The organism is Nonomuraea sp. NPDC050328 (assembly GCF_044459405.1).
Lineage (GTDB): Bacteria > Actinomycetota > Actinomycetes > Streptosporangiales > Streptosporangiaceae > Nonomuraea.
Genome location: NZ_JBITIW010000002.1, coordinates 722,187 through 948,686, shown reverse-complemented (window position 1 = coordinate 948,686; position 226,500 = coordinate 722,187). Strand labels below are relative to the sequence as shown.

The 226,500-nt window shown below is 72.7% G+C and carries 212 protein-coding genes and 2 riboswitches (2 of these 214 running past the window's edge); of the genes, 73 read left to right on the top strand and 139 right to left on the bottom strand.

Going from position 1 to position 226,500, the window contains the following annotated elements:
- From trpA to hisI, 7 genes are all read right to left on the bottom strand, one after another.
- On the bottom strand, positions 1-182 hold the beginning of the coding sequence (gene trpA, locus ACIBG7_RS10560; RefSeq protein ID WP_397335863.1) for a tryptophan synthase subunit alpha. 616 nt of this gene lie to the left of the window's left edge; 182 of the gene's 798 nt are visible here — the first part of the coding sequence; the start codon lies at positions 180-182; the stop codon falls past the left edge of the window.
- A gap of 2 nt (positions 183-184) precedes the next feature.
- Positions 185-1,408, bottom strand: coding sequence for a tryptophan synthase subunit beta (gene trpB, locus ACIBG7_RS10555; protein ID WP_357924872.1), 1,224 nt, complete (start codon positions 1,406-1,408; stop codon positions 185-187).
- A gap of 12 nt (positions 1,409-1,420) precedes the next feature.
- Complete coding sequence (trpC, locus tag ACIBG7_RS10550; RefSeq protein WP_357924869.1) at positions 1,421-2,239, bottom strand: indole-3-glycerol phosphate synthase TrpC; 819 nt, start codon at positions 2,237-2,239, stop codon at positions 1,421-1,423.
- Between the two features lie 152 nt (positions 2,240-2,391).
- Positions 2,392-2,802, bottom strand: a complete 411-nt coding sequence (locus ACIBG7_RS10545; protein ID WP_357924527.1) for a DUF2752 domain-containing protein — start codon at positions 2,800-2,802, stop codon at positions 2,392-2,394.
- 36 nt (positions 2,803-2,838) lie between these two features.
- Positions 2,839-3,462: a DUF4190 domain-containing protein gene (locus ACIBG7_RS10540; protein WP_357924525.1), complete on the bottom strand. Its 624-nt coding sequence runs from the start codon at positions 3,460-3,462 to the stop codon at positions 2,839-2,841.
- A gap of 114 nt (positions 3,463-3,576) precedes the next feature.
- The gene (locus ACIBG7_RS10535) at positions 3,577-4,122 is read right to left on the bottom strand and encodes a Trp biosynthesis-associated membrane protein (protein ID WP_397335861.1); all 546 of its coding nucleotides are present in this window, start codon (positions 4,120-4,122) and stop codon (positions 3,577-3,579) included.
- Positions 4,119-4,460: a phosphoribosyl-AMP cyclohydrolase gene (gene hisI, locus ACIBG7_RS10530; protein WP_357924519.1), complete on the bottom strand. Its 342-nt coding sequence runs from the start codon at positions 4,458-4,460 to the stop codon at positions 4,119-4,121. The genes ACIBG7_RS10535 and hisI overlap by 4 nt, the downstream gene beginning before the upstream one ends.
- A 164-nt stretch (positions 4,461-4,624) precedes the next feature.
- Here hisI and ACIBG7_RS10525 point away from each other — a divergent pair, with 164 nt between their 5' ends.
- Entirely contained in the window at positions 4,625-6,082 is a 1,458-nt protein-coding gene (locus ACIBG7_RS10525; protein WP_397335859.1) for a hypothetical protein, read from the top strand.
- Between the two features lie 33 nt (positions 6,083-6,115).
- Here the strand turns inward: ACIBG7_RS10525 and ACIBG7_RS10520 are convergent, their stop codons facing one another.
- The 5 genes from ACIBG7_RS10520 to ACIBG7_RS10500 form a co-directional block, all read right to left on the bottom strand.
- On the bottom strand, positions 6,116-6,556 hold the full coding sequence (locus tag ACIBG7_RS10520) for a VOC family protein (RefSeq protein WP_357924514.1): 441 nt from the start codon (positions 6,554-6,556) through the stop codon (positions 6,116-6,118).
- On the bottom strand, positions 6,553-7,059 hold the full coding sequence (locus ACIBG7_RS10515) for an SRPBCC family protein (RefSeq protein ID WP_357924513.1): 507 nt from the start codon (positions 7,057-7,059) through the stop codon (positions 6,553-6,555). Before ACIBG7_RS10515 ends, ACIBG7_RS10520 begins: the two co-directional genes overlap by 4 nt.
- Positions 7,056-7,391: a metalloregulator ArsR/SmtB family transcription factor gene (locus ACIBG7_RS10510; RefSeq protein ID WP_357924511.1), complete on the bottom strand. Its 336-nt coding sequence runs from the start codon at positions 7,389-7,391 to the stop codon at positions 7,056-7,058. Before ACIBG7_RS10510 ends, ACIBG7_RS10515 begins: the two co-directional genes overlap by 4 nt.
- A gap of 268 nt (positions 7,392-7,659) precedes the next feature.
- Positions 7,660-9,480, bottom strand: a complete 1,821-nt coding sequence (locus tag ACIBG7_RS10505) for an ABC transporter ATP-binding protein (RefSeq protein WP_397335858.1) — start codon at positions 9,478-9,480, stop codon at positions 7,660-7,662.
- Positions 9,477-11,252 (bottom strand): ABC transporter ATP-binding protein, encoded by a 1,776-nt coding sequence (locus ACIBG7_RS10500; protein ID WP_357924865.1) that lies wholly within the window; start codon positions 11,250-11,252, stop codon positions 9,477-9,479. The genes ACIBG7_RS10505 and ACIBG7_RS10500 overlap by 4 nt, the downstream gene beginning before the upstream one ends.
- 121 nt (positions 11,253-11,373) lie before the next feature.
- Here ACIBG7_RS10500 and ACIBG7_RS10495 point away from each other — a divergent pair, with 121 nt between their 5' ends.
- Positions 11,374-12,006: a TIGR03085 family metal-binding protein gene (locus ACIBG7_RS10495; RefSeq protein WP_397335857.1), complete on the top strand. Its 633-nt coding sequence runs from the start codon at positions 11,374-11,376 to the stop codon at positions 12,004-12,006.
- 8 nt (positions 12,007-12,014) lie between these two features.
- On the opposite strand, the gene ACIBG7_RS10490 is transcribed toward ACIBG7_RS10495, so the two are convergent.
- Positions 12,015-12,656, bottom strand: a complete 642-nt coding sequence (locus ACIBG7_RS10490) for a MerR family transcriptional regulator (RefSeq protein WP_357924506.1) — start codon at positions 12,654-12,656, stop codon at positions 12,015-12,017.
- Positions 12,657-12,737: 81 nt separating this feature from the next.
- On the opposite strand from ACIBG7_RS10490, the gene ACIBG7_RS10485 reads away from it, so the two are divergent.
- The 3 genes from ACIBG7_RS10485 to ACIBG7_RS10475 all read left to right on the top strand — a co-directional run bounded on the left by ACIBG7_RS10485 (position 12,738) and on the right by ACIBG7_RS10475 (position 15,336).
- Positions 12,738-13,646, top strand: coding sequence for a hypothetical protein (locus tag ACIBG7_RS10485; protein ID WP_357924504.1), 909 nt, complete (start codon positions 12,738-12,740; stop codon positions 13,644-13,646).
- 130 nt (positions 13,647-13,776) lie between these two features.
- Entirely contained in the window at positions 13,777-13,938 is a 162-nt protein-coding gene (locus ACIBG7_RS10480; RefSeq protein ID WP_357924502.1) for a hypothetical protein, read from the top strand.
- A gap of 36 nt (positions 13,939-13,974) precedes the next feature.
- Entirely contained in the window at positions 13,975-15,336 is a 1,362-nt protein-coding gene (locus ACIBG7_RS10475) for a glutamine synthetase family protein (RefSeq protein ID WP_397335856.1), read from the top strand.
- Between the two features lie 101 nt (positions 15,337-15,437).
- On the opposite strand, the gene hisF is transcribed toward ACIBG7_RS10475, so the two are convergent.
- Genes hisF through hisD form a run of 9 tightly spaced genes read right to left on the bottom strand, consistent with a single transcriptional unit; the run spans position 15,438 to position 21,468 of the window.
- Positions 15,438-16,199 carry an imidazole glycerol phosphate synthase subunit HisF gene (gene hisF / locus ACIBG7_RS10470; RefSeq protein WP_357924496.1) on the bottom strand — a complete coding sequence of 254 codons (762 nt, stop codon included), beginning with the start codon at positions 16,197-16,199 and terminating at the stop codon, positions 15,438-15,440.
- On the bottom strand, positions 16,196-16,585 hold the full coding sequence (locus ACIBG7_RS10465) for a Rid family hydrolase (protein WP_357924494.1): 390 nt from the start codon (positions 16,583-16,585) through the stop codon (positions 16,196-16,198). Before ACIBG7_RS10465 ends, hisF begins: the two co-directional genes overlap by 4 nt.
- A complete protein-coding gene (priA, locus tag ACIBG7_RS10460) occupies positions 16,582-17,298 on the bottom strand; it encodes a bifunctional 1-(5-phosphoribosyl)-5-((5-phosphoribosylamino)methylideneamino)imidazole-4-carboxamide isomerase/phosphoribosylanthranilate isomerase PriA (RefSeq protein ID WP_357924492.1) in 717 nt (238 codons plus the stop codon). The genes ACIBG7_RS10465 and priA overlap by 4 nt, the downstream gene beginning before the upstream one ends.
- Positions 17,299-17,628, bottom strand: coding sequence for a hypothetical protein (locus ACIBG7_RS10455; RefSeq protein ID WP_357924489.1), 330 nt, complete (start codon positions 17,626-17,628; stop codon positions 17,299-17,301).
- Positions 17,621-18,262 carry an imidazole glycerol phosphate synthase subunit HisH gene (gene hisH, locus ACIBG7_RS10450; protein ID WP_357924487.1) on the bottom strand — a complete coding sequence of 214 codons (642 nt, stop codon included), beginning with the start codon at positions 18,260-18,262 and terminating at the stop codon, positions 17,621-17,623. Before hisH ends, ACIBG7_RS10455 begins: the two co-directional genes overlap by 8 nt.
- Positions 18,256-18,417: a hypothetical protein gene (locus tag ACIBG7_RS10445; protein ID WP_357924485.1), complete on the bottom strand. Its 162-nt coding sequence runs from the start codon at positions 18,415-18,417 to the stop codon at positions 18,256-18,258. Before ACIBG7_RS10445 ends, hisH begins: the two co-directional genes overlap by 7 nt.
- A complete protein-coding gene (hisB, locus tag ACIBG7_RS10440) occupies positions 18,414-19,007 on the bottom strand; it encodes an imidazoleglycerol-phosphate dehydratase HisB (protein WP_357924483.1) in 594 nt (197 codons plus the stop codon). The genes ACIBG7_RS10445 and hisB overlap by 4 nt, the downstream gene beginning before the upstream one ends.
- Positions 19,004-20,074 carry a histidinol-phosphate transaminase gene (locus ACIBG7_RS10435; protein WP_397335855.1) on the bottom strand — a complete coding sequence of 357 codons (1,071 nt, stop codon included), beginning with the start codon at positions 20,072-20,074 and terminating at the stop codon, positions 19,004-19,006. The genes hisB and ACIBG7_RS10435 overlap by 4 nt, the downstream gene beginning before the upstream one ends.
- A gap of 11 nt (positions 20,075-20,085) precedes the next feature.
- Positions 20,086-21,468: a histidinol dehydrogenase gene (gene hisD, locus ACIBG7_RS10430; RefSeq protein ID WP_357924477.1), complete on the bottom strand. Its 1,383-nt coding sequence runs from the start codon at positions 21,466-21,468 to the stop codon at positions 20,086-20,088.
- A 100-nt stretch (positions 21,469-21,568) separates the two neighbouring features.
- Here hisD and ybaK point away from each other — a divergent pair, with 100 nt between their 5' ends.
- Positions 21,569-22,066 carry a Cys-tRNA(Pro) deacylase gene (gene ybaK / locus ACIBG7_RS10425; protein WP_357924474.1) on the top strand — a complete coding sequence of 166 codons (498 nt, stop codon included), beginning with the start codon at positions 21,569-21,571 and terminating at the stop codon, positions 22,064-22,066.
- A gap of 17 nt (positions 22,067-22,083) precedes the next feature.
- Here the strand turns inward: ybaK and ACIBG7_RS10420 are convergent, their stop codons facing one another.
- Positions 22,084-23,196 (bottom strand): MFS transporter, encoded by a 1,113-nt coding sequence (locus tag ACIBG7_RS10420; RefSeq protein ID WP_357924471.1) that lies wholly within the window; start codon positions 23,194-23,196, stop codon positions 22,084-22,086.
- A gap of 54 nt (positions 23,197-23,250) precedes the next feature.
- Here ACIBG7_RS10420 and ACIBG7_RS10415 point away from each other — a divergent pair, with 54 nt between their 5' ends.
- Positions 23,251-24,012, top strand: coding sequence for an AraC family transcriptional regulator (locus tag ACIBG7_RS10415; RefSeq protein WP_397335854.1), 762 nt, complete (start codon positions 23,251-23,253; stop codon positions 24,010-24,012).
- Positions 24,013-24,059: 47 nt separating this feature from the next.
- On the opposite strand, the gene ACIBG7_RS10410 is transcribed toward ACIBG7_RS10415, so the two are convergent.
- The 5 genes from ACIBG7_RS10410 to ACIBG7_RS10390 form a co-directional block, all read right to left on the bottom strand.
- Positions 24,060-24,668, bottom strand: a complete 609-nt coding sequence (locus ACIBG7_RS10410) for a class F sortase (protein WP_397335853.1) — start codon at positions 24,666-24,668, stop codon at positions 24,060-24,062.
- A 3-nt stretch (positions 24,669-24,671) separates the two neighbouring features.
- Positions 24,672-25,349 carry a hypothetical protein gene (locus tag ACIBG7_RS10405; RefSeq protein ID WP_397335852.1) on the bottom strand — a complete coding sequence of 226 codons (678 nt, stop codon included), beginning with the start codon at positions 25,347-25,349 and terminating at the stop codon, positions 24,672-24,674.
- 95 nt (positions 25,350-25,444) lie between these two features.
- The gene (locus ACIBG7_RS10400) at positions 25,445-26,107 is read right to left on the bottom strand and encodes a response regulator transcription factor (RefSeq protein WP_397335851.1); all 663 of its coding nucleotides are present in this window, start codon (positions 26,105-26,107) and stop codon (positions 25,445-25,447) included.
- The gene (locus tag ACIBG7_RS10395) at positions 26,104-27,441 is read right to left on the bottom strand and encodes a sensor histidine kinase (RefSeq protein ID WP_397335850.1); all 1,338 of its coding nucleotides are present in this window, start codon (positions 27,439-27,441) and stop codon (positions 26,104-26,106) included. The genes ACIBG7_RS10400 and ACIBG7_RS10395 overlap by 4 nt, the downstream gene beginning before the upstream one ends.
- An 18-nt stretch (positions 27,442-27,459) precedes the next feature.
- Complete coding sequence (locus ACIBG7_RS10390; protein WP_357924454.1) at positions 27,460-27,705, bottom strand: hypothetical protein; 246 nt, start codon at positions 27,703-27,705, stop codon at positions 27,460-27,462.
- 151 nt (positions 27,706-27,856) lie between these two features.
- Between ACIBG7_RS10390 and ACIBG7_RS10385 the strand changes: the two genes are divergently transcribed.
- Entirely contained in the window at positions 27,857-29,227 is a 1,371-nt protein-coding gene (locus ACIBG7_RS10385) for an amidase family protein (RefSeq protein WP_357924451.1), read from the top strand.
- On the opposite strand, the gene ACIBG7_RS10380 is transcribed toward ACIBG7_RS10385, so the two are convergent.
- Positions 29,193-29,735, bottom strand: a complete 543-nt coding sequence (locus ACIBG7_RS10380) for a hypothetical protein (RefSeq protein WP_397335848.1) — start codon at positions 29,733-29,735, stop codon at positions 29,193-29,195. The two genes, ACIBG7_RS10385 and ACIBG7_RS10380, sit on opposite strands and share 35 nt — an antisense overlap.
- Before the next feature lie 10 nt (positions 29,736-29,745).
- Positions 29,746-30,675: a TetR/AcrR family transcriptional regulator C-terminal domain-containing protein gene (locus ACIBG7_RS10375; RefSeq protein WP_397335847.1), complete on the bottom strand. Its 930-nt coding sequence runs from the start codon at positions 30,673-30,675 to the stop codon at positions 29,746-29,748.
- Positions 30,676-30,776: 101 nt separating this feature from the next.
- Here ACIBG7_RS10375 and ACIBG7_RS10370 point away from each other — a divergent pair, with 101 nt between their 5' ends.
- The 4 genes from ACIBG7_RS10370 (at position 30,777) to ACIBG7_RS10355 (ending at position 38,330) form a co-directional block, all read left to right on the top strand.
- Entirely contained in the window at positions 30,777-31,901 is a 1,125-nt protein-coding gene (locus tag ACIBG7_RS10370; RefSeq protein ID WP_397335846.1) for an FAD-dependent monooxygenase, read from the top strand.
- The gene (murA, locus tag ACIBG7_RS10365; RefSeq protein ID WP_357924441.1) at positions 31,894-33,228 is read left to right on the top strand and encodes a UDP-N-acetylglucosamine 1-carboxyvinyltransferase; all 1,335 of its coding nucleotides are present in this window, start codon (positions 31,894-31,896) and stop codon (positions 33,226-33,228) included. Before ACIBG7_RS10370 ends, murA begins: the two co-directional genes overlap by 8 nt.
- 30 nt (positions 33,229-33,258) lie before the next feature.
- Positions 33,259-35,469 carry a transglycosylase domain-containing protein gene (locus ACIBG7_RS10360; RefSeq protein WP_397335845.1) on the top strand — a complete coding sequence of 737 codons (2,211 nt, stop codon included), beginning with the start codon at positions 33,259-33,261 and terminating at the stop codon, positions 35,467-35,469.
- 104 nt (positions 35,470-35,573) lie between these two features.
- A complete protein-coding gene (locus ACIBG7_RS10355; RefSeq protein WP_397335844.1) occupies positions 35,574-38,330 on the top strand; it encodes an AAA family ATPase in 2,757 nt (918 codons plus the stop codon).
- A 5-nt stretch (positions 38,331-38,335) separates the two neighbouring features.
- Here the strand turns inward: ACIBG7_RS10355 and ACIBG7_RS10350 are convergent, their stop codons facing one another.
- Both ACIBG7_RS10350 and ACIBG7_RS10345 read right to left on the bottom strand, forming a co-directional pair.
- Positions 38,336-41,731, bottom strand: coding sequence for a M28 family peptidase (locus ACIBG7_RS10350; RefSeq protein ID WP_357924431.1), 3,396 nt, complete (start codon positions 41,729-41,731; stop codon positions 38,336-38,338).
- A 247-nt stretch (positions 41,732-41,978) separates the two neighbouring features.
- Positions 41,979-42,848, bottom strand: coding sequence for an alpha/beta fold hydrolase (locus ACIBG7_RS10345; RefSeq protein WP_397335843.1), 870 nt, complete (start codon positions 42,846-42,848; stop codon positions 41,979-41,981).
- Positions 42,849-42,966: 118 nt separating this feature from the next.
- Here ACIBG7_RS10345 and ACIBG7_RS10340 point away from each other — a divergent pair, with 118 nt between their 5' ends.
- On the top strand, positions 42,967-43,551 hold the full coding sequence (locus ACIBG7_RS10340) for a TetR/AcrR family transcriptional regulator (protein ID WP_397335842.1): 585 nt from the start codon (positions 42,967-42,969) through the stop codon (positions 43,549-43,551).
- A 22-nt stretch (positions 43,552-43,573) separates the two neighbouring features.
- Here ACIBG7_RS10340 and ACIBG7_RS10335 read toward each other — a convergent pair whose 3' ends face one another.
- Positions 43,574-44,239 (bottom strand): DNA polymerase beta superfamily protein, encoded by a 666-nt coding sequence (locus ACIBG7_RS10335; protein WP_397335841.1) that lies wholly within the window; start codon positions 44,237-44,239, stop codon positions 43,574-43,576.
- 117 nt (positions 44,240-44,356) lie between these two features.
- Between ACIBG7_RS10335 and ACIBG7_RS10330 the strand changes: the two genes are divergently transcribed.
- Positions 44,357-45,085, top strand: coding sequence for a DUF4097 family beta strand repeat-containing protein (locus tag ACIBG7_RS10330; RefSeq protein WP_397335840.1), 729 nt, complete (start codon positions 44,357-44,359; stop codon positions 45,083-45,085).
- A gap of 42 nt (positions 45,086-45,127) precedes the next feature.
- Here the strand turns inward: ACIBG7_RS10330 and dnaE are convergent, their stop codons facing one another.
- On the bottom strand, positions 45,128-48,655 hold the full coding sequence (dnaE, locus tag ACIBG7_RS10325; protein ID WP_397335839.1) for a DNA polymerase III subunit alpha: 3,528 nt from the start codon (positions 48,653-48,655) through the stop codon (positions 45,128-45,130).
- Between the two features lie 230 nt (positions 48,656-48,885).
- On the opposite strand from dnaE, the gene ACIBG7_RS10320 reads away from it, so the two are divergent.
- The 5 genes from ACIBG7_RS10320 to ACIBG7_RS10300 all read left to right on the top strand — a co-directional run bounded on the left by ACIBG7_RS10320 (position 48,886) and on the right by ACIBG7_RS10300 (position 55,963).
- Positions 48,886-50,235, top strand: coding sequence for an amino acid permease (locus ACIBG7_RS10320; protein WP_357924416.1), 1,350 nt, complete (start codon positions 48,886-48,888; stop codon positions 50,233-50,235).
- A 53-nt stretch (positions 50,236-50,288) separates the two neighbouring features.
- Positions 50,289-51,317, top strand: a complete 1,029-nt coding sequence (locus tag ACIBG7_RS10315) for an SGNH/GDSL hydrolase family protein (protein WP_397335838.1) — start codon at positions 50,289-50,291, stop codon at positions 51,315-51,317.
- Positions 51,318-51,379: 62 nt separating this feature from the next.
- Entirely contained in the window at positions 51,380-53,128 is a 1,749-nt protein-coding gene (locus ACIBG7_RS10310; protein ID WP_397335837.1) for a serine/threonine-protein kinase, read from the top strand.
- A 14-nt stretch (positions 53,129-53,142) separates the two neighbouring features.
- Positions 53,143-54,636 (top strand): protein kinase, encoded by a 1,494-nt coding sequence (locus tag ACIBG7_RS10305; RefSeq protein ID WP_397335836.1) that lies wholly within the window; start codon positions 53,143-53,145, stop codon positions 54,634-54,636.
- Between the two features lie 43 nt (positions 54,637-54,679).
- Positions 54,680-55,963: a protein kinase gene (locus ACIBG7_RS10300; RefSeq protein WP_357924407.1), complete on the top strand. Its 1,284-nt coding sequence runs from the start codon at positions 54,680-54,682 to the stop codon at positions 55,961-55,963.
- A gap of 1 nt (position 55,964) precedes the next feature.
- Here ACIBG7_RS10300 and ACIBG7_RS10295 read toward each other — a convergent pair whose 3' ends face one another.
- Genes ACIBG7_RS10295 through ACIBG7_RS10285 form a run of 3 tightly spaced genes read right to left on the bottom strand, consistent with a single transcriptional unit; the run spans position 55,965 to position 57,927 of the window.
- Positions 55,965-56,894, bottom strand: a complete 930-nt coding sequence (locus ACIBG7_RS10295) for an RluA family pseudouridine synthase (protein ID WP_397335835.1) — start codon at positions 56,892-56,894, stop codon at positions 55,965-55,967.
- On the bottom strand, positions 56,891-57,559 hold the full coding sequence (gene lspA, locus ACIBG7_RS10290; protein WP_397335834.1) for a signal peptidase II: 669 nt from the start codon (positions 57,557-57,559) through the stop codon (positions 56,891-56,893). Before lspA ends, ACIBG7_RS10295 begins: the two co-directional genes overlap by 4 nt.
- On the bottom strand, positions 57,523-57,927 hold the full coding sequence (locus ACIBG7_RS10285) for a TraR/DksA C4-type zinc finger protein (protein ID WP_357924862.1): 405 nt from the start codon (positions 57,925-57,927) through the stop codon (positions 57,523-57,525). The genes lspA and ACIBG7_RS10285 overlap by 37 nt, the downstream gene beginning before the upstream one ends.
- 432 nt (positions 57,928-58,359) lie before the next feature.
- On the opposite strand from ACIBG7_RS10285, the gene ileS reads away from it, so the two are divergent.
- Positions 58,360-61,506 carry an isoleucine--tRNA ligase gene (ileS, locus tag ACIBG7_RS10280; RefSeq protein ID WP_397335833.1) on the top strand — a complete coding sequence of 1,049 codons (3,147 nt, stop codon included), beginning with the start codon at positions 58,360-58,362 and terminating at the stop codon, positions 61,504-61,506.
- Between the two features lie 187 nt (positions 61,507-61,693).
- Here ileS and ACIBG7_RS10275 read toward each other — a convergent pair whose 3' ends face one another.
- The 18 genes from ACIBG7_RS10275 to mraZ form a co-directional block, all read right to left on the bottom strand.
- Positions 61,694-63,421, bottom strand: a complete 1,728-nt coding sequence (locus ACIBG7_RS10275) for a hypothetical protein (protein ID WP_397335832.1) — start codon at positions 63,419-63,421, stop codon at positions 61,694-61,696.
- 21 nt (positions 63,422-63,442) lie between these two features.
- Positions 63,443-64,348 carry a DivIVA domain-containing protein gene (locus ACIBG7_RS10270; RefSeq protein ID WP_357924397.1) on the bottom strand — a complete coding sequence of 302 codons (906 nt, stop codon included), beginning with the start codon at positions 64,346-64,348 and terminating at the stop codon, positions 63,443-63,445.
- A gap of 97 nt (positions 64,349-64,445) precedes the next feature.
- Positions 64,446-64,706 (bottom strand): YggT family protein, encoded by a 261-nt coding sequence (locus ACIBG7_RS10265; protein WP_397335953.1) that lies wholly within the window; start codon positions 64,704-64,706, stop codon positions 64,446-64,448.
- 86 nt (positions 64,707-64,792) lie between these two features.
- A complete protein-coding gene (locus tag ACIBG7_RS10260; protein WP_357924393.1) occupies positions 64,793-65,287 on the bottom strand; it encodes a cell division protein SepF in 495 nt (164 codons plus the stop codon).
- Positions 65,288-65,401: 114 nt separating this feature from the next.
- Positions 65,402-66,163 carry a YggS family pyridoxal phosphate-dependent enzyme gene (locus ACIBG7_RS10255; protein ID WP_357924391.1) on the bottom strand — a complete coding sequence of 254 codons (762 nt, stop codon included), beginning with the start codon at positions 66,161-66,163 and terminating at the stop codon, positions 65,402-65,404.
- Positions 66,138-67,643: a cell division protein FtsZ gene (gene ftsZ / locus ACIBG7_RS10250; RefSeq protein WP_357924389.1), complete on the bottom strand. Its 1,506-nt coding sequence runs from the start codon at positions 67,641-67,643 to the stop codon at positions 66,138-66,140. The genes ACIBG7_RS10255 and ftsZ overlap by 26 nt, the downstream gene beginning before the upstream one ends.
- 184 nt (positions 67,644-67,827) lie before the next feature.
- The gene (locus ACIBG7_RS10245; RefSeq protein ID WP_397335952.1) at positions 67,828-68,448 is read right to left on the bottom strand and encodes a cell division protein FtsQ/DivIB; all 621 of its coding nucleotides are present in this window, start codon (positions 68,446-68,448) and stop codon (positions 67,828-67,830) included.
- Positions 68,449-68,554: 106 nt separating this feature from the next.
- The gene (gene murC, locus ACIBG7_RS10240) at positions 68,555-69,967 is read right to left on the bottom strand and encodes a UDP-N-acetylmuramate--L-alanine ligase (RefSeq protein ID WP_397335831.1); all 1,413 of its coding nucleotides are present in this window, start codon (positions 69,965-69,967) and stop codon (positions 68,555-68,557) included.
- Complete coding sequence (gene murG, locus ACIBG7_RS10235) at positions 69,964-71,034, bottom strand: undecaprenyldiphospho-muramoylpentapeptide beta-N-acetylglucosaminyltransferase (protein ID WP_357924383.1); 1,071 nt, start codon at positions 71,032-71,034, stop codon at positions 69,964-69,966. The genes murC and murG overlap by 4 nt, the downstream gene beginning before the upstream one ends.
- Before the next feature lie 2 nt (positions 71,035-71,036).
- Positions 71,037-72,341, bottom strand: coding sequence for a putative lipid II flippase FtsW (ftsW, locus tag ACIBG7_RS10230; protein WP_397335830.1), 1,305 nt, complete (start codon positions 72,339-72,341; stop codon positions 71,037-71,039).
- On the bottom strand, positions 72,338-73,819 hold the full coding sequence (gene murD / locus ACIBG7_RS10225; protein ID WP_397335829.1) for a UDP-N-acetylmuramoyl-L-alanine--D-glutamate ligase: 1,482 nt from the start codon (positions 73,817-73,819) through the stop codon (positions 72,338-72,340). The genes ftsW and murD overlap by 4 nt, the downstream gene beginning before the upstream one ends.
- Positions 73,816-74,871: a phospho-N-acetylmuramoyl-pentapeptide-transferase gene (gene mraY, locus ACIBG7_RS10220; protein WP_357924379.1), complete on the bottom strand. Its 1,056-nt coding sequence runs from the start codon at positions 74,869-74,871 to the stop codon at positions 73,816-73,818. Before mraY ends, murD begins: the two co-directional genes overlap by 4 nt.
- Entirely contained in the window at positions 74,868-76,412 is a 1,545-nt protein-coding gene (gene murF, locus ACIBG7_RS10215) for a UDP-N-acetylmuramoyl-tripeptide--D-alanyl-D-alanine ligase (RefSeq protein WP_397335828.1), read from the bottom strand. The genes mraY and murF overlap by 4 nt, the downstream gene beginning before the upstream one ends.
- Complete coding sequence (locus ACIBG7_RS10210) at positions 76,409-77,920, bottom strand: UDP-N-acetylmuramoyl-L-alanyl-D-glutamate--2,6-diaminopimelate ligase (RefSeq protein ID WP_397335951.1); 1,512 nt, start codon at positions 77,918-77,920, stop codon at positions 76,409-76,411. Before ACIBG7_RS10210 ends, murF begins: the two co-directional genes overlap by 4 nt.
- Before the next feature lie 103 nt (positions 77,921-78,023).
- On the bottom strand, positions 78,024-79,739 hold the full coding sequence (locus ACIBG7_RS10205) for a peptidoglycan D,D-transpeptidase FtsI family protein (RefSeq protein ID WP_397335827.1): 1,716 nt from the start codon (positions 79,737-79,739) through the stop codon (positions 78,024-78,026).
- Between the two features lie 545 nt (positions 79,740-80,284).
- Positions 80,285-80,716, bottom strand: coding sequence for a hypothetical protein (locus ACIBG7_RS10200; RefSeq protein WP_357924373.1), 432 nt, complete (start codon positions 80,714-80,716; stop codon positions 80,285-80,287).
- Positions 80,703-81,659, bottom strand: coding sequence for a 16S rRNA (cytosine(1402)-N(4))-methyltransferase RsmH (gene rsmH, locus ACIBG7_RS10195; protein ID WP_397335826.1), 957 nt, complete (start codon positions 81,657-81,659; stop codon positions 80,703-80,705). Before rsmH ends, ACIBG7_RS10200 begins: the two co-directional genes overlap by 14 nt.
- 396 nt (positions 81,660-82,055) lie before the next feature.
- Entirely contained in the window at positions 82,056-82,487 is a 432-nt protein-coding gene (gene mraZ / locus ACIBG7_RS10190; protein ID WP_357924369.1) for a division/cell wall cluster transcriptional repressor MraZ, read from the bottom strand.
- A gap of 446 nt (positions 82,488-82,933) precedes the next feature.
- Here mraZ and ACIBG7_RS10185 point away from each other — a divergent pair, with 446 nt between their 5' ends.
- From ACIBG7_RS10185 to ACIBG7_RS10175, 3 genes are all read left to right on the top strand, one after another.
- Entirely contained in the window at positions 82,934-83,971 is a 1,038-nt protein-coding gene (locus ACIBG7_RS10185) for an AAA family ATPase (RefSeq protein ID WP_397335825.1), read from the top strand.
- A gap of 61 nt (positions 83,972-84,032) precedes the next feature.
- Positions 84,033-85,289: a DUF58 domain-containing protein gene (locus ACIBG7_RS10180; protein WP_357924365.1), complete on the top strand. Its 1,257-nt coding sequence runs from the start codon at positions 84,033-84,035 to the stop codon at positions 85,287-85,289.
- A complete protein-coding gene (locus tag ACIBG7_RS10175) occupies positions 85,286-87,727 on the top strand; it encodes a DUF3488 and transglutaminase-like domain-containing protein (RefSeq protein WP_357924364.1) in 2,442 nt (813 codons plus the stop codon). The genes ACIBG7_RS10180 and ACIBG7_RS10175 overlap by 4 nt, the downstream gene beginning before the upstream one ends.
- A 101-nt stretch (positions 87,728-87,828) precedes the next feature.
- Here the strand turns inward: ACIBG7_RS10175 and ACIBG7_RS10170 are convergent, their stop codons facing one another.
- From ACIBG7_RS10170 to ACIBG7_RS10140, 7 genes are all read right to left on the bottom strand, one after another.
- The gene (locus ACIBG7_RS10170) at positions 87,829-88,221 is read right to left on the bottom strand and encodes a DUF3040 domain-containing protein (protein ID WP_357924362.1); all 393 of its coding nucleotides are present in this window, start codon (positions 88,219-88,221) and stop codon (positions 87,829-87,831) included.
- Between the two features lie 203 nt (positions 88,222-88,424).
- Complete coding sequence (gene dinB / locus ACIBG7_RS10165; protein WP_357924360.1) at positions 88,425-89,675, bottom strand: DNA polymerase IV; 1,251 nt, start codon at positions 89,673-89,675, stop codon at positions 88,425-88,427.
- Positions 89,676-89,684: 9 nt separating this feature from the next.
- The gene (locus ACIBG7_RS10160; protein WP_397335824.1) at positions 89,685-90,386 is read right to left on the bottom strand and encodes a methyltransferase domain-containing protein; all 702 of its coding nucleotides are present in this window, start codon (positions 90,384-90,386) and stop codon (positions 89,685-89,687) included.
- A 259-nt stretch (positions 90,387-90,645) separates the two neighbouring features.
- Entirely contained in the window at positions 90,646-90,978 is a 333-nt protein-coding gene (locus ACIBG7_RS10155; RefSeq protein ID WP_397335823.1) for an MmcQ/YjbR family DNA-binding protein, read from the bottom strand.
- Between the two features lie 94 nt (positions 90,979-91,072).
- Positions 91,073-91,483, bottom strand: a complete 411-nt coding sequence (gene nusB, locus ACIBG7_RS10150; RefSeq protein ID WP_357924354.1) for a transcription antitermination factor NusB — start codon at positions 91,481-91,483, stop codon at positions 91,073-91,075.
- Positions 91,483-92,043 carry an elongation factor P gene (gene efp / locus ACIBG7_RS10145; protein ID WP_357924352.1) on the bottom strand — a complete coding sequence of 187 codons (561 nt, stop codon included), beginning with the start codon at positions 92,041-92,043 and terminating at the stop codon, positions 91,483-91,485. The genes nusB and efp overlap by 1 nt, the downstream gene beginning before the upstream one ends.
- Positions 92,044-92,072: 29 nt before the next feature.
- A complete protein-coding gene (locus ACIBG7_RS10140; RefSeq protein ID WP_357924350.1) occupies positions 92,073-93,107 on the bottom strand; it encodes a Xaa-Pro peptidase family protein in 1,035 nt (344 codons plus the stop codon).
- 119 nt (positions 93,108-93,226) lie between these two features.
- Here ACIBG7_RS10140 and ACIBG7_RS10135 point away from each other — a divergent pair, with 119 nt between their 5' ends.
- Entirely contained in the window at positions 93,227-95,053 is a 1,827-nt protein-coding gene (locus ACIBG7_RS10135; RefSeq protein WP_397335822.1) for a glycoside hydrolase family 9 protein, read from the top strand.
- A gap of 129 nt (positions 95,054-95,182) precedes the next feature.
- On the opposite strand, the gene ACIBG7_RS10130 is transcribed toward ACIBG7_RS10135, so the two are convergent.
- Complete coding sequence (locus ACIBG7_RS10130; protein WP_397335821.1) at positions 95,183-96,604, bottom strand: protein kinase; 1,422 nt, start codon at positions 96,602-96,604, stop codon at positions 95,183-95,185.
- 281 nt (positions 96,605-96,885) lie between these two features.
- Here ACIBG7_RS10130 and ACIBG7_RS10125 point away from each other — a divergent pair, with 281 nt between their 5' ends.
- Positions 96,886-97,419 carry a PASTA domain-containing protein gene (locus tag ACIBG7_RS10125; protein WP_397335819.1) on the top strand — a complete coding sequence of 178 codons (534 nt, stop codon included), beginning with the start codon at positions 96,886-96,888 and terminating at the stop codon, positions 97,417-97,419.
- A 120-nt stretch (positions 97,420-97,539) separates the two neighbouring features.
- Here ACIBG7_RS10125 and ACIBG7_RS10120 read toward each other — a convergent pair whose 3' ends face one another.
- Both ACIBG7_RS10120 and ACIBG7_RS10115 read right to left on the bottom strand, forming a co-directional pair.
- Positions 97,540-98,841: a dicarboxylate/amino acid:cation symporter gene (locus ACIBG7_RS10120; RefSeq protein ID WP_357924342.1), complete on the bottom strand. Its 1,302-nt coding sequence runs from the start codon at positions 98,839-98,841 to the stop codon at positions 97,540-97,542.
- 245 nt (positions 98,842-99,086) lie between these two features.
- A complete protein-coding gene (locus ACIBG7_RS10115; RefSeq protein WP_357924340.1) occupies positions 99,087-100,133 on the bottom strand; it encodes an LLM class F420-dependent oxidoreductase in 1,047 nt (348 codons plus the stop codon).
- Positions 100,134-100,189: 56 nt separating this feature from the next.
- Between ACIBG7_RS10115 and ACIBG7_RS10110 the strand changes: the two genes are divergently transcribed.
- Positions 100,190-101,080 (top strand): endonuclease/exonuclease/phosphatase family protein, encoded by an 891-nt coding sequence (locus tag ACIBG7_RS10110; protein WP_397335818.1) that lies wholly within the window; start codon positions 100,190-100,192, stop codon positions 101,078-101,080.
- A gap of 18 nt (positions 101,081-101,098) precedes the next feature.
- Here ACIBG7_RS10110 and ACIBG7_RS10105 read toward each other — a convergent pair whose 3' ends face one another.
- From ACIBG7_RS10105 to ACIBG7_RS10050, 12 genes are all read right to left on the bottom strand, one after another.
- The gene (locus ACIBG7_RS10105) at positions 101,099-101,659 is read right to left on the bottom strand and encodes an NTP transferase domain-containing protein (RefSeq protein WP_397335817.1); all 561 of its coding nucleotides are present in this window, start codon (positions 101,657-101,659) and stop codon (positions 101,099-101,101) included.
- 66 nt (positions 101,660-101,725) lie between these two features.
- Positions 101,726-102,814, bottom strand: coding sequence for an XdhC/CoxI family protein (locus ACIBG7_RS10100; protein ID WP_357924335.1), 1,089 nt, complete (start codon positions 102,812-102,814; stop codon positions 101,726-101,728).
- Positions 102,807-103,868, bottom strand: coding sequence for a VWA domain-containing protein (locus ACIBG7_RS10095; protein WP_357924333.1), 1,062 nt, complete (start codon positions 103,866-103,868; stop codon positions 102,807-102,809). Before ACIBG7_RS10095 ends, ACIBG7_RS10100 begins: the two co-directional genes overlap by 8 nt.
- Positions 103,865-104,728 (bottom strand): MoxR family ATPase, encoded by an 864-nt coding sequence (locus ACIBG7_RS10090; RefSeq protein WP_357924331.1) that lies wholly within the window; start codon positions 104,726-104,728, stop codon positions 103,865-103,867. Before ACIBG7_RS10090 ends, ACIBG7_RS10095 begins: the two co-directional genes overlap by 4 nt.
- Positions 104,729-104,797: 69 nt before the next feature.
- Complete coding sequence (locus ACIBG7_RS10085) at positions 104,798-105,181, bottom strand: hypothetical protein (protein ID WP_357924329.1); 384 nt, start codon at positions 105,179-105,181, stop codon at positions 104,798-104,800.
- Positions 105,178-105,675, bottom strand: coding sequence for a PH domain-containing protein (locus ACIBG7_RS10080; RefSeq protein ID WP_397335816.1), 498 nt, complete (start codon positions 105,673-105,675; stop codon positions 105,178-105,180). The genes ACIBG7_RS10085 and ACIBG7_RS10080 overlap by 4 nt, the downstream gene beginning before the upstream one ends.
- 10 nt (positions 105,676-105,685) lie before the next feature.
- A complete protein-coding gene (gene ribH / locus ACIBG7_RS10075) occupies positions 105,686-106,189 on the bottom strand; it encodes a 6,7-dimethyl-8-ribityllumazine synthase (RefSeq protein ID WP_357924325.1) in 504 nt (167 codons plus the stop codon).
- Positions 106,186-107,397 carry a bifunctional 3,4-dihydroxy-2-butanone-4-phosphate synthase/GTP cyclohydrolase II gene (locus tag ACIBG7_RS10070; protein WP_397335815.1) on the bottom strand — a complete coding sequence of 404 codons (1,212 nt, stop codon included), beginning with the start codon at positions 107,395-107,397 and terminating at the stop codon, positions 106,186-106,188. The genes ribH and ACIBG7_RS10070 overlap by 4 nt, the downstream gene beginning before the upstream one ends.
- Positions 107,394-108,047: a nicotinamide riboside transporter PnuC gene (pnuC, locus tag ACIBG7_RS10065; protein ID WP_357924322.1), complete on the bottom strand. Its 654-nt coding sequence runs from the start codon at positions 108,045-108,047 to the stop codon at positions 107,394-107,396. The genes ACIBG7_RS10070 and pnuC overlap by 4 nt, the downstream gene beginning before the upstream one ends.
- Positions 108,044-108,631, bottom strand: a complete 588-nt coding sequence (locus ACIBG7_RS10060) for a riboflavin synthase (protein ID WP_397335814.1) — start codon at positions 108,629-108,631, stop codon at positions 108,044-108,046. Before ACIBG7_RS10060 ends, pnuC begins: the two co-directional genes overlap by 4 nt.
- Positions 108,631-109,749, bottom strand: a complete 1,119-nt coding sequence (gene ribD / locus ACIBG7_RS10055; protein ID WP_397335813.1) for a bifunctional diaminohydroxyphosphoribosylaminopyrimidine deaminase/5-amino-6-(5-phosphoribosylamino)uracil reductase RibD — start codon at positions 109,747-109,749, stop codon at positions 108,631-108,633. Before ribD ends, ACIBG7_RS10060 begins: the two co-directional genes overlap by 1 nt.
- 96 nt (positions 109,750-109,845) lie before the next feature.
- Positions 109,846-109,976, bottom strand: a riboswitch (FMN riboswitch).
- A gap of 84 nt (positions 109,977-110,060) precedes the next feature.
- Positions 110,061-110,867 (bottom strand): oxygenase MpaB family protein, encoded by an 807-nt coding sequence (locus ACIBG7_RS10050; protein ID WP_357924317.1) that lies wholly within the window; start codon positions 110,865-110,867, stop codon positions 110,061-110,063.
- A gap of 273 nt (positions 110,868-111,140) precedes the next feature.
- Between ACIBG7_RS10050 and ACIBG7_RS10045 the strand changes: the two genes are divergently transcribed.
- The 5 genes from ACIBG7_RS10045 to ACIBG7_RS10025 are packed head-to-tail and all read left to right on the top strand — an operon-like array spanning position 111,141 to position 116,915.
- Positions 111,141-112,091 (top strand): ABC transporter permease, encoded by a 951-nt coding sequence (locus tag ACIBG7_RS10045; RefSeq protein WP_357924315.1) that lies wholly within the window; start codon positions 111,141-111,143, stop codon positions 112,089-112,091.
- Positions 112,088-113,884 (top strand): ABC transporter substrate-binding protein, encoded by a 1,797-nt coding sequence (locus ACIBG7_RS10040; protein WP_397335812.1) that lies wholly within the window; start codon positions 112,088-112,090, stop codon positions 113,882-113,884. The genes ACIBG7_RS10045 and ACIBG7_RS10040 overlap by 4 nt, the downstream gene beginning before the upstream one ends.
- Before the next feature lie 58 nt (positions 113,885-113,942).
- Complete coding sequence (locus ACIBG7_RS10035; protein ID WP_397335811.1) at positions 113,943-114,923, top strand: ABC transporter permease; 981 nt, start codon at positions 113,943-113,945, stop codon at positions 114,921-114,923.
- Positions 114,924-114,933: 10 nt separating this feature from the next.
- Complete coding sequence (locus tag ACIBG7_RS10030) at positions 114,934-115,926, top strand: ABC transporter ATP-binding protein (RefSeq protein WP_357924309.1); 993 nt, start codon at positions 114,934-114,936, stop codon at positions 115,924-115,926.
- A complete protein-coding gene (locus ACIBG7_RS10025; RefSeq protein WP_357924307.1) occupies positions 115,923-116,915 on the top strand; it encodes an ABC transporter ATP-binding protein in 993 nt (330 codons plus the stop codon). Before ACIBG7_RS10030 ends, ACIBG7_RS10025 begins: the two co-directional genes overlap by 4 nt.
- On the opposite strand, the gene ACIBG7_RS10020 is transcribed toward ACIBG7_RS10025, so the two are convergent.
- The 15 genes from ACIBG7_RS10020 to mihF all read right to left on the bottom strand — a co-directional run bounded on the left by ACIBG7_RS10020 (position 116,912) and on the right by mihF (position 133,500).
- The gene (locus tag ACIBG7_RS10020; protein WP_397335810.1) at positions 116,912-118,219 is read right to left on the bottom strand and encodes a GH1 family beta-glucosidase; all 1,308 of its coding nucleotides are present in this window, start codon (positions 118,217-118,219) and stop codon (positions 116,912-116,914) included. The two genes, ACIBG7_RS10025 and ACIBG7_RS10020, sit on opposite strands and share 4 nt — an antisense overlap.
- 391 nt (positions 118,220-118,610) lie before the next feature.
- Positions 118,611-119,273 (bottom strand): ribulose-phosphate 3-epimerase, encoded by a 663-nt coding sequence (gene rpe, locus ACIBG7_RS10015; RefSeq protein WP_397335809.1) that lies wholly within the window; start codon positions 119,271-119,273, stop codon positions 118,611-118,613.
- 13 nt (positions 119,274-119,286) lie between these two features.
- Positions 119,287-120,663: a pyridoxal phosphate-dependent decarboxylase family protein gene (locus ACIBG7_RS10010; protein WP_397335808.1), complete on the bottom strand. Its 1,377-nt coding sequence runs from the start codon at positions 120,661-120,663 to the stop codon at positions 119,287-119,289.
- A 272-nt stretch (positions 120,664-120,935) separates the two neighbouring features.
- On the bottom strand, positions 120,936-122,543 hold the full coding sequence (locus tag ACIBG7_RS10005) for an RsmB/NOP family class I SAM-dependent RNA methyltransferase (RefSeq protein WP_397335807.1): 1,608 nt from the start codon (positions 122,541-122,543) through the stop codon (positions 120,936-120,938).
- Complete coding sequence (fmt, locus tag ACIBG7_RS10000) at positions 122,543-123,472, bottom strand: methionyl-tRNA formyltransferase (RefSeq protein WP_397335806.1); 930 nt, start codon at positions 123,470-123,472, stop codon at positions 122,543-122,545. Before fmt ends, ACIBG7_RS10005 begins: the two co-directional genes overlap by 1 nt.
- Positions 123,469-124,017: a peptide deformylase gene (gene def, locus ACIBG7_RS09995; RefSeq protein ID WP_357924293.1), complete on the bottom strand. Its 549-nt coding sequence runs from the start codon at positions 124,015-124,017 to the stop codon at positions 123,469-123,471. The genes fmt and def overlap by 4 nt, the downstream gene beginning before the upstream one ends.
- 33 nt (positions 124,018-124,050) lie before the next feature.
- Positions 124,051-125,319, bottom strand: a complete 1,269-nt coding sequence (locus tag ACIBG7_RS09990) for a hypothetical protein (protein ID WP_357924291.1) — start codon at positions 125,317-125,319, stop codon at positions 124,051-124,053.
- 31 nt (positions 125,320-125,350) lie between these two features.
- On the bottom strand, positions 125,351-126,853 hold the full coding sequence (locus ACIBG7_RS09985; RefSeq protein WP_397335805.1) for a hypothetical protein: 1,503 nt from the start codon (positions 126,851-126,853) through the stop codon (positions 125,351-125,353).
- Between the two features lie 49 nt (positions 126,854-126,902).
- Complete coding sequence (locus ACIBG7_RS09980; protein WP_397335804.1) at positions 126,903-129,107, bottom strand: primosomal protein N'; 2,205 nt, start codon at positions 129,105-129,107, stop codon at positions 126,903-126,905.
- Positions 129,108-129,242: 135 nt separating this feature from the next.
- On the bottom strand, positions 129,243-130,430 hold the full coding sequence (gene metK / locus ACIBG7_RS09975; protein WP_357924285.1) for a methionine adenosyltransferase: 1,188 nt from the start codon (positions 130,428-130,430) through the stop codon (positions 129,243-129,245).
- Positions 130,431-130,560: 130 nt separating this feature from the next.
- Positions 130,561-130,929 (bottom strand): hypothetical protein, encoded by a 369-nt coding sequence (locus ACIBG7_RS09970; protein ID WP_357924283.1) that lies wholly within the window; start codon positions 130,927-130,929, stop codon positions 130,561-130,563.
- Between the two features lie 105 nt (positions 130,930-131,034).
- A complete protein-coding gene (gene coaBC, locus ACIBG7_RS09965; RefSeq protein WP_397335803.1) occupies positions 131,035-132,228 on the bottom strand; it encodes a bifunctional phosphopantothenoylcysteine decarboxylase/phosphopantothenate--cysteine ligase CoaBC in 1,194 nt (397 codons plus the stop codon).
- 7 nt (positions 132,229-132,235) lie between these two features.
- Complete coding sequence (gene rpoZ / locus ACIBG7_RS09960) at positions 132,236-132,505, bottom strand: DNA-directed RNA polymerase subunit omega (RefSeq protein WP_357924279.1); 270 nt, start codon at positions 132,503-132,505, stop codon at positions 132,236-132,238.
- Between the two features lie 5 nt (positions 132,506-132,510).
- On the bottom strand, positions 132,511-133,113 hold the full coding sequence (gene gmk, locus ACIBG7_RS09955) for a guanylate kinase (RefSeq protein WP_397335950.1): 603 nt from the start codon (positions 133,111-133,113) through the stop codon (positions 132,511-132,513).
- 63 nt (positions 133,114-133,176) lie between these two features.
- Positions 133,177-133,500, bottom strand: a complete 324-nt coding sequence (gene mihF / locus ACIBG7_RS09950; protein ID WP_357924277.1) for an integration host factor, actinobacterial type — start codon at positions 133,498-133,500, stop codon at positions 133,177-133,179.
- 252 nt (positions 133,501-133,752) lie between these two features.
- Between mihF and ACIBG7_RS09945 the strand changes: the two genes are divergently transcribed.
- From ACIBG7_RS09945 to ACIBG7_RS09930, 4 genes are all read left to right on the top strand, one after another.
- Positions 133,753-134,757: a polyprenyl synthetase family protein gene (locus ACIBG7_RS09945; protein WP_397335802.1), complete on the top strand. Its 1,005-nt coding sequence runs from the start codon at positions 133,753-133,755 to the stop codon at positions 134,755-134,757.
- Between the two features lie 3 nt (positions 134,758-134,760).
- Positions 134,761-135,981, top strand: a complete 1,221-nt coding sequence (locus ACIBG7_RS09940) for a sensor histidine kinase (RefSeq protein WP_397335801.1) — start codon at positions 134,761-134,763, stop codon at positions 135,979-135,981.
- Positions 135,982-136,096: 115 nt separating this feature from the next.
- On the top strand, positions 136,097-136,804 hold the full coding sequence (locus tag ACIBG7_RS09935; RefSeq protein ID WP_397335800.1) for a response regulator: 708 nt from the start codon (positions 136,097-136,099) through the stop codon (positions 136,802-136,804).
- Positions 136,805-136,838: 34 nt separating this feature from the next.
- Entirely contained in the window at positions 136,839-137,381 is a 543-nt protein-coding gene (locus ACIBG7_RS09930; RefSeq protein ID WP_357924270.1) for a hypothetical protein, read from the top strand.
- Positions 137,382-137,472: 91 nt separating this feature from the next.
- Here ACIBG7_RS09930 and pyrF read toward each other — a convergent pair whose 3' ends face one another.
- From pyrF to pyrR, 8 genes are read right to left on the bottom strand one after another with little or no spacing between them, the layout of a single operon-like run.
- Entirely contained in the window at positions 137,473-138,171 is a 699-nt protein-coding gene (pyrF, locus tag ACIBG7_RS09925) for an orotidine-5'-phosphate decarboxylase (RefSeq protein ID WP_397335949.1), read from the bottom strand.
- Positions 138,172-138,179: 8 nt separating this feature from the next.
- Positions 138,180-139,148, bottom strand: coding sequence for a dihydroorotate dehydrogenase (locus ACIBG7_RS09920; protein ID WP_357924269.1), 969 nt, complete (start codon positions 139,146-139,148; stop codon positions 138,180-138,182).
- Positions 139,138-139,989 (bottom strand): dihydroorotate dehydrogenase electron transfer subunit, encoded by an 852-nt coding sequence (locus tag ACIBG7_RS09915; RefSeq protein ID WP_357924267.1) that lies wholly within the window; start codon positions 139,987-139,989, stop codon positions 139,138-139,140. Before ACIBG7_RS09915 ends, ACIBG7_RS09920 begins: the two co-directional genes overlap by 11 nt.
- Positions 139,990-140,019: 30 nt before the next feature.
- A complete protein-coding gene (carB, locus tag ACIBG7_RS09910) occupies positions 140,020-143,304 on the bottom strand; it encodes a carbamoyl-phosphate synthase large subunit (RefSeq protein WP_397335799.1) in 3,285 nt (1,094 codons plus the stop codon).
- Entirely contained in the window at positions 143,291-144,397 is a 1,107-nt protein-coding gene (gene carA / locus ACIBG7_RS09905; protein ID WP_357924264.1) for a glutamine-hydrolyzing carbamoyl-phosphate synthase small subunit, read from the bottom strand. Before carA ends, carB begins: the two co-directional genes overlap by 14 nt.
- Positions 144,394-145,683: a dihydroorotase gene (locus ACIBG7_RS09900; RefSeq protein ID WP_357924262.1), complete on the bottom strand. Its 1,290-nt coding sequence runs from the start codon at positions 145,681-145,683 to the stop codon at positions 144,394-144,396. Before ACIBG7_RS09900 ends, carA begins: the two co-directional genes overlap by 4 nt.
- Positions 145,683-146,597: an aspartate carbamoyltransferase catalytic subunit gene (locus ACIBG7_RS09895; RefSeq protein ID WP_357924260.1), complete on the bottom strand. Its 915-nt coding sequence runs from the start codon at positions 146,595-146,597 to the stop codon at positions 145,683-145,685. The genes ACIBG7_RS09900 and ACIBG7_RS09895 overlap by 1 nt, the downstream gene beginning before the upstream one ends.
- Positions 146,594-147,139, bottom strand: a complete 546-nt coding sequence (pyrR, locus tag ACIBG7_RS09890; RefSeq protein WP_397335798.1) for a bifunctional pyr operon transcriptional regulator/uracil phosphoribosyltransferase PyrR — start codon at positions 147,137-147,139, stop codon at positions 146,594-146,596. Before pyrR ends, ACIBG7_RS09895 begins: the two co-directional genes overlap by 4 nt.
- A 140-nt stretch (positions 147,140-147,279) precedes the next feature.
- On the opposite strand from pyrR, the gene ACIBG7_RS09885 reads away from it, so the two are divergent.
- From ACIBG7_RS09885 to ACIBG7_RS09840, 10 genes are all read left to right on the top strand, one after another.
- Positions 147,280-148,188 (top strand): F0F1 ATP synthase subunit gamma, encoded by a 909-nt coding sequence (locus ACIBG7_RS09885; RefSeq protein WP_357924257.1) that lies wholly within the window; start codon positions 147,280-147,282, stop codon positions 148,186-148,188.
- A 61-nt stretch (positions 148,189-148,249) separates the two neighbouring features.
- Positions 148,250-148,492: a DUF3040 domain-containing protein gene (locus ACIBG7_RS09880; protein WP_357924256.1), complete on the top strand. Its 243-nt coding sequence runs from the start codon at positions 148,250-148,252 to the stop codon at positions 148,490-148,492.
- 168 nt (positions 148,493-148,660) lie between these two features.
- Entirely contained in the window at positions 148,661-150,079 is a 1,419-nt protein-coding gene (locus ACIBG7_RS09875) for an amino acid permease (RefSeq protein ID WP_357924255.1), read from the top strand.
- Between the two features lie 3 nt (positions 150,080-150,082).
- A complete protein-coding gene (locus ACIBG7_RS09870) occupies positions 150,083-151,327 on the top strand; it encodes an arginine deiminase (RefSeq protein ID WP_357924253.1) in 1,245 nt (414 codons plus the stop codon).
- Between the two features lie 26 nt (positions 151,328-151,353).
- On the top strand, positions 151,354-152,358 hold the full coding sequence (argF, locus tag ACIBG7_RS09865) for an ornithine carbamoyltransferase (RefSeq protein WP_357924251.1): 1,005 nt from the start codon (positions 151,354-151,356) through the stop codon (positions 152,356-152,358).
- Positions 152,358-153,293, top strand: coding sequence for a carbamate kinase (gene arcC, locus ACIBG7_RS09860; RefSeq protein ID WP_397335796.1), 936 nt, complete (start codon positions 152,358-152,360; stop codon positions 153,291-153,293). The genes argF and arcC overlap by 1 nt, the downstream gene beginning before the upstream one ends.
- Before the next feature lie 15 nt (positions 153,294-153,308).
- Positions 153,309-154,721 carry an amino acid permease gene (locus ACIBG7_RS09855; protein ID WP_357924248.1) on the top strand — a complete coding sequence of 471 codons (1,413 nt, stop codon included), beginning with the start codon at positions 153,309-153,311 and terminating at the stop codon, positions 154,719-154,721.
- Positions 154,718-155,605, top strand: coding sequence for a universal stress protein (locus tag ACIBG7_RS09850; protein ID WP_397335795.1), 888 nt, complete (start codon positions 154,718-154,720; stop codon positions 155,603-155,605). Before ACIBG7_RS09855 ends, ACIBG7_RS09850 begins: the two co-directional genes overlap by 4 nt.
- Positions 155,606-155,876: 271 nt before the next feature.
- Entirely contained in the window at positions 155,877-156,371 is a 495-nt protein-coding gene (locus ACIBG7_RS09845) for a transcriptional regulator (RefSeq protein WP_357924244.1), read from the top strand.
- Positions 156,372-156,669: 298 nt separating this feature from the next.
- Complete coding sequence (locus ACIBG7_RS09840; RefSeq protein WP_357924242.1) at positions 156,670-156,819, top strand: hypothetical protein; 150 nt, start codon at positions 156,670-156,672, stop codon at positions 156,817-156,819.
- Between the two features lie 427 nt (positions 156,820-157,246).
- On the opposite strand, the gene ACIBG7_RS09835 is transcribed toward ACIBG7_RS09840, so the two are convergent.
- Together ACIBG7_RS09835 and ACIBG7_RS09830 are read right to left on the bottom strand one after the other, a co-directional pair.
- Positions 157,247-157,693: an SAV_6107 family HEPN domain-containing protein gene (locus tag ACIBG7_RS09835; RefSeq protein ID WP_357924240.1), complete on the bottom strand. Its 447-nt coding sequence runs from the start codon at positions 157,691-157,693 to the stop codon at positions 157,247-157,249.
- Positions 157,694-158,117: 424 nt separating this feature from the next.
- Entirely contained in the window at positions 158,118-158,909 is a 792-nt protein-coding gene (locus ACIBG7_RS09830) for a peptidoglycan-binding protein (RefSeq protein WP_397335794.1), read from the bottom strand.
- A 119-nt stretch (positions 158,910-159,028) separates the two neighbouring features.
- Here ACIBG7_RS09830 and ACIBG7_RS09825 point away from each other — a divergent pair, with 119 nt between their 5' ends.
- Together ACIBG7_RS09825 and ACIBG7_RS09820 are read left to right on the top strand one after the other, a co-directional pair.
- Positions 159,029-159,505: a YbaK/EbsC family protein gene (locus ACIBG7_RS09825; protein WP_397335793.1), complete on the top strand. Its 477-nt coding sequence runs from the start codon at positions 159,029-159,031 to the stop codon at positions 159,503-159,505.
- The gene (locus tag ACIBG7_RS09820; protein ID WP_397335792.1) at positions 159,502-160,062 is read left to right on the top strand and encodes a GNAT family N-acetyltransferase; all 561 of its coding nucleotides are present in this window, start codon (positions 159,502-159,504) and stop codon (positions 160,060-160,062) included. Before ACIBG7_RS09825 ends, ACIBG7_RS09820 begins: the two co-directional genes overlap by 4 nt.
- Positions 160,063-160,082: 20 nt before the next feature.
- On the opposite strand, the gene metF is transcribed toward ACIBG7_RS09820, so the two are convergent.
- On the bottom strand, positions 160,083-161,009 hold the full coding sequence (gene metF / locus ACIBG7_RS09815; protein WP_357924232.1) for a methylenetetrahydrofolate reductase [NAD(P)H]: 927 nt from the start codon (positions 161,007-161,009) through the stop codon (positions 160,083-160,085).
- Positions 161,010-161,075: 66 nt separating this feature from the next.
- On the opposite strand from metF, the gene ACIBG7_RS09810 reads away from it, so the two are divergent.
- Complete coding sequence (locus ACIBG7_RS09810) at positions 161,076-162,128, top strand: polyprenyl synthetase family protein (RefSeq protein WP_357924230.1); 1,053 nt, start codon at positions 161,076-161,078, stop codon at positions 162,126-162,128.
- A 116-nt stretch (positions 162,129-162,244) separates the two neighbouring features.
- Here ACIBG7_RS09810 and thiE read toward each other — a convergent pair whose 3' ends face one another.
- The 3 genes from thiE to ACIBG7_RS09795 are packed head-to-tail and all read right to left on the bottom strand — an operon-like array spanning position 162,245 to position 164,429.
- Positions 162,245-162,886, bottom strand: a complete 642-nt coding sequence (gene thiE / locus ACIBG7_RS09805; protein WP_357924228.1) for a thiamine phosphate synthase — start codon at positions 162,884-162,886, stop codon at positions 162,245-162,247.
- Complete coding sequence (locus ACIBG7_RS09800) at positions 162,864-163,238, bottom strand: Rv2175c family DNA-binding protein (RefSeq protein ID WP_357924226.1); 375 nt, start codon at positions 163,236-163,238, stop codon at positions 162,864-162,866. The genes thiE and ACIBG7_RS09800 overlap by 23 nt, the downstream gene beginning before the upstream one ends.
- A 30-nt stretch (positions 163,239-163,268) precedes the next feature.
- Positions 163,269-164,429, bottom strand: a complete 1,161-nt coding sequence (locus ACIBG7_RS09795; RefSeq protein WP_397335791.1) for an NAD(P)/FAD-dependent oxidoreductase — start codon at positions 164,427-164,429, stop codon at positions 163,269-163,271.
- A 25-nt stretch (positions 164,430-164,454) separates the two neighbouring features.
- A riboswitch (TPP riboswitch) is annotated at positions 164,455-164,566 on the top strand.
- On the opposite strand from ACIBG7_RS09795, the gene ACIBG7_RS09790 reads away from it, so the two are divergent.
- The 4 genes from ACIBG7_RS09790 (at position 164,556) to pknB (ending at position 168,706) form a co-directional block, all read left to right on the top strand.
- Positions 164,556-165,716: an FAD-dependent oxidoreductase gene (locus ACIBG7_RS09790; RefSeq protein WP_397335790.1), complete on the top strand. Its 1,161-nt coding sequence runs from the start codon at positions 164,556-164,558 to the stop codon at positions 165,714-165,716. Its footprint overlaps the riboswitch before it by 11 nt.
- Positions 165,716-165,916: a sulfur carrier protein ThiS gene (gene thiS / locus ACIBG7_RS09785; protein ID WP_397335788.1), complete on the top strand. Its 201-nt coding sequence runs from the start codon at positions 165,716-165,718 to the stop codon at positions 165,914-165,916. Before ACIBG7_RS09790 ends, thiS begins: the two co-directional genes overlap by 1 nt.
- On the top strand, positions 165,909-166,691 hold the full coding sequence (locus tag ACIBG7_RS09780) for a thiazole synthase (RefSeq protein WP_397335787.1): 783 nt from the start codon (positions 165,909-165,911) through the stop codon (positions 166,689-166,691). The genes thiS and ACIBG7_RS09780 overlap by 8 nt, the downstream gene beginning before the upstream one ends.
- Before the next feature lie 68 nt (positions 166,692-166,759).
- On the top strand, positions 166,760-168,706 hold the full coding sequence (gene pknB, locus ACIBG7_RS09775) for a Stk1 family PASTA domain-containing Ser/Thr kinase (RefSeq protein ID WP_397335786.1): 1,947 nt from the start codon (positions 166,760-166,762) through the stop codon (positions 168,704-168,706).
- A 113-nt stretch (positions 168,707-168,819) separates the two neighbouring features.
- Here pknB and alc read toward each other — a convergent pair whose 3' ends face one another.
- From alc to ACIBG7_RS09760, 3 genes are read right to left on the bottom strand one after another with little or no spacing between them, the layout of a single operon-like run.
- Positions 168,820-169,740, bottom strand: coding sequence for an allantoicase (alc, locus tag ACIBG7_RS09770; protein ID WP_397335785.1), 921 nt, complete (start codon positions 169,738-169,740; stop codon positions 168,820-168,822).
- 1 nt (position 169,741) lies between these two features.
- A complete protein-coding gene (allB, locus tag ACIBG7_RS09765) occupies positions 169,742-171,055 on the bottom strand; it encodes an allantoinase AllB (protein ID WP_357924214.1) in 1,314 nt (437 codons plus the stop codon).
- Positions 171,052-172,194 (bottom strand): glycerate kinase, encoded by a 1,143-nt coding sequence (locus ACIBG7_RS09760; RefSeq protein ID WP_397335784.1) that lies wholly within the window; start codon positions 172,192-172,194, stop codon positions 171,052-171,054. The genes allB and ACIBG7_RS09760 overlap by 4 nt, the downstream gene beginning before the upstream one ends.
- Positions 172,195-172,402: 208 nt before the next feature.
- Here ACIBG7_RS09760 and ACIBG7_RS09755 point away from each other — a divergent pair, with 208 nt between their 5' ends.
- The 4 genes from ACIBG7_RS09755 to ACIBG7_RS09740 all read left to right on the top strand — a co-directional run bounded on the left by ACIBG7_RS09755 (position 172,403) and on the right by ACIBG7_RS09740 (position 176,001).
- A complete protein-coding gene (locus ACIBG7_RS09755; RefSeq protein WP_397335783.1) occupies positions 172,403-173,566 on the top strand; it encodes a winged helix DNA-binding domain-containing protein in 1,164 nt (387 codons plus the stop codon).
- Positions 173,567-174,259, top strand: coding sequence for a TetR/AcrR family transcriptional regulator C-terminal domain-containing protein (locus tag ACIBG7_RS09750; protein WP_357924208.1), 693 nt, complete (start codon positions 173,567-173,569; stop codon positions 174,257-174,259). It abuts the gene before it with no gap.
- Between the two features lie 84 nt (positions 174,260-174,343).
- Positions 174,344-175,318, top strand: coding sequence for an NAD(P)-dependent alcohol dehydrogenase (locus ACIBG7_RS09745; RefSeq protein WP_397335782.1), 975 nt, complete (start codon positions 174,344-174,346; stop codon positions 175,316-175,318).
- Positions 175,315-176,001 carry an NAD(P)H-binding protein gene (locus tag ACIBG7_RS09740; protein ID WP_357924205.1) on the top strand — a complete coding sequence of 229 codons (687 nt, stop codon included), beginning with the start codon at positions 175,315-175,317 and terminating at the stop codon, positions 175,999-176,001. The genes ACIBG7_RS09745 and ACIBG7_RS09740 overlap by 4 nt, the downstream gene beginning before the upstream one ends.
- Before the next feature lie 12 nt (positions 176,002-176,013).
- Here the strand turns inward: ACIBG7_RS09740 and ACIBG7_RS09735 are convergent, their stop codons facing one another.
- From ACIBG7_RS09735 to uraD, 6 genes are read right to left on the bottom strand one after another with little or no spacing between them, the layout of a single operon-like run.
- Entirely contained in the window at positions 176,014-177,417 is a 1,404-nt protein-coding gene (locus ACIBG7_RS09735) for an 8-oxoguanine deaminase (RefSeq protein WP_357924203.1), read from the bottom strand.
- Positions 177,414-177,884: a (2Fe-2S)-binding protein gene (locus ACIBG7_RS09730; protein ID WP_357924201.1), complete on the bottom strand. Its 471-nt coding sequence runs from the start codon at positions 177,882-177,884 to the stop codon at positions 177,414-177,416. Before ACIBG7_RS09730 ends, ACIBG7_RS09735 begins: the two co-directional genes overlap by 4 nt.
- A complete protein-coding gene (locus ACIBG7_RS09725) occupies positions 177,881-178,738 on the bottom strand; it encodes an FAD binding domain-containing protein (protein WP_397335781.1) in 858 nt (285 codons plus the stop codon). Before ACIBG7_RS09725 ends, ACIBG7_RS09730 begins: the two co-directional genes overlap by 4 nt.
- A gap of 5 nt (positions 178,739-178,743) precedes the next feature.
- The gene (pucL, locus tag ACIBG7_RS09720; RefSeq protein WP_357924197.1) at positions 178,744-179,607 is read right to left on the bottom strand and encodes a factor-independent urate hydroxylase; all 864 of its coding nucleotides are present in this window, start codon (positions 179,605-179,607) and stop codon (positions 178,744-178,746) included.
- Position 179,608: 1 nt separating this feature from the next.
- Positions 179,609-179,899, bottom strand: a complete 291-nt coding sequence (locus tag ACIBG7_RS09715; RefSeq protein WP_357924195.1) for a hydroxyisourate hydrolase — start codon at positions 179,897-179,899, stop codon at positions 179,609-179,611.
- Positions 179,896-180,357, bottom strand: coding sequence for a 2-oxo-4-hydroxy-4-carboxy-5-ureidoimidazoline decarboxylase (uraD, locus tag ACIBG7_RS09710; protein WP_397335780.1), 462 nt, complete (start codon positions 180,355-180,357; stop codon positions 179,896-179,898). Before uraD ends, ACIBG7_RS09715 begins: the two co-directional genes overlap by 4 nt.
- Before the next feature lie 143 nt (positions 180,358-180,500).
- On the opposite strand from uraD, the gene ACIBG7_RS09705 reads away from it, so the two are divergent.
- A complete protein-coding gene (locus tag ACIBG7_RS09705) occupies positions 180,501-181,070 on the top strand; it encodes a DUF6624 domain-containing protein (RefSeq protein ID WP_397335779.1) in 570 nt (189 codons plus the stop codon).
- A gap of 32 nt (positions 181,071-181,102) precedes the next feature.
- Complete coding sequence (locus ACIBG7_RS09700) at positions 181,103-181,954, top strand: deoxyribonuclease IV (RefSeq protein WP_357924189.1); 852 nt, start codon at positions 181,103-181,105, stop codon at positions 181,952-181,954.
- A gap of 267 nt (positions 181,955-182,221) precedes the next feature.
- On the opposite strand, the gene ACIBG7_RS09695 is transcribed toward ACIBG7_RS09700, so the two are convergent.
- The 5 genes from ACIBG7_RS09695 to ACIBG7_RS09675 all read right to left on the bottom strand — a co-directional run bounded on the left by ACIBG7_RS09695 (position 182,222) and on the right by ACIBG7_RS09675 (position 186,747).
- Positions 182,222-183,766, bottom strand: a complete 1,545-nt coding sequence (locus ACIBG7_RS09695; protein ID WP_397335778.1) for a cation acetate symporter — start codon at positions 183,764-183,766, stop codon at positions 182,222-182,224.
- Positions 183,763-184,056, bottom strand: coding sequence for a hypothetical protein (locus tag ACIBG7_RS09690; RefSeq protein WP_357924186.1), 294 nt, complete (start codon positions 184,054-184,056; stop codon positions 183,763-183,765). The genes ACIBG7_RS09695 and ACIBG7_RS09690 overlap by 4 nt, the downstream gene beginning before the upstream one ends.
- Entirely contained in the window at positions 184,053-184,796 is a 744-nt protein-coding gene (locus ACIBG7_RS09685) for a LytTR family DNA-binding domain-containing protein (RefSeq protein WP_357924184.1), read from the bottom strand. Before ACIBG7_RS09685 ends, ACIBG7_RS09690 begins: the two co-directional genes overlap by 4 nt.
- A gap of 66 nt (positions 184,797-184,862) precedes the next feature.
- Positions 184,863-186,011 carry a sensor histidine kinase gene (locus tag ACIBG7_RS09680; RefSeq protein WP_397335777.1) on the bottom strand — a complete coding sequence of 383 codons (1,149 nt, stop codon included), beginning with the start codon at positions 186,009-186,011 and terminating at the stop codon, positions 184,863-184,865.
- Positions 186,012-186,138: 127 nt separating this feature from the next.
- Entirely contained in the window at positions 186,139-186,747 is a 609-nt protein-coding gene (locus tag ACIBG7_RS09675) for a sulfite oxidase-like oxidoreductase (RefSeq protein ID WP_357924181.1), read from the bottom strand.
- A gap of 199 nt (positions 186,748-186,946) precedes the next feature.
- Between ACIBG7_RS09675 and aroF the strand changes: the two genes are divergently transcribed.
- Both aroF and ACIBG7_RS09665 read left to right on the top strand, forming a co-directional pair.
- Positions 186,947-187,981 carry a 3-deoxy-7-phosphoheptulonate synthase gene (gene aroF / locus ACIBG7_RS09670; RefSeq protein WP_397335776.1) on the top strand — a complete coding sequence of 345 codons (1,035 nt, stop codon included), beginning with the start codon at positions 186,947-186,949 and terminating at the stop codon, positions 187,979-187,981.
- Between the two features lie 85 nt (positions 187,982-188,066).
- Positions 188,067-188,357: a YiaA/YiaB family inner membrane protein gene (locus ACIBG7_RS09665; RefSeq protein ID WP_397335775.1), complete on the top strand. Its 291-nt coding sequence runs from the start codon at positions 188,067-188,069 to the stop codon at positions 188,355-188,357.
- A 16-nt stretch (positions 188,358-188,373) separates the two neighbouring features.
- On the opposite strand, the gene ACIBG7_RS09660 is transcribed toward ACIBG7_RS09665, so the two are convergent.
- The 4 genes from ACIBG7_RS09660 to macS all read right to left on the bottom strand — a co-directional run bounded on the left by ACIBG7_RS09660 (position 188,374) and on the right by macS (position 192,546).
- Positions 188,374-189,453, bottom strand: coding sequence for a glycoside hydrolase family 19 protein (locus tag ACIBG7_RS09660; protein ID WP_357924175.1), 1,080 nt, complete (start codon positions 189,451-189,453; stop codon positions 188,374-188,376).
- Positions 189,454-189,520: 67 nt separating this feature from the next.
- Positions 189,521-190,717: a tRNA uracil 4-sulfurtransferase ThiI gene (gene thiI, locus ACIBG7_RS09655; protein ID WP_357924173.1), complete on the bottom strand. Its 1,197-nt coding sequence runs from the start codon at positions 190,715-190,717 to the stop codon at positions 189,521-189,523.
- Positions 190,718-190,751: 34 nt separating this feature from the next.
- The gene (locus tag ACIBG7_RS09650) at positions 190,752-191,393 is read right to left on the bottom strand and encodes a response regulator (protein ID WP_397335774.1); all 642 of its coding nucleotides are present in this window, start codon (positions 191,391-191,393) and stop codon (positions 190,752-190,754) included.
- Between the two features lie 55 nt (positions 191,394-191,448).
- Positions 191,449-192,546, bottom strand: coding sequence for a MacS family sensor histidine kinase (macS, locus tag ACIBG7_RS09645; RefSeq protein ID WP_357924169.1), 1,098 nt, complete (start codon positions 192,544-192,546; stop codon positions 191,449-191,451).
- A gap of 122 nt (positions 192,547-192,668) precedes the next feature.
- Here macS and ACIBG7_RS09640 point away from each other — a divergent pair, with 122 nt between their 5' ends.
- Both ACIBG7_RS09640 and ACIBG7_RS09635 read left to right on the top strand, forming a co-directional pair.
- Positions 192,669-193,457 carry an MHYT domain-containing protein gene (locus ACIBG7_RS09640; protein ID WP_357924167.1) on the top strand — a complete coding sequence of 263 codons (789 nt, stop codon included), beginning with the start codon at positions 192,669-192,671 and terminating at the stop codon, positions 193,455-193,457.
- A gap of 63 nt (positions 193,458-193,520) precedes the next feature.
- Positions 193,521-194,327: an MHYT domain-containing protein gene (locus ACIBG7_RS09635; protein ID WP_357924166.1), complete on the top strand. Its 807-nt coding sequence runs from the start codon at positions 193,521-193,523 to the stop codon at positions 194,325-194,327.
- 148 nt (positions 194,328-194,475) lie between these two features.
- Here ACIBG7_RS09635 and ACIBG7_RS09630 read toward each other — a convergent pair whose 3' ends face one another.
- Entirely contained in the window at positions 194,476-195,501 is a 1,026-nt protein-coding gene (locus ACIBG7_RS09630; RefSeq protein WP_397335773.1) for a 6-phosphofructokinase, read from the bottom strand.
- Between the two features lie 100 nt (positions 195,502-195,601).
- Between ACIBG7_RS09630 and ACIBG7_RS09625 the strand changes: the two genes are divergently transcribed.
- Positions 195,602-197,050: a glycerol kinase gene (locus tag ACIBG7_RS09625; RefSeq protein WP_357924162.1), complete on the top strand. Its 1,449-nt coding sequence runs from the start codon at positions 195,602-195,604 to the stop codon at positions 197,048-197,050.
- A 588-nt stretch (positions 197,051-197,638) separates the two neighbouring features.
- Here the strand turns inward: ACIBG7_RS09625 and ACIBG7_RS09620 are convergent.
- Together ACIBG7_RS09620 and ACIBG7_RS09615 are read right to left on the bottom strand one after the other, a co-directional pair.
- Positions 197,639-203,686, bottom strand: coding sequence for a hypothetical protein (locus ACIBG7_RS09620; protein ID WP_397335772.1), 6,048 nt, complete (start codon positions 203,684-203,686; stop codon positions 197,639-197,641).
- A gap of 28 nt (positions 203,687-203,714) precedes the next feature.
- A complete protein-coding gene (locus ACIBG7_RS09615) occupies positions 203,715-204,083 on the bottom strand; it encodes a hypothetical protein (RefSeq protein WP_357924158.1) in 369 nt (122 codons plus the stop codon).
- 85 nt (positions 204,084-204,168) lie between these two features.
- Here ACIBG7_RS09615 and ACIBG7_RS09610 point away from each other — a divergent pair, with 85 nt between their 5' ends.
- Entirely contained in the window at positions 204,169-204,900 is a 732-nt protein-coding gene (locus tag ACIBG7_RS09610) for a Clp protease N-terminal domain-containing protein (protein ID WP_397335771.1), read from the top strand.
- Between the two features lie 15 nt (positions 204,901-204,915).
- On the opposite strand, the gene ACIBG7_RS09605 is transcribed toward ACIBG7_RS09610, so the two are convergent.
- On the bottom strand, positions 204,916-206,250 hold the full coding sequence (locus tag ACIBG7_RS09605; RefSeq protein WP_397335770.1) for a N,N-dimethylformamidase beta subunit family domain-containing protein: 1,335 nt from the start codon (positions 206,248-206,250) through the stop codon (positions 204,916-204,918).
- A 131-nt stretch (positions 206,251-206,381) separates the two neighbouring features.
- Positions 206,382-207,317: a lactonase family protein gene (locus ACIBG7_RS09600; protein WP_397335769.1), complete on the bottom strand. Its 936-nt coding sequence runs from the start codon at positions 207,315-207,317 to the stop codon at positions 206,382-206,384.
- A 22-nt stretch (positions 207,318-207,339) separates the two neighbouring features.
- On the opposite strand from ACIBG7_RS09600, the gene ACIBG7_RS09595 reads away from it, so the two are divergent.
- On the top strand, positions 207,340-208,257 hold the full coding sequence (locus ACIBG7_RS09595) for a helix-turn-helix domain-containing GNAT family N-acetyltransferase (RefSeq protein ID WP_357924151.1): 918 nt from the start codon (positions 207,340-207,342) through the stop codon (positions 208,255-208,257).
- Here the strand turns inward: ACIBG7_RS09595 and ACIBG7_RS09590 are convergent.
- Positions 208,254-209,405, bottom strand: coding sequence for an alkaline phosphatase PhoX (locus tag ACIBG7_RS09590; RefSeq protein WP_397335768.1), 1,152 nt, complete (start codon positions 209,403-209,405; stop codon positions 208,254-208,256). The two genes, ACIBG7_RS09595 and ACIBG7_RS09590, sit on opposite strands and share 4 nt — an antisense overlap.
- A gap of 104 nt (positions 209,406-209,509) precedes the next feature.
- Between ACIBG7_RS09590 and ACIBG7_RS09585 the strand changes: the two genes are divergently transcribed.
- On the top strand, positions 209,510-212,287 hold the full coding sequence (locus ACIBG7_RS09585) for a P-loop NTPase fold protein (RefSeq protein ID WP_397335767.1): 2,778 nt from the start codon (positions 209,510-209,512) through the stop codon (positions 212,285-212,287).
- A 47-nt stretch (positions 212,288-212,334) separates the two neighbouring features.
- Here ACIBG7_RS09585 and ACIBG7_RS09580 read toward each other — a convergent pair whose 3' ends face one another.
- The gene (locus ACIBG7_RS09580) at positions 212,335-212,802 is read right to left on the bottom strand and encodes a DNA starvation/stationary phase protection protein (protein ID WP_357924146.1); all 468 of its coding nucleotides are present in this window, start codon (positions 212,800-212,802) and stop codon (positions 212,335-212,337) included.
- A gap of 111 nt (positions 212,803-212,913) precedes the next feature.
- On the opposite strand from ACIBG7_RS09580, the gene ACIBG7_RS09575 reads away from it, so the two are divergent.
- The 4 genes from ACIBG7_RS09575 (at position 212,914) to mmuM (ending at position 218,971) form a co-directional block, all read left to right on the top strand.
- Entirely contained in the window at positions 212,914-213,516 is a 603-nt protein-coding gene (locus tag ACIBG7_RS09575; RefSeq protein WP_397335766.1) for a MerR family transcriptional regulator, read from the top strand.
- A complete protein-coding gene (locus tag ACIBG7_RS09570) occupies positions 213,513-215,777 on the top strand; it encodes a VIT domain-containing protein (RefSeq protein WP_397335765.1) in 2,265 nt (754 codons plus the stop codon). Before ACIBG7_RS09575 ends, ACIBG7_RS09570 begins: the two co-directional genes overlap by 4 nt.
- A gap of 70 nt (positions 215,778-215,847) precedes the next feature.
- Positions 215,848-218,088, top strand: a complete 2,241-nt coding sequence (locus ACIBG7_RS09565; protein ID WP_397335764.1) for a sulfatase-like hydrolase/transferase — start codon at positions 215,848-215,850, stop codon at positions 218,086-218,088.
- Positions 218,089-218,110: 22 nt separating this feature from the next.
- Positions 218,111-218,971, top strand: a complete 861-nt coding sequence (gene mmuM, locus ACIBG7_RS09560) for a homocysteine S-methyltransferase (protein WP_397335763.1) — start codon at positions 218,111-218,113, stop codon at positions 218,969-218,971.
- Between the two features lies 1 nt (position 218,972).
- Here the strand turns inward: mmuM and ACIBG7_RS09555 are convergent, their stop codons facing one another.
- On the bottom strand, positions 218,973-219,686 hold the full coding sequence (locus ACIBG7_RS09555; protein ID WP_357924136.1) for a lysophospholipid acyltransferase family protein: 714 nt from the start codon (positions 219,684-219,686) through the stop codon (positions 218,973-218,975).
- Between the two features lie 154 nt (positions 219,687-219,840).
- Between ACIBG7_RS09555 and ACIBG7_RS09550 the strand changes: the two genes are divergently transcribed.
- Entirely contained in the window at positions 219,841-220,599 is a 759-nt protein-coding gene (locus ACIBG7_RS09550) for an alpha/beta fold hydrolase (protein ID WP_357924134.1), read from the top strand.
- Positions 220,600-220,632: 33 nt separating this feature from the next.
- On the top strand, positions 220,633-221,094 hold the full coding sequence (locus ACIBG7_RS09545; RefSeq protein ID WP_357924131.1) for a hypothetical protein: 462 nt from the start codon (positions 220,633-220,635) through the stop codon (positions 221,092-221,094).
- Positions 221,095-221,135: 41 nt separating this feature from the next.
- On the opposite strand, the gene ACIBG7_RS09540 is transcribed toward ACIBG7_RS09545, so the two are convergent.
- Positions 221,136-222,242, bottom strand: coding sequence for a hypothetical protein (locus ACIBG7_RS09540; RefSeq protein ID WP_357924129.1), 1,107 nt, complete (start codon positions 222,240-222,242; stop codon positions 221,136-221,138).
- Positions 222,243-222,362: 120 nt separating this feature from the next.
- Between ACIBG7_RS09540 and ACIBG7_RS09535 the strand changes: the two genes are divergently transcribed.
- Positions 222,363-222,785 carry a hypothetical protein gene (locus ACIBG7_RS09535; RefSeq protein ID WP_397335762.1) on the top strand — a complete coding sequence of 141 codons (423 nt, stop codon included), beginning with the start codon at positions 222,363-222,365 and terminating at the stop codon, positions 222,783-222,785.
- On the opposite strand, the gene ACIBG7_RS09530 is transcribed toward ACIBG7_RS09535, so the two are convergent.
- The 6 genes in view from ACIBG7_RS09530 to ACIBG7_RS09505 are tightly spaced (at most 34 nt apart) and all read right to left on the bottom strand, a layout consistent with a single transcriptional unit that may run on beyond the window.
- Positions 222,763-223,458, bottom strand: coding sequence for an endonuclease/exonuclease/phosphatase family protein (locus tag ACIBG7_RS09530; RefSeq protein ID WP_397335761.1), 696 nt, complete (start codon positions 223,456-223,458; stop codon positions 222,763-222,765). The two genes, ACIBG7_RS09535 and ACIBG7_RS09530, sit on opposite strands and share 23 nt — an antisense overlap.
- 34 nt (positions 223,459-223,492) lie before the next feature.
- Positions 223,493-224,425: an ROK family glucokinase gene (locus ACIBG7_RS09525; protein ID WP_357924123.1), complete on the bottom strand. Its 933-nt coding sequence runs from the start codon at positions 224,423-224,425 to the stop codon at positions 223,493-223,495.
- Between the two features lie 13 nt (positions 224,426-224,438).
- On the bottom strand, positions 224,439-224,837 hold the full coding sequence (locus ACIBG7_RS09520; protein WP_357924121.1) for a DUF5304 family protein: 399 nt from the start codon (positions 224,835-224,837) through the stop codon (positions 224,439-224,441).
- Positions 224,830-225,984, bottom strand: coding sequence for an ArsA family ATPase (locus ACIBG7_RS09515; protein ID WP_397335760.1), 1,155 nt, complete (start codon positions 225,982-225,984; stop codon positions 224,830-224,832). The genes ACIBG7_RS09520 and ACIBG7_RS09515 overlap by 8 nt, the downstream gene beginning before the upstream one ends.
- A complete protein-coding gene (locus ACIBG7_RS09510) occupies positions 225,981-226,415 on the bottom strand; it encodes an SRPBCC family protein (RefSeq protein ID WP_357924117.1) in 435 nt (144 codons plus the stop codon). Before ACIBG7_RS09510 ends, ACIBG7_RS09515 begins: the two co-directional genes overlap by 4 nt.
- A gap of 21 nt (positions 226,416-226,436) precedes the next feature.
- Positions 226,437-226,500: the final stretch of a metallophosphoesterase gene (locus tag ACIBG7_RS09505; RefSeq protein WP_357924115.1), read on the bottom strand. Its footprint extends 704 nt past the window's final position; only the last 64 of its 768 coding nucleotides appear in the window; its start codon lies off the right edge, out of view — the gene reads right to left on this strand; the stop codon is at positions 226,437-226,439.

Below are 226,500 nucleotides of genomic sequence, written 5' to 3'. Positions count from 1 at the left end.
CCGTCCATGAGCGGGTCGGAGTAGGGCAGCCCGATCTCGATGACGTCACAGCCGGCCTCGACCATGGCGGCGGCGGCCTGGACGGCCCCCTCCTTGGTCGGGAAACCCGCGGGCAGGTAGCCGATCAGCGCGGCGCGGTTGTCGGCCTTCGCCTTGGCGAAGACCTCCTGGAGAGTGGTCATGATCACAGTCCAAAGTACTTCATGGCGGTGCCCATGTCCTTGTCACCGCGACCGGAGAGGTTGACCAGGATCGTGGCCTCGGGGCCGAGTTCCCGGCCGAGCTTGAGCGCGCCGGCCAGCGCGTGGGAGGACTCGATGGCCGGGATGATGCCCTCGGTGCGGGCCAGCAGCGAGAAGGCGGCCATCGCCTCGTCGTCGGTGATGCCGTGGTAGGTGGCGCGGCCGCTGTCCTGGAGCCAGGCGTGCTCCGGGCCGACGCCCGGGTAGTCGAGGCCGGCCGAGATCGAGTGCGACTCGATGGTCTGGCCCTCCTCGTCCTGCAGGACGTAGGTGCGCGAGCCGTGCAGCACGCCGATGGAGCCGGCGGTGAGGGTGAGCGCGTGCTCGCCGCTCTCCAGGCCGCGCCCGGCCGCCTCGTAGCCGTGGATCTGCACGTCCTTGTCGCCGATGAAGGCGTGGAACAGGCCGATGGCGTTGCTGCCGCCGCCGACCGCGGCGACGACCGCCGTGGGCAACTGACCGGTCAGCTCCAGCATCTGGCGGCGCGCCTCGACGCCGATGATCCGCGCGAAGTCGCGCACGATCTCGGGGAAGGGGTGCGGGCCGGCGACGGTGCCGAACAGGTAGTGCGTGGTGTCGACGTTGGTCACCCAGTCGCGGAAGGCCTCGTTGATCGCGTCCTTCAGGGTCTGGCTGCCGTTGGTCACCGGCACGACCGTGGCGCCGAGCAGCTTCATCCGCGCGACGTTGAGCGCCTGGCGCTCGCAGTCGACGGCGCCCATGTAGATGACGCACTCCAGGCCCATCAGGGCGGCGGCGGTGGCGGTGGCCACGCCGTGCTGACCGGCGCCGGTCTCGGCGATGACCCGCTTCTTGCCCAGCCGCTTGGTGAGCAGCGCCTGGCCCAGCACGTTGTTGATCTTGTGCGCGCCGGTGTGGGTGAGGTCCTCGCGCTTGAGGATGACGCGGGCGCCGCCCGCCTCCTCGCTGAAGCGCGGCACGTCGGTCAGCGTGGTGGGCCGGCCGGCATAGGTGCGCAGCAGGTGGTCGAACTCGCGGATGAAGCCGGCGTCCTTCCTGGCCTCCTCGTAGACCGCGGCGACCTCGTCGAGGGCCGGGATGAGGGCCTCGGGCACGTAACGGCCGCCGAAGACGCCGAACTTGCCCTTCAGGTCGGGGTCGTTGCCGTAGGCCCCGTTGCCCGCCAGGTCAGCGGGGGTGAGGATGTTGGACACGTGCTATCCCTCAGATCCGTGGTCTGGGCGCGTCGCGGGATGGGCGCCGGCGGTGACCAGCGCCTCCACGGCCTTGCGCGGGTCTTTCCCGGTCACCAGGCTCTCGCCCACCAGCACCGCGTCGGCGCCGGAACGGGCGTAGGCGAGCAGGTCGTGCGGCCCGCGCACGCCGGACTCGGCGATCCTGATGACACCCTCGGGAATCTTCGGCGCGATCTTGCTGAAGACGTCGCGGTCGACCTCGAGCGTCTTGAGATTGCGCGCGTTGACGCCGATGACCTTGGCCCCGGCGGCGAGCGCCCGCTCGAGCTCCTCCTCGGTGTGCACCTCCACCAGCGGCACCAGCCCGATGGACTCGGCGCGCTCGATCAGCGAGACCAGCGCCTCCTGCTCCAGCAGGACCACCATGAGCAGCGCCAGGTCCGCGCCGTGCGCGCGGGCCTCCCAGAGCTGGTAGGAGGTGACGATGAAGTCCTTGCGCAGCACCGGGATGTCCACCCGGGCGCGGACGGCGGCCAGGTCGTCGAGGCTGCCGCCGAAGCGGCGCTGCTCGGTCAGCACGCTGATGACGTGCGCCCCGCCCGCCTCGTAGTCGGCGGCCAGCGCCGCCGGGTCGGCGATCGCGGCGAGCGCGCCCTTCGACGGGCTGGAGCGCTTCACCTCGGCGATGACCGAGACCTTGGAGCCGCCGAGCGCGGCGTTGACGTCCCTCGGCGCCGGGGCCCGCCCGGCGCGCTCCTTGAGCTCGTCGAGCGAGATCGCCTGCTGGCGCTGGGCGAGGTCCTCGCGCACCCCGGCCATGATGCCGTCGAGCACGCCCAGTCCGGACTCGGCGTGTTCGGAATCGGTCGGCTCACTCACGCGCTTGGGATCCCTCCGGTCGACTGTGTGGGGGTAGACGGGACATGTGCGCTCCCGCCCTCGTGTGCGATGGTATCGGCCCGGGCGGACCCGGCTCGCCACCGGGCCCGCGGCTACGGCGCGAGGAACGCCGCGAAAGGGAGATTGCGGACGACCCAGTAAACGATGATCACGCCGATGAAGCCCCAGATCACCGCGGGCCGTGGCAGCGGGCGGGACGGCCGGCCCCGCCAGGAGTCGGCCAGCCAGCGCGCCCACCAGAAGACCAGCACCGGGATCACCGCCACGAGCAGCGGGTTCATCGCCAGCGCCGCGCCCAGGTCGAAGGTGGCCAGGCCGTGCAGGGCGCGCAGCGTGCCGCACCCGGGGCAGTAGAGGCCGGTCAGCCACAGGAACGGGCAGGTCGGGTAGTGCCCGGGCTCGTTGGGGTCGACGACGCCGACGAAGACCATGCCGGCGGCCACCGCGACACCGAGCCCCAGGGGCGGCAGGACCGCCTTGGGCACCCGCTCGAGAACTGCCATGAGGCCAGGTTAGTGGGAACCGGCCCTCCCCGCCCGCTAGTAGTAGCCCGCGCCCGCCGCGGCCAGGCCGAACAGACCGAGCCAGATCACCCAGAAGATCAGCCAGCCGACGACGCTGATGTAGGAGGTGATCAGACCGGCCAGCGCCATGCCCCGGCCCTCGTCGCCGCTCTGCTTGATCTGGCTGAGCGAGATGTGGCCGAGGATCACGCCGATGATCGAGGTCGCGCCGCAGGAGAGCAGGCCGACGATGCCCAGGACCAGCGAGGCGATGGCCATGCCGTTGGTCTTGGTCTGGGCGGGGGCGCCGTAGCCGCCGGGCTGGCCGTAGCCGCCCGCGGGCGGGCCGTAGCCGCCGTAGCCCTGCACGCCGCTGGGCTGCTGGCCGTAGGCGTAGCCGCCGCTGGACTGGGGCTGCTGCCCATAGCCGCCGCCCTGCTGCTGGCCGTAGCCGTAGCCCCCGCCGCTCTGCGGCTGCTGGCCGTAGCCGCCGTCACCCTGCTGCTGGCCGTAGCCGCCGCTCTGCTGCTGGCCGTAGCCGTAGCCGCTCTGGGGCTGCTGGCCGTACCCGCCGTTGCCAGGCGGCTGAGCACCGTAGCCGCCGCCGCTCTGCGGCTGCTGCCCGTACCCCCCGCTGCCGTCCTGGGGACCGTAGGTCATGGTCTGATCTCCTCTGATGTGCCGGTTCTGCGCGCGTGCAGCCTACCGACAAAGCACCCATTCCATGGGGCAACGTATACCTGACCGGGCATTCGTGACAGGAATGCAAATGTTTTACGAGGAAAGGGTCGGGTCCTCGCCGCGGTCGAGCGCATCCCACAATGATTTCTCGTCCTTTTGCGGAGCATTCTTCTGCCGGGCGTATTTATCCGACATGCCGCTCCAGCGGCCGCCGCGGACCGCCGCGAACACGCCTGCGGCGAGCAGCACCACCCCGCCCGCCATCGCCAGGTACGGCCAGGCGGTCCCTTGGGTGAGCACGTCGGCGCGCAGCGCCTCCCGTGCCGCGCCCGAGCCCGTCGCGCGCCAGGACAGCACGGCCACCCCGGCCCCGCACACCGCGATCAGCGCGCCGACCAGCCGGCGGCCGATCCCCTTGGTCGCCAGGACCGCCACCACGCCGGCCAGCGCGGCCCACGCCAGCGGCGCCAGCGCCGGGACCAGCAACGAACCGGTGGCCTCGGCGAGCCCGGGCGTGTCGCCACCGGTCACCTCGGCCCATTCCCGGCCAGAGGCCACCAGCGCCAGGACGCCGCCCAGCGCGGTGACGGCCAGCCACGCTCCCCGCTCCCGCGGCCCCCGGGTCTTCTCCCCCCTCACGGCGCCTCGATCAGGCCCGCGTCGAAGCAGGTGCGGTCGCCGGTGTGGCAGGCCGCGCCGGTCTGGTCCACCTTGAGCAGGATGGTGTCGCCGTCGCAGTCGAGCGCCACCGACTTCACGTGCTGGACGTGTCCTGACGTGTCGCCCTTGACCCAGTAGGACGAGCGGCTGCGCGACCAGTAGGTGCCGCGGCCGGTGGTCAGCGTGCGGTGCAGGGCCTCGTCGTCCATCCAGGCGAGCATCAGCACCTCGCCGGTGTCGTACTGCTGGACCACGGCGGGGACCAGGCCGTCGGGCGTGCGCTTCAGCCGCGAGGCGATCGCGGGGTCGAGGGACATACCGTCATTCAACCAGGGCCGGCCGGTGGCCCGGCCACCGCGCCGCCCCTCCCCCGGCGGTTCCGTGGTGGCCGGCCGGCGGGAGAGTCCGCGGATTCCGGGACAACCGGCGATCGTCCGGTCACAATCGGCTCGTCGATGATCGGCGAGCGGAGAGCGTGGCCATGGACACCACGAGCGACCAGGCGGTCCCACCCGCCCCCATCCCCCCGGTCACCCGGCCCGGCGAACCGGAGGACGTCGCGGGCGGGGAGCGGGTGGGCGCCGGGGACTCCTCGGACGATCGGCTGGCGGCCTATCGGGCGGCGCGGGAGCGGCCGGAGCCGGCCCTGCTGCTGGGGCCGCCGTGGCGGTGGCGGGCGAACGTGCGAGCCTGGCGGGAGGCCCGGCTGGCGCACGACCTGGGGGTCACCCAGGCCGCGCTCGACCTCCGCCTCGGCGGCCTGCCCGAGGCCGAGCAGGCCCGGCTGCGGGCCACCACGCAGGAGTGCACGCGCGTCGCCGCCGCCTACGAGAGCCGGCACGTGGTCTTCGGCGAGGTGTACTACCGCCTGCTGATGACCGACGCGCGGCTCATCACCTGGCTGGCGGCCGGCGCCCTGATCCCGGCGCTGTGGCCGCCCTGGCCCGGGTGGGCGGCGTTCGCCGGCGGGATCGCGCTGTTCCTGGTCGCGCTGTTCCTGACCGCGCTCGCAGTCGTGTGGATCGAGGACCGCCGGCGGCAGTGGAGCGCCCGGACGGCCGAGGCGGTGCTGTTCGCCGTGCTGGCGGTCGGCGTGTACTGGATCTACGACCCCGCCGCCGCCCCGGCCTGGCCCGGCCACCGCATCCTGCTCACCGTGGTCGTCCCCCTGGGCACCCTGCTCGTGCTGGCGTACCTGCAGTTCGCCGCGGAACGGGCGCTGCGCAGCGTGTCGTGGCGGCTGAAGGAGCGGCGGCACCCGGAGGAGGCCCTGGTCGACGACCTGGTGTGGCTCCAGGAGCGCTGCGCGCTCATCGAGGCCGGACCCGAGGAGCACCAGGGCACCCCGGTCCTCGGGCCGCCGGGCATCAAGCTGTCCAGCCGGATCTGGCTGGCCAACTACGTGGAGCACACCGCACGCGCCTTCCGGCGCTGCGGCGAGCGGGCCCGGGCCACCGACTCGGGCGTGCTCGCCGAATCCGACCGGCGGCGGGTGGCCCGGATCAGCGCCGCCGTACGCTCCCGGCAGCGGGCCCTGTTACGCGGCGAGATCACCGCCGACGAACTCGGGACGCACTTCTTCACCGTGCTGCGGCGGCTGGTGCTGCACGACGACCCGTTCCACGACCAGGAGCCGGACGAGGCGCCCGGCCGGCCCACCCTGCGCGAGCAGGCCCGGCGGCTGCGACGGGCTCCCCTGGTGGTGCTGGGGTTGATGCTGATCGGGTGGGGGGTGTGGGGAGCGCTGGTCAAGGTGCTGGACACCGAGATCGTCGCCATCGCCATCACCGGCGGGGCGGGGTTGCTGGCGCTGCCGCTCCAGACGGGCCCGGACGGCGGCCACGCACCGGACGGCGGGCGGGCCACGGGGTCGCGTGGCCTGCGCGACCGGCTGGGCTCCCACACCGAGGGCGCCTCCGGCCGGAGCCGCCCCTCCTGACCGTCACCCGCTCGGCCCCCTGCCCGGAGCGGGTCAACGCCAGGGCATGTGCTGCAGGCACCAGGTGTTGCCGTCGGGGTCGGCGAAGTACGCGTAGAGCACTCCGCCGAGGTCCTCGACCTCGCTGATCTCGACGCCGCGGCCGACGAGCTCGGCGCGGGAGGCCTCGATGTCGGCGACCACCAGGTGCAGGCCGCGCAGCGTTCCCGGCGGCATGTCGAGGGTGGGGAGACCTTCGGCGAGGGTGATCGAGCACGCCGAACCGGGCGGGGTGAGCTGGACGATGCGGACACCGGGGTTCGGGTTGACGTCGACGTCGAGGCGGAACCCGAGCTGGTCCTGGTAGAAGGCCTTGGCCCGCTCGATGTCGGTGACCGGCACCGGCACCAGTTCGAGCAACAGCGTGCCGGGCGGCACGGGCGGGTTGCCGGAGTCCTTCGGGGTCTCGTCGGCAGGGGTGGTCGTGCCGGTCATGGGTGGCGCCTTTCGTGGGTGAGGGTGGCGAGCAGGGCGGCGAGGCGGTCGAATCCTTCGCCGGCGCCGCGTTCCATCGGGCTGCGCACGACCGCGTCGCGGATCTCGGCCGAGGAGTAGCGAGCGGTGACGGTCATGGCGGTGTGTCCGTCCGTCTCGGCCAGGACGGTGGTGACCAGTGCCTCGCCTTCGGCCCAGTCGCGGTGGATCTCGGTCTGGACGAGGCGCACCGGCGGCACGACCTCGTGGTACAGGCCATGCAGTTCCATCTCGGCGCCGGCCGGGCCGGTGGAGACGAACCGCCAGGCGCCGCCGGGGCGCAGGTCGACCTCGCAGACGGTGAGCCGCCAGCCGCGGGCGCCGTGCCAGCGGCGGAGCAGGTCCGGCTGGGTGAGCGCGGCGAAGACCAGCGGCGCGGGAGCGGCGAAGGCGCGGGTGAGGACGAGGTCGGTGGTCCCGGACGCGACCACCCGCAGCCCGAGGCCGGGGTGGGGAGAGGTCACGTCCCGCCGTCCTGCAGGTCTTCCAGCAGAGCGTCCAGTCGCTGGTAGCTCGTCTCCCAGTAGTCGCGGTAGCCGGCCAGCCAGTCCGTGGCCGTCTTGAGCGGTTCGGCCACCAGCCGGCACGGCCGGCGTTGCGCGTCGCGGCCGCGGCTGACCAGGCCGGCCCGTTCGAGCACCCGCAGGTGCTTGGAGACGGCCGGCTGGCTCATCGCGAAGGGGGCGGCCAGCTCGGTGACCGTGGCCTCACCGGCCGCGAGCCTGGCCAGGATGGCCCGGCGGGTGGGGTCTGCCAGGGCGGCGAACGTCGCGTCCAGCGTGTCGGTTGCAACCATGTCGATAACCTTCCGGTTCAATAACCAGTTGGTTTTATACGTGCCCATGGTTGGGCCTGTCAAGATCTCGAGCGCTCTGGGGCACGACGGGCCGGGTCTGCACACAGGCGCCGGCCTCGTTGGGCGGGTACGTCTCGGGGCCTGCGCGTCGTCGGCCGCCACTTGTCGACCGCAGGTCGCACACCGCGGCGGTCGCGGGCGGCATCGTCCGGAAGTGGAACGGGCCGCCCTCCGAGGAAGGGCGGCCCGTGGTTCGAGGCGGGGTCTCCTAGGAGCGGGCGGCCGACACCCAGGAGGCGTGCAGGTCGGCGTAGACGCCGGGCTGGTTGACCAGGGTGGCGTGGGGGCCGCGCTGGACCAGGCGGCCGGCGTTGAAGACGAGCACCTCGTCGGCGTTCTCGGCGGTGGACAGCCGGTGGGCGATGGAGATGGCGGTCCGGCCCCGGGTGACGCCCTCCAGGGCCCGCGCCAGCCGTACCTCGGTGGCCGGGTCGACCGCTGAGGTGGCCTCGTCGAGCAGGAGCAGGTCGGGGTCGGCGAGGTAGGCCCGGGCCAGGGCGACGAGCTGGCGCTCGCCGGCCGACAGGGACTCGCCGCGCTGCCCGACGGCGGTCTGGAGCCCGGCGGGCAGGCCGTCGAGCCAGTCGGCGAGGCCGAGTTCGGTGAGGGCGAGGGTGATCTCCTCGTCGGTGGCCTGCGGCCTGCCGTACCGGATGTTCTCGGCGAGGGTGCCGTCGAACAGGAAGCCGTCCTGCGGCACCATGACGATGCGCTCGCGCAGCGAGGAGAAGCGCACCTCGCGCAGGTCGGCGCCGTCCACGGTGACCCGGCCGCCGACCGGGTCCATGAGACGGGTCAGGAGCTTGGCGAAGGTGGTCTTGCCGGACCCGGTCTCGCCGACGACCGCGACCCGGGCGCGCGGCGGGATCTGGACGGACACCTCACGCAGGACCGGCGCGCCGCCGGGGTAGGCGAAGTGCACGTCCTCGAAGGCGACGGAGATGGGCCCGCGCGGCAGCTCGACGCCTTCGGCGCCGGGGTCGGCGACGTCGGGCGGGGTGTCGAGCACGCCGAGGATGCGCCGCCAGCCGGCCACGGCGTTCTGGGCCTCGTTGAGCACCTCGGTGGCGATCTGCAGCGGCGAGACGAACAGCGTGATCACGAAGAGGAAGGCGACCAGCTCGCCCTTGGTGAGCGTGCCGGACAGGCCGAGCCGTACGCCGAGCAGGACGATCCCGGCCAGGGCCAGGGCGGCGACGATCTCGGTGAGCGGGAAGACGAAGCCGACGATGGTCTGCGCCCGGATCTGCGCCTTGCGGTTGCCGTCGATGGCGGTGTCGACGCGCTCGGCGGTGCGGTGCTCGGAGCTGTAGGAGCGGATGACCGCCGCGCCCACGACCGACTCGCTGACCGCGGACAGCATGTCGCCGGTGCGCTCGCGGACGGTGGTGTAGGCGCGCGACAGCCAGCGCTGGAAGCGCGGCAGGGCGATCATGAGCGGGATGAAGCAGGCCCAGACCAGCAGGGTGAGCTGCCAGGAGTAGAAGAACATCAGCGCCGTGGCGACCAGGAGCTGGCCGAAGGCGACGATGATCATCAGGCCGCCCCACTGCATGAAGGTGCTGATCTGGTCGACGTCGTTGGTGACGCGGGAGACCAGGGCGCCGCGGCGTTCGGTGTTCTGGGTGAGCACCGACAGGTCGTGCACGTGGCGGAAGCCGCGCACCCGCAGCGAGGCCAGGGAGGACTCGGTGGCGCGGTAGAGGCGGACGTTCATCAGGTAGCCGGCCAGCGCGGTGAGCACGACGGCCGCCGCGCACACGGCGATGACGCGGGCGATGTGCGCCATGTCGGGCCGGCCCGCGCCCATGCCGTCCACGGTCTGCTGCACCGCGATGGGCACGATGATCTTGCCGACGGTGGCGACCACGGCCAGGGCCAGCGTCGCGGCCAGGCCGGTGCGGAACTCGGGCGTCAGCGACAGACCGCGCCGCACGGTGGACAGGGCCGTGCCCTCGGCGTTCTTGGCGATCCGGGTGCCGGGCCGGGTCCCGTTGACCCGCTCGGCGGTCTTGGTGCCCTCGCTCACAGGCTGACCTCTTCCTCTTCGGCCTCGATCGCGGCCCGCTCGGCCTCTTCGCGGGCGTAGGCGGTGACCAGGTTGCGGTATCCGGGGCAGCGCGCGATCAGCCGCTCGTGCGGCCCCCGGTCGACGACGCGGCCCTGCTCCAGGTAGACCACCTCGTCGGCCAGCGCGATGGTGGCCATCCGGTAGGCGACCACGACGACGCTGGCGGCGTGCTCGCGCAGGCCGTACAGGATGCGCGCCTCGACCTGCGGGTCGACGCTGGAGGTGGCGTCGTCCAGGATCAGCAGCCGCGGCCGGCGCACCACCGCGCGGGCCAGGGCCAGGCGCTGGCGCTGGCCGCCGGACAGCGTGGTGCCGCGCTCGCCGACGCGGGTGTCGAGCGCGTCGGGCAGCTTGCTGACGAAGCCGTCGGCCTGGGCCAGCCGCAGCGCGGCCCACACCTCCTGGTCGTCGAGGTCGAGGCCCAGGGTGACGTTGCCGCGCACGGTGTCGTCGAACAGGAAGGTCTGCTGCGGGACCAGCGCGACGGCGTCGGCGATGCCGCCGTAGGCCAGCTCGCGGGCGTCGACGCCGTCCAGGCGCACCTGGCCGCGCAGCGGGTCGACCAGCCGCACGAGCGTCTGGACGAGGGTGGACTTGCCGGACCCGGTGGGGCCGACCAGCGCGACGGTACGGCCGGCGGGCACCTCGAAGGTGACGTCGTGCAGCACCTCGCGGCCGGGCTCGTAGGCGTAGGCCAGGCCCTCGACGGCCAGGCTCACCGGCTCGGCGCCCTTCAGGGCGGCCTCGCCGTACTCCATGGAGCCGGTGGCCTCCAGCACGTCCTGCACGCGGCGCCAGCCGACGACGCTGCGCGGCAGCTCGGCCAGGACCCAGCCGAGCGCGCGGATGGGGAAGGCCAGCAGGGTGAACAGGTAGGCGACCTGGACGAGCTCGCCCGGCGTCACCGCCCCGGACGACAGCCGCAGCGCGCCGACCGCCAGCACGGCCAGCACGCCCAGCGTGGGCAGGGCCTCCAGCATGGGGTCGAACAGCCCGCGCACCCGGCCGACCGCGATGTTGGCGTCGCGCAGCTCGTGGGCGCGGCGCTGGAACCGCTCGGTCTCCAGGTCCTCACGGCCCAGGGTCTTGACGACCAGGGCGCCGTCGAAGCTCTCGTGCGCGATCTCGCTGACCTCCGCGCGCAGTTGCTGCGCGCGGGTGGCCAGCGGGCTGAGCTTGCGCTGGTAGACCAGGTTGAGTACGGCGATCGCCGGGAAGATCAGGAACCCGACGAGGGCGAGCACCGGGTCGGTGACCAGCATGGCGATCGCCGCGGTGAACAGCATGACGACCACGCCCACGGCCATCGGCAGCGGCGCGAGCGGCGCCCAGGCCGCCTCGGCGTCGGAGCTGGCGTTGGACAGGAGCTGGCCGGTGGGGTGGCGGTGGTGCCAGGCCAGCGGCAGCCGCAGGTACTGCTTGGTCACGTCACGGCGCGAGCGGGCCTGCATGTTGTACTGCATCATTCCGGCCCAGATGCGCCGCCCGGCGATGCCGATCGCCTTGGCCAGCGCGGTGCCCATGATGAGCAGCACGCCGGTCCACAGGGCGCCGGAGGTGACCTCGCCGCGGTCGAAGGCGGGCAGGACGGCGTGCTCGGTGGCCCAGCCCAGCGCCCAGGCCGAGGCGACGGTCATGCCGCCGTACAGGGCGCTGGCCAGGACGGCCGCGGAGAAGACCAGCTTCTCGGCACGGATCGCCACTCCGAGGACGCGCAGGCCGTCGCGCATGACGGCTGAAGTGACCTTGGTCGCCACTCGGGGGGATCCTTCCGGCAGGGGGACTTTTCTCCTTAAGTGACTATCACGGCTGATCACCTGGTTATTCCCCCGGGGGACTAATGTGGACGGCGTGACTCACGCCCGCGCCGAACGCTCCGCCCTGTGTGATCTGCTCGACCGGCTCGGCCCGGACGCGCCGACGCTGTGCACCGGGTGGACCACCCGCGACCTGGCCGCCCACCTCGTATTGCGCGAGCGGCGGCCGGACGCCATGGGCGGCATCGCGCTGCGTCCGCTGGCGGGTTACACCGAGTCGGTGCAGCGCGGGCTGGCCGCCAAGCACGACTTCCCCGAGCTGGTGGGCCTGGTGCGCAGGCCCGGCGGGATCTACGGCCTGCTGCCCTTCCTCGACGCCCAGGTCAACACGCTGGAGTTCTTCGTGCACCACGAGGACGTACGGCGGGCGCAGGAGGGCTGGGAGCCGCGCGAGCTGCCGGCCGACTTCGAGCGCCTGCTGTGGCAGCGGCTCAGCCTCGCCGCCCGGCTCATGCTGCGCAAGGCGCCGGTCGGGGTGGTGCTGCGCGAGACCCGCACCGGCGCGGCGGCGCTGGGCGGGCCCTCCGGCGGCGAGCGGGTCGAGGTGGCCGGGCCGGCCGGCGAGCTGCTGCTGTTCTGCTTCGGGCGGCAGAAGCACGCGCGGGTGGAGCTGAAGGGCGACCCGGACGCGATCGCCCGCCTGGAGAACGCCTCGATCGGCCTGTGAGGGCCGGGTCAGGGCTGGTCCTCGAAGCTCTTGCGGGCGACGGTGGCCTGGGCGAGGCGGCGTAGCGCGGCCACGAGCGGGTCGCCGAGCGCGGTCCCGATGACCACCACCTCCACCGTGCGCTCGCGGTCGTCCACGTCGCCCAGCACCCGGATGTCGGCCTCGGCGATGCGCTCGGCCGCCGCGGCGTAGTCGTCGAGCACGTCGATCATGTCCTGCCGGCCGACCTCCCCCAGCGCGGTCAGCACGCCGACGGCGGTGCGGGTGGCCGGGTTGTCCGGTTCCCAGCGCCAGCCGCGCCGGGCGACCAGGTCGGCGACGAGTTGCTCTGCCTTCTCCTTGTGCGGGCTCGGCGTGGCCTCGCGGCGCTCGGTGATGGTCCGCTGCGCGGCGCCGAGCAGGCTGTACAGCGGCACGTCCGGGTTGTCGAGCCGCTCGGCGAGGTCCTTGATGACGGAGATGGACAGGCCGCCGTACTCCACCAGGATGCGGACCAGGCGCAGCCGGCGCACGTGCCCGTCGTCGTATTCGGCCTGGTTGCGGCCAGTGGGCCGGCCCGGGGCCAGCAGCCCCTCGCGCATGTAGTACTTGATCGTCGGCACGGGCACCCCCGTGGTCGCGCTGAGTTCGGCCATCCGCACTGTTTCCACGTCCCCTCTTGCGTGCTCTGGATAGCCTAGCTATAGATAGTGGTAAGTAGCACTATCCACTATCCAGCGAAAGGCTCCCCCATGCATCGACCTCTGCTGGCCGGCACCTACCTGACCTCGGCCGCCGCCGTGCTCTTCCTGGCGCTGGTCTTCCTCGACGACCGCGAGCTCGACGGCTATCCGCTGTGGGTCAAGCCGCTGAAGTTCGCCGTCTCCTTCGCGATCTTCTTCTACACCTGGGCCTGGATGCTCTCCTTACGCCACCGGGCCGGGCGCACGAGCTGGTGGATGGGGACCGCGCTGGCCGTCTCCGGAGTCGCCGAGATCGGCCTGATCGCCTTCCAGGCCGCGCGCGCCCACCGCAGCCACTTCAACGAGTCCACCCCGCAGGACGCGGCGATCTGGCGGCTCATGGGCCTCACCATCGCGGTGCTGCTGGTCGCCCAGATCGTCGCCGCCGCGGCCCTCCTGCTCGAACGGCAGGCCGACCGCCCGGCCACCTGGGCGGTACGGCTCGGCCTGATCGTCTCCACGCTCGGCATCGCCTCCGGCGCCCTGATGGCCTTCCCCCGCCCCGGCCAGAACCTGCCCGACAACGTCGCCGGCGCGCACGCGGTCGGCGTCCCGGACGGCGGAGCCGGCCTGCCCTTCGTCGGCTGGAGCACCACCGGCGGCGACCTGCGGGTGCCGCACTTCATCGGCATGCACGGCCTGCAGCTCTTGCCCCTGCTGGCCATCGCCCTGGCCGCGCTCGCCGCCCGCGTCGCGATCCTCCGGCACGAGCAGGTGCGGGCCCGGCTCGTGCTGGTCGCCGGTCTGGCCTACCTCGGGCTGTTCGCCCTGGTCACCTGGCAGGCGTTGCGCGCCCAGCCGCTGCTGTCTCCGGACGGGCTCACCCTGGGCGTGGCGGGCGTCCTGCTCATGCTCACGCTGGGCGGCGTCGTCTCCAGCCTGGCCCGTCCAGGCGCGCCGATTCCGCAAAACAAGTAACCGGCGCTCCCGCCAGACCCGTTCGACGTAGCATGGCCAAGGAATCCGCCCGCCCAGTTAAGATCAAAGACATCATCAAAGAGATGGCTGGGTATACAGACGGCTGGGAACGGACTGCAGGAGGCCCCCCATGCAGGTCAAGAAGATCGTCACATACGTTGCTGTGGCGTTCGTGGTCTTCTACCTGTTCACCCGGCCGGCCGAAGCTGCCGCCGCGGTGAACGGCGTGTTTGAAGGAATCCTTGACGGAGCCAACCAGCTAGCCACATTCTTTACCGGCGTTCTGCGGTGACGGGTTCCCCATGCCTGCACTCCGTGTTACGCAGGCATGATGACAGTTCGCCAGCGCGTCACCAAGATCCAGCAGCCCGGCCCGGCCGTCCAGCGCCTGCTCGAACGCGCTGAGATCGAGGGCGTCGAACTGGTCCGCTTTCTCTACGCCGACCACGGCGGGGTGATCCGCGGCAAGGCGACCTCACGGGCCAGGCTGGCCGAGCGGCTCGGCAGCGGGATCGGCCACACCGTGGCGATGCTGGCGATGAACATGCTCGACCAGCTCCAGCAGGTCGAGCACCTCGGGCCCGTCGGCGAGGTACGGCTCGTCCCCGACCCGGAGACCTTCGTCCCCCTTCCCTACTCCCCCGGCGCCGCCGCCATGGTGGCCGATCTCCGGCTGCCCGACGGCTCGCCGTGGGCGGCCTGCCCGCGGACCTTCCTCAAGGAGGCCGTGGCGGAGCTGGAGCAGGCGGGGTACACGCTGGTCGCCGCGTTCGAGCCGGAGTTCACGCTCGGCCGCCGCCTGCCCTCCCCGGAGGGCGGGCCGGACCGGCTGGTGCCGCTGGACGACAGCCTCTGTTACGCGGGGACCGGTTTCGACACCGCGCACGACTACACGGTCCGGCTGGTGCACGCGCTGGAGGCCCAGGGCCTGCGGGTGGAGCACTGCCACCCCGAGCTCGGCCCGGGGCAGCAGGAGGTGTCGATCCGGCACGCCCCGGCCCTGCGCGCCGCCGACAACCACGTCCTCTACCGCGAGACGGTCAGAGGCGTGGCCCTGCGCATGGCGATGTGGGCCTCGCTGGCCCCCAAACCGATCCCCGACCAGGCGGGCAACGGCGCGCACCTGCACCTGTCGCTGTGGCAGGGCTCGGTCAACGTCTTCGCCGACGAGCAGGTGCGCGGCTGGTTCATCGGCGGCCTGCTCGCCCACCTGCCCGCGCTGACCGCCCTGACCTGCGGGAGCGTCAACAGCTTCCGGCGGCTGGCGCCGCGCATGTGGTCGAGCGCCTACATCTGCCACGGGCCCGACAACCGGGAGGCCGCGGTCCGGGTGTGCTCGCCGCTGGGCGAGAGCGGCGAGATCAACCTGGAGCTGAAGCCGTCGGACTCCTCGGCCAACCCCTACCTGTCGCTCGGCGCGGTGATCCACGCCGGGCTCGATGGCATCCGCCGCCGGCTCGACCCGGGCGAGGCCGCCACCGTCGACCCCGACACCGTGCCCGGCCGCTACCCGCGGCTGCCCGCCTCGCTGCCGGAGGCGCTGGACGCGCTGGAGGCCGACGAGGTGCTCATGGCCGCGCTCGGGCCACTGCGGGCGCAGGCCTACCTCGCGGTCAAGCGCTCGGAGGCGGTGGCCTTCGCGGGCCAGAACGCCGCCTACGAGTGCGGCCAGCACCTGCGCGCCTTCTAGGCCGGCGCCCGCGCGTCTTCTAGGCCGGCGACCGCGCGTCTTCCCGGCCGGCACTCGCGTGTCTTTCAGGCCGGTGCCCGCACGTGTTCCAGCCGGCCGCGCTAGCGGACCGGGTAGCCGGCGCCGGCCAGGCTCTCCTTGACCTCGGCGATCTTCAGCGTGCCGAAGTGGAAGACGCTGGCCGCCAGCACCGCGTCGGCGCCCGCCTCGACCGCCGGCGGGAAGTCCGCCAGCCGCCCGGCGCCGCCGCTGGCGATGACCGGCACCCGCACCGCCGCCCGCACGGCCCGGATCATCTCCAGGTCGTAGCCGTCGAGGGTGCCGTCGCCGTCCATGGAGTTGAGCAGGATCTCGCCCACCCCGAGCTCCTCGCCGCGCGCCGCCCACTCCACCGCGTCGAGGCCCGTGCCGCGCCGGCCGCCGTGCGTGGTGACCTCGAACCCGGAGGCGGTGCCCGGCGCGCGCCGGGCGTCCACCGAGAGCACCACGCACTGCGCGCCGAACCGCTTGGAGGCCTCGGTCAGCAACTCCGGCCGCGCGATGGCGGCGGTGTTGAAGGAGACCTTGTCCGCCCCGGCGCGCAGCAGCCGGTTGACGTCCTCCACCGACCGCACCCCGCCGCCGACGGTGAGCGGGATGAAGACCTGCTCGGCGGTGCGGCGCACCACCTCGACCATGGTCTCCCGCTCCCCCGAGGAGGCGGTGATGTCGAGGAAGGTCAGCTCGTCGGCACCCTCCTCGTCGTAGCGCCGCGCCAGCTCGACGGGGTCACCCGCGTCGCGCAGGTTCTCGAAGTTGACGCCCTTGACCACCCGGCCCGCGTCCACGTCCAGACACGGGATGACCCGAACCGCGACCGTCATGCCCTGTACGCCTCGATCTCTACCTCGACCAGCATCCGCGGGTCCACCAGACCGGCCACCCGCACCCCGGTGCAGGCCGGCCGTACCTTGCCGAACGTCTCGAAGAAGGCCTTGCCGAACTCGTCGTAGGCCCGGTCGTCGACCACGTAGTAGCGGACCATGACCACGTCCTCCTTGGCCAGCCCGCCGGCCGTGATCGCGGCCAGCGCGATCTCCATGGCGGTCAGGCTCTGCCGGTAGGCGTCGCCGACGTGCACGACCTCGCCCTCGACGGTGGAGGTACAGCCCGACACCACCACTCTCGGGCCGGCGATCACCGCCCTGGCGTAACCGTAACGCTCTTCCCAGATGCCACCCGAGAAGACCCGGTTCCCCGAACGCCTCATACCGCCCCCAACGCCTGCTGAAGCGTGAAAGCACGAGCGTAGAGCGCCTTGCCCACGATGGCACCCTCGAGACCGTCACTGCTCAGTGACGCCAGGGCCACCAGATCCTCCAGGGAGGAAACACCGCCGCTGGCGACCACGGGCTTGGCGGTACGGGAGCAAAGCTCGCGATACAGGTCGAGGTTGGGGCCGCCGAGCATGCCGTCCCTGGTCACGTCGGTGACCACGTAGCGCGGGCAGCCCTCCTCCTCCAGGCGGGCGACCAGGTCCCACAGGTCGCCGCGCTCCTCGGTCCAGCCGCGCGTGGCCACGCGGGTGCCGCGCACGTCGATGCTGATCGCGATCCGCTCGCCGTGCTCGGCCAGGACCTTGCGGCACCACTCGGGGTTCTCCAGCGCGGCGGTGCCGATGTTGACCCGGGCGCAGCCGGTGGCCAGCGCGGCGGCGAGGCTCTCGTCGTCGCGGATGCCGCCGGTCAGCTCGACCTTGACGTCCACCTCGGCCACGATCCGGCGGGTGATCTCGTGGTTGGACCCGCGCCGGAAGGCGGCGTCGAGATCGACCAGGTGGATCCACTCCGCGCCGGCCTCCTGCCAGGCGAGCGCGGCGGCCAGCGGATCGCCGTAGCCGGTCTCGGTGCCCGCCTCCCCTTGGACGAGGCGCACGGCCTGGCCGCCCGCCACGTCGACGGCGGGCAGCAGTACGAACGTCATCTAGTTCCTCCGGTCGAATGCGAGAGTCACGATCACGGGCACGAGCAGCACCGACAGCACGAGCGCGGCCAGGCTCGCGGCCCAGGAGCCCCAGACGATCCAGACCAGCGCCTGGACCAGCAGGAAGGCCAGGGCGACCACGGCGTTCTGGACGCGCCGCCGCCGGGCGAGCACCCCGCCCTGCCGCGCGATGCGGACCGGGCGGGGCCTCAGGCGGGCGGCCAGCGCCTGGCGGCGCGACCTGCGGGCCATGCGGCGCTCGTTGCGCCGGGCGGCCTCGGCGCGCTGGGCCTCACGTTCGGCCCGGCGCCTGGCGCGCTCCTTACTCAAGGCTGCTGACCCAGTTCCGCAGGAGAGCGGCGCCGGCGTCGCCGGACTTCTCCGGGTGGAACTGGGTGCCGACCAGCGGGCCGTTCTCGGCCGCGGCGACGAACGGCTCGCCGTGCTCGGCCCAGGTCACCAGCGGCGCGGCGAACCCGTCGCCGGGCGTCAGCTCCCAGGTGCGGGCGGCGTAGGAGTGCACGAAGTAGAAGCGCGTGCCGGCGTCCAGCCCGGCGAACAGCAGGCTGCCCTCGGGCGCCTTGACGGTGTTCCAGCCCATGTGCGGCAGGACCGGGGCGTCGAGGCGGTCGACCGTGCCCGGCCACTCGCCGCAGCCCGGCGTCTCGGCGCCGTGCTCGACGCCGCGCTCGAACAGGATCTGCATGCCCACGCAGACGCCCATCACGGGCCGGCCGCCGGCCAGGCGGCGGCCGATGATGGTGTCGCCGCGCACCGACTTCAGGCCGCGCATGCACGCCTCGAAGGCGCCCACGCCGGGCACGAACAGGCCGTCGCAGGCCAGGGCCGCGTCGAAGTCGGCGCTCACCGTGACGTTCGCGCCGGCTCGCACCAGTGCGCGTTCGGCCGAGCGGAGGTTGCCCGAGCCGTAGTCGAGGACCACCACGTCCGGCTTGCTCACCACCACAACACCCCCGCCGTGATCGCCAGGACGGCCAGCACGCCGCAGACCGCCGCGCCCGCCTTCATGCCCTGCTTGAACAGAGAGACCACGCCGCCGACCAGGAACAGGCCGACGAAGATCATCGCTACCGCGGTCCAGTTGCCCGGCATGCTCATAGGACGCCCTTGGTGCTCGGGATGCCGGTGGCACGCGGGTCGGGCTCCGAGGCCGCACGCAGCGCGCGGGCCAGTGCCTTGAACTGGGCCTCGACGATGTGATGGGCGTTCCTGCCGTACGGCACGCGCACGTGCAGGCAGATGGCCGCCTGCGCGACGAACGACTCGAGAATGTGCCGCGTCATCGTCGTGTCGTAGGTCGGGCCGATCATCGGAGCCATGCCGTCGGGCTCGTGGTGCACCAGGTACGGCCGGCCGGACAGGTCGACGGTGACCTCGGCGAGCGCCTCGTCGAGCGGGCAGGACGCGTGGCCGTACCGCCGGATGCCGGACTTGTCGCCCAGGGCCTCGCGGAAGGCGGCGCCCAGCGCGAGCGCGGTGTCCTCGATCGTGTGGTGCGAGTCGATGTGCAGGTCGCCCTCGGTCTTCACGGTCAGGTCGAACAGGCCGTGCTTGCCGAGCTGGGCGAGCATGTGGTCGTAGAAGCCGACCCCGGTGGTGACGTCGACCAGGCCCGTGCCGTCGAGGTTGACCTCGACCAGGACCGAGGTCTCCTTCGTGACGCGCTCGATGCGGCCGGTTCTGTTCACAGCACGTTCTCCAAAGCCTCGCGGAATGCCGACATCTCCTGCTCGGTGCCGATCGACACCCGCAGCCACTCCGGCGGCCCCACCTCGCGGATCAGCACGCCCTGCTCCAGCAGCCCTTCCCACACCTTGCGCCGGTCGGCGAAGCGGCCGAAGAGCACGAAGTTGGCGTCGGAGTCGGCCACCTCCAGCCCGCGCCCGCGCAGCCAGCTCACCGTCGCGTCACGCTCCTCGCGCAACCGCTGCACCGAACCCAGCAGTTCCTCGCGGAAGTCCAGGGCGGTCAGCGCCGCCGCCTGCGTCAGCGCCGACAGGTGGTACGGCAGGCGCACCAGCAGCAGCGCCTCGACCACCGCCGGGTGCGCGGCCAGGTAGCCCAGCCGGGTGCCGGCCATGGCGAAGGCCTTCGACATCGTGCGGGTGACGATCAGCCGCGGATGCTCCGGCAGCAGGGTGAGCGCGCTGGGCGTGCCGGTGCGGGCGAACTCGAAGTAGGCCTCGTCCACCACGACCATGCCGCGCGCGGCGCGGGCGACCGCGGCGATGGCCTCCAGCGGCATCGCGGTGCCGGTCGGGTTGTTCGGCGAGGTCAGGAAGACGATGTCCGGGTCGTGCTCGGCGATCGCGGCGACCGCCTTGACCGGGTCGAGCGAGAAGTCGGCCTCACGGGCGCCGCCCACCCACGCGGTGTTGGTGCCGGTGGTGATCAGCGGGTGCATGGCGTACGACGGCTCGAAGCCCATCGCCCGGCGGCCGGGGCCGCCGAAGGCCTGCAGGATCTGCTGGAGCACCTCGTTGGAGCCGTTGGCCGCCCACAGCCGGCTCGCGTCCAGGCCGTGGCCCAGGTAGGCGGCCAGGCCCGCGCGCAGCTCCAGCGCGTCGCGGTCGGGGTAGCGGTTGAGCTCGGCGGCGCTCACCCGCACCCGGTCGGCCAGCGCGCCGGCCAGCTCGGGGCTCGGCGGGTAGGGGTTCTCGTTGGTGTTGAGCCGCACGGCGACGTCGAGCTGCGGCGCGCCGTAGGCCTTCAGCCCTCTCAGGTCGTCGCGGATCGGCAGGTCGTCGAGGTTCACGGGGTTCTCTTTCAGGCGGTGGTCGGGTCGGTCGCGGGGCCCTCGCCGGTATGCTCCGCCTGCCGTACCCCGCCCTGCTCCCCGGCGGCCCGCGGGATCTGCCAGCCGAAGCGGGCGCGCACGGCGGCGCCGTGGGCGGGCAGGTCCTCGGCGTCGGCGAGCACGCTGACGTGCTCGGCCGCCTCGGCCAGCGCCTCGCGGGTGTAGTCGACCACGTGGATGCCGCGCAGGAAGGTCTGCACCGACAGGCCGCTGGAGTGGCACGCGCAGCCGCCGGTGGGCAGCACGTGGTTGGACCCGGCCAGGTAGTCGCCCAGGCTGACCGGGGCGTAACCGCCCACGAAGATCGCGCCCGCGTTCCTGATGCGGGCGGCCACCGCCGCGGCGTCGGCCGTGTGGATCTCCAGGTGCTCGGCCGCGTAGGCGTCGGCCACCCGGATGCCGTCCTCCAGGTCCTTGACCAGCACGATGCCGGACTGGCGGCCGGTCAGCGCCTCGGTGATGCGCTCGCTGTGCTTGGTCGCGGCCACCTGGCCCGGCAGCTCCGCGGCCACCGCCTCGGCCAGCTCCTCGCTGTCGGTGATCAGCACCGCGGCGGCGATCACGTCGTGCTCGGCCTGGCTGATCAGGTCGGCGGCCACGTACACCGGGTCGGCGGTGCGGTCGGCCAGGACCGCGACCTCGGTCGGCCCGGCCTCGGAGTCGATGCCGATGCGGCCCTTGAGCAGCCGCTTGGCCGCGGCCACCCAGATGTTGCCGGGACCGGTGACCATCGTCGCCGGCGGGCACTCCTCGGTGCCGTAGGCGAACATCGCCACCGCCTGCGCGCCGCCGACGGAGTAGACCTCGTCCACGCCCAGCAGCGCGCACGCGGCCAGGATGGTCGGGTGCGGCAGCCCGCCGAATTCCTTCTGCGCCGGGCTGGTCACCGCCAGCGAGGCCACCCCGGCCTCCTGCGCCGGGACCACGTTCATCACCACGGACGACGGGTACACCGCCCGGCCGCCCGGCACGTACAGCCCCACGCGGTCGACCGGCACCCAGCGCTCGGTCACCGTGCCACCGGGCACGACCTGGGTGGTGGTGTCGGTGCGCCGCTGGTCGCGGTGGACCAGGCGGGCCCGCCTGATCGACTCCTCCAGCGCCGCGCGCACCCGCGGGTCGAGCTCGGCCAGGGCGCGCTCAAGCGCCTCGGCCGGGACCCGGGCGGTCTCGATCTCGACCCCGTCGAACCTGGCGGTCAGCTCCCGTACGGCTGCCGCCCCACGATGATGCACGTCCTCGCAGATGGGCCGCACCTTCTCCAGGGCGGCTTCCACGTCGAGTTCGGCGCGGGGCAGCACGTCGCGCAGGTCCTCGGGGAGGCCGTCGCGCAGGTCGATACGGGAAATCACCTGCACAGTCTACGGAGTCCGCTTGCTGACTCCCGAATTGTCCACCATGCGGACGATCGGGCGGGCGTGTCGTGGACGGCCGGACGCTACGATCGCCTTCGTGAGCAAGGCTAAGAAGGGCGGGCAGGGCACCCCTGCCACGGTGGCACTCACCGGGGCCGGCGTCGACTTCACCCTGCATCCCTACGAGCACGACGCCTCGGCCCAGGCCTACGGCGAGGAGGCGGCCGACGCGCTCGGCGTGCCGTACGAGCGGATCTTCAAGACGCTGGTCGCCGAGGTGGAGAGCGGCCTGGCGGTCGCGGTCGTGCCGGTGGCGGGCAGGCTCGACCTCAAGGCGTTCGCCGCGGCGCTGAAGAGCAAGCGGGCGGCGATGGCCGAGGCGGCCAAGGTCGAGCGGGTGACCGGCTACGTGGTCGGCGGGATCAGCCCGCTCGGCCAGCGCAAGCGGCTGCCCACCGTGCTCGACGCCTCGGCGCTGGAGTTCGACACGATCTACTTCTCGGCGGGGCGGCGCGGGCTGCAGATCGAGACGGCGCCGAAGAACCTGCTCGACCTGACCCAGGGGGTCACCGCCCCGATCGCCAAGCTGGGCTGAGCCTCGGTCGCGGCGGCTCAGGCCGGGACGCGGAGGGCGGGCTCGGCCAGGGGGCGGGCGAGGAGCCAGGCCAGGGCGGCGAAGACGGGCAGCACCGCCAGCGCCGTGCCGAGCGTGCTCGCCTCGGCGACGGCGCCGATGAGCGGGCTGGCCAGGCCGCCGACGCTGACCGCGAGACCCAGGGTGACGCCGCTGGCCGTACCGACCCGGGTGGGCAGGTAGTCCTGCCCGAGCGTCACGTGCAGCGAGAACGGCACGTAGAGCGCGACCCCGGCCAGGAAGACCGCGACATGCGGGGCGACGACCACCCCGGCCACCGCGGGCACGGCCAGCGCGTACGCCCAGCGGAGCACCCGTACCCGGCCCCAGCGCGTGGCCAGCTTCCCGCCGAGCACGGTTCCGGCCGAGCCGCCCGCGAACAGCAGGAACAGCGCCACCGCCCCGGCCGTCCCGCCGCCGGCGTACAGCGCCACGAAGGCGCTCAGCCCGACGTAGGCGATCGAGCGGCAGACCATCACCAGCCCCAGCCGCACGAAGCTTGGCCAGTCGTCGGCGGCGTCCGCCGCCGGGCGGCTCGCCGCCGCCGGGCCGCCGCCGCGCCGCATCGCCGCCACCGTCAGCACCGCGCCGAGCAACCCCGGCACCACCAGGTACGGCGAAGCCGCCAGCCCCCCGGCGGCCAGCAACGGCGTCACCAGCACCGGCGCGAGCGCGAAGCCCAGCGTGCCGCCGAGGGAGAACCAGCTCATCGCCACATGGCTGCCGCCGCTGGCCGCCCGGGCCAGCCGGGCCGACTCCGGGTGGTAGGCGGCCACGCCGAGACCGGTCAGCGCGACCGCGAGCCAGGTCAGCGCGTAGGAGTCGCTCAGCCCGCCCGCCGCCAGGCCCAGCCCGGCGGTGGTCATGCTCACCGGAACCAGCCACGGCATCCGCAGCCGGTCCGCGGCGGCGCCGAACAACGGCTGGACCACCGACGACAGCAGCGTCAGCGCCAGCACGACGCCCGAGGCGGCGACGTAGCCGTAGCCGCGCTCGGCGACCAGGAACGGGACCATCGCGGGAACCGCGCCCTGGTAGAAGTCCACGCAGGCGTGACCGGTGGCGAGGAGGGTGACCTTGTGATTCGCCATGGGAGCATCCTCCGGCTCCGGCCGGGTGGCGCGCTTTCGTTAGAGTGCCAGGTGATGTCGAAAACCCGCCATACTCCCCACCCGCCCACCGGACGGCGGCTCCTGGACGCCGGGGCGTCGATCGATGCGCACCGGCACGACGGGCACCAGCTCGTGTACGCGGGCCGCGGCGTGGTCGAGGTGATCACCGAGGCCGGGGCGTGGGTGGCGCCCGCGAGCCGGGCCCTGTGGATCCCGGCCGGGACCGTGCACGCCCACCGGGCGCACGGGCCGACGGAGCTGCGGCTGGTGGGGCTGGCCCCGACGGAGCGGACCGCGCTCGACGAGCCGGGGGCCGGCTGGGAACGGCCGGCGGTGGTGGCGGTCACCGGGCTGTTGCGGGAGCTGATCCTCGCCTACAGCGGGGAGGCGGACCTGCCCGGCGGCGAGCGGGAACGGCTGCGCGGGGTGCTGGTCGACCGGCTGCGCCGGGCGCCGGGGCAGCCGGTGCACGTGCCCGCCGCGCGCGATCCCCGGCTGGCGGCGGTGTGCCGGCTGGTCCGTGACGACCCGGCCGATCCGCGCGGGCTGCGCGAGCTGGGCCGGGCCGTCGGGGCCGGGGAGCGGACGCTGGCCCGGCTGTTCAGGAGCGAGTTCGGGATGGGGTTCCGGCAGTGGCGAACGCAGGTGCGGCTGCATCGGGCGGTGGTGCTGCTGGCGGAGGGGGTGCCGGTGACCTCGGTGGCGGTGCGGTGCGGGTGGTCTTCGCCGAGCGCGTTCATCGAGGTGTTCCGGAAGGCGTTCGGGCACACTCCGGGGCGGGCCTTTACGGTGTAGATCACCAGAAGTCCGGCCCCGGAGGCGCCGGGTTTGGTTCGCCGGGGTCAGCGGGCGAAGACGACGATGTTGTCGCGGTAGCTGCCCCTGGTCCGGTCGAAGGCGCCGCCGCAGGTGATCAGGCGGAGCTCGGGGGTGCGGGCTCCGCCGTACACCTTCTTGCTCGGCAGGCGGTTCTTCGGGTAGCGGGCGGTCTTGGTGACCTTGAACGTCACCGTGGTGCCGTCGGCCCGAGTCACGTGGATCTTCGCGCCCTTGGTGAGCTTGCGGAGGCGGTGGAAGACGGCCGGGCCGGTCTTCGAGTCGACGTGGCCGGCTATCACGGCCGCGCCCGGCTCGCCCGGCTCCGGGCCCGCGACGTTCCAGCCTGTCACGTGGTAGCCCTTCGGGGCGACCAGGCGGCCGTGGCGGTCCAGGGGGAGGGGGATGATCCGGGAGTCCACGGCTATGGACGGGATGCGCAACCGGACGGGGCGGGCGACGTCCTGATGGGCGGTCGTGCCCCGGCCTTCGGCGGTGACGGTGGTGGGCAGGGTCGCGGCGGCCGGGTGGCCCGTGGTGAGGGACGCCGAGGTGAGGGACGCCGAGGTGAGGGACGCCGAGGTGAGGGTCAGGGCCAGGGCGGGCGTGAGGAGCAGGGCTGGGGTGATCGGCATCGGTCAGCCCGCCTGGGTGGTGCGGCGCCGCAGCCACCACGCGCCGCCGCCCAGCGCCATCAGCCCGGCGGCACCGGTCAGGGCCAGCGGCACCCCGACGCCCGTGCCGGGGTCCGGCACGGGCGTGGAGGCGGTGGCGACCTTGGCGGTGTCACCGAGCGGGCCACCGACCGCAGCGTCACCCGAGCTGGCGGAGGCGGCCGACCCGGCGGAGGTAGCCGAGGTGGCGGCGGTTTCTGCGGCGGTGGTGGTGGCGGTGCCCCCGTGGCCCGTGTCGACCCCGCCCTGCGGCTGGTCGTCGTCGTCATCGTCGGCATCGCGGGAGACGCCGCCCTTACCGGTGTCCACGCCACCCCGCGGCTGGTCGTCATCCCGGTCGTCGCGGTCATCGCCGCCCCGGTCGTCGTCCCGATCGTCGCGGTCGTCGTCGCCGGGCTCGTCGTCCTGGTCATCCCGGTCGTCCTGGTCATCCCGGTCGTCCTGGTCATCCCGGTCGTCCTGGTCATCCCGGTCGTCCTGGTCATCCCGGTCGTCCCGGTCGTCGTCGCGGTCGTCGCGGTCGTCGGTGGCGGTGGTCTGGACGAGCGGGGTGGCGTGGGACGGGGTGGCGGTCAGGGTGGTCAGGGTGGTGCCGGTGCCGGCGACGAGGGCCAGGGCGAGCAGGGCGGGCTTGAGTTCCATCGGTTCCTCCGGAGGATGAAGGGAGCGGTTCTGTGTGCTGCTCCCAGCCTCGAAGCCGGCGATGGAACCAAGGTGAGCCCCGGGTGAGACCCCTCTCATCCGCCCCGCAGCCGGTACCCCGCCCCCCGGACGGTCTCGATGAGGTCGGCGCCGAGCTTGCGCCGCAGGTAACGCACGTACACGTCCACCACGTTGGAGCCGGGGTCGAAGTCGAACCCCCACACCTGGCTGAGCAGTTGCTCCCGGGTGAGGACCTGGTCGGGGTGGCGGCAGAAGACCTCGGCGAGGGTGAACTCCCGGGTGGACAGCTCGACCACCCGCCCGGCGACGTGCGCCCGGCGGCTGCGCAGGTCGAGGGCCAGCTCCCCCACCCGGAGCACGGTGGCCTCGGGCGCGGGGGCGCCGCGCAGGCGGAGCCGTACCCGGGCGAGGAGTTCCTCGAAGGCGAAGGGCTTGGGCACGTAGTCGTCGGCCCCGCCCTCCAGCCCGGCGACCTTGTCGGCGACGCTGTCCCGCGCGGTGAGGATGATCACCGGCAGGGAGACGCGGTCCTCGCGCAGGCGGCGCAGCACGGTGAAGCCGTCGGCGAGCGGCAGCCCGATGTCGAGGACCATGAGGTCGAAGCGGCCGCTGCGGGCGTACTCGTAGGCCGCCTCGCCGTCCTCGACGACGGTGGTGACGAAGCCGTGGCCGCGCAGGCCTTTCTCCACGAAGCTGGCGATCCGCCGCTCGTCCTCGGCGATCAGAATCCGGTTCATGCCACTGACTCCTCTTCCGCCGGGATGGTGATCACGAAGCGGGCGCCGTCCTCCACCCGCACCCGTCCGCCGTGCGCCTCGGCGATGGAGCGGACGATGGCCAGGCCGAGCCCGGCGCCACCGGAGCCCTGCCCGCGCACGAAACGCTGGAAGACGCGCTCGCGGTCCTCGGGCGGCACGCCGGGCCCGTCGTCGCGCACCCAGAGCTCGGCCACCCCGTCCCGCAGCGCGGAGCCGACCGCGATCTCCCCGCCGGGCGCGGTGTGCCGGACGGCGTTGGCGGCGAGCTGCATGAGCGCCTGGGTGAGCCGTTGCCGGTCGGCCGGCACGACCGCCTCGGCCAGCGAGTCGATCCGCCAAGTCCGCTCCCCCAGCGCCCGGGCCTTGGCGACCACGCTCACCGTGAGGTCGGCCAGTTCGACCGCGTCGGGTTCGACGAAGCCGGGCTGCTCGGCCTTGGCGAGGGTGAGCAGGTCCTCGACGATCCGGCTCATCCGGTCGAGCTCGTCGGTGACCAGGGCGAGGGTCTCGGCGCGTTCGGCGGGGTCGTCGCCCATGAGCTCCAGGTGGCCGCGGACGACGGTGATGGGGGTGCGCAGCTCGTGCCCGGCGTCGTCGAGGAACTCCCGCTGGGTGGCGAAGGCCCGCTCCAGGCGGTGGAGCATGTGGTTGAAGGTCCGGGCGAGCGCGGCGACGTCGTCGTTGCCGACGACGGTCAGGCGGCGGGTGAGGTCGGCGGAGTCGCCGATGCGTTCGGCCGCCTGCCGTACCAGCCGGACCGGGGAGAGCACGCGGCCGGCGACGAACCAGCCGGCCGCGCCGGCCATGGCCAGCCCGCCGAGGGCGGACAGGGCCAGCACGCGCAGGGCGTCGACGACCTCGGCGCGGTGGCGGTCGTAGTCGACGACGATGACGAAGTGCCCGCGCCGCGCGTCGCCGACGGCGCTGACCGGCAGGGCGCCGTAGCGCAGCAGCCCGCCGGGGGTGTCGTACCAGCCGGTCTCGTCGGTGCCGAGCGTGGCGACGCGGGCGGCCAGGCCGGGCGGCGGCGCGGCTCCGGAGCGGGCGGTGAGACGGCCGTCGACCAGGGTGAAGAAGGACTCCCAGCGGTCGGCGACGTTGACCCGCAGGTAGTCGGCGAACAGCGCCTCGACATCGGGAGCCGGGCGCTGGGCGACGTAGCCGCGCAGCTTGCCGGCCTCGTTGCGCAGCTCGTCGTTGATCACCTGGTCCTCGCGGGCGAGCAGCACGGTGGCGGCGGCGGTGATGGCGACGGCCAGGGCGAGGCCGACGACGGCGAGCATCCAGGCCACGATGCGGAAGCGGGCGCTCACCGGCCCGGTCCGCGGGGTTCAGTCGTCGTCATCGTCGTCCTGCGGGGCGCGGGGCACCCGCTCCGTCCTCTGCTCCTTCGTCACGTCCGGCCGGGGCGCCGGGGCGGTGCTGGGGGTGACCCGCGGCGTGCTGACCACCGGCGTGATGACCACGGGGCCGCCCAGGTCGGGTTCGCCCGCGCTCGCCACCCGCACCAGGGCGAAGACCACGAGGGCGAGCATCGCTCCGGCCACTGCCCAGGCCAGCGGGGTCCTGCGGCTCATGACCCGACGCTAAGCCACGAGCCCTCTCCCACCGATGAGAGGCCGATGAGAGAACTCTCATCAGGGTATGTGGAGGTTTGCCAGCTTCGCCGGGCAGGCCGCGCAAGGGGTGCCATCGCCCGGCGCGGCCCGGTGCGGCAGGATCGGTGAGGTGAGCGAACTGCACTACCTGAGCGCGAGCGAGATGCTCACGCTGCTGCGCACCCGGCAGATCAGCGCCGTGGAGCTGACCCGCGCGCACCTCGACCGGATCGCCAAGGTCAATCCCGAGCTCAACGCCATCGTCACGCTGAGCGCCGAGAGCGCGTTGCGCCAGGCCGCCGAGGCCGACCGGCGGGCTCCCGAGGGCCTGCTGCACGGCCTGCCGATCGCGCACAAGGACCTGGTCGACACCGCCGGGGTCCGCACCACGTACGGCTCGCCGCTGTTCGCCGGGCACGTGCCCGCCGAGGACGACCTGATCGTGCGGCGGCTGCGGGCGGCGGGCGCGATCTCGCTCGGCAAGACCAACACGCCGGAGTTCGGGACCGGCTCGCACACGGTGAACGAGGTGTTCGGGGCCACCCGCAACCCCTACGACCGCTCCCGCAGCGCGGGCGGGTCGAGCGGCGGCGCGGCGGCGGCGCTGGCGGCGGGGCTGGTGCCGCTGGCCGACGGCTCGGACATGGGCGGCTCGCTGCGCAACCCGGCCTCCTTCTGCAACGTGGTGGGGCTGCGCCCGACGCCGGGCCGGGTGCCGGACCCGGGCGGGAGCGCGGCGTGGTTCACCCTCGCCACGCCCGGGCCGATGGCGCGGACCGTGGAGGACCTGACGTTGTTCCTGCGGGCGATGGCCGGGTTCGACCCGCGCTCGCCGTACGCGATCAAGGAGGAGTTCGTCCCCGACCCCGAGCTGTCGGTGCGAGGACTGCGCGTGGCCTACTCCCCCGACCTGGGCGGGCTGCCGGTGGACGCCGGGACCGCGGCGGTGACCGCCACCGCGCCGGGCGTGTTCGAGGCGCTGGGCGCGCACGTGGAGCAGGTCGATCTCGATCTGTCGGAGGCCGAGGAGGCCTTCCGCGTCTACCGGGCCTGGTACTACGCGCTGGCCTTCGGCGACCTGGAGGGCGTCGGGCCGAACGTGGCCTGGAACGTCGAGCAGGGGCGGCGGGTGAGCGGCGACGACCTGGCCCGGGCCGAGCGGGCGCGCACCTCGCTGTACGCGCGGATGGCCGGCTTCTTCGACGACTACGACCTGCTGCTGGCGCCGGTCAGCCAGGTGCCGCCGTTCCCGGTGGAGCAGCCGTACGTGAGCGAGATCAACGGCGAGCCGCTGCCCGACTACCTGGCCTGGATGCGCTCGGCGTACTGGATCTCGGTGCTGCACGCGCCGGCCGCCAGCGTGCCGGCCGGCTTCACGCCCGGGGGGCTGCCGGTCGGGGTGCAGCTGATCGGGCGGCCCTTCGACGACGCCCGGGTGCTGCGCTTCGCCCGCGCGTTCGAGCTGGTCACAGGGTACGGCTCCCGCCGTCCAGACCTGTGATCCCCGGCTCGCCGTACGGCTTGCGCATGGGCGAGCGCCGGTAGGCGAGCACGCCCTCGATGGCGGCGTAGACGCCGAGGGCGAGGAAGGGCCAGGTGACCAGCACCCCGCGGGCGGTGAGGTCGAGCGGCCCGGCGACGATGTCGAGCCCGGGCGCGGCGGCGGCGATGGTCGCCGCGCCGAGGGTGAAGCGGGTGCCGACCCAGTAGGTGACCAGCGAGGCGGCGCTGCCGCCGAGGAAGAGGCCGAGGACGGCGCCCAGGCCGTCGCGGCGGGTGAAACGCCAGGCGATGAGCCCGCTGGCCAGGGCGAGCACGCCGGTGATCACCGCGAACCAGCCGTCGGCGGCGATGAGCGCCTGGGTGGTGGGGTCGGCCAGCAGCGGCCCGCGTTGCGTCTCGATGTACGGCGGCCGGGGCGAGACCCACGACCAGGCCAGCCCGGCGAGCACCCCGAGGGCCAGGAGAGCGGCAACGGTCACCGCGAACACCCGCAACTGCCGCCCCACGTCACACTCCTCAGAAAAGCTCCGGATCCGCTCGATCGTAACCCGCCTCGCGGATTATCCCGGCAAATCCCTCTAGCAGCGCGTTGAGCCCGAACTCGAACAGCGTGTCCAGGTTGAAGTCATACCCGGCCGCGAGCCCGCCCAGCACCCGCGCGAAGGCCGGATAGCTCCCCGTGGCGGCCAGCGCCTCGAACTCCCGGCCCTGCCGGTCCATCCAGTCGTCCTCGTCGACGCCGCTCTCGGCCTGGGCGCGGGCCTCGGCCTCCAGGTTGGCGGCGATGCCGCGCACGTAGCTGAACAGGGTGATGTGCAGGGTCATCTGCGTGTCGGCGCTGAGTCCGAGTCCTTCGAGCGAGGCCATCATGAAGTCGGCGTGCCGTGCCAGGTTGGGCGAGGGGATGGGCCGGCCGAGCGGGTTGAGCTGGGCCAGCCAGGGCCGGCGCCGGTAGAGCGCCCACTGCGCGCGGGCGGAGGCCGCCAGCCGGTCCCGCCAGCCGGTGACCTGCTCGGGCTCGGCGAAGTCGGCGAATCCGGCGTCGCCCAGGAGCACGATCAGCGCGTCCTTGTCCGGCACGTGCCGGTAGAGCGACATCGCGGGCACGCCCAGCCGCCCGGCCAGGCCGCGCATGGAGACCGCATCGAGGCCCTCCTCGTCGGCCAGGTCGAGCGCGGCGGCGACGATCCGCCCGACGTCGAGCGCGTCGGCGGCGGGCCGGCGGCGGGGCCGCGGCCGGGCGGGTGCCGCGACGACGTAGCCGACCCTGGGCACCGCCTCGATCAGCCCCTCCTGCCGCAGCACGTCGAGCGCCTTGGCGGCGGTGGCCAGGGCGACGCCCTGGTCGCGGACGAGCTGGCGGGTGGAGGGCACCCGGTCGCCGGGGCGCAGCCGCGCCAGGCGGCGGCGCAGGTCGTCGGCGATCCTGAGGTAGGGGGCGGTCACGCGAACTCCTCTGTCCTAGTACACGGCAGCCTGTCTATCCTAGTACAGAAAGTGACAAACCGGCTTGTGGGACGGGTTGCGTACGCCGTACATTCAACGACATGAAGATTCTGATCTCCGGCGCGAGCATCGCCGGTCCCGCCCTGGCTTTCTGGCTCTCCCGCGGCGGTCACGACGTCACGGTGGTCGAGCGGGCGCCCTCGATCCGCCCCGGCGGCCAGGCGATCGACGTGCGCGGCGCTGCGCTGACGGTGGCCGAGCGGATGGGCCTGCTGGAGGCGATCCGCGAGCACGCGACCGGCATGCGCGGCATGTCCTTCGTCGACGGCGACGGCACGGTGCTGCACTCCACCACCGAGGAGACGCTGACCGGCGGCAAGGTCGGCAGCCCCGACGTCGAACTGCTCCGCGACGACCTGGCCCGCGTCCTGTACGATGCCACCCGCGAGCGGGCCGCCTACCGCTTCGACGACAGCCTGACCGCCCTCGACCCCGAGAGCGGCGAGGTCGGCTTCGAGCGCGCCCCCGGCGAGCGGTTCGACCTGATCGTCGGCGCGGACGGGCTGCACTCCACCACCCGCCGCCTGGCCTTCGGCCCGGAGCGGGAGCACATCCGGCACCTGGGCACGATGCTGGCCGTCTTCACCACCGCGAACTTCACCGGCCTGGACCGCTGGCAGACCTTCTACCGCGAGGCCGACCGCATGGCGGGCCTGTACAGCGCGCGTGACAACGCCGAGGCCCGGGCGCTGCTCGGCTTCTACGCCGACGGCTCCGATTTCGACCACCGCGACCGCGAGGGCCACTACCGCGCCTTGGAGGAGCGCTTCGGCGCCGACGGCTGGGAGGTGCCGAGGATGTTGAAGGAGATGCGCCTGGCGCCCGACTTCCACTTCGACTCCATGGCGCAGATCCACCTGCCGTCCTGGAGCCGGGGCCGCGTCACCCTGGTCGGCGACGCCGGCTACTGCGCCTCGCCGCTGTCCGGGCAGGGCACCACGCTGGCCATGGTCGGCGCGTACGTGCTGGCCGGTGAGCTGGGCCGGGCCCCGCTGCCGCAGGCGCTGGCCGCCTACGAGGCGGTGATGCGCCCCTTCGCCGAGGCCAACCAGGAGTACGCGTTGCGGGTGGACGCCTGGCAGCGCGACCCCCAGGGCGAGCCCCCGTCGATCGAGGAGGTGTCGGCCGCCGTGGACCTCAAGGACTACGGTTGGGCCCGTGAATGAACCCGTGAACGACGAAGAGGTCTGGCTGATCGAGCCCTCCGGCCCGCTGCGCGGGGACGTGGTGGTCCGGGGGTCGAAGAACGGCGTCTCCAAGCACATGGTCGCCGCCATGCTGGGCGGCGGGCAGAGCACCATCCACAACGCGCCCGAGGTGGGCGAGGTCGGCATCACCGCGGCCATGCTCCGGGCCCTCGGCATCAACGTCGAGCTCGACGGCTCCGAGATCCGCATCGAGCGCGGCGCGCAGATCAACCCGAAGGTGCCCGAGGAGTACACCGGGCTCAACCGCATCCCCATCCTGATGCTCGGCCCCCTGCTGCACCTGGCCGGTGAGGCGTTCGTCCCGCTGGTCGGCGGCGACCCCATCGGCCGGCGGCCGATCGACTTCCACGTCGACGCGCTGCGGCAGATGGGCGCCGAGGTCGAGGTCAACGAGGCGGGCGTCTACGCCAAGGCCAAGCGCCTGCAGGGCACCCGGATCGAGCTGCCCTACCCGAGCGTCGGGGCGACCGAGACGATCCTGATGTCGGCGGTGCTGGCCGAGGGCAAGACGGTGCTGAAGAACGCGGCCACCGAGCCCGAGGTGGTCGAGCTCGCGCTGTTCCTGCAGCGCATGGGCGCGCTGATCGAGCTGTCGCCCGACCGGCGCATCGTGATCGAGGGCGTCGAGCGGCTGCACGGCGCCTCCACGTGGCTGGCCGGCGACCGCATCGAGGCCTTCTCCTACCTGGCCGCCGGCCTGGTCACCGGGGGCGAGGTGCGGGTGCACGGCTGCCATCAGGACCGGCTGGTCACCGCGATCACCACGCTGGCCCGGATGGGCGCCCAATTCGAGATCAACGACGAGTACCTCTGCGCCACCAAGCCGCCGGAGGGCCTGCGCTCGGCGGCCGTGCAGACCGACACCCACCCCGGCTTCATGACCGACTGGCAGACGCCGCTGATGGTCCTGTTCACCCAGAGCAAGGGCATGTCGGTGCTGCACGAGACGGTCTTCGAGAACCGCCTGGTCTACGTGCCCGCGCTGAAGAAGATGGGCTGCGAGATCGAGGTCTTCGACCAGTGCCTGGGCGGTCCGGCCTGCCGCTACCACGACACCAACGCCAAGCACTCGGCGGTCGTGCGCGGCGTCTCGCAGTTGCACGGCGCGGACGTCACGCTGCCCGACATCCGGGCGGGCTTCTCCGCGGTGCTGGCCGCCGCGGTGGCCGACGGGACCTCCACGCTGCGCGGCGTGCACCACATCGAACGCGGCTATCACCACCCCTTCGAGCAGTTCGTCTCCCTTGGGCTGAACATCAGTAAAGGATCCGCAGCGGGGGTTTGATCACGACGCGACCGTCGTAGATCACCTTGCGTGACTGTGCTCAAACTCGGGGTGGCCGGAGCCGTCGGCGGGGTCCTGGCCGCGGCGCTGGCCCTGCCCGCCGTGGGCGGGGCCGGGCTGGCGGCCAGGAACGTGGCCGACACCTTCGTCGACCTCCCGCCCGCCCCGCGCGAGGAACCGCTGCCGCAGGTGACCAGGCTCCTGGACAAGAACGGCCGGCAGTTCGCGCAGTTCTACACCGCCAACCGCACCACCGTGCCGCTGGCCGAGGTCGCCCCGCTGATGCGCCGGGCGATCGTGGCGGTCGAGGACTCGCGCTTCTACGAGCACGGCGGCCTGGACGTCCGCGGCACGCTGCGCGCCGCTCTGACCAACACCCAGGCGGGCGGCGTACGGCAGGGCGGCTCCTCGCTGACCCAGCAGCTCGTGAAGAACATCCTGCTGGAGTCGGCCGAGACCGACGCCGAGCGCGCGCAGGCCACCGCCCCGAGCCTGGGCCGGAAGGTCAGCGAGCTGCGCTACGCCCTCGCCCTGGAGGAGAAGTACACCAAGGACGAGATCCTGGAGCGCTATCTCAACATCGCCTACTTCGGCGCCGGCGCGCACGGCGTCGAGGCGGCGGCCCAGCGCTTCTTCTCCACCACCGCGGCCCGGCTCACCCTGAACCAGGCGGCCACCCTCGCCGGGACGGTCCGCTCGCCGTACGCCACCGATCCCTCGCTGGGCGCCCAGGCGCGCGAGCGGCTGCGGCAGCGGCGCGACACGGTGCTGGACCGGATGGCCGAGTCCGGGACGATCACCGCCGCGGCGGCGGCGCGGGCGAAGAAGGCGCCGCTGGGGCTGCGGATGAGCGCCGCGCCGGGCGGTTGCGGAGAGAGCGAGTACCCGTTCTTCTGCCTGTACGTCCAGCGGGAGCTGCTGACCAGCCCGGTGTTCGGCAACACCGCGGCCGAGCGGCAGCGGCGGCTGGCGCGCGGCGGGCTGGTGTTGCGCACCACGCTCGACCCGCGGGCGCAGCGGGCCGCCGACCGGGCGATCTCGGCGCGGGTGCACGCCGCCGACACCGAGGTCGCGGCCGAGGCGATGGTGGAGCCGGGCACCGGGCGGATCCGGGCGATGGCGGTCAGCAAGAAGTACGGCCGCAATCCCGGCAACAAGAACAACGGCCCGCGCACCACCTACAACCTGGCCGCCGACGTCGCCCACGGCGGCGGGCTCGGCTTCCAGGCCGGCTCGACGTTCAAGGTGTACACGCTGGCCACCGCGCTGGCCCAGGGCTGGCGCTTCAACCAGGGCTTCGGCACCCCCGGCCACTTCGTGCCCGCCCAGGGCTACCGCGACTGCGCCGGCCGGCCGGTCAACGCGCCCGGGGCGCGCGTCTACAACGCCAGCGGCGAGGGCAAGGGCGGCCCGCACAGCATCTCCACCGGCACCTGGAAGTCGGTGAACATCTTCTACATGATGCTGGAGCGCAAGGTCGGCCTGTGCAACGTGGTCAAGACCGCCCGCGCGCTGGGGATCGCCCGGGCCGACGGCGGCCCGCTGCGCGAGGTGCCGACCTTCACGCTGGGCGTCAACGAGATGGACCCGGTGACGGTCGCCGCCTCCTTCGCCGCCTTCGGCGCCCGGGGCCGCTACTGCCGCCCGCAGGCGATCGTGGAGATCGTCGACCGGGAGGGCAAGCGCACGGTCGTGGCGCCCGCCTGTGAGCAGGCCATCGACCGCCAGGTGGCCGACGCCGTCAACCACGTGCTGCAGGGCGTGTTCACCCAGGGCACGATGAAGGGCAAGAGCATCGGCCGGCACGCGGCCGGCAAGACCGGCACCAACAACGGCTACACCTCGGCCTGGTTCGCCGGCTACACCCCCGACCTGGCGGCGGCGGTGAGCGTCGGCGACATCCGCGGCTCCTACCGCCACCCGCTGCGCGGGGTGGTCATCGGCGGCCAGGGGTACGGCTCGGTGCAGGGCGCCTCGCTGCCCGGCCCGATCTGGGTCTCCTCGATGCTGGGGGCGCTGCGCGATACTCCGGGGACCCGTTTCGTCGCGCCGGACCACTCCCGCTTCGGCGGCGGCTTCACGCCGGGCCTGAAGGAGGCCCTGGAGGCGGAGAAGCGCGCCACCGACGCCCGGCGGGCCGTCCGCGGCGAGCGGGTGCGCTGGGAGCGCCGAACCAAGGACCGGGCCCGCCGGTGGTGGCGGGCACACCGCACCCACCACCACCGTGACCGCCGGCGGTAACGACCGACACCAAGTCGCAATAACTCGGTGATGTGACGGGATTGACCGGATGTGTCAAGAAGTGCATAACTTCGGCAAGGCATGCCACACAGACGGAGTCGTTCATGAGCGAGCTTGTGGGCCGTGAGGGCGAATTACGGGTCCTCAGGGAGGCGATGACGCATCCCCCCTCGGTGGCGCTGGTCGAGGGGGAACCGGGCATCGGCAAGACGCGGCTGGTCAGAGCGGCGGCGGAAGGCGGCGTGAGCGGCCGCACCCTGCTGCTGGGCCACTGCCACCAGTTGCGCGAGCCGTTTCCCTACGGACCGGTCTTCGAGGCCCTGCGCGAGGTACCCGGCCGCCTGGCCGGGAACAACCCGGTCACCGGCCCCCTGGCCGGGCTCAACCCGGTCACCGGCGCACTGCGCGGCCATCTCCCCGAGCTGGGCGAGCTGCTGCCGCCCGCGCCGCCGCCGCTGGCCGATCCCGCGGCCGAGCGGCACCGGCTCTTTCGCGCGGTGCGCGAGCTGCTGGCCGCCGCCGGGCCCGCGGTGCTGGTCATCGAGGACCTGCACTGGGCCGACGACGGCACCCGCGAACTGCTGCGCTTCCTCACCAGCCGGCCGCCGGAAGGCCTGGCGCTGGTGCTCACCTACCGCCGCCCGGTCACCGGCCTGCCGCTCGGCTCCGCCAGCGCCGTCATCTCCCTGACCCCGCTCGACGCCGCCCAGGTCGGACGGCTGGCCTCCGGGCTGCTCCAGCGCCGGGAGCTGCCGCCCGGCTTCGCCGACCGGCTGCACCGCCGTACCTCCGGGATCCCCTTCCTGGTGGAGGAGCTGCTGCGCTCGGTCGGCGCCGACCTTGAGCTGGGCCGGGTGCCGCTGCTGCTGCGCGAGGCGATGACCGAGCAGCTCGACCGGCTGCCGCCCGAGGTGCTGGCGACCGTGCGGGCCGCCGCGGTGTTACGGGTGCCGGTGCGCGAGGACGAGCTGGCCGCCGTCGCCGGCGGCGCCGCGGGCCTGCTGGAGGCGCTGCGTCTGGGCGTCCTGCACGAGCATCCCGGCGGCCGGTACGGCTTCCGCCACCCGCTGGCGCAGGAGGCCGCCTACGACACCATCCCCGGCCCCGGCCGCCGCCTCATCCACGCCCGCGCCGTCGCCGCCCTGGCCGAGGCCGACCCGCCGCCGCTGGTCCAGCTCACCTTCCACGCCCGCCGCGCCGGCGACCTGGCGGCCTGGCTGGAGTACGGCAAGGCCGCCGCGGCCCGCGCGGCGGCGGTGGGCGACCTGCCGGTGGCCGTCGAGGTGCTGGAGGAGCTGCTGGCCGACCCCGAACTGCCCGAGGCCGAGCGCCCGCCCCTGGTGCTGACGCTGGGCCGGCTGGCCATGGCAGGACCGGCCAACCCGCGGGCGATCCTGCTGCTGCGGCCCTTGCTGGCCGACGAGCGGCTCTCCCGCGAGCTGCGCGGCGAGGCCCGGCTCTCCCTCGGCCTCATGCTGCACGGCCAGCTCGGCGACGTGCTCGCCGCCCGGCCGGCGATCATGGCGGCGGTCGCCGACCTGGAGGCCGAGCGCCCGGCCCTGGCCGCGCGCGGGCTGGCCTGCCTGGCGATGCCCGGCTGGGGCCCGGAACCGCTGGAGGTGCAGGAGCAGTGGATGCGCCGGGCCGAGCACCTGGCCGCGGCCGGCGACGACCCCGAACTGCAGGCCGCCGTGGCGGGCAACCGCGCCGCGCTGGCCATGTCGGTGGGCCGGCCCGAGGCCGGCGCGCTGGCCGCCCGGCTGCCGGCCGGCGACCCCTCGGCCGCGGTGCGCCGCCAGGTCGCCCGCACCCTCTGCAACCTCTACGACCTGGCCGTGACGCTCGGCCGGCTGTCGGAGGCCGAGGAGTACGGCAGGCGCGGCACCGCCCTCGCCGAGGAGACCGGCGCGCTGTTCCCCATCTACCTGGTCCAGGGCGTCTCGCTCCGGATCGACTGGATGATCGGCCGCTGGGAGGGCCTGGCCGCGCGGGCGGAGGCGATGGTCGAGACGACCCGCGACTCGCCCTTCGCCGGCGTCGAGGCCCGCCTGGTGCTGGGCCAGCTCGCCCTGGCCGCCGGGGAGTGGACCGAGGCCGAGTCGCACCTGCACGCCGCCGGGCGCGACTCGCCCGACTCGCTCTACCTGCCCTTCGTGCTGGCCTCCTGGGCCGGGCTGGTCGAGCTGCACCTGGCCCGCGAGCAGGTGGCCAGGGCGGTGGAGGAGGCCAGGCGGGCGGCGGCCAGGCTGCGCCGCAAGGGCGTGTGGGCCTGGGGCGACCAGGTCGTGCCCGCCGCCGTCACCGCGCTGGTGACGGCCGGGCTGCGGGCGGAGGCCGCCACGCTGATGGGTGACTTCGAGGCCGGACTGGCGGGCCTCGACGCGCCCTCGGCGCGGGCCGGCCTGCACGTGACCCGGGGGCTGCTGACCGTGCCGGAGGAGGCCTACGAGCACTTCGCCCGGGCTCGGGAGACCTACGACGCCATCCCGCAGCCGTACGCGGCGGCTCGGGCCGGGGAGTCGGAGGCCGGGGCGCTGCTGGCGCTGGGCAAGAGCACCGCGGCGGCCACGGTCCTGGCCGAGGTGGCCGAGCGCTTCGCCGCGCTGGGGGCCACCCGCGACGCGGCCCGGTGCCGGCGGCTGCTGCGCGAGCACGGAGTGAGCGCGCCCGCGCTGCGACGGGGTGGAGTCCTGTCGCAACGCGAGCGCGAGGTGGCCCGGCTGGTCGCGCTGGGCCGTACCAACAAGGAGATAGCCGAGGTGCTCTTCCTGTCCCGCCGGACCGTCGAGACCCATGTGGCCACCCTCCTCAGGAAGCTGGGGGTGCGCTCCAGGACGGAGATCACACCCCCAGCCGACTAGCGGGATCAGACGGTGACGCTCCACCAGTCCAGGACACCCTGGTCACCGGCGTAGACGTCCTCGATGTACAGCACCCAGGTGCCGCCGGCCTGCTGGCTGACCGGCACCTGCCAGGTGCGGCTGCCGAAGGCCGTGCAGGAGGTGCCGCCCGCGGTCCTGATCTGGTACCACGTGCCGTTCGGGCCGCGCAGCCAGATGTCCAGGTCCTCGATGCAGGTGTGGTTGCTGGTCGCCGCGACCTTGACCGGCGAGGTCGCGGTGCCGGTCGCGGTGGAGGTGACCGACGACTGGATGTAGCTGTAGTCGTAGATCGTGTAGTTGGTGTCGTTGCGGAAGGTGCGGCCGGGGGTGGTCGACTGCACGGTCAGCGTGTAGACGGTCGTCTTGCTGCCGGTCGTGCCGGCTCCGGTGACCGTCACCTGGTAGGTGCCCGCGGGGGTCGCGGCCGTGGTGGTGATCGTCAGCGTGCTGGAGTTGCCGCTGGTGACGCTGGCCGGGTTGAAGGCGGCCGTGGCGCCGGAGGGCAGCCCGGAGGCGCTCAGGTTCACCGTCTGGGGGTTGCCCGCGGTGGTCTGGGTGGCGATCGTCGTGGTGATGGGCGAACCGGCCTGGACCGTCCCGGAGGCCGGGGCGGCCGAGATGGAGAAGTCCTGGGTCGGGTTGGAGGTGCCGACCGCGAGCTTCCAGATGGCGTAGGCCGCGGCGTCCGCCGCCCGGTTCAGGACGGTGTCGTTGATGTTGGTCGAGGTGTCGCACGCGGCGTGGTAGCAGGCGTCGTAGGCCGCTCCGGCCGTGCCGCCCCACTTGGCGGCCTGGGCGCTGGTCTTGGTGGCGCTGGCGCCCGCGGCCACGCCGGAGGTGGCGATGCCGGCGTTGCGGAAGGAGGCGTCGTCGGAGCGGTTGGCGCCCTCGACGTTCTCCTCCGGCTGCAGGCCCAGGCTGTCGTAGTAGGCCTTCAGGTGCTGCGCGGCGGTGGTGGTGATGTTGTTGATGAAGTAGCCGCCGTTGCGCGAGCCCACCATGTCGTAGTTGTGGTAGACCTGGATCTTCGCCCGGTCGGCGGAGCTGAGCGAGGCGATGTAGCCCTCGGAGCCGTTGAGCCCCTGCTCCTCGTCACTCCACCAGCCGAACCGCACGTGCTTGGTGAGGGTCGGGTTCTGGGAGGCCAGGGTCAGCGCGACCTCCAGCAGGGCCGAGGAGCCGGAGGCGTTGTCGTTGATGCCGGGGCCGGCCGAGACGCCGTCGAGGTGCGCGCCCGCCATGATCACCTGGTTGGTGTCACCGCCGGGCCAGTCCGCGATCAGGTTCGCGCCCGAGCCGGGGGTGCAGGTCGCGCCACAGGCCACCCGGGTGGTGGTGTAGCCGGCCGCCTGGAGCTTCTGCTCGACGTAGCTGAGCGAGGCGGTGTAGCCGGGGCCGGTCGAGCGGCGGTTGCCGCCGTTGTTGGTGGCGATGGTCTGGAACTGCGCCAGGTGCGCCTTGACGTTGGCCAGGCTGATGTCCGGCGGGTCGGAGGGGTTGCCCCCGCCGCTGACGGTCAGGCTGAAGGTCGCCGTGTGGGTCACCGTGCCGGTGCCGGTGACGGTCACCTGGTAGGTGCCGCCCGGGGTGCTGGCGCTGGTGGCCAGGGTCAGCGTGCTGGAGTTGCCGCTGGTGACGCTGGCCGGGTTGAAGCTGGCGGTGACGCCCGCGGGCAGGCCGGAGGCGGTCAGGTTCACCGTCTGCGGGTTGCCCACGGTGGTCTGGGTGGCGACGGTGGTCGTCGCCGACTGGCCGGGCTGGACCGTCGCCGAGGTGGGGTTGGTGCTGATGGAGAAGTCCTGCGTCACGGTGGAGCACTGCGCCTCACCGCTCTGCGCCGGCACCGACACCGCGTTCCAGGCCGCCTTGACGGTGTTGCACTCGACGCTGCTGGCGCCGTAGAGCTCGACCACGGAGGCGAGGGAGGCGGTCCGGACGTTCACGTAGCGCCAGCTCGAGGTCTTCCGGTTGAGCGCACCCATGAAGATCTTGCCGGCCTTCTCGATGCCGATGCCGGTCACCGAGCTGGGGCCGCCGGAGCAGATCGGGCTGGTCGGCTTGCCGCCGCCGGGCGCGCTGCCCTCGGCCAGCAGGTAGAACCAGTGGTTCAGCGGGCCGGCCGCGGCGTGCACCTCGGTGCTGGGGATGCTGCTGGAGTAGCAGTTCGGGTCGCCCACCCGGCTCGGGTTGTACATGTACCGGATCGGGCCGTCGCCGACCAGGTTGACCTCCTCGCCGACCTCGTAGTCCGGCGGGTCGTTGGGGTTGTTGGCGTAGTGCTCGGTCAGGGCGCCGAAGATGTCGCCGGTGGCCTCGTTGAGCCCGCCGTTCTCGTTGCCGCTGCCCGCGCCGCCCGGCGTGGTCTGGAAGATGGCGTGGCCGTACTCGTGGGCGACCACGTCGATCGGGGTGACCTGACGCTGGTTGTCCTGCGAGTGGCCGTAGTTGGTGTAGCTGCCGTTCCAGAAGGCGTTGACGTCGTTGAGGCCGACGCGCGCCGGGAAGCCGCCGCCGTTGCCGTTGATGCCGTTGCGCCCGAGCCAGGCGCTGAGCATCTTCCACTCCTGCTGCACCGCGTACATCGCGTCGACGCAGGCGGTCTCCAGGTTGGTGCCCTGGCCGTTGCCCCAGGAGTCGTCCGGGCCGGTGTAGGCCGAGCCGTTCTGGCCGCCGCACTGGATGCCGGGGCGGCTGGTGTCGACCATCCGGTAGGTGCCGCTGGACTGGCTGGTGTCGATGGTGACGTTGCCGTTGTAGTAGCCCTGGCCGGTGCCGTAGCGCACCTCGTCGTAGGAGTCGGCCACCGCGCCGGTGGCGGCGTCCACGAAGACGTGCAGCTTGCTGGGCTTGCCGGACTTGGTGCCGGTCAGCACGCTCTCCCAGGCCAGCTTGGGAGAGTCGCCCCAGGCCAGCACGACCAGCCGGGGGGCCTCGGCGCTGTCCACCTTGTCGAGCTGGCGGTGCGCGGTGCGCTCGGCGCGGCGGGCGTTCACCTTCGGGGTGATCGACAGCGTGTCGGGGACCGGCGCGGCCGCGGCCTGCGTGTCGCGCACGTCGCCCTGCTCGTCGGTGACGACGACCGCGTCGCCGCCGACCACGGGCAGGCCCTTGAAGGTCTTCTCGTAGGACACGAAGTGCATGCCGCCGACGCCGGGCGTCACCGACTTGCGCCAGAAGGTCTCGTCGCCGCTCTTGCGTAACCGGTCGAAGCCGCCGGCGACGGCCCGGTCGGCCGCCGCGGCCGCCCTGGCCTCGGGATCGGCCGAGGTCAGGCTGGGGGGCGGGTCTTTCGGTGGGGTGGCGTACGCGGCCGGGGCAGCGACCAGGGCGGCCGTGGTGGCCAATCCGGCGACAGCCGCGAGGAGTGATCTGCTTCTCACTCGCCAGCTCCTTTCAGGGGATGCGCCCGCGCCCGCCCCGGTGGGGGCAGGCGCGGATGCGGTGGGGGTGAGGTGAGCTGTGCTCACCAGGCGGCTTGACGCTAAATCCGGACCGACCGGCCGACCATCCGTAGGGGGATCGGTATGTCGTACGGAATTGCCGTGCCTGGTGGTGTGTACGTACACCTCACCCCCGCCTGACCAGCGACTGGAGTCGGAGGTGGGAAGCCGGGCCGCGAGGGGGCGGTCAGCGGGCCAGGAAGGCGAGGATGCGCCGGTTGGCCTCCTCCGGGTTCTCGGAGAGCAGGAAGTGCCCGGCGCCCGGGATCATCGCGCCGTCCGACCCCGGCGGCAGCGCGGCGACGATGTCGGCGAGCGTCGCCTCGTCGACCACGGGGTCCTCGGTCCCGTGGAGGTAGAGGGTGGGCTGGGTGGGCAGCTTGCCCAGCACCTGGGCCATCTCCCAGCCGGGGGTGCCGAACGTGGCGGCGGGGAAGTTCTGCCGGTAGAGCTCCAGGCCGAGGTGCAGCCTTTCCGGCGTGTCGAGTCCCTCCTTCATCGCCTTGCGGTCCTCCGTGGAGTCGTAGCCGGGGACGTTGCCCGTCCAGTGGTCCCAGAGCCAGTCGAGGTAGGCGAGGTCGTTGGCCGCCACGAGGTGGTCGGCGACGGCCATCTGGAAGAAGTAGAAGTGGACGTACTTCTCGATCCGGTCGGGGTCGGCGGCGTTGCGGTCGTAGAACTCCAGCGGCGGGACGTCGTTGACGACGACCTTGGACCAGCGCTCGGGTGCGGCCGCGGCGGCGCCCCAGGTGGTGAAGCCGCCCCAGTCATGGCCGATCAGCACCGCGTCGGAACCGCCGCCGAGGGCCTCGTGCAGTCCGTTGACGTCGGCGATCAGGTCGGGAAGGCGCATGCTCCCGTCCGGCGGCACCTGGGAGGGGGCGAACCCGCGCATGGTGGGGACCACGGCGTGGTAGCCCGCCTCGGCCAGCGCGGGCATGAGGTACCGGTACAGCCTGGGCGTGTCGAACCCGTGCAGCATCAGGGCGAGCGGCCCCTCTCCCGCTTCGACGTAGGCGAGGTCCAGGCCGTTGACGGTGATCCGCTTGTGTTCCATCTCAAGACTCCTTGTTGTGCACATCTCTAAAACGAACGTTCTAACTAGTCGGAAGCTAGCACGCTCACGACGCGGTCCGCAAACCAGAACGAACGCTCTATCCAGTAAGCTCTGCCGTATGGCGAACACACCACAGCCCGGCACCCGGGAGCGCATCGTCAGCGCGGCCTCCCTGCTGATGCAGCGGCAGGGCTATGAGGGCACCGGCATCAAGCAGGTCGCCCAGGAGGCCAAGGCGACGCTCGGCTCGGTCTACCACTTCTTCCCCGGCGGCAAGCAGGCGCTGGGCGTGGCCGCGGTCAAGCACGCCGACCAGGAGTTCGCCGCCATGCTGTCGGCGTCGCTGTCCGGCGAGGCCGACCCGGCGAAGGCCGTCGCCGGCTGCGCCCGCGCGCTCGCCGACCACCTGCGCGACTCCGGATGGATGGACGGGTGCCCGATCAGCGCGACCGCCCTGGAGACCACCGGACGGGCCCCCGAGATCGAACAGGCCGTCGCTGCGGCCTTTCAGCACTGGCGTGACCTGGTGGCCGGCACGCTTCGCGAGGCCGGAGTCGCGGAGGGCGTCGCGCACGACCTGGCCATCACCGTCATCAACACCCTTGAGGGCGCCGAGCTGACCGCGCAGGTGTTCAGGAGCGAGACGCCGCTCCTGGTCGCGGGCGAGCACCTGGCCCGGCTCATCGACTCCTACCGGAGCTGAAAGCCCCAGGGCCGCCCCAGATTCACAGGGCGGCCCTGCGGACCTCGATCAGGAACTCCTCCACCGCCGCGCGGTCCGGCTCGGCGGGCAGGTGGCCGGCGGCCCGGCTCAGGCCGGTGGTCAGCTCGGCCCGCCAGGCGTCCACCTCGGCCCAGGTCAGCTCCCCGCGCCGGATCGCCAGCAGCCGCTCCCGGTCTTCACCCACCCGCACCAGCGGCTCGCCGAACTCCACCAGGTGCCGCCCGGACAGCAGCAGCCGGATCATGTGCATGGCCTGCTTCCACTTCGGCGCGGCCGGGTCGAGCCGCCGGAACTGGTCCTGGGCGTACCCCAGGAAGGACTGCCGCGCCCGCCCCGACAGGAACGCCGTCCGCAACCCCAGCAACCGCTCCCCCACCGGCGTGACGTGCTCCACGATCGGCGACCACAGGCACTCCAGCAGGGTCGGGTTGGCCTGCAGCGCCAGCACGCAGAACCGCTCGACCTCCCACGAGAACTGCTCCTCCAGCGGCCCGTCGAGGTGCGTGGGCGGTTTGTCCAGCCGCCAGAACGCGGCCGTGGGCGCCACGAACACCCCGCGCCGGTCGATGTCGGACCCTTCGGTCTGCAGGCCGTACGCCCGCGAACCGGTCACCACCGACAGCACCAGATCCGTCCCTGGATGCCGCTCCCGCCACTCACACTCCACCGGAACGACCCTAACCCCCTGGGGCGGTCAGGGCTCCCTCAGGGCACATAGGGGGGTATACCTGACTGCCGCACCTGCCGGCATACGGCAGGATCGGGTGCCATGAAGGTTACGGGGATGGCGGGCAGCCTGGCACTCGCCGCGCTGCTACTGACCGGTTGCGGACTGCAGAGCATCGCGCAGCCGGCCCACCAGGCGACGAACAAGTACGAGGTCACCGAGAAGGTGGCGAGGCTCGCCCTGGTCAGCGACTCGGGCGAGGTCGTGATCAGCGAGACGAGCGGCTCGTCGGTGAAGGTCGTCGAGACCCTCCGCTGGTCGTCCGAGCGCCCGACCACCGACCACAAGGTGGACGGCGATGCGCTGAGCATGAGCTACAACTGCCCGGCGGTGATGGACAACTGCTCGGTCGACTACAAGGTCGAGATCCCCAAGGGCCTCAAGGTGGAAGTGCAGGCCGACTCCGGCGACGTCAAGCTGCTCGACCTCAGCGGCCCGGTCGACGCCAAGCTCGACTCCGGCGATCTCACCGCCACCGGGCTCAGCGGCCCGTTCCAGGCCAGGGTGGACTCCGGTGACCTCACCGCCACCGGCCTCACCGGCAAGGAGCTCAACGGCGAGGTCGACTCGGGGGACATCTCCCTGGAGTACGCCGGCGCCCCGGACAAGGTCACCCTCGTGGCCGGCTCGGGCAACGCCAAGCTCACCCTCCCCGCCGGGCCGTACTCGGTGGAGGCGGCCGCCGACTCGGGGGACGTCAACGTGTCCGTGGTGGACGACCCCAAGGCCCCGCGCAAGATCATCGCCCGCGCCGACTCCGGCGACGTCACCGTCGCTTCCCGCTAGCCGGCGCGGTCACGAACCCCTGCCCGGGCAGGGGCCGAGGCGTCAGCCGCCGAGGCAGTTGGCCCCGAGCAACTGCTTGAGGTCTCCCATGAGCGCCGGTGAAGGCGTGACCCGGTAGCGGTCCTCGACCCGCAGGACCGTGGTCCGGGGCCCGTTGTGCACCTGGAGGTGCACCTCGGAGGTGCCCGGGTGGGTGGTGAGGATCTCCTTGAGCCGCCCCACCACCGGCGGGATGCACTTCTGCAGCGTCATGCTCACCAGCAGCGGCCCGCCCGACTCGACGGTGAGGTCCGGCGCGGTCACCTCCATGGCGATGATCTTCGCCACGTCCTCCCGCTTGTCGATCCGCCCCTTGACGAAGACGATCGCGTCCTCGGCCAGGATGGTCGAGCAGAGCTGGTAGGCCGACGGGAAGATCATCACCTCGATGGCGCCTTCGAGGTCCTCCAACTGGGTGAGCACCCAGGTGTCGCCCTTCTTGGTGACCTTGCGCTGCACGCCCGACAGGATGCCGCCGACGGTGACGACCTGCCCGTCGGCGCGCGACTCGTCCTGGAGGGCGGCGATGGAGCAGTCGGCCCCGGCGCTGAGGATGTGCTCCACGCCGAGCAGCGGGTGGTCGGAGACGTAGAGCCCGAGCATCTCCCGCTCGAACTGCAGCAGCGTGGACTTCTCCCACTCCCCCAGCGGGATCTGCACGTCGAAGGTCTGGTCCTCGCCGCCCTCGACGGCGCCGAAGAGGGAGTCCTGGCCGATGGCCTCGTTCTTCTTGATGTCGATGATCGCGTCGACGGCCTGCTCGTGCACCATGACCAGGCCCTTGCGGACGTGCCCGAGGGAGTCGAAGGCGCCCGCCTTGATCAGCGACTCGATGACCCGCTTGTTGCAGACGATCGCCGGGACCTTGCGCAGGAAGTCCTTGAAGTCGGCGAAGCGGCCCTTCTCCTTGCGCGCGCCGATGATGCCGTCGACGACGTTGCCGCCGACGTTGCGGATGGCCGACAGGCCGAAGCGGATGTCGGTGCCGCGCGGGGTGAAGTCGAAGTCGGAGTCGTTGACGTCCGGCGGGAGCACCTTGATGCCCATGCGGCGGCACTCGTTGAGGTAGAGGGCCGACTTGTCCTTGTCGTCCTTGACCGAGGTGAGCAGGGCCGCCATGTACTCGGCCGGGTAGTTGGCCTTGAGGTAGGCGGTCCAGTAGGAGACCAGGCCGTACCCGGCGGTGTGCGCCTTGTTGAAGGCGTAGTCGGAGAAGGGCAGCAGGATGTCCCACAGGGCCTTGATGGCCGCGGCCGAGAAGCCGTTGTCCTGCATGCCCTTCTCGAAGAACTCGAACTGCTTGTCCAGCTCGGACTTCTTCTTCTTGCCCATCGCGCGGCGCAGCAGGTCGGCGCCGCCGAGCGAGTACCCGGCCACCTTCTGCGCGATGGCCATGACCTGCTCCTGGTAGACGATCAGGCCGTGCGTCGTGCTGAGGATCTCGCTGAGCGGCTCCTCCAGCTCGGGGTGGATCGGGGTGATCTCCTGCTGGCCGTTCTTGCGCAGCGCGTAGTTGGTGTGCGAGTTGGCGCCCATCGGGCCCGGCCGGTAGAGCGCGAGCGCCGCGGAGATGTCCTCGAAGTTGTCCGGCTTCATCAGCCGCAGCAGCGTGCGCATGCCACCGCCGTCAAGCTGGAAGATGCCCAGGGTGTCGCCGCGGGCCAGCAGCTCGTAGGCCTTGAGGTTGTCCAGCGGCAGCGCCAGCAGGTCGATCGTCTCGCCCCGGCCGGACTCGATCATCTTGATGCAGTCGTCGATGATCGTCAGGTTGCGCAGGCCCAGGAAGTCCATCTTCAGCAGGCCGAGCGACTCACAGGTCGGGTAGTCGAACTGCGTGATGATCGCGCCGTCGGCGTCGCGGCGCATGATCGGGATGTAGTCGGTCAGCGGCTCCGACGACATGATGACGCCGGCGGCGTGCACGCCGGTCTGCCGGATCAGGCCCTCCAGGCCGCGCCCGAGGTCGATCGTCGCCTTGACGTCGACGTCCTCCTCGTACAGCTTGCGCAGCTCGCCGGCCTCGTTGAAGCGCGGGTGGTCCTTGTCGAAGATGCCCGCGAGCGGGATGTCCTTGCCCATCACCGCGGGCGGGAAGGCCTTGGAGATGCGGTCGCCCAGGGCGTAGGGGTAGCCGAGGACGCGGCCGGCGTCCTTGACGGCGGCCTTGGCCTTGATGGTGCCGAAGGTGGCGATCATGGCGACCTTGTCGGCGCCCCACTTCTCCGTCACGTACCTGATCACGTCGGCGCGCCGGCGCTCGTCGAAGTCGATGTCGACGTCGGGCATGGAGACACGTTCGGGGTTGAGGAAGCGCTCGAAGATCAGGCCGTGCGGGATCGGGTCGAGGTCGGTGATGCCCAGCGCGTAGGCGACCAGCGAGCCGGCCGCGGAGCCTCGGCCCGGGCCCACCCGGATGCCGTTGTTCTTGGCCCACATGATGAAGTCGGCGACCACGAGGAAGTAGCTCGGGAAGCCCATCTGGATGATGACACCGAGCTCGTTCTCCGCCCAGGCGCGGTGCTCCTCGTCGATGCCCTCGGGGAAGCGCCGCTTCAGACCCTCCCAGGTCTGCTGGCGGAAGTACTCCTCCTCGGTCATGCCCTCGGGCACCGGGTAGGTCGGCATCAGGTTCTTGAACTCGAAGAACCCGGTCGGGTCGACCTTCTCGGCCACCAGCAGGGTGTTGCGGCAGCCCTCGGCCCAGATGTCGGAGCTGTCCACCGCGCGCATCTCGTCGGCGGTCTTGATGTAGTAGCCGGAGCCGTCGAAGCGGAAGCGGTCGGGGTCGGAGAGCTGCTTGCCGGTCTGGATGCACAGGAGCGCGTCGTGGGAGGCGGAGTCGGACTCGTAGGTGTAGTGCGAGTCGTTGGTGACCACCGGCGGGATGCCCAGCTCGCGGGAGATGCGGACCAGGCCGTCGCGGACGCGGCGCTCGATCTCGAGCCCGTGGTCCATGATCTCCAGGAAGTAGTTGTCCTTGCCGAAGATCTCCTGGTACTTCGCCGCCGCCTTGACGGCCTCGTCGTACTGCCCGAGCCGCAGCCGGGTCTGCACCTCGCCGGAGGGGCAGCCGGTGGTCGCCATCAGGCCGTCGGCGTGCTCGGCGAGGATCTCGGCGTCCATCCGCGCCCACTTGCGCACGAAGCCCTCGGTGTAGGCGCGCGAGGAGAGCTTCATCAGGTTGTGCAGGCCCGCCTTGTTGCGCGCCCAGATCGTCATGTGGGTGTAGTAGCCGCCCGCGGAGACGTCGTCGCTCTTCTGGTGCGGCTCGCCCCACAGCACCGGCTTCTTGTTCTGCCGCAGCTCGGGCGCGACGTAGGCCTCGATGCCGATGATCGGCTTGATGCCCGCCGCGGTCGCCTGCCTGTAGAAGTCGTTGGCGCCGTGCATGTTGCCGTGGTCGGTGATCGCGATGGCGGGCATGTTCAGGTCGCCAACCTGTTTGAACATCTGCTTGAGGCGCGCCGCCCCGTCCAGCATCGAATACTCGGTGTGCACGTGCAGGTGGACAAACGAGTCGCCGGACGACATGGAGCGGAGACCTCCTCGGATCGAGCTGGGATGCGCAGGCTCGACTCTAGCCGTCCCGGCCGACAGTCCGGAGCAGCCGCGCGTTTCCCTGACGACCTGTACGGCGGGCCCGCGCTCCCCCGGCTGATGTGTCAGCCTCGAGCCCCTCGCCGGGCGGCTCCGCCGTACCGGAGAACGACGCTCGGCGCGCCGTCCGACCCGTCACCACCTGCGCGGATATCGTCTGCGTGATGAGCCAGTCACGCACCGACGAGGGCTACACGCACGCCCTGGGCAACCGTCAGGTCCAGATGATCGCCATCGGCGGCGCGATCGGCGTCGGCCTGTTCCTCGGCTCCGGCGGCCGCATGGCCGCGGCCGGGCCGGCCCTGGTGCTGTCCTACTTCGCGGCCGGCGTGGCCGCCTTCTTCGTCATGCGGGCCCTGGGCGAGCTGGTCCTCTACCGGCCGACCAGCGGCTCGTTCGTGGAGTACGCCGGGGAGTTCATCGGCCCGTGGGCGGCCTTCGCCAGCGGCTGGATGTACTGGCTCAACTGGGCATTCACCGGCATCGCCGAGTTGACCGCGATCGCCACCTACGTCAAGTACTGGGCGCCGGGCTTCCCCGAGTACGTCACCGCCGGGCTCGCGCTGGCCGTGGTGCTGGTGGTCAACCTGCTGTCGGTCAAGCTCTTCGGCGAGCTGGAGTTCTGGTTCGCGCTGCTGAAGGTGCTGGCGATCTGCGCCTTCCTCATCGTCGGCCTGTTCCTGGTGATCTTCGCGGTGGACGGGGCGAGCCCGGCCAACCTCACCGCGCACGGCGGCTTCTTCCCCAACGGCTTCCCGGTCGTGCTGCTCAGCCTGCAGGCGGTCGTCTTCGCCTACGCCTCGATCGAGCTGGTCGGCATCACCGCCGGGGAGACCGCCGAGCCGCGCAAGGTGATGCCGCGGGCGATCAACGGCGTCGTGTGGCGGATCGCGGTCTTCTACGTCGGCTCGGTCCTGCTGCTCGGCATGGTGCTGCCCTGGACCTCCTACGAGGCGGGCACCTCGCCGTTCGTCACCGTCTTCGGCAGCATCGGGCTGCCGTGGGCGGCCGACGCCATGAACCTCATCGTGATCACCGCCGCGCTGTCCTCGTGCAACTCCGGCCTGTACTCCACCGGCCGCATCCTGCGCTCGATGGGCTTCAAGGGCGAGGCGCCGTCCTTCACCCGGCGGCTCAGCTCGCGGCACGTGCCGTTCGGCGGCATCCTGCTCACCGCCTCGGTCTTCCTGCTCGGCGTGGCCCTCTACTACTACGTCCCGGAACGCGCCTTCAACATCGCGACCGCGATCGCCTCCCTCGGCGTGATCACGACCTGGGCGACGCTGCTCTACTGCCAGGTACGGCTGCGCCGCTCCGGGCACCGCTCGGAGTTCGCCATGCCCGGCTCGCCGTACACCAACTGGGCGACGATGGCCTTCCTGCTGCTGGTCGTCCTGCTGATGGCGGTCGCCGACGAGGACCAGCGCATCGCGTTCTTCGCCATCCCGCTGGTGGCCGCGGCGATCTGGATCGGCTGGCGGGTCGTCAAGGCCCGGCGCGACGCCGCTGGGTGAGCGCGGCGAGCCGGGTTATCCTCCCTAGGACGCCTATCGGGGAGGGGGCGCGGGTGGCGCGCAGGCGGACCGCCGAGATGGTGGCGGCGGGGGCGCTGGGGGTGGCCCTGGCCTTGACCGTTCTGGCGACGGGGACGCTCGACCGGGTCTCGTGCGCGACGCTGGCGGTGGCCTGCGCCGAGGAGGGCCCGGCGGCGCGGCGGTTACCGCAGCCGCGCCGGCTGAGCCCGCAGGAGGCGGCGCTGAGCGGCGCCTACATCGCGCTGGGCGACTCGTTCTCCTCCGGCGAGGGCGTCTACGACGAGACCGAGCGGCCGATCGACGCGGGCGCGGGGCTGTGCCACCGCTCGCGGGGGTCGTACGTGCCGCAGATCGCCGGCTCCCTGCGGTTCGCCGGCGGCGCCTCGTTCTGGGCGTGCGCCGGGGCGACGACGGTGCACCTGCTGAAGGGCCAGCACGGGCACAAGCCGCAGATCTCCCGGGTGGGCCCGGCGGCCAGCCTGGTCACGGTGAGCATCGGCGGCAACGACGCGGGCTTCACCGACGTGCTCAAGGAGTGCATCCTGCGGCTGCCGTGGTCGGACGGCTGCACCGAGCAGGAGGCGGTGGTCCGCCGCCGGGTGGCCGGGATGACGCCCAACCTGCGCCAGGTGCTGCTGGAGATCCGCCGGCGGGCGCCGGAGGCCCGGATCATCGTGCTGGGCTACCCCCGGCCCTTCCCGGCCGCGCCGGCCGACCGGGTGGACAACCTGACGCCGGACGACCAGCGCTGGGTCAACCGGATGGCCCGCTTTCTCAACGACGCCTCGCGCGAGGTGGTGGCCGAGGTGGATCGGGCCATCGCCACCTTCGGCGGGCCGGGCAGCGCCGAGTTCGTGGACGCCTACGACGCCTTCGACGGCCACGAGATCGGGCGCGGCTCGCCGTACATGAACGCGCTCGACGTCGATGTCGAGCAGCTCAAGGTGTACAGCCGCAGCTACCATCCCACCGCCGGGGGGTATCGCAGGCTGGGAGAGCTCGTCGCGGCGCAGATCTCCGCCGGACCCGGACGGCCACTGAACAATCTCCTGCTCCCCTAGCGAGTCGCCGATCTCCCTTCCCTATGGGAGTATTTCGGGGTTTAGAAGGGGGTTTGTGGCCGTTGAGACAGAACCCTGGCCGCCGGATCGCCGGCCGGTACCACCTGCAGGAGCCCATCGGACGTGGCGGCATGGGCATCGTCTGGCGTGCCCATGACGAGCTCCTGGACCGCACGGTCGCGGTGAAGGAGGTCAGGTACTCGACCGACCTGGGCGAGGAGGTCCAGCTCCTCAACCGGCGCACCATGCGCGAGGCCAGGGCGGCGGCGCGGTTCGAGCACCCCAACGTGATCGTCGTCTACGACGTGATCGAGGAGGACGACCAGCCCTGGATCGTCATGCAGCTCGTGCCCTCCCGCTCGCTGGGCACGGTGATCAAGCAGGACGGCCCGCTGCCGTGGAAGAAGGTCGCCGAGATCGGCCTGGCGGTGCTGGAGGCCCTGCACAGCGCGCACGAGGCCGGCGTCCTGCACCGCGACGTCAAGCCGGAGAACGTGCTGCTGGCCGACGACGGCCGGGTGGTGCTGACCGACTTCGGCATCGCCACCCTGGAGACCGAGACCCAGCTCACCATGACCGGACTGGCCGGGACCCCCGCCTTCATCGCGCCGGAACGCCTCAAGGGGCTGCCCGCGCGGCGCGAGTCCGACCTGTGGTCGCTCGGCGCCACGCTGTACGCCGCCGTCGAGGGCCGCGCCCCGCACGAGCGCGGCATGGTGATGGCGACCATGCACGCGGTGCTCAACGACGAGGCCGACCCCGCCTCCAAGGGCGGCCCGCTGGCGCCGGTGATCACCGGCCTGCTGGTCAAGGAGCCCGACGAGCGGCTCACCTACGGCGACGCCGCGCGGATGCTGCGCGACATCGTCCGCCGTTCCCAGCCTCCGGCGGCGCCCCCGCCGGAGGAGGACGACATGCCCACCGACCCGACGCTGCGGGCCGTACCGGCGCTTCCGCCCAAGCAGACGGCGCGCCGGACGCCCACGCCGGCGTCCTCCGCGCCGGAGACCGGATCGCACCTGGAGCAGGTGGAGCCCCGTCCGGCGGTCACCCGCAAGGAGAGCACGCCGCCGCGGGAGCTGGAGGATCCGACCGTCACCTCCCGGTCCGGCTCGCGCCGCGTCACGCCGGTGGTCGCCGTCGGCGCGGCCGTGGCGCTGGTGGCCGGCGTCGGCGTCTGGCTCGGGCTGCGCTCGGCCGACGACCCGCAGGCCTCCCCCAAGCCGTCGGCGGCCGCCGCCACCTCCACGGCGACCACGCCCCCCTCGGCCGCGCCCTCCACCGCGGGGCCCTCCTCCGCCGAGCCCTCGGCGACGCCCGAGAGCACCCCGGAGGCCACGCCGTCGGCGGAGAAGCCGAAGGACGCGCTGCCCGAGGGCTGGAAGATGTACAAGGACAAGACCGGCTTCCAAGTCGGCCTGCCCAAGGGCTGGGAGGAGTACAAGCGGGAGGGCTCGCAGGTCTTCTTCCGCGGCCCGGGCGCGGCCTCCAACGCCTTCCTCGCCATCGACCAGATCGACAAGGCCGGCGACGACCCCAAGCGCGACTGGGAGGTCCAGGAGCGCGGCGCCTCCAGCCGGTTCGGCGGCTACAAGCTGGTCCACATCAAGAAGGTGGACTACATGGTCGCCGCCGCCGACTGGGAGTTCACCTGGATCACCAACTCCGGCAAGACCCGGGTGCGCAACCGCGGCTTCGTCACCGAAGGCGGCATGGGCTACTCCATCTACTGGCACAACCTAGACAGCCGCTGGAAGAAGGACCTGCACTTCTTCGACACCTTCGCCGCGACGTTCAAACCACGCAAGTAGGTAGGCTGTCGCGGATGGACAGGCAGGTCGGCAGGCGCTATCGACTGATCGAGCCCCTCGGCGAAGGCGGGATGGGCATCGTCTGGCGCGCCCACGACGAGTTCCTCGACCGCCCGGTGGCGGTCAAGGAGGTGCGCTACACCGGCGTCGGCGAGGCCAAGCGGGCCGAGCTGAACGCGCGCACCATCCGCGAGGCGCGCGCCGCGGGGCGGCTCGACCATCCCGGCGTCGTGGTCGTCCACGACGTCGTGGAGGAGGACGGCCGGCCCTGGATCGTCATGCAGCTCGTGCCCTCCCGCTCGCTGGCCGAGGTGGTCAGGAGCGGCGGCCCGCTGCCGGTCGGGCACGTGGCCCACATCGGGCTGCAGGTGCTCGGCGCGCTGCGCGCCGCCCACGCCACCGGCGTCCTGCACCGCGACGTCAAGCCGGAGAACGTGCTGCTGGCCGACGACGGCCGGGTCGTGCTGACCGACTTCGGCATCGCCACCCTGGAGGCCGACGCCGGGCTCACCGCCACCGGCAACCTCGTCGGCACCCCCGCCTACATGCCGCCCGAGCGGCTGAACGGCCTGCCCGCCACCCCCGCCTCCGACCTGTGGTCGCTCGGCGCGACGCTGTACGCCGCCGCCGAGGGCGTGCCGCCCTTCCGCCGCGACTCCTGGGCCGCCACCGTCGCCGCCGTGCTGCGCGACGCCCCCGAGCCGCCGCGCCTGGCCGGGCCGCTGGCGCCGGTCATCATGGGCCTGCTCAAGGGCGACCCGGCCACCCGGATGGGCGCCGACGAGGTGCAGGCCCGGCTCACCGCCCTGCGCTCCGGCACCGCGCCGCAGCGCCTCGGCGAGGCCACCGTCGACCTGCCCGCCCCGCGCCGCCGCCCGGCCGCGCTGTGGGCCGTGCCGCTCGTCCTGCTGCTGGCCGCCGGCGCGGGCGGCGGCTACTGGTGGGTCTCCTCCCAGTCCGCCGCCGGCGCGCCGGTGACGGCCTCGCCCACGCCCGCGCCGCCGACCTCCGCCCCGGCCACCCCCACCCGTACGGCGAAGCCCACCCCGTCGCTGCCGGCCGGCTGGCGCACCGTCAAGAACGCCGCGGGCGGCTTCTCCATCGCCCTGCCCGCCGGCTGGACGATCAAGCCGCACGCCACCCGCGCCAGCGTCACCCTCAGCGGCCCCGGCGCCCAGGGCGTGCTGATCGTCGAGTGGACCGAGCCGGAGGCCGACTACGCCGACGAGGTCGAGCACTGGACCGACGTCGAACGGCAGATCCTGGCCAAGAACCAGTTCACCGGCTACCGCCGGATCGGGATCCGCCCGCTCACCTACCTCGGCCGCCCGGCCGCCGACTGGGAGTTCATCCGCTCGGTCCAGGGCCGCCAGCTCCACGTCGTCAACCGCGGCTTCCGCACCCGCGACGGCCGGCCCTTCGCCCTGTACTGGGAGGCGCCGCAGAGCACCTGGAACGCCGAGCTGCGTTACCTGCGCACCTTCCGGCAGTCCTTCCGCCCGTCTTGATCCGGGACCAATAGATCACCCGATCCTGGGTAGCTCGCGGCTCATGTCCGATTCTGCGGGGATCATCGGTGGGCGTTACCGGCTGTTGCACCCGATCGGGCGCGGCGGCATGGGCAAGGTCTGGCAGGCTCACGACGAGGTGCTCGACCGCGACGTGGCGATCAAGGAGGTCATCCCGCCGCCCGATCTGGAGGAGGCCGACCGCGCCCTGTTCCTCGCCCGGACCTTCCGCGAGGCCAGGGCGGCCGGCCGGGTCGCGCATCCGGGCGTGGCGATGGTCTACGACGTGCTGGAGGAAGCCGGCCACCCCTGGATCGTGATGCAGCTCATCCCGTCCGACACCCTCGGCTCGCAGACGCCGCTGCCGCCCAGGCGGGTGGCGGAGATCGGCGTGCAACTGCTGGAGGCGCTGCGCGCGGCGCACGCGGCGGGCGTGCTGCACCGGGACGTCAAACCGGACAACGTGCTGCTGAGCGAGGACGGCCGGGCCGTGCTCACCGACTTCGGCATCGCCACCACCGACGACGACGTGACCGTCACCAGGACCGGCGTGCTGGTCGGGACGCCGGCCTTCATCGCGCCGGAGCGGGCGCTCGGCGCCGACGCCACACCCGCCTCCGACCTGTGGTCGCTGGGCGTCACACTCTACGTCGCGGCGGAGGGCCGCTCGCCCTTCCAGCGCGACAATCCGCTGTCCACGCTGGCCGCGGTGATCCACGCCGAGGCGGCGCCGATGAGCCGCGCCGGACCCCTCGCGCCGATCATCACCGGCCTGCTGCGCAAGCACCCCGAGGACCGGATGCCGCTGGAGGAGGCCGACGCCCGGCTGCGGGCCGTCGCCGCGGGGCTGCCCGCCGAGCCGACCAGCCCGGCGGCGGCGGCCCTGGCCGGGGCGCCGAGGTCCGGGCGGCTGACGCGCCGCCAGACGCGGGCGGCCGTGCTGGTGTCGGCCGCGACCGTCGCCGTGGCGCTGGTGGCCGGGGCGACCGCGTGGCTGACCGGTCGCGAGACCACGGGCGGGCCGCCTGCCGTACCTTCGGTGAAGAGCACGGTCTCGGCCGCGTCGGAGCCGCGGCGCAGCGAGCCCGAGAAGAGCCCGGTACGGCAGGCCCCGCCGGTCGCCCCGTCGGTCACGCCGTCCGAAGCCCTTCCGTCGGCCGAGCGCAGCCCGGAGCCCGAGCCCCGCCCCTCCGCCACCCCCACCAAGCCCAAGCCGAAGCCAAAGAAGACGCCGCAGGAGGAGGCCGAGGAGAGCGCCTCGGGCGAGCCCGGCGAGATCGAGCCCACCGACGCCGAGGGCGGCCCCGCCGAGGAGGGCGAGGGCTAGATCAGGACTCCGCCCCGACGACGTCGAGCGCGTGCCGCAGGTCGTCGGGGTACTCGGTGGTGAAGGTCATCCACTCGCCCGTGGACGGGTGCTCGAAACCGAGGCTGACCGCGTGCAGCCACTGCCGCTTCAGCCCCAGCCGCGCGGCGAGCGTCGGGTCGGCGCCGTAGAGCAGATCGCCCGCGCACGGGTGCCGCAGCGCCGACATGTGCACCCGGATCTGGTGGGTGCGGCCGGTCTCCAGCTTGATGTCCAGCAGGGAGGCGGCCCGGAAGGCCTCGACGGTGTCGTAGTGCGTGACGCTGGGCTTGCCGCCGGCGACCACGGCGAAGCGGCCGTCGCCGCTGGGGTGCCGGTCGATGGGCGCGTCCACGGTGCCGCGGAAGGGGTCGGGGTGGCCCTGGACCAGCGCGTGGTAGCGCTTGTCCACGGTGCGTTCCTTGAAGGCGCGCTTGAGCATCGAGTAGGCGTACTCGCTCTTGGCGACCACCATCGCGCCGGTGGTGTTGGCGTCGAGGCGGTGCACGATGCCCTGGCGCTCGGCCGCGCCGCTGGTGGCGATGGTGTGCCCGGCGCCGAGCAGGCCGCCGATCACGGTGGGGCCGGTCCAGCCCACGGTGGGGTGGGCGGCGACGCCGATCGGCTTGTTGACCACGATCAGGTCGTCGTCCTCGTAGACGATGGCCATGCCGGGGATCGGCTCGGCCACCGGCATCGGCGTGGCGACCGGCGGCGGGATGACCACTTCCAGCCAGGCGCCGGCGTGGACCCGGTCGGACTTGGCCGCCGGGGAGCCGTCGACCAGGACGTCGCCCTCGGCGATCAGCTCGGCGGCGCGGGTGCGGGAGAAGCCGAACAGGCGCGACAGGGCGGCGTCGAGACGCTCGCCCTCCAGGCCGTCGGGCACGGGCAGCGTGCGGACCTCGCTCACTTGGCCTCCCTGCCACCGTCGATCTGGTAGCCGCGCCAGGCCAGGACGACGGCGAGGATGCCGCCGCAGACGATGGAGGCGTCGGCGATGTTCCAGATCGGGAAGTTGCCGATGATCGGGAAGTTGTCCGGCAGGACCTCGATGAAGTCGACCACGTGTCCCTGCAGGCCGCCGGGGGCGCGGAAGAGGCGGTCGGTGAGGTTGCCCAGCGCCCCGCCGAGCAGCATGCCCAGGCAGATCGCCCACGGCAGGCTGCGCAGCTTGCGCGCGGTGCGGATGATGGCGAAGACCACGCAGGCGGCGATGATGGTGAAGACGAAGGTCATCCCGGTGCCGATGCTGAACGCGGCGCCCGAGTTGAAGATCACCCGGAACTGCAGCACGCCGGGGATGACCACGTACGGCGGCTCGCCCTCCAGGGTCCGCAGCACGATCGTCTTGGTGATCAGATCGGCGGCGTAGAGGACGAAGGCGAGGGAGCTCAGCAGGATGAGGAGCTTGCGACGGTCACGCGCCGGGGCTTGCGGCGCCGACGCGTCCGGCTTGACGGGCGTGACGGGCGTCCCGGCGGACTCCGGAGCGGAGCCGGCGGCCTCCCCCTGGGTCGCCGGCTCCTGCGCGCCGCCTTCTAGCGGCGTTCCTCCCGCTGCTTGCAGGTCACGCACAGCGTCGCCCGCGGGAACGCCTGAAGGCGTTCCTTGCCGATCGGCTTGTGGCACGATTCGCACACTCCATAGGTCCCTGCGTCGATCCTGGCGATCGCACGTTCGTTCTGCGCGACCAGGTCGCGTGCATTCAGGGTAAGGGCGATCTCGCGTTCGCGCTCATAGGTCTTGGCCCCGGCGTCGGCCTGGTCGTCGCCGGCGCCCTTGGTGACGTCGCCCGAGGCGATCTCCGATTCGTGCCGCGCGATGTCGGCGTTGAGCTCGGCGACCTCCAGGGCCAGAGCGGCCCGGACCTCGGCCAGTTCGTCCTCTGACCACGTCGAGGGGGTGGTGGCGGTCTGCGTGACTGCCGTCATTGCGTCCTCCATGCTGATCAAGGTCCTCAATGGTGCGGGAAGCTTAGGCCGCCGATAACAGCTCGGCAAACGACCCGCCGGTCGGATTACCTCACCCGTACTATCCCGCCCGGCCGCTTCAACTCCCCTCCCGGCCCATCCATTCCCAGCTTTTTGTCGTGACTTGTGACTCGGCTCCCCCAGGCGTCCCACAATCGGGAAGCCTCCCGCGCCGCTCTGCGTTATGGTGGAGACCCGCAAGGCTGTGATGGGGCCCTGTGAGCAAGCTCACAGGGGTATCACCCCGGAGCCGCCGGAAGAACGGCACTCGCCCAGTAGAACCGGCAGCGGTCAAATGAAGAGGGTTTCCCTCCGGGGAGATCAAGAAGGGTGGTACCGCGGAGCCGTCCATCCGGCTTCGTCCCTTCAACGTGTTCATTTCCGTTGAAGGAGGACCCGCCAGAGATGTCCCACTATTTCCGCTCCCTTCCTGCGCAGGTCGACCTGCCCGCGCTCGAGCGTGAGGTCCTGGACCGCTGGCGGGACGGCAAGATCTTCGAGCGCTCGGTCGAGCAGAACGACGGCAACCCGAGCTGGGTGTTCTACGAAGGTCCGCCCACCGCCAACGGCATGCCCGGCGTGCACCACACCGAGGCCCGCACCTTCAAGGACCTGTTCCCGCGCTACAAGACCATGCGCGGCTACAGCGTCCCGCGCCGGGCCGGCTGGGACTGCCACGGCCTGCCGGTCGAGGTCAGCGTCGAGAAGGAACTCGGCCTGTCCGGCAAGAAGGACATCGAGACGTACGGCATCGCCGCCTTCAACGACAAGTGCCGCGAGTCGGTCATGCGGCACGTCGACGCCTGGGAGGCCCTGTCGGGCCGGATGGGCTACTGGGCCGACCTCGAGAACGCCTACCGCACCATGGACCCGGCCTACGTCGAGTCGGTCTGGTGGTCGCTGAAGACGATCTGGGACAAGGGCCTGCTCTTCCGCGACTTCCGCATCACGCCCTACTGCCCGCGCTGCGGCACCGGCCTGTCCGACCACGAGCTCGGCCAGCCCGGCGGCTACGAGGACGTCACCAGCCCCTCGGTCTTCGTCCGCATGCCGGTGACCTCCGGGCCGCTGGAGGGCGCCTCCCTGCTCATCTGGACGACCACGCCCTGGACGCTGGTGTCCAACACCGCCGTCGCCGTCCACCCGGACGTCACCTACGTGGCCGTCCGCACCGGCGACGAGACCCTCGTCATCGCCGAGCCGCTGCTGGCCAAGGTGCTCGGCGAGGCCGAGTACACCGAGGTCGGCCGCTACACCGGCCGCGAGCTGGAGCGCACCCCCTACTCGCGCCCCTTCGACCTGGTCGACATCCCCGGCGCGCACTACGTCGTGCTCGGCGACTACGTCACCGTCGAGGACGGCACCGGCCTGGTCCACCAGGCGCCCGCCTTCGGCGCCGACGACCTCACCGTCTGCAAGTCGTACGGCATGCCGATCGTCAACCCGATCGGCCCCGACGGCCGCTTCCTGGCCGACGTGCCCATGGTCGGCGGCCAGTTCTTCAAGGACGCCGACGAGGGCCTGACCGAGGACCTGCGCGCCCGCGGCCTGCTGTTCCGCGGCGGCCACTTCGAGCACGCCTACCCGCACTGCTGGCGCTGCCACACCGCGCTGCTGTACTACGCGCTGCCCGCCTGGTACATCCGCACCACCGCGGTCAAGGACGCCCTGCTGCGCGAGAACGAGCAGACCAACTGGCACCCCGACACCATCAAGTGGGGCCGCTACGGCGAGTGGCTGCGCAACAACGTCGACTGGTCGCTGTCGCGCTCGCGCTACTGGGGCACCCCACTGCCGCTGTGGGTCTGCACCGCCGACGAGTCGCACGTCACCTGCGTCGGCTCGCTCGCCGAACTGGGCGCCCTGGCCGGCCAGGACCTCTCCGCGCTCGACCCGCACCGCCCCTACGTCGACGACGTCACCTTCGCCTGCCCGCACTGCGGCGAGGAGGCCCGGCGGGTCAGCGACGTCATCGACGCCTGGTACGACTCCGGCTCCATGCCCTTCGCCCAGTGGGGCGCGCGCGGCAAGCCCGAAGGCGTCTACCCCGCGCAGTTCATCTGCGAGGGCATCGACCAGACCCGCGGCTGGTTCTACTCGCTCATGGCCGTCGGCACCCTCGTCTTCGACCAGAGCTCCTACGAGAACGTGCTCTGCATGGGCCTGCTCGTCGGCGAGGACGGCCGCAAGATGAGCAAGCACATCGGCAACGTGCTCGACCCCATGGCGATCATGGACCGGCACGGCGCCGACGCGCTGCGCTGGTTCATGGCCTGCTCCGGCTCGCCGTGGGCGCAGCGCCGCATCGGCCACTCGGTGCTGGAGGAGATCGTCCGCAAGGTCCTGCTGACCTACTGGAACACCACCTCCTTCTTCACCCTGTACGCCAACGCCGAGTCCTGGTCGCCGTCCATGCTGGCCGACGCCGCGCCCGCCGCCGAGCGGCCGCTGCTCGACCGCTGGGCCCTGGCCGAGCTGCACCGGACCGTCGCCGAGGTCACCGCCGCCTTCGACGGCTACGACACCGTGCGCGCCGGGCGGCGGCTGGCGGAGTTCCTGGACGACCTGTCCAACTGGTACGTCCGGCGCTCGCGCCGCCGCTTCTGGTCCGGCTCCGCCGACGCCTTCGCCACGCTCTACGAGTGCCTGGAGACCGTCACCCGGCTGCTGGCGCCGATCACGCCGTTCCTCACCGACTACCTGTGGGACGTGCTGCGCGGCGTCGACCAGGCCCCCTCCGTGCACCTGGCCACCTGGCCGGCGGTGAACGAGGCCCTGCTCGACCCGGCCCTGTCGGAGCAGATGGCGCTGGTCCGCCGCCTGGTCGAGCTGGGCCGCTCGGCCCGGGCCTCCTCCGGCGTCAAGACCCGCCAGCCGCTCGGCCGTGCCCTGGTCAGCGCGCCCGGCTGGGCCGCCCTCTCGCCCGAACTGCGCTCGCTCATCGCCGACGAGCTCAACGTGGCCGAGCTGGACGACCTGTCCGGGTTCAGCGCCGACCTGGTCAACTTCTCGGTGAAGCCCAACTTCCGTGCGCTCGGCAAGCGCTTCGGCTCCGAGACCAAGCTCGTCGCCGCCGCGATCACCGCCGCCGACCCGGCCGCCCTGGCCGCCGGGCTCCGCTCGGGCGCGCCGGTCACGGTGACCGCCGCCTCGCTGGGCGAGGTCACCCTGGGGGCCGAGGACGTCATCGTCACCGAGCAGCCCAAGTCCGGCTGGTCGGTCGAGACCGGCGCCGTCGGCACGGGCACCGGCGAGACCGTCGCGCTCGACCTCACCCTCACCGACGAGCTGCGCCGGGCGGGGCTCCTGCGCGAGGTCGTGCGCCTGGTCCAGGACGCTCGCAAGTCCACCGGGCTGTCGATCACCGACCGCATCGACCTCTTCTGGACCGCTGCCGACACCGCTCCCGACCTGGCCGCCGCCCTGCGCTCCGGTGGCTCCTTCGTGGGCGAGGAGGTGCTGGCCGCCTCCGTCACCGAGGGCACCAGCCCCGGCCTGCCCGCCCACACCGACGCCGACCTCGGCCTCACCTTCCAGCTCCGCCGCGCCTGACCCGAACACGCCACCGGCCCCCGTGCTCTCTCGCACGGGGGCCGGTGTCATGTCGGGCTTCAGGTCGTACGGCAGGCCGCACCGGGCTCGCCTCCAGGCAGGCCGGGGGCCCAGCTGGGCTCGTCCCGGGCCAGGGGTGCGACCCGGCAGGTGCGCCGGACCGTTTTGGTCGTCGCGGATGTACGGGTCAGGCGCCGCTCTGGCACACCGAGCAGGCCGTCAGGCCCGCCGCGTCGGCCGCCTCACGTCGCATGGTCTCCACACCCGCGTCCCCCGCACCCTTCACCAGGGGGCAGGAGCCGGTGTGGTACCGCCGCGTCCCCACGATGACCTTGACCACACCCTCGGGGAGAGCGGCCTCCTCCCCGCGCACGGCGGCGAGGTCCTCGCTCGGGATGGCCCTCAGGGTGAGCCCGGGGTCGGTGTCGTCAGGCTCCCTCGCCGGCTCCCCAGGCTGGGGCGCGCTCGGCGCAGCGGAGTCGCCGAGACCCTCACCGGCGCGGTCAGCCCGAGCCTCAGCCGCACCCTCGGCCCGCCCCGGGGCCGCCTCGGGAGCGTCCTGCGGGCGCTTGGGAGCCGCAGCAGAGGTGTCGTCGGGCCGTGCCGGAGTCGGCTCGGCGGCCTGAGCAGCGTCCTCGGCCACCTTCTCCCGCTCGTCGCCGACCTTGGCGGCACCGCCCGTCCCGGCGACCCGGAACACGGACGTGGCCCCCGCCCCAGGCTCCTCCTCCTCGGCCCGAGACTCGGGCGCAGAGGTGGCAGGGCCGGAACCTGCAGGCGGGCTCGAAGCGGCTACGCGGTCCGACTTGGCAGGCGGGTCAGCGGGCTCGTCGGCCCGGTCCCGGCTCTCCTCGCCGGCCACAGGCTCGTCGGTGGAGCGCTCGGCGGCATACGGGTCCTTGCGCGGCCGGCTGCCCGGCTTGGCGGACTGCTCGGGCTCGGCAGGCTGCTCCGCCGTACCGGACGGACCGTCCTGGCGGGCGAACCACCCCCCACCCGAACCGGACGGCTGCGGGGCGCGAAGCTCACGAGTGGGCCCGGAGGCATACCCGGGCGCAAGACCCTCAGCGGCAGAAGCCGCCGTGGTGGACGGCGAAGCAGCGGACGACCCCGCGGCGGAGGCCGGGGAAGCCGGGGAAGTGGAAGGCGCCGAGTCGGGCTCGGCGACAGGGGGAAGTTGACGGCCGCCGAGGGCGGCGTCGGGCAGGCAGGTGGTGCAGGGCGAGAAGCCCTCCTCCCGCGCCTCCTCGTAGGTGAGCTCCTCGGTGTCCCGCCCCACGAGCAGCCGGCAACCGGCGACGTGGTAGCGCTTGCGTCCGGGGATCACGATGACGAGGGCGTCAGGGGAGACGCCACCGGCCTGGGGGCGGCCCGGCGTACGGCCGGGTGGCTGGGCGGCGGTGACGGCTGCGGCGGCGGCCGGACGGGCGTACGGCGGGCCGACCGGTGCGGCGCTGGGCATGGACGCCGGCGACGGGAAAGCACCCGGCGGGACCGGCACTCCCATGGGGGAGGCCTGGACCGGGGTGCCGTGCTGTCCCGGGTGGGCGGGCCGGCCCTGAGGGACGGGCTGGCCGTGGGTGCTGGGCAGCGTCTGGGTGACGGGCGACCCCTGCGGGACGGGCCGTCCCGGGGTGACGGGGTGCCCGGCGACGCCGGGGGTGACGGGGTGACCCGTGGTGACGGTCTGGCTCTCGCCGGTGAGGGCGTCCTTGACCGGCGGCGCTGTGGCCCCGGCACGCCCATTGCCGGGGAACAGCTCGTGTCGCCGAAGGAAGGCCCCGATCACGAGGAAGAGCGCGGAGAGCACGCAGACCACGATCGACCACATGATCAGGAACGGTTTGGTCAGGACGAAGCCCGCGATCAGGAGAACGATCGCCGTGAGCACCAGTCCAGCACTGATGAGGATCACTAGGGGGGCTCTCTGGAGCTGTTACCTGCGGTCGTTGTGCGGGCCGTCGCCACCGGGGAAGGCACCCTGGTGCTGCGGGGCCTGCTCGCCGAAGGGAGTGGGCGCGCCGCCGGGCAGGGCCTGGGCTCCGCTCTGCGGGAGCGAGTGCGACATGGCCGGCGAGCCGCCGGGCATGACCGAGAACCCGCCGGTGCCGGCCTCGTGGCCTGCGGCGTTGAGCTCGGAGAGCTGGTTCTCCAGGTAGAGCTTGAGGCGGGAGCGGTACTCGCGCTCGAAGCTGCGCAGCTCTTCGACCTTGCGCTCAAGCTCGTCACGGGTGGTGACGAGGGAGCCCATGGCCTGGCGGTGGCGCTCCTGGGCGTCGCGCTCGAGCGTCTCGGCGCGGGCACGGGCATCGCCGATGACCTGCTCGGCCTGGCGGCGGGCCTTGGTGAGGATGTCGTCGGCCTCGCGGCGGGCGCGGGTGACGGTCTCGTCGGCCTCCCGGCGGGCGTCGGCGATCGCCTGGTCGGCGGTCTGCTGCGCCAGCGCGAGCACGCGGGCCGCGGTGTCCATGTTGTCCTCGGCGGGCGGCATGCCCATGCCGACCGGCTGCTGCTGCTGCGGCTGGATCGGCTGCTGCTGCTGCACCGGCTCCGGCTGCTGCATCGGCGGGGCCATCATGGGCTGCTGCTCCGGCATCTGCTGCTGGCCGGGCATCTGCTGGATGGGCGCCGAGGCCATGGGCATCTGCTGCATGCCCCCTGGCACCTTGCCACGCAGGCACTCGGCCAGCTTGGCGCGCAACTCCTCGTTCTCCTGGATGAGGCGGTCAAGCTCAGCCTCGACCTCGTCGAGGAAGGCGTCCACCTCTTCCTCGTCGTAGCCCGGCCGCAGCCGGGTGGTACTGAACTGCTTGTTCCGCACATCAGCGGGCGTCAGCGGCATCTTTTGGTCTCCTTGGCGCGCTTGAGGGTCTGTCCGTCCAGGAGGCAGGCCCCCGAATCACTTCAGCGCGGACACGAGTCGGATCTTGACCGTGACCTCACAGGGTGTTGCTCAGGCCGTTCGTCAGTTGGATCAGGATCAGGACGACGATGAACAGCACTGTGAAGCTTAGGTCAAAGGCCACCGTACCCAACCTCAGGGGAGGAATGAAACGGCGAAGGAACTTGAGAGGTGGGTCTGTTGCGGTGTATGTGGCTTCAGCGAGGACCAGGACGACCCCCGAAGGCCGCCACGAACGGGCGAAGGCCTGCACCGTCTCGAAGATCATTCTGCCGATCAGCAGGACCAGGTAGAGCATCAGGACGAGCGCCACGATCTCAAGGAAGATCTTCACGGCTTACCCGCTCCCCCGCTCCTGGTGTGGGTCGATGACATACAGAGACTCTAACTCTGGTTGAAGAATCCGCGTTCCGCGATTCGGGCCTTGTCCTCGGCGGTCACCTCGACATTGGCAGGGGACAACAGGAACACCTTGTTGGTAACACGTTCAATCGTGCCATGTAGGCCAAAGACCAGACCTGCCGCGAAATCCACCAGACGTTTGGCGTCAGAGTCCACCATTTCGGTCAGGTTCATGATCACCGGGGTACCCTCGCGGAAGTGCTCGCCGATGGTGCGGGCCTCGTTGTAGGTCCGGGGGTGCAGGGTGGTGATGCGCGCCAGATCGGTCGTGCGGCGCTCCAGGACGGTCGTGGCGGGCCGCGGGGCGGGGACTCCAGGCCCGGTGTCCTCCTCGGGCTCCTGGACGGCTACCGCCCGATCCTCGCCGGTTCGAGGCGTCTCGTCCTCGTAGCCGTACTCGTAGGTCTCATACCTCTCGTAGCGGTCGTCCTCCACGAGACCGAGGTAGATTGCCATCTTGCGCATCGCGCCGGCCATCGCTCCGTCGTCCTCCTGCTCCTGGTTCCGAGGCGGTGTTCGCGGCCGGAGCCGCTGCCGTACCCCCCTTGGAGCCCACCGCTGCGCAGGTGTGAACACCCGCGTGAAGGGACATTACCTGACGAAGGGCTTGCGGCGGCCGAGCAACGCCGTACCGACTCGCACGTGTGTCGCCCCATGTGCTACGGCTTCGGACAAATCCCCGCTCATCCCGGCGGAGACCATGGTCGCCCCCGGATGTTCGGCCCGTACGGCCCGCGCCACCTCGGCCAGCCGGGCGAACGCCTTGCCCGGTTCGGCCCCCAGTGGCGCCACGGCCATCACGCCCGCCAGGCGCAGACCCTCGGCCCCGGCCACGAGCGCGGCCAGATCCAGCGCATCGGCCGGCCGTACCCCGCCCCGGGCCTGCTCGTCCCGGGCGGCGCCCGGCCGCGGCGCGGAGCCGGGGTTCTCGTCGAGGTCGATCTGCAGGAGGCAGCCGATCACGCGCTGGGCCCGCTCAGCCTCGCGGCTGAGCGCGGTGACCAGGCGGGAGCGGTCCACGGAGTGCACGTAGTCGGCGTAGGACGCCACCGAGCGCACCTTGTTGGTCTGCAACTGCCCGACGAAGTGCCAGGTCAGCGGCAGCCCGGCGCATTCGCGCGCCTTGCCGGCCGCCTCCTGGTCGCGGTTCTCCCCCACGTCGCGGACCCCGAGCGAGGCCAGGATCCGCACGTCGGAGGCCGGGTAGGTCTTGGTCACCGCGATGAGCGCGACCTCGGACCGGTCCCGCCCCGCGGCCCGGCAGGCGTCGGCGATCTGCGCCTCCACCTCGGCCAGGCCGTGGGCGATCTGCTCCCGGCGGCTCAGATCACTTGAGGAAGTCGGGGACGTCAAGCTCTTCTTCCTGCTCCTCGAAGACCACCGGCCGCCGCTTGCCCGGCTCACCCATCCGCGAGGTGATGGGGGTGGGCGGGTTGGCGGGCTCGGGGGCCGGCTTGGGGATCGACACCGGCGCGGGCGGCTCGGCCTCGGCCTGGACCGGCTCGGGCGCGGCGACGGGCGCCGGGGCGCTCTCCACCGGGCGGACCGGCTCGGGACGGACGGGCTCCGGGCGGACCGGCTCGGGGCGCGCGGGCGCCTCGGACCGCATCGGCTCGGAACGGTACTCCGGCCGCGGCGGCTCGGAGCGGACCGGCTCGGGCCGGCTGGGCTCGGCGCGGTAGTCGCCGCGCGGAGGCTCGGACCGGTAGTCGCCGCGCGGCGGCTCCGACCGGTAGTCGCCGCGGGCCGGCTCGGCCCGCCAGTCGCCGCGCACCGGCTCGGGACGGCCCGGCTCCGGACGCGGGGTCTCGGCCTTCACGGTCGGCCGGTGCGTGGGCGCCGCCGCGGGACGGGCCTGCGGCTTGGGCACCTCCTTGGCCGGCGGCTTGACGTCGTCGAAGCCGGCGGCGATGACGGTGACGCGCACCTCGTCGCCGAGGGCGTCGTCGATGACCGTGCCGAAGATGATGTTCGCGTCCGGCGCGGCGGCGTTGGAGACGAGCTGGGCCGCCTCGTTGATCTCGAAGAGCCCGAGGTCGGAGCCGCCCGCGATGGACAGCAGCACGCCGTGCGCACCGTCGATCGAGGCCTCCAGCAGGGGGCTGGAGACGGCCATCTCGGCGGCGGCGACCGACCGGTCGTCACCACGCGCATGCCCTATGCCCATGAGGGCCGAGCCCGCGCCGGACATGACGGACTTGACGTCCGCGAAGTCCAGGTTGATCAGGCCGGGCGTGGTGATCAGGTCGGTGATGCCCTGGACACCGGACAGCAGCACCTGGTCGGCCGCCTTGAAGGCGTCCAGCACGCTGACCTGCCGGTCGGAGATCGACAGCAGCCGGTCGTTCGGGATCACGATCAGCGTGTCGACCTCGTCGCGCAGGGTCTCGATGCCGGCCTCGGCCTGCATCGCCCGGCGCCGGCCCTCGAAGCTGAAGGGCCGGGTGACCACACCGATGGTGAGGGCGCCCAGCGAGCGCGCGATGTTGGCGACCACGGGCGCGCCGCCCGTGCCGGTGCCGCCGCCCTCGCCCGCTGTGACGAAGACCATGTCGGCCCCCTTGAGGACCTCCTCGATCTCCTCACGATGATCTTCGGCCGCCTTGCGGCCCACTTCCGGGTTGGCCCCGGCGCCCAGGCCACGCGTCAGTTCGCGGCCAACGTCCAACTTGACATCGGCGTCACTCATCAGCAGCGCCTGGGCGTCGGTATTGATGGCGATGAACTCGACGCCCTTGAGTCCCTCCTCGATCATCCGGTTAACGGCGTTCACTCCGCCGCCGCCAATGCCGACGACCTTGATGACCGCGAGGTAGTTCTGCGGTGCTGCCACGACGAGGGGCCTTTCCGCTCGTTGACTTGCCATTTCGGTGCGGACTGATTCCGCGTTTCAAACCCTCAACCTCAAGTTGAGATTCAGATTTATGTCAACCTGAGGGTCGATACGGACAGTAGAAGCCCCACTCCGGGCGGGTCAACTAACCCCGCCGCAACCCGTCCGGCGTGTCGCGGCTGTCCTATTTCAGCGTTACCACTTCCGGCGAGCTCACGTCGTAGACGCGCGCCTTGCGGCTCAGCAGCTCGGCCAGCACTCGGGCCTTGTCGACGGCCCGGTCGGGACCGCCCCAGATCACCTCGCGCCCGTCGGACAGGAGCAAGGAGATCCCGTCCGCCGAAGTCGCCCGGATCTCGTCGACGCGTTGCGCCAGCGCGGGCGGCAGCGCGTTGACGACCTCGAGGGCCGCCTTGGTGGCCGGATCGCCGGGACCCGGCCGGTCGAGCTTCAGGACCGGCAGCCGCGGCGGCCCGACGTCCTTGATCTCGGTCACCACGCCCTCCCGGTCGATCAGCGCCGCCTTGCCGTTGACCGGCACCACCGCCACCGGCTCGCGCTCGACGACCTCGATGGTCAGCGTGCCCGGCCAGGAGCGGGCGGCCCGGGCGGTGGCGATCTTGCGGATCCCCAGCACCCGGCCCTCGACGGTGGCCAGATCGACCGTCGCCAGAGGCTGGAGCTCGGGCACGGCCGCCTGTTTTTTGATCTCTTCGGTAGGAACTGTGAGATTTCCCACGATTTGTACGGTTCGTACCCCAAGGACCGGTGAGACGAAGACGAGCCACGCCGCGGTGCCGACCACTCCGGCGGTCAGCAGGACGATGAAGGCCCGGCGCGCGCCCCCGCCGCGCAGGCCCCTCACCGCGTGGCCCCGGCCCCGTCGCCCGGCCGCGCGCCCGTCGCGCCCCTCACGGGGCGGCCCCGGCCGCGTCGCCGTCGCCCAGGCGCCGCACGATCAGCGGGCCCAGCTCGGTCACGTCGCCCGCGCCCATGGTCAGCACGATGTCGCCGGGCCGCGCCCGGCCGGCCACCGCGTCGGGCACCTCGGCCTTGTCCGGCACGTACACCACCCGCTCGTGCGGCACCCGCGAGGCCACCAGCGCCCCGGAGACGCCCGGCTCGGGATCCTCCCGCGCGCCGTACACGTCGAGCACGATCGCCTCGTCGGCCAGCCCCAGCGCCGCGCCGAACTCCTCGGCGAAGAAGCGGGTGCGGGAGTAGAGGTGCGGCTGGAAGACCGCGATCACCCGGCCCTCGCCGGAGTAGGAGGCCACCACGTCCCGCGCGGCGCGCAGGTCGGCGGCGAGCTCGGTCGGGTGGTGGGCGTAGCTGTCGAAGACGGCCACGCCGCCCGCCTCGCCCTTGGCCTCGAAGCGCCGCTTGGCGCCGCCGAAGGCCGCCAGGCCGGCCCTGGCGTCGTCGAAGGAGCGGCCCAGCGCCTCCACCACCGCCACCACCGCGGTGGCGTTGAGCGCGTTGTGGGCTCCAGGTACGGCCAGCCGTACCTGACCACGGCCCTCGATCTCGAAGACCGTGCCGAACCCGTCGGGACGCACGTCCAGCACCCGGTAGTCGGCGCCCTCGGCCGTGCCGTAGGTCAGCACGCGGCAGCGGGCCCGCTCGGCCAGCGCCATGGCGCCCGGGTCGTCGGCGCACAGGATCAGCAGCGAGCCCACCCGCTCGGCGAAACGCGCGAAGCTGGCGTGGACGGCATGCGGGTCGCCGTAGTTGTCGAGGTGGTCGGCCTCCACGTTGGTGACCACCGCGATGTCGGGGGCCAGCATCAGGAAGGAGCCGTCGCTCTCGTCGGCCTCGGCCACGAAGGCGCCGCCGGCGCCCTCGTCGGCGCCCAGGCCGGTGGTGACGAGCTGCCCGCCGACGCAGTAGGACGGGTCGGCCCCGCACTTCTGCAGCGCCACGGTGAGCATCGAGGTCGTGGTGGTCTTGCCGTGGGTGCCCGCGATGGCCACGCCGGTGCGCCCGGCCATGACCGAGGCGAGCGCGGCGGCGCGCGGGATGACCCGCAGCCCCTTCTTCAGCGCCTCGCCCAGCTCGGGGTTGGAGTCGCGGATGGCGGTGGAGACCACGACGGTGTCGGCGTCCTTGACGTGCGAGGCGGCGTGGCCGATGAAGACCGTCGCGCCCAGCTCGCGCAGCTCGTTGACCATGTCGGAGCTGCGCGCGTCACTGCCGGTGACGCGCACGCCGCGCTTGAGCAGGATGCGCGCGATGCCCGACATGCCCGATCCGCCGATGCCGATGAAGTGCACCCGCCCGAGGTCCTCGGCGGCCACGGGGTCGACCAGTTTCACCAGGCTCATAGCGACAGCACCTGCTTGGCGAGCACGACGTCGGCGTCCTTGCGCCCCAGGGCCGCGGCGGCCTCCGACATGGCGGCGACCCGGTTCGGGTCGCGGAGGATGGGCAGCACGTTCTGGATGATCCAATCGGGTGACAGTTCGGAATCGTCGATCATGAGGCCGCCGCCGCCCGCCGCGATGGTCGCGGCGTTGATCCGCTGTTCGCCGTTGCCGATGGGCAGCGGGACGTAGGCGGCGGGCAGGCCGACCGCGGTCAGCTCGGCGCAGGTCAGCGCCCCGGCCCGGCAGAGCGCCAGGTCGGCGGCGGCGTAGGCCAGCTCCATGCGGTCGACGTAGGGCAGCACCACGTACTGCGGGTCGCCGGGCGGCGGCTCGCGGTCGAGGGTGTTCTTGGGGCCGAGCATGTGCAGCACCTGCACCCCGGCCGCACGCAGCGCGGGCGCGGCGGCCAGCGCGGCGTGGTTGAGCGAGCGGGCCCCCTGGGAGCCGCCGAAGACCAGCAGCGTGGGCCGGTCGGTCTGCAGCCCGAACCACGAGCGGGCCTTGTCGCCCAGCGAGAAGCGGTCGAGGGTGGCGATCTGCCGGCGCAGCGGCGTGCCGATGTAGACCGACTTGGCCAGCGTGCACTCGGGGTGCCCGGTGAAGACGTGGGTGGCGTAGCGCGCGCCGAGCCGGTTGGCCAGCCCCGGCTTGGGGTTGGCCTCGTGCACGACGATCGGGATGCCGCGGCGCTTGGCCGCCAGGTAGGCCGGGGCGGCGACGTAGCCGCCGAAGCCGACCAGCGCCTCCGCGCCCACCTTCTCCATGATCGTCGAGGCTTCGCCGACCGCGCCGGACAGCCGGCCCGGCATGGTCAGCAGCGCCGGGGAGAGCGTGCGCGGCAGCGGCACCGCGGGAATGAGCTGCAGGTCGTAACCCCTGGCCGGCACCAGCCTGGTCTCCAGGCCGCGCTCGGTGCCCAGGCAGGTGACCGAGCTCGAGCGATCGAGCCGGCGCAGGGCCTCGGCAAGGGCGAGCGCGGGCTCGATGTGGCCGGCCGTACCGCCCCCGGCGAGCACCACCCTCATGATCACGACCCTCCTCGTCTGCCTCCCAGGCCAAGCCAGCTTAGAGCCCGTGCGGCCGGTCCGGGGCCACGTGCGGCGAGAGCTTCACGCGCACCCGGTTCCTGTTTGGCGAACGACAGCAGCATGCCGAGCGCGGCCAGGGTGGGCAGCAGGGCCGAGCCGCCGTAGGAGACCAGCGGCAACGGGATTCCGGTGATCGGCAGGACGCCGATCACGGCCCCGATGTTGACGATGGCCTGCCCGGCTATCCAGGCGACGACGGCCGCCGAGGCCAGCCGGATGAAGGGGTCGGTGGCCCGCCAGGCCACCCGCAGCCCGGCGTAGCCCAGCAGCCCGACGATGGTGACCACCGACAGGGTGCCGACCAGGCCGAGCTCCTCGCCGACGATGGAGAAGATGAAGTCGCTCTCGCCGTGCGGCAGCCAGTTCCACTTCTGCCGGCTGGCGCCCAGGCCCAGGCCGAACCAGCCGCCCGAGCCCATCGCGATCTGGCCCTGCACCGCCTGGTAGCCGCCGTCCTGCGGGTCGGCCCACGGATCGAGGAAGGAGGCGATGCGGGCCATGCGGTAGGGCTCGACCCAGATCATCACCAGCGCGGCGAAGACCGCCAGCGCCAGGATGCCGCCGAAGAGCTTGATCGGCGCGCCGACCACCCACAGCAGCGCCAGGAAGATCATGAACAGCACCAGCGTGGTGCCCAGGTCGCGGCCGAGCATGACCAGCACGGCCAGGATGGCCACGCCGGGCATCAGCGGCAGCAGCATCTGCCGCCACTCGATGCGGCCCATCCGCGCCCGCCGCGACAGCAGGTCGGCGCCCCACAGCGCCAGCGCCAGCTTGGCCGGCTCCGACGGCTGGATGGTGAGGCCACCGATGTAGATCCACCGCTGCGCGCCCAGCTCGGCCGAGCCGATGAACAGCACCAGCACCAGCGACAGGATGGCGATCGCCATCAGCGGGTAGCCGGCCCACTTGAAGAAGCGGTGCGGCAGCCGCGAGCACAGCCACATCAGCATCAGGCCCAGCGCCGCGGAGAAGGACTGCTTGCCGAACCAGGAGAACGGGCTGCCGGTCTTCTGCAGCGCCTCGATGCTGGAGGCGCTGAGCACCATCATCAGCCCGAGCGACAGCAGCAGCACGCTGCAGCCGATGATCAGGTAGTAGCTGGCCAGCGGCCGGGCCAGCAGCTCGCGCAGCGCGCCGAACTGCTCGCGGAACCAGGCGGTCGGCCCTTCCTCGGACCGGCGGGCCCGGGCGGCCGGGTCGGCCGCCTTCGCCGGCCGCCCGCCCGCGGCGCCGGCCGTCACCGGGCGCCCGCCGTGCCATCCGCCGAGTCGCCTGCCGGGTCGCCTGCCGAGTCGCTTGCCGGGTCGCCCGTCGGGTCGCCCGTCGGGTCGTGGCCTGCCGGGCTTTCGGTGGCCGGTACGGCCAGCGCGTGGACGGCGCGGGCGAAGGCCTGCCCGCGGGCCGGGTAGTTGGCGAACATGTCCAGGGAGGCGGCCGCGGGGGCCAGCAGCACGGTGTCCCCCGGGGAGGCGAGCCTGGCGGCTTCGACGACGACACGGTCCATCACGCCAGTGTCGCGCCCGTCGATGTCCACGACCGGGACATCCGGCGCGTGTCGCGCCAGCGCCTCGGCGATCACCGCGCGGTCGGTGCCGAGCAGCACGGCCCCGCGCAGCCGCGGCGCCGCCCGCCGGACCAGGTCCTCCACGTCGGCGCCCTTGAGCAGGCCGCCGGCCACCCACACGATCGACTCGTAGGCGGCCAGCGCCGCCGCGGCCGCGTGCGGGTTGGTGGCCTTGGAGTCGTCGACGTAGTCCACCTCGGCGACCCGCTCCACGAAGGCCATCCGGTGCGGGTCGGGCTTGAAGTCGAGCAGGCCCTGCCGTACGGCTGCCGCCGGCACGCCCAGGGTGCGGGCCAGCGCCGCAGCGGCCAGCGCGTTGGCCACGTTGTGCGGCGCGAACGGCTTGACGTCGGCCAGCGTCGCCAGCTCCTCGGCCTGGCCGACCGGGTCGTCGACGAACGCCCGGTCCACCAGCAGGTCCTCGACCAGGCCCAGCTCGCCGGGCCGGGGCACGCCCAGGGTGAAGCCCACCGCCCGCTCGCCGTACGGCTCGGCCAGCCGGGCGACCTCGGGGTCGTCGGCGTTGAAGACCACGTGCCGCGCGCCCTCGAAGATGCGGGCCTTGGCCGCGGCGTACTCCGCCATCGAGCCGTGCCAGTCGAGGTGGTCGGGCGCCAGGTTGAGTATCGCCCCGGCGTGCGGGGCCACGCTCGGCGACCAGTGCAGCTGGAAGCTGGACAGCTCCACCGCCAGCACGTCGTACGGCCCGCCGACCGCCTCCACGACCGGCACGCCGACGTTGCCCACCGCCACCGCCTTGTGCCCGGCGGCCAGCAGCATGGCGGTGAGCATCCGCACCACCGTGGTCTTGCCGTTGGTGCCGGTCAGCGCCAGCCAGGGCGCCGCGCCCTGCTCCTCGCGCAGCCGCCAGGCCACCTCGACCTCGCCGATCACCTCGACGCCCGCCTCGGCGGCGGCCACCATCAGCGGGTGGTGCGGCGCCCAGCCGGTGGTGACCAGCCGCTGCACGCCCTCGGGCAGCTCGACCGGGCCGAAGCGCACCTCGACCCCGAGGCGGCGCAGCGAGTCGGCGGCCACGCGCTGGGCCTCCCCCTCGACCGCCTCGACCACCACGACGCGCTCGCCGCGCTCGGCCAGCACCCGGGCGGCGGCGGCGCCGGAGACGCCCAGCCCGGCGACGCAGACATAACTCACTTGGGCATCCACTCCACGTAGAACAGTCCGAGGCCCAGCGCCGCGCAGAGCATGGCGATCAGCCAGAACCGCACCACGATGGTGGTCTCCGCCCAGCCCTTGAGCTCGAAGTGGTGCTGCAGCGGCGCCATACGGAAGATCCGTTTCCCGGTCAGCTTGAACGAGCCGACCTGGAGGATCACCGACATCGTGATGACCACGCACAGCCCGGCCAGGATGATCAGCAGGAGCTGGGTGCGGGTGCAGATGGCCAGGCCGGCCAGCACGCCGCCCAGGGCCAGCGAGCCGGTGTCGCCCATGAAGATCCGGGCCGGCGGGGCGTTCCACCACAGGAAGCCGATGAGCGAGCCGAGCACGGCGGCGGCGACCACCGCCAGGTCGAGTGGATCTCGCACCAGGTAGCAGTTGGGGCCGAGCTGGTCGATGCAGTTGTTGCGGAGCTGCCAGTTGCCGATCAGCACGTAGGCGGCCAGCACCACGCCGGTGGCGCCGGAGGCCAGGCCGTCGAGGCCGTCGGTCAGGTTCACCGCGTTGGAGAAGCCGACGATCATCACCAGCACCCAGATGGTGAAGCCGATGATGCCGATGGAGGGCCCGAAGTCGCGCAGGAACGACAGCCGCGGCTCGGCCGGGGTGATGTCGTAGGCGTTGGGGAAGTTGGTGACCATGACCGCGAAGACCGCGCCCACGACGAGCTGGCCCAGCGCCTTCGCGCCGCTGCGCAGGCCGAGGCTGCGCTGCTTGTAGATCTTGATGAAGTCGTCGAGGAAGCCGACCGCGCCCAGGCCGGTCATCAGGAAGAGCACCTGCATGCCCGAGGCGGTGGGCTCCTCCAGCATGGCCAGGTGGGAGGCGCAGTAGGCGAGCAGCGAGGCCAGGACGAAGACGATGCCGCCCATGGTGGGCGTGCCCTTCTTGCCCAGGTGCGCCTGCACGCCATCCTCGCGGACCTCCTGGCCGATACCGCGCCGGCTGAACAGCCGGATGGCCAGCGGGGTGCCCAGCATGGACAGGATCAGCCCCACCGCGCCCGCGATGATGATGTTGGTCACTGGACGGCACCCCCGGCGAGCACCAGCTCCGCCGTGCGCTCCAGGCTCATCGCCCGCGGACCCTTGACCAGCACGGCGTCGCCCGGCCGCAGCCAGGCGTGGAGCTGCGCCGCGGCGGCCGCGGCGTCGGGCACGTGCACGATCTGGGTGAGCGGCGCCGCGCCGGCGTGACCGCCCGCGATCGGCCCGCCGCCGGGGTACTCCGGCCCGGCCGGGTGGCCCGGGGCAGGTCGGGTGTAGTCGGGCAGCGCGCTCGGCTGCCGGCCCGCGCCGGCGTAGTCGGGCAGCGCGCTGGGCGCCGCCGCCTGCTGGGCGGCCTCCATCGCGCCGCGCAGCACCGGCTCGGCGTCGGGACCGGCCACGACCAGCCCGGCCAGCCCGGCGCCGCCGGCCAGCCGGCCCAGCTCCTCGTTGAGCTCAGGGCCGTCCTCGCCCAGCTCGCGCAGGGCGGCGATGACCGCGAAACGCCGCCGGCCACGGCCCAGCGCGGCGAAGGCCTCGAAGGCCGCGCGCATCGAGTCGGGGTTGGCGTTGTAGGCGTCGTTGATCACGGTGACGCCGTCGGGGCGCTCGGAGACCTCCATGCGCCAGCGGCTGCGCGGCTCGGCGGCCGACAGCTCCCGGGCGATCGTGGAGACCGGCAGGCCCAGCTCCCAGGCGACCGCGGCGGCGGCCAGCACGTTGGACACGGCGTGCTCGCCGTACAGGCTGAGGGAGACCGGCGCCGAGCCGGAAGGCGTCTCCAGCGTGAAGGAGGCGCGGCCCCGCGCGTCGAGCACCACGTCGGCGGCGCGCACGACGGCGTCCTCCGACCGGCCGAAGAAGGTGACCCGGGCGGCGGTCCGCTCGGCCATCTCGCGCACCAGCGGGTCGTCGGCGTTGAGCACCGCGACGCCGGAGCCGGGCAGCGCCTCGACCAGCTCGCCCTTGGCCTTGGCGATGGCCTCCTTGCCGCCGAAGACGCCCAGGTGGGCGGTGCCGACGTTGAGCACGACGCCGATCGAGGGCGGCGCGATGCGGGCCAGGTAGGCGATGTGGCCGGTGTTGCGGGCGCTCAGTTCCAGCACCAGGTAGCGGGTGTCGGCGTCGGCGCGCAGCACGGTCAGCGGGTGGCCGATCTCGTTGTTGTAGCTGCCGACGGGCGCGACGGTCGGCCCGATCAGCTCGGTGAGCCGCGCGATCAGGTCCTTGGTGGTGGTCTTGCCGGCCGAGCCGGTCACGCCGACGATCGTCGCGGCGGGCAGCGAGCCGGCCAGCACGGTCGCGAGCTCGGCCAGGGCGGCCACCGGGTCGGTGACGATCACGGCGGGCGCGTCGACCGGCCGCGAGGCCAGCACCGCCACGGCCCCGGCGCGTACGGCTTCCGCCGCGAAGTCGTGCCCGTCGACCCGCTCACCCCGGATCGCCACGAACAGGGATCCCGGCTCCACGGCCCGCGAGTCGGTCACGACGGGCCCGCGGACGACGGCGCGCGGGTCGGCCGAGCCGGACAGCGCGCCGGAGGCGATCTCGGCGATCCTCGCCAGCGGCATCGGGATCATGGTTTGACCTTCCTGAGTTCTTCGGCGACGACCACGCGGTCGTCGAACGGGATCACCTCGCCGGCGACGTACTGGCCCTGCTCGTGACCCTTGCCCGCCACGACGACCACGTCGCCCGGCCCGGCCCCGGCCAGCGCCAGCCCGATGGCGGCCCTGCGGTCGGGTTCGACGATCACGTGGGCCCGCTCGGCGAGCGGGACCCGCAGCGCCCCGTCCATCATCGCAACGAGGATGGCCAGCGGATCCTCCGACCGGGGGTTGTCGCTGGTGAAAATGGCCACATCGGCCAGGCGGGCGGCCAGTTCCCCCATGATGGGGCGCTTGCCGCTGTCGCGGTCGCCGCCGCAGCCGAGCACGACCGTCAGCCGGCCCTCGGTGACCTGGCGGGTGGCGGTCAGGACCGACTCCACCGCGCCGGGCTTGTGGGAGTAGTCCACGATCGCCTGGAAGGGGTCACCGGCGGCGGTGACGCGCTCCATGCGGCCTGGCACGCCCTTGAGCCCGCCCACGCCGCGCACCGCGGCCTGGAGCGGCACGCCCGCCTCGACCAGCGCCACGATGGCGCCCAGCGCGTTGGCGACGTTGAACGGGCCCGGCAGCGCGAGCTCGACCTCGGCCTCGACGCCGCCGGGGCCGAGCACGCGGAAGCTGCTGCCCTCGGAGTCCAGGCGCACGTCGGCGGCCCGCCAGTCGGCCTCGGGCGAGCCGAGCGCGGAGAAGGTGGTCATCGGGATCTTCGCCACCCCGAGCAGCTCGCGCCCGTGCTCGTCGTCGAGGTTGGTCACCCCGGTCCTGCTGAACTCGGGCTGGAAGAGCTTGGCCTTGGTGGCGAAGTAGTCGGCCAGGTCGCGGTGGAAGTCGAGGTGGTCCTGCGACAGGTTGGTGAACAGCGCCACGTCGTAGAACAGGCCGTCGACCCGGCCCAGGGCCAGGGCGTGGCTGGAGACCTCCATGGTCGCCGCGGTCACGCCGCGCTCGCGCATGAGCGCGAACAGGCCGTGCAGCTCGGAGGCCTCGGGCGTGGTCAGCCGCGGCACGAACACCAGGTCGCCGGCGTGGATCTCCACCCCGCCGACCAGGCCGGTGCTGTGCCCGGCGGCGCGCAGGCCCGCCTCCAGCATGAAGGTGGTGGTGCTCTTGCCGCTGGTGCCGGTCACGCCGATCACCGCGATGTCGTGGGCGGGCTGGCCGTACACCCAGGAGGCGATCTGGCCGAGCAGGCCGCGCGGGTCGTCGACCACGAGCACGGGCAGGCCGGTCGCGGCGGCGGCCTCGCGTCCCGCGGGGTCGGTGAGGATGGCGGCCGCGCCGGCGGCCAGCGCCTGGGCGGAGAAGTCGGCGCCGTGGGCGGTGCTGCCGGGCAGGGCGACGTACAGGTCGCCGCGGCGCACCGTGCGGGAGTCGATGGTGACTCCGGTGAGCGCCGCGTGCGGGGTACGCGTGACGGCGGCGTCGAGCATGGTGGCCAGGCCGCTCAGCGGGCGCGCGGCGGCCGCGGCCGGTCGCATGACGACCTGGCCGGCGGCATGGGCCGCGGTCCCGGCGGCTTCGGCGGGACCGGCGACAGTGGGATCGGACGGGGAGAGCACGGCGAGAGCGTACCTAACCCGCTCACCCTCCGGCGCGTGTCGCGCCGGACGGTGGAATCTTCTTGCTCTTGATCGCGAAGGTCATCACTTCCTTGAACACCGGCGCGGCGATCTGCCCGCCGAAATGACCTTCCTTGGGGTTCTGCAGCACGGCGAGCACCACGACCTGGGGCGCGTCGGCCGGGCTGAACCCCGCGAAGGAGGCGGTGTAGCCGTCGTAGCCGCCCAGCTTGGAGTCGTAGCGGTTGGCGGTGCCGGTCTTGCCGGCCACCCGGTAGCCGTCGATCGCGGCGGCCTGCCCGGTGCCCTCGGCGCTCACCGCGGTCTCCAGGATGGCGGTCAGCTCCTTGGCGGTGCGTTCGCTGATCACCCTGGTCTGCTTTCCCGGTGCGGCGGTGACGAGCCTGCCGTTGACGTCGGTCGTCCCCGCGATGATCTGCGGTTCGATCCGGACGCCGCCGTTGGCGATGGTCTGGTAGACGCTGGCCATCTGCAGCGCGGTCACCGACACGCCCTGGCCGTAGGCGATGGTGCAGTGCTGGCTGCCCTGCCACTTGGTGTGCACCGGCAGCAGCCCGGCCTCCTCGCCCGGCACCCCGCCGCCCGGCCGGGCGCCGAAGCCGAAGGCCCGCAGCATCTCGTACAGCTTCTGGCTGCCGATCTTGCGCGCGGCCTGGACGGTGGCGGTGTTGCTGGACTGCCCCATCGCCTCCTGGAAGGTCATCTTCTCCGTCTTGTGCGGGTGGGAGTCGCGCAGCACCCGGTCGTAGCACTTGATGCTGTCGGCCACGGTCAGCTCGGTCTCGGGCCGCAGCACCCCGCTCTCCAGCGCGGCGGCGGCGGTGATGACCTTGTTGGTGCTGCCGGGCTCGAAGACCTCGGCGGCGGCGCGGTTGACGTACAGCTCCGGCTTGAACTCGCGCCACTTGCTCAGGTCCACCTCAGGCGCGTTGGCCATGGCCATGATCTGGCCGGTCTTGACGTCCATCACGATCACCGTGCCGCTGTCGGCGCGGCTGGCCTCGACCTGGCGGGCGATCGCCTGCTGGGCGGCCCACTGCAGGTCGCGTTCGATGGTCAGCCGCACGTCGCGGCCCTCCACGGGCGCGGTGCTCTGGCTGCGCGTCATCGGGATGCGCTGGCCGTCGCGGCCGATCTCGACCTTCAGCTCGCCGTTGCGGCCGGCCAGCAGCGAGTCGTGCGCGGCCTCCATGCCGGCCAGGCCGCCGCCGTCGTTGCCGACGAAGCCCACCACGCCGCCGGCCAGGTCGCGGGCCGGGTAGTCGCGGCGGTAGTGCTTCTTGACGCTGACCGTCGGCAGCTTGAGCTTGAGCAGCGCCTCGGCGGTCGAGGGCGTGACGTCCTTGGCGATGAGCTGGTAGCGCAGGTTGGTGCGGGAGAGCTTGGCCATGACCTCGGGCTGCGGCACGCCGAGGTGCTGGGCGAGGATGCCGGCCAGCTTCTCGCGCTGCTGGGGCGCGATCTTGCTGGGGTCGACGGAGATCTCCCGCGCCTCGATCGTCTGGGCCAGCGGGTGGCCGTTGACGTCGGTGATCTGGCCGCGCTTGGCCTGGATCTTCTCGGTGCGGACGCGCTGCTCGGCGGCGGCCGCCTCGTAGACCTTGGAGTCGAGGCCCTGCATCTGGATCAGCCGGCCGGCGAAGATGGACAGCACGAAGGCCATGCCGATCGCGCCGATCTTGAGGCGGCGGCGCGGGTTGCCCAGGCGCAGCACCATCGGCGGGCGCGGCGGCTGGGGCGGTGGCGGAGGCTTGCGTCCCGGGCCCGGCCTCGGTCCTCTCGGCCGCGGTACGGCAGGCCTGCCGTAGTCGCCACGCGGCCGCGACGGCCTGTCCTGGCCCAGGCGCTCACGACGGCGCTCGTCGCCCCGACCGTCCGCCCGTCGCTCGTCGGCACGCCCTTCTGCACGTCGTTCGTCGGCCCGTCGTTCGTCGGCCCGCCGGTCGTCCGCACGCCGGTCGTCCGCACGCCGGTCCTCGCCGCGCCGGTCGTCGGCGGGGCGCTGGTCGCGGCGGCGGTCGTCGACCGGGTTGCGGCGGTCACGGCTGCGCGGGGCGTCGAAGTCGAAGGAGGGCAGCTCGAACGGCCCGAGCGGCCGCCTCGGCTCGTCACCGGGCGGGCCGGAACGGGCGGGCCCCCCGCTCCCCGGGCGACCTGCCCGCCCCGGACCGCCGGGCCCGCGACGAGCGGCGCCTGACCCTCCGGGAGAGCCGGCGCCGCCTGTGCCACGGCCGGGGCCCTGGCCCCGGCCGCCGGAGTCTCTCACTGGCCGGAGCCTCCGCCGGGAAGCCACAGCGGAGGCTGGTTCTCCGTCATGCCCTGGCCCTTGCCCCGCTTGTAGAGCTCCTCCGGCTGCTTGGCGAGTTCGACCTCGCGCTGCAGCTCGGCGGTCCGCTCCTGGTTCTCGGCGATCTGCGCCTTGAGCCGGTCGCGCGTGATCGTGTCACGCGCCAGGACGGTGTTGAGCAGCAACAACGAGACGAGGCCGCCGAGCATGAGCCCGACGACGAGCAACACGAAGGGCCCCCGCTGCTTGCGGCCGGCCACCGGCCGGCGCGCCGGCGCCGGCGCACGCCGGACCTCGCCGGCGGGACGCGGCCGCGGCACGCCGGTGGGGCGGGCCACGCGCGGCCGGGGAGCTCCCGGGGCACGCGTGCTCTTCCGGGGGCTGATCTCCTGCTCAGTCCTCGTCAAGTCGGATCCTCTCTGCCGCCCTTAGCCGGGCTGAGGCCGCCCGCGGGTTGCGGGCCACCTCCTCCTCGGTGGGGAGCTCGGCTCCCCTCGTCAGGAGGCGGAACCTCGGCTGGTGCGCCGCGAGGGGCACCGGCAGCCCTGGCGGGCTGTTGTCCTTGGTTCGCGCCGCGAGGGCCTGCTTGGTCAGCCGGTCCTCGAGGGAGTGGTAGGAGAGCACGACGACTCTCCCGCCCAGCGCCAGCGCGTCGAGGGAGGCGGGCAGTGCGGCCTCAAGGGCGCTCAGCTCCGCGTTCACCTCGATGCGCAGCGCTTGGAAAGTCCTCTTCGCGGGGTTGCCCCCGGTGCGCCGCGTCGCCGCGGGGATCGCCTCGCGAACGATCTCCGCGAGCCGCAAGGTCGACGTTATGGCCTCGCGGGCCCGTTCCTGCACTATTCGCCCCGCGACACGCTGTGCGAACCGTTCCTCACCGTATTCACGAAGGATGCGCGTTAGCTCCGCAGCCGAGTAGGTATTGACCACCACGCCGGCGGTCAGCTCCTGCGTGGAGTCCATGCGCATGTCGAGCGGCGCGTCGTAGGAGTAGGCGAAGCCGCGCTCGCGCTCGTCGAGCTGCGGCGAGGAGACGCCCAGATCGAACAGCACGCCCTGGATCTGCGGGTGCCCGGTGCTCTTGAGCACCGCGGGCAGCTCGTCGGAGGTGGCGTGGACCAGGTCGATCCGGTCGGCGTAGGGCGCCAGGCGGCGGGTCGAGTGCTCGATCGCGAACGGGTCGCGGTCGAGGCCGATGAGGTGCAGCCCGGGGTGCGCGGCGAGCAGCGCCTCGGAGTGGCCGCCGAGGCCGAGGTTGGCGTCGACCACGACGGCGCCGGGCGCGTCGAGGGCCGGTGCCAGCAACTCCAGCACCCGCTCCAGCAGCACGGGAACATGCGTGCTCTCAGTCATCTGCCACCCCCCTTCCGCTCCGCGCGGGCCGCGCCTGCCGTACGAGCTGTCACGGACGGGTCGCTCACGGAGAGCGCCCGCGTCGATGATCGCTCACTGTCTGACGCGCCGAATGCTTGTCGCGTTCGAATTCTCACGCGTTGATTTTTCCGCCTCCGCGCCCCGGCTCAGGCCGGTGGGCACGGGAAGGCCGCTGAAGTCGATGAAGCCGTCGATGTCACCGGCCCCTGCCGGTGATCCCCCGCCCGGTGCCGTCCGGCCAGGTCCCCATCCGCATCCGCTGCTCACATCTCTCCACCTGACACCGGGGAAGGTGCATCAGCTGAAAGAACGCGTGGTTGCGGCTGGAGACCTCGCCGAACGACATCACCGACGGCCGGCCCGCTGGGCCCGGACTCACAAGATCCCTGGCAGCACCTCCTCCGACAGATCGGCGAATGCCTGCTCCTGATCGTTGAGGTAGGTCTCCCAGGCCTCGGCGTCCCAGATCTCCAGCCGGGTGTTGGCCCCGATGACCACGCAGTCGCGTTCGAGGCCGGCGTAGCGGCGGAGGCTCTGGGGAATCGTGATGCGGCCCTGCTTGTCCGGCGACTCGTCGGAAGCGCTGGCGAACAGGACGCGGCTGTAGTCGCGGACCGCCTTGGCGGTCACCGGAGCGGTCCGGAGCGCCTCGGTAATGCGCTGGAACTCCTCTACAGGAAAGACGTAGAGGCAACGCTCCTGGCCCTTGGTGATCACAAGACCCTCCGCCAGCTCCTCGCGGTACTTAGCCGGCAGGAACAGCCGTCCCTTGTCGTCGAGACGCGGTTGATGGGTGCCGAGAAACATCGGTCCCACCTCCCGTGCCTTGTGAAGGGTCGGCGCTGGCGCACCGGCTCTCCACTGCGCACCACCATACTCCACTTCTCCCCACCGTCAACTGATTCCAACCGCGAAAGACGTCTGATCGTTTCGCGTTTGTGCAGGTCAACGGGGTGGAGCAAAGGGGAGCCCGGGCGGGCCCCATGGCCGGGCGCGGGCGTGTCGGTATGCCGGTTCGGTAGGGCGTATGGAGCCCGCCGGACCGGTGGCGGGGCGCGAGTGGGAGGAGGATGGGGGATTTCTGTCACGGGATTCGCACGGTGGCGGGACCGGAACGCGACAGGTCGCCCCAACACTGTCCTTATCTCAGGGTCACCGTCCAACCTGTGAGTGTTCTGGCGGAATGTCCCTCAAAAGTCGCTTGCGAACCCTCGGAGTCGTAGGGTCGGTACACACAATGGAAAAGGAATGGTATGGCGCCCGCTAATAACGTCCCGTCGCGGGAGAGCCTGCACATCTCTCATGGAGGCCTGGTGGCAGTAACCCATGACGTCCCTCACCGGCTGGAGGATCTGGTCTCCACCGCCCACCGGATCCGGCAGGCGATCGAGTCGGTCATCGAGGGCAAGAGCGATGCCGTCCGCCTCACCTTGACGGTGCTGCTGGCCGAGGGGCACCTGCTGATCGAGGACGTGCCGGGGGTCGGCAAGACCATGCTGGCCAAGGCTTTGGCGCGCTCCATCGACTGCCCGGTCCGGCGCGTGCAGTTCACCCCCGACCTGTTGCCCAGCGACATCACCGGGGTCAGCGCCTACAACCAGCAGACCCGCGAGTTCGAGTTCAAGCCCGGGCCGATCTTCGCCAACATCGTGGTCGGCGACGAGATCAACCGCGCCTCGCCGAAGACCCAGTCGGCGCTGCTGGAGTGCATGGAGGAGCACACCGTCACGGTCGACGGCGTCACCTACGAGCTCGAGACGCCGTTCATGGTGATCGCCACCCAGAACCCGATCGAGATGGAGGGCACCTACCCGCTGCCCGAGGCCCAGCGCGACCGCTTCACCGCGCGGGTGGCGATGGGCTATCCCGAGCCCGCCGCCGAGCTGGAGATGCTCGACGTGCACGGCGGCACCTCGCCGCTGGACAAGCTGGAGCCGGTCGCCACCACGCACGAGGTGCGGGCGCTGATCGAGGCGGTGCGGGGCGTCTACGTCTCCCAGGCCGTCCGCAAGTACGCCATCGACCTGGTGGTCGCCACCCGGCACTCCCCCGACCTGCGGCTCGGCGCCTCCCCGCGCTCCACGCTGCAGCTCGTGCGGGCCGCCCGGGCGCACGCCGCGCTGTCGGGCCGCGACTACGTCATCCCGGACGACCTGCAGGAGCTGGCCATCCCGGTGCTGGCGCACCGGCTGCTGCCCAGCGTCGAGGCGCACGGCCAGCGCCGGCTGCCCGAGCAGGTGGTGGGCGAACTGGTCCGCCGGGTGCCCGTCCCGGAGACCCGCGAGCGATGACCCCCACGCGTACGGCGAAGCCGGCCCGCCCGCCGGCCGGCGCCAGGCCGGGGGGCACGCGGTGAGGGCGGGCCTGCGGGCGCTGACCTCGCGCGGCCGCTCGTTCCTGGCCGCCGGGCTGGCGGCCCTGTTCATGGCGATCGTGCTGGGCGAGCACGACCTGGTCCGGGTGGGCGTGCTGATCGTCACGCTGCCGCTGCTGGCGGCCATGGTCGTGGCGCGCACCCGCTACCGGCTGGCCTGCGCCCGCCGGTTGTCGCCGGCGCGGGTGGAGGCCGGCGGCGAGACCACCGTGACCCTGCGGCTGGAGAACGTGACCCGGCTGCCCACCGGCCTGCTGCTCATCGAGGACACCGTGCCCTACGCCCTGGGCGTGCGGCCGCGGTTCGTGCTCGACCGGGTGGAGGCGCGCGGCGTGCGGGAGATCGACTACCGCGTCCGCTCCGACCTGCGCGGGCGCTTCACGATCGGGCCGCTGTCGGTGCGCATCACCGACCCGTTCGGGCTGGTCGAGCTGACCCGCGCGTTCACCATCAGCGACACGCTCGTGGTCACCCCGCAGGTCGTCCCGCTCCCGCACGTCCGGCTGTCGGGCGAGTGGACCGGCGGCGGCGACAGCCGTACCCGCTCGGTGGCGGCGGCGGGGGACGACGACGTCGCGCCCCGCGAGTACCGCCAGGGCGACGACCTGCGGCGGGTGCACTGGCGCTCGACGGCCCGCCACGGCGAGCTGATGGTGCGGCGCGAGGAGCAGCAGTGGCAGAGCCGCGGCGCGCTCCTGCTCGACACCCGGCGCTACGCCCACCGCGGTGAGGGCCCGCGCTCGTCCTTCGAGACGGCGGTCTCGGCGGCGGCCTCGATCGGCGTGCACCTCGCGCACGAGGGACTGGGCCTGCGCCTGGTCACCGACATGGGGGCCGAGCACGTCACCGACTCCGGCGTGTCCTACTCCCTGCTCGACACGCTCGCGGTGGTCAAGAACAGCCCGCAGCGCTCGCTCACCCTGGGCGTGAACGCCCTGCGGCAGGGCGGCGGCGACGGGCTGATCGTGGCCGTGCTGGGCGCGCTGGAGGTGGAGGAGGCCAGGGAGCTGGCCAAGCTCAGGCACGGCGGCGTCACCGGCGTCGCGGTGCTGCTCGACGTGGACTCCTGGGACGTGCGCGAGTACGGCTCGGCCGACCAGTACCAGACGGCGCAGGGCATCCTGGCCGGCTTCGGCTGGCGGATCGTGCGCCTGCCGGCCGGCGCGTCCATCGCGACGGTCTGGCCCGACGCGGCCAACAAGGGCCGGTTCACCCTCACGGGAGGTGCGGCATGAGGTTGTCGGCGGCCTCGGCGGTGGCCACCTTCGCCGCCGCCATCGTGCTCTACCCGCTGCTCGACGGCGGCGCCTGGTTCTGGGCGTCGCTGGGCGCGGTGGCGGTCGTCTTCGGCGCGAGCGCGCTGGCGGGCAAGCTGGCCCTGCCCGCGTGGGCGGCGCCCATCCTCAGCGTCATGGCGTCGGCGTTCTACTTCACCGCGGCCTTCAGCGGGAGCAAGGCCTGGGGTCTGCTGGTGCCGACCAAGGAGTCGCTGCTCCACCTCGGCAAGCTCTACGCCACCGGGTGGGCCGACATCCAGCGCTTCGCCGCGCCGGTCCCGGCCGACGCGCCGGTCGCGCTGCTGGTGGCGACGGGCGTGGCGGTGATCGCGATCGTGGTGGACCACCTGGCCGCCCGGCTGCGGCACGCGGCCCTGGCCGGGCTGCCGCTGCTGGCGCTGGTCTGCGTGCCGATGACGATCCTGCCGGATCCGATCAACTGGCCCACCTTCATCCTGGCGGCGCTCGGCTTCACCAGCCTGCTGATCGCCGACGGCCGCGAGCGCATCGGCCACTGGGGCCGCGCCGTGCTCGTGCGCCGCACCCGGCACGCCACCACCGGCCCCCGCGACGCGGTCGACACCGGCGGGCTGCGGCTGTCGGGCAAGCGCATCGGGTTCGCCGCGATCGGCCTGGCCGTCCTGGCCCCGGCGCTGCTGCCGGTGATGGAGCCGGTCTCCTGGTTCACCTTCGGCGTGGGCGGCTCCGGCAAGGGCGGCACAGGCAGTTCGATCAGCATCCCCGACCCGGTCGCCGGCCTGAAGGGCCAGCTCCAGCTCCCGGACAAGCGGACCGTCCTGACCTACCGCAACAGCGACAACCAGGCCCGCTACCTGCGGATCTACTCGCTCAACCTGTTCAACGGCGAGCAGTTCACGCTGGAGCAGCCCAACGGGCGGCCGGAGAACCGGGTCGACAACGGGCCGCTGCCCCCGCCGCCCGGCCTGAGCGGCTCCACCCCGGTCAAGAAGGTGTCCACCACGATCACCATCAGCGAGGAGGTCAAGCGGCTCAACTTCCTGCCGTTGCCCTACCCCGCCACCGAGGTGCGCGCCGACGGCGACTGGCGGGCCGACACCGACTCGCTCATGGTCTTCTCCACCGAGGAGGAGGCCTCGGGGATGGAGTACGAGGTCGCCAGCGTCGACCCGCAGCTCGACCCGGCCATCCTCAACGCCTCGCGGCCGGTGGAGGCCAGCGACCAGAACCGGCGCTTCCTGGAGCTGCCGGAGGGCTTCCCCGACTCGATCACCACGCTGGCGACCGGCCTGGTGAGCGAGAACGACACGCCGTACCAGGCGGCGGTGAAGATCCAGGACTACTTCAAGGGCAACGACTTCACCTACAGCCTGCAGACCCAGGGGCAGAGCAACGAGGCCCTGGTCGACTTCCTGATCCACAGCAAGACCGGGTACTGCGAGCAGTACGCGGCGGCGATGGCGGTGCTGGCCCGCGTGGTGGGCATCCCGGCGCGGGTGGCGATCGGCTACACCGGCGGGACCAAGACCGACAACGGCTTCGCGGTCAGCACGGCCGACATGCACGCCTGGCCCGAGCTGTACTTCGAGGGCGTCGGCTGGCTGGCCTTCGAGCCCACGCCCACCTCGGCCTCGCCGTACGGGCAGGGGACGGCCCGGGTGCCGACCTACTCGCTGCCCCAGCCGGAGCGCAGCGACACCCCGGCCTCGCCCAGCGCGAGCGGTGAGTCGGCCTCCGACCTGCCGCCCGGCATCGGGCCGCGGCGCGGGCTGCGCGAGCTGGAGGCGCTGGAGGAGCTCAACGCGCTCAACCGGCTCCCGGCCGACGACTCCATGCCGCTGGCGGCCAAGATCGGCCTCGGCGCGCTGGGGCTGGTGCTGCTCCTGCTGATCCCGGCGGCGATCCGCCTGGTGACCAGGAGCCGGCGGGCCCGCACGCTGAGCTGGAAGGTCACCGGGCCGCTCGACGACGTGACCGCCAGGGCGGCGCGAGTCAGCGTGCCGGTGGCGGCGGCCTGGGCGGAGCTGGACGACGTCCTGTGCGACTACGGCCTGTCCAGGGAGCTCAGCGAGACGCCACGGGCGCTGGCCCGGCGGCTGATCGAGCGCTACGAGTTCGACGCCGAGTCCGCGGCGGCGGTCACCACGATCGCCACGGCGGTGGAGCGGGTGCTGTTCGCCCGCGACCCGGGCACGGCCGAGCCGCTCGGCAAGCAGCTCAAGATCGTACGGCGGGCGCTGGCGCAGACGGTTTCGCGGGGCCGGCGCCTGCGGGCGGTGCTGCTGCCTCCCTCGACCATGCGGCGGATCCGCGGCATGGGCGAGCGCGTGCTGGACGGCTTCGACCGGCTGGAGAACATCCGGTTCCGCCGGCCCGGCGACCGGACGGCACGCGAGAAGGAACTCGTGAGCAAGTAAGCGGATGAGGTGGCCGCTCCCCCTTCAGGGAGCGGCCACAGTCATGTACAGGGGCGCTTCCGCACGCCCGCGCTCGTCACCTCGACGGAACGCGGGGCCTGCTAACGCTCGTCGTGTCGACGGCGCCAGCGCTCCTCCATGCGCTCCATGAAGGAGCCACGGTTTCCGCGACGCGGACCTTTGCCCTGCACCGGAGTGCCGGGCGCGGGTGCGTCACCTATTCCACTCATACGCTTCCAGCTCGACAGGCCCCACAGACACGCGGCGAGCATGACCACGAAACCGCCGACGCCGAGCGGGATCTGGTTGATGACCACGCCGACCATCAGCAGAACGATGCCGAGCGCAAAGCCGACGGAGGCCTTGATCAGACGTCGCTTGTAATGGTTGCGTGGGTCACTGATCCTTACGGTGTTGGCCCACTTCGGGTCCTCGGCGTAGAGGGCCTGCTCGATCTGGTCGAGCAAGCGCTGCTCGTGCTCAGAGAGCGGCACGGCGCCTCCCAAGGACGGCCCCATAACGGGGAAGACGGCAACGGACGACACGGGGTGTCCGAACCTCGCGGTCGGTTATCCCCAGAATACGAGGCTGTAGACGTAGGCGAAAGAAAACGGCCAACGCCGACCAAACCGGAGGTGACACGTCGATCATTCCCCCACCCCCCGGAAGAGTCCCGACATCGGCTGACTAGCCCCCATCATGCATCCATTTCATCAAGTCGTCCTCGTACCAGTGAAGCCGGGACCACCGCATCGGGCCCGAAACGCCGTACCGCCTTGTCCATCGCCTGTTCGGCCTCGCGCCATCCGCTCTCGCGCTCACCCAGGCTGAGCTGGTGCGCGGCCTCCTCGGCCGGGGCGAGCTGCTCCATGCGGACCCCGATCAGGCGCAGGCGGACCCGCTCGAGACCGGAGGCGGCGAAGAGGGCGCAGGCCGTGGCGTAGATCTCCTGGGCGACATCGGTCGGTTCCCGGAGGGTCTTGGACCGGCTGATCGTCGAGAAGTCGGCCCGGCGCAGCTTCACACTCACTGTCCTGCCCACGTAGCCGCTCTTACGCATCCTGGCGGCCACCTTTTCCGCCAGGCGGAGCAACTCCCGGCGGATCACCGCGGGATCGTCCACGTCCGTGGCGAAAGTCTCCTCGTTGCCGATGCTCTTGTCCGGCACGTGCGGGCTCACCGCGCGCTCGTCGCGGCCCCAGGCCAGGGCGGCCAGGTGGGCGCCCGCCGCGCCGCCCAGCTCGCGCTGGAGGGTCGCCACGGGCACCTGGGCCAGGTCGCCCACGGTGCGGATGCCCAGGCGGGTCAGGGCCAGCTCGGTGCGCTCGCCGACGCCCCACAGCGCCGAGACGGGCAGCGGGTGCAGGAAGGCGACGATGTCCGCCTCGGGCACCACGAGCATCCCGTCCGGTTTGCACTGCTTTGAGGCGAGTTTGGCGATGAATTTACTGCTCGCCACCCCGACCGAGCAGGTGATCCCGTACCGCTCCAGCACCTGCCCCCGGATCAGCGCGGCGATCTCCGCAGGCGAGCCCAGCCGCCGGCGCGCGCCGCCCACGTCGAGGAAGGCCTCGTCGGAGGCGATCGGCTCCACCAGCGGGGTGACGGAGTGGAAGATCTCCATCACGCCCTTGGAGACCTGGCCGTACTTGCCGTGACTCGGCGGGATGATCGTGGCCTGCGGGCAGATCCGCCGGGCCCGGCTCATCGGCATGGCCGAGTGCACGCCGAACGCGCGGGCCTCGTAGGTGGCGCTCAGCACCACCCCCCGGCCCGCGGGCGAGCCGACGATCACCGGGCGGCCCCGGAGCTCGGGGCGCTCCAGCAACTCGACGCTGGCGAAGAAGGCGTCCATGTCCACGTGCAGGATCGGGCAGCCGGCGTCGTCGGCCCGGCCGCCCGTTCGGGCCGTGACCGGCCCGATCCCGGAGATCTGCTTGCGCGACACGCTTCGATTCTATGTTCGATTCGCGACCACGTGGAGCTGGGCGGCGATGTCGCGCAGCACCGGATGGGTGGCCGCGGCCTGCTCCAGCGCGATCAGCGCCTCGGCCGCGCCCGGCTCGCCGTCGACCAGGCGGCTGGGCACCAGGTCGGCGAAGACCCGCACCCCGTGCACCTGCGTCGCGCCGAACCCGGCCTCGGCCAGGAGCGCGGTGAGGGCGGCGGCGTCGAAGCGGCGCGGCGTCGGGTCCTTCGCGCCCCACCGGCCGGTGGCCAGCGCCTCGCGGGCCTCGTCGAAGTGGCCGGCGACCGCCCGGTGGATCGCCGCGGCGACCGGGTTGGCGGCCAGCACGCTGACCGTGCCGCCCGGGCGCAGCAGGCCGTGGACGGCCACCAGCGCGCTGCGCGGGTCCTCCACGTACTCCAGCACGCTGTGGCACAGCACCAGGTCGGCACTGTCGCGCGACAGGATGTCGGCCAGGTCGGCCGCGTCGCCCTGCAGGCCGCGCACGGCGACCCCGGCCTCGGCCGCCCGGCGCTCCAGCGCGAACAGCGAGTCGGGGCTGGGGTCGACCACGGTGACCGCGTGGCCCAGTTCGGCCAGCGGCACCGCGAACCCGCCCGTGCCGCCGCCGGCGTCGACGATGTCGAGCCGCTCTCGGCCCGCGGCGCTCAGCACCGCACGCAGCGCGTCCCAGACCACTGCCGTGCGCACCGCCGGAGCTCTCGTGACGCCTTGCAAGCCCGCCTCCTCGTGTGTTTCCAGGTTCGGAGTCAGCCTATGCCAGCGGCAGGGCGCCCGGTGGGGCCACCGCCGAGCCCGGGCCCGGCCTTGCGCGAGGCCTGAAGGGGTCATACAGGTACGGCGGGGCGTACGGCGGCACATCGTTCCGCCGAGGGGACGAAGAGGGCCGTAAGGGGCCATCCAGGGCCGCGGAGCAGGCTGTGGCGGGGAACGGAGGGTGGGGTGTGGCTCAGGAGCCGGCGGCCAGGCGTTTGGGCGCGCGCAGCCGCCACGCGTCGGCGAGCAGTTCCCCCAGCTCGGCGGCCCCCACCTCGGGCAGCCGCACCAGCACGACCGCGTGCCCGTCGTAGTGCGGGGTGGTGAAGAACTTGGCCGGCTCCGCGGCGACCAGCTCGGCCTTGTCCTCCTCGGCCGCCACCGGCACGGCCAGGACGTCGCCCTCCTCGCGGATCCGGGTGAACCACTTGCCGCGCACGTAGAAGGCGGGCATGCCGTACATCGGCTTCTCGGCCGTCTCGGGCAGGGCGAGGGCCAGGCGGCGGACGTCGTCCTCGGTCGTCACGCCCCGATCGTCGCACAGCCGGCGCGGGCCATGCCGGATCTGGCGCCGGAGGGGAACCAGATCCGGAGGCGACGACGACCGGCCGAGCCCGGCGCTAGAGCGCCAGGGTCGGCTTGAGCGACTTGAACCGGGCCAGCAGCCCGTTGATGAACTGCGGCGAGTCGTCGGTGGACAGTTCGCTGGCCAGGTGCACCCACTCGCTGATGACCACGCCCTCGGGCACGTCGGGCATCCAGAGCAGCTCGTAGGTGCCGCCGCGCAGGAGGTTGCGGTCGACGGCGGGCATGCGCTCCAGCGTCCACCCCTCGGCGTAGGTGGTGATCAGCTCGTCGATGCGCCCCCGGTGCCGGACGACGCCCTCGACGATGGCGGAGGTGTACTCGTTGACCGGGGGCTCCGCGCGCTCGACCCGCTCGGCGAGGATCGCCAGCGGGTCGCTGTCGCGGAGCTCGGCCTCGAACAGGATGTCGAGCGCACGCCGGCGCGCTTTACCGCGTGCGGACATCAGGCGCGGCCGAGGTACTCGCCGCTGCGGGTGTCGACCTTGACCTTCTCGCCGGTGGTGATGAACAGCGGCACCTTGATCTCGGCGCCGGTCTCCAGGGTGGCCGGCTTGGTGCCGCCGGTGGAGCGGTCGCCCTGCAGGCCGGGCTCGGTGTTGGCGATGATGAGCTCGACCGCGGCGGGCAGGTCGACGTAGAGCGCGGCGCCCTCGTTGAAGGCGACGGTCGCGTTGGTGTTCTCCAGCATGTAGTTGGCGGCGTCGCCGACCGTCTTGGCGGAGACGTTGACCATGTCGTAGGTCTCGGTGTCCATGAAGACGAAGTCGTCGCCGTCCTTGTAGGAGAACTGCATCTCGCGCTTGTCGACGTTGGCCACGTCGACCTTCACGCCGGCGTTGAAGGTCTTGTCGACCACCTTGCCGGACAGCACGTTCTTCAGCTTGGTGCGCACGAAGGCGCCGCCCTTGCCCGGCTTGACGTGCTGGAATTCGACAACGGCCCAGAGCTCACCGCCGTCGAGCTTCAGCACCATGCCGTTCTTCAGGTCGTTGGTCGTCGCCACTCGTACATCTCCCGGGTGCGGCCGCTCCCCTAGAGGACGAGCAGCTCCTTGGTCGTCTTGGTGAAGAGCTCCGGGCCCGCGTCCCGAGTGACGAGCGTGTCCTCGATGCGGATGCCGCCGCGGCCGGGGAGGTAGACCCCGGGTTCGACGGTGACCGGAACTCGATCCTCTAGTTTACCGGTCCGGGAGGGGCCCAGGAACGGGTCCTCGTGGATCTCCAGGCCGACGCCGTGTCCGAGGCCGTGCCGGAAGTGCTCGCCGAAGCCGGCCGCCTCGATCAGGGAGCGGGCGGCTGCGTCGAGATCGCCGGCGACCGCGCCGGGCGCGACGGCGGCCAGACCGGCGCTCTGCGCGGCGTGCACCAGCGCGTACAGGTCGTCCTGCCAGGCGGCGGTGTGCCCGAGGGCGAAGGTGCGGGTCATGTCGGCGTGGTAGCCGCGGTAGCGGGCGCCGAAGTCGACGGTGACCAGGTCGCCCGCGCGGATCGGCCGGTCGGTCGGCGAGTGGTGGGGGACCGCGCCGTTCTCGCCGGACGCGACGATGGTGTCGAAGGCGGGCTTGTCCGCGCCGAGCTCGGCCATCCTGGTCTCCAGCAGCCGGGCCAGCTCGCGCTCGGTCAGGCCGGGCCGTACGGCGGGCAGCACGTCGGCGAAGGCCTGGTCGGTGATCTCGCAGGCGGTGCGCAGCAGCGCGAGCTCGTGCTCGTCCTTGACCTGGCGCAGCTTCTCCACCAGCGGGTCGGTCGGGACGACGCCGTTCAGCCGGCTGAAGGTGGCCACCGTCATGTGGGCGGCCTCGATGCCGACGCCCTGCGCGGCCAGGCGGCCGACCACGTCGCGGTCCTCGACGACCTCGAGGTCCAGGCCGCGGGTCAGCTCGATGTAGCGTGAGTCGGTGGCCAGCGTGGCCGCGCCGTCCGCCCAGACCAGGACCGCGGCGTTGGAGCTGTCCAGGCCGGTGAGGTAGCGCACGTTCACCGGGCTGGTGACGAGCAGGGCGGGCACGCCGGGCAGGATGCGGGCGAGCTCGGCGCGCCGTCGCGCGTAATCCGCAATCTCGGTCATTTGGCCAATCTACGCGTATTGACCTGCCCCCGGTGCCACGGCTAGCGTCCGAGCAACGTTAGGAAACTTTCCTAACTTGACGACACACCCCTTGTCCCCGCCGACCGCTTGGAGCCAGCATGAGGGTCGCCGCTGCCGCCGTCGCGCTAGCCGTACTGACCATGGGAGCACCCGCCATGGCCCAGCCCAGCACCACCGGATTCATCCGCGTCGACCAGGTGGGCTTCGCGCCCGCCGAGGCCAAGCACGCCTACCTGATGTCCGCCTCGGGCGCGCCGGGCGCGCGCTTCTCCGTCGTCGACCACCGCGGCCGCGAGGTCCTCGGCGGTACTGCCGGCCGCGACCTGGGCGAATGGAACGCCAAGTACCCGCACGTCTACGACCTCGACCTGTCCAAGCTCAGCCGGCCGGGCAGCTACCGGATCAAGGTGGGCACGCTCACCTCGGCCGAGTTCAAGGTGGCGCCCGCCGCCCTGCTGGCCCTGCCCGCGGCCAAGGTGGTGACCTTCTTCGGCGGCCAGCGCGACGGCTCCGAGGCGCTGCGCCGGGCCAGCCACCTCAACGACCGGGCCGCCTCCGTCTACGACTGGCCCACCTTCACCGGCCCGGACACCGACCAGATCAAGGGCGACCTGACCAAGGTCGGCGGCCCGGTGGACGTGGAGGGCGGCTGGTTCGACGCCGGCGACTACCTCAAGTTCACCCACATCCTGGCCTACGTGGACACCCTGCTCTGGGCGGCCAAGCGCGACGGCTCCCCCGACCCCCGCCTGCGCCGCGAGGCCGCCCACGGGCTGAAGTACCTCGACAAGATGTGGGACGAGAAGACCAAGACGCTCTACATCCAGGTCGGCATCGGCGCGGGCAACGCCGAGGGCACCTTCGTCGGCGACCACGACATCTGGCGCCTGCCCGAGGCCGACGACGGCGACCAGGCCGAAGGCCACCAGTACATCCGCAACCGGCCGGTCTTCCGCGCCGCCGCCCCCGGCGAGCCGATCAGCCCCAACCTGGCCGGCCGCACCGCCGCCGCCTTCGCGCTGGCCGCCCAGGTGGAGCCCTCGCGCTGGCGCGCCCAGCAGTACCTCGACCAGGCCGCCTCGATCTACGCCATGGCCAAGACCGAGAACGTCGGCCAGCTCGTGACCTCCCTGCCGCACGCCTTCTACCCCGAGAGCGTCTGGCGCGACGACATGGAGCTGGGCGGCGCCGAACTGGCGCTGGCCGCGCTGCGCCTGGGCGACTCGCGCGCCTCCGGCTGGATCGCGCAGGCGGCTCGCTGGGCGGGCGAGTACATGGCCCAGGACTCCGGTGACACGCTCAACCTGTACGACGTCAGCGCGCTGGCGCACGCGGACCTGGTCAAGGCGCTGCGCAAGTCCGGGGCCACCGGGCTGGCGGTGGACGAGAAGGCCCTGCTGGCCGGGCTCAAGGCCCAGCTCGACATCGGCGCCGCCCGCGCCGCCGCCGACCCCTTCCGCGCCGGGGCGCGCTACGACGAGTTCGACTCCGTGCCGCGCACCTTCGGCCTGGCCGCCACCTCGCGCCTCTACCGCCAGGTGACCGGCGACCGCAGCTACGACGCCTTCGGTACGGCACAGCGCAACTGGGCGCTGGGCGGCAACCCGTGGGGCGTGTCGTTCGTGGCCGAGGTGGGCGAGAACTCGATCAAGTGCCCGCACTACCAGATGTCCAACATCACCGGCCGGCCCGCGGTCGGCGCGGTCGTGAACGGGCCCAACAGCGCCTCGCTCTTCGAGGGCGGGCTCGGCGGGCACTTCGAGGAGATGCCCAAGTGCCCGGCCGACGACGTGGACCGGTACGCGGAGTTCACCGGGCACGGGAGCCGGTTCGTGGACGACGTGCGGTCCTGGCAGGCCTCCGAGCCTGCCGACGACTTCGCGGCGATCGCCTTCTACGCGCTCACCCTGATGTCCAAGGACTGACCCCGGGGTTCCCCGGTGTACGGCACGGCCCCCTCGGATCCACCGAGGGGGCCTTCCCCTTTGAGGGGCCTTCGCCGTTGAGGGGCCCTCGCCTTCCGCCGCTTGGGGCAGGCCCGTCCGAGGAGCCGGTTACCAAAGGCCGAAGCGGTCCAGGAGGTCGGCCAGCGGACCGGTCGGCGGCACCTCACCGCGGTCACGAGCCTTGGCCAGCTCGGCAGCGGTCTTCTGCAACTCCGCCACTCCCTTGTCCGTCCGCCCCTCACGCAGCCGTTCAATGGCCTTGTCGAACCCCCGGTGCGCCTTGTCGGCCACCCGCGGATCGATCTCGCCCCGGCCCTCGTGAATGCCGACCGCCTCGTGCAACCGCCCCACGAACTCGCCCCAGCCACCGGGCGGACCGTCCTGCAACTGCGCGGGAATCTGCTGCACCGGACTGTCCGGCGTGGTGGCCGGCGTGGACGAAGGCGTCGGCGTGGGAGTCGGGGTCGGCGTCGGCTCGGCCGTCTCGGTCGGGGTCACCTCGGCCGTGGGCGTCGGCTCGGGCAGAGCCTCCTGACCATCCCCACCGCGCGGCCACAGCGCGAAGACCGCGGTGGCCACGACGATCAGCGCCAGAGCGATGCCGAGCTGGACCAGCATCCGCCGATCCGGCCGATCCACCGGGTCAGCGGGCTCGGAGTCGAAGATCGCCGTCTGCGAAAGCGGCGTAGTACCCCCCGCCCCGCTGTGCACGCCGGTGCCGAGCTGAGGCAGCACAGCCGTGTCCTGATGAGGCGCCAGCGCCTGCCGCACCGCCGCGAGACTGGGCCGAGCCGTGGGATCGGCAGCCAGCAGTGCCAGCACCAGCCTCCGCAACTCCACCGGCACTCCGGCCAGATCCCCGGAATCCGCCGGAACCGCCCGATCCCCGGTGGAAGGAACCCCGGCGGAGGAACCGGCGCTTCGCCCGGCCGGAGGCTGACCGGTGAGAAGCTCGAACGCGATGGCGCCCAGGGCATACAGGTCCGCAGCCCGCCCGGTGTCCCCGCCCCGCTGCTCCGGAGCCTGGTAGGGGCTCTCAGGCGCGGCAAGCTCGTCCGGCAGCGGCAGTCCATCCCCCGCCAGCCCGAACCCGGTGATCTTGAAAACCCCGCTCCCCGCCTTGCGCACGTCGGCAGGCTTGAGGTCCCCGTGCACGACCCCGCCCCGGTGCGCCGCGTCGAGCCCCGCGACGAGCTGCAGCAGGATCGCCCTGGCCTGCTCGGCCGGCAACGGCGCCCCCACCTCGGCCAGGCTCTCGCCGGACAGGTGCTCCATCACCACGTACCGCTCGCCCACGTCCAGGACGGTCACCACGTTCGGGTGCAGCACCGCGGCCAGCGTGCGGGCCCGCCGGGTGACGCGCCCCCGGGTGACGGCGTCCACGCCCGGCTCGACGGTCCGGACCGCGACCGGCCAGTCGGCCTGCTGGTCGTAGGCCCGCCACACCTCGCCCAGCGGTCCGTGGGCGATCCGCTCGTCGAGCCGGTAACGCCCGCCGAGGAGCTGGTCCGGCATTTCACCATCAGTCACACCAGAAACCATAAAGGCTCCGCCGTACTCGCCTGCTTCTTCACAAGCATCGGCGCCGGGGGAAGCGCCGGGGTTACAGGCCGAGACAACGGCCTGACCTCGGAGTGACCATGCCCGCAGGCCCCCGCGGCGGCATCGGCGACGCATCGCCTGCCGGCGGAGCCGGTCGGTCAACCTGTGCGGTGCCGTCTGCGGGTGTCCGGATGCGGACACGGCTGGTTGGTAAACCGTCACAAGATCGCACACGTCTCACGAGTCCCACCGGTGACGAGGAGACGACCATGGGGTACCCGCAGCAGCCGTACGGGCAGCACCCTCACCCCGGGTACGGGCCGCCGCGGCGGCGCAGCAACCTGCCGCTCATCCTCGGGCTGGCGATCGGGCTGCCCCTTCTGCTGCTGGGCGGGTGCGTGGCGATCGTGGTGGCCGCCGGCGGCGACAGCCGGGACCGCACCAGTGTGGCTGGGCAGTCGTCCGCACCGCCCCCCTCCGCCCCCGCTACGGAGGAGCCCGAGGTGGTGGTCACGGTCACGAAGACCGCGCGGCCGAGAAAGACCCCCACGCCGAAGCCGAGCGCGGCCGCGGAGGCCCCGCAGGTGGTGATGCCGAACGTGGTGGGGATGAACTTGCAGGAGGCGCAGGACTTCCTTCAGGAGAAGGGGTTCTTCCTGATCCGGGATCGGGACGCGACGGGGAAGAGCCGGTTCCAGATGTGGGACCGGAACTGGGTGGTGACCCGGCAGGCACCGGCTGCCGGCCGGCGCTCGTCCACGGCGGAGTGGGTGACGTTGTGGGCCAAGAAGATCAGCGACTAGGCCGCTCGTAGCCTTCGAGGGAGAAGGCGCCTGGGCACTCGGCAGAGGACCGAAGTGGTCCTGCCCGAAACGACGAAAGGGTGGGAAGCCGGCCGGCTTCCCACCCTTTCAGGGCGCGCGTCAGACGGTGGCCGGTTCCAGCGGGCGCTGGTCGGCCGGGCGCTCGGCCGGGGCCGAGTCGAGGGGCTGGGGCGGGGCGTTGAAGACGGCCTCGTCCAGCTTGTTCTCCGAGCGGCCCACCAGCACCGGCACGACGAGCTGCCCCGTGACGTTGGTCGCGGTGCGGATCATGTCCAGGATGGGGTCGATCGCGAGGAGCAGGCCGACGCCCTCCAGGGGCAGGCCCAGGGTGGTCAGAGTGAGGCTGAGCATCACGATCGCGCCGGTCAGTCCGGCGGTGGCCGCCGAGCCGATGACGGAGACGAGCGCGATGAGCAGGTAGTCGCCCACGCCGAGCGGCACGTTGTAGATCTGCGCGATGAAGATCGCGGCGAGCGCGGGGTAGATCGAGGCGCAGCCGTCCATCTTGGTGGTGGCGCCGAAGGGCACCGAGAAGGAGGCGTAGTCACGGTCGACGCCGAGGCGCTCGACGGCCACCCGCTGGGTCAGCGGCAGGGTGCCGACCGACGAGCGGGAGACGAAGGCCAGCTCGAAGGCGGGCCAGGCGTTGCGGTAGAAGGTGAGCGGGTTGACCTTGCCGACCAGCGCGAGCAGCGCCGGGTAGATCACGACCAGCACGATGGCGCAGCCGATGTAGACGCCGGCGGTCAGCTTGGCGAAGGGGGCGAGCAGGTCCCAGCCGTAGTTGGCGATGGACTTGCCGATCAGCGCGGCGGTGCCGATGGGCGCCAGCCGGATGACCCACCACAGGGCCTTCTGCACCAGTTCGAGGACGGAGCGGGTGAGGTTGAGGAAGGGCTCGGCCTTCTCGCCGACCGCGATCGCCGCCGCTCCGAAGACGACTCCCAGGAAGACGATCTGGAGGACGTTGGGCTCGGAGAAGGCGGTGAAGATGTTGGTCGGGATGATGCCGACGAGGAAGTCGAACCAGGTGCCGCGGCCTTCGAGGTCGACCGCCTCGGCCTTGGTCAGGTCGAGGGTGACGCCCTGGCCCGGGTTGAGGATCAGGCCGAGCGCGATGCCGACGACCACGGCGGCCAGCGCGGTGATCAGGAACCAGAAGAGGGTCTTGCCGGCCAGCCGGGCGGCGCCGCCGACGTTGCGCAGGTTGGCGATGCTCACCACGATCGCGGTGAAGACCAGGGGCGGCACGGCGAGCTTGAGGAACTGGACGAAGATCTTGCCGACCTCGGTCAGCGTGGTCGCCAGCCAGGTCAGGTCCCAGGTGCGGGCGACGAGGCCGAGGACGACGCCGGCGGCCAGGCCGAGCAGAAGTTGCAGAGAGAAGCTGAATCTCTTCACGGGAGGTGTGCTCCGGAAGTACGGCATGCCGAAACCGTCGGCCATGCGTGAGGTGAAAGGGGGTCCGCGAGAAGGGGGTTCAGCGACAGAGAGTGGCGCCGGTGGCGCGGCACAGGTCGATGTGCAGCCGCTCCACGAGCCACACGACCTTCACGAAATACCTCACGAGCGTTGCCAACATCCGGGCACTGCGCGCATATTCCGACATCCCGGTGTGATTCACACCACACCGGGATAAACGATCATTAGGACGACAGTTCGCGCACCTGCTCGATCAGGCGGAGCCGCTCCTCGTGCGTCCGGCCCAGCGGCGTGACGTTGAGGGTGGTGATCCCGGACTCGCGCATGGCCTGGATGCGGTCGCGCACGAAGGCCTCGTCGCCGATCAGCGACATGCCCTCGATCAGCTCCTGCGGCACCAGCGCGGCGGCCTCCTGCTTCTTGCCCGCCAGGTAGAGCTCCTGGATCTGCTCGGCCTCCTTCTCGAAGCCGTAGCGGCGGGCCAGGTCGTTGTAGAAGTTCTTGCCCTTCGCGCCCATGCCGCCGATGTAGAGCGCGGCCGTCGGACGGCCGAGCTCGACGTAGGGGCGCACCTCGTCGGGGCTGCCGATGGCCAGGAACGCCTGGCCGACGGTGTCGAGCTCACCCAGGGCCGGATCGCGCTTGGCCTTGCCGGCGGCCAGGGAGCCGCCCCAGACGTCGGCGGCCTTCTCCGGCAGGTAGAAGATCGGCTGCCAGGAGTTCGCGATCTCGGCGGCCAGCTCGACGTTCTTCGGGCCGATCGCGGCGATCAGGACCGGGATGTTCTCGCGGACGGGGTGGTTGATCAGCTTGAGCGGCTTGCCCAGCCCGGTCCCGCGCTCCACCGGCAGCGGCAGCGTGTAGTGGCGGCCCTCGTAGGTGACCTTCTCCCGGGCCCAGACCTTGCGGCAGATCTCGATGACCTCGCGGGTACGGCCCAGCGGAGCGGTGTACGGCACGCCGTGGAAGCCTTCGATCACCTGCGGCCCCGAGGCCCCCAGGCCGAGCGTGAAGCGCCCGTCGGAGACGTAGTCGAGCCCGGCCGCGGTCATCGCCAGCAGCGTGGGCGTGCGGGAGTAGATCGGCAGGATGCCGGAGGCGATCTGGAGCCGCTCGGTGCGCGCGGCGATGTACCCGAGCTGGCTGACCGCGTCGAAGCTGTAGGCCTCGGCCACGAAGACGATCTCCAGCCCGGCCTTCTCGTAGTCGGCCAGTTCCGCGACGGTCTCCTTGAAACCGCCCGAATAGTTCAGTGCCATCCCGATTCGCATGCGCCGCCCCTTGAAACCGAACCTTGTTCTGCCGCTTCGCATAATAGCCTGGCAGGATGCTGAGCCGGGCTGTGGTCATCGTCTCCGTCCTGCTGGCCGCGGTCCTGGCAGGACACGGCCTGCTGCCCCCGCTGGGCGGGGCCACCACCATCCTGGAGAGCGTGCTGCCCTGGCTCGGCTGGCTGGTGCCGATCCTGCTGGTGGTGGCGCTGATCTCCCGGTCGGTCCCGGCGATCGTCGCCGCGCTGGTGCCGGGTGTGGTGTGGGCGGCGATGTTCGGCCCGACCGCGCTGGCCTCCTCCCCCGGCGGGCAGGCCGACCTGCGCGTCGGCACGGTCAACGTGGGCGTGGTCAACAACTCCTCCGGCCTGGCGGTCAAGACCGTCGCCGCGAACCTCGACGTGCTGGCCGCCCAGGAGCTCACCCCGGGCGGGCCGGCGGCCAAGCAGCTCAACGCGATGTTCGACCGCGAACCCGCGACCAGCTCCACCGTCGGGCTGTGGAGCCGCTTCCCGATCGTGAGCTGGAAGGGCATCGACCCCGGCCTCGGCTGGAAGCGCGGCCTGCGGGCGGTGCTGCGCACGCCCAAGGGCGAGGTGACCGTCTACGTGGTGCACCTGGGCTCGGCCCGCCCCGGGCACACCGAGCAGCGCGACCGTTCCCTCGCGACCCTGCGCAAGCTGATCGACGCCGACACCAGCAAGCGCATCCTGGTCCTTGGCGACCTCAACACCGCCACCACCGACCGCGGGCTGTCGGGGCTGACGCCGCCGCTGCTCAACGCGCAGACCGAGGCCGGCGACGGGTTCGGTTTCACCTGGCCGTCGAGCTTCCCGGTGACCCGGCCCGACCACATCCTCTACCGCGGCATGACCGCGGTCAGCGCCGGCGTGGCCCCGGCGATGGGCAGCGACCACCGCGCCGCGATCGCCGGGCTGCGCATCTGACCGTCACCGGCACGGCGACTAGTGAGGCTGCAGGCGGCGCAGGTCGTCGGGCGTGTCGATGTCGGCGGGATCGCCCGGCACCGGCACCTCGGTGACCAGCTCGGGGTAGGCGCGCAGGAACGGCCGCGCTCCGACGTCGCCCACGGCCTGCTCGGCGACCGCCTCGAAGTGCTCGCGGGCGATCAGCACGGGGTTGCGGGGCTGCCCGCCGTACGAGGCGACGGCCACGGACGCGCCGCTGGCGATCAGCAGCCGGACCGCCTCGGCCTCGACGAACGGCTGGTCCACCAGGGCGATGACCACCGCTTGGGCCTGCGGCGGAAGGGCCGCCAGGCCGACCCGCAGGGAGGAGCCCATCCCGCTGCGCCAGTCGGGGTTGCGCACGGTGATCGCGCCACGCACCTGGAGGGTCGCCGCGCCCAGCACGACCACCACCGGGTGGCAGCCGCCCTCCTCCAGCATCCGCACCCCGCGGTCCACCAGGCGCTCGCCGTCGAGCTCCAGGGTCGCCTTGGGGGTGCCCAGGCGGGTCCCCGCCCCCGCGGCCAGCAGCAGGCCGGCCACGCCGTCGTTTCTCATGCCCTTCGTGTTCTCCTCCCCTCTCCGGCGGGAAACCTGCCGGCCCCTCTCCCTCCGGATCCGCGGTCACGTCTCGCCGTGGATGCGGCCCTCGGTCTGGGCCAAGGGCCGCCCGCTGCCGCCCCACCGGAGCTGGATCAGCTCGGCCGCGATCGACACCGCGGTCTCCTCCGGCGTACGCGCCCCCAGGTCGAGGCCGATCGGGGAGCGCAGCCTGGCCAGTTCCGCCTCCGGCATCCCCGCCTCGCGCAGCCGGGCCAGCCGGTCCTCGTGCGTGCGCCGGGAGCCCATCGCGCCGACGTAGGCGGCCGGGGTCTTCAGCGCGACCTGGAGCAGCGGCACGTCGAACTTGGGGTCGTGGGTGAGCACGCAGATCACCGTGCGCTCGTCCACGGGCGTGGCGGCCAGGTAGTCGTGCGGCCACTTCACCACGACCTGGTCGGCGTCGGGGAAGCGTTTGGCGGTGGCGAAGACCGGCCGGGCGTCGCAGACGGTGACGTGGTAGCCGAGGAACTTGCCGATCCGCGCCACCGCGGCGGCGAAGTCGATGGCCCCGAAGACCAGCATGCGCGGCGGCGGCGCGAAGGACTGCACGAAGACCGAGAGCTCGTCCAGGCGGCGCTCGCCGTGCCCGCCGTAGTGCCGCACGCCGGTCGCGCCCTGGGCGAGCATGCCGCGCGCGTCGTCGTCCACCGCGGCGTCCAGGCGGTCCACGCCGAGCGAGCCGGAGACGCGGTCGGGCCAGATCACCCGGCGGGCGCCGCGCCGGCCGGGGCCGTCGAGGATCGTCGCCACGGCGACCGGTTCGTGGCGCTGCACCGAGGCGTAGATCTCCCCCATTTCCGGATAAGTCTCGATCGAGATGGGTTCGATGAGGATGTCGATGATCCCGCCGCAGGTCAGCCCCACCGCGAAGGCGTCGTCGTCGCTCACCCCGAAGCGTTGCAGCAGCGGCGTGTCCACCTCCGTGGCCAGCTCGAACACCGCCCCCTCGACGCAGCCGCCCGAGACGCTGCCCACCACCTCGTCCCCGCGCACCGCCATGGCCGCGCCCGGCGGCCTGGGGGCGCTGCTGAAGGTGCTCACGACCGTGGCCAGGCCGAACCTGAGCCCCGAGCGCCACCACCGCATGATCTCGGGCAGCACGTCACGCATGCGCCAACCTCCCGGCGAGCTCCTCGTAGGCCGCCAGGCTGTGCCCGGCGACCAGATCGTCCACGTACGGCAGAGCCGCGCGCATCCCCCCGGTGAGCGGCTGGAACCCCTCGTGCCCCTTGTGCGGGTTGACCCAGATCACCCGGTGCGCCTGCCGGGCCAGCCGGGCCGCCTGCTCGCCCAGCAGGGCCGGGTCGCCGCGCTCCCAGCCGTCCGAGGCGATCACCACGATCGCGCCACGGGCGCTGTGCCGGCGCAGGAAGTGGCGCAGTTCCTCGCCCAGCCGGGTGCCGCCGCTCCAGTCGGGGATGGTCCTGGAGACCTCGGCCAGCGCGGTGCCGGGATCGCGGTGCCGCAGCCCGGCGGTGAGCTCGGTCAGCCGCGTGCCGACCGAGAACACCCGCGTCGCCCTGGGTTCGCGGCGCACCATCGCGTGGGCGAAGCGCAGCAGCGTCTCGGCGTAGCCGCTCATCGAGCCGCTCACGTCCACCAGGAGCACGGCCGGCCGGGGGCGGGTGGCGTGCCGGCGGTGCAGCAGCCTGGCCACCTCGCCGCGCTTGAGCGCCGCCCGGATGGTGCGCTGCCGGTCCAGGGCGCCTCTGCGAGCCGTACGGAATCTCCTGGAGCGGCGCTGGGCGCGTCCGGCGGCCAGCAGCGAGAGCATCCGGTGCACCTCGGCGCGCTCCCGCGCGCTGAGCCGGGTCACGTCGCGCTGCCGCAGCACCTCCAGGCGGCTGGCGCTGACCTGCAGCGCCCGCCCCTCCCCCTCGCCGTCGCCGGTCTCGGCCGCGGTCACGCTCGCGCGGGTGACCTTGGCCGCGGTACGGCTCGCCCGCCGCCCGGCGAAGTAGGCGGCGAAGCAGCGGTCGTAGCGCGGCAGGTCGTCGCGGGTGGCGCACAGGGTGAGGCGGCCGGCCCAGTAGACCTGCTCGGGGTCGGTCGCGTCCAGGCAGGCCATGGCCCGCAGCAGGTTCTGGGTGCGTTCGTGGTCGGCCGCGACCCCCGCCGCCCGCAGCGTGCGGGCGAAGCCGACGAGCGTCGCGGCGAGGCTCATCCGGCCAGCAGCCCCGAGTCGAGCACCGCGCGCACGTCCTCGCGATACTTCAGCGCCGCGCCCAGCGTCGCCGCGGCCAGATCCGGGTCGAGGTCGCGCGCCCCGAGGGTGAGCAGCGCCTCGGCCCAGTCGATCGTCTCGGCGATCCCCGGCGGTTTCACCAGGTCGGCCGCGCGCATCCGTCCCGCCGCCCGCGCCACCTGCTCGGCCAGCCGCTCGGCGCAGCCGGGCACCCGGCGCAGCAGGATCGCCACCTCCCGGTCGAAGCCGGGATGCTCCAGCCAGTGGTAGAGGCAGCGGCGCTTGAGCGCGTCGTGCACCTCGCGGGTGCGGTTGGAGGTCACCACCACCACCGGCGGCGCCGCGGCGCGGATCGTGCCGAGCTCGGGGATGGAGATGGTGAAGTCGGACAGCACCTCCAGCAGGAACGCCTCGAACTCGTCGTCGGCGCGGTCCACCTCGTCGACCAGCAGCACACTCGGCTGGGTCTCGATCGCCTTCAGCAGCGGCCGGGCGATCAGGAAGCGCCGGTCGTACACCTCCGCCTCCAGCGCCCCCACGTCGTGCCGGCCCGCCGCTTCGGCGGCCTTGAGGTGGAGGAGCTGGCGGGCGAAGTCCCAGTCGTAGAGGGCCTGGGCGGCGTCGATGCCCTCGTAGCACTGCAGCCTGATCAGGGGGGCTTCCAGCAGGGCGGCCATCGCCTTGGCCAGCTCGGTCTTGCCGACCCCGGCCTCGCCCTCCAGGAAGAGCGGGCGGCCCATGCGCAGGGCGAGGAAGGCCGCGGTGGCCAGTCCCGCGTCGGCCAAGTAGGCGTGCCGGTCGAGGTGTTCGGCGAGCTGCTTCGGCGACTCGATGTCCATCGCCCTGATTGTCCGCTGTGCGAGCCCGGAGCGCCAGGTTCCACGCCCGGCGGGCTCGCAGGGGCGGGGTCAGGCGGCCAGGCGCTCCTTGGCCCAGGAGACGGCTTCCTCGTGGTCGGTGGTGCCGAAGACCACCAGGCCGCCGGGGCCCGGGTTGACGACGAGGGCGGCCAGGTCGGGGGTGGCCACGACGCTGGCGTAGGCCAGGCACCAGGTGGCGATCTCCTCGGCGTGCGCGTCCCAGAAGGCGTGCACGCCCTCCAGGGCGCCCTTCTCCGGGGCGCGGCGCTCGCGCTGGTCGACGACGAGGGCGAAGCGGCGGTTCTCGGCCTGGGCGCGGGCGAGCAGGGCGCGCATGCCCGTCTCCAGCTCGGCCGCGTCGTCCAGTGTCATGCGCCCGGCCTGGGCGGCCTGGACCAGGGGCCAGGCGGACAGGTCGAGGGAGTTGCTCATGCGGGGTCTTCCTTGGTGTCGTGCGAAGGGGTGTCGTGCGGAGGGATGTCGTCCGGGCCGCCGGGGGCCTCGGCGTGCTGGTGGATGAGCGCTTCCAGCTCGGCCAGCGCGCGGTGGGCCGCGGCCTTCTCCGAGCCCTGGATGCCCATCGCGCCGACGGTCGTGCCGTCGGAGAAGTCGATCTTGGGCCAGGGGTCGCCCTCGGCCATGCCGACGTCGACCACCTCGGCCCAGGAGCGGCGGTGGGTGCGGACCGCGTTGACCAGGGTGAGGCCCTGCCGGTCGGCGACGATCCGGACCCGGGCGAGCAGGTGCAGCAGACCGCAGACCAGGGCGGCGAAGAGGATCAGCGCGATCCGGTCGCCCCAGGTCCAGGGTTCGCCCATCAGCAGGGCCAGCACCACCGCGCCCGCCATGATCACGACGGCGAAGCCGTACGCGACCAGCCGGGTGCGGCGCGGGCGCCAGGTGACCGGCAGCTCGGGAGCTCTCACGCAGGCAAACCTACAGGGTGCGCGGGCCGGGGCCGGTGGCGGCCACCGCCCCCAGACCCCGCAGGACCAGGGCGGTCTCCAGCGCGGCGACGGCCGACTCGTACCCCTTGTCCTCGCTGCTGCCCGGCACGCCGGAACGGGCCACCGCCTGCTCCATGCTCTCGCAGGTGAGCACGCCGTTGCCGACCGGCTTGCGCTCGTCGAGCGAGACGCGGGTCAGCCCCGAGGTGACCGAGTCGCAGACGTAGTCGAAGTGGGCCGTCTCCCCCCGGATCACCGCGCCCAGCGCGACCACGGCGTCGTGCGTGCGGGCCAGCGCCTGCGCGACCACCGGGATCTCCAGCGACCCCGGCACCCGCACCACCGTGGCGGTGGCGCCGCTGTCGGCACACGCCTGTACGGCACGCGCGACGAGCTGGTCGGTGATCTCGGCGTGCCAGGAGGCGGCCACGATGCCGACGCTCAGCCCCTCGGCCTCGACCGCCGCGGCGGCCGGCCGTCCTGCTCCGCTCATGTGTGGTGCCCCAATCGTTCGCGCTTGGCGGCCAGGTACTTCTCGTTGTACGGGTTGACGGCCACCGGCATCGGCTCGCGGCCCAGCACCTTGATGCCGTAGCCGTCCATGCCGCGCAGCTTGGCCGGGTTGTTGGTGAGCAGCCGGATCGACTTGACGCCCAGGTCGGCCAGGATCTGGGCGGCGTTGGAGAACTCGCGGGCGTCGACCGGCAGGCCGAGCTCCAGGTTGGCGTCGACGGTGTCGCTGCCGGTGTCCTGGAGGCTGTAGGCCCGGAGCTTGGCCAGCAGGCCGATGCCCCGGCCCTCGTGCCCGCGCAGGTAGACGACCACGCCCTGGCCCTCGGCGGCGATGGCCGCCATGGCGTGTTCCAGTTGCACGCCGCAGTCGCAGCGCAGCGAGCCGAAGACGTCGCCGGTCAGGCATTCGGAGTGCGCGCGGACCAGGATGTTCTCGCCGCCCTCCAGGTCGCCGAGCACCAGGGCGACGTGCTCGCCGCCGTCGAGGGCGCTGGCGTAGCCGTAGGCCTGCCAGGTGCCGTGCCGGTTCGGCAGCCGCGTCTGAGCGACGCGGGTGACCATCTGCTCGGTGCGGCGGCGGTGGTCGACGAGTTGCTCGATGGAGACCAGCGCCAGGCCGTGCTCGTCGGCGAAGACGCGCAGCTCCGGCAGCCGGGCCATGGTGCCGTCGTCGTTGACGATCTCGGCGATCGCGCCGGCCGGGCTCAGCCCGGCGAGCCTGGCCAGGTCCACCGCGGCCTCGGTGTGGCCGCGCCGGACCAGCACCCCGCCCGGCTGGTAGCGCAGCGGGAAGATGTGGCCGGGGCGGATCAGCTCCTGCGGCTCGGTGGCCGAGTCGGCCAGGGCGCGGATGGTCCGGGCGCGGTCGCCGGCCGAGATGCCGGTGGTGACGCCGTCGCGGGCGTCCACGCTGATCGTGTAGGCCGTGCGCAGCCGCTCGCGGTTCTGGTGGACCATGAGCGGCAGGCCGAGGCGGTCGAGCTCGCGGCCCTCCATCGGCACGCAGATCACCCCGCTGGTGTGCCGGATGGTGAAGGCCAGCAGCTCCGGGGTGGCCTTGGCGGCGGCGAAGACGATGTCGCCCTCGTTCTCGCGGTTCTCGTCGTCGACCACGATGACCGGGCGGCCGTCGCGGATGTCGGCGATGGCGCGCTCGATGGAGTCGAGCCGGATGGGGTCGGCGCTCACTTGGCCACCGCCTCCTGGGTCAGGCGCGACTGCTTGCGCCAGTTGGCGAAGCCGTACAGGACCATCACGAAGAAGATCGCGTACACCGAGCCGTTGAAGTACAGGCCGGACTTGAAGGCCAGCGGCACGCCGACCAGGTCGACGAGCAGCCAGATGATCCAGAAGTCGACCAGGGCCTTGCTCATCGCGTAGGTCGCCACCGCGCCGCCGACGAAGATGTAGGCGTCCGCGGCGACCAGGAAGTAGCTCTCCGGCGCCGGGGCGTGCGCGCCCCACGACAGGCCGGTCAGGTAGAGGAAGACGCCGAAGACCGCCGTCCCGCCGACCACCGCGGCGATCAGCCCGGTCCGCTCGCGCGGCGTGGCCTGGCGGATCACCAGCTCCTGGTCGCCCTGGGTGCCCTGGTGCCACTTCCACCAGCCGTAGATCGCCAGGATGGCCATCATCGCGTTCTTCAGCGCGCTGCCGGTCAGGTGGGCGTTGGCGTAGGCGATGAGCAGCAGGATCGCGCCCACGAACTGGATGGGCCAGTTCCAGATGGACTTGCGCATGGCCAGGAACACCGGCACCAGCGCCGCCAGGCTGCCGACGAGGTCGGTCCAGAGGACCTTCACGCCGAACAGGTGGAAGCCCGCCTCCGCCCAGTTCATCGGGTCACCAGCTTCTCGACATACTTCGCGATCACGTCGACCTCCAGGTTGACCGGGTCGCCGGGCTGCCGGGCGCCCAGCGTGGTCAGGGCGAGCGTCGTGGGGATGAGGCTGACGCCGAAGCCGTCCTCGTCGACCGTGGTGACGGTCAGGCTGACCCCGTCGACCGCGATCGACCCCTTCTCCACGACATAGCGGTTCAACTGCGGCGGCAGGGAGATGCGCACGTCCTCCCACCGCTCGCCGGGGACGCGGTGCACGATCGTGCCCACCCCGTCCACGTGGCCCTGCATGATGTGGCCGCCCAGGCGCTGGTCGGCCCGTACGGCACGCTCCAGGTTGACCTTGGAGCCGGTCTCGAGCGAGCCCAGGGAACTGCGCTCCAGGGTCTCCCTCATCACGTCGACCGTGAACTCCTCGCCCTCGACGGCGACCACGGTCAGGCAGACGCCGTTGACCGCGATCGAGTCGCCGTGCCCGGCGTCCTCGGTGACGAGTTTGCCGCGGACGGTCAGGCGGGCGGAGTCGCCCAGGGGTTCGAGGGCGACCAGTTCGCCCTGCTCCTCGACTATGCCGGTGAACATCAGCGCTCCTTGGGGTGGTGCGGGGTTGCGGGTCGGTGGGCCGCCGGCTCCGCGGTGATCCGCAGGTCGGGGCCGAGGGGGGTGCAGTCGGTGAAGCTCCAGCGGTGCGCCTCGGCGATCGTCGCCACGCCCGCCTCCCCCAGTGCCGCCGCTCCCGCTCCCAGGAACGCCGGCGCCAGGTAGGCGACGACCCGGTCGATCAGCCCTTGCCTCAGGAAGGAACCGGCGAGGGTCGCTCCGCCTTCCAGGAAGACGGTGACGATCTCGCGGCGGGCCAGTTCGTGCAGGAGCGCGGGCAGGTCGAGGCCGCCTTCGGCGCGCGGGAGGCGGACGAGGTCGGTGCCGCCGGGCAGGGCGGCGGTGTCGGCGTCGCGGGCGACCGCGAGCAGGGTCGGGGCCTCGCCGTCCAGCACGCGGGCGGCCGGCGGGGTCTTGGCGCTGGAGTCGACGACCACCCGAAGCGGAGGCGTCCCATCCAGGGGGGTGGCGGGGCGGGCGGTGAGGCGGGGGTCGTCGGCGAGGACGGTGCCGATGCCGGCGACGACGGCGTCGGAGGCGGCGCGCAGCCGGTGGACGTCGGCCCGGGCCTCGGGCGAGGTGATCCACTGGCTGGTGCCGTCGGCGGCGGCGGAGCGGCCGTCGAGGGTGGCGGCGTACTTCCAGGTGACGTGCGGGCGGCCGAGCCGGGCGAAGGTGAGCCACTCCCGGTTCACCGCCTCGGCGGCCTCGGCGAGCAGGCCGGACTCGACGGCGAGGCCGTGCGAGCGGAGCCGTGCCGCGCCGCCGGCCGCCCGGGGGTTGGGGTCGGGCACGGCGTAGACGACCCGGGCCAGCCCCGCCTCGATCAGGGCGCCGGCGCAGGGCCCGGTGCGCCCGGTGTGCGCGCAGGGTTCGAGGGTGACGTAGGCGGTGCCGCCCCGGGCGCGGGGTCCGGCGGCGGCGAGGGCGGCGATCTCGGCGTGCGGGCCGCCGGCCTTGGCGTGGAATCCCTCGCCGGCGACCTGGCCGGAGGCGTCGAGGACGACGCAGCCGACGACCGGGTTGGGGCTGGTGCGGCCGCGGCCGAGCGCGGCGAGTTCGACGGCCCGGGCCATGTGGGCGGCGTCCGGCGGGTGCACCCCGTGGACCTCCTCGTTCGCAAGGAGCAGCCCCGGGGGTTTTACGGCAGGCGCGTACGCACCACAGAGGCGCCCGGCCTAGGACAGCCCGGACACCCGCGCGCTTCCTCCCATCCGGACTTTAACCGTCGGTCCCGGAATTCCACCGGGTCAACCGGCCGATGGCATCGGCCGGGTCGCGGACTGTCACCGCCGGTTCGGACTTTCACCGACCCCGGAGCACGCTAGCTCTGTTCTTCCTACCAGTGTGCCACGCCGCGAAAGCCGGTCGTGACCACCCTGCCCATTGTTGCTACCAAGCGGTAACTTGGTCAAGCGGCGGTGAGCCGGCGGGCCCGGCGGGCGTCGGGGCTGTAGCGCATCTGGGCGGGCACGAGATGCAGCCCCGCGTGCAGCGTGCGCAGGGTGGCGCTCGCCCACAGGTCGCCGACCGGGGTGGCGGGCAGGCCGTACCGGCGGCGGGCCCAGCGCGGCAGGGTGGCGAAGGCGAGCACGGTCACCGCGGGCAGCAGGGGGCGCAGCGGCGTCAACCGGAGCGGGAGCGGCGCGCTGAGCGCCAGGCGCAGCGGATGCTCGGCCTCGGGGACCAGGCGCAGGCCGGGCCGGTAGGCGTCGATGCAGGCCCGGAGCTCGGCCACGCTGGCCGGCACCGAGCCGGGATCGAGGCCGACGACCTCGGCGGCGGCCTGCCACTCCAGCACGAAGCGGTCGGCCTCGGCGTCGGTGAGCCGGACGCCGGCCCGGCGGGCGACCGACAGGTAGGAGTCGACCTCGCCGACGTGCACCCAGCGCAGCGCCTCGGGCTCGTCCAGGCGGTGGGTGCGGCCGGTGTCGGGGTCAGTGAAGGTGAGCGTCGCGTGGATCCGGCGCACCCGGCGGCCGGCCTCCTCGACCTCGGCCCGCGTGCCGTACGTGCGGACGCGGACGAACTCGGTGGTGCGCACGAAGCGCGACCAGGCCTCCCGCGGGTCCATGAAGGAGGAGTTCTGCAGGACGCCGCGCATGGCCAGGGGGTGCAGGCCCTGCATGAGCAGGGCGCGGAAGCCGCCGACGACCAGGATCGGCTCCCCCATCACCCGCCAGGTGATCGATCCCGGGCCGAACAGACCGTGGTCCACGAGGAGGGTCTACCCCGTCCCGCGCCAGATCACACTACGATCCGCGTAGCGTCACAGAACGCGGACGTTGCCTTGGGCAGGTAATGGGCGTGTCACGAATCCGTGAAACACAAAACCCGACTCCCGCACATCCTGATTCATCGGCATTCCCGGGTCAACGCCGCGCGCAGAACATTTCGATCCACCTTTTACAACGAAAATTCGGCGCTATTGTCAGCGGTCGGCGCCGAATGCCATCGTGCGATGCATTCCCCTTTTCCCGCAGGGAGCTCGATGGCTACCGTTCCCCTGGCCGGACGCTCACCCGGCCAGATCGCCTGGCGCCGCTTCAAACGCAACAAGGTCGGCGTCGCCTGCTCATTAGTGGTCGCGTGCTATTTCCTGATCGCCGCCGGAGCGCCGCTGATTTCGTGGCTCTACGGCAAGAACGCCGAGGAACGCTACGGCTACAAACTGCTCGACGCGAGCGGATATCCGCCGCCGCCGACCGGCGGAATGAGCGCGGAATTCTGGCTCGGGATCGAACCGGGGCTCGGCCGTGACGTGTTCATGCAACTCGTGTTCGGCATCCGGACCTCGCTGACGATCGCGCTGATCGCGACGCTGGGCGTGATGCTCATGGGCATCACCCTGGGCATCACGGCCGGCTACGTCGGCGGCAGGACCGACTACTGGATCAGCCGGGTGATCGACGTGCTGCTCGCCTTCCCGGGGCAGCTCTTCCTCATCGCGCTGGTGCCGGTGGTGGACGCGATGCTGGTGGATCCGGAGGAGGCCACGCCCAACTCGCTCCGCTTCACCACCCTGTGCATCGTGCTGATCGCGCTGGGCTGGATGGGATCGGCCCGCATCCTGCGCTCGCAGGTGCTCTCGATGCGCGAGCGGGAGTTCGTGGAGGCCGCGAAGGTGAGCGGGGCCTCACCGAGGCGGATCATCTTCCGCGAGATCATGCCCAACCTGTGGTCGCCGATCATCGTGCTGGCCACGGGCATCCTGCCGGCGCTGGTCGGGGTGGAGGCCGGGCTCGGCTTCCTCGGCGTCGGCCTGGGCCCGGACGTGCCCGACTGGGGGCGCATGTTCCAGGAGGGCGTGCAGTACTACCACCTGGACTTCCCGTACCTGCTGTGGCCGGGACTCGCCATGGTGATCTTCATCATCTCCTTCAACCTCATGGGCGACGCCGTCCGCGACGCTCTCGACCCGAAATCCGGAAGGACATCATGACGGTGAATCGACGAGCCCTGGCGGTGCTCGCCGCCGGCGCGTTAGTGCTGACGGGCTGTGCCAAGGGAGGTGCGGGCGGGTCCGCACCGGGGCAGGCCTCGCAGTCCCCCTCCGTGGCGATGCCGACGCAGGCCGGCGAGTCCAAGCAGGCGAAGGTCAAGGCCGGCACCCCCCAGGACTCGCAGGGACCGGCCATCGAGGTGCCGGGGAGCAAGAAGGGCGGCACGGTGCGGGTGATCGCCTCCAGCGACTTCTCCCACCTCGACCCGGGCCAGATCTACGTCTCCAACAACGCCCAGGCCAGCGAGCTGATCAACCGCGGCCTGATGGGCTACAAGCAGCTCCGCAACGGCGACGTGCTGGTCGTCGGCGACCTGTCGGCCGACACCGGCACGACCACCGACGGCGGCAAGACCTGGACCTTCAAGCTGAAGGACGGCGTCAAGTGGGAGGACGGCGAGCCCGTCACCTCCGAGGACGTCAAGTGGAGCTTCGAGCGCCTCTACGACCCGATCATCAACCAGGGCCCGACCTACGTGCAGCAGTGGCTGGTCGACGGCGACTACCGCAAGGCCTATCCGGGCGCCTACAGCGGCAAGCGGCTGGACACCATCGAGACGCCCGACGCCAAGACCGTCGTCTTCAACCTGAAGAGCGCCCACCCCGACTTCAACATGGCGCTGGCCATGTCGGGCTACGGCATCGTGCCCAAGAAGCACACCATGGACAAGTCCAAGCAGAAGGACTACGACAAGAAGCCGGTCGCCTCCGGCCCCTACCGGGTCGTCTCGCACATCGGTGACAAGTCGATGGACCTGGAGCGCAACCCGCACTGGGACCCGGCCACCGACCCGATCCGCAACGCCTACCCCGACAAGTGGCGCTTCGAGTTCGGGGTGACCGCCCAGCAGTCCACCGACCGGCTCATCGCCGACAGCGGCGACGACCAGACCACGATCAGCATCAACGGCCTGGGCTCGGAGCGCATCCCCGAGGTGGTCGCCGACGGCGAGCTGATGAAGCGCTCGATCTCCGGCTACACCCCGTTCACCGACTACTGGGTGATCAACACCTCCCGGGTGAAGAACCCGAAGGTCCGCGAGGCGCTGATCAAGGCCTGGCCGATCGAGGCCATCCACAAGCTCAGCGGCGGCGACGCCGGCTGGGGCCACCGCGCCTCCACCATGATGAGCCCGACGGTGCCCGGCTTCCGCAAGTTCGACGTCTGGGGCCAGCTCGACAACCCCGAGGGCGACATCGAGGCGGCCAAGAAGCTGCTGGCGGAGTCCGGCGAGCCCAACCCGACCATCGTCTACGCCTACGGCTCCACGCCGCTGCCCGGCAAGGTCGCGCTGCTGGTGCAGGAGGCGCTGACCAAGGCGGGCTTCAAGTACGTCGGCAAGAAGATCGACAGCGGCACCTGGTACGACTCCGTCGGCCAGCTCGACAACGGCTTCGACGTCTTCCGCTCCGGCTGGGCGGCCGACTGGGCCGACGGCTCCACGGTGATGGCGCCGCTGTTCGACGGCCGGCTCATCGCCGAGGGCTCGACGAACTACTCGCAGTTCAACGACCCGGCGGTCAACGCCGCGATCGACGAGGCCAACAAGCTCACCGACCCGGAGGCCCGCGGCGAGGCCTGGTCCAAGATCGACGAGCAGGTGATCAAGCAGGCCGCGGTCATCCCCGGCTTCTACCTGACCTACCTCGACCTGCGCGGCTCCAAGGTCTGGGCGGAGATGGACAACTGGTGGGGCTCCACCAACCTGAAGACCGCCTTCGTCGCCGAGTGACCTGACAGGCCGGTCCCGGGGCCGCGTGCCCCGGGACCTCCCTTACCGGAGCGCCTTCGTGATCCGTTTCCTCATCCGCCGGCTGATCAGCGCGGCCGTGATCGTCACGGTCGTCACCGCCGTGGTCTTCCAGCTCTTCTACGCCCTGCCCCGCGACCCGGCCCGCGCCTTCTGCGGCCGGCTCTGCCTGCCGGAGAACCTGGCCATCCTGCGCCACCAGATGGGCATGGACCTGCCGGTCTGGCAGCAGTTCCTGGTCTGGATCCAGGGCATCTTCGCCGGGCGCGACATCCCGGACATCGGGCGCTGCGAGGCGCCGTGCTTCGGCTACTCCTTCGCCAAGGGGGAGTTCATCCGGGAGACCATCGTCGACCGGCTGCCGGTGACCATCTCGCTGACCGCCGGCGCGATCATCATCATCCTGACCGTCGGCGTGGGCGCGGGCATGCTGGCCGCCGCGCGCCGGGGCACCTGGCTCGACTCGGTGGCCACCTCCACCTCCAACGTCGGCGGCGCGATGCAGATCTTCTTCGTCGGCCCGCTGCTGGTCTACGTGCTCTCCGACACCCTGGGCATCCTGCCCCGGCCCACCTACACCGACATCACCGCCAGTCCCGGCAAGTGGTTCGTCGGGCTGCTCATCCCCTGGCTCGCGCTGTCCATCATCTTCTACGCCAACTACACCCGGCTGACCCGGTCCATGCTGCTGGAGCAGCTCGGCGAGGACTACGTCCGTACGGCACGCGCCAAGGGCCTGTCCAGGCGCGCGAGCTTCTTCCGCTTCGCCTGGCGCGGGGCGATGATCCCGATCGTCACGCAGGTCGGCATCGACCTCGGCGTCCTGCTCACCGGCGCGGTCATCACCGAGTCCACCTTCGGCTTCCACGGCCTCGGCGAGCTGACCGTCCAGGCCTTCGTCAACACCGACCTGCCGATGCTGCTCGGCGTCACCGTCATCGGCGCCGGCGCGATCGTGCTGGCCAACCTGGTGGTCGACGCCCTCTACGCCGTGATCGACCCCCGCGTACGGCTGGCGTGAAAGGACCTTCATGAGCTTCCTGTCGGTCTGCGACCTGCACGTGCGCTTCGCCACCGAGGACGGTGTGGTGCACGCGGTCAACGGCCTGTCCTTCGACCTGGAGCGAGGCCGCACCCTCGGCATCGTCGGCGAGTCCGGGTCGGGCAAGTCCGTCACCAGCCTGGCCGTCCTCGGCCTGCACGACCCCCGCTACACCACCCTGTCCGGCCAGATCTGGCTGGAGGACGAGGACCTGCTGACCCTGCCCGAACCGCGGATGGAACGCATCCGCGGCCGGCGCGTGGCCATGGTCTTCCAGGACTCGCTCAGCTCGCTGTCGCCCTTCCACACCATCGGGCGGCAGATCGGCGAGTCGTTCGTCAAGCACACCGGCGCCTCCAAGCGCGAGGCGCGCGAACGGGCGATCGACCTGCTGCAGCGGGTCGGCATCCCGCGGCCCGAGCTGCGGGTGAACGCCTACCCGCACGAGTTCTCCGGCGGCATGCGCCAGCGCGCGATGATCGCGATGGCGCTGGTCTGCGACCCGGCCCTGCTCATCGCCGACGAGCCCACCACCGCGCTCGACGTGACCGTCCAGGCCCAGATCCTCGACCTGCTCAAGGACATCCAGCAGCAGTACGGCACGGCCATCATCCTCATCACGCACGACCTGGGCGTGGTCGCCTCCACCGCCGACGACGTGCTGGTCATGTACGCCGGCCGGGCGGTCGAGCGCGGCACCACCCGGGAGGTGCTCGGCTCGCCGCGCCACCCCTACACCTGGGGGCTGCTCAACTCGCTGCCCCGGCTGCACTCGCCGCTGGAGGAGCCGCTGCAGCCGGTGCGCGGGACGCCGCCGAGCCTGGCCGACGTGCCGGAGGGATGCGCCTTCCACCCGCGGTGCGACTTCGTGTCGCTGGCCGTACCGGGGATGTGTGCCGGGGAGCGGCCGGAGCTGTCGCCGCACCGGGGGCACGCCGACGCCTGTTACCTGACCCTGACCCAGAAGGCGGCACTGCGATGATCACCCTGCAGGGCGTGACCAAACACTTCCCGCTGCGCCGGGGGCTGGCCGTACGGGCCGTGGACGGGGTGGACCTGAGCGTGGGCGCGGGCGAGACGCTGGGGCTGGTCGGCGAGTCGGGCTGCGGCAAGTCGACCACCGGGCGGCTGGCGGCGCGGCTGCTGGAGCCGACCGCGGGCCGCATCCTGTACGAGGGCCAGGACATCACGCACGCCTCCCGGCGGGCGCTGAAGCCGGTCCGCGCGCAGATCCAGATGATCTTCCAGGACCCGTACTCGTCGCTGAACCCCCGGCACACCGTCGGCGCGATCATCCGCGGGCCGATGGAGGTCAACGGGCTCAAGCCGACCGACGACCGGATCCGCGAGCTCCTGGACATCGTGGGGCTCAACCCGGAGCACATCAACCGCTTCCCGCACGAGTTCTCCGGCGGCCAGCGCCAGCGCATCGGCGTGGCGCGGGCGCTGGCACTCGAACCGCGGCTGATCATCGCCGACGAGCCGGTCTCGGCGCTGGACGTCTCCATCCAGGCTCAGGTCCTGAACCTGCTCCAGCGGCTCCAGCGCGACCTGGGCATCGCCTTCCTGTTCATCGCGCACGACCTGGCGGTGGTGCGGCACTTCTCCCAGCGGGTGGCGGTCATGTACCTCGGCAAGATCGTCGAGATCGGCGACCGCGTGTCGCTGTACGAACGGCCACGCCACCCCTACACGCACGCGCTGCTGTCGGCCGTGCCGGACGCCGACGTGGACGCGCCGCCGCGCGAGCGCATCCGGCTGGCCGGCGACGTGCCCTCCCCGGTGGACCCGCCCTCCGGCTGCCGCTTCCGCACCCGGTGCTGGAAGGCGAAGGAGCGGTGCGCCACCGAGGAGCCGCCGCTGGTGCGCACGCCCGGCAACGACGACGGCCACCTGACCGCCTGCCACTTCCCCGAGGCGCCGACCGTGCACGGGCGGGACGTGGTGCTCGACCCCGCCCTGCGGCACTAGCCGCGCCGGGCGGCGATGTAGTCGCGGTACCAGGCGAAGGAGGCGCGCGGCGTGCGGACCTGCGTCTCGTGGTCGACGTGGACCAGGCCGAAGCGCTGGTGGTAGCCCTGGGCCCACTCGAAGTTGTCCATGAGCGTCCAGGTGTAGTACCCGCGCACGTCCACGCCCTCCTCGACGGCCCTCGCCACGGCGGCGAGATGGCCGTCGAGGAAGGTGATGCGCTCCTGGTCGTCCAGGCCCTCGGCCGTGGAGCAGCCGTTCTCGGTGATGTAGACCGGCGGCAGGTTCGGATAGCGGGCCTTCAGGCCGGTCAGCAGCTCGCGCAGACCGTCCGGGACGACCGGCCAGCCGAAGGCGGTGCGCGGCACGCCCTCGATCGGCCGCTCCTCGAAGGGCAGGAAACCGGGCTCGGCGGGGGCGGCGATCAGGGTGGGGTTGTAGTAGTTGATCCCGATCGCGTCGAGCGGGGAGGCGATGATCTCCATGTCGCCGTCGCGCACCACCCCCTCCGTCGAGCCGTAGGCGCTCAGGTCGGGGTAGGCGCCCAGCAGGATCGGGTCGGTGAACAGCCGGTTGTGCAGGATGTCGTACTGCCGCGCGGCCTCCTGGTCGGCGGCCTCGCTGGAGAAGGCCCGCACCGGGGTGCAGTTGTTGGAGATCATCACCTCGGCCGCGCCGTGCTCCCGCAGCGCCCGTACGGCGAGGCCGTGCCCGAGGAGCTGGTGGTGGGCGACCGGGAGGCAGTCGAACAGCAGCGTCCGGCCCGGAGCGTGCTCGCCGGTGCCGTAACCCCAGGCCATGTGGATGAACGGCTCGTTCAGCGTGATCCACCGCCGGACCCGGTCGCCCAAGGCCTCGCCGACGATCGCCGCGTACTCCGCGAAGCGCAGCGCGGTGTCGCGGGCCATCCAGCCGCCCTCGTCCTCCAGCGCCTGTGGCAGGTCCCAGTGGAACAACGTCGGGGTGGGGGCGATCCCGTGCTCCAGCAGCTCGTCCACCAGCCGGTCGTAGAACGCCAGCCCTTTTTGGTTGGGCGTCCCCTTGCCCGTGGGCTGCACCCGCGGCCACGCGATCGAGAACCGGTACCCGGTCAGCCCCAGCTCCGCCATCAGCGCCACGTCTTCGCGGTGCCGGTGGTAGTGGTCGCACGCCCGCTCCGCGGTGTGCCCGTCACGGACGGTCCCCTCGCGGGCGGTGAACGTGTCCCAGACCGATTGACCGCGGCCGTCTTCCTTGGTGGCGCCCTCGATCTGGAAGGCAGCGGTGGACACGCCCCACACGAACGACGGGGGGAACTGCGACATCGACGCCTCCTTTGGGGGCAACGTGAGCGCTTCTCATGTTAAGCCTTCAAGTTGTTCCCCGGATAGGCCCCACCCGCCACACAGGATCACGCCCGCCTTCACAACTTCCCACCGCATAGAAGACCGGGGCCAAGCGGGCGCGAGTCGGCAGCACAGGCACGAGCACGGACGGACCCGAGGGCGAGCGGACGGGCGGAGTCCGGCGAGCGCGGGCGAACCGCGGCCGGGCGGCCGAGCTCCGGCGGGCGGACGAACTGGAGCGGGCGGACTCGAGCGGGCCGGAGGAAGGGGAGCCGGGACGGCCCCCACGAAACCCCAGCCCGCCCCACCCACCTATGCGGCGAGCACCCCCGCAGAGGCACATGCCCCTGCACACCCGCCAACCCACCGACTACCTGGAAACCCCCCCAGCAAGCCCCCGAAGATGGTCAATGGCCGCCGCCGGATCCTCAGCCCCATAAACCGCATTCCCCGCCACGAACACATCCGCCCCCGCAGCAGCACAACGCTCGATGGTCTCCCCAGAAACCCCACCATCCACCTGAAGCCAAACCTCCCCCCCATGCCGAGAGATCAGCTCCCGAGCCGCCCGAACCTTCGGCAACACCAGGTCCAAAAACCGCTGCCCCCCGAACCCAGGCTCCACGGTCATGATCAACAACATGTCGATCTCCCCCAGCAACCCCGCATACGGCTCCACAGCCGTCCCGGGATTGAGCGCGAACCCAGCCCGAGCCCCCAGCGACCGGATCTGCCGCAGGGTCCGGACCGGCGCCTTGGCGGCCTCGGCGTGGATGGTGACGCTCCCGGCCCCCGCCTCGGCGTAGGCCGGGGCCCACCGGTCGGGGTCCTCGATCATGAGGTGGCAGTCGAGCGGCGTGCTGGTCGCCTTGCGCAGGGCTTCGACGACCGGCAGGCCGAGGGTGAGGTTGGGGACGAAGTGGTTGTCCATGACATCCACGTGCAGCCAGTCGGCATTGGGCACGCGGGCGGCCTCGTCGGCGAGCCGGGCGAAGTCGGCGGACAGGATGCTGGGCGAGATCTGAACGGCCATGATGCCCCAGAGTCTAGATCCCGGCCGCCAGCTCCTCGACGCGGGCATGCAGGGGTTCCACGGCGTGTTCGGACTCGGGCTTCATCAGCACGCTCCGCAGCACCCGCCCGCCGGGCGCATCGGCATGCACACCGGGATGGCGGGCGACCAAGGCCGGGGCGGCGACCTGGAAGGTGCTGAGATAGACGGCCCGGGCCGGGTCGTCCGTCATGCCGCGTTCCATCATCTCCGCCGACTTCCGGTCGATCTCCGAAAGCGACGGCAGGTTCGGGAAGTAGGCCACGATGTCGAGTTCAGGCCGCTGGTACAGCTCCACCACCGGCGACTTCTCCAGCAGCCCCGCCCATGCCAGCGCCGCCCGCCGTCCCGCCGCGAGCACCTCTCCCAGCCCCTGCCGGGTCGGCGGCAGCAGCTCGAAGGTGAACCACAGCGCCGCCGCCGCGGCCCCGGCCCGGGAGCACTCCAGGCTGATCTCCCCCAGGTGCAGCTCGTCGCTGGTGAAATAGGTGTACGGCGAGTCGTGCACGTAGAAGCGGCCCACCGCCGGGTCGCGGAAGAGCACCGCCCCGCACCCGTACGGCTGGAGCCCGTGCTTGTGCGGATCGACCACCACGGAGTCGCACTCGGCGATCGCCCGCCACGGCGCCGGGTCGAGCTCCTGCCCGGCCAGCAGCGTGAAGAAGCCGCCGTAGGCGGCGTCCACGTGGATGCGCGTGCCGTACCGGCGGCAGATCCCCAGCGCCTCGTGGATCGGGTCGACGGCGCCGAGCCCGGTGGTTCCGGCGGTGAGCACGACCGTGCCGATCCGGCCGGTGCGCAGCAGGTCCTCCAGCGCGTCCAGGTCGATGCGCCCGCGCTGGTCAGCCGGTACGGCGTGGCCCTCGACGCCGAGGACGCGGCACATCCGGGCGTGGGTGTAGTGCGCCTCGGCGCTGTAGGCGATGCCCTGGCCGGGGTGCAGCTCGCGGGCGACGAACAGCGCCTCCAGGTTGGCGATCGTGCCGCTGCTGGTCAGGTGGCCCAGGTGCGTGCCGTACCCGAACATGTCCGCCAGCCGGGCGACCGCCTCCCGCTCCATGTGCGCCGTAGGCGGCCCGCCGTCGAGGGCGTGGTTGTTGGGCTTGATCAGCATCGCCGTGACGTAGCCCAGGACGGCGGCCGGGTGTGGGGGCTTCAGCATCTGCCCGGCGTAGCGGGGGTGGAAGAAGGGATAGTTCCCGCTCAGCCGCTCCACCAGCCGCTCGAACGCCGACTCGAGTTCCCCGCCGCCGACCGCCAGCGCCGGATGCCGGACATAGCCGCCGAACCGCTCCTCCCACGCCCCGACCGCCCTTACCGCCCGCCCGAGCCACTCCCCCAGCCACTCACCAGCTCCACCCACCCCCGTCATCCGGGCACCACCTCCAGGACACGCGGCACCCGAACCTGCCGCCCGCGCACCACCGGCGGCCGACTGCAGGCGGCCGAGACGGGGGTGGCCGGCCGGGTGGGCGGGGCGGTGGAGCCGAGCTAGCGGGTGTGGGGTGGGCCGAGGTCAGGCCCGGGGTCCTCGACGGTGATGTCCACGAGCACCTCGTCTTCGCTGTCGTGGTTGATCACCCACAGCTTGACCGCTCGCCCGTGGCCCGTCCAGCACCAGGCCGGACGGGCCGCTCACCCGCCTCAGCCGCGCTTGCGCAGCAGAGCCAGGAACATCGCGTCCGTCCCGTGCCGGTGCGGCCAGAACTGCGCGTGCGGACCCTCCCCGAGACCGGACATCTCAGGCAGATACTCTCGTGCGTCGAGCTGCTCCAGCTCGGGGTGGTTCTTCAGCGCGTCGGCCACGATCACCTGGGTCTCGGCCAGGTGGGGCGAGCACGTCACGTACGCCAGCACACCACCGGGGCGCAGGGCCTCGACCGCGGTGTCCACCAGGCTGCGCTGCAACTTGGTGAGGTCCGGCACGCTGCGGGCATCCCGCCGCCACCGCGCCTCCGGCCTCCGCCGCAACGCGCCCAGGCCGGTGCAGGGGGCGTCCAGCATGATCCGGTCGAACGCCTCAGCCCGCCACGCGGGCCGCGTCCCGTCCGCCGTGATCACCGCGGCCTCGCGGGTGGTCTCCCACACCAGACGGGCCCGGTGCACCTGCACGTCCGCCGCCAGCAGATGCGCCCCACCAGGGAAGGCGAACGTACGGCCAGCAACCCCCGGCCCTGCCTCAGCCCTGGCCCCACCATCCCGGCCAACCACGTCAGCCGACTCCCCCGCGCCGACCGAGCCCTCAGAGGAGCCCGAGGCGGTCTGGGCGGCCAAGCCGGCTTCGTCGCCATAGGCGGCGATGCCGTCGAGGAGGCCGGCCTTGCCGCCTGGGCCGGCGCACATGTCCAGCCAGAACTCGTCCCGGCCCTCGATCGGCACGCGGGTGAGGGCGAGGGCGACGAGCTGGCTGGCCTCGTCCTGGACGGCGGCGCGGTAGTCGGCCACCGGCCGGATCTTGCCTGGGTCGCCCTCGGGCAGGTACGCGCCGTAGGGCGAGAAGCGGGCCGGCTCGGCCCCCCACTCCTGCAGCTCGGCCACGTCGCTGCGGCCCGGGCGGGCGACCAGGGTCACCACGGGGCGGGCGTTGTCGGCCGCCAGGAGGTCGGGCAGCTCGGCCCGGCCGAGGGCGTCGGCGAAGGCGCCGACGATCCAGCGGGGGTGGCTGTGCGCGACCGCCAGGTGGCCGAGGGGGTCCTGGTCGGCGGGCGGGGCGGCGATGGCGATCCACTCCTCGGCGGTCCGCCCGGAGATCTTGCGGAGCACCGCGTTGGCGAACTTCGCCGGGCCGGGGCCGATGCGGAGCCGTACGAGGTCGACGGTGGTGCCGACGGCCGCGTGCGGCGGGACGCGCATGCGCAGGAGCTGGTGCGCGCCCAGCCGGAGCGCGTCGAGCACCTCCGGGTCGGGGCGGCGGTCGACGCACAGGTCGATGATCGCGTCGTAGGTGCCGAGGCCGCGCAGGGTGCCGTAGGCCAGCTCGGTGGCGAGGGCGGCGTCCCGGCCGCCCAGCCCGCGCTCGCGCAGCAACCGTGGCATCAGCAGGTTCGCGTAGGCGTCGCGCTCGTCGACGGCCCGGAGCAGGTCGTAGGCCGCCTGCCGCGCCTCGTCCTTGACCGGCCGCCCCGGCCCCCGCCCCGAGCCACGCCCAGCACCGCTAGACGCCCGCCCGGACCCACCCGAACCGCCCGTACTACGACCCGTGCCGCCCGAGCGGCGGTCGCCGGAACCCCCCTGGTGTCCCCCCTCGCGCATCAGACGAGCCGATCCTCAGCCGTGAGGCGCACGCCGCGCGCCCAGTCCACCGCGCTCATCAGCCGCTTGCCCTGCGGCTGCACCTCACCCAGCTCGACCGGGTGGGTGGCGGTGCCGACGAGGACGGCGGTCTTGGACGCCGACACCTCACCAGGCGCCAGCGGACCACCCTCCGGCGCAAGCCGTACCGGACCCAGCTTGACCCGCTGACCACGGAACTCGGTCCAGGGCCCGGGCGCCGGGGTGCAGGCGCGCACGAGGCGGTCGACCCGCATGGCGGGCGCGCTCCAGTCGACCCGCGCGTCGTCCACGGTGAGCTTGGCCGCGTAGGAGACGCCGTCGAGCGGCTGCGGGCGGGCCTCCAGCGCGCCGTCCTCGACCCCGTCGAGGGTGGCGGCGAGCAGCCCGGCCCCCGACTGCGCCAGCCGCTCCAGCAGCGCGCCACTGGTGTCGTCGGGCCGGACGGCCTCGGTGAGCACGCCGTAGACCGGCCCGGCGTCGAGCTCCTTGACGATCTGGAAGGTGCACGCCCCGGTGATCTCGTCCCCGTGCAGGACGGAGTGCTGCACGGGAGCGGCCCCCCGCCACGCCGGCAGGAGGGAGAAGTGCAGGTTGATCCACCCGAAGCGGGGGATGTCGAGCGCCGACTGCGGCAGCAGCGCGCCGTAGGCGACGACCGGGCAGCAGTCGGGGGCCAGCTCGGTCAGCCTGGCGAGGAACTCGGGGTCGCCCGCCTTGGCCGGCCGCAGCACCTCGATCCCGGCCTCCTCGGCGAGCTGGGCCACCGGCGAGGGGTGCACCTTGCGCCCGCGGCCGGACTGGGCGTCGGGCCGGGTGACGACCGCGACGACCTCGTGCCGGGGCGAGTCGAGCAGGGCACGCAGCGAGGGCAGCGCCGTCTCGGGCGTGCCGGCGAAGACGAGTCTCACAGGGCCTTCCCGCCGGTCGCGTGCGGCGAGAACCGGACGGTGGGCGCCTGGAGCCCGGACCACTCCGCCTCGCGGATCGCCTTCATGGCCAGCTTGCGCTGCTTGATGTCCATGCGGTCGATGAACAGGATGCCGTCGAGGTGGTCGGTCTCGTGCTGGAAGCAGCGCGCCATCAGGTCGGTGCCCTCCAGCACGACCGGCTCGCCGTACATGTCGAAGCCCTTGGCCACCGCGCGCACGGCGCGCGGGGTGGGGTAGCTCAGGCCGGGGAAGGACAGGCAGCCCTCCTCGCCCTCCTCGTCGAGCTCGCTCGACAGGTCGAGGTCGGGGTTGATCAGGTGGCCGAGCTGGTCGTCGACGTAGTAGGTGAACACCCGCAGGCCGACGCCGATCTGCGGGGCGGCCAGGCCGGCGCCCGGCGCGTCCATCATCGTGTCGGTGAGGTCCTTGACCAGCTTGCGCAGCTCCTTGTCGAAGTCGACCACGGGTGCCGCGGGCGTTCGCAACACCGGGTCGCCGAACAACCTGATCGCCTGGATCGCCAAGGTGAACCTCTCCGTCGTGCGTTAGGGGATGTCCTACAGATTACGCGCCGCGAGCGATCTGGCCTTCATCGCCGCCTTGCGCGCCGCCTTGGCGACCGTGGCGTCGTCGTGGTGGGCGGCGAGCAGCTCCAGGACCGCGACGGTGTCGGGGTGGTCGACCTGCTGCATCTGCCCGACCAGGCCGTTGAGGTCCTCGTCGAGGCTGGGCAGGGTGCCGGGCGCGTCGGAGAGGTAGAGCAGCGCGGCGAGGGTGTCCACGGCGATCCAGGCGTGGTCGGCCGGGGTGAGCGGGGGCGCGTCGAGGTCGCGGATGTGCAGCCAGGAGGCGGCGTAGCGCCACAACAGCGGCTCGCTCAGTGCCGCGCGCAGGGCGGGCTCGGCGACCGGGCCGAGCTCGTCGAGGACGGTGCCGCAGGCGCCGCGCTCGCCCGCGTTGCCGGCGGCGGCGATCCTGGTCAGCGCCCACGCCGCCTCGACCGGGTGGTGGCGTTCCAGCCAGGTGCCGACCGCGCTCGGCGTGACGCCGCCGGCGACCATGGCGGCGACCAGTTCGGCGGCGTCGAGCTCGGCGAAGACCTCGACCTGGGCGGCGCTGGGCGCGTCGTGGCCCTCGCGGCGCAGGTCCTGGCGGATGGCCCAGACGCCGAGCGGGGTCAGCCGCACGCCGCCGTGCGCGGTGCGTTCGACCAGGCCGCAGTAGGCGAGCAGTTCCAGCGCGGCTTCGAGCTCGGTCAGGATCGGGCCGCCGGTGTGCGGGCCGCAGGCGACCTCGTGCGACTGCAGGATGCCCTTGGCGAGGGTGGCGGCCGAGACGCCGGAGCGTACGGAGTAGACGGTGGCCAGCGTCTCGGCGAGGTGCTCGTCGAGCACCGCCGAGCCGGTCAGGCCCTCGGCGTCGGCGCGGTCGAGGACGTCCATGACCACGCCGTCCCAGAACTCCAGCGTGGACTCCACGCCGCGCTCGAAGGTGAAGGGCCCGGGCTCGGCGCGCTCCCGCGTGATGCGCAGCAGGCCGCCGTTGACCGCGACGATCCACAGCAGGCGCAGCCGCTCGGGGCGCAGCCCCAGCTCGGCCACCGCCGCCGCGGCGTCGGCGGGCTCCAGCATCGCCTGCGCGTCGACCGCCCGCGAGCCGGTCCAGGCGGCCAGCGCGACCGCGTCGGCCACCAGCGGCACCGTGGGGACCCGGGCGGCCAGCTCGGCGTCGGCGGCCAGCGCCACCGGGGGGAAGCTCAGCCGTTCGCAGGCCGGGCAGCCGCAGGACTGCCCGGGGGGTCTCAGATCGATGACGTTGTTTGCCACTCAGGAAACTTACTGCACACCAGTCCCAGCTTCACCCGATCGCGCGGGACCGGGCCTTGAAGGCGGCCTTGCGGGCGGCCTTGGCGAGGGTACCGTCGGGCAGCGAGCGACCGAGCAGTTCGAGCACCTCGACCACGTCGGGGTGGTCCACCCGCCACATCTCCTCGATCAGGTGCGCGGGCGGTCCGGAGGCCGCCATGTTCTCGGCGAACATCTCGGGGTCGTCCTCGGCCGCGGGCATCGCCAGGGCGAGCATGTCGACGCTCACCCACAGCAGCTCGGCCTGGGTCAGCGCGGGGGCGGGCAGGCGGCGGGCGGTCAGCCAGTGGATGGCGTGCGGGCGCAGCTCGGGGTCGTCGAGGCAGGCGCGGACGGCCGGTTCGGCGCCGGCGTCGAGGCGGTCGACGATGGTGATCGCGATGCCGCGGGCCACCGCGGGCGCGCCGGAGGCGGTGCCGAGCAGTTCGGCGGCGGCCTCGGCGGAGGTGCGGCCCTCCAGCCAGCGCCGGATGTCCTCCTCGGCCAGCTCGGTCGGGATGCCCTGCAGCAGGCCCTCGATCAGGCCCATCGCGTCGGCGTCGGCCAGGTCGGGGGCCTGTGGGGAGTGCAGTCCGCGCTCCAGGTAGAGTTCGCGCAGTCCCCAGATCGCCAGCGGGGTGAGCGTCACGGTGTCGTCGGCCACCTCGACCAGCCCGGCGTACTCCAGGCCGCCGACCGCCCGGTCGAGCTCCACCGGCCCGGCCTCGACGATCTCCTCCAGGTACTCGGCCACCAGCGCCACGGGCACCGGGAGCTGCAGCCGGAAGAGCATGTCGAACAGGTCGAACAGCTCGGCGTCGGCCTGCGGGCTGCCGGTGATCTCGCCGCCGGTGTCGTGCTCCAGCAGCCACTCCACCGTCGCCGCCCACCGGTCGAGCGGGTCGTCGCCGCGCTCGGCCAGCAGCCGTTCGAGGCCCGGCGGCAGCTTGCCGGCCAGCAGCGGCACCTCCGCGACCGCCGCCGCCAGCTCCTCCGGCGGAGCCAGCCGTACGGCGGGCAGCGGTGAGCAGCCCGGGCAGTCGCACATGGCCTCGTCGGCCGGCGCCGACGGCTGCCGCTCCCCCGACGGGATCGAGACCGGCTGCTCCAGCGACTCGGGCCCGATCGAGCTGAACAGGCTCTTGGTCATGCTGAAGTTGCCCGGGTCGGCCAGCGCCTCGGCCATCTTCCCGGCCAGGGCCGCCAGCCGCTCGTCCATCTCCGCCGCGGTCTCGGCGCTCACCTCGCCGATCGCGCGCAGGTAGGCGACGAGCGTGCGGGCCGCCGCGACGGTCTCGGCGGCGCTCTCCGGGGGCGTGATGACCCGGCGTGGGTAGATCGACAGCAGCAGTTCGTCGAAGACGTCCGGGGTGAACTCGCCCACCCGGCTCACGCCGAGGTAGTCGCTGGCGTAGTCGCACAGCAGGCGGATCTCGTCGGCATCCACCTCGACGTGCTCCGCACGGCCCCAGGAACGTAGGTCGTCTATGGCCTGGTTCACCCAATCGATGGACACAGAGGCACGCTAACGGGTTACAGGCAGCCCCGCGAATCGGGGAAATGGGCTAAATCAGGTCGAGCGGGTCGACACTCACCCGCACGATATCCGGCGCCTTACGCGCCGCACGCACCCCGCTGGCCCCCTTGAGCGCAGCGGCCAGCGCCGCGCCGTCGGGCCTCGGGACGCGCACCATCGCCCGCTCCTGGCCCCCGTCGCCCACCGGCACCGGGCCCAGCACCTGGGCGGACGGCGGCAGCCGTACCTCCTCCAGCACCTGCCGGACCGCCGCCGGCGCGCCGGTCAGCGTCGCCATCCGCACCGCGGGCGGGAAGCCCAGTTCGGCGCGTTCGGCCAGCTCGCGCTCGGCGTGGGTCACCGGGTCCCAGCGCAGCAGCGCCTGCACCACCGGGAGCGCGCCGTCGGCCAGCACGACCAGCTCGGCGGCGGGTCTGAGCAGGGCGGCGGCGTTCATCCACCGGCGCAGCGCCTCCTCGGCCGCGCGCAGGTCGGCGCGGCCCAGGAGCGCCCAGCCGTCGAGCAGCACCGCCGCCGCGTAGCCGCCTTCTGCCACCGGCTCCGCCCCGGGCGTGGCGACCACCAGCGCGGGCTTGCCGCCGACCGTCGCCAGCACGCCGTCGCGGCCGGAGGTCTTGACCCGCGTCGAGGGGAAGGCCCGGCCCAGCTCCTCCGCGGTACGGCGGGCGCCGATCACCACCGCCCGCACCCGGCCGCCGCCGCAGGACGGGCACCGCCAGGCCGCGTCCACCCGCCCGCACCAGCGGCAGTACGGCGCGGCATGCCCGGAACGCAACGCGAGCGGCCCGTGGCACACCAGGTCGGTCAGCGCGCGGGCGGGCGGCTCCAGCATCATCCCTTCCATGCTCGCCTGCGGCCCGCTCTCCCCCGGACCGGACGCCGGGACCGAGCGGGTCGGCGGCAGGGCGCAGCGCGCCGGCTCCCGGCAGTTCTGGCAGGCGATCACCGGCACGTAGCCGCGCCGGGGCACCTGGATCAGCACCGGCCCGTGCTCCAGCCCCTCCTTCAGCACCCGCCAGGCGATGCTCGGCAGCCGGGCCGCGCGCGCCGCCTGGTCCTTGGCCAGTTCGGCGTCCTCCCCCGCCGGGCGCACCCGGGGGGCCACCGCGCGGATCGTCTCGCGCCTGGCCAGGATCGGCCGGGCCCAGCCCGAGGCGATGAGCTGCGTCGCCTCGGCGGTACGGCCGTGCGAGCCGATCAGCATGGCGGCGCCGGTGCGATGCGCGCGCAGGGCCAGCACCTCGCGGGCGTGCGGATAGGGGGCCAGGCGCTCGGCGTGCAGGTCGTCGCCGTCGTCCCAGATCGCCACCAGGCCGAGCTCGTGCACGGGGGCGAACATCGCGGCCCTGGTGCCGGCGACGGCTCGCACCTCGCCTCTGAGGACCTTCAGCCAGCGGCGGTAGCGCTCGGACGGGCCCAGGCCGGCGGTGAGGGCCACGTGCCGGCCGGGGCCGAGGTGGGCGAGCAGGGCCTGGTCGAGCAGTTCGACGTCCTTGCCGTCGGGGACCACCACCACCGCGCCCCGGCCGCCGGCCAGCGTCGCGGCCACCGCCTGGGCCATCGGGCCGGTCCACGCGGTTCCGGGGAGGGCGCTCCACACCGCCCGGGGGGCACGGCCGTGCTCCAGGGCGTCGAGGAACGACGGGCCCATGGGGTAGTCGGCCCAGGCACCGGTGGTCTCTTCGGGTGCGGCGTCCGGCAGCAAGGCGGGATCGGGCTGGGCATCGGAAGAAGGGGAGCCCTCCGGCTGGGCGGAGGCGGGCTCGGGGGTTTCGGGGCGGGGTTCGGGGGTTTCGGGGCGGGGTTCGGCCTCGACCTTGGCGTGGCGGGGCGGGACGGCCAGGCGCAGGACGTCGGCCAGCGTGCCCGCGTACCGGTCGGCGACGGCCCGGGCGAGCCCGGCGACCTCCTCGGTCAGCACCGGCTCGGCCGAGACCACCCGTTCGAGCGGCGTGAGCCGCCCTTCGTGCTCGCTGCGTTCGGCCCGGCCGAGCAGGAACCCGTCCACGAGCTTGCCCGCGAACCGCACCCGCACCCGCACCCCGGGCACCGCACTGTCGTGGAACTGCTCGGGCACCAGGTAGTCGAAGAGCCGGTCGAGATGCGGCAACGGCGTGTCCACCGCGACCCGCGCGACCGGCTGCGAAGGAGCGGCGACCGGCGCACCTTTGGCGCTCCTGCCAGGGGTTTTCCCCCGGACGGCGTCGAGCGGGAGGAGGGCGTCGTCGGTCACGCCACAGGTCTACCAGAACCGCTCATGATCGATTGCCAGGACGACGGCACCACCCCGGACGCCACGCCTGCCGTACCGGAAACCTCGGAAAGGGCCGCACCCCCCAGTGGGGGTGCGGCCCGTCCGGAAGCTGACCTACAGGCCGGCGGCCTGGCGCAGGGCGGCGGCGCGGTCGGTGGACTCCCAGGAGAACCCGTCGCGGCCGAAGTGCCCGTAGGCGGCGGTCTCGGAGTAGATCGGCCGCAGCAGGTCGAGGTCGCGGATGATCGCGGCCGGGCGGAGGTCGAAGACCGCGAGCACGGACTCCTGGATCTTCTCCACCGCGACCTTCTCGGTGCCGAAGGTCTCGACGAACAGGCCGACCGGCTGGGCCTTGCCGATGGCGTAGGCGACCTGGACCTCGCAGCGGTCGGCGAGGCCGGCCGCGACGACGTTCTTGGCGACCCAGCGCATGGCGTAGGCGGCCGAGCGGTCCACCTTCGACGGGTCCTTGCCGGAGAAGGCGCCGCCGCCGTGGCGGGCCATGCCGCCGTAGGTGTCGACGATGATCTTGCGGCCGGTGAGGCCGGCGTCGCCCATCGGGCCGCCGATCTCGAAGCGGCCGGTCGGGTTGACCAGCAGGCGGTAGCCGTCGGTGTCGAGCTCGAGCCCGGCGAGCACGGGGTCGACCACGTGCTCCTTGATGTCGGGGGTGAGCATCTCGGCCAGGTCGATCTCGGCCGCGTGCTGCGTGGAGACCACGACCGTGTCGAGGCGGACCGGCTTGTCGCCGTCGTACTCGATGGTCACCTGGGTCTTGCCGTCGGGACGCAGGTAGGGCACCGTGCCGGACTTGCGGACCTCCGACAGCCGGCGGGCGAGCTTGTGCGCCAGCAGGATCGGCAGCGGCATGAGCTCGGGCGTCTCGTTCGTGGCGTAGCCGAACATGAGGCCCTGGTCGCCGGCGCCCTGCCGGTCGAGCTCGTCGGTGTCGCCGGCGACGCGGTGCTCGTAGGCGTCGTCGACGCCCTGCGCGATGTCGGGCGACTGCGCGCCGATGGAGACCGACACACCACAGGAGGCGCCGTCGAAGCCCTTGTGGGAGGCGTCGTAACCGATCTCGAGGATCTTCTCGCGGATGAGCGCGGGGATGTCGACGTAGGTCTCGGTCGTCACCTCGCCCGCGACGTGGACCTGGCCCGTGGTGATCAGCGTCTCGACGGCGACCCGGCTCTTGGGGTCGTCCTTGAGCATGGCGTCGAGAATCGCGTCACTGATCTGGTCGGCGATCTTGTCCGGGTGGCCTTCGGTGACCGACTCGGAGGTGAACAAGCGACGTGACAACTCAGTGGCTCCTATGCAGCGGCTGCTGACGGTGTATCCGCCTGCGGCGGGGTTTGCGACGGCCTCTCGGCAGGCTTCGCCGAAGTCTAGCCCTACCCGTGTCCAGGTAGCGAAATCGTTCACATACTGATCACAGGTCGGGCAGCGGGTCGGGTGGCAGGGTCTCCGGCGCGAAGACCTCGGCGTCGGCCGCCGAGACCACGGCAGCGTACTCCTCGTCGAACTCCAGCGTCATGGAGCCCAGCTCGATGAGGGGACCCGGCCCGTACATGATCGGCCCCAGGCGGGTGGCCCGGGGGTAGGTCGCGTAGATCGACACGGGGCGATCGCTGCGCAACATCCTGGTGGCCAGCACCCGGATCGCCCGGTCGGTGACGACGATGAGGAAGTTGGCGACGCCCGGCGGGCCCACCGACAGGGCGGGGAAGACGTAGCGGATGCTCTCGTCCTCGCCGAGCAGGATCCGGCAGCGGTCACGAACGGTCGAACTCAACGGCATGCACGTACTCCCCCCATGTGGGGCCAGTATCCGCAGCCACACCAAATGTCGCAACAGGTGATCAGACAAGCCGTATATCCCGTATGGCCGGCTCGCCGGGGAGGGTCAGGGCAGGCGGGGGGCGACCAGGTCCCAGACCGCGTCGGCCACGTCTTCCTTGGGACCACGGGGCACCTCGACCGGCGCGCCCCCGGCGACCAGCACGGTGGCCGCGTTGTCCGGGGTGCCGAAGGCCAGGCCGCGCCCGACCTGGTTGACCACGAGCAGGTCGCAGCCCTTTCGTGCCAGCTTGGCCTGCCCGTTGGCCAGCACGTCGTCGGTCTCGGCGGCGAAGCCCACGATCACCGACGGCCCGGCCACCCCGGAGCGGCGGCGCTCGCCGAGCTCGGCGAGGATGTCGGGGTTCTTGACCAGTGAGATCGCGGCGGGGGCGTCGTCAGTCTTCTTGATCTTCGACTCCAGCGCCGTGGCGGGCCGGAAGTCGGCGACGGCCGCGGCCATCACCACGACGTCGGCCGACCCGGCGGCGGCCAGCACGGCCTCGCGCAGCTCGACGGCCGACTCCACCCGCACCACCTTGGCCCCGGCGGGGTCGGGCAGCGCGGCGTTGGCGGAGACGAGCACGACCTCGGCCCCCCGGGCGACCGCGGTCCGGGCGAGGGCGTAGCCCTGCAGCCCCGAGGAGCGGTTGCCGAGGTAGCGCACCGGGTCGATCGCCTCGCGGGTGCCGCCCGCGGAGACGACGACGGTGCGCCCGGCCAAGTCGCGGGGCCGGCCGCGCAGCACCCGCGCGCAGACGGCGAAGATCTCGGCGGGGTCGGGCAGCCGCCCGGGCCCGGTGTCGGCGCCGGTCAGCCTGCCGACGGCCGGGTCGATGACGATCGAGCCCCGCGCGCGCAAGGTCTCGACGTTGGCGCGGGTGGCGGGGTGCTCCCACATCTCGGTGTGCATCGCGGGAGCGAACACCACGGGACACCGGGCGGTGAGCAGAGTGTTGGTGAGCAGGTCACCGGCCAGGCCGTGCGCGGCCTTGGCGAGGATGTCGGCGGTCGCCGGGGCGACCACCACGAGATCGGCGTTCTGGCCGATCCGGACGTGCGGGACCTCGTGCACCGAGTCCCACACGTCGGTCGTGACCGGGTTTCCGGAGAGCGCCGCCCAGGTGGGTTCACCGACGAAGCGCAGGGCGTCGCGGGTGGGCACCACGCGGACGGTGTGCCCGGACTCCGTGAAGAGCCGGAGCAGCTCGCACGCTTTGTAGGCGGCGATGCCCGCGCCGACCCCCAGGACGACGTTCACGGACGGCTCAGACCGCGCCTTCGATGGGCTCGGCGTTGAGCAGGCCCTCGGAGATCTCGCGCAGCGCGATCGAGAGCGGCTTCTCCTGGGCGTGCGTCTCGACGAGCGGGCCGACGTACTCCAGCAGGCCCTCGCCGAGCTGGGAGTAGTAGGCGTTGATCTGGCGCGCCCGCTTCGAGCCCATGATCACCAATGAGTACTTGCTGTCGACGATGTCGAGCAGCGTGTCGATCGGCGGGTGGGTGATGCCCTCCGCCGACGGGGCAATGCCAGCCACGTCAGTCAGACCTCTCGGTTGGAAACTGGGGTGACCCCCTGAGGGTCAGTCATCAAGGCTATCAGCCGCAGGCACACGTCATGGACGTTCGTGTTGACCAGGGTCGTGTCGAACTCGGGCTCGGCGGCCAGCTCGATCCGGCCGGCGGCCAGGCGGCGGGCGATCACGTCCTCCGGCTCGGTGCCGCGGCCGCGCAGCCGCTTCTCCAGCTCCTCCCACGAGGGCGGGGCGAGGAAGACCAGCAGGGCCTCGGGCATGCTCCGCCGTACCTGGCGGGCGCCCTGGAGGTCGATCTCCAGCAGGACGGGGGCGCCGGCGGCCAGCCGCTCGGCGACGGGGCGGCGCGGGGTGCCGTAGCGGTTGCCGGCGAACTCGGCCCACTCCAGCAGCTCGCCTTCGGCGACGAGCCGGTCGAACTCGGCGTCGTCGGCGAAGAAGTACTCGACCCCGTGGCTCTCGCCGGGCCGGGGCTTGCGGGTGGTCACCGAGACCGACAGCCACACCTCGGGGTGTGCCCGCCGGATCTCGGCGACGACCGTGGACTTGCCGACGCCCGACGGACCGGACAGGACCGTCAGGCGCCTGGAGGCAGAGAAGTCACCATCGATGGAGCTGTCGGTCACTTGCTGCTACCCCCTGGGTCGAACCTTGCGCTTGTGGTGCTACCGAGATTAGCTCTCGGCGCCACCGAACTCGCGCTCGAGGGCAGCCCTCTGGTTCGCTCCGAGGCCGCGCACGCGGCGGGACTCGGCGATCTGCAGCCGCTCCATGAGCTGCTTGGCGCGGACCTTGCCCACGCCGGGGAGCGACTCCAGAAGGGCCGAAACCTTCATCTTGCCGATGACGTCGTCGGTCTGCCCGTTCTTGAGCACCTCGGAGAGCGCGATCCGCCCGTGCTTGAGATCGTTCTTGACCTCGGCACGCTCTTTGCGGGCCTTGGCAGCCTTCTCCAGGGCTGCGGCGCGCTGCTCGGGGGTCAGGGGAGGAAGAGCCACGCCGGGTCACCTCGAATTTCTGTCGATGTACTCGGTCGAAAAGGGAAAGTAGCTGGTCAACGACTCCTAGGCAATGTCAGGAGCCGTTTCTCTCACGACAAAATCAACTTCATCACTTTCAGTGATGATAAAACCACGCTCCGTCGATCATTCGAGCTACTTCCGAGGGAGCAGCCTCCTGCCGAGGGAGCAGTAGGCAGACCATACCGAAGATCGACGAAACCCCGGAAACGCCGGGAAACACTGGGATTCATGACAGTCACCCAGCAACGCCCGGACACCGTCGCGAAGCTCCTGACAGCCACCGATCCCGCGCTCGCCGCCCGGCTGCACGGGGAGCTGTCGGCGGTCGAGGAGCTTCTGCGGCGGACGATTTCGGACGGGCCCGCGCTCATGGCCGAGGCGGCCGGATATCTGCTGGCCGCCGGCGGCAAGCGGATGCGCCCGCTGCTGGTGCTCCTCGGCGCGGAGTTCGGCGACCCGGCCCGCCCCGCCGTACGGCAGGCCGCGGCGAGCGTCGAGCTGATCCACGCGGCCACGCTGTACCACGACGACGTGATGGACGGGGCTCCCCTGCGGCACGGCGTTCCGAGCGCGCACGTGCGCTGGAACACCAAGATCGCTATCCTGGCCGGCGACTACCTGTTCACCAAGGCGGCCAGCCTCGACCTGCCGCAGAAGGCCAAGACCGAGCAGGCGCAGTGCGTCGCGCGCCTGGTCGCCGGGCAGATCGCGGAGACCGCGGGCCCGGCGGCGGGGGTGGATCCGCTCGACCACCACCTGGGCGTGCTGCACGACAAGTCCGCCTCGCTGATCCGGCTGTCGGCGCGGCTCGGCGGCCTGTGCTCTGGCGCGGGACGGCGGGTGTCGGGCATGCTGGCCGAGTACGGCGAGCTGCTGGGCATGGCCTTCCAGCTCTCCGACGACCTCATCGACGTGCTGTCGGAGCCGTCGGAGTCGGGCAAGGGGGCCGGCACGGATCTGCGCGAGGGCGTGCTGACGCTGCCCGTGCTGCACGCGCTGGCCCTGGACGGCGGGCGGCTGGCCGAGCTGCTGGCCTCCGGCCCGCTCACCGATCCCGCCCGGCATGCCGAGGCGCTGGAGCTGCTGCGCCGCTCCCCGGCGATCGGCAGCGCCCGTGCCGAGGTCGAGCGCTACGCCGGCGAGGCGGCGGCCATCGCGCGGGCGCTGCCCCCGCGGCCGGCCCGCGAGGTGCTCCTGGCGCTGTGCGAGCACGTCGTGCACCGTACGATCTGATCCGTGCCCCCGACCCGAGACTGGCTGCTGGCGCTGGCGATGGTGCCGGTCCAGCTCGCGGGCGTGCTCATCGTCTCGGTGCCGATCTACGTCTACGACACCGGCGGCAACCCGCCGGTGCGCCTGGTCAACAGCCCGCTCGACTGGCTCGGCCACACGCTGCTGGTCGCCTCGGCGCTGGCACTGCTGGTCCGCTCTCGCCGCCCGCGGCTGGCCCTGGGGCTGACCGTGGGCCTGTTCACCGCCTACATGCTCGGCGGCTACACGGTCGGCCCGGTGGTGCTGCCGGTGATGATCTGCCTGCTCACCGCCGCCCTGACCGGCCGCCACCGCGCGGCGGTGGCGATCGGCCTGGCGGTCTCGGTGCTGGCCGCCGGGCGCTGGGTGCCGCGCATCGTCGAGCTGTACGGCGACGCGGGCGCGGCGGCCGGCACGGTGATCGCCTTCTTCGGCGTGGTGACCGCGATCTTCGGCGGGCCGGTGCTGCTCGGCGAGATGGTCAGCAGCCGCCGCGAGGCCGCCGAGGCCAAGATCGCCGAGGCGCGGCGCGAGGCCGAGCAGCGGGTGGTCGAGGAGCGGCTGCGCATCGCCCGCGACCTGCACGACGTGGTGGCGCACAGCATGGCGGGCATCGCCGTCCAGGCCGCCGCCACGTTGCGGGTGCTGGGCGAGCCGGCGCCCCAGGTGGCCGCCTCGCTCACCGCGATACGGACGGCGGCCAAGGAGGCGCTGGCCGAGCTGCGGGCCACCGTGGGCGACCTCCGGGGCGGCGTCACGCGGGCCGGTGAGGGGGCCGAGGGGCTCGACACCCTGCTCGCGGCCGTGCGGGACGCCGGGATGAGCGTCCAGGCGCGCGTGGAGGGCCTGCCGCGGCCCCTGGCGGACGAGGCCGGGGTCGCCGTGTACCGGTGCGTCCAGGAGTCGCTCACGAACGTGCTGCGGCACGCGGGGGCGGGGGCGAGCGCCGAGGTGGTGCTGGCGTACGGGGAGGCGGAGCTGGTGATCGAGGTGACCGACGACGGCGCCGGGCCTCCGCCGCCCGTGCCGGCCACCCCGACCGGCGGCCCCGGCTTCACGGGTGGCGCCGGGGGCGGGGGCTATGGGCTGGCGGGGATGCGGGAGCGGTTCGCGGCCCTGGGCGGCTCGGTGGTGACCGGCGCGGGCCCTGAGGGCGGCTTCCGTGTCCACGCGCGCCTCCCCTTCCGCACGGTGGCCCGCCCATGACCCACCGCTCCCTTCCGCACGGTGACCCGCCCATGACCGACCGCCCGGCCCCCCTCTCGCACGGTGGCCCGCCCATGACCCACCGCCCGACCCTTCACCGCAGGACGGACCGCCCATGACTCACGAGCGTCCGATCCGGGTCCTGATCGCCGACGACCAGGTGCTGGTCCGCACCGGATTCCGCGCGTTGCTGGGCACGGAGCCCGGCGTCGAGGTGGTGGGCGAGGCGGGCGACGGCGGCCAGGCGGTCGCCCTCGCCCGCGACCTGCGCCCCGACGTGGTCCTGATGGACATCCGCATGCCGCACGTGGACGGCCTCACCGCGACCCGGCTGATCGCCGGCGACCCCGCCCTCGACGAGGTCCGCGTGGTCGTCCTCACCACCTACGTGGAGGACGCCAACGTCTTCGAGGCGCTCGGCGCGGGCGCCAGCGGCTTCCTGGCCAAGGACGCCGAGCCCGAGGAACTACTCCAGGCGATCCGGGTGGTCGCCCGCGGCGAGGCCCTGCTCTCCCCCGGCGTCACCCGCCGGGTGATCGCCCGCTTCGCCCAGTTGCACGCCCACCCCGAGGCGCGGGCCGTCCCGGGCGACCTCGACGTGCTCACCGGCCGCGAACGCGAGGTGGTCGCCCTGGTGGCCGGCGGGCTGTCCAACGACGAGATCGCCGCCCGGCTGGGCATGGCCCCGCTGACCGCCAAGACGCACGTCAGCCGGGCGATGGTCAAGCTGGGCCTGCGCGACCGCGCGCAACTGGTCGTGGCGGCGTACGAGTCGGGTCTCGTACTGCCGGGGAAGCAGCCCGGCGACCCGTCCAGAGGCTGATCCGCCCGGCCCGTCGGGGCGAAAGCATCGAAGCATGCGACTCGACCAGATCATGCCCGAATGGGACCATCGTGAGATCCACCGGATCCCGCTCGGCGCCGCGCCCGACGTGGTGTTCCGGGCGATCGAGGAGACCACCTGGGCCGAGGTGCCGGTCTTCCGTCTTCTGATGGCCCTGCGCTTCCCCAAGGACGGCCATGCCGCCGGCCGCCCGATCCTGGCCGACATGCTCGGCGGCGGCTTCACCCTGCTGGATCGCGACTCGGGCGAGGTGGTGATCGGCTCGCTCAACCGGGTGGGGTTCGGGGCGGACGCGCGGTTGCCCGAGGTTGCTCCAGGGCCGGCGTTGCGGGCCTTCGCGACGCCCGGATTCGTGAAGATCGCCTTCAACTTCCGGCTGGCGGACGGGGTCCTGGTGACCGAGACGCGGGTGCGCGGCACCGACGCGCGGGCGCGGCGGTGGTTCCGGCCGTACTGGATGGTCATCCGGCTGCCCAGCGGGCTGATCAGGCGGGTGTGGCTGGCCGCCATCCGCCGCCGCGCCCTGGCCGCCGTGGCGGGCTCGGCCACCGCCTGACGCTCCCGCGGGAAGACCCGGGTGAGGGCCACTCAAGGAGATCAGGTGGCCGGCCGGCCTTCCCCGGCCCGTCCCAGCGACCCGCCCCGCCTCAGGAAGACACCGTACGGCGCAGCGAGGCCGCGATGGCCGCGGCGGTCGCCCCGGGGTCGGCCGAGCCGGTGATCGGCCGCCCGATGACCAGCAGGTCGGCCCCGTCGGCCAGCGCCTGCTCGGGCGTCGCCACCCGGGCCTGGTCCTGGGTGTCCGCCCCGGCCGGCCGTACGCCCGGGGTGATCAGGTCGATGCCCGCCCCCACCTCGGCGCGGACCGCGGCCACCTCGTGCGGCGAGCAGACCAGGGCGGTGGCCCCGGCCGCCACCGACAGCGCGGCGAGCCGGCGGACCGCGTCGGGCGTCGGCCCGTCCAGCCCGATCGCGGCCAGGTCGGCGGCGGTCAGCGAGGTGAGCACGGTCACCGCGGCGATCTTGGTGTGCGGCGCGGCCTCGACCGCGGCGCGGATCATGGCCGGTCCCCCGGCCGCGTGCACGGTCAGGTAGGCGGGCCGCAGCCGGGCGACCGAGCGGGTGGCCCCGGCGACGGTGTTGGGGATGTCGTGCAGCTTGAGGTCGAGGAAGACCTGCACGCCGCTGGCCCCCCGCACCGAGGCGATCACGTCGGGCCCGTAGCGCAGGTACAGCTCCAGGCCGACCTTGACCGTGCTCACGTGCGGCGTCACCAGGGAGGCCCAGCGGGCGGCGGTCTCGAGGTCGGGCGCGTCGAGGGCGACGGCGATGGGCGCTGGGGTCACGGCGGGCGTCACAGGGAACTCTCCTCGTGCAGGTGCCGCGTGGCGGCGCCTGGTGGTCGGTGGGCCAGGCCGACGGCGTCGGCCAGGCGGTGGAAGCCGCGCGCCTGCAGCAGGTCGGCCAGCTCGCGCTCGATGCGCAGGCACGCGTAGGGGTCGTGGAACAGGGCGGTGCCCACGCCGACGGCGCAGGCTCCGGCCAGGACTAGCTGGAGGGCGTCGGCCCCGCTGGCGACGCCGCCCACGCCGATGACCGGGACGCCGGGCAGGGCGGCGTAGACCTGCCAGACGCAGCGCACGGCCAGCGGCAGCACGGCAGGCCCGGACAGCCCGCCGGTGCCGGCGGCCAGGGCCGGGCGCAGGGTGCGGGTGTCGATGGCCATGCCGATCGGGTTGTTGATCATCGACAGCGCGTCCGCGCCGGCGTCGACGCAGGCGCGGGCGACCGAGACGATGTCGGCCACGTCCGGCGAGAGCTTGGCGACGACCGGCACGTCGCCGGCCAGGATGGAGCGGACCGTGCCGACCACCTCGGCGGCCGAGCCGCCCTCGCGGGCGAAGACCCGGCCGCGGTCCTCCATGTTCGGGCAGGCCAGGTTGACCTCGACCGCGGTCACGCCGGGCGCGTCGGCCAGCCGCCGGGCCAGCGCGGCGTACTCGTTGACCGTGCCGCCGCCGACCGAGACGACCGTCTTGATGCCGCGCTGGGCCAGCCAGGGCAGGTCGCGCTCCAGGAAGGCGTCGATGCCCGGCCCCTGCAGCCCCACGGCGTTGAGCAGCCCGGAGGGCGTCTCGGCCATCCGCGGCGTGGGCCGCCCGGCCCGGGGCGCCATGGTGATCGACGGGGTGACCAGCGCGCCGAGCCGGTGCAGGTCGAAGAACTGCGCCAGCTCCCGGCCGTTGCCCGCGCACCCGGCGGCGGTCATGAGCGGGTTGGCCAGCTCGATGTGCGCCAGGAAGGTCCGCATGTCAACTGACATTGCGGGCCCCTCCCCCGGGCGCGCCGTGCGCGTCGAAGGGGATCGTGCCGACGTCCTCGAAGCGCACCCGCTCGCCGCGGAAGACCGGTCCCTCGGCGCAGGCGCGCACCATCCTGGTGACGCCGTCGTCGCCGATGACCGGCAGCACGCAGGTCATGCAGATGCCGATGCCGCAGGCCATCGCCTCCTCGGCGACGATCTGCACCGGGATCCCGTACTTGATCGCCACCGCGGTGACCGCGCGCATCGTGTCCATCGGCCCGCAGGCGTAGATGACGTCGGCGTGCGTGTCGCCCACCACGGCCGCGAGGGTGTCGGCCACCTCGCCGCGCAGCCCGAGCGAGCCGTCGAGGGTGGCCAGCGTGACCGTCTCGGCCATCCGGCGGGCGCGCATCGCGCCGAACACCCGGTCGGCCGAGGCGCCGCCGAGCACGAAGTCGACCCGGCAGCCGCGCTCCAGCAGCTTGTCGGCCAGCGGGAAGAGCACGGCCGAGCCGTACTCGAAGCCGACCAGGACGACGCTGACCGGGTCGCGCGGCACCGGGAAGGGCCGCCCCAGCGGCCCGACCAGGTCGAGGGTGTCGCGCGCCCGCCGCTCGGCCAGCCACTCGGTGCCCGGGCCGCGCACGGTGAAGACCAGCTCCACCGTGCCGCCGTAGTCGGGCTTGACGTCGTGCACCGAGAAGGCCCGCCGGGTCAGCATGGAGCTGCGCGCGCCGCCGACCGCGACCGAGACGAAGTGCCCGGGGCGGAAGCGGTCGGCGACCGCCGGGGCCACGACCGTCAGGGCATGGTAGGCGTCGACACGGCGCGTGGTCAGCACCGTGCCGGTCACCTGCACCGGTGTCGCGGCCAGAGATCCATCACCTGCCTATCGGAGGGCCCGGGCGTGCTCCTGCAGTGACCGTACGCCCACATCGCCGCGCACGATGGCCTGGATGCCGGCCGCGGCGGCGGCCAGCCCCTGGACCGTGGTGATGCACGGGATCCCGCGCAGCACGGCGGCGGTGCGGATGTCGTAGCCGTCCAGGCGCGGCCCGGACTGGCCCGGGCTGCCGAACGGCGTGTTCACGATCAGGTCCACCTCTCCGTCGAGGATGCGCTGGACGATGGTCGGCTCCCCGGCGGGACCGGTCCCATCGCTCTGCTTGCGCACGATCTTGGCATGGACTCCGTTGCGGCGCAGCACCTCCGCGGTGCCCTCGGTGGCCAGGATCTCGAAGCCGAGATCGGCCAGCGCGCGCACCGGGAAGATCATCGATCGCTTGTCGCGGTTGGCCACCGAGACGAAGGCGCGGCCCTTGGTCGGCAGCTCGCCGTAGGCGCCCGCCTGCGACTTGGCGTAGGCGATGCCGAAGTGCGCGTCGATGCCCATGACCTCGCCGGTCGAGCGCATCTCCGGCCCGAGGACGGTGTCGACGCCGCGGAAGCGGTTGAACGGCAGCACCGCCTCCTTGACCGCGATCGAGGCGTCCAGCGGCAGCTCGCCGCCGTCGCCGGTGGCCGGGAGCATGCCCTCGGCACGCAGCTCGGCGACGGTGGCGCCCATCATGATCCGGGCCGCCGCCTTGGCCAGCGGCACCGCCGTCGCCTTGGACACGAACGGCACGGTACGGCTGGCTCGCGGGTTGGCCTCCAGCACGTACAGCACGCCGGCGGACATGGCGTACTGCACGTTCAGCAGCCCGCGCACCCCCACCCCGCGCGCGATGCCGAGCGTGGCCTCGCGGATGCGCTTGATGTCGGCGCCGCCCAGGGTGATCGGCGGCAGGGTGCAGGCCGAGTCGCCGGAGTGGATGCCGGCCTCCTCGATGTGCTCCATGACGCCGCCGAGGTAGAGCTCCTCGCCGTCGAACAGGGCGTCGACGTCGATCTCGATGGCCTCGTCGAGGAACTTGTCGACCAGCACCGGGTGCCCGCCCTCCTGGGCGGCCATGTAGGTGGTGAGCGTCTCGTCGTCGTAGACGATCGCCATGCCCGCGCCGCCCAGCACGTACGAGGGACGGACCAGCACCGGGTAGCCGATCTCGGCGGCGATGTCGAGCGCCTCGCGGACGGTCAGCGCGGTGCCGTGCTTGGGCGCGGGCAGCCCGGCCTCGGCCAGCACGCGGCCGAACGCGCCGCGCTCCTCGGCCAGGTGGATCGACTCGGGCGAGGTGCCGACGACGGGCACGCCCGCGTCCTTGAGCGCCTGCGCGAGGCCGAGCGGCGTCTGGCCGCCGAGCTGCACGATCACGCCGGCGACCGGGCCGGTCTGCTGCTCGGCGTGGACCACCTCCAGGACGTCCTCCAGGGTGAGCGGCTCGAAGTAGAGCCGGTCGGAGGTGTCGTAGTCGGTGGAGACGGTCTCGGGGTTGCAGTTGACCATGACCGTCTCGAAGCCGGCGCGCGACAGCTCGAAGCTGGCGTGCACGCAGGCGTAGTCGAATTCGATGCCCTGGCCGATGCGGTTGGGTCCGCTGCCCAGGATCAGCACCTTGGGCCGCTCGCCGTACGGGACCTCGCTCTCCTCGTCGTAGGTCGAGTAGAGGTAGGGCGTGCGGGCGGCGAACTCGGCGGCGCAGGTGTCGACGGTGTTGTAGACCGGCCGCAGGCCCAGGGCGTGGCGCAGGTCGCGCACCCGCGACTCGTCCATGCCGCGGATCTCGCCGATCTGCGCGTCGGAGAAGCCGAGGTGCTTGGCGCGGGCCAGTTCCTCCGCGGAGAGCTGCGGCGCCTCGGCCAGCGCGCGGGCCTCCTCGTCGAGGAGGAAGAGCTGGTCGATGAACCACGGGTCGACCTTGGTCGACTCGAACAGCTCCGCGGCGCTCGCGCCCGCGCGGATGGCCTGCTGCATCGTGCGCAGCCGCCCGTCGTGCGGGGTACGGCAGGCGTCGAGCAGCTCGTCCTTGCCGGCGACCTCGCCCGCCCAGGAGAAGGACGAGCCCTTCTTCTCCAGGCTGCGCAGCGCCTTCTGCAGCGCCTCGGGGAAGGAGCGGCCGATCGCCATGGCCTCGCCCACGGACTTCATGTGGGTGGTGAGGGTCTGGTCGGCGCCGCGGAACTTCTCGAAGGCGAAGCGCGGGACCTTGACCACGATGTAGTCGAGGGTCGGCTCGAAGGAGGCCGGGGTCTCCTTGGTGATGTCGTTGGGGATCTCGTCGAGCGTGTAGCCGATCGCCAGCTTGGCGGCGATCTTGGCGATCGGGAAGCCGGTCGCCTTGGAGGCCAGCGCGCTGGAGCGGGACACCCGCGGGTTCATCTCGATGACGATCATGCGCCCGGACCGCGGGTCGACCGCGAACTGGATGTTGCAGCCGCCGGTGTCGACGCCGACCTCGCGGATGACCGCGATGGCCACGTCGCGCATGTTCTGGTACTCGCGGTCGGTCAGGGTCAGCGCGGGTGCCACGGTGACGCTGTCGCCGGTGTGCACGCCCATCGGGTCGATGTTCTCGATGGAGCAGACGATGACGACGTTGTCCGCCTTGTCGCGCATGACCTCCAGCTCGTACTCCTTCCAGCCGAGGATGGACTCCTCCAGGAGCACCTCGGTGGTCGGGCTGGCGTCGAGGCCGGCGCCGGCGATGCGGCGCAGGTCCTCCTCGTTGTAGGCGAACCCGGAGCCGACGCCGCCCATGGTGAAGCTCGGCCGCACCACCAGCGGGTAGCCGAGCTGGCCGGCCGCCCGGAGGCAGTCGTCCATGGTGTGGCAGATGACCGACTCGGCGCTGGAGGCGTTGAGCCCCTGCTCGCGGGCGACCTTGGCGACGATCTCCTTGAACCGCTCGCGGTTCTCGCCGGCCTGGATGGCGTCGAAGTCGGCGCCGATCAGCTCGACCTCGTAGCGCTCCAGCACGCCCGCCTCGTGCAGCGCGACCGCGGTGTTCAGCGCGGTCTGGCCGCCCAGGGTGGGCAGGAGCGCGTCAGGGCGCTCCTTGGCGATGATCTTCTCGACGAACTCGGGGGTGATCGGCTCGACGTAGGTGGCGTCGGCGAACTCCGGGTCGGTCATGATCGTCGCGGGGTTGGAGTTGACCAGGATGACCCGGAAGCCCTCCGCCCGCAGCACCCGGCAGGCCTGGGTGCCGGAGTAGTCGAACTCGCACGCCTGCCCGATGACGATCGGCCCGGAGCCGATGACCAGGATCGACTTGATGTCCTCACGCTTGGGCACGGGCCATGACCTCACAGAACTCGTCGAAGAGATAAGCCGCGTCGTGCGGGCCGGCCGCCGCCTCGGGGTGGTACTGGACGCTGAAGGCGGTGCCGTCGAGCAGCCGCAGGCCCTCGACGCAGCCGTCGTTGAGGTTGACGTGCGACACCTCGGCCTGGCCGAAGGGGGTGTCGAACGGCGCGTCCAGCGGGGCCTGGACGGCGAAGCCGTGGTTGTGCGCGGAGATCTCGACCTTGCCGGTGCGGCGGTCCTGGACCGGCTGGTTGACCCCGCGGTGGCCGTAGCGGAGCTTGTAGGTGCCGAGGCCGAGCGCGCGGCCGAAGATCTGGTTGCCGAAGCAGATGCCGAAGAACGGGATCTTGGCGGCGAGCACGCTCTGGAGCACGCTCACGTCGGCGGTGGCCGGGTCGCCGGGGCCGTTGGAGAAGAAGACGCCGTCCGGCGCGAGCGCCTGGATCTGCTCGAAGGTCGCGGTGGCGGGCAGCACGTGCACCTCGCAGCCGCGCTCGGCCATCCGGTGCGGGGTCATGCCCTTGATGCCGAGGTCGATCGCGGCCACGGTGAAGCGCTTGGCGCCGATCGCGGGCACGACGTACGGCTCGGCCGCCGAGACCTCTTCGGCGAGCGCCGAACCGGTCATCTCGGGCGCCTGCCGTACCTTCTCCACCAGGGCCTCGACCGGCTCGGCCGGGTGGGAGAAGATGCCCGCGCGCATGGCGCCCCGCTCGCGCAGGTGCCGGGTGAGGGCGCGGGTGCCCTGGATGGCGATGCCGACGACGCCCTGCTCCTTGAGGTAGTCGTCGAGGGAGCGGTTGGCCCGCCAGTTGGAGACGACGCGGGAGGGCTCGCGCACGACGTAGCCGGCGACCCAGACCTTCGACGACTCGGGGTCCTCGTCGTTGACGCCGGTGTTGCCGATGTGCGGCGCGGTCATCGCGACGATCTGGCGGTGGTAGGACGGGTCGGTGAGGGTCTCCTGGTAGCCGGTCATGCCGGTGTTGAAGACCATCTCGCCGAAGGTCTCACCCTCGGCGCCGTAGGGAGCGCCCTGGAAGACGCGGCCGTCTTCCAGGACGAGGAGGGCGTGCGTCACGCAAGCTTCCCTTCGAGGACGGTGGGCTTGCCGCGCAGGAAGGTCGCCACGACCTTGCCGGGCAGCGACAGGCCCTCATAGGGGGTGTTGCGGCTCTTGGAGGCGAACTGCGCCGGGTGGATCTCGGTGCGGGCGGTGGGGTCGTAGAGCACGATGTTCGCCGGGGCGCCCACCTCCAGCGGCCGGCCGTGGCCGGACAGCCGGCCGATGCGCGCCGGGGCGGCCGACATGCGCTCGGCGACGCCGGCCCAGTCGAGCAGCCCGGTGTCGACCATGGCCTCCTGCACCACGCTGAGCGCGGTCTCCAGGCCGATCATGCCCATGGCCGCCGCGGCCCACTCGGTCTCCTTGTCCTCGACCGGGTGCGGCGCGTGGTCGGTGGCGACGACGTCGATCGTGCCGTCGGCCAGGGCCTCCCGCAGCGCGGCGACGTCCTCGTGGGTGCGCAGCGGCGGGTTGACCTTGTAGATGGGGTTGTAGGGGCCATTGGGCGACTCCTCCACCAGCTCGTCGGTGAGCAGCAGGTGGTGCGGGGTGACCTCGGCGGTGACGTTCCAGCCCTTGGACTTGGCCCAGCGGATGATCTCGACCGAGCCGGCGGTGGAGACGTGGCAGACGTGCAGGCGCGAGCCGACGTGCGCGGCCAGGAGGCAGTCGCGGGCGATGATCGCCTCCTCGGCGACCGCGGGCCAGCCGGCCAGGCCCAGGCGGCCGGAGACGACGCCCTCGTTCATCTGGGCGCCGGCGGTGAGCTTGGGCTCCTGGGCGTGCTGGGCGACGACGCCGTCGAAGGCCTTGACGTACTCCAGCGCGCGGCGCATCAGCACCGCGTCGTCCACGCACTTGCCGTCGTCGGAGAAGACCCGGACGCGGGCGGCCGAGTCGGCCATCGCGCCGAGCTCGGCGAGCTGGCGGCCCTCCAGGCCGACGGTGACCGCGCCGACCGGCTGCACGTCGCAGTAGCCGGACTCCTGGCCGAGCCGCCAGACCTGCTCGACGACGCCGGCGGTGTCGGCGACCGGCATGGTGTTGGCCATGGCGTGCACGGCGGTGTAGCCGCCGCGGGCGGCCGACTGGGTGCCGGTGCGGACGGTCTCGGCGTCCTCGCGGCCGGGCTCGCGCAGGTGGGTGTGCAGGTCGACCAGGCCGGGCAGCGCGATGGCGCCCTGGCCGTCGACCACCTCGCCGGTGGTCTCCAGGCCGGGCCCGAGGGCGGTGATGACGCCGTCCTCGATCAGGATGTCGGTGGGCTCGCCGCCCAGGACGCGGACGTTGCGGATGAGCATCAGATCTCTCCCCCGAGCAGCAGGTACAGGACGGCCATGCGAGTGGTCACGCCGTTGGCGACCTGCTCGACGATGGTGGAGCGCGGCGAGTCGGCCACCTCGGCGGCGATCTCCATGCCCCGGTTCATCGGCCCGGGGTGCATGACGATCGCCTCCTCCGGCAGCTTGGCGAAGCGCTCGCGGTCGAGGCCGTAGCGGCGGGAGTACTCCCGCTCGCTGGGGAAGTAGGCGGCGTTCATCCGCTCCTTCTGCACGCGCAGCATCATCACGACGTCGGACTTGGGCAGCACCGCGTCGAGGTCGTAGGAGACCGCGCAGGGCCAGGTGTCGACCGACACCGGCAGCAGGGTCGGCGGGGCGACCAGGGTGACGTCGGCGCCGAGCGTCGAGAGCAGGAGCACGTTGGAGCGCGCGACCCGGCTGTGCAGGACGTCGCCGACGATGGTGACCTTGCGGCCCTCCAGCGAGCCGAGGCGGCGGCGCATGGAGAAGGCGTCGAGCAGGGCCTGGGTGGGGTGCTCGTGGGTACCGTCGCCGGCGTTGACCACGCTGCCGCGCACCCAGTTGGCCAGCCGGTGCGGGGCGCCGGAGGCGCCGTGCCGGATGACCACCGCGTCGGCGCCCATGGCCTCCAGGGTCAGCGCGGTGTCCTTGAGCGACTCGCCCTTGGAGACGCTGGAGCCCTTGGCGGAGAAGTTGATGACGTCGGCCGACAGCCGCTTGGCGGCGGCCTCGAAGGAGATGCGGGTGCGGGTGGAGTCCTCGAAGAAGAGGTTGACCACCGTACGGCCGCGCAGGGTCGGCAGCTTCTTGATGGAGCGTTCCGAGACCCTGGCCAGTTCCTCGGCGGTGTCGAGGATCAGCAGCGCGTCGTCCTTGGTGAGGTCGGCCGCGGAAATGAGATGCTTGTTCACTTGATCAGCTCCACGGCGTCGCGTCCGTCCTTCTCCTCCAGGTAGACCTTGACCTTCTCGCTCTTGGCGGTGGGCAGGTTCTTGCCGACGTAGTCGGCCCTGATGGGCAGCTCGCGGTGGCCGCGGTCGACCAGTACGGCGAGCTGGACGGCACGCGGGCGCCCGAGGTCGTTGAGGGCGTCGAGGGCGGCGCGGATGGTGCGGCCGGAGAAGAGCACGTCGTCGACGAGCACGATGACCTTGTCGTCGATGCCGTCGGCGGGAAGCTCGGTGTGGCCCAGCGCGCGGGCGGGCTTGGTGCGCAGGTCGTCGCGGTACATCGTGATGTCGAGGGCGCCGACCGGCACCTTGACCTCTTCGACCTGGCGCAGGCGCTCGCCGATGCGCTTGGCGAGGGTGGCGCCGCGGGTGGGGATGCCCAGCAGGATCACATCCTGAGCGCCTTTGGTGCGCTCGAGGATCTCATGGGCGATTCGCGTCAGTGCGCGGTGGATGTCGGGGCCTTCGAGAACGGCCCGCGACGTCATGCCTATTTCGGACATGGGAAACACTCACCACCTTTCCCGCCTCACGGGACGGGTCATTAAAAGGGTGTTGGACGGAAAACACAGTACCAGGCGCCACCTGCTGCGACGCGCCGGGGGTAGGGTCGTTGATCACCTAACGTCATCGGGGAGACGCAGTGGGTGCTCAGCTACGCCGGATCCGCCAGCGAATCAGGTCCGTGCGCTCGACCGCGAAGATCACCCGGGCCCAGGAGCTGATCGCCTCCGCCCGGGTGGGCAAGGCGCGCGACCGGGCGGAGGCCGCGGCGCCGTACTCCAGGGAGATCTCCAAGGCGGTCTCGGTGCTGGTCAGCCACCATCTGGCGATCGACCACGCGCTGCTGAACCTGCGGCCGGACACCTCCCGGGTGGCGGTGCTGCTGCTCACCAGCGACCGGGGGTTCTGCGGCGGCTACAACCACTCGGTGATCCGCCAGGGCCAGGCGCTGACCGAGCTGCTGCTGGCGCAGGGCAAGCAGCCGGAGTACTACGTCGTCGGCCGCAAGGGCGTGGAGTGGTTCAGCTTCCGCGGCCGGGAGCTGGCCGGGCAGTGGACGGGGATGTCCGGCGAGCCCGGGTACGCCACGGCCGCCGAGATCGGGCAGTTGCTCATCGAGGCCTTCGACCGGCCGACCCGCGAGGGCGGCGTGGGCGAGGTGCACGTGATCTACACCGAGTTCGTGAGCATGCTGACGCAGCGCACGACGGTGCACCGGATCCTGCCGATGGAGGTCGAGGAGGTCGAGGAGGTCACCGGGGACGGCCCGCCGGTCGCGGTGGCGCCCTACGACTTCGAGCCGTCGGCGCAGGACGTGCTGGACGAGATGCTGCGCAAGTACGTGCGCTCGCGGATCTGGTTCATGATGCTCTCGGCCGCCGCCTCAGAGTGGGGCGCGCGGCGCACGGCGATGATGTCGGCGACCGACAACGCCCGGGAGCTCATCGCCTCGCTGACCAGGGAGGCCAACTCCGCCCGGCAGGCCGAGATCACCACGGAACTGACGGAGATCGTCGGCGGTGCCGAAGCGCTCAAGCACGGCCCATGATTTGCCAAAACCGGACAAACTCCTATAAAACCTCCTTCAAGTCATTCCGGGGGAGGTTCCTATGGCGCTGTCCGCGCGCGACCAGTCGGTTCTCGAGGCCATCGCGGGCCAGCTCCGCGCCGACGACCCCGCCTTCGCCCGTCGGTTCAGCGAGCACGGTGACGGCGAGGTCACCTCCGAGCGGATCGTCAGCAGCCGCGAGCTCTGGCCGGTGGCGCTGATCGTGGTCTGCCTCGCCGTCTTCGCCGCCGCCATGATCGTGGCCGGCTCCCCCGAGTCCCTCCCGCACGTCGTGACCAGGTAATTTCCCCACCAACCATCGTGTAGCACCCTCAGTGCCGGGCACGTCACGGAGCGTCGCATGCATAAACGCGTGCGACTTTCGTGATTTCCGGGATTCCGGTGAGCTCCGGGACTCCCGGGATCCCGTGATTCCGGTGATTTCCGGTTGTTTCCGGGCAAGGGGGCGGACATGGCGGCACCGACGGGGGATCGACCGCCGCAAGGCGGTCTCGCGGCCGAGGAAGCTCGGCTCAGGGACGACGAAGCGGCCGAGGTGGCCGCCGAACGCGGCAAGCTGAGCCTGCCCCAGGCGATCTCCCTCGTGGTCGGCAACATCGTGGGCACCGGCGTCTTCCTGCTCCCCGCCTCCCTGGCCGCCTTCGGCACCGTCAGCATCGTCTCGATGGCCATCGTCACGCTCGGCGCGATCGCGCTGGCCGTGGTCTTCGGCAAGCTCGGCGCCCGCATCCCGGCCGGCGGCGGGCCGTACGCCTACGCCCGCGACGCCTTCGGCGAGTTCACCGGCTTCTGGAACGCCTGGTCCTTCTGGCTGACCGCCTGGCTCGGCAACGCCGCCATGGCCGTCGTCTGGGTCAACTACGTCAACTACTTCCTGAACTGGAACTCCCTCGGCGGGCAGCTCGCCCTGGCGATGGTGGCCCTGTGGATCCCGGCGCTGATCAACCTCACCGGCGTCAAGAACATCGGCGCCTTCGCGCTGGTCACCACGATCCTGAAGTTCATCCCGCTGCTCTTCGTCGGCGTCGTCGGCCTGTTCTTCGTCCAGTCGGCCAACTTCGGCCCGTTCAACGCCACCGGCGGTAGCTGGATCGCCGCGCTGTCCACCGCGGGCGCGCTCGCGCTGTTCATCTACTCCGGCGTCGAGAGCGTCACCATCGTGGCGGAGAAGGTGAGGAACCCGACCCGCAACATCGGCCGGGCCAGCGTCTACGGGGTGCTCATCTGCGCCGCGATGTACATGCTCTCCACCGTCGCCATCATGGGCACCGTCCCGCACGGCGACCTGACCGAGTCCAGCGCGCCCTTCGCCGACGCCATCAACAACATGTTCGGCGGCAGCATCGGCGGCGGCATCATGGCGGTCTGCGCGATCATCTCCGGCATCGGCGCCATCAACGGCTGGACCATGCTGGTCGCCGAGATGCCGCTGGCCGCGGCCAAGGACGGCATGTTCCCCCGCGTCTTCGCCAAGGAGAACCGGCGCGGCGCCCCCTGGTTCGGCATCGTGCTCGGCACCGCCCTGACCTCGCTGGTGGCGCTGTACAACTACTTCGGCACCGAGGACGGCTTCAACTTCATCCTGCTGATCGCCACCTTCACCACCGTCATCCCGTACTTCTTCTCGGCCTGCGCCCAGCTGTTCTGGCTCGTCACCCGCGGCCGGCGGGTCGAGGGCGCGCGCCTGACCCGCGACCTCGCCGTCTCGCTGGTGGCCATCCTGTTCGCCTTCTGGATGACCTACGGCGCCGGCCAGGAAGCGATCTTCATCGGCTTCCTCATGCTGCTCGTCGGCATCCCGGTCTACATCTGGGTCAAGTCCAAGCGGGGCGAGTACGGCCCGCGCGAAACCACTCCTGCACAGGGATAGAAGATGACCTTTCATGTCGATTCCGAGGTTGGCAAGCTCTACCAGGTCCTGGTGCACAAGCCGGAGCTGGCCCTCAAGCGCCTGACCCCGACCAACGCCGCCGACCTGCTCTTCGACGACGTGCTGTGGGTCCAGCGGGCCCTGGAGGAGCACGAGGAGTGGCAGCAGGTGCTGCGCGACCGCGGCGTCACCGTCTACCTCCTGGCCGACCTGCTGCGCGAGGTCATCGACCTGCCCGAGGCCCGCAAGCACATCCTCGAGGGCATCATCGACGAGCGCTGGCTCGGGCCGCTGGCCACCGACGCCATCCGCAACCTGCTCGACGCGATGCCCGCCGCCGACCTGCAGCCCTTCCTGACCGGCGGCATCACCAAGCTGGAACTGCAGGAACGCGGCGTCGACCCCAAGTCGGTCGCCTTCCACACCCTGGACGAGGAGGACTTCATCCTCCCGCCGCTGCCCAACCACCTGTTCACCCGCGACACCTCGTGCTGGGTCTACAACGGCGTCTCCATCAACGCCATGAAGAAGAAGGCCCGCATGCGGGAGACGGTGAACCTGGAGGCCATCTACCGCTGGCACCCGCTGTTCGCCGAGGGGTACGGCAAGCCGGAGTCGGGCGGCTTCAACGTCTGGATGCCCGGCCAGGCCGCCGCGCCGGCCACCATCGAGGGCGGCGACGTGCTGGTCATCGGCCGCGGCGCCGTACTGATCGGGATGAGCGAGCGCACCCAGCCGCAGGCGGTCGAGATGCTCGCCAAGAACCTCTTCGCCAAGGGCGCCGCCAAGAAGATCGTGGCGCTGAACATGCCGAAGAAGCGCGCCTTCATGCACCTCGACACCGTGATGACCATGGTCGACGTCGGCGTCTTCACCAAGTACGCCGGCCTGGACCAGCTCCCGTCCTTCACCATCGAGCCCGGTGACAACGACAAGGAACTCAAGATCACCGACCACCCGGCCGAGGACATGAACAAGGCCATCGCCCGGGCGCTCGACCTGGACGACATCAAGATCCTCACCGCCACGCAGGACGTCTTCGCCGCCGAGCGCGAGCAGTGGGACGACGGCTGCAACGTGCTGGCCCTGGAGCCGGGCGTGGTGGTCGCCTACGAGCGCAACACCACGACCAACAACTTCCTGCGCAAGAACGGCGTCGAGGTCATCGAGATCCGCGGCAGCGAGCTCGGCCGCGGCCGCGGCGGACCCCGCTGCATGAGCTGCCCGCTCGAGCGTGACGGCATCTGACTTCCAGAGGACCCGGGGGACCGTCCATGGCATTCAACCTGCGCAACCGCAGCTTCCTCAAGGAGCTCGACTTCACGCCCGAGGAGTTCCGCTACCTGCTCCGGCTCTCGGCCGACCTCAAGGCGGCCAAGTACGCCGGCACCGAGCAGCCGCGGCTCAAGGGCAAGAACATCGCGCTCATCTTCGAGAAGACCTCCACGCGCACCCGCTGCGCCTTCGAGGTCGCCGCGCACGACCAGGGCGCGCACGTCACCTACCTCGACCCGTCCGGCTCCCAGATGAACCACAAGGAGTCGGTCAAGGACACCGCCCGCGTGCTGGGCCGGATGTTCGACGCCATCGAGTACCGCGGCAGCGCCCAGTCCAACGTCGAGGAGCTGGCCCGCTACGCCGGCGTCCCGGTCTGGAACGGCCTGACCGACGAGTGGCACCCGACCCAGATGCTCGCCGACATGCTGACCATGGAGGAGCACAGCGACAAGCCGCTGCACGAGATCTCCTTCGCCTACCTCGGCGACGCCCGCAACAACATGGGCAACTCGCTGCTGGTCACCGGCGCCATGTTCGGCATGGACGTGCGGCTGGTGGCGCCAAAGACGCTGCAGCCGGACGCCAAGATGGTCGTCAAGCCCGCCAAGGACCTGGCCAAGCGGACCGGCGCCCGCATCACCGTCACCGACGACGTGGCCAAGGGCGTCAAGGGCGTCGACTACCTCTACACCGACGTCTGGGTCTCCATGGGCGAGCCCAAGGAGGTCTGGGACGAGCGCATCAAGCTGCTCAAGCCGTACCAGGTCAACGACAAGGTGGTGAAGGCCACCGGCAACCCGGACGTGCTGTTCATGCACTGCCTGCCGGCCTTCCACAACCGCGAGACCAAGGTCGGCGAGGACATCTTCGAGAAGACCGGCATGGACGCCCTCGAAGTCACCGAGAGCGTCTTCGAGTCGCCGCGCTCGATCGTCTTCGCCGAGGCCGAGAACCGCATGCACACCATCAAGGCGATCATGGTCGCCACCCTGGGGGACTGATGCGCGTCATCGTCGCCCTCGGGGGCAACGCCCTGCTGCAACGCGGCGAGAAGCCGGACGCCGAGAACCAGATCGAGAACGTCCGCACCGCGGTCAAGACGCTCGCCCGGGTGGCCGCCCAGCACGAGCTGATCATCACCCACGGGAACGGCCCGCAGGTCGGCGTCCTGGCCGTGGAGAGCGCCGGCGACCCGAACCTGACCAAGTCCTACCCGTTCGACACGCTCGGCGCCGAGACGCAGGGCATGATCGGCTACTGGCTGCTGCAGGCCCTGCAGAACGCCCTGCCCGGCCGCCAGGTGCTGTCCATGGTCACCCAGACGCTGGTCTCGGTCACCGACCCGGCCTTCGAGAACCCGACCAAGTTCGTCGGCCAGGTCTACAGCCAGGCCGAGGCCGAGAAGCTGGCCAGGGAGAACGGCTGGACGGTACGGCCGGACGGCCAGTACTGGCGCCGGGTGGTGCCCTCCCCCATGCCGCAACGCGTGGTGGAGACCCGGCTGATCCGCAAGGCGATGCGCGACGGCGTCACCGTCGTGGCCGCCGGCGGCGGCGGCATCCCGGTCATCCGCGACGAGGACGGCCGGCTGCGCGGCGTCGAGGCGGTCATCGACAAGGACCTCACCGCCGCCCTGCTGGCCGAGGCGCTCGAATGCGACGCCTTCCTCATCCTGACCGACGTGCCCCGGGTGATGAAGGACTTCGGCACCCCGCAGCAGACCGAGATCGCCCACACCACGCCGCACGAGCTGCGGTCCATCGACTTCCCAGCCGGGTCCATGGGGCCCAAAGTGGATGCTGTGTGCCGGTTCGTGGAGACGACCGGCGACATGGCCGCCATCGGGAAGCTCGACCAGGCCGTGGAGATCCTCGCCGGCACCGCGGGCACGATCGTCACGCCCAACGCCACCTGGCCGCTGGCCAGCACCCTGTAGCCCGAGGGGGACCGGATGACCGTGGTGCAGCGGTTGCTCCGCACCAAACCCACCGACGAGATCGTGGCCGAGGCCGGCCGGGGCGAGGGCGGCGAGCTGCGCCGGACCATGGGGCTCTGGCAGCTCACGCTCTTCAGCGTCGGCGCCACCCTCGGGACCGGCATCTTCGTCATCCTCGGCCAGGCCGTGCCGAAGGCGGGACCCGCCGTGGTGCTCGCCTTCGTCCTGGCCGCGGTGACCGCCCTGTTCTCGGCGCTCAGCTACGCCGAGCTGGCCGGGACCATCCCGGTCTCCGGCTCCTCCTACTCCTACGCCTACGCCACCCTGGGCGAGCTGGTCGCCTGGATCTGCGGGTGGTGCCTCATGCTGGAGTACGCCGTCTCGGTCGCGGCGGTCGCCGTCGGCTGGGGCGAGTACCTCAACACCTTCCTCAAGGGACTGTTCGGCTGGGAGCTGCCGGCCGCCGTCACCCACTCCCCCGGCGACCAGGGCGGCGTGGTCAACGTGACCGCCATCCTGATCGTGGTGCTGGCCTGCTGGCTGCTGCTCGGCGGCTCCTCGGAGTCGGCCACCGCCAACGCGGTCTTCGTGCTCATCAAGGTCGCGGTGCTGGCGTTCTTCGTCATCGTCGCCTTCACCGCCTTCCAGACGAAGAACTTCGCGCCTTTCGCGCCCATGGGCATCGCCGGCATCACCGCCGCCGCCTCCCAGGTGTTCTTCTCCTACATCGGCTTCGACGCCGCCTCGACCGCCGGCGAGGAGGCCAAGAACCCCAAGCGCGACCTGCCGCTGGCGATCATCCTGTCGCTGCTGGTGGTCACGGTCATCTACGTCCTGGTCGCCATCGCCGCCATCGGCGCCATGCCGTGGCAGGACTTCGACCCCGACACCACCGAGGCCAGCCTCGCGCTCATCGTGGACCTGGCCACCGGCGCCACCTGGCCCGGCCTGATCGTCTCCTTCGGCGCGGTCATCGCCATCGCCAGCGTCGTCCTGACCGTCATGTACGGCCAGACCCGCATCCTGTTCGCGATGTCGCGCGACGGGCTCATCCCGCGCGTCTTCCAGAAGGTCAACCCGCGCCGCCAGGTGCCGGTGGCCAACACGCTCATCGTGACGGCCTTCATCGCCGTCCTGGCCGGGCTCATCCCGCTCGGCCAGCTCGCCGAGGCCACCAGCATCGGCACCCTGTTCGCCTTCGCCATCGTCAACGTGGGCGTGCTCGTGCTCCGCTACACCCGGCCGGACCTGCCCCGCTCCTTCCGGACGCCGTTGTTCCCGATCACCCCGATCCTGGGCGTGCTCTTCTGCGTGCTGGTCATGGCCGGGCTGGCCGGTGTCACGTGGGTGGCCTTCCTGATCTGGATGATCGTGGGCCTCATCGCCTATGCCGCGTACGGCTATCGCCACTCGAGGTTGGCCTCATGAAGATCAAGAAGATTCTGACCGGGTTCATTCCGGAGGCGCGCGGGCGGGACGGGCTGCTGCTGGCCGTACTGCTGGCCAGGCAGTCCGGGGCCGAGCTGACGGTGGCCACCATCCAGCCGCCGCCCTGGCCGACGCCGGGGCCCGGGCGGGCCGACGAGGGGGCGTGGCGCGCCTACCTGCGCGAGCAAGCCGAGGACTCCCTCTCCGAGGCACGGGAGATCGCCGGGCCGGACGCCTCCTACGTGGTCCACCACAACAAGGGCAGCGGGCGCGGCCTGGTGGACCTGGCCCGGCGGCAGGGCGCCGACCTGGTCGTCATCGGGTCCGCGCCGCACGGCACCAAGGGCCGCATCGCCCTCGGCAGCACCGCCGACCAGCTCCTGCACGCCTCCTCGGTGCCCGTGCTCCTGGCGCCCAGGGGCTGGGGCGAGACGGCGCCGGCCGCCTTCGAGCGGCTCACCGTCGCCTACCGGCGCGGGCCAGGCTGTGACGAGGCCACCCGGCTGGCCGCCAAGGCCGCCGCCCAGCTCGGCGTCTCGATGCGGCTGGTCACGCTGCTCATCCAGGGCGGGCTGATCCGCGGCGGCAACGCGGAGCTGGAGACCGCCATGGTCGAGCGGCTGCGCGACCAGGCCGACAGCGACCTGCGCTCCGCCGCCCGCGGGCAGCGCCGGCGGATCGAGGTCGAGGTGGAGATGGCCGAGGGACGCACGGTGAAGGAGGCCATCGACTCGGTCGCCTGGGTCGACGGCGAGATGATCATCTGCGCGTCCAGCGACAGCGGGCCGCTGCGCCGGGTCTTCCTCGGGGACACCTCACTCAAGATCATCAAGGCGGCTCAGCGTCCTGCGATGATCCTCACTAGGCAACCTGGCAAACAATGACGACGTAGTGGTGCTGAAGGTGCTCATGTGACATTTGTGGCACATCCCGCCGGACCGGATTCGGCATCTTTTTTCCAATCAGCTTGACCTTCGGCGACGGGACCTTTACCGTCACTGTGCGTAACCACACCTCGCGGCCGATCTGGGTCAACCAGGCTCATGGCTACCGATGGTGCCCCTAGGGGCACCACCCCCCGGTGGCTCGGGCATATGCCGCGAGGGAGGACAATTTACTGAGAGCACGTCATAAGAGAAGCCGGGGGGCCACACGATGCCGTCTGAGTACGCAAAGATGCTGGGTGCTCGACTCCGCGCCATCCGCACCCAGCAGGGCCTGTCCCTGCACGGAGTCGAAGAGAAGTCGCGTGGCCGCTGGAAGGCCGTGGTCGTCGGCTCTTACGAGCGCGGTGACCGAGCCGTCACCGTCCAGAAGCTGGCCGAGCTTGCCGACTTCTACGGGGTGCCCGTCTCCGAGTTGCTGCCCGGCGGTGCCGCGCCCAGCCCGCTCGGCCCGACGCCGAAGCTTGTGATCGACCTTGAGCGCCTGGCCCAGCTCCCCAAGGAGAAGGCCGGCGCCCTTGCCCGCTACGCGGCCACCATCCAGTCGCAGCGGGGTGACTACAACGGCAAGGTGCTCAGCATCCGGCAGGAGGACCTTCGGTCCCTGGCGGTCATCTACGACAAGTCGCCCAGTGAGCTGACCGAGGAGCTCATCAGCTGGGGCGTCCTGGACGCCGAGGCCCGCCGCGCGGTCGAGTCCTTCTGACCCCACTTCGCTTAACCGAGGCCGTGTCCCATTTTTCCGGACACGGCCTCTTTTGTCGCCCAACTTCGCCCTCTTGGACGCCCCGCCCCGTCCCCTTGACGCCCCGCCCGCCCTCCTTGCCGCCATCCCCCCTCTTGCCGCCATCCCCGCCCTCTTGTCGCCCCGCCCCGCCCTCCTTGCCCTCTTGTCGCCTCGCCTCGCCTCGCCTCGCCGGCTCCAGGCCGCGCCGCAGTCCCGCCTCTCCGGCCCCCAAGCTGCCCGCAACCGGTTCCCAAGATCACCAGGTGACCCTGGGACCATGCGAAAACCCGCCACCCTCCTGTGCGCCACCCTGGCCCTGGCCGCCCTGCCCATCTTCGGCGTGATGCTGTGGGGTCCGCCCGACCTCGGCGACCTCCCCTGGAACCGCCCCGGCTACGGCGGCCTGCTCCTCCTCGTCACCCCCTGACACCGGGCGACGGTGCCGGCGTACCGGCATCGCTCGGCCAGCCACCCCCTCCGGCGCAAACGTCCGCGTGGACACCTTCCGGCGGAGCGCACAGTCGGGCAGGCCGTGGGGACCCATCACGCAAGGTGAACACCACCGGCACCCAGGCCGCCTCGCCGGGGAACGCGAGACCAGGGTCGGACCGCACCACCTGGGCGGAGGCCAGAACGGGGCGTGGGCGCACGGCGGCACCCGGGGTGGGCCCAGGGCTCGGCCCGGACGCCGAAGCCCGCTACAGGCTCGGCCTGGACGCCGAAGCCCGCTACAGGCTCAGACCGGACGCCGAAGCCCGCTACAGGCCCAGGCCGGACGCCGGAGCCCGCTACAGGTCGTCAGGGGGCCAAGGGGTCGTCAAAGGTCGTCAGTGGCCGTCCGGGGACGCTGCTCTTCAGCCGGCCAAGGGCACGTCGAGGGGTAGAAGGGGCTGGGCGGGGACGCCCAGGATCGCCTCCACTCTGGAGACGAAGGTCTCGGCCTCGGCGAGCAGTTCGTCGGCGTCGGCGGTGGTGATGTTGCGCACCACGCCGGCCTCCGCCGAGGCGCGCTTGGCGGCGCTGGCGGTGAAGAAGGGGGCCCAGTCGGCGAGCTGCGGTTCGGCCTCGGGAAGGAGTTCCCAGGCACTGCGCAGCCGGCGACGGCGGCCCTCGGTGGGACGGGGGTGCGCGGCCAGGATGGCGGCGGCGGCCCGGAGGGCGGCCATGTGCGCCGCCACGTAGCGGGCTGCCGGGGTGCGGGCGGTGGCCGCCTCCGCCAGGCAGGAACGTGAGTCGTTGAGGTGAGCCCGGACCGCGGTCGACAGCCGGGGCCCGTGCGCGTCGTTTCGTCGCGGGGTCATCTCTGCCAGCCTCCTTGGGGTCATGGCGGCTCCCGGCGTTCCCACCAGTGAGGTCAACACTGCCAGACCCCACCGACATTTCCGCCGGGCGGCCGGACGAGGAGCTTCCCCTCTCCCCGTCCGGCCGGGACACGCCCAGCTCGTCTCCGCCGACGACGAGGACGTGCCCTTCGCCCGGGCGAGCCCGGCCGTGGCCGCCGTCCGGGGGGACGACGACCACGACCAGGCTCTTCGATGCGAGCCGCGAGCCTCACATCGCTACATCGAACATAATTTCGATCACTGCTGGTGTCAACCGGATCGCCGAACACGGGTTCGATCAATCGGTCGAGTTCGCGACAGGGCCCAGCCCGCCGGATCCCGGGAAGGCGCAGCGAAAAGGCCGCGTCCCCGGTGCGGGACACGGCCTTTCACGGCGACGGGGCTAGCGGGAGAACCGGCCCCGGACGTGCACGGGCACGCCCTTGCCGAGCATGCCGGGCAGTACCTCGGCGACGTTCATCGGCAGCCGCACGCACCCGTGCGAGGCCGGCTGGAGGGGAACCGACAGCGCGCCGTGGAAGGCGATGCCGCCGTTGAAGAAGATCGGGTTGTAGAGCTGACCCAGGTAGGACCGGTGCCAGCCGTTGGCCCGCCAGGTGGTCTTGTAGTCACCCGTGGGCGTGCGCGCCGAGCCGCAGAACCGCTGCGACTTGCCCTGCCAGACCGCGGTCTCGCAGTACGGCACGCCGCTCCCGGAGGAGATGTGCGAGATCAGCTTCTGCTGGCCGTCCACGTAGAAGACCATGATCTGCTTGGTCAGGTCGACCTCGACCCTGGTCGGCTTGCCACGGGGGACGAGCACCTTGGGCGTCCTCGGGTTCTCCAGCGCCTTCCAGGTGCGGGCGCCGATGGTGCTGGTCGGCTTGATCCCGTTGACCTTCTGGAAGGCCCAGACGGCCGTCAGGGTCGTCCCGCCGTAGCGGCCGTCGGCCTTGCCCGGCTTGTAGCCGAGCCCGGCCAGGCGGCTCTGCAGCCACTTCACCGCCGTGCCCTTCGCGCCCAGCTTGAGCGTCTTGCGCGGCGCCACCACCGGATCCACCACGGAGCCCGCAGCCGTCACAGGGCCCGCCGTCGCCCCCGCGACGGTCGTGGGGACCTGCTGGACCGCGGCGGACGCGGCCTGGCCGCCGCCCGCGAGAAGAACGGCTCCTGCCGCCAGGAGTGCGACAGCCAAACCCCGCTGCCGTTGGCCCACTCCCATCACCCCCATATGTCATTAACAATCGAATCAAGTGACACTAGCGCACCACCATGTCGGAGTAATTCGCCAGTCAAGCTGTTTAGAGTGGCCGCATGCCGGAAAAGTTGCATCCCACCACCGTCCGCGTGGCCGAGGCGCTCCGTGAGCTCGGCGCGGGCGGCGAGATCGTCGTCCTGCCCGAGTCCGCGCCCACCGCGGCGGCCGCCGCCGCGCAGCTCGGGTGCGAGGTCGGCGCGATCGCCAACAGCCTGATCTTCGACGCCGACGGCGCCCCGCTGCTGGTCCTGACCAGCGGGGCGCATCGCGTGGACGTGGAGCTGATCGCGCGCACGGCGGGGGCGGCGAAGGTACGGCGGGCCACCCCCGAGTTCGTGCGGGCGGCGACCGGCCAGCCCATCGGCGGCGTGGCCCCGGTCGGTCACCCGGCCCCGGTGCGCACGCTGGTGGACACCTGGCTGGCCAAGCACGAACAGGTGTGGGCCGCGGGCGGCCACCCGCACACCGTCTTCCCGACCACCTACGAGGAACTGCTGCGCATCACCGACGGGACCGCCGCGGACGTCGAATGATCGAGCTGCGCGACGCCGGCCCGGCGGAGTTCGCCCGCCGCCTCGACGAGGTGGTGGGCGTCTACGCCGCGGCTATGCGCCCGCCCGGCGAGCAGCTCCCGGGGCGCACGGCGATCATGCGCAGCCACACCGCCTACCCGGCCTTCCGCGGGCTCCTGGCCGAGTTGGACGGCACGTGCGTGGGCTTCGCCTACGGCTTCCACGGCGCGTCCGGGCAGTGGTGGCACGACGTGGTCTACCGGGCGCTCAGCGACGACCGTGGCGAGCTCGTGGCGGACGCCTGGCTGGGCGACGCCTTCGAGCTCGCCGAGATCCACGTGCATCCCGACTGGCAGGGCAAGGGCGTGGGCCGGGCGCTGCTCACCCGGCTGTGCGAGGGGCGGCGCGAGCGCTCGGTCGTGCTGTCCACCCACGACCAGCCCACGATCGCCCGCCGCCTCTACCGCGATCTCGGCTTCGACGACCTGCTGTCCGGCTTCGTCTTCCCGGGCGGCTGGGAGCTGTACGCCATCGCGGGCGCACGGCTCCCCCTGATCAGCACCCTGAACGAAGGCTGACCAGGGCTGATCAGGGCCGGTCAGGCCGGGGCCGCGGCGACGGCGGGCTGGATCCGCTGGAAGACCTCGGCGGTCGCGCTGGAGCGGTTGAAGGTGATGAAGTGGATGCCCGGCGCCCCCTCGGCCAGCAGCCGCTCACACAGCTCGGCGCCGTGGTCGATGCCGAGCGCGCGCACCGCCGCCGGGTCGTCCTTGACCCGCTCGAAGCGCTCGGCCACCTCGGCGGGGAACGGCGCGCCCGACAGCTGCTCGGAGCGGGCGATGGTGCTGAACTGGGTCACCGGCATGATGCACGGGATGATCGGCGTCTCGCAGCCCTGGGCGGCGACGCGGTCGCGCAGCCGGAGATAGTCGTCGGCCCGGAAGAACATCTGCGTGATCGCGTAGTCGGCGCCCGCCCGGCACTTGCGCACGAAGTACTCGGTGTCGGCCTCGATGGACGGCGAGCGCGGATGCTTGTACGGGAAGGCCGCCACGCCCACGCAGAAGTCGCCCGACTGCCGGATGAGCCGTACGAGCTCCTCGGCGTACAGCACCCCCTCGGGGTGCTGGACCCACTCCGCGCCCGGGTCGCCGGGAGGGTCGCCGCGCACCGCGAGGATGTTGCGCACCCCCGCGTCGGCGAAGCGCCCGACAAGATGGCGCAGCTCGCGGATGGAGTGGTTGACCGCGGTGAAGTGCGCCACCGGGGTCAGCGTGGTCTCGTGGGCCACCCGCTCGACGATGTCGACCGTGCGGTCACGGGTGGAGCCGCCCGCGCCGTACGTCACCGAGACGAAGGTCGGCCGCAGCGCCTCCAGCTCCCGGATGGCCCGCCAGAGCTGCCGCTCCCCCTCGGCGTTCTTCGGCGGGAAGAACTCGAAGGAGAACGTCTGCCGGCCGGTGGCGAGGAGCTCGCGCACGGTCGGGACGCGGTCGGGGAGAGTGGAGGGGCGACCCAGTGCCATGGGACAAGGGTACCGACACCCGATGGACAGCGGGTGGCACGCCGGGCAGCCATTACGCTCAAGGGCATGACCATGGACTTCCTCCGCAGCGCGGTCGAGAGCTCGCTGACCGAGTTCGCCGACCGGCAGCGGGCGATCGTCAGTGGCCCCGAGCTCGCTCCGCTGCTCGCGGCGGCGCGTGAGCTGCTGGCCGGTGGCAAGCGCCTGCGCCCGGCCTTCTGCTACTGGGGCTGGCGCGCGACCGGCCGGCCGGAGACGCCGGCCATCGTCGCCGCCGCCGCCTCGCTGGAGCTGCTGCAGGCCAGCGCGCTCGTCCACGACGACGTGATGGACTCCAGCGACCTGCGCCGGGGCATGCCCTCGGCGCACCGCCGCTTCCAGGCCCTGCACGAGCGGTCCGGCTGGTACGGCTCAGCCGCGCAGTTCGGCGAGGGCGCGGCGATCCTGCTGGGCAACCTGCTGCTCATCTGGTCGGGCGAGATGTGGCGCACCAGCGGCCTGCCGCCCGAGGCGCTGGCCGCCGCGCAGCCGGTGCACGACCACATGCGCACCGAGCTGATGTGCGGCCAGTACCTCGACCTGCTGGAGCAGGCGCACGGCGAGAACACCTTCGACTCCGCGCTGCGCGTCGCGCTCTACAAGAGCGGCAAGTACTCGGTGGAGCAGCCGCTGCGGCTCGGCCTGACGCTGGGCAACGCCGGCGGCGCGCCCTGGATCGACGAGCTGTGCGTCGGCTACGGCACCCGGGTGGGCATCGCCTTCCAGCTCCGGGACGACATCCTCGGCGTCTTCGGCGACCCGGCCGAGACCGGCAAGCCGGCCGGTGACGACCTGCGGGAGGGCAAGCGGACGATGCTGGTGGCCAAGGCGCTGGCGGCGGCCTCGGCCGCGGAGGCGGCGACGATCCGGCGGCTGCTCGGCGACCCGGAGCTCGACGCCGCGGGGGTCGCGGCGCTCCGCTCGATCATCGAGGACACTGGAGCGTTGCAGGAGTGCGAGGACCTCATCGGGTCCTACCTGGAGGAGTCGCTGGCGGTGCTGGACAAGGCGCCGGTCACCGGCGAGGCCAAGGCGGCGCTGGCCGAACTGGCGGTCGCGGCCACCTCCCGCAAGACCTGAGCCCGCGGGCAGGACAAGTCGCGCCGCCTCCCGCAAGACCTGAGCCCGAGGGCGGGGCAAGCGGGCGGGAAAGAGCCGTGCCCGGGCTTTGCGGCCCGGGCACGAGGGATGGTCGGTCAGGTGGCGGCGGCTAGCCGCTTGGCGAACTCCGCCGCGGCCGCGCCCGGGTCCTCCGCCTCGGTGATCGCCCGGACCACCACCACGCGGCGCACGCCGTACGAGAGGACCTCGTCGAGGTTGTCCAGGTCGATGCCGCCGATGCCGAACCACGGGCGGGCGGCGCCGAGCCCGGCGGCGTGTCTCAGCAGCTCCGGGCCGGGCGCGTGGCGTCCGGGTTTGGTGGGTGTGGGCCAGATCGGCCCGCAGCAGTAGTAGTCGACCCCCTCCTCGGCGGCCGCCGCCGACGCCTCCGCGGTGGAGTGCGTGGAGCGGCCGATGAGGATGTCGTCGCCGAGCAGCTCGCGCGCGACGGGCACGGGCAGGTCGTCCTGGCCCAGGTGGAGCACGTCGGGACGGGCCGCGTACGCGATGTCCGCCCGGTCGTTCACCGCCAGGAGCCTGCCGTGCCGGTCGCAGGCCTCGCGGAAGACCTCCAGGAGCGCGAGCTCCTCGCGTGCTTCCAGGCCTTTTTCCCGGAGTTGCACGATGTCGACGCCGCCGGCGAGCACGGCGTCGAGGAAGTCGGCGAGGTCACCGCGGTCGCGGCGGCCGTCGGTGCAGAGGTAGAGCCGAGCGTCAGAAAGCGAGGGCCTGGGCACGTCGCTTGACCTCGGTGTGACGACCGGCCCTGATCGCCTCGATGGGCGAGCCGGGGAGCGAGTCGTCGGGGGTGAACAACCAGCGCAGAGCCTCGACGTCGTCGTATCCCGAGTCGAGGAGCACGGTGAGCGTGCCGGGCAGTCCCTTCATCACTTCGCCGCCGTCGAGGAAGACGGCGGGCACCTGCGGACCGCCGCTGCCCCGGCGCACGCCGAGGAGCTTGTGGTCCTTGAGGAGCTGCTTGGCGCGGCCGATCGAAAGGTCGAGCCGCTTGGCCACTTCGGGGAGCGTGAGCCACTCGTCAACGAGCTGCTCGGTGTCCCGGTCGATCTGTGCAACAGAGAGCGTCACGACACCACAACTACCACACGCCGTCCTTGCTCAAACTACACAGTCTCGTAGGGGGACCTGTGAATCCGCCAGCAGCGCCGCGTCAAGATGCTGTCCCGCTTCGATGATCCGGCGGCCCTGGACGAGGTCGCGCGGCCGGTCGACGGTGAGAATCGCGGCGAGGCGATCATCGCTGGTCAGCCAGCACGCGGTCCATTTCGGCTCGCCTTCGCCGCGGTAGAGCAGCCGCGCCTCCTGCGGGTCGCCGGCGAACTGGACCATGTGCCCGAACTGCTCCGACCAGAAGTACGGGACCGGGTCGTAGACCTCGTCCTGGCCGAGCAGCGCCGCGGCGGCCACCTCGGGGGCGCCCAGGGCGGTGTCCCAGTGCTCCACGCGCAGCCGGCGGCCGTAGCGGCGCGACCACCACGCGGCGCAGTCGCCGACCGCGACCACGCCGGGCATCGAGGTGCGCAGGTGCTCGTCGGTCACCACGCCGTTGTGCAGGTCGATGTCGGCGTCGGCGAGCCATTCGACGGCCGGCCGTACGCCGATGCCCGCCACGACCACGTCGGCGTCCAGGAACTCGCCGGAGGTCAGCCGGACGCCGCCCTCGTCCACCTCGCTCACCATGGCCCCGAGCCGCAGGTCGATGCCGTCGTACCAGGGGATGATCCGCTCTCCCACCTCGGGCGCGACGGCGTGCGCCAGCGGGGCCCGGCCGGCCTCGACGACGGTCACCGCGCATCCGGCGCGGCGGGCCGCGGTCGCGACCTCGGCGCCGATCCAGCCCGCGCCGACGACGACCACCCGCGCCCCGGCCACGAAGGTGGCCCGCAGCAGCAGGGCGTCGTCGATGGTGCGCAGCACGTGCTGCGGCCCGTCGCCGGGCAGCCGGATCGGGTCGGCGCCGGTGGCGATCACCAGGCCGTCGAAGGGCAACTCGCCCTCGGTGGTCTCCACCACCCCCTCGCGCAGGCCCTTGGCGGCCACGCCGGGGCGGAAGTCCACCTCCATCGCCTCCAGGTCGACGTCCACGTAGGTGCGGTCCGTCTCGCCGAGCAGCACCGCCTTCGACAGCGGTGGCCGGTCGTAGGGCCGGTGGCGCTCCTGCCCCAGCAAGGTGATCCCGCCTTCGTACCCACGGCCCCTCAGGGCCTCCACGCTGCGTACCCCGGCCAGGCCCGCGCCGACCACCACGACATGATTCACGGCTCCGACCCTAGTAGGCTGGAGCCGCAAGACGCGCGGGAGTCCGGCTGCACCGGGCTGAGAGGAAGGCTGGCGGCCTTCGACCGCAGACACCTGATCCGGATCATGCCGGCGAAGGGAGCGGACATGGATGTGATCGTGGGCGGGGGCGTCGCCGGCCTCGCCGTCGCCTGGCGGCTGGCCCGCACCGGGCGTCCCGTCACCGTCGTCGATCCCGCTCCGGGCGCCGGGGCCTCCCACGCCGCGGCCGGCATGCTGGCCCCGGTCAGCGAGACCGCCTACACCGAGACCGCGCTGCTGCGCCTGGGCTCGGCCTCGCTGCGCCGCTGGCCGGAGTTCGCCGCCGACCTGGCCGCCGACCTCGGCGAACCCGACTGGGCGGCGCTGCTCGACTACCGCACCGACGGCACGCTCGACGTCGCCTTCAACGCCGACGACCTGGCCGCGCTCGACGAGCTGGCCGCCTTCATGGCCGGGCTCGGGCTGCCGGTCGAGCGGCTGACCGGGCGCGAGTGCCGGCGGCTGGAGCCCATGCTGGCCCCCTCGGTGCGCGGCGGCCTGCTGGCCGGCGGCGACGCCTGGGTCGATCCCCGCCGGCTCACCCGCGCCCTGCTGGCCGCGTTGACCCGGCTCTCCGTGCCGCTCGTGGCCGCCCGCGCGGAGGCTCTCCTCCGCTCCGGCGACCGCGTCCACGGCGTACGGCTGGCGCGATCCGACGGCGGGCCCGGCAGCGGATTCGACGGCGGATTCGACGGCGGTTTCGGCGGCGGGCTCGACGGCGGGCCCGAGGATCTGGAGGCCGAGCGGGTCGTGCTGGCCGCCGGGTCCTGGAGCGGCGCGCTGCACGACGTCCCGGTCCGGCCGGTCAAGGGCCAGATCCTGCGCCTGCGCTCCCCCGAGCCGCTGCTCACCCGCTGCGTGCGCGGCCTGGTCCACGGCAACCCCGTCTACCTCGTCCCGCGCGGCGACGGCGAGCTGGTGGTCGGCGCGACGCAGGAGGAGCTGGGCTTCGACACCCGCGTCACCGCGGGCGGCGTCTACGAGCTGCTGCGCGACGCCCGCGAGCTGGTGCCGGGCGTCACCGAGCTGGAGCTGGTCGAGTGCGTGGCCGGGCTGCGGCCCGGGACGCCCGACAACCTGCCCCTGATCGGCCCGGCGCCGGAGCCGGGCCTGGCCCTGGCCACCGGGCACCACCGCGGCGGGGTGCTGCTCGCCCCGCTCACCGCCGCGATCATCCAGGGCGAGGAGAGCGAGCTGGCCGCGTTGTGCTCGCCGGGAAGGTTCTGATGAAGGTGACGATCAACGGCGCCGCGCGTGAGGTGCCGGAGGGCACGACCGTGGCGCAAGCCGTACGCACGCTGACGGAGCAGACCACCGGCGTCGCCGCGGCGGTCAACGACGAGGTCGTACGGCGGGGCGCGTGGGAGTCCACGGCGCTCGGCGACGGCGACCGCCTCGAGGTGCTGACGGCGGTGCAGGGTGGCTGAGGGCACGCCGGACCTCGCGGCGGACGAGCTGGTCATCGCCGGCGAGCGGTTCGGCTCCCGGCTGATCATGGGCACCGGCGGGGCGCCGTCGCTGGAGGTGCTCGACCAGGCGCTGGCCGCCTCGGGCACGGAGCTGACCACGGTCGCGATGCGGCGGCTCGACCCGGCCGCCCGCGGCTCGGTGCTGGACGTGCTGCGCAAGCGCGACATCAAGGTGCTGCCCAACACCGCGGGCTGCTTCACCGCCGGTGAGGCCGTGCTGACCGCGCGGCTGGCGCGCGAGGCGCTGGGCACCGACTGGGTCAAGCTGGAGGTCATCGCCGACGAGCGCACGCTGCTGCCCGACCCGATCGAGACCTTCGACGCCGCCGAGCGGCTGGTCGCCGACGGCTTCGTGGTCCTGCCGTACATCGGGGACGACCCGGCGCTGGCCCGGCGGCTGGAGCAGGCGGGCTGCGCGGCGGTGATGCCGCTGGGCGCGCCGATCGGCTCCGGGCTCGGCATCCGCAACCCGCACAACATCGAGCTGATCGTCGAGGCGGCCGGGGTGCCGGTGATCCTCGACGCGGGCATCGGCACGGCGAGCGACGCGGCGCTGGCGATGGAACTGGGCTGCGACGCCGTCCTGCTGGCCACCGCGGTCACCCGGGCGCAGCGGCCGGAGCTGATGGCCTCGGCCATGCGCGCGGCGGTCCAGGCCGGGCGGCAGGCGCGGCTGGCCGGGCGCATCCCGAGGCGGCACCATGCCCACGCCTCGTCCCCGCTAACCCCGTGAGAGTCAATCCAGCATCGGTTTCGGGCGGTCAAACCCTCGCGGTGGCAAATCGCCCGTAAACTCGGCGTGTGGACACGACGACTGCGGACCCCCTCGTCGGGCGGCTACTCGACGGGCGCTACCGCGTCGAGTCCCGGATCGCCCGTGGCGGCATGGCCAGCGTCTACCTGGCGCTGGACGTCCGGCTCGACCGCACGGTCGCGCTCAAGGTGATGCACCGCTCGCTGGCCGAGGACCCGGCCTTCGTGCGCCGGTTCATCGGCGAGGCCAAGTCGGTGGCGAGCCTGTCGCACCCGAACATCGTGCACGTCTTCGACCAGGGCACCGACGGCGACGTGGTGTACCTGTCGATGGAGTACGTGCCGGGCAAGACGTTGCGCGACATCCTGCGCGAGCGGGGCCGGCTGGCGCCGCGCGAGGCGCTGGAGCTGATGATCCCGGTGCTGGCCGCGCTCGGCTCGGCGCACCAGGCGGGCATGGTGCACCGTGACGTCAAGCCGGAGAACGTGCTCCTGACCGACGACGGCCGGGTCAAGGTGGTGGACTTCGGGCTGGCCCGCGCGATCGAGGCGACCAACCAGACGCGCACCGGGATGATGATCGGCACCATCGGCTACATGTCGCCGGAGCAGGTGACGACCGGCGGGGCGGACGTGCGCAGCGACGTCTACGCGTCGGGGATCATGCTCTTCGAGCTGATCACGGGGCGGCAGCCGTACGAGGGGCAGACCCCGATGGCGGTCGCCTACAAGCACGTGCACGAGACGGTGCCGCCCACCGGCACGCCGCTGATCGACGCGCTGATCGGCCAGGCCACCGGGCACGAGCCCGCCTCCCGCTACGCCGACGCCTCGGCGATGCTGGTGGCGGCGGTCGAGGCGCACCGGATGATGCCGCACGCGTCGCTGCCGAACGGGTCGATGGGCCATGCCTCGATGCCCGGCAGCGGCGTGGGGCTGTCGGCGCCGCCGGCGACCGGGCAGCACCTGCAGCCCGGCGGGCCGGGCACGACGCCGCAGTTGAGCCCGTCGCACACGCTCATCCAGCCGCGGGCCGAGGTGCCCGCCGAGCCCCGCCCGGCCAAGCGCAAGGGCGCGGGCTGGTTCCTGATCGTGCTGGCCGTGATCATGGTGGGCGCGGTCGGGGTGAGCGCGTGGTTCTTCGCGCAGCCCACCTACGTCCAGGTGCCCGACCTGCTCGGGCGGCCGGTCGAGGCGGCGCAGCGGGCGATCGTCTCGCGCGGCTTCAAGGTCAAGCTGGCCGAGGGCCGGCACGACGGGAAGGTCGGCGCGGGCCTGGTGCTGTCCACCGACCCGGTCGCCGGCACCTCCGTGGAGGAGGCGTCCACGATCACCCTGGTGCCCTCGCTCGGGCCCAAGCTGGTGACCGTGCCGGGCCTGCGCGACATGACCGAGGAGCAGGCGCGGGTCATGCTGGCCGAGGCCGGGCTCAAGGTCGGCAAGGTGCGCCGGGTGGAGAACCCGCAGGTCGCGCGGGGCAAGGTGCTGGAGTCCCGGCCGCCGGCCGGCGAGCGGGTCAAGACCGGCACCCAGGTCGAGATCCGGATCAGCGACGGCCTGCTCATGCCGGACGTGAACGGCATGTCCCGCGACGACGCCAAGGCGCACCTGGAGTCGCTCGGCCTGCCCGTGCAGGTGCGCGAGGTGGACGACGAGGCCGAGCCGTGCACCGTCATCGCCCAGGTGCCGAAGGCCAAGTCGCCGGTGGACAAGGGCATGCCGGCCGAGATCACCGTGGTCAACTGCGGGTTCAGCCTGCCGGACTGGTGGATGCGCGGCGGCGAGGACTCCGAGGCCGGGGACGACGGCCGCGAGATGCGGCTGGTCCCGACCGTGGTCGGCAAGAACCTCGGCGAGGCCCGGCAGGAGCTGGAGGCGGCGGGGTTCAAGGTGAAGATCCGGCGGCTGCTCGGCACCGGCGTGGTCCGCCTGCAGCGCCCGATCCCGCCGGACGCCGAGCGCCCGGTCGGCGCCACCGTCACCCTCTGGCACTGACCTCCGCGAACCCCGCGCGGCCCGCACCGGGGTAGTGGAGGCATGCGCGTGCACACCGCCGGGTCCACGACTTCGACTGGCACCCGGCGGCGATCAAGACCATCGCGTGGCGGTCACGTTTCTGGGGTGAGGTGGCCGTGCAGGCGGACGCGGGCCAGGCCGCCGTCGGGGTAGATGTCGACCCGCACGTGGGTGACCGGCGGGGCGTCGGTGAGGCGGAAGCGGTGCGGCGCGTCGGGCTGGAGCGGCGTCCTGGGCAGCAGTTCGATCTCCCGCGGCCCGTCGAGGCCGGTGAGCGAGACCCAGCCGGGCGCGTTGTAGATCAGGTTGGTGGTGTCGATCTCGGCCAGCCGGATCACGCCGCGCCCGGCCAGCCGGATGACCAGCCAGTCGTTGCCCTCGGTCCGCCGGCGGGCGGTCTCCCAGCCCTCGGCCTGGTGCCGGGACAGGCCGGGCGCGATGACGTTGTTGGGCGAGGAGTAGAACTGGTTCGAGCACGAGGTGACCAGCCCCCCGTTGGCCAGCGCGGCCAGGTCGAGGCTCAGCCCGTCGTACACCGACAGGTCGGCCCGCACCTCGCCGTGCACCCGCAGCCGGGCCACGCCGCCGTCGGGGTAGATGTTCAGCCGCACGTGCGTGTAGCGGCGCTCGTCGTCGACCTCGAACAGGTGCTCCGCGTCGCCCTTGAGCTCGCTCCTGGGCACGATCTCGACCCAGGTCTCCAGGTCGGCGCTGGCCTCGACGGAGGCGTGCGGCGGGTAGTTGCCCTTGAACCACGCGGTGTCGATGACCACGCCGCGGATCACGCCGGGCAGGCCGAGCCGGACGACGGCCCAGTCGTGGCCGGGCTCGCGGCGGCGGCGGGTCTCCCAGCCGTCGTACACCTGGCCCTTGTTGCCGAAGGTCTCGGCGCGGAAGCCGGGCCGGCCGGGCCGGATGAGACTCTCCTTCTCGGCGAAGGACTCGTCGTTGGCGGCGATGACGGCGCCGCCGAGGCTGCGCAGCGCCAGGTCGGGCAGGGAGGTGAAGGACACGTCAGGAGCTGCCTTTCTGCAGGAGGGTGCCGAGCGGCGGGCCGTCGGGGCGGAGGCGGCGGCCCCGGAGCCAGGTCGCGGTGACCACGCCGCGCAGGGTGCGGCCGTGGTAGGCGGTGACCGGGTTCTTGTGGTGGAGGCGGTGCTGGTCGACCGGCTGGGCGGCGTCGGGGTCGAAGGCGACCAGGTCGGCGTCCTTGCCGGGCTCGATGGCGCCCTTGGCGCTCAGCCCGGCCAGCGCGGCGGGCCCGGCGGCCATCCAGCGGGTCACGTCGGCCAGGCCGTGGCCGCGGGCGGCCGCCTCGGTCCAGATCGCGGCCAGGCCGAGCTGCAGGGAGGAGATGCCGCCCCAGGCGCGGGCGAAGTCGGGCACCTTGAGGTCGGCGGTGGACGGCGAGTGGTCGGACACCACGCAGCTCAGCGTGCCGTCGGCCAGGCCCGCCCAGAGCCGGTCGCGGTTGCCGCGCTCGCGGATCGGCGGGCAGCACTTGAAGGCGGTGCCGCCCTCGGGCACCGTCTCGGCCTCCAGGGTGAGGTAGTGCGGGCAGGTCTCGGCGGTGACCGCCAGCCCTTCGGCGCGGGCGCGGGCCAGGGGTTCGAGGCAGTCGGCGCTCGACACGTGCAGGATGTGCGCGCGGACGCCGCTCTCGCGGGCCAGCTCGATCACCCGCTCGACGGCCCGGCGTTCGGCCGAGGCGGGGCGGGAGGCGAGGAAGTCCCGGTAGCCGGGGCCGGCGGGCTCGGTGAGCAGCTCGGGGTCCTCGGCGTGCACGACCAGCAGGGCGCCGAAGCCCGCCAGCCGGGCCATCGCCTGCCGTACCTCGGGGAGGGTCAGGTGGGGGAACTCCTCGACGCCGGAGGGCGACAGGAAGCACTTGAAGCCGAAGACGCCGGCCCGGTGCAGGTCCTCCAGGTCGTCGAGGTTGCCGGGCACGACGCCGCCCCAGAAACCCACGTCCACCGCGCACTGCCCGTCGGCGGCGGCGCGCTTGACCGCCAGCGCGGCGGCGGTGACGGTCGGCGGGACGGAGTTGAGCGGCATGTCGACGATCGTGGTGACGCCGCCCGCGGCGGCCGCGCGGGTGGCCGAGGCGAAGCCCTCCCAGTGGGTGCGGCCCGGCTCGTTGACGTGCACGTGCGTGTCGACCAGGCCGGGCAGCAGCGCCACGGCGCCCAGGTCGAGCTGCTCGGCCGCCTCCAGGGCGGCGTCATGCGCGGCGACGGTCACGATCTTCCCGTCCCGTACGGCTACCGCCGCCGCCCGCTCCCCTGACGGGGTGATGACCCGCGTCGAGCGGATGACCAGGTCGTTCATGCCAGATGCGCCTCCGCGATCCGGGCGGCAAGCCGCTCCAGCAGGGGTCCCGCCCCGGCCATGCAGCGGGCGGGGTCGGGCTCCAGGTCGGTGAGCGCGTAGGCGGCCTCGAAGCCGGCCGCGCGCAGGTCGGCGTCGTCGAGCGAGCGCCGGCCGCAGACCGCGACCACCGGCACGCCGGCCTTGGCGGCGGCCTGGGCGACGCCCACCGGGGCCTTGCCGCGCAGCGACTGCTCGTCCAGCGAGCCCTCGCCGGTGATCACCAGCCGGGCGTCCCGCAGGTGCTCGCCGAAGCCGAGCAGGTCGAGCAGGTAGTCGATGCCGGGCCGGATCTCCGCGCCGAGGAAGGCCAGGGCGGCGAAGCCCACTCCCCCGGCCGCGCCCGCGCCCGGTGCGCCCGCGACGCCCATCGGGCGCGGGGTGCCGTCGTGCTCGACCGCGCCGACCAGGCCGTGGGTGTGGGTGGCGACGGCGGCCAGGCGGGCGAGCGCGGCGTCGAGGAGCCGGACCTCGCCGGGCCCGGCGCCCTTCTGCGGGCCGTAGACCGCCGCGGCGCCGTGCGGGCCGAGCAGCGGGTTGTCCACGTCGCTGGCGACGACCACCTCGACGCCGGACAGGTCGGCGAAGCCCGACAGGTCGATGCGGGCCAGCTCGCGCAGGGCCGCGCCGCCCGGCGCCAGCTCCCGGCCGTCGGCGTCGAGCAGGCGGGCGCCGAGCGCGGTGACCATCCCGGCCCCGCCGTCGGTGGAGGCGCTGCCGCCCAGGCCGAGGACGATCCGCCGGGCGCCGGAGCGCAGCGCGTGCGCGATCAGCTCGCCCGTGCCGTGGCTGCTCGCGGTCAGCGGCGCGAGCTCGCCGGTCAGCCGGCGCAGCCCGGAGGCCTCGGCCAGCTCGATGACCGCGGTGTCGCCGCGCCTGGCGTAGGCGGCCGGGACCGGCTCGCCCAGCGGCCCGGCCACCTCGACGCCGATCCGCTCGAAGCCGCAGGCGACCACCGCGTCCACGGTGCCGTCGCCGCCGTCGGCGACCGGCAGCTCGACGGCCCGCACCCCCAGCCCGGCGGCGACGTGCCCGGCCACCTCGGCGGCGGTCAGCGACCCCTTGAACTTGTCCGGCGCGACCAGGACGTGCTCACCCACTGCGAACTCCCGTGACGATGATGAAAGGGCGATGATGAAGAATGGACGGACGCGCCTTCCCGCCCGGTGCGAGCGGGCGGGAAGGCGTGCCCATCATCACACCCGGGCCCCAGTAGACCCGGACCGGCCCCGCCGGGGCCAGCGGCGGGAGCTCCGAAGCGCGCCGCCGGTTCGCCGCCGGGAGTTGTGCCATGGTCCAATCGGGCTTGTGAACCAGGCACGCACCATCAACGCGGCCGAGCGCCGCGCCCGGCTCGGGGTCCGGCACGCGCTGGCCGCCCGGGTGGACTCCGTGGCCGCGGCGGCCGAGGCGGTCGTGGCGTTGCACGCCACCGATCCGGCGACCGTCTACCTGTCGGCGGGGGCGCGCGTCACCGCGCCGGCCCTGGAGCGGCTGGAGCGCGAGCTCTACGACGGGTCGCTGGTGCGGCTGCACGGCATGCGGCGCACGGTGTTCGTCGTGCCGGCCGAGCTGGCGCCGGTCGTGCACGTCTCCTCGACCGCGGCGATCGCGGCGCGCGAGCGCAAGCAGTTGCTCAAGCACCTGGCCGAGGGCGGGCTGACGTGGAGCGAGGCCGAGCTCGCCGACGTCGAGGCGTCGGTGGTGAAGCTGGTCGAGGAGCACGGCGAGATCAGCGTCAACCGGCTGGGGGTGCTGGAGCCGCGGCTGCGCGAGCAGCTCGTCTTCTTCCCCGGCAAGCCGTACGAGGCCCGCCAGGCCATCGCCTCGCGGCTGATCACGCTGCTGGGCATGGAGCACCGGATCGTACGGCGGAGCCGTACCTCGGGCACCTGGATCAGCGGGCAGCACAACTGGGCGCCCGCGCCCGCCGTCCCCGAGCTGGACCCGAGGGCCGCGCAGGCCGAGCTGGTGCGCCGGTGGCTGGCCGCCTTCGGCCCGGGCACCGAGGCGGACGTGAAGTGGTGGACCGGCTGGACGGCCGGCGACACCCGCAAGGCGCTGGCCGCGGCCGGCGCGGTGGCGGTGGAGCTGGCGGAGGGCACGGGGTACGTGCTGCCCGAGGACGTGGAGCCGGTCGCCGAGCCCGAGCCGTGGGCGGCGCTGTTGCCGGCGCTCGACCCGGCGCCGATGGGCTGGCAGCAGCGCGGCTTCTACCTGCCGGAGGAGCACCGCGCGCCGCTGTTCGACCGCAGCGGGAACATCGGCCCGACGGTCTGGTGGAACGGGCGTATCGTCGGTGGCTGGGCGAGCCGGCCGGACGGCGAGATCGGCTGGCGGCTGCTGGAGGACGTGGGCGGCGAGGCGGAGGCGGCGATCGGGCGCGAGGCGGCGGCCCTGGGCGAGTGGCTCGGCGGCGCGAAGGTCACCCCGCGCTTCCGCACCCCGCTGGAGAAGGAGTTGGCGCGGTAGATGTGGATCGAGGACGAGACTGACGAGCGGCCGCGCATCCCGCTGAGCAGGCGGCGCGTGCTGCGGACGGCGGTCGCGCTGGCCGACGCGGCGGGGGTCGAGTCGCTGACCATGCGGCGGCTGGCGCAGGAGCTCGGCGTCGAGCCGATGTCGCTCTACCACCACGTGGCCAACAAGGAGGCGATCCTCGACGGCATCGTCGAGGTGGTCGTCGGCGAGATCCTGGAGGCGGCCGGCGCCGTCGAGGGGCCCGATCCGGCGGCCGACTGGCGGGGGGCGCTGCGGGAGCGGATCCTGGCCGCGCGCCAGGTGCTGCTGAAGCACCGCTGGGCGCCCGCGGTGATCCAGACCCGTACGGCGATCGCCGAGCCGACCATCGCCTACTTCGACGGCGTGCTCGGCATCCTGCGGGCGGGCGGGTTCTCCTGGGATCTGGCGCACCACGCGCTGCACGCGCTGGGCAGCCGGGCGATGGGTTTCGCCCAGGAGCTGTTCGAGCCGGACGAGCCGGGTGACACCGACGAGGAACTGATGGCGCAGATGGGACAGCGCTACCAGAATCTGGCGGGCATGCTCGCGGCTATCGCGCACGACGACCCGGACACCACGCTGAGCTGGTGCGACGACCAGGCGGAGTTCGAGTTCGGGCTCGATCTGCTGCTCGACGGGCTGGAGCGGCGCCGGCTCGCCTGAGAACTCTCTCAGCACCACCCCTTGACTTCCTTACGGCGTATGGCAGCCTTACGAGGTATGGGAACCTTACAGAGTACGACGCGCATGAAGGGCTGGGTCTGGGATCGCTACGGCTCGCCCGACGTGGTGGAGCTCCAGGACGTCCCGGCGCCCGAGCCCGGCCCCGGCGAGGTGCTCGTGCGGGTGCACGCCGCCTCGGTCAACCCCTACGACTGGCGGCACGTCCGCGCCGACCCGATGATCGTCCGCGGCGTCGCCGGCCTGCGGCGGCCCAAGCCGGGCTCGGTCCTCGGCGCCGACCTGGCCGGCGTGGTCGAGCGGACCGGCGCCGGGGTCACCGCCTTCCAGCCGGGCGACGAGGTCTTCGGCGTGGTGAAGCTGGGGGCCTTCGCCGAGTACGCCCGCGTCCCGGACAGCGTGCTGGCGCACAAGCCCGCCGCGCTCTCCTTCGAGGAGGCCGCGGCCATGCCGATGGCCGGCCTGACCGCACTGGCCGCGCTGCAGGGGCTGCGCGCCGGGCAGCGGGTCCTGGTCAACGGCGCGGCGGGCGGCATCGGCACCTTCGCGGTGCAGCTCGCCCGGGCCTTCGGCGCGCAGGTCACCGCGGTGTGCAGCACGCGCAACGCCGCGCTGGTCCGCTCGCTCGGCGCCGAGCAGGTCGTGGACTACACCCGCGAGGACTTCACCCGCCTGGGTGAGCGCTACGACCTGCTGATCGACCTGATCGGCAACCAGCCGCTGCGGCGGATGCGCCGCGTGCTCGCCCCGCGCGGCACGCTCGCCCTGGTCGGCGGGATGGCCGGCGGCGGTCGGGTGCTCGGGCCGCTCGGCCAGTTCGCCCGCGCCGCCGTGCTCGACCGCCTGGTCGGCCAGCGGCTCACCAGCGTCTCCTGGCAGCCGTCCGGCGAGAGCCTGCGCCGGCTGGCCGCCCTCGTCGAGGCGGGCCGCGTCCGGCCCGTGCTCGACCGCACCTATCCGTTCGCCGAGGTCCGGGAAGCACTGCGGCACGTGGAGAGCCGCCGGGCCCGCGGCAAAGTCGTCATCGGGGGAATCGCATGAAGGTCTGCATCGTCGGAGCCTCGGGCAAGCTGGGGCGCTACATGATCGAGCACTGCCTGGCGCGGGGCTACGAGGTGGTCGGGGTCTGCCGGGAGAAGAGCGTGCCCAAGCTCGACCGCTTCGCCGGGCGCATCACCGTCGTGCCGGGGCCGACCGACTCGCGCGAGGTCATCGCCCGGGCGGTGGCCGGCTGCGACGCCGTCCTCACCGTGCTCGTGCCGTGGGGCGTCAAGCGGTACTCCAGCGGCACCGCCCAGGCCGTGCTCGACCACGCCGAGCCGGACGCCCGGCTGATCTTCTCCTGCGGCTGGCACATCACCCGCGACGGCCTCGACGTCTACACCCGGCGCTTCCGCGCCTTCGTCAAGCTGTTCACCTGGCTGGCGCGCGGCATCCGGCTGGCCGAGATCGACGACCAGGTGGAGGCCTGCCGGCGGATCTTCGCCAGCGACCGGCGCTGGACCGTGGTGCGCGGCAGCGACCTGGAGGAGGGCGAGAGCCAGGGGCTGCCGGTGTGGAGCCGGCACATCGGCGACCCGGTCCTGGCCAGCAACCTGACCCGCCGGGTGGACTTCGCGCTGTTCATGGTGGCCGCGGCCACCGACGACTCGCTGGTGCGGGAGGCGCCGGCCATCGTCGGCTGCCGGACGCCGTCGGCGCTGGCCCACGCCGCCGCCCGCTGAGTCCGCGGCGGCTCAGCCATGGACCTCCGTGCGCACGGTGAAGCCCTGCTCCCGGGCCCGGGCGAGCAGCCGGTCACGGGCGGCCACCCCGGCGCGCCCCACCTCGTCCTGGGACGCGGTGCGCAGCTCGCCGTCCTCGACCACCGTGCGCCCGCCGACCAGCAGGCGGGCCAGCGGCGGCTGCGGGCCGAAGACCAGGGCGCAGACCGGGTCGGCCACCGCCGAGGTGAACGGCCCGTCCACCCGCCACAGCGCGATGTCGGCCAGCTTGCCGGGCTCCAGGGTGCCGAGCTCGTCCTGGCGGCCGAGGTTGCGCGCCCCGCCCAGGGTGCCGAGTTCGAGCGCCTGGCGCGCGCTCAGCGCGGCGGGCCCGTACCGCGCCCGCTGCATCAGCAGCGCCTGGCGCATCTCCCCGGCCAGCGGGGTCAGCTCGGAGGAGGCGCTGCCGTCCACGCCCAGGCCGACGTTCGCGCCCTGCCGCAGCATCTCCGCCACCCGGGCGATGCCCGCGCCGAGCCGGCCGTTGGAGGAGGGGCAGTGCGCCGAGCCGGTGCCGGTGGCGGCGAAGCGGGCGATGTCCTCGTCGCTGAGGTGCACGCTGTGCGCGAACCACACGTCCGGGCCGAGCCAGCCGAGCTCGGCCATGTAGTCCACCGGCCGCAGCCCGAACTGCTTCAGGCAGTGCTCGTCCTCGTCCACCGTCTCGGCCAGGTGGGTGTGCAGCCGCACCCCGGCGGCCCTGGCCAGGGCGGCGGCCTCGGTCATCAGCTCGCGGCTGACGGTGAACGGCGAGCAGGGCCCGACCGCCACGCGCAGCATCGAGGAGAAGGACGGGTCGTGGTAGGCGTCGATCGCCTCCTGGGTGGCGGCGAGGGCCTCGTCCATGGTCTCGACCACGATGTCCGGCGGCAGGCCGCCCTTGGACCGGCCGCGGTCCATGGAGCCGCGGGCCGGGTGGAAGCGCAGGCCGAGCTCGCGGGCCGCCTCGACCTCGGCGGCGAACAGCTCGCCCCGGCCCTTGGGGAACAGGTAGTGGTGGTCGCTGGTCAGCGTGCAGCCGGACAACGCCAGCCAGCCGAGCGCGGCCCGGGCCGCGCCGTGCACGACCTCGGCGTCCATGGCCGCCCACACCTGGTAGAGCGCGCTCAGCCACTCGAAGAGGGTGGCGTCCTGGGCCAGGCCCTGGGTGGCCCACTGGTAGAGGTGGTGGTGGGTGTTGACCAGGCCGGGCGTGGCCAGGCAGCCGCGCCCGTCGATCCGCCCGTCGATCCGGGTGGCGCTCCCGTCCGCGGCCAGCTCGGACATGGGGCCGAGCGCGGCGATCCGGTCGCCCTCGATGCGGAGGTAGCCGCGCTCGATCTCGGGGCCGGCGACCGGCGCGATGTGGACGTTCTCGATGATCACTTGCGTGGTCACAGAGCGGCCTTCCGCCGCGCGGCCAGCCGTACCGCGTCGAGGATCTTCTCGTAGCCGGTGCAGCGGCACAGGTTGCCCGCCAGCGCCTCGCGGATCTCCGCGTCGGACGGCTCGGGCACCCGGGCCAGCAGGTCGTGCGCCTGCACCACCAGGCCGGGCGTGCAGAAGCCGCACTGGACGGCCCCGCACTCGACGAACGCCTCCTGCACCGGGTCGAGCCGCTCGGGCCCGGCCAGGCCCTCGACCGTGCGCACCTCGCGCCCCTCGACCTGCCCGGCGGCCACCAGGCAGGCGCACACCGGCGTGCCGTCCAGGTAGACCGTGCACGAGCCGCACTCGCCCTGCTCGCAGGCGTTCTTGGAGCCGGGCAGCCCGACCCGCTCGCGCAGCACGAACAGCAGGCTCTCCCCTGCCCAGACGTCGTCGACCGCCTCGGGACGGCCGTTGACCGTGAAGTTCACTCTCATGCCGCTCGTGCCTTCCGGTAGTCGTTCCAGGCCCAGGTCAGCGTCCGCCTGGCCAGCACCGCCAGCGCGTGCGTGCGGTAGCCGGCGGTGCCGCGCACGTCGTCGATCGGCGAGGCGTCCGCGGCGGCCAGCTCGCCGAAGCGGCGCAGCACGCCGGGGTCGAGCCTGGCCTCCCAGTCGAGCTCGGCGGCCAGGAACTCCTCCGCCTCCAGCGCCCGCCGCGGCGTCGGCGCCGCCGAGCCGATCCCGGTGCCCACCCGGCGCTCCGCCGGGTGCAGGGCCAGGGCGAAGGAGCAGACCGCGATGACCATCGCGTTGCGGGTGCCGACCTTGGAGAAGTACTGCGGGCCGGCCGCCGGGCGGATCCACACCGCGCGGATGAGCTCGTCGGGCCGCAGCGCGCTGCGTTTGACCCCGAGGTAGAACTCGCTCGCCGGGATCATCCGGGTCCCGGCGGCGGAGGCCACCTCGACCGTCGCGCCGGCCGCCAGCAGCGGCGGGTGGCTGTCCCCGGCGGGCGAGGCCGCCCCCAGGTTGCCGCCGACCGTCCCGCGGTTGCGGATCTGCGGGGAGCCGACCGTCCGCGCCGCCTGGGCCAGGCCCGGCAGCTCGCCGCCGAGCTCGTCGATGATCCGCGCGTACGGCACGCCGGCCCCGATCCGGTAGGCGCCCTCGACCAGCTCCCAGGCGGCCAGCTCGGCCACCCCGGTCAGGTCGAGCAGCGCCGCCGGCCGGCGCACGTCGAAGTTGAGCTCCACCATCACGTCCGTGCCGCCCTGCAGCGGCAGCGCGTCAGGCCGCTCGGCCTTGGCGGTCAGGGCCTCGGCCCAGGTGGTGGGGCGAAGGAAGTCCATAGGGTTCACTCCCAGGCGAAAGCGGCGTCAGGGGCGTCCTCGCGCAGCACCGCGCCCTCGATCAGCCCGTAGGGCCGGTCCGCGGCGTAGAACACCTCGTTGTCGTTGTCGAGGCCGAACGGGGCGAGATCGACGGCGAAGTGGTGCTTGTTCGGCATCTGGAACCTGATCTCGCAGACCTCCGGCCGGCTCTCCAGCACCCGCGCGCCCATGGCGTAGAGCGTCTGCTGCAGCGAGCGGCTGTGCGTCCCGGCGAAGGCCTCCAGCAGGCACTCGCGGACCGCCTCGTAGGACTTGGCGTAGTCGGCCGGCTCGGCGGAGGCGTGCCGCCACTGCGCGGTGACCGCCGTGGCCAGGATCCGGTCGGTGGTCGGCGCGAGCGTGGTGTACTCGTCGACCAGGTAGCCGTGGAACTCCGAGCCGGTGGAGTTGAGCACCACCAGGTCCTTCAGCCCGGAGACCACGCTGGTGCGGCCGTCGCGGTCGTGGTGGACCACGCAGGTGCGCACCTCCGTGCCGGCGCGCACGAAGGAGTGCTCGCCGCGGCGTTGCCAGGCGTACTCCTCGACGGCGACGCGGGCGTGGTGGATCGTCGGCCGGCCTTCGGTGAAGTGCCGGGCCAGCAGGAGCGCGAACTCCTCGATCTGCCCCACGCCGTGCCGTTTGGCGAAGGCGTAGACGGTGTTCTTCTGCGTGTCGGTCGGCAGCACGGCGGCGTTGTCGCCGGTCAGGTGGACCTCGGTCATCTCCCCGGCGAGGGAGGTGCTGACGTTGAGGTCCTTCAGGTGGTGCAGGGAGCCGTCCCTGGTCACCCGCACCAGCCGGGTCTCGGCCTTGCCGTACCGGTTGGGACCGAGGATTAACCTCACGCTAGCTCCCTCTGTAGGTCGAGTAGGCGAACGGGCTCAGCAGCAGGGGGATGTGGTAGTGCCCGGCCGGGTCGTCGATGACGAAGGTGATCGCGACCTCGGGGTAGAAGGTGAACGGCAGGTCGGTGAAGACCACGCGGTGCACGCCCGCGCCCGGCTGCCAGCCCGAGACCCGCCCGTCGGCGTCGGTGCGGCCCTCACCGACCACCGCGCCCTCGTGTTCGAGCCGGACCGCCACCCCGGCGGCGGGCCGGCCGGTGGCCGCGTTGAGCACGTGCGAGGAGAAGCTCATCCGGCCAGCCGTTCCGCCCGCAGCCGGGCGATCCTGGCGAGTTCCGCCCGGACCACCTCGTGCTCGCGCTCCTCGTCGTTGGCCAGCCGCGTGCGCAGCCGGGCCAGCAGTTCCTCGCCGCGCAGCCCGCTGGCGCAGACCAGGTAGACGTGGCCGAAGCGCTCCTCGTAGGCCCGGTTGCCCTCGGCCAGCGCCGCGCGCGTGCTCTCCTGCACGCCGGACTGCTCGTCCCGCGACCAGGCGGCCTCGCGGCCCTCCCCCTGCGGCCGCTCACCGATGCGCGGGTGGGCCGACAGGGCCTGGAGCACCTCGTCCCACTCCAGGGCGAGCACGGCCTTCTCGGCGGCGTCGCCCAGCTCCGCGGCGTCGCGGTAGGGGCTCCCGGCGGCCACGGCCCGGGCGAAGGACGGCGCGAAACAGCAGCTCAGCAGCTCCGCGTCGGTCGGCTCGATCGGCATGCCAGCAGTACACACAGGGGTGACCTGCCCGGTCCAGCATCGAGAACTCCGAAACGCCGCGCCCCTTGACCAGAGCCTTTCGTGGCATGCTCCAAGATTGCCGAAGGGTGGACTTCGCCCCGGTCCGCCGGGTGGGATGAGGCATGCGCATTCTGCCCCTCTGCCTCCTCGCGCTGCTGCTGGCGCTGACCGCCTGCGGCGGCGAGGAAGAACTCCCCCCGCCCAGCAACCCGCAGCTTCGCGCCGAGCTGTTGAGGCTGCTGGACAAGGACCAGAAGCAACGCACCGACACCGCCTCGCCCGAGCAGTTCGACCGGGTGGAGAAGGAGAACACCGCCCGCCTGGAGCAGATCCTCGACCAGTACGGCTGGCCCGGCTGGAAGCTGGTCGGCAAGGACGGCTCCAGCGCCGCCTGGGTCCTCGCTCAGCACGCCGACCAGCGCCTCGACGTGCAGAAGCGGGCCCTGGCCCTGCTCAAGACCGCCGTCGAGCAGGGCGACGCCAGCAAGGGCGACCTGGCCTACCTGACCGACCGCGTGCGCGTCGCCGAACGCAAGCCCCAGGTGTACGGCACGCAGATCGAGCTGGGCCCCGACGGCGCGCCCCGCCCGCAGATCGGCCTGGAGAACGAGGCCGAGGTGGACAAGCGCCGCGCCGAGGCGGGTCTCAAGCCGCTCAAGGAGTACTACGCGGAGTTCAAGTCCGGCGGCTGAGCAGGTCCCGGCCCGCCTAAACTGAGGCCATCATGACTTCGAAATCCCTGATCGGCGGGCATGTCTCCGTCGCCGGCGGCCTGGCGACGGGCGGCCTGACCTACATGGCCGACATCGGCGCCGAGATGATGCAGGTCTTCGTCACCAACCCGCGCGCCTGGGCGCTCACCGCCGGCAAGCCGGAGGAGGACGCCAAGCTCGCCGAGTCGGGCGTGGAGAGCTTCATCCACATCCCCTACCTGGTCAACTTCGGCTCGCCCAATCCCGAGACGCTGGCCAGCTCCATCGCCCTGACCCGCTACACGCTGCAGCGCGGCGTCGAGACCGGCGCGAAGGGGGTGGTCGTGCACACCGGCTCGGCCGTCACCCAGACGCGGGAGGAGGCGATGCGCCAGTTGCACGAGCACCTGCTGCCGCTGCTGGAGGAGATCCCCGAGGACGGGCCCGACCTGCTGCTGGAGCCGATGGCCGGGCAGGGCGCGATGCTCTGCGCGACCGTCCAGGACCTGGAGCCCTACCTGGCGGCGCTCGACTGGCACCCGAAGGCCGGGGTCTGCTTCGACACCTGCCACGCCTTCGCCGCCGGGCACGACCTGGCCGCGCCCGGCGGGGTCGGCGAGACGCTGGAGGCCCTGCACCAGGTGGCTCCCGGGCGGCTCAAGCTGATCCACGCCAACGACTCCAAGGACGTCTGCGGCTCCAAGAAGGACCGGCACGAGAAGATCGGCCAGGGGCACATCGGGGTGGAGCCGTTCGCCGAGCTCCTGCGCCACCCGCTGGCCGCCGGGGTCTCGCTGTGCATCGAGGTGCCGGGCAAGGCCGAGGACTACCGCAACGACATCGCGCTGCTGAAGTCGCTACGCGACGGGACCCCCGCCGCCTGATCGAGCACCGGTGAGTCCGCCGCTGGGGAGGGATGCCCGCGCACACGATCCGGCCGCCCCCGTCTGGCCGGATCGTGGTTCCTTCCGCGGCCCGGCGGGCATCCCTCCCTCGGCGCGGCCGGCGGACCCCACCCCCCGGTCGCGGGTCCGACAGCCGTGGTGACCTGCCGGTCACCGTGAATCCGACGCACAGGGCCTCGAAAGAAGAGCCTTGCGGCTCCGTACCCCCCCTGCTGCGACGGTGTGGCTCTCACCGATGCGTAGACCCTACGGGCGCGATCTTGGTCTCGAAACCCGCTTTCCCCACAGCTCGACCAACGGTCTGTAGTCATCGACATACGGAGAGTGTCCAAGCGACGAGCGGCCTCCCCGCAGCGACGAGCGGTCATCCGGCTGGTGCATGCGAACCAGCGACACCTCCGCGTCGCCCGGCACCCGACCCGGCGTGACCAGGGAAATCACGACCATGACCGCGAACGAGAGCGGCACCGCGACGGCCACGGGACAGGCGGTCGCGAGCCCCGCGTTCAAGCCCACCGCCCCGGCCCCGACCAGCAGGACGGTGGCTCCGCCGCCGGCCACGAACCCCGCCGCGACGCCCACGTCGGTGAGCCGCCGCCACCAGATCCCGAGCACCAGCAGCGGGCAGAAGGTGGCCGCCGACAGGCTGAAGCCCACCAGCACGAGCACCACCGAACTGCCCAGGCTGGTGGCCGCGGTGACCAGCAGGGCCAGCACCGTCACCCCGCCCACCGCGGCGCGGAAGGAGCCCACGCCGGGCGCGGCCACGCAGGAGGAGACCGCTCCGGCGACCGCGGCCAGCACGCCGCAGGAGGTGGCCAGGAAGGCCGCGAACGCCGCGGCGGCCAGCAGTCCGGTCAGGACGTCACCGACCGGCCCCGGCGCCATGACGGACGGCAGCAGCAACACGATCCCGTCGGCTCCGGCCGCCTCGGGCGGCACATGCGCCCGGCCGAGGATGCCGTAGAGCGGCGGCAGCAGCAGGAACCCGCCGAGCAGCACCTGGGCCGCCACGATGGAGCGCCGCGCCGCCCGCCCGTGCGGGGCCGTGTACACGCGGGCCACCACCTGCGGCAGCCCCATCGTGCCGAGCGCGCAGGCCAGCAGGATGGTCACGATCCCGGGCAGCGCGGGATCGTCCGGCGCCACGAACCCGGTGAACCGGTACGGCCTCGGCCGCGGCGCGATCCACCAGGTGCACCACAACACCACGGCACAGCCGGCGAACAGCACGAACTTGAGCCAGAACTGCCCGGACTGCACCCGGGTCACGCTCCCCATGCCCCCGGCCAGCGCGACCACCACAGCCGGCCCGGCCACCAGCGCCCACCCGCCCCACGCCGGCAGCCCCATGAGCAGCCCCACCATGACCGCGGCGGCGTGGAACTGCGCGACCAGGTAAACCACGCCCACCGCCAGCACCAGGCAGGTGGTCACCCGCCGGAGCGCGGGCGAGCCCAGCCGCCACTGGGCGAAGTCCGGCACGGTGAAGGTGCCCGAGCGGCGCAACGGAGCCACCACCAGGGCCAGCAGCACCACGAAACCGGCCGCCGCGCCGATCGGGTACCAGAACATCTGCGGCCCGTGCGTGGCGATCAGTCCCGCCACGCCCAGGCAGGTCGCCGCCGAGGTGGACTCCGAGCTGATCGCGGCCCCGTTGCGCCAGGTGGGCACGGCGCGGGCGGCGAGGTAGAACTGCTCGACGCCGGTGGGCCGCCGCGGCCTGACCACCCCGAGCAGCAGGGCGAGCACGAGGACGGAGCCGATCCCGGCCCAGGTGGCGACCGTCATCGTTCGAGGCGTTCCGCCCGCCTCACCTGGGCGACGGCCAGCACGATCCAGGCCAGGTGGGCGCCGGCCGACACCAGCAGCCAGGTCCAGGGGCCGGTGGCGCCCGCCGTCAGGGCAGGCAGTGCGGCCAGCGTCGCGGCGACCAGGGCGGTCGTCGCCAGCCCGGTGCGAAGCTGGCGGCGGCGTAAGGCGGTGGCCGCGGCCTGCCGTACCGGATCGGGATCGGGTACGGCGAAGCAGCAGGTCAGGGCCGGCGGCCGGCGCTCGACCGCGACCCGGCGGCCGCTCACGTGGCCAGCCCGGCGCGGAACTGGTGCACGAGCTGCTCGCGCACCTGGCGGGTGTGCCGGCGGCTGACCGGGAGCGTCTCGGTGCCGACCAGGAGCAGGACCCGGCCCTGCTCGAAGCGGAGCTCGCTGACGTGCCGGGCCGAGACCAGCGTGCTGCGGTGCACGCGGATGAAGCCGGCGTCGGCCCAGCGCCGCTCCAGCGCGGCCAGCGACATGCGGACCAGGTAGCTGCCGTCGACGGTGTGCAGGCGCACGTAGTCGCCCTTGGCCTCGGCGAAGTGCACGGCCTGCTGGGGGACGAAGCGGATGCGCCCGCCGAGCTCGACCGGGATGACGTCGTCGGGCCCCTGCTCCTGGTGCTGGACGGTGGCCTCCTCCAGCCGCCGGACCGCCTCGGCCAGGCGCTCGGCGCGCACCGGTTTCAGCAGGTAGTCCACCGCGCGCAACTCGAAGGCCTGGACCGCGCAGTCGTCGTGCGCGGTGACGAAGACCAGGCGGGGCGGGTCGGGGAAGCCGCCGACCAGCCGGGCCAGGTCGAGCCCGTCGATGCCGGGCATCCGGATGTCGAGGAAGACGGCGTCGAGGCGCTCCCCCGCACCGATCATCTGGACCATGTCCTGGAGGGCGCTGACCCCGTCGGAGGCGGTGACGACCTGCTCCACCCGCGGGTCACGGCGCAGGAGGTAGGCGAGTTCCTCGAGGGCCGGCACCTCGTCGTCGACGGCGAGCACGCGCAGCATGGCTACCAACCTGCCGCAAGAAGACCCAGGTCACAAGCGACACGCCTGCTCTGGGTAAAGAATTGACTACAAAGAGCTATGCCGGGTCTTGGGCACGCGCAGCTTGATCTTGGTTCCGGCACCTGGCGCGGTCTCGACCGCGAGGCCGTAGGCGGGGCCGTAGATCTGGCGCAGCCGTACGTCCACGTTGGCCAGGCCGATGCCGGTTCGGCCGTCGGCGCCCTCCTGGGCGGCCAGGCCGTCGAGCAGGCGGCGGGCCCGCTCGGGCTCCATGCCCACGCCGTCGTCCTCGACGCTGATGTGCGCCTCGGGACCGGCGTCGCGCACGACCACCCGGACCGAGCCGCCGCGGGTGGTGCCCAGGCTCTCGCCGAGGCCGTGCTTGATGGCGTTCTCCACCAGCGGCTGCAGGCACAGGAAGGGGACCGGCACCGGCAGCGCCTCGGGGGCGACCTGCACGCTGAAGCGCAGCCGGTCGCCGAAGCGGGCGCGCTCCAGCAGCAGGTAGCGGTCGACGCAGGTCAGCTCGTCGGCCAGGGTGGTGAAGTCGCGGGTGCGGCGCAGGGCGTAGCGGGCGAAGTCGGCGAAGTCGAGCAGCAGGTCGCGGGCGCGCACCGGGTCGGTCCTGACGAAGGACGCGATCGTGGTCAGCGCGTTGTAGATGAAGTGCGGGGAGATCTCCGCGCGCAGCGCCCGCATCTCGGCCTCGGTGGCGCGGCGGCGGGAGGCGTCGAGCTCGGCCAGTTCGAGCTGGCCGCCGATCCAGCCGGCCACCTCGACCGCGGCGCGGATCAGCGCCCCGCCGGCCTCGGCGTCGCTGACGGCCAGGGCGCCGACCACGGTGCCCTCCACGCTCAGCGGGACGGCGACCGTGGCGCCGCTCACGTGCGGGCGGCCGGAGAGCATGGCCGGGCGGGCGCGTTCCAGCAGGTCCTCGCCGCAGGGGCCGTCGGTGGCCAGCACCGCCTCGGTCGAGACCAGCGCGACCGCGTCGGCGCCGAGCAGCCGGCGCACGTGCCGCACGGACCTGCACGCGCCGTCGCGGGTGAGCCCGCCCCGCAGGTACGGCCCGGCCAGCGCGGCGGTGTGCAGCACCGCGAAGGCGGCCTCCCCCGGCCAGGACCCGGCGGGCGGCGGGGAGGGCCTGCGCCGGGCGGCGAGCAGGCCGGCCAGGAAGGTGAGCGCCGGCAGCGCCACCCACACCATGGTCGACATGCGGGCCACGGTAACCAATCACCCACCGTGTTCGCCCGAAAACACCGAGTCTCTACACCGGCCGCTTCGCCCGGGTTCCTCCCCGCTCCCTACACCGGCGGCCCTTCTCCAGGTTCATCCCGGCTCCCTACACCGGCGGCCCTTCTCCTGGTTCCTCCTGGTAGGAGTAACGCTGCTCCCGCCAGGGGTCGGCGATGTTGTGGTACCCGCGCTCCTCCCAGAACCCCCGCCGATCCTCGGCCAGGTACTCCACGGCCCGCACCCATTTCACGCTCTTCCACGCGTACAGGTGCGGCACCACGATGCGCAGCGGATACCCCCGATCGGGCGAGAGCGGCTTGCCCTCGAACTCGGTGGCGAACAGGGTGCCCTCCCCGGTGAAGTCGGCCAGCCGCAGATTGGCGCTGTAGCCGTACTCCGCCCAGATCATCACGTGCCGCACCTCGGGCGCGGGCGGCGCCATCTCCATGATCTGGGCCGGGCTGACCCCGCCCCACTCGTTGCCCATGAGCGAGAACTTGGTGACGCAGTGGAAGTCGGCCAGCACGCTGGTGCGGGGCAGGCGCTCGAACTCGGGCCAGGTCAGGCAGTGCTCCTGTCCGGAGGCGGTGGCGCCGAAGACCCGGAAGTCCCACCGCTCCGCCCTGAACTCCGGAACCCGCCCGTAGTGGATCACTGGGCGGCCACGAGGGATGTACTGCCCCGGGGGCAGGCGGGACTCACTCACCCTCGCCATCCTGCCACCGGAGGGGTTCGCGATCATCATCGGGGCTGCGTTATAGTGACTGCCCTATGCACACCACTTTCCTGTTTTGGTATGGCGACGGACCCTTGAGGACCGCTCGCCACGTGGTGGTGCACTAGCACACACAGGCGTCGAGAGGCCCCGGGTCCGTACAGGACCCGGGGCCTTCTCGTTTTTCCAGGGAGTTCAGATGGTCATCGTCATGGGGCAGGACGCCACGAGCGGCGACGTCGAAGCGGTCGTCGCGGTCGTGGAGGCGGCGGGCGTGGAGGCGTTCGTCAGCCGGGGCGTGCAGCGCACCATCGTCGGGCTGGTGGGGGACGTCTCCCAGCTCGGCTCGGTCAACCTGCGCGGCATGCGCGGCGTGGCCGACGCCGTGCGGATCACCACCCCGCACAAGCTGGTCAGCCGGGACAACCACCCCGACCGCTCCACCGTGCACGTCGGCGGGGTGCCGATCGGGCCCGGCAGCGTGACGCTGATCGCCGGCCCGTGCGCGGTCGAGACGCACCAGCAGACGCTCGACGCCGCCCGGATGGCGCAGGCGGCCGGCGCGACCCTGCTGCGCGGCGGGGCGTTCAAGCCGCGCACCTCTCCCTACGCCTTCCAGGGGCTGGGCGAGGCGGGCCTGAAGATCCTCGCCGAGGTGCGGGAGGAGACCGGACTGCCGGTGGTCACCGAGGTCGTGGACGCGCACGACGTGGCGCTGGTCGCCTCCTACGCCGACATGCTCCAGGTCGGCACCCGCAACGCCCAGAACTTCGCGCTGCTCCAGGCGGTCGGCGAGGCGGGCAAGCCGGTCATGCTCAAGCGCGGGATGAGCGCGACCATCGAGGAGTGGCTGATGGCCGCCGAGTACATCGCCCAGCGCGGCAACCTGGACATCGTGCTGTGCGAGCGGGGCATCCGCACCTTCGAGACCGCCACCCGCAACACCCTGGACGTCTCGGCCGTGCCGGTCGCGCAGCGCCTGTCGCACCTGCCGGTCATCGTCGACCCCTCGCACTCCGGCGGCCGGCGCGACCTGGTGCTGCCGCTCACCCGGGCGGCCATCGCGGTCGGCGCGGACGGGGTGATCATCGACGTGCACCCCAACCCGGCCCAGGCGTTGTGCGACGGGCCGCAGGCGCTGGTGGACGGCGACCTGGAGGAGCTGGCCCAGGTGCTGCGCACCCTGCCGCAGGCGCTCGGGCGCACGCTGGTGGGGGACGTGCTCGCCGTCTAGGAGCGGGTACGGCTTGCCGTACTCATGGGTAACTTGAGTATTTCGCCCCATGTGGCGAGCTGTCCGGAGGGGGTGGACTGGAGGCATGACGACGAAGCCCATCCAGCCCACCCACACCGGGGCCTTCTACCTGCAGGCCGTCATCTCCTTCGCGCTGGCCTTCGGCGCGGTCGTGCTCGGCATCGCCTACGTGCCGGCCGACGCCTGGGTCCGCGGCTTCCTGGCCGTCGGGGTGCTCTACCTGGTGACCTCCAGCTTCATGCTGGCCAAGGTGGTGCGCGACAAGCAGGAGCTGGCCGCGGTCACCACCCGGGTGGACCAGGCCAGGCTCGACAAGCTGCTGGCCGAGCACGACCCGTTCAAGGTCGAGGCCTGAGCCCCGATCGCGGGGCTCAGCAGGTCAGGTTGCCGCCCGGCGCGACCCCGAGGATCTGGGTGAAGCGCTGGTAGGCGTTGACCCGGGACTGCACCTGGGCGGGGTTGCCGCCGTTGCACTCCAGGGCGCCGTTGATGCTGCGGATGGTCTCGCCGAAGCCGCGGCCGTTGACCATGGCGTCGTGCGCGGTCATGGTGCCGGGACCGTTCTGGGTCATCCAGTACCAGATGGCGGTCTTCCAGGCCACGGAGGCGTCCTGCTGGACCAGCCACGGGTTGGTCAGCAGCGGCAGCCCGAGGGCGTCGCCGGCGGCCTTGTAGTTGAAGTTCCAGCTGAGCTGGATCGGGCCGCGGCCGTAGTAGGCGGCCTGGCCGGCCGGGCAGCCGTAGGGCTGCGTGGCGTCGCAGTAGTGCGGGTAGTTGGCGGTGTTCTGCTCCACGATGTGGACCAGCCCGCCGGTCTCGTGGTTGACGTTGGCCAGGAAGGCGGCGGCCTCCTGCTTTCGCACGACGTCGCTGCCGGTCTTGGCGAAGGCCGGGTAGGCCGACAGGGCGGCGACCAGGCCGCTGTAGGTGTAGAAGGAGTTCCGGCTCGGGAACATCTGGTGGAACTGGGCCTCGGAGACCACGAATCCGGACGGGTTGGGCGGATTCGAGGTGGTGGGCGTCGGCGAGGGGGTGCTGCCGGTGCAGGTGTACGGGTCCCAGTACCAGTGGCTGATCACCGGGTCGTAGCCCGGGTTCTCGTGGACGGCGATGTAGTGGTTGCCGTCGGTGTAGCGCACGATGGCGCCGACGGCGTAGGTGGTGCCCGCCGCCCAGTCGGGGTAATCGCAGGTCGTGCCGCCGCCTCCGCCGCCACCTGAGCAGGCGCCCTGGTCGGCCCAGACGGCGGCGGAGCCCGGGGTCTCGCCCTGGGTCCACCACTTGGCGCTGTAGTTGCGCCCGTTGTGCGAGGCCTGCATGCCGCCGGTGTAGACCGCGGACGAGCTCCAGGCGGCGGCGCAGGCGGCGGCGTTGGCCGCCGCCATCGGCAGCACTGTCAGGACGGCGGCGGCCAGCAGTGCGGCGGTGAGTAACGCGTGGATGCTCTTCACCCGACCACTCCTTTAGGAAAGTTTCCTAAGAGTTAGCGCGGCCGGGTGGAGTCTGCAAGGCCCAAAGTCAGATCGTGTACTCCTGGATGGAGTCGGCGAGCTGCACGGCGAGCTCCTCGGCGTCGAGCCGCTTCTCGATCACCTTGAGGTCCTCGATCTTGGCCCGGGTCTCGGCCCGCTTGGGCGCCAGCAGCGAGCAGCAGTCCTCGTCCGGCAGCTCGGAGATCTCCAGGGTGCCGATGCGCCGGGCCTCGGCCATGATCTCGGTCTTGTCCCAGCCCACCAGCGGGCGCAGGATCGGCAGGTCCACGGCCTGGTCCTGGGCGGCGATGTTGGCCAGCGTCTGGCTGGAGACCTGGCCGAGCGCGTCGCCGGTGATCAGCGCCTCGGCCTTGATCCGGTGCGCCACCTCCTCGGCGGTCTTGAGCATGAGCCGCCGCTGGGCGATCACGGCCAGCCGGTCCTGGCCGCTGTTGCGGATGGACTGCTGGGCCTTGCCGAACGGCACGACCCACAGCCGCGACTTGCCCTGGAACCGGTCGAGCTTCTTGACCAGCGCGAACGCCTTGTAGATCGACTCGGAGGTGGTGAACGGGATGCCGGAGAAGTGCAGGAAGTCGACGTGCAGGCCGCGCCGCATCATCCGGTAGGCCGCCACCGGCGAGTCGATGCCGCCGGACATCAGGATCAGCGCCCGGCCGCTGCTGCCCACCGGCAGGCCGCCCTGGCCGGGAAGGCCGTCGGTGTAGACGAAGACCTCGTCGCGGTCGACCTCCACCGAGACGGTCAGCTCGGCGTTGCGCAGGTCGACCGGAAGCCCGAACTCGTCGTTGATGGTGCCGCCGACCAGGCGGTCGAGCTCGGCCGAGGTCAGCGGGAAGCGCTTGTCGCGGCGGCGCGAACGCACCCGGAAGGTGGCGCCCCGCTTGGTCTCCTCGCGGTCGCGCACCAGCTCCAGCGCGGCCTTGACCACCGAGTCCGGGTCCTTCGCCACCCGCCAGGCGCGGTGGATCCAGATCGTGCCGGGCACGTCGGCCACCCGGGCGGCGATCGCGTCGGCGGTCTCGACCGGGGTGCCGTCCGGCAGGAAGATGGCGATCACGCCGTGCCGGACCCGGACCTCGATCCTGAGCTCGAACTCCTTCAGGGCGTGGCGGATGTTGGCGGCCAGCCGGCGTTCGAAGAGCTCACGGTTCTTGCCTTTCAGGACGAGCTCGCCCAGCTTGAGCAGAACGCATGGCTCACCCAGGGCGGACATCGTCATGGCAGGACCTTTCCTCGGGAGACAGCCCTCCAGTCTAGTCCTCGTCCAGACCTTGCTCGATCGCGTATCTGACCAGCTCGACCCGGTTGTGCAGTTGGAGCTTGTTGAGGGTGTTCTGGACGTGGTTCTGCACCGTGCGATGCGACAGCACGAGGCGGTCGGCGATCTGCTTGTAGGACAGGCCCTTGGCGACCAGGCGCAGCACCTCGGTCTCCCGGTCGGTCAGCCGCGGGCCCTCGGCGGGCGCGGGCTGGGCGGCCAGCCGGCGGTACTCCCCCAGCACCAACCCGGCCAGGCCGGGGGTGAAGACCGCGTCGCCCTCGGCGGTCCTGCGCACCGCCTCCAGGAACTCGCCGCGGTCGGCGGACTTGACCAGATAGCCTGACGCGCCCGCCTTGACCGCCTGCAGGACGTCCTCCTGCTCGGCGCTGGCCGACAGCACCAGGATGCGGGGCGGGTCGGCGAGCGCCGCCAGCGCGGTGGCCACCTCGGCGCCGGACAGGTCGGGCAACTGCAGGTCGAGCACGACCACCTGGGGACGGACCGCCTCGGCCACCCGCACCGCCTGGCGGCCCTCGCCGACCGCCGCGACCACCTCGTACCCGGCCTCGGACAGATCACGGGCCACGCCGTCGCGCCACATCGGGTGGTCGTCGACCACCATCACGCGCACCATGCGCCGAACTCTACTTCCTGAAGACTTCCTGGTACGAAGCCCCGTCGAACGCGGGTCAGCGCGGGACGGTGATCTCGATCTCGGTGCCCTGGCCGGGCGTGGAGACGATGTCCACCCGGCCGCCGAGATCGCGCACCCGGCCCACGATCGACTGGGCCACGCCGAGCCGGCCCTGGGCGCGGGCCTCGGGCAGGCGGCCGGCGGCGATGCCGGGCCCCTCGTCCCGGACGGTGACCGCGACGCCGTCCTCGGCCTCCTCGGCGAACACCCACGCCCTGGCCCCGGGGCCGCAGTGGTCGCGCACGTTGTCCAGGGCCGCGCCCACCGCCGCCGCGACCTCCTCGGCCACCCCGGTCGCCAGCACGAGCGGGGTGGCCGGCGTCGAGACGGTGACCTCGGGCGAGGCGTAGGGCAGCAGCAGGTCGCGCAGGTCGGCCGAGCCGGTGGGCTGCGGGCGGACCGCGACGAGCCGGCGCAGCGCCCGTTCCTGCTCACCGGCCAGCCGGCCCAGCTCGGCCGCCTCGCCGCCGAGTTCGAGCCCGCGCCGCTGCACCAGGGCGAGCACCTGGAGGACCGAGTCGTGGATGCCGCGCGCCAGCCGGTCGCGCTCGCGCTGGGCGGCCTCCATCTCGGCGGCGCGCTGCATCCGCGCCTCCGCCTCCTTGGCCAGCCGCGCGACGTGGCCGACGACGACGCCGGCGAGGAAGAGCAGCACCACGCCGTTGACCAGGAGCGGCACGCCGGGCACCCGCCAGCGCAGCCACACGTCGACCGCGCCCACGACGGCCGCCGCCACCGCGCCGGCGCGGCGCCCGCCGTACACCGCCCAGGCCAGGACCGGGGCGGCCACCCAGGTGGCCGGGATCGGCATGGTGCCGGGCCCGGCCTGCTGGTCCCCCTGCGCGTACGGCGTGGCCAGCAGGCAGCCGACCGTGACGAGCAGGTCGAGGCCGAGCAACGGCCAGCGGTGCAGCGAGCGGACGGAGTAGGCCCAGATCGAGGCCGCCGTCCACAGCGCCATGACGGCGATGATCGCCCAGCCGGTCAGCGGGGCGGCGTACCCGTCGTGCTGGATCAGCAGGACCACGGCGTAGGCGAGCGAGGCCACGCGGAAGACGGCGATCGCCCGCCAGAAGGGCCCTTCTATACCCATGAAACTTTCTCGCGTTTCCGACAGAGCCCTTGACAGATAGTCGAGGTATCCATGCGACCCGTCCCTCATTTCTGCCAAAATCCAGAAAGATCACTAATCAGTGCCACATAGCAAGAGGTGACATGGTTAATCATTTCATCCACGGCGCGACCACCCCGGTCCTCGCCTACGTCATGTCCTGTGTCGGCTCGATGCTCGGCCTTCGCCTGACCGCCCAGGCCCACCGGAGCAGCGGCGCCTCACGCGGGCGGTGGCTGGCCGGCGCCGCGGTCTCCATCGGCGGCACCGGCATCTGGGTCATGCACTTCATCGCCATGATGGGCTTCGACGTCGCCGGGACGGTCATCCGCTACGACGTGCCGCTGACCATCCTGTCCGCGGTGGTGGCGATCACCGTGGTCAGCGCGGGGCTGTTCCTGGTCACCCTGGGCGGCGGCCGGGTCCTGGCCCTGCTCGGCGGCGGCCTGCTCACCGGCCTGGGCGTGGCCGGCATGCACTACCTGGGCATGTACGCCATGAACATGTCCGCTCACGTCAGCTACGACCCCCTGGTCGTCGGGCTGTCGGTCGGCATCGCGGTGGTCGCCGCGACGGTCGCGCTCTGGTTCACCCTGCGGGTCAAGCGCCCGGTCTGGATCACCGTGGCCGCGCTGATCATGGGCGTCGCGGTCTGCGGCATGCACTACACCGGCATGTTCGCGATGATCGTGACCCCGCACGCGATGCCCGGCCACGTCGCCGGCGCCGACGCGCTCGACTTCCTCGTGCCTTTGATGACCTTGGTCAGCCTTGCCACCCTGACAATGTTGCTGATGGCCATCCTTTCCCCGTCAGAACGGGAACAACGCGAAGACGAGGAACTGTTGCGAAGGCTTCAGGCCCGCCGCGTGGGGACGCTCCCCCGCTGGTAAGTTGCCACTTTTGCCATTGGTCGGGAATACTCCCTTGAATTCAACCTTCAAGGGAATCCCCGCATGTCCGCCATTGATCATTTCTCCTATGGCTGGCTCACGCCCGCCCTCGCCTATCTCATGTCCAGCGCCGGCTCGATGCTCGGCCTTCTGCTCACCTCGCGCGCCCGGCTGATGAGCGTGCGCGAGGCCCGCTGGTGGCTCGTGGGCGCCGCCGTCTCCATCGGCGGCACCGGCATCTGGGTCATGCACTTCATCGCCATGATGGGCTTCGACGTCGCGGGGACCGCCATCCGCTACGACGTCCCGCTGACCATCGGCTCCGCCGTCCTGGCGGTGCTGGTGGTCGGCGCGGGGCTGTTCCTGGTCGGCCACGGCGGCACCCGCGCGGCCTACCTGCTGCCCGGCGGCGCCCTGGCCGGCCTGGGCGTGGCCGGTATGCACTACCTGGGCATGCACGCCATGAACATGTCCGCGCACGTCAGCTACGACCCGCTCGTCGTCGGGCTGTCGGTGGCCATCGCGGTGGTCGCCGCCACGGTCGCGCTCTGGTTCACCGTGCGGGTGCGCGGCGCGCTCGCCATCGGCGGAGCCGCGCTGATCATGGGCGTCGCGGTCTGCGGCATGCACTACACCGGCATGTTCGCCATGTCGGTGCACCTCTTGTCGGAACCGGCCGTCCTGCACGGCGCCCGGGCGATCGACTTCCTGCTCCCGCTCATCGTGGGCATCAGCATGATCACCGTCGGATTGCTGCTGACCGTACTGCTGTCGCCGTCGGAAAAAGAGCTCCGCGGCGACGAGGAGTTTCGCGCGCGGCTCGCCCGGCGCGACGACGGCCGCGAAAGCGGCAACCTTTTCCAGGCCTAGCCGGAAAAGGCGCGGAAATAGCAGTACGGCTTGCGCCGGTGGTGGGCCGCCGATGGTGGCGCAAGCCGTACTTGGAGGGGTTGCGCGAGGCGAACCCCGCTACGTGCGAAAAACTACGGCGGGCCGCTTGCAGCCCGCCTGCAAGCCTCTATCCGAAGAAGACCTCGGCTTCGGCGTACCGCGCCGGCGGCACGGTCTTGAGCTCGGCGGTCGCCTCGTCCAGGCCGACCCGCACGATGTCGGTGCCGCGGAGCGCGACCATCTTGCCGAAGTCGCCGTCGTGCGCGGCGTCGATGGCCTGGAGCCCGAAGCGGGTGGCCAGGACCCGGTCGAAGGCGGTCGGGGTGCCACCGCGCTGGATGTGGCCGAGCACGGTGGTGCGGGCCTCCTTGCCGGTGCGCTTCTCGATCTCCTTGGCCAGCACCTCGCCGATGCCGCCGAGCCGGACGTGGCCGAAGGCGTCGAGCTCGCCGGTCTGCACCGCCATCGTGCCCTCGATCGGGTGCGCGCCCTCGGCGACCACGATGATCGGCGAGTAGCGGGTGCGGAAGCGCGACTCGACGTACTCGCAGACCAGGTCGATGTCGAACGGCTTCTCCGGGATCAGGATGACGTTGGCGCCGCCGGCCAGGCCCGCGTGCAGCGCGATCCAGCCCGCGTGCCGGCCCATGACCTCGCAGATCAGCGCCCGGTGGTGCGACTCCGCGGTGGTGTGCAGGCGGTCGATCGCCTCGGTGGCGATGTTGACCGCGGTGTCGAAGCCGAAGGTGTAGTCGGTGCCGGACAGGTCGTTGTCGATCGTCTTGGGCACGCCGACGACGTTGACACCGCGCTCCGACAACTGGCGGGCGACACCCAGGGTGTCCTCGCCGCCGATCGCGATCAGCGCGTCGACGCCCGTGGCCGCCAGGTTGTCCTTGATCCGGTCGACCCCGCCCTCGATCTTGATCGGGTTGGTGCGGGACGAGCCCAGGATGGTCCCGCCGCGCGGCAGGATGCCGCGGACCGCCTGGATGTCCAGCGGCATGGTGTCGCCTTCGAGCGGCCCGCGCCAGCCGTCACGGAATCCGACGAACTCGTGGCCGTAAACGCTCACCCCCTTGCGCACGACAGCCCTGATCACAGCATTGAGACCGGGGCAGTCGCCGCCTCCGGTGAGCACTCCGATACGCATCGCGGGGTTCCTCCCGATGGGGTTCACGAACCAGAATCGCATTGTGCCCGCGGGTCCGGGCATTGGTCTAGACCAAAGGTGTCATAAGGAGGGCGTTTCCGTGAGCGTTTTGGCCGTGGACGCGGGGACCACCGGGGTGACCGCACTCATCGTGACCGGCGAGGGCCGGGTGGCCGCCCGGGGGTATGAGGAGTTCGCCCAGCATTTCCCCCGTCCGGGATGGGTCGAGCACGCTCCTGAGGAGATCTGGCAGGCCACCCTCGCCGCCTGCCGTACCGCTCTGGAGGCGTACGGCGAGCGGCCCGAGTGCCTGGGGCTGACCAACCAGCGTGAGACGGCCGTGTTGTGGGACCGGCGCAGCCTGGCCGCGCCGCGCCGCGCCATCGTGTGGCAGGACCGGCGCACCGCCGAGGTCTGCGACCGCCTGCGCGAGCACGAGCCGCTCGTCTCCGAAGTGACCGGGCTGCGGCTCGACCCCTATTTCACCGGCACCAAGCTGGCCTGGCTGGCCGAGCACGAGCCGGAGGTCTGGGCGGGCGTGCGCGCCGGTCGCACCGCGATCGGCACGGTCGACTCCTACCTCATCGCCCGGCTCACCGCGGGCGCGCGGCACGTGACCGACCCGTCCAACGCCTCGCGCACCCTGCTGTACGGCCTGGCCTCCGGCACCTGGGACGAGCGGATGTGCGAGCTGTTCGGCGTGCCGGCGTCGGCCCTGCCGGAGATCGTCCCGAACCACGGCCCGGTCGGCCGCACCGCGCCCGAGGCCTTCCTCGGCCTCGACCTGCCCATCACCGGCCTGGCCGGCGACCAGCAGGCGGCGTTGTTCGGCCAGACCTGCTTCTCACCCGGCGACGTCAAGTGCACCTACGGCACCGGCTCCTTCCTGCTGGTCAACACCGGCCAGGAGATCGTCCGGCCCGAGGGCGGGCTGCTCACCACGGTCGCCTGGCAGACCCCCTCCGGCGAGCGCACCTTCGCCCTGGAGGGCTCGATCTTCGTCACCGGCGCCGCCATCCAGTGGCTGCGCGACGGGCTCGGCCTGCTCGGCAGCGCCCGCGAGTCCGAGGCGATCGCCCGGACCGTCCCCGACAGCGGCGGCGTCGTCTTCGTGCCCGCCCTCACCGGCCTGGGCGCGCCGCACTGGGACCCCGAGGCGCGCGGGCTGATCACCGGCCTCACCCGGGGCGCCACCCGCGCCCACCTCGTCCGGGCCACCCTGGAGGCCATCGCCTACGAGGTGCGGGACGTGGTGTCGGCCATGCCGGCCATCTCCACCCTCAAGGCCGACGGCGGGGCCAGCGCCAACGACCTGCTCATGCAGATCCAGGCCGACGAGCTCGGCGTGCCGGTCGAGCGGCCCGAGATCCAGGAGACCACCGCCCTGGGCGCCGCCTTCCTGGCCGGGTTGGGGGCCGGGGTGTGGTCGTCCCCGGACGAACTGCGCAAGACGTGGCGCCTGGACCGCCGCTTCGAACCCGGCGCGCGGGACGAGTCGGGCTACGACCGCTGGCGCCACGCCGTCCGCCTCGCCACCACCCGCAACTGACCCCTACGCGCAACCGACCCCACCCACCCCTCGCCCCACCCACCTCTCGACCCGTCCACCACCTCGGCCCGACCGTCCGCCCTCCCATCCCACCACCCACGTGCCCAGCCGCCCTCCCAACCCATCTGCCCAACCACCCGCCCACCCCTCGGCCCAGCCACCCGCCCACCCACGTGCCCAGCCACCCGCCCACCCCTCGGCCCGACCGGCCGCCCTCCCATCCCGCCACCCACCTGCCCAGCCACCCTTCCACCCGGCGGCCCCGCCGCCCTCCCACCCTCCCGCCTCCCCGTCCTCTCGTCCCGCCACCCGCCCGCCCCGCACCCTTCCGCCCGGCACCCGCCGTCCTTCCCGCCGGACCGGACCCTCGTGCCGTCCAGCCGTCAGGGGTGCGGGAGCGGCAAGGCTGGGGTGAGCCGGGCTGGCTGGGGCCAGCCAGGCTGGGCCAGCCAGTCCGGCGCCCCCCGTCCGGCGCCCCCCGTCCGGCGCCCGCCGTCCGGCCTCGGGCGAGCCAGGCCAGGGCGGGCCAGGGTTGGGCGGGCGGACTGGGGCGGGCTGGGTAGGCCCGGGTTCTGGGCCTTCCTCCGGTCAGAGGTGCCGGGCGGCGTGCAGGGCTTCGGGGGCGAGGTCGGTGACGACGTGCAGGAGACCCGTGTGGTCGGCGTGCTGGGCCAGGGCCAGGCACAGCAGGCGGGCCGAGAGCCGAGCAGGGGCCTTCCTGGCCAGCTCCGCCAGGGCAGAGGCCCGCTCGGGAGGCCCGTCCATCGCCTCGGCGACGGCCTGGGCCCTGCCGAAGTCCCCGACCGAGGCCCACGCCCCGGCCAACGACCGCCGGGCCTCGTCCCGACTCCGACCGTACGGCAGCGCATCCACCAGCGCGGCCACCTCGGCGAGCAGGGCCAGGGCCGCCGCCTCCTCACCCCTCTGGCGCCGGGCAACGGCCAGCTCGCACAACGCCGGCACCAACGCGTCCCGTCCGTACCGCCCCCGCGCGACCGCCTCCGCCCGCTCCAGGTCCCCGACCCGCAGCCACGTCTCGAACACCTCCTGCAAGGCGTCGGGGGCACTCTCCCAGGCAGTCTCCCCCGTACCACCCGCCACCCGCTCGGCCAGCGCACGTGCCCGTGCCTGGTCGCCCGCCTCCATGGCCTCGTTCACCAGCCACCTGCGAACCTCCGTGCCGGAGTCGAAGGCCGCCTCCCCGACCGCCCGGGCCCGCTCCCGCTCACCCGCGCCCGCCCACCCCTCCAGCAGACGAACCAGATGTACGGCCTGCTCATCGGCCGCCATCCCCAGCACCAGCGCCTCCGCCCCCACCAGGTCACCGTCATCCAGCAATTCCTCGACACTCCGTGCGCGAGCTCGAACCCGACGCCCCTCGTCCAGCACCGCCGCAGCCACCGCAACCGCGGGGGCAAGCTCACGCACCACCGCCTCCAGTCCCGCCCCAAGCGGCCCGGGCTCGGGCTCCTCGGCCCCACCCTCACCGCTACGGTCACGATCACCGCCAGCTCCGGCTCCGCCGGCAAGGTCCCTATCACCGCAAGCCCGGTCTCCACGGCGATCCTCGGCCGGGGCGAACTCGGGAAGGCGGTCTCCGTCTGCGGTGGTGGGGATGGCGGAGCCGGTGGTGGGGATGGCGGAGCCGGTGGCGGGGGTAGCGGAGGCCGGGGGATTGGCGGAGGCTGTGGCGGGGGTGGCGGCGGAGGCGGTGGCCGCGCTGGAAGGGGTGGAGGCGGTGGTCGCGCTGGAAGGGGTGGAGGCGGTGGCCGCGGCGGAGGCGAGGGCTAGCCATCCTCGGACCATCTGTTCGATCGAGGCGCGGGCGGGTGGCGGCATGGCGGACCAGTGTCCCCCTGATTCCGTCCTCAGCTGCTCGAAGGTGGTCTCGGCGGCCTCGGCGAAGGTACGGGCCCGGGCGAAGTCCCCGGCGGCGGCGTGGGCCTGCGCCAGCATGGTCAGGGCCTGGATACGGTCGGTGTCGCCCACGATGCCGGTCTCGGCCAGCCGTTCCGCCCGCTCCAGCGCGCCGACCCGGATCAGCGCGTGGAAGGCGTGGATGGCGGCCGGGTCTCCCCCGCCGGTGGTCAGCCGGGCCAGCAGCGCCGATTCCACGGTCCGAGCCAGCCGGGCAGCGTGGTCGAGATCCCCCGCCGCCGCCCAGACCCGGACCGACCAGATGAGCGCCTCGGCCCGGGGGTGCAGACCACTGTACGGCGCGTCGTTCGACATACGGTGCGCGGCCGCTTCCGCCCGCTCGGCCAAGGCCCTCGCCCCACCTACCCTCGCCCCACCCGGCACCCCACCACCCGGCACCGGGGAACCCGGTACCGCACCGCCCGGCACCGCACCGCCCGGCCCCGCGGAACCAGGCACCGCGGAACCCGGCACCGCGGTGTGAGGGGTTGGGGTGGGCTCGATGCGGGGCGGCGGCTTCTCCGCTGCGGCCAAGGCGCGGGCGATCTTGACGGCCGCGAGGCTGTGTGGTGGGACGATCTCTGCCGCACGGTCCGGTTCGCCCGCCGACAGCCACCCCAGCGCCAGGTCCTCCCGAGCAGCCGACCTGCCTTCCGACTCTGGGAACAGTGACGCGATCCGTTCGGCCCGCGCCCACTCCCCCGCGGCCACGAAGGCCCCCACCAGGTCGTCGACCACGTCGGCGTCCACGCCCTCATCCGCATCGGTATCCGCGTCGCCGTCCATGCCGCCGTCCATGCCGCCGTCCATGCCGCCGTCCATGCCGCCGTCCACGTCGGCTGGCACGTCTGTAGCGACCGGATCAGCGGCGCCCCCAGGGACCTCCGCCGCGGACTCCCGGGCGTCCCCCGTGTCGTCCTCCCCTCCCGGTTCCCCGGCAGCCGCGCTGACGGCTTCGGCCAAGATCCTCAAGGACTCCTCGGCGCGGTCGGGCAGGCCGGCGGCCAGCCAGGCCTGGGCGACGCTCGACTGGAGGCCGAGCAGGAGGTCGGCCCGCAGGTAGGCCAGGGCGAAGCCCTCGACCTCCTCGGCACAGGCGCGAGCGGCCTCCGGGTCACCGAGCTCGTGATGAACCCGCGCCAGGTCGGTGGTCAACCAGAGTCGGTCCCAGAGGCCGGCGACCAGGCCGGTGGTCCAGAAGGCGGGCCCGGCGTGCGCGAGCGCCTCGTCCCGGTCACCGGCCGCCGCCCAGAGCAGCGCCGTCCGGATCTCGGCCCGCGCCAGCACCTCCGGGTCGAGGATCGAGCCGGCGGCGCTCTCGGCCGCCTCGGCCAGCGCCTGGAAGGCCTCCGGGTCGTCGGCGTCCGCCATCGGCCCCATGATCCCGATCAGCGTCCTCGCCCGGTCGGCGGCGCCGCCGATGGCGTTGGCCACGACGGCCGCGTCTCCCAGCCACCCGGCGTCCCGCATCCGAGCGGCCAGTCCGGCCAGCGCCGCGGTCTGCTCGCGGGGGTCGGGGATGTCGTAGGCCGCGTCGAAGGCCGGCTGGGTGACGGCGATGACCCGCTCGTCGATCCCCGACAGGACGGCCTCGCCGTACAGCCGGCTCAACGTCGCGCTGCGCGTGCCGGGGTCGGGGATCTTCGCCGCGACCGCCGCGGCCTCCTCCGCCAGCCCCAGTTGATCGAGCACCCCGGCCAGCGTCTCCAACAGGTCGCCGCGCTCGGCCGGGTGGTCGAGCGCGTCGCCGAGCTCCCCGGCGAGCCGCCCGCAGGCGGCGGCCCGGTCGGGTTCACCGAGCGCGTGCCAGACGGGCATCAGCGTGGCCGTGTCGACACCGCGCGCCCATGGGCTTCCCTCGGAGGCCGCCAGCAGGTCCTCGGCCTGTTCGGCGGTACGGCGGGCGGCCTCGGTGTCACCGGCGTGCACGAGCGCCTCGGCGCGGGCGGCCAGCAGGGCGGCCTCGTCCCACTGCTCGGCCGACTCCTCCAGCACGGCCAGCGCCCGTTCCGCCCACGCCCGGCGGTGTTCCTCCGGAACCTGCTTCGTCAGATCCAGGAGCAGCGCGACCCGCCCACCCGGCGGTTCCGGCTCGAGCAGCGCGGCGGCGCGGTCGGCGGCGCCCGCCGAAACGAGCGCCCTGGCGAGCGGGAGGAGTGCGTCGCCGCGCCGGGCGGGGTCGGCGAGCTCGCGGAAGACCGATTCCGCCAGGCCGGGCTCCGCCTCGTCGATCAGCCGGTAGGTGAGCCAGTGCAGCGCGTCGTCCCGTCGCCGCGCGCCGGCGACGGCCCGTCCGGCGGCGCACGCCTCCGCGTACTCACCGCTCGCGAGGTGGATCTCGGCCAGGACGATCCGGACCTCGTCGAGATGGGCCGGTTCCTCGACCAGGGCCGGCAGATCGCGCAGCCGTTCGTTCTCGCCCAGGTCGGCCAGGACCCACATCAGGTCGAGCAGCGGGCCGGGCCCGCGCATCGGGTCGCCCTCCCGCAGGTTGGCCAGCGCGCCCTCCAGGGCGGGTGCGATGAGCCGCCGGGCGCCCGCCGGGTCACCCAGGCCGATCAGGGCGCGCATCAGCTGGTTGAGCGCGGGCGCCACCCAGGCGTACAGGAAGCCGTCGGCATAGGTCTCGGCGGCCTCGAACCTGATCCGCGCGACCTCCTCGGCGTCGCCGAGCGCGTGCTGGAGCGGCAGGAGCCGCGCCAGCGCGGAGATCCGCAGGTAGGCCCCGCGGCCGAGCGCCTCGATCCGGCCGGCGAGCCGCCGCGCCTGTTCCGGCTCTCCCCCGGCCAGCAGCGCTTCGGCGAGGTCGGCCAGCAGGCCGATCCGCTCGGCGCTCTCCTCCTCGCGGATCTGGTCCTCCGGCCGCGTGGTGAGGTAGGCGGCCGCCCAGCGGGCCAGTTCGCGGGCCTCCTCCGCCCGCCCGGCGGCCCGCAGCGCGCGGGCCAGGCCGGTCAGCGCCGGCATCGCCAACCCGCCCTCGTCGACCAGCAGCGCCGAAGCGGGCGCGTCCGGGTCCCGGTCGGCGATCGAGCGCAGGGCCGCGCCCGCACGGTCCAGCTCGCCGGCGGCCAGGAACGCCTCACCCAGGGCCAGGCGGAGGTGCCGTAGCGCGCCGAAAGGGGTGGCGACCAGCGCCTCGGCGCGTTCGTACGCACCGGCCGCGACGAGCGCCTTGATCAGTTCCGGTCCTGCTCTCCGCTCCCGCCAGGCGAACTCCTCGGCGGTGCCGAGGTCGCCGCTCTCCGCCAGCGCCTCCGACAGCTCGCCGTACGCCTGCCTGACGGGGTCGTCGTACTGGTGCATCGGGATGAGCGAGCGGGCGAGGGTCTCCGCGCGGGTCAGGTGGCCGGCGGCGGCCCAGATCAGCGGGAGGCGAGGCGGCAGGCCGGCGCTGCGCCCGTAGAGGCGGCGCCGGGCGGCGGCCAGGTCGAGCGCCGCCGCGACGTCCGGGTCCTCCTGGGCGCACACGAAGCTCTGGGCCAGGGCGAGGTCGGCGTAGGCGACGGCGTCACCGCCGCTGACGTCGAGCATCCGGTCGAGCCTGGCGCCGTCGGTCGCGTAGGTCACCATGCGCGGCAGATCGCCCTGGCTGTGCAGGAGCCGGAAGTAGCCGCGCAGCAGGTACTCCGGGGTGCCTTCCGGCCAGCCGAGCTCGCGGTGCCGGTCGGCCCAGGCGTGCAGGAGCTCGCGGTAGCGGGCCTGTTCGGCCGCGCTGAGGTTGGCGAGGGCGGCCTGCTGCAGTTCCTCGTGGGCGAGGGTGTAGACCTCGGCGGGCACCCAGCGGCCGGTCCGGCTCTGGAAGGTACGGCCCGCCACCGCGCGCAGGCGCCGGCGGACGACGGGTTCCGGCAGGTCAGCCAGCTCGGCCAAATCGCGGCTGCTCAGGCCGCCGCCCGCGGTCGCGACCAGGCCGACGAGGTCGTGCTCGGGCCCGTCGGTGTCGAGCAGCCGCCACAGCTCGCGCTCGGCGTCGTCCCGGACGGCTCTCGCCTCGGCCGAGGTGCTCAGCGGCCGGACGATCCCTGGATCGCGCAGCGGATGCCAGGCGGGCACGTCCTGCGGCACGGGCGGGCTCGGCCGTCCGGCCACCACCACCCGCACGCCGGGCGGCAGGCTCGCCGGGAGCAGGGCGGCGATGCTGTAGGCGTCGGCGCCGGCGGTCACGCCCCGGTCCTCGTCCAGGCCGTCGACCACGAGGACGAGCCGGTGTCCCGACTGCGAGCAGGCCGCCGCGGCCTCGTCCAGGGCCTGGTTGAGCTGCCCCACCCACATCGCCTCCGACAGCGGGGCAGGCATCGGCTCCCCGGCGAGCTCGGCGAGCTGCTCGACCACCACCGGCAGGAAGCCGGCCCGGTCGCTGTTGCCGGGCAGGCGGGCGGTGACGAAGAAGGACACGATCTTGACCCCGGCCGGAGGGTGCTGCACGAACCAGGCCATCAGCGCCGACTTGCCCGCCCAGGCCGGGCCCTGCCACCAGGCGTAGGACGGGCCTTCCGGCGCGGTGCAGAATCGGGCCAGCTCGGCCAGTTCGGCCTCACGTCCGATGAGCTCGCCGGGGAAGAGCTGCTTGACCTGGAAGGGGTAGGCTGAGCGGGCGGGTCTGGGCGGCGGGGACTGGTAGATGTGCGCCGCCCCGGATACGGCTATGCCACCGCGATCGGCGTACGCGTCGCCGGTGTTCTTGACCGTCACCTTCTGCGGAGGAGGTTCAGCGGTCACGCGTTCCCCTCCTCGGGTGCGTCCTCACTCAGTCCAGCCGGGCGCCGGTGCCGGCTTCCCCGCCGTCGGAGGCCTCGGCGTCTCCGGTGTCCGTCACCCGGATGTCGTCCGGCAGCGCGGTCCCGGACGCGGTCAGCCCGGTGTTCGCCAAGGCCCCGGGGCCGGTGGCGGTCGCGTTGCCCGTCTTGCGAACGTGCACGGCCTTGCCGCGCGTCGCGGCCTGGTCGCGCCGGGGCAGCCCCGCCCACACCGCGACTCCCACCGCCGCCACGCCGGCCAGCGCGGACAGCCCGGTCGCGATCTTGTCCGCGTCGTCCCAGCGCAGCACGGTGAGCACGACCGCGAGCACGGCCACCACTCCTGCGGTCGCCAGGATCGCCACCCGTCGTCCATCCACCCCCGCATCATCCTGGCCGTCCGCGCCGCCGTCCAGCGTCAACTCGGGGTTGACGATCCAGCGATCGTCAACCTATGGTTGACGCATGGAAGCCAACGTGAAACTGGACGACCTCATCCAGGCGATCAAAAGGCGTGAAACCGACCCCCTCAGCCAGTTGTCCGACGCCGTGTCCCTCGGGGAACACCTCGGCGAGGTGGCCGATCACCTGATCGGGCACTTCGTCGACCAGGCCCGGCACGCGGGCGCGTCCTGGACCGACATCGGGCGCAGCATGGGCGTGACCAAGCAGGCGGCGCAGAAGCGGTTCGTGCCCAAGGAGGGCGCCTCGCTCGCCGACGAGCTGCAGACCTACTCGCGCTTCACCGACCGGGCCCGGCACGTGGTCGTGCAGGCCCAGGAGGAGGCGCGGGCCTCGGGGCACGGGCACATCGAGCCCGAGCACCTCATCCTGGGCCTGCTGGCCGAGCCGGAGGGGATCGCCGCCCGGGTGATGGCCACGCTGGGCGCGCCGGACGAGCTGGTACGGCAGGTCGTCACCAACTGCCTGCGGCCGGGGACGGCCGAGGGGCTGTCGGCGCAGTTGCCGTTCGCGGCGCAGAGCAAGAAGGCGCTGGAGCTGTCCATGCGGCACGCGCTGCGCCTCGGGCACAACTACATCGGGACGGAGCACCTGCTGCTCGGGGTGCTGCACCTCGGTGACGGGGTGCCCGGCGTGGTGGCGCTGGAGGAGCTCGGGGTGACCCGGGCGGCCGCGGAGAAGGAGATCCAGCGGGAGCTGGCCGAGGTCATCCGCCGGCTCAGCGACCCCTCCTGATCCCCGTTCCCGCTCTCACGCGGGATCGGTGAAGCGGCGCAGCAGGTTGACGGTGGCGCGGCGGGTGAAGGCGGCCGCGGCGGCGGTCACCCCGTGGCCGCAGGCCGCGCCGCGCAGCCCGCAGACCCAGCGCATCGTCCCCGAGGCGAAGACCATGGCCCCGCTGGGCGCGGTGTAGAGGGTGGAGTGCGCGACCGTCCTACGGCCGCCGCAGTTGACCGGCGACTCGGCGAGGATCTCCACCCCCGGCGGCGAGCCGGGGGACACCTTGTCGGTCTCGACCCCGGCCAGGCCGGGGAAACGGGTGCCCTCGGTGCCCTCGAAGAGCCAGTGCCGGGGCCGCTTGACGACGTAGGCCGCCTCGGCCGGGAAGCAGTCGTACATCTGCCCCACCAGCGAGCTCTCCGGCTTGACCGAGCGCCACAGCCGGCACCGGACGGCCTTGTCGCACTCCACCACCCGCCCCCGCACCGCGATCCGCCAGTAGACCGCGTTGGCGCCGAGGAAGGCCAGGTGGGTGCCGCGGTCGCGGGCCTTGGTGACGGTGGAGCGCATGACCGGCGACCAGTACTCGTCGTGGCCGAGCGAGACGACCGCGGTGGCGCCGTCCAGGCTGCCGGGGACCAGGTCGAGGTCGGTCAGGTAGGCCACGGGCACGCCTTCGGCCTCGGCCAGGGCGATGGCGTCCCGCTCGAAGTCGAGGAAGAGCCGGGCGCCGGAACGGTCGTAGGGCCGGTCGAAGGTGACGGCCGGGGAGCGGTCCCCGAACCCGCCTGGCCCCTTGTACAGGCTCCGGCCGCCCCACAGGTTGTAGGCCTGCCAGGTGGTCACCGCGTTGATCATCACGACCCGGCCGCGCGTGACGGCCGAGCGCACGGTGATCGGCACGAACGACTGGCCCTTGGCCGACTCCAGCCGGACCAGGTAGGCGCCCTCGGGCCAGCCGGTGGTGTCCACGGTGAGCGACGGCTTCCAGTGGGCCGCGCTCACCATGCCGCCGCTCAGCCGGGCGGGCGCCTGCCGTACCGCGGGCACCGGGTCGGAGCGCCAGACCCGGGTCACCCGGCCGCCCATGCGGAAGGCGGTCGCGGTGAAGCTCGGCGCGCGGGTGGAGACCCGCAGGGCGAAGCGCTCGCCGGGCAGGACGCTGACGTGGTCGGCGTAGCCTTCGATGCCGCCCGGCCGGGTCAGCCGCCAGGCGGACTCGGCGACGACCTCCGGCGGCGCCGCCTCGCGCACCGGCGGGCGGGGCCGGTCCGGCGCGACCGGGGCGGTGGGGACGACGGCCGAGCAGCCCGCGGCGGGCAGGGCGGCGAGCAACACCAGGGACAGCAGCAGGGCGGGACGCACGCCCGCATCCTCACGCGCGTCCTGGCCGCGGGCCGCCGCCTTGGCACGACCCTGCCCGGGCCATGGCCTTACCTGTGCCGGCGCACGCGGCCGAGCCGATCAGCCGATCAGCCAATCAGCCGGTCAGCCCGTCAGCCGATCAGAACGCAGGCCACGCCCTCGGCCGCGAGCGACTGCCCGGCCGGCGCGGGGATCCCGTCCTTGAGCGTCAGTACGGCCAGCGTCCCGGAGTTCTGGTTGGCGACGAACATCCGGTCCCCGTCGAGGGCGAAGTGCCGCGGCCAGTCCCCTTCGGCCGGCACCTCGGCGACCGGTTCGAGCGAGCGCGTGAAGACCGACACGGTGTTGGGCCCCCGGTTGGCCACGTACACCAGGTCCCCGGCGACCTCCAGGTGGGAGGGGTAGTTGACCCCGTCGTGCCCGCTGGCCGGCACGGAGCCGAGCAGTTCCCAGGTGGCCGCGTCGTAGGCGTGCACCCGGGCGTCGAGCTCACCGGCGAGGAAGCACACGCCGCCGGCGAAGAACAGGTGCCGCGGGCCGGTCCCGGGCGCGAGCCGTACCGGGTCGAGGCTCTCCCCGGCCGGGGTGTAGCGGCGGATCTCGTCGGTGCCCAGGTCGCTGACGTACAGCACGTCGTCGTGGAAGACGGTCTGGTGCGCGTGCGAGCCCTCCTGCCGGTCGGCGACCGGCCCGCCGCCCCGGTGGGTGAGCACGATCGGGTCGCCGGTGAAGCGGCCGTCGGCGGCGAGGTGGTGCAGGCTGACCGTGCCGTCGCCGTAGTTGGCCACGGCCAGCACCCGCCCGCCGGGGTGGACGGCGAGGTGGCAGGGGTGGGAGCCCTCGGTGGGCCGCTCGTCCAGGGGGCTGAGCCGGGCGCCGTCGCGGGTGAAGGCGCGCAGCACCCCCTGCTCCTGCTCGCCGACGGCGTAGAGCACGCCGAGGCCGGGGTGGAGGGCCAGGAACGAGGAGGCGGGGGCGGCGGCCTCGGCCAGCGGGGCCGGCGTCTCGCTCAGCGTGCGGATCGCGGGGCCGTACCCGCCTAGGTAGAGGTGCTTCACAAACCGCATCCTCTCATGCTTGACTATGGCAATGGATTCGTTGACAGAAGCAAGGGTTGGCGAGGTCCGGGCGTTCAACCGCTTCTACACCCGGATCAGCGGGCTGCTGCAGAGCGGCCTGCTCGACTCGCCCTACTCGCTGACCGAGGTCAGGGTGCTGTTCGAGGTGGCCGCGGCGGGCGAGCTGGAGACCGGTGAGCTGCGCCGGCTGCTCGGGCTGGACGCGGGCTACCTCAGCCGCATCCTGACCCGGTTCGAGACGGCCGGCCTGGTGACCAAGGAACGTTCGGCCGCCGACGCGCGCAAGCACGTGCTGCGGCTGACCCCCGCCGGGTCCGACTACTTCGGCGAGCTCGACCGCCGCTCGGCGCAGCAGGTCGCCGAGATGCTCGCGAGCCTGCCGCCGGACGGCCAGGACCGCCTGGTCGAGGGCATGGCGGCGATCCGCGGGGCGCTGGAGCCGGGCGGGCGGCGCGAGCCGTACGTGATCAGGGCGCCGAGGACGGGCGACCTGGGCTGGGTGGTGCAGCGGCACGGCGAGCTGTACGCGGCCGAGCAGGGCTGGGGCATGGCCTTCGAGAAGACCGTGGCGGGCATTTGCGCGGAGTTCGACCCGGACGAGGACGCCGGGTGGATCGCCGAGGCCGGCGGGCGGCGGGTCGGCTGCGTGTTCTGCTACCACCGCGACCCCGACACCGCGCAACTGCGCATGCTGCTGGTCGAGCCGTCGGCGCGCGGGCTGGGCCTGGGCGGGCGGCTGGTCGAGGAGTGCCTGCGGCACACCCGCGAGCGCGGCTACCGGCGGGTGATGCTGTGGACGCGTGACTGCCTGGCCGGGGCCCGCCGCATCTACCAGGCGGCCGGGTTCGAGCTGGAGTCGCAGAACCAGGGCGTGGAGAACGGCGTCCCGGTGGTCGAGCAGTTCTGGAGCATGGAACTGAAGCGCTAGCGGAACGGGCCGGTCACCTCGAAGGTGTGGCCGTCGGTCCCGGCCCGCGCGCCGGTGCGGCCCCGCTGGGAGGAGAAGTACAGCCGCCGCCCGTCCGGCGAGAAGGCCGGCCCGGTGATCTCGGAGCGCGCGTGGCCGTCCAGGCGCAGGAACGGCTCGACGGTGCGCTGCGGGGTGATCAGGTTGATCTCCATGTTGCCGCCGTCCTCGGCGACGTACAGGTCGCCGGTGGCCGCGCCGGTGAGGTTGTCCACACCGCTGAGCGGCGCCTTGGCGTCGTACAGCACGCGCAGGGCGCCGGCGCGGGCGTCGTAGGCCCACACCTTGTTGTCGTGCTTGGTGGTGAAGTAGCACACCCCGGCGGCGTAGTGGCAGCCCTCTCCCCCGGCGAAGCGGGTGGCCTCGGGGACCTGGTGGCGGGTGGCCTTGATCAGGGCGGCCGGTTGCGGCACCCGCTTCCAGGTCACCCGGTCGCCGGTGCCGCAGAGCACCTCCAGCCGGCCCTCGGTCAGGTCGCCCCAGTCGGTCGGGCGGAACCGGTAGAAGCAGCCGTCCGGCTCGTCCTCGGTGAGGTAGACGACCTCGTTCTCCGGGTCGCAGGCGGCGGCCTCGTGCTGGAAGCGGCCCATCGCCAGCCGGGGACGGGCCGAGCGCTCGCCGTAGGGGTCGCACTCGAAGACCCGGCCGCGGGGCGTCTCCTCGCACGACAGCCAGGTGTTCCAGGGCGTCGCGCCGCCGGCGCAGTTGAGCGTGGAGCCGGACAGGATCCGGTAGGCGTCGCGGACGGTGCCGTCGGCGGCGAAGCGCAGCGCCGAGGCGCCGCCCACGAGGGGCACCTCGGAGTTGGAGACGTAGATCCAGCCCTCGCCGTCGGGGAAGCACGCGCCGCCGTCGGGCGCGGGGTGCCAGGCCAGGCCCGCCACCCGGCGTCCGGTGCGCGCGATCACCCGGCCGGTGAAGCCCGCCGGCAGCGCCAGCCCGTCGGCGTTCGGCGCCTGGAGCGGGCCGTAGGTGGCGGGGGCGGCGGAGACCAGGGGCCGCCCCGGTCCTTCGGCGGGCGTCAGGGGCCGGCCGGCCGCCTCGCACCGCCAGAGGGAGCCGGTGAGCGCGGCGAGGGCACCATTGCGGAGGAGAGTTCTGCGCAACATGGGGACCATCCGACCTGAACGAGATGAATGAAGCTGCCGGGCGACGTCAAACTCTCTGCAAACGCTACGCCGCTGCCCGCTGCGATTCGGCACATTCCTCGCTCATGACTGCGGCTGTGAAGCTGGCCCCCCGGATCGTCTCGCGCCGGGCGCTGGTGTTCCTCGACGGCGAGGCGGCCCGGTTCGCCCACGCCCTGCGCGTGTCCGGTTTCGAGGTGACCATCGACCCGGGCGAGGACCCCCGGCCCGTGCTCGACCGCTTCCTGGCCGCCGCGGAACCGGGCGAGCTGCTGCTGATCCGCTGGCCGTCCGGGGCCGGCTGGGGACCGACCGCGTTCACCAAGCTGATCATGGACTTCGGCCGGGAGGTGGCCGCCTCCGGGGCCACCGCGCTGCTGCTCGTGGTCGACTTCGGGTGGATCGTGCGCAGCGACCCCGCCGACCCCGGCGGCGCGGCCCGGCTCAACGTGCCCGGCGACCCGCCGGTCGCCGCCGCGGCCCTGACCGCCTCGCTGTCGGCCGCGCCCGGCGGGCCGCAACCGCCCGGCGCGGCCCCCTCGCTGACCGGCGTCCTCGCCGACGGCCTGCTCGCCGCCGGCGGGCCGCTCACCGTCCAGGAGCTGTACGGCCTGGCCCGGCGGCACTTCGAGCGGCTCGGCTCCGACCTGTCGCCGATGTTGTTCAGCCACGGCGACATCGAGGAGGTCGAGGTGCGCGACGGCCTCAGCGACCCCGGCCGCGCCGGCGCGAGCCTCGACACGGCGGCGCGGAAGCTCGCCGAGGCGGGCGAGGAGGTGCCCGGCACCGCCGGCGAGATCGTGGCCCGGCTCTACGACCTGCACCTCGGCTCCGAGGCGCAGTGCCTGCTGCGCCGGGCCGGGCTGCTGCCGGGCGAGCTCACCCGCGAGGCCGCCGCCCTGCTCGGCTGCCCGGGCGGCTACGCCGAGCTGGAGGCGTGGGGGCTGACCGGCCCGGCGCACCCGGCGGTGCGCGAGGCGGGCCTCGCCCTGCTCGACGCCGCCGAGGCCGCCCTGGTCTCCGGCCTGCTGCGGCGGCAGAAGGCGCACGCCCGGCCGGCCCCGCCGCGCACCCGGCTCACGCCCGACCGGTGGACCCTCGACGACCGGCTCGGCCACCGGGTGTACGCCGAGGCCATCGCCGCCTTCATCCGCCACCCGGACACCGCGCCGCCGCTGACCATCGGCATCAAGGGGCCGTGGGGGGCGGGCAAGACCTCGCTGATGCGGATGGTGCGCGAGCTGCTCGACCCCGGCTCGGCCGCCACGCTCAAGCTGGCCGCGGCCGCCACCGAGGTGACCAACGCCGAGGTGCTGGGGCGGTTGCGCGAGGGCGGCGTGCCGTACGAGCGGGCCGAGGCGGTGGCCGGCTCGGGCTGGCGGCCGACGGTGTGGTTCAACCCCTGGATGTACCAGAACGGCGAGCAGGTCTGGGCCGGGCTGGCGCACGAGCTGATCAGCCAGATCACCGGCCGGATGTCGCGCACCGACCGCGAGCGCTTCTGGCTGGAGCTCAACCTGTCGCGCATCGACCGGGAGGCGGTGCGGCGGCGGCTGTACCGGCTGGCCTTCACCCGGCTCCTGCCGGTCGCGCTCGGCCTGGTCTTCACCCTCGTGCTGGCCGGGGCCGCCTGGGCGGCCTCCTCGATGCTGCCCTGGCTGTCGGACGCCGCCGCGGCCATCGCCTCGGCGGGCTGCCTGGCCTCGCTCGCGGCGGGGACCGTACGGCTGGGCCGCTTCTTCGCCGAGGGCGCGGGCGGGGCGTTCGGCACCCTGGTCAACCAGCCCGACCCCTTCCTGCAGAGCGGCGTGCTGCCCGAGCACGCCTACGGCGACAAGGCCGGCTTCCTGCACCTGGTGCAGACCGACATGCGCCGGGTGCTCGGGCTGGTGGCGACCGAGGAGCGGCCCCTGGTGGTCTTCGTGGACGACCTGGACCGCTGCTCCTCCAGCACCGTCGCCCAGGTCATCGAGGCGATCAACCTGTTCCTGGCCGGCGAGTTCCCCAACTGCGTCTTCGTGCTGGCCATGGAGCCGGAGATGGTCGCCGCGCACGTCCAGGTGGCCTACCGGCAGCTCCTGACCGAGAGCATCGGCTGGCGCTTCCTGGAGAAGATCGTCCAGCTTCCGCTGAGCGTGCCCCTGCTGGACGACGAGGAGCGGCTGCCGGCGTACGTGCGCGCCCTGCTCGGCGTCCCGGAGGAGCCCCTGGACGCCCCAGCGCTCGCGCCCCCGCCACGGGCGGCCGTGCCGGCGCAGGTCGCGCGCGGCAAGCTCGCCGCGGGCCGGACCGTCGCCGACCCGGGCATCGTGGAGGAGCTGGAGCGGCTGATCCGCGAGCAGCGGCCCTCGGTCGACGGCCTGGACGAGGCGGCCGAGCGCGCCCAGGCCTCACTCGGCTTCGCCGGGCGCAACGGGCGGCTGACCGAGCCGGCCCGGGTGGCCGCCGACCGCGTCTTCGCCGACCTCTACCGCGACGAGAACGCCTGCCGGGCGATCGAGGCGGCGCTGCCCGCGCTGGGCCTGCGCAATCCACGCGAGGTCAAGCGCTACCTCAACGTCTTCCGGTTCTACTCCTTCGTCACCTACCGCCGGGCGCAGTCGGGGCGGCCCCGGGCGAGCGACGCCGAGGTCGCCAAGCTGGCGGCGCTCACCATCCGCTGGCCGCACCTGCTGTCGACGCTGACCCGCGAGTCCCATCCCGGCGCGACGCTGCTCGACCGGCTGGAGGCGGCGGCCCAGCGGGGCGACGGCGACACCTGGGTGCGCGCGCTGCTGGAGGCCGGGCTCCAGGGCGAGGAGGAGCTGCGGCAGTTCCTGGCCACCCGGCCGCTGATCGCCCGGCTGGCGGCCGAACTGCTCTAGACGCGCGAAAGCCGGGGCTCACGACCCCGGCTCGTCGTCGCAGCGCGTCAGCGCTGGGCCTGGAACATCCAGTGCTGCTTGTCGATCTCCTGGGCGACCGCGATGAGCAGGTCCTGGCTGACCGGGTCCGGCTCGTCGGTGGCCTCGATGCGCTCGCGCATGCGCTGCGAGACGCCTTCCAGGATCTCGGTGATGGTCACCACGACCTTGCCGTCCTCCAGCCAGCCGTGCTCCGGCTGGCGGATGCGGGTGGACTCGGCCACCGTCGCCGACCGCCCGTCCGGGTTGACGCCCAGCGCCACCGCGCGCTCGGCGATGGTGTCGGCGTGCTCCCTGACCACCGCGGTCAGCTCGTCGAGCTGCAGGTGCAGCGGGCGGAAGTGCGGTCCGACGACGTTCCAGTGGGCCTGCTTGGCCACCAGCGACAGGTCGATGAGGTCGACGAGCGCGCCCTGGAGGGCTTCGGCGACGGTGTCGCGCGCGGCGCCGGACAGCGGACCGGTGATCTGAGCCATGAGTTCGTACCTCCGTCGTTCGGCGTTGCAACTACACCTTTTCCAACGCATTCGGCCGTCCGGATCTTCCGCACATTGACAGTGCAACAATGACAGTGTCACTGTGGGGGCATGAGCGAGACCTGGACCATCGGCGAACTGGCGCAGCGGGCGGCCGAGGCGTTGCAAGCCGCCTCGCCCACCGGCAGCGGCCGGGTGCGCGACGTGCCCGGCGAGCGCCTGATCCGCTGGTACACCACCATCGGCCTGGTCGACCCGCCGCTCACCCGGCGCGGCCGGGTCGCCCAGTACGGCCGGCGGCACCTGCTCCAGCTCGTCGCGGTCAAGCGGCTGCAGGCCGAGGGCCGCTCCATCGCCGAGATCCAGGTCGCCCTGGCCGGCGCCACCGACGCCACCCTCGAACGGGTCGCCGCAGTGAGCCGCCCGCGCTTCTGGGCCGAACGCCCGGCCCCCCGTCCCACCGCCACCCCCACCCCCGCCCCCAGTCCCAGCCCGCGGCCCGCCCCCGCGCCGCCCGCCCCCGCCGCCTCGCCCAACGGCGCGGGCCCGGCTCAGGCGGCCTCCGGCCACGCGGTCCACGGCGTACGGCTGGCGCCGGGCGTGGTGCTGGTGCTGGACGGCGCGAGCCGTACCCCCTCGGAAGAGGACCTGCAAGCAGTCATGGCCGCGGCCGGACCCCTGGTCGAGGTGCTCGAGGAACGGAGACTCGCATGAAGATCACTTCGCTGGACCCGAGCCGCAGCCGGCCGGTCGAGGAGGCCGGGTTCGGCGCGCTGGAGACCGAGCGCGGCAACCTCCCGCTGGAGAGCCTCGACGTGGACGCGCGGCTGTCCGGCCTGGTGGCCGGGGTCGAGGTCGCCCAGGGCTTCCGCAACCCGTTCGACGTCACGCTGGAGGCGACCTACGTCTTCCCGCTGCCCGACCGCGCCGCGGTGACCGCCTTCCGGATGGAGGCGGCCGACCGGGTCATCGAAGGCGTGCTCAAGGAGCGCGGCCAGGCCCGCGCCGACTACGACCAGGCCATGGCCGAGGGCCGCCGCGCGGCGATCGCCGAGGAGGAACGCCCGGACGTCTTCACCATCCGGGTCGGCAACCTCGCCCCCGGCGAGCGGGTGAGCGTCCGGCTGACGCTGAGCCAGCCGCTACCCTACGAGGACGGCGCGGCCACCTTCCGCTTCCCCCTGGTCGTCGCGCCGCGCTACATCCCGGGCGCTCCCCTCGACGGCCCGCAGGCCGGCGCGGGCACGGTGCCCGACACCGACGCCACGCCCGACGCCTCCCGGATCACCCCGCCGGTCCTGCTGCCCGGCTTCCCCAACCCGGTACGGCTGTCGCTGACCGCCACCGTCGACCCGGCCGGCCTCGACCTGCGCGAGGTCGCCTCCAGCCTGCACGTGGTGGAGCAGGAGGGCGGCACGGTCAGCCTGCGCCCCGGCGAGCGGCTCGACCGCGACTTCGTGCTCCGGCTGGCCTTCGACGCCTCGACCGCGCTCCAGCTCGACGGCGAGGGCACCTTCGCGCTCACCGTGATGCCCCCGGACGTGCCCGAGACCCGGCTGCCCCGCGACGTCGTGCTCCTGCTCGACCGCTCGGGCAGCATGGGCGGCTGGAAGATGGTCGCGGCCCGGCGGGCGGCGGCCCGCATCGTCGACACCCTCACCTCGGCCGACCGCTTCGCCGTCCTGGCCTTCGACAGCGTGGTCGAGCCGGCCTTCGACGGGCTGCGCGAGGCGAGCGACCGCGAGCGCTTCCGCGCCGTCGAGCACCTGGCCCGGCTGGAGGCCAGGGGCGGCACCGAGCTGCTCGAACCGCTGCGCCAGGCGGTCGGCCTGCTCGGCGAGAGCGGGCGCGAGCGCGTGGTCGTCCTGGTCACCGACGGCCAGGTCGGCAACGAGGACCAGATCCTGGAGCAGGTCGGCAGGGCCCTGTCGGCCATGCGCGTGCACGTCGTCGGCATCGACCGGGCGGTGAACGCGGGCTTCCTCGGCCGCCTGGCCGGGCTGGGCGCGGGCCGGTGCGAGCTGGTGGAGTCGGAGGACCGGCTCGACGCGGCCATGGAGCAGATCCACCGCCGGATCGGCGCGCCGCTGGTCACCGACCTGTCCCTCGACGGGCTCGACACCGAGGAGGTCACCCACCTCGGCTCGCTCTTCCCGGGCGTGCCGCTGCAGGTGTTCGGCCGCTACCGGGCGGCCGGGCCGGTGACCGTGCGCGGAGTGGCCGCCGGGGCGACGTGGGAGCAGGTGGTCGAGCCGGTGGTCACCGGCCACAGCGCCCTCAAGGCGCTGTGGACCCGCGCCCGGCTGCGCGAGCTGGAGGACCGCTACGCCATGGGCGAGCACGCGCTGGAGGCCAGGATCGTGGAGCTGTCGCTGGCGGGCGGCGTGCTGTGCAGGTTCACGGCCTATGTCGCGGTGGACACCCGGGTCAGCGCCGACGGGGCGCCGGAGCACCACGTCATCCAGCCGGTCGAGCTGCCCAGCGGCTGGGAGCCGCCGGTCGCGGCGGCGCCCATGATGATGATGGCCGCGCCGGCCGCCGCGCCGCGGGCCTCGTTCCTGGAGTCGGCGCAGCCGCAGTTCCAGGCCGCGGCGGGACCGCCGCGCGGGTTCGCCAAGCGGATGCCCGCGCCCGCCCCCGGCCGCGGGGTGGACCAGGACCGGGAGCAGGGCCGCGAGCAGCTCGCCGCCGAGCTGGCGCGGCTGCGGGCGGTGCCGGCGGCCGATCCGGCCTACCTGGCCGACCTTGGCAGCAGGCTGGCCGCGCTGGCGACCTACCTGCGGGGGCACGGCCTGGCCGACGAGCTCGTCACCGAGCTGGCCGAGCTGGCCGAGGCGCTGGAGCGCGCCGAACAGCCCGGGGCCGACGTCGCCGGGCTGCGGCAGCGGGCCATCGACGTCCTGACCGCGCTTACGGGCGAGCCCGGCGGCTCCGAGGCGGGCAAGCCCCGCCGCCCGTTCTGGAAGCGCGGCTGACCCGCGGGCGGGCGCGGATCGGTGGAACTTCGTTCTGTTCTGCCGGTCCGCGCCGCCGTACACTCCAGAAATGATCACCTATGACGGCTTCGAGGGCCGGGTGGGACGCACCTTCGCCGGGTCGGAGTCCTGGTGGCCGCCGCGCCCCGCCCCGCCGCCCGGCGCGCCGAACGTGGTGATCGTGCTCGCCGACGACGTCGGCTTCGCCGACCTGGGCTGCTACGGCTCGGAGATCCCCACCCCGCACCTGGACGAGCTGGCCGCCCAGGGCGTGCAGTGGACCGACTTCCACACCACCCCGATGTGCTCGCCGACCCGCGCCGCCCTGCTCACCGGGCTCAACCCGCACCTGGCCGGAGTCGGGCACATCGCCAACTCCGACCCCGGCTTCCCCGGCTACGCGGGCGAGATCGCGCCGGACGTGCCGACCCTGGCCGAGCTGCTGCGCGAGGCCGGCTGGAGCACCCTGGCCGTGGGCAAGTGGCACCTCACCAAGGACTCCGACATGTCGGAGGCCGGCCCCCGGCACGCCTGGCCGCTGCAACGCGGCTTCGACCGCTTCTACGGTTTCCTCGACGCCTTCACCAACGCCCACCAGCCGCACCGCCTGATCAGCGACAACTCCCCGGTCGAGGTGGACGCCCACCCCGAGGGCTACTACCTGACCGACGATCTCACCGCCGCCGCCGTGCGCCTGGTCCGCCAGGCCAAGGCCGCCGCCCCGGAGCGCCCGTTCCTGCTCTACCTCGCCCACGGCGCGGCCCACGCCCCGCTCCAGGCCCCCGAGGCGGACATCGCCCGCTTCCGTGGCCGCTACGACGCCGGCTGGGACGAGATCCGCCGCGAGCGCTTCGCCCGCCAGCAGGCCACCGGCGTGCTCCCGCCCGGCCTGGACCTGCCGCCGCGCAACGCCGAGGAGGGCGACGAGGTGGCGGCCTGGGACTCCCTCTCCCCCGAGCGGCGACGGCTGTTCGCCCGCTACATGGAGGTCTACGCCGCCATGGTCGCCGGCCTCGACCGCAGCGTCGGCGAGCTGCGCCGCGCCCTGGCCGACCTCGGCGCGCTGGACGACACCGTCTTCGTCTTCCTCTCCGACAACGGCGCCTCGCGCGAGGGCGAGGAGCACGGCACCACCCAGTACCTGCGGACCCTGCTGTCGAAGAACAGCCGGCACGACCGCGAGGACCCGGAGGCCGACCTCGCCCGCCTCGACCTGGTCGGCGGGCCCCGGGTGCTGGCGCACTACCCGCGCGGCTGGGCCATGGCCTCCAACACCCCGTTCCGGCTCTACAAGTGCAACGCCCACGCCGGCGGGCACAGCGTGCCGTTCCTGCTGTCGTGGCCGGCCGGGCTGGCGGCCCGGGGCGAGCGGCGCGACCAGTGGGCCTACGTCACCGACGTGCTGCCGACGCTGCTGCAGCTGGCGGGGCTCGACGCGCCCCCGGTCTCCGGCGTCTCGCTGGTGCCGGTGCTGCGCGACGCGCAGGCCGCGCACGCCCACCGCGAGCAGTACACCGAGCTGCAGGGCCACCGCGGGTACGTGCGCGACGGCTGGGAGATCGTCACCCGGCACGCGCCGCTGACCCCGTTCGGCGAGCACGAGTGGGAGCTCTACCGCCGCGCCGACCGCACCCAGGCGCACGACCTGGCCACCGAGCACCCGCACCTGGTCGCCGAGCTGGCCGCCGCCTGGGAGCAGGCCGCCCGCGCCAACCGCGTCTACCCCCTGGATGAGGGCTCCCGCCTGCGCTACCTGCTGCGCCCGCCCTGGCACCGCGAACCCGGCCCGGTACGGCTGACGCCGGACCTGCACACCCTGGAGCGCTGGACCGCCCTGCAACTGATCCAGTGGCGTTCCTTCACCGTCGAGGCCGCGATCGAGGCCCCCGGTGACGGCGTGCTGGTCGCGCACGGCGGCCAGGGCGGCGGCTACGTCCTGCACGTGGAGCGCGGCGAGGTCTGCTTCACCCACAACGGCTTCGGCGAGCTGCGCACCCTGCGGGCCGGCCCGCTCGGCGAGCACGTCCGCGCCGAGGTGCACGCGCCCGGCGGCTGGCGCTGGGACGTCACGCTCAGCGTGGACGGCGAGCCGCGCGGCACCTTGACCGGCCTGCCGATGCTGGCCGGCTTCTGCCCGATGGAGGGCATCGACGTCGGCATCGACCGCTGCTCCCCCGTGTCGTGGGAGCACGGCGCCAACCGCTTCACCGGCCGCCTGCGCGAGGTGCGCTACACCCCGGGCGCCTACGCGCCGGACGCCGGGGCCAACTGGGTCGAGCTGGTCAGGGAGCTCGGCCTGCGCTACGCCTGACCGGCCCGGCTAACCTGGGGAGATGCGTTCCCTCATCCTCGACGGCGGCCTGGCCACCCATCTCGAAGCGCTCGGCGCCGACCTGAGCGACGAGCTGTGGTCGGCCCGGCTGCTGCTCGAAGACCCGGCGCTCATCCGCCGGGTCCACGCCGACTACTTCGCCGCCGGCGCCGGCGTCGCCACCACCGCCAGCTACCAGGCCTCGCTGCCCGGTTTCGCCGCCCGCGGCCTGTCCGCCGCCGAGGCCGAGCGGCTCATGCGCTCCTCGGTCCGGCTGGCCGCCGAGGCCCGCGACGAGCACGGCGCCGGCCTGGTCGCCGCCTCGGTCGGCCCCTACGGCGCCTACCTGGCCAACGGCGCGGAGTACACCGGCGCCTACGACCTCGACGAGGACGGCCTGCTGGAGTGGCACCGCCCCCGCTGGGAGATCCTCGCCACGTCCGGCGCCGACCTGCTGGCGATCGAGACCATCCCCTCGGTCGCCGAGGGCCGCGCGCTGGCCCGGCTGCTGCGCGAGACGCCCGACGTCGAGGCGTGGGTCGCCTACTCCTGCCGGGACGAGGGCCACCTCAACGACGGCACCCCGATCGAGGAGGCCGCCGCGGTCTTCGCCGACATCCCGCACGTCATGGCGGTCGGCGTCAACTGCACCGCGCCGCGGCACATCCCGGGCCTGGTCGAACGCCTGCGCGGCGGCAAGCCGGTCGTCGTCTACCCCAACTCGGGCGAGACGTGGGACGCGGCCAACCGCCGCTGGCTGGGCCTGGCCGACCCCGTGGAGTACGGCGAGGCCGCCGCGAGCTGGCCGGCCGAGCTGATCGGTGGCTGCTGCCGCACCACCCCCGAGCACATCCGCCAGATCCGCGAGCACCTGGCGGACTGAGTCACTTCCGGGCGGCGGCCGCCTCGGCGCGGGCGGCCCGCTCCATCTCCACCCGGGCGCTGGCGGCGTACTTGTCGACGTACTCCTGCCCGGACAGCTCCATCAGCGCGTACATGATCTCGTCGGTCACCGCGCGCAGCACCAGCCGGTCGTCCTCCATGCCGTAGTAGCGGGAGAAGTCGAGCGGCTTGCCGAAGCGCACTCCCGGCCGGATGCCGAGCTTGGGCAGCGGGTGCCCGGGCGGCATCATCTCGAAGGTGTTGACCATGGCCCACGGGATGACCGGGGCGCGCGACTCCAGCGCCAGCCGGGCCACGCCGGTCTTGCCCTTGTACAGGCGGCCGTCGGGCGAGCGGGTGCCCTCGGGGTAGATGCCCAGGACGTTGCCCTCGCGCAGGATGCGCAGCCCGGTGCGGAGCGCGGCCTCGCTGGCCTTGCCGCCCGAGCGGTCGATCGGGACGGTGCCGACGCCGCTGAAGAACAGCCGGGTGAAGAAGCCCTTGATGCCCTTGCCGGTGAAGTAGTCGGACTTGCCGAGCGAGATGACCTTGCGCTTGAGCTGGAGCGGCCCGAAGAAGTGGTCGGCGAAGGACAGGTGGTTGCCGGCCAGGATGGCGGGGCCCTCCTGCGGGACGTTCTCCGTCCCTTCGAACCAGGGGCGGAAGACCAGATGGAGAATCGGCGCGAGGATCGCCTTTGCCACCCAGTAGAACACCCGGGCCACCTCCCATGTTGTGCGCGCACCTTGTCGGGGTGCTGAGTCATCTTCGCATCACTTGGCGTGTGCTCCTACACCAGCTCTCGCACAACCGCCCCCAAGCGTGCAACGATCGGGAAATTCGGGATGATTTCCCATCGAGGAGCTTGTTATGCCGCTCATGGCAGGTGCTGAGCCGTACGGGCACGAGGGCGGACCGGTGGGGGTGCTGCTGTGCCACGGCTTCACCGGCACCCCGCAGTCGCTCCGGCCGTGGGGCGAGTACCTGGCCGCGCAGGGGCTGACCGTGTCGCTGCCGCGCCAGCCCGGGCACGGGACGACGTGGCAGGAGATGAGCCGGACCCGCTGGGAGGACTGGTACGCCGAGCTGGAGAAGGCCTTCGAGGTGCTGCGCGGGCGCTGCGCCGAGGTCTTCGTGGCGGGCCTGTCGCTGGGCGGGTGCATGGCGCTGCGGCTGGCGGAGGTGCACGGCGAGGCGGTCAGAGGGCTGGTCGTGGTCAATCCTTCGATAGCCAACGACGTGCCTCTGCTCAAGCTGGCGCCGGTGCTGAGACTCTTCGTCAGGTCGGTGCCCGGCGTGGCCAACGACATCAAGAAGGAGGGGGTGACCGAGCTGGCGTACACGCGCACCCCGGTGAGCGCGGCGGCCTCGCTGCCCCGCCTGTGGTCGCTGGTCCAGGCCGATCTGCACAAGGTCACCCAGCCCCTGCTCGTCTACCACAGCACCGACGACCACGTGGTCAAGCCCACGAGCGTCGCGGTCATCAAGAAGGCCCTGCCCACCGCGACCGTAGAGGAACTGTCGGATAGCTACCATGTTGCGACCCTGGACCACGATGCGGACAAGATCTTTGCCGGGAGCCTCGACTTCATCCGGACACATGCCTCGGTACCCTTGCAGAGGGACTGAACGCACATCGTGCGTCAAGGGGGAAGGCGCGTAGTGACGCCCCAGAGTGACGAGGACGAGGTCTGGCGTCAGATCGTCGCGTCCTTCAACGACACGGCCGAGCGCGACTCGGCGGACCAACCGTGGCCGGACAGCGAGAACGTGCCGCCCGAGCCCGAGCCGGAACGCCGGGTCGTCAAGGCCCCCGAGGTGGTGGCGGAACCGGATCCCGACGAGGAGCCCGAGCCGCCGCACGACCCGGCCGACGAGGACCACTACACCCCGCCGCCGCCTCCCCCGCTGCCGCGGGTGGACGTGGTGACCAAGGTGGCGTGGGTGGCCCTGTTCGGCGGGCCGGCCTACCTGCTGCTGGCGGCCATGCTCGGCTGGGAGATGCACGGCCTGGTCCTGTTCACCGCGGTGGCCGCCTTCATCGGCGGGTTCGTCACGCTGGTGGTGCGCATGGGCGACGGCCCGCCCAACGACTCCGGCTGGGACGACGGCGCGGTCGTCTGACCCCGCCGGAATCAGCCGGGGTCAGGTCGGGATCACAGGCGTCAGGAGATCTTCGGGTCCTTCGGCCCGAAGGTCTCGACCACGCCGGAGTAGCGGTCGGCGGTGTCCACGGCGTGCCCGACCGCCCACACCAGGCCCTTGCCCGGCAGGTAGGCCACCGACTGCAGGCGCACGCTGGAGCGCCCGGCGACGGTGCCGCCGCGGATGATCGTGGTCTCGCCCTTGGCGTGCCGCAGCAGGAACGGCTCGCCGGGCCGGTCGGGGTCGAACCCGGAGACCCAGAAACGCCCGTGCCCGTCACCGGTCACGCCGTACAGCCGCGCGGCGGTGTGCGGCAGCTTCTCCCGCTTCCAGCGCTTGCCGTTCCAGGAGAGCACCAGCGGGTCGATCCGCCCGGAAGGGTGGTAGACGCCGCCCACGGCCAGCGCCCGCTTGGTGCCGTCGGCCCGCACGTCGCGCAGGTAGCCGCCGGGGACCTCCGGCAGCTCCATCGGCTTCCACGACCCGCCCGAGTAGCGCATCACCAGCGGCGAGTGCCCGGTGTCGCCGACCGCGAACGCCCCGGAGACCGAGTAGAGCGAGCCGCGGATCTTGCTCTCCTCGACCCGCCACTCGCTGCGCCCGCTGACGATCAGCGGGTGGCCGCGGCGGCTGCCGACCGCCACCATCTTGCCCGGCCGCGCGTCGATCCCGGCCAGCCGGTCCTGGTTGCCCAGGCCCGGCACCTTGATCCGGTCGAAACCGCCGGGACCGCCTCTGGTGAGGTACGGCAGGCCGTCGTTGCCGTCGCCGACCGCCCAGACCTCGCCGGCCGCGGCCACCGACAGCGCCCGCAGCACGCTCGGGCCCATGGTGTCGCGCACCGGCACGTCGCTCCACGCGGTGCCGTTCCACAGGCGCACCGCGCCGCGGTTGTTCCAGACGTCCCAGAGCTGCTGCTGGCCGACCGCCCACACCTGGCCGTCCGGCAGCGCCTGGACGTCGGAGAGCGCACCGTCGGCGTCGAGGCTGACGCTGGTCGAGCGCTCCCACGCTTCCACGGTGCCCGGTTTTGGATCGCCGTGCGCGGCCGGCCCCGAGAACAGGGCGGCGGCCAGAGCGGCCGCGCAGGTTGCCGTCGCACGCCGTCGGAATCGACGACGGGTCATGACCCAGATCGTACTCGGGCGCATACACCTCCCGTCCCCCGGATCGAGGCGACGGACGCTCTCGATTAGGCCACGGCCGAATGGTGGCCCGGTCAAGGACCGCCGCCCGACCCTGGGGCCATGAACGATTTCGCCTTCCTGGAGGGCTCCTGGACCGTCGCCAACCGCAAGAGGTCGGCCGACGGGACCTGGCACGAGTTCACCGCGCGCGTGCGCGCCGAGCCCCGGTTGGACGGGTGGGTGATGCTGGAGGACTTCGAGGCGGTCTTCCCCGGCGGCCTCCTGGTCAAGGGGCTGGCCGTGATCGCCTACGACCCGGCCACCGACCTGTGGCACCACGCCTGGCTGGACAGCCGGGTCTCGCCCGACTTCACCCCGGTGGTGGGCCGGTTCGAGGGCGGCAAGGGCGAGTTCCACGCGCCGGGGCTGCGCTTCCGCTGGGAGCTCGCCGGTCCGGGGTCCGTGCGCTGGGAACAGGCGGTCAGCGAGGACGACGGGCTGACCTGGGAGACCAACTGGATCATGGAGTACCGGCGGCCATGAGCTCCGCCACGACCGGCAGGTGGTCGGTGGCGGCGGCCAGGTCCTCGCGCGTGGCCGCGACGCCGCCGCACGAGCGCACGGTCAGGCCGGGCCCGGCGAAGATCGCGTCGATGCGCGAGGCGGGGTTGCGCGCGGTGAAGGTGTGGCCGTCGCCGCTGGGGGCCAGCGGGTAGCAGTCGGCGAACCGGGCGGCCAGGTAGCGCCAGGTCGGCTCGTGCTCCTTCTCGTTGATGTCGCCGCACACCACCGGGATCGCGCCGAACCGGGCCGCGGCCCGCTCCACCAGCGTGACGATCTCGGTGGCGTGGTAGAGCCGCTGGGCCGGGACCAGGTCGAGGTGGATCGAGGCGACGGCCAGCCGTACGCCGTCGAGCTCGACCACGGCCAGCGCCAGGCCGCGGATCTCGCGCGGCAGGAAGATCTTCAGGACGTGCGTCTCCTCGTGCAGGACGCGCACGCCGGGGCGGACGTAGACCGCCAGCCCGCCCAGGCGCCGCCCGGCCGCGATCCGCAGGCCGGTCAGCTCGCCCAGTTCGGCGCGGCGGCGGCGCCACCACAGGAACCGGGGAGCCTCCTGCACGCAGAGGATGTCCGGCGCCATCGCGTGGATGACGCGCACGAGCGCGGGGACGTCGTCGGACATCCCCCGGATGTTGTAGGTGCCGATCCTCACCCGCCCATTGTGGGGCCTGGGGGCGGCGCCGCCGCTACCGCCGCCGCGCCAGGTCGGCCGCGCCGACCAGGCCCGCCGAGGCGCCCAGCTCGGCCAGCCGTACCTCGGCGAAGGGGCGGTGGCCGCGGCCGGTCAGCGTGCGGTGGAAGGTGTCGCGCGCCCGGTCGAGGAAGAGGTCGGCGGCGCGGGAGACGCCGCCGCCGACGATGAAGCAGCCGGGGTCGAGGATGGCGGCCAGGTCGGCCATGCCCTGCCCCAGCCAGTCGGCGAGCTCGGCGAAGGCGGCCAGGCAGGCGTCGTCGCCGCGGCGGGCCGCCTCGGTGACCTCCTCGCCCTCGATGGTGCCGCCGGCCAGCTCCAGCAGCACGCGGGCGCGCTCGGGCTGGGCCGCGGCGATCTCGCGGGCGGTGGCGACCAGGGCGTTGCCGCTGGCGTACTGCTCCCAGCAACCGAGGTTGCCGCAGCCGCAGAGCCTGCCCTCGGGCACGACCTGCATGTGGCCGAGCTCGGCGCCCATCCCCCACCGGCCGCGGAAGAGCCGGCCGTCGAGGACCAGCCCGCCGCCGATGCCGGTGCCGACGGTGATCGCCACGACGAAGGCCTCGTCGCGGCCGGCGCCGAAGCGGCTCTCCGCCCACGCCATGGCGTTGGCGTCGTTCTCCACGACCACCGGCAGGCCCACCAGGCCGGCGATCTTCTTCTGCAGGGGCTCCTCGCGCCAGGCGAGGTTGGGCGCGAACCGCACGATCGAGCGCGTCTCGTCGACGAAACCGGCCGCGCCGACGCCGACCGCCTCGATCTCACGGCCCGCGGCGAGCTCGCTCACCACGTCGGCGACGGTCTCGGCGACCAGATCCGGCCGGTCGGCCGGGGTGGGCCGCAACGCGCTCGCGAGGACCTTGCCCTCCTCGTCGACCACGCCGGCGGCCACCTTCGTGCCACCGATGTCCACACCGATCGTGAGCATCCCGCGATCCCTTTCACCCCAGGTCAATGTGCTCCACATTCTGCCTGGTCCCGTCGGCCCCGGTGTCGTCGGCGGGCCGTGTGCGCGGCGCGGGCCTGCTCAGGCTGTCGAGGGCCTGCCGGAAGGCGGCGAACAGCTCCCCGCCGGCCGCGGCCAGATGGCCGGCCACGTCGGAACCGGACTCGCGCTGGGCCGCGATCGCCCGGCAGAAGGGACAGGCGCGGCAGACGTACTCGTCGTGGTCGCTGACCGCCTCGCTCCAGACGTCGCGCTCCTGGCGCCCCGGCTTGAAGGAGTTGAGGACGGTCTTGCCGACCTGGCGGGTGGCCCGCCCCTGGATGGCCTCGAAGAGCTTGCGCGCCTCGTCGGTGACGGTCCCGATGGGGTCCCGCTCGTTGCTGCTCTCACTCATGCTCGAACCGTACCTCCAGGACGCCGTCCTGGAGCGCGGCGGCGGCGATCCGCCGCCGGGCCAGCCCGGCGGGCAGGGCGAGAATCCTGCGGTACGGCCCGGCCGTCACGATCAGTTCCTCGCCCTTGCGCGCCAGGTCGACGTCCTCCTTGCTGGCGCCGGGCAGGCTGAGGCGCAGCACGTGCCCCTCGACGGTGAGCGGCGGCTCGACCCCGGGCGGCGCGAACGGGTCGGCCACGCCGGCGTAGAGCGCCTCGCCCACCTCGGCCAGCGTCTCGGGGCCGACCGGCTCGGCGGGCAGGTAGGGCACGACGTGGATGGGCAGCGGGGCGAAGGACTCCTCGGCCTCGGCCAGGAGCCTGGTCTGCGCGGCCACCCACTGGGCCCGCCAGTCGTCGGCGCCCTCGGCCGGGAAGACGCGGTTGGCGATGGCCGCGTCGACGCGGTAGCCGTACAGGTTGAGCGAGGTGAGCGTGCGGCGGGCCTCGGCCAGCACGACCGACTCGGGGGTGAACACCAGCCGGACGGAGGCGCCGGGCCCGGTCAGCAGCTCGCGCACCTCCTTGAGCGCGCGGTGCAGCCGCTCCCCGGCGTTGAGCACGTCGTCGCCGGGCGCGCTGACCCGGGCCATGCTCTTCACGAACGGGCCGGCGACCTTCATGATCCGGCGGCCGACCGGCAGCAGCCTGGTCACGTGCCAGTCGAGCGCCTCGGGCAGGGCCAGCAGGCGCAGCGTCTCGGCGGTGGGCGCGCAGTCCACGACGATGAGGTCCCAGCGGCCGGCCTGGGCCTGCTGGCGCAGCTCCAGCAGGGCGATGACCTCTTCGGCGCCGGGCAGGACGGTGATCTCCTCGGAGGTCATCACGTCGAGGCCCAGCTCGCCGAGCAGGTCGCGCAGGTAGCCCTGCAGCTCACCCCAGTGCGCCTCCATGGAGGCCTGGGTGTCGACCTGGTGCAGGTGCAGGCCGGGCATCACCTCGACCGGCTCGGGCCCTGGCTCGACGCCGAGGGCGTCGGCCAGCGAGTGCGCGGTGTCGGTCGAGACCACCAGCGTCTTCAGGCCACGGCCCGCGGCCAGCGTGGCGGTCGCGGCGGCGGCGGTCGTCTTGCCGACGCCGCCCTTGCCGGTGAACAGCAGGATCCTCATCGGGCCTCAACGCGCTTCTTCAGGCCCTTGAGCGCGGTGTCGACGATCACCTTCTCCGCCTTGCGCTTGATCATGCCGATCATCGGGACCTTCAGGTCCACCGCGAGTTCGTAGGTCACCTGGGTGCCACTGCCCGTCCCGGTCAGCAGGTAACTCCCGGTCAGGCTGGAGACCATGGTGCCGGACTCGGCGGTGTCCCAGCTCACGCCGGTGTCGTTCCAGTGGTAGCGCAGCGTGTAGGCGTCGCTGATGACCCCGGCGTCCAGCACGAAGCGCACGGTGGCCGCCCGGCCGTCGTCGTAGGTGCTCAGCACCTCGGCCTTCTTCACCTGGCCGGCCCAGTCGGGATAGGCGGGGAAGTCCGAGATGACCGCCATCACACTGGCGGGATCGGCGTCGACGGTGATGCTCGAAGTGGTGCGATCGGCCATGCGACCACCGTACCGGTCAGGTCACCACTCGAGGATGTACGGAACGCCCTTTCCGCGGAAGTGACCGACATTGACGCACTCGGTG

Bases quoted from the DNA above. Each gene is read 5' to 3' on its own strand.
- ACIBG7_RS10085 (WP_357924329.1), bottom strand. From the start codon at position 105,181: ATGAGCAACTCCCTCGACCTGTCCGCCTGGCCCCTGGTCCAGGCCGCC.
- ACIBG7_RS09715 (WP_357924195.1), bottom strand. From the start codon at position 179,899: ATGAGCTTCTCCTCGCACGTGCTCAACGCGGCCACCGGCCGGCCCGCC.
- metF (WP_357924232.1), bottom strand. From the start codon at position 161,009: ATGGCACTGGGTCGCCCCTCCACTCTCCCCGACCGCGTCCCGACCGTG.
- thiS (WP_397335788.1), top strand. From the start codon at position 165,716: ATGAAGGTGACGATCAACGGCGCCGCGCGTGAGGTGCCGGAGGGCACG.
- ACIBG7_RS09730 (WP_357924201.1), bottom strand. From the start codon at position 177,884: ATGAGAGTGAACTTCACGGTCAACGGCCGTCCCGAGGCGGTCGACGAC.
- ACIBG7_RS09640 (WP_357924167.1), top strand. From the start codon at position 192,669: ATGGTTAATCATTTCATCCACGGCGCGACCACCCCGGTCCTCGCCTAC.
- ACIBG7_RS10525 (WP_397335859.1), top strand. From the start codon at position 4,625: ATGGACACCACGAGCGACCAGGCGGTCCCACCCGCCCCCATCCCCCCG.
- ACIBG7_RS09820 (WP_397335792.1), top strand. From the start codon at position 159,502: ATGATCGAGCTGCGCGACGCCGGCCCGGCGGAGTTCGCCCGCCGCCTC.
- ACIBG7_RS10025 (WP_357924307.1), top strand. From the start codon at position 115,923: ATGATCACCCTGCAGGGCGTGACCAAACACTTCCCGCTGCGCCGGGGG.
- ACIBG7_RS09835 (WP_357924240.1), bottom strand. From the start codon at position 157,693: ATGACCCCGCGACGAAACGACGCGCACGGGCCCCGGCTGTCGACCGCG.
- rsmH (WP_397335826.1), bottom strand. From the start codon at position 81,659: ATGACTGAGAGCACGCATGTTCCCGTGCTGCTGGAGCGGGTGCTGGAG.
- uraD (WP_397335780.1), bottom strand. From the start codon at position 180,357: ATGCCGATCGAGCCGACCGACGCGGAGCTGCTGAGCTGCTGTTTCGCG.
- ACIBG7_RS09520 (WP_357924121.1), bottom strand. From the start codon at position 224,837: ATGAGTGAGAGCAGCAACGAGCGGGACCCCATCGGGACCGTCACCGAC.
- ACIBG7_RS09585 (WP_397335767.1), top strand. From the start codon at position 209,510: ATGACTGCGGCTGTGAAGCTGGCCCCCCGGATCGTCTCGCGCCGGGCG.
- ACIBG7_RS09685 (WP_357924184.1), bottom strand. From the start codon at position 184,796: ATGCTGCGCGTGCTCGCCGTCGACGACGAGGTGCCGGCCCTCGAGGAA.
- ACIBG7_RS10485 (WP_357924504.1), top strand. From the start codon at position 12,738: ATGCATCGACCTCTGCTGGCCGGCACCTACCTGACCTCGGCCGCCGCC.
- macS (WP_357924169.1), bottom strand. From the start codon at position 192,546: ATGGGTATAGAAGGGCCCTTCTGGCGGGCGATCGCCGTCTTCCGCGTG.
- ACIBG7_RS10205 (WP_397335827.1), bottom strand. From the start codon at position 79,739: ATGGTGCTGCGCCTGGGCAACCCGCGCCGCCGCCTCAAGATCGGCGCG.
- allB (WP_357924214.1), bottom strand. From the start codon at position 171,055: ATGAACGACCTGGTCATCCGCTCGACGCGGGTCATCACCCCGTCAGGG.
- dnaE (WP_397335839.1), bottom strand. From the start codon at position 48,655: ATGTCGTCCGGCGACTCGTTTGTCCACCTGCACGTGCACACCGAGTAT.
- ACIBG7_RS09740 (WP_357924205.1), top strand. From the start codon at position 175,315: ATGAAGGTCTGCATCGTCGGAGCCTCGGGCAAGCTGGGGCGCTACATG.
- arcC (WP_397335796.1), top strand. From the start codon at position 152,358: ATGCGCGTCATCGTCGCCCTCGGGGGCAACGCCCTGCTGCAACGCGGC.
- thiI (WP_357924173.1), bottom strand. From the start codon at position 190,717: ATGACGATGTCCGCCCTGGGTGAGCCATGCGTTCTGCTCAAGCTGGGC.
- ACIBG7_RS10175 (WP_357924364.1), top strand. From the start codon at position 85,286: ATGAGGTTGTCGGCGGCCTCGGCGGTGGCCACCTTCGCCGCCGCCATC.
- ACIBG7_RS09810 (WP_357924230.1), top strand. From the start codon at position 161,076: ATGACCATGGACTTCCTCCGCAGCGCGGTCGAGAGCTCGCTGACCGAG.
- ACIBG7_RS09680 (WP_397335777.1), bottom strand. From the start codon at position 186,011: ATGTCGACCATGGTGTGGGTGGCGCTGCCGGCGCTCACCTTCCTGGCC.
- ACIBG7_RS09705 (WP_397335779.1), top strand. From the start codon at position 180,501: ATGCGCATTCTGCCCCTCTGCCTCCTCGCGCTGCTGCTGGCGCTGACC.
- aroF (WP_397335776.1), top strand. From the start codon at position 186,947: ATGGTCATCGTCATGGGGCAGGACGCCACGAGCGGCGACGTCGAAGCG.
- ACIBG7_RS09845 (WP_357924244.1), top strand. From the start codon at position 155,877: ATGCCGTCTGAGTACGCAAAGATGCTGGGTGCTCGACTCCGCGCCATC.
- ACIBG7_RS10095 (WP_357924333.1), bottom strand. From the start codon at position 103,868: ATGAGCCTCGCCGCGACGCTCGTCGGCTTCGCCCGCACGCTGCGGGCG.
- ACIBG7_RS10405 (WP_397335852.1), bottom strand. From the start codon at position 25,349: ATGGAACTCAAGCCCGCCCTGCTCGCCCTGGCCCTCGTCGCCGGCACC.
- ACIBG7_RS09630 (WP_397335773.1), bottom strand. From the start codon at position 195,501: ATGCGTATCGGAGTGCTCACCGGAGGCGGCGACTGCCCCGGTCTCAAT.
- ACIBG7_RS10105 (WP_397335817.1), bottom strand. From the start codon at position 101,659: ATGAGAAACGACGGCGTGGCCGGCCTGCTGCTGGCCGCGGGGGCGGGG.
- ACIBG7_RS10390 (WP_357924454.1), bottom strand. From the start codon at position 27,705: ATGAGCCGCAGGACCCCGCTGGCCTGGGCAGTGGCCGGAGCGATGCTC.
- pyrR (WP_397335798.1), bottom strand. From the start codon at position 147,139: ATGTCCGAAATAGGCATGACGTCGCGGGCCGTTCTCGAAGGCCCCGAC.
- ACIBG7_RS10355 (WP_397335844.1), top strand. From the start codon at position 35,574: ATGAGCGAGCTTGTGGGCCGTGAGGGCGAATTACGGGTCCTCAGGGAG.
- ACIBG7_RS09550 (WP_357924134.1), top strand. From the start codon at position 219,841: ATGCCGCTCATGGCAGGTGCTGAGCCGTACGGGCACGAGGGCGGACCG.
- ACIBG7_RS09840 (WP_357924242.1), top strand. From the start codon at position 156,670: ATGCGAAAACCCGCCACCCTCCTGTGCGCCACCCTGGCCCTGGCCGCC.
- ACIBG7_RS09855 (WP_357924248.1), top strand. From the start codon at position 153,309: ATGACCGTGGTGCAGCGGTTGCTCCGCACCAAACCCACCGACGAGATC.
- ACIBG7_RS09880 (WP_357924256.1), top strand. From the start codon at position 148,250: ATGGCGCTGTCCGCGCGCGACCAGTCGGTTCTCGAGGCCATCGCGGGC.
- pnuC (WP_357924322.1), bottom strand. From the start codon at position 108,047: ATGAACTGGGCGGAGGCGGGCTTCCACCTGTTCGGCGTGAAGGTCCTC.
- ACIBG7_RS09675 (WP_357924181.1), bottom strand. From the start codon at position 186,747: ATGGCGAGGGTGAGTGAGTCCCGCCTGCCCCCGGGGCAGTACATCCCT.
- ACIBG7_RS09525 (WP_357924123.1), bottom strand. From the start codon at position 224,425: ATGCTCACGATCGGTGTGGACATCGGTGGCACGAAGGTGGCCGCCGGC.
- ACIBG7_RS10285 (WP_357924862.1), bottom strand. From the start codon at position 57,927: ATGGAGGACGCAATGACGGCAGTCACGCAGACCGCCACCACCCCCTCG.
- ACIBG7_RS09695 (WP_397335778.1), bottom strand. From the start codon at position 183,766: ATGACGGTCGCCACCTGGGCCGGGATCGGCTCCGTCCTCGTGCTCGCC.
- ribH (WP_357924325.1), bottom strand. From the start codon at position 106,189: ATGAGCGGAGCAGGACGGCCGGCCGCCGCGGCGGTCGAGGCCGAGGGG.
- ACIBG7_RS09825 (WP_397335793.1), top strand. From the start codon at position 159,029: ATGCCGGAAAAGTTGCATCCCACCACCGTCCGCGTGGCCGAGGCGCTC.
- murC (WP_397335831.1), bottom strand. From the start codon at position 69,967: ATGAGCCTGGTGAAACTGGTCGACCCCGTGGCCGCCGAGGACCTCGGG.
- ACIBG7_RS09600 (WP_397335769.1), bottom strand. From the start codon at position 207,317: ATGCGGTTTGTGAAGCACCTCTACCTAGGCGGGTACGGCCCCGCGATC.
- ACIBG7_RS09790 (WP_397335790.1), top strand. From the start codon at position 164,556: ATGGATGTGATCGTGGGCGGGGGCGTCGCCGGCCTCGCCGTCGCCTGG.
- ACIBG7_RS10475 (WP_397335856.1), top strand. From the start codon at position 13,975: ATGATGACAGTTCGCCAGCGCGTCACCAAGATCCAGCAGCCCGGCCCG.
- hisF (WP_357924496.1), bottom strand. From the start codon at position 16,199: ATGACGGTCGCGGTTCGGGTCATCCCGTGTCTGGACGTGGACGCGGGC.
- mraZ (WP_357924369.1), bottom strand. From the start codon at position 82,487: ATGTTTCTCGGCACCCATCAACCGCGTCTCGACGACAAGGGACGGCTG.
- ACIBG7_RS09945 (WP_397335802.1), top strand. From the start codon at position 133,753: ATGACAGTCACCCAGCAACGCCCGGACACCGTCGCGAAGCTCCTGACA.
- ACIBG7_RS10370 (WP_397335846.1), top strand. From the start codon at position 30,777: ATGAAGATTCTGATCTCCGGCGCGAGCATCGCCGGTCCCGCCCTGGCT.
- ACIBG7_RS09575 (WP_397335766.1), top strand. From the start codon at position 212,914: ATGAGCGAGACCTGGACCATCGGCGAACTGGCGCAGCGGGCGGCCGAG.
- ACIBG7_RS10480 (WP_357924502.1), top strand. From the start codon at position 13,777: ATGCAGGTCAAGAAGATCGTCACATACGTTGCTGTGGCGTTCGTGGTC.
- argF (WP_357924251.1), top strand. From the start codon at position 151,354: ATGGCATTCAACCTGCGCAACCGCAGCTTCCTCAAGGAGCTCGACTTC.
- ACIBG7_RS10540 (WP_357924525.1), bottom strand. From the start codon at position 3,462: ATGACCTACGGTCCCCAGGACGGCAGCGGGGGGTACGGGCAGCAGCCG.
- murG (WP_357924383.1), bottom strand. From the start codon at position 71,034: ATGAGGGTGGTGCTCGCCGGGGGCGGTACGGCCGGCCACATCGAGCCC.
- ACIBG7_RS10510 (WP_357924511.1), bottom strand. From the start codon at position 7,391: ATGGTTGCAACCGACACGCTGGACGCGACGTTCGCCGCCCTGGCAGAC.
- hisI (WP_357924519.1), bottom strand. From the start codon at position 4,460: ATGTCCCTCGACCCCGCGATCGCCTCGCGGCTGAAGCGCACGCCCGAC.
- ACIBG7_RS09870 (WP_357924253.1), top strand. From the start codon at position 150,083: ATGACCTTTCATGTCGATTCCGAGGTTGGCAAGCTCTACCAGGTCCTG.
- ACIBG7_RS09920 (WP_357924269.1), bottom strand. From the start codon at position 139,148: ATGTCAGTTGACATGCGGACCTTCCTGGCGCACATCGAGCTGGCCAAC.
- priA (WP_357924492.1), bottom strand. From the start codon at position 17,298: ATGACGTTCGTACTGCTGCCCGCCGTCGACGTGGCGGGCGGCCAGGCC.
- ACIBG7_RS10410 (WP_397335853.1), bottom strand. From the start codon at position 24,668: ATGCCGATCACCCCAGCCCTGCTCCTCACGCCCGCCCTGGCCCTGACC.
- ACIBG7_RS10420 (WP_357924471.1), bottom strand. From the start codon at position 23,196: ATGGCGAATCACAAGGTCACCCTCCTCGCCACCGGTCACGCCTGCGTG.
- ACIBG7_RS10030 (WP_357924309.1), top strand. From the start codon at position 114,934: ATGAGCTTCCTGTCGGTCTGCGACCTGCACGTGCGCTTCGCCACCGAG.
- ACIBG7_RS10340 (WP_397335842.1), top strand. From the start codon at position 42,967: ATGGCGAACACACCACAGCCCGGCACCCGGGAGCGCATCGTCAGCGCG.
- ACIBG7_RS09540 (WP_357924129.1), bottom strand. From the start codon at position 222,242: ATGACCCGTCGTCGATTCCGACGGCGTGCGACGGCAACCTGCGCGGCC.
- ileS (WP_397335833.1), top strand. From the start codon at position 58,360: ATGTCCCACTATTTCCGCTCCCTTCCTGCGCAGGTCGACCTGCCCGCG.
- ACIBG7_RS10040 (WP_397335812.1), top strand. From the start codon at position 112,088: ATGACGGTGAATCGACGAGCCCTGGCGGTGCTCGCCGCCGGCGCGTTA.
- ACIBG7_RS09700 (WP_357924189.1), top strand. From the start codon at position 181,103: ATGACTTCGAAATCCCTGATCGGCGGGCATGTCTCCGTCGCCGGCGGC.
- mmuM (WP_397335763.1), top strand. From the start codon at position 218,111: ATGCGTTCCCTCATCCTCGACGGCGGCCTGGCCACCCATCTCGAAGCG.
- ACIBG7_RS10260 (WP_357924393.1), bottom strand. From the start codon at position 65,287: ATGGCCGGCGCGATGCGCAAGATGGCAATCTACCTCGGTCTCGTGGAG.
- ACIBG7_RS10415 (WP_397335854.1), top strand. From the start codon at position 23,251: ATGTCGAAAACCCGCCATACTCCCCACCCGCCCACCGGACGGCGGCTC.
- ACIBG7_RS10005 (WP_397335807.1), bottom strand. From the start codon at position 122,543: ATGCGCGAGGGGGGACACCAGGGGGGTTCCGGCGACCGCCGCTCGGGC.
- ACIBG7_RS10345 (WP_397335843.1), bottom strand. From the start codon at position 42,848: ATGGAACACAAGCGGATCACCGTCAACGGCCTGGACCTCGCCTACGTC.
- ACIBG7_RS10060 (WP_397335814.1), bottom strand. From the start codon at position 108,631: ATGTTCACCGGCATAGTCGAGGAGCAGGGCGAACTGGTCGCCCTCGAA.
- ACIBG7_RS09745 (WP_397335782.1), top strand. From the start codon at position 174,344: ATGAAGGGCTGGGTCTGGGATCGCTACGGCTCGCCCGACGTGGTGGAG.
- ACIBG7_RS09850 (WP_397335795.1), top strand. From the start codon at position 154,718: ATGAAGATCAAGAAGATTCTGACCGGGTTCATTCCGGAGGCGCGCGGG.
- ACIBG7_RS10045 (WP_357924315.1), top strand. From the start codon at position 111,141: ATGGCTACCGTTCCCCTGGCCGGACGCTCACCCGGCCAGATCGCCTGG.
- ACIBG7_RS09750 (WP_357924208.1), top strand. From the start codon at position 173,567: ATGTGGATCGAGGACGAGACTGACGAGCGGCCGCGCATCCCGCTGAGC.
- ACIBG7_RS09725 (WP_397335781.1), bottom strand. From the start codon at position 178,738: ATGGACTTCCTTCGCCCCACCACCTGGGCCGAGGCCCTGACCGCCAAG.
- ACIBG7_RS09650 (WP_397335774.1), bottom strand. From the start codon at position 191,393: ATGGTGCGCGTGATGGTGGTCGACGACCACCCGATGTGGCGCGACGGC.
- ACIBG7_RS10300 (WP_357924407.1), top strand. From the start codon at position 54,680: ATGTCCGATTCTGCGGGGATCATCGGTGGGCGTTACCGGCTGTTGCAC.
- rpe (WP_397335809.1), bottom strand. From the start codon at position 119,273: ATGGCCGTTCAGATCTCGCCCAGCATCCTGTCCGCCGACTTCGCCCGG.
- ACIBG7_RS10185 (WP_397335825.1), top strand. From the start codon at position 82,934: ATGGCGCCCGCTAATAACGTCCCGTCGCGGGAGAGCCTGCACATCTCT.
- ACIBG7_RS10500 (WP_357924865.1), bottom strand. From the start codon at position 11,252: ATGCGCGACGGCCTGCGCGTCCTCGGAGTGGCGATCCGTGCCGAGAAG.
- ACIBG7_RS10090 (WP_357924331.1), bottom strand. From the start codon at position 104,728: ATGGACATCGAGTCGCCGAAGCAGCTCGCCGAACACCTCGACCGGCAC.
- ACIBG7_RS10465 (WP_357924494.1), bottom strand. From the start codon at position 16,585: ATGAGGCGTTCGGGGAACCGGGTCTTCTCGGGTGGCATCTGGGAAGAG.
- ACIBG7_RS10330 (WP_397335840.1), top strand. From the start codon at position 44,357: ATGGCGGGCAGCCTGGCACTCGCCGCGCTGCTACTGACCGGTTGCGGA.
- ACIBG7_RS09665 (WP_397335775.1), top strand. From the start codon at position 188,067: ATGACGACGAAGCCCATCCAGCCCACCCACACCGGGGCCTTCTACCTG.
- ACIBG7_RS09930 (WP_357924270.1), top strand. From the start codon at position 136,839: ATGCGACTCGACCAGATCATGCCCGAATGGGACCATCGTGAGATCCAC.
- ACIBG7_RS09970 (WP_357924283.1), bottom strand. From the start codon at position 130,929: ATGCCGTTGAGTTCGACCGTTCGTGACCGCTGCCGGATCCTGCTCGGC.
- ACIBG7_RS10135 (WP_397335822.1), top strand. From the start codon at position 93,227: ATGAGGGTCGCCGCTGCCGCCGTCGCGCTAGCCGTACTGACCATGGGA.
- ACIBG7_RS10100 (WP_357924335.1), bottom strand. From the start codon at position 102,814: ATGCGTGACGTGCTGCCCGAGATCATGCGGTGGTGGCGCTCGGGGCTC.
- ACIBG7_RS09570 (WP_397335765.1), top strand. From the start codon at position 213,513: ATGAAGATCACTTCGCTGGACCCGAGCCGCAGCCGGCCGGTCGAGGAG.
- ACIBG7_RS10545 (WP_357924527.1), bottom strand. From the start codon at position 2,802: ATGGCAGTTCTCGAGCGGGTGCCCAAGGCGGTCCTGCCGCCCCTGGGG.
- ACIBG7_RS09580 (WP_357924146.1), bottom strand. From the start codon at position 212,802: ATGGCTCAGATCACCGGTCCGCTGTCCGGCGCCGCGCGCGACACCGTC.
- ACIBG7_RS10115 (WP_357924340.1), bottom strand. From the start codon at position 100,133: ATGCGAATCGGGATGGCACTGAACTATTCGGGCGGTTTCAAGGAGACC.
- ACIBG7_RS09535 (WP_397335762.1), top strand. From the start codon at position 222,363: ATGAACGATTTCGCCTTCCTGGAGGGCTCCTGGACCGTCGCCAACCGC.
- ACIBG7_RS09595 (WP_357924151.1), top strand. From the start codon at position 207,340: ATGGATTCGTTGACAGAAGCAAGGGTTGGCGAGGTCCGGGCGTTCAAC.
- ACIBG7_RS10320 (WP_357924416.1), top strand. From the start codon at position 48,886: ATGAGCCAGTCACGCACCGACGAGGGCTACACGCACGCCCTGGGCAAC.
- ACIBG7_RS09610 (WP_397335771.1), top strand. From the start codon at position 204,169: ATGGAAGCCAACGTGAAACTGGACGACCTCATCCAGGCGATCAAAAGG.
- ACIBG7_RS09590 (WP_397335768.1), bottom strand. From the start codon at position 209,405: ATGTTGCGCAGAACTCTCCTCCGCAATGGTGCCCTCGCCGCGCTCACC.
- ACIBG7_RS10270 (WP_357924397.1), bottom strand. From the start codon at position 64,348: ATGCCGCTGACGCCCGCTGATGTGCGGAACAAGCAGTTCAGTACCACC.
- ACIBG7_RS10020 (WP_397335810.1), bottom strand. From the start codon at position 118,219: ATGTCGCAGTTCCCCCCGTCGTTCGTGTGGGGCGTGTCCACCGCTGCC.
- ACIBG7_RS09900 (WP_357924262.1), bottom strand. From the start codon at position 145,683: ATGCTCATCCGCAACGTCCGCGTCCTGGGCGGCGAGCCCACCGACATC.
- ACIBG7_RS09515 (WP_397335760.1), bottom strand. From the start codon at position 225,984: ATGAGGATCCTGCTGTTCACCGGCAAGGGCGGCGTCGGCAAGACGACC.
- ACIBG7_RS09875 (WP_357924255.1), top strand. From the start codon at position 148,661: ATGGCGGCACCGACGGGGGATCGACCGCCGCAAGGCGGTCTCGCGGCC.
- ACIBG7_RS09935 (WP_397335800.1), top strand. From the start codon at position 136,097: ATGACTCACGAGCGTCCGATCCGGGTCCTGATCGCCGACGACCAGGTG.
- ACIBG7_RS10445 (WP_357924485.1), bottom strand. From the start codon at position 18,417: ATGAGCATGCCGGGCAACTGGACCGCGGTAGCGATGATCTTCGTCGGC.
- ACIBG7_RS10010 (WP_397335808.1), bottom strand. From the start codon at position 120,663: ATGACGGGGGTGGGTGGAGCTGGTGAGTGGCTGGGGGAGTGGCTCGGG.
- nusB (WP_357924354.1), bottom strand. From the start codon at position 91,483: ATGTCCGCACGCGGTAAAGCGCGCCGGCGTGCGCTCGACATCCTGTTC.
- murF (WP_397335828.1), bottom strand. From the start codon at position 76,412: ATGATCCCGATGCCGCTGGCGAGGATCGCCGAGATCGCCTCCGGCGCG.
- ACIBG7_RS09510 (WP_357924117.1), bottom strand. From the start codon at position 226,415: ATGGCCGATCGCACCACTTCGAGCATCACCGTCGACGCCGATCCCGCC.
- ACIBG7_RS10400 (WP_397335851.1), bottom strand. From the start codon at position 26,107: ATGAACCGGATTCTGATCGCCGAGGACGAGCGGCGGATCGCCAGCTTC.
- ACIBG7_RS10305 (WP_397335836.1), top strand. From the start codon at position 53,143: ATGGACAGGCAGGTCGGCAGGCGCTATCGACTGATCGAGCCCCTCGGC.
- ACIBG7_RS09565 (WP_397335764.1), top strand. From the start codon at position 215,848: ATGATCACCTATGACGGCTTCGAGGGCCGGGTGGGACGCACCTTCGCC.
- ACIBG7_RS10265 (WP_397335953.1), bottom strand. From the start codon at position 64,706: ATGCTCTACCTGGTCCTGCTGATCGGCAGAATGATCTTCGAGACGGTG.
- ACIBG7_RS10110 (WP_397335818.1), top strand. From the start codon at position 100,190: ATGCTGAGCCGGGCTGTGGTCATCGTCTCCGTCCTGCTGGCCGCGGTC.
- ACIBG7_RS10210 (WP_397335951.1), bottom strand. From the start codon at position 77,920: ATGCGACCGGCCGCGGCCGCCGCGCGCCCGCTGAGCGGCCTGGCCACC.
- ACIBG7_RS10140 (WP_357924350.1), bottom strand. From the start codon at position 93,107: ATGACCGAGATTGCGGATTACGCGCGACGGCGCGCCGAGCTCGCCCGC.
- ACIBG7_RS10125 (WP_397335819.1), top strand. From the start codon at position 96,886: ATGGGGTACCCGCAGCAGCCGTACGGGCAGCACCCTCACCCCGGGTAC.
- ACIBG7_RS09635 (WP_357924166.1), top strand. From the start codon at position 193,521: ATGTCCGCCATTGATCATTTCTCCTATGGCTGGCTCACGCCCGCCCTC.
- ACIBG7_RS10520 (WP_357924514.1), bottom strand. From the start codon at position 6,556: ATGACCGGCACGACCACCCCTGCCGACGAGACCCCGAAGGACTCCGGC.